This window comes from Nonomuraea sp. NPDC050153 (assembly GCF_044460125.1).
In the GTDB taxonomy this organism is placed as follows: domain Bacteria; phylum Actinomycetota; class Actinomycetes; order Streptosporangiales; family Streptosporangiaceae; genus Nonomuraea.
The window spans coordinates 1-192,657 of the sequence record NZ_JBITJQ010000023.1 but is presented as its reverse complement, the minus strand read 5'-3'; the positions used below and the strand labels follow the sequence as shown (position 1 = coordinate 192,657).

Genomic DNA, 192,657 nt, shown 5'->3' with positions numbered 1-192,657 from the left:
CCGACGACCGCCCAGGCCTGGCAGCCATCGAGATCACCCAACGGGTGTTCAAGGCCTGCACCGACGCCGGCCTGACCAAGATCACCGACCCCTACTTGGCCACCCTGTGCCTCTGGGGCGCCCTGCACGGCCTGCTCACCCTCCGCGCCGCCCGGCCCACCGTGCCCTGGCCCCCACTCGACACCCTCATCGACACCCTCATGACCACCCACCTCGACCTCCCACGAGAGCCCGACCAGCGCGGAGGGTGACTCGCCGGCTCGGGCCGAAGCGGTGGACGCGCTTTCGCATCCCGGAACCGGGGTGGACCGGCACTTCCGAGTGAACCGGTCGTGCAGCATTTGACCCGGACCCCCGCCGCTGCGGCCGGCCGACAGGCAGTACGCGGCATTGGCGCCGGAGGATGAATTTCCAAGGCGGGCAAGGTGATCGGCATCTCCCTCGTCCGGTGAGATGATCTACCGAACGCGTCCGCCCCGCACCCGCTCCTGACTGATCGCCGGCCCTTGCCCCCATCCCCCCTTGCCGGAGGCAGCACATGTCGCAGCCTGATTCCCACCGCTCCCCCATCGGGCGCCGAGCCTTCGGTCTCACAGTCGCCGCAGCGTCGTTGGCTGCCGCGCTCGGCCCCGCCTTGCCCGCGAGCGCGACGGGGTCACGGCGATCGGCGGTGCCGTTCGACGAGACGACGCTGTGGGACAACACCGTGGATCCGCTGGAGAGTTACCACGTTCACGGGCTGGCCGTGCTGCCGGACGACACTGTCCTGGTCGTCACGGAAGGCCGGCACGAGGTCTGCGACGCGGGCCCCCGAGACCTGCTTGTCCGCCGTAGCCCCGACGGGGGCGACACCTGGGAACCCACGCAGACGCTGCTCGCCTCGGTCGGCGGCCGGTCGTGGGGAAACCCGACTTTCGTGCTCGACCGGATCACCGGCGGCATCTTCCTGTTCTACATGCTCTCCATCCGACTGCCGGAGAACACCGGCTGCTCCGGCGACATCGGCGATCTGTACATGATCTCCAGTGGCGACGGTGGTCGCACCTGGAGCGCACCGCGCGACATGTCGGGCCTGTTCGCCCACTTCCCATACGGATGGACACTGCACGGCCCCGGCCCTGGACACGGCATCCAATTGGATAACGGCCGGCTGCTGCTCAACTGCGCCCACCGCCGCGCGGTCACAGGCAACACTGTTACGGAACGCTACTACGGCGTGGCGTCGATCTACAGTGACGACCACGGCCGGACCTGGCATGCCACAGGTGAGGTGCCGGTCTCCGTCGCCTACCCCGTCAACGAGGCCAGGCTCGTCCAGAGGTCCGACGGCACGGTGCTGATCAACGGCCGGGCCGCGGCGGGCGGCAACCGGCAGCGGATCGTGTCGGTCAGCGTCGATCGCGGGCTGACCTGGTCGCCGCCGCGTCTCGACGGGGCCACCGGCACGTTCAACGCCGTGGACGCGAGCCTGCTGCGCTACACCGGCGGGCCGGGCGCGTCCGACGTGAGCAGGGTGCTGTTCAGCCGCCCCGACTCCCCCGTGCGCACCAACCTGACCGTATCGATCAGCTACGACGACGCGCACTCCTTCCGCTACAGCCGGGTGATCAACGAGGGGCGGTCGTACTACTCAGAACTCGGCCGGCTCTCCGATGGCAGGATCCTGCTCGTGTACGGCCGTGACGGCGACAACCCCAGCTTCCCCCGCCGGGTGGTCATGTGCCGGTTCACGCTCGAATGGCTGAGCAACGGCCGTGACAGCTTGTCCGGAGGGCCCGGCTACACCGAACGGCTCCTCGATCTCACCACCACCGCCTCCACGTCGGGCGGCACCATGTCCGTCGTCCAGGACCCCGTGGCCCGTGGAGGGAAACGGGTGGTGTTCACCTCGTCTCAGACCGGCGCCTACGTCGAATACACCGTGAACGTCCCGACACCCGGCACCTATGAGCTGCTGCTGCGCTACTTCCGGAGCGCTGCCGGAGGTCTGGTCACCGTCTCGGTCGACGGTCTCAAGCCCCGGGCCGCGCTGGTGGACACCACCGCCGACCGGGCCGACGGCTACGACGTCGCACAACTCGGCAGCCTCGAGCTGACATCCGGCTCGCACAAGATCCGGTTCACCGCGTCCGGGGTGGGCCGCGGCGGCGGCAGGCTGGTCTCGCTGGACACGCTGAGCTTGATCGACGCGCCCTCGCAGCCCGACGTCCGGGAGGAGGCGGTGGTCGACAACGACGAGCTCGGCTACGAGGTGATCAGCGGCACCTGGTCGGCCAGCTCAAGCGTGCCGGGCTACCGGGGCGGCGACTACCGATGGGCGCCCCCCGGCACGGGCGACCATGTCGTCCGGTGGCGGCCGGTGGTCCCGCACACCGGCGACTACGAGGTGCAGGTCTCGTTCACCGGGCATGCGAACCGCGCGAGCAACGCGCCCTTCACGATCCGCCACGCCGGCGGGACCACGCTCGTACGGATCAGTCAGCGCGGCAGCGGGGTGACGGAACCGCGCGGGGGCTCCTGGGTCTCGCTCGGCACGTTCCGCATCCCCGAGGGGGTGGGCCGGATCGAGCTGAGCAACGCCGCAGATGGGGTGGTCATCGCTGACGCCGTCCGGCTGCTCCGCCCACCCGGGTAACGGCTGCCGCGGACGGCAGTGCGAGGAGCGGCTACTTCGCGGGGAGGCCGATCGCGTTGGCCGCGTCGGCCTCGAAGTATTCCGTCGCGGCGAAGGCGCCGGCGTGATCCTCGAAGAAGCTCCTGACGCCGTCGATCGAGTCATGAATGATGACGTTCACCGCCTTGGTCCCGTCGGTGCTCGCCACCGCCAGCGTCCACCTGGCGCCCTTGGGCAGCCGGCCGTACGCCTTCTTCAGGGAATCCCAGAAACCGTCGTTGTCGGAAATCTTGGAAACAGCCATGACGTGCATCGTGGCATCCTCCTCATTGACTTTCGGATTTACTCGGCAATTGGTGTGGAGATACTGTGCGGCACCGTTCTTGAAGCCGTAGATCGCAACGGTCTGGGGGTCTTCGAGCGGATCGTCCGAAGGCATCAAGAAATGGGTCTCGCTGATCGGGAGCAGCTCGTAGTCGAGCTGTTCCGGTTTGTTGAGGAGTTGCGCCTCCATGGGGTTCAGGGTGAATTTGAGGTGGAGCTTCCCGCGTTCGGCCGCCACTTCGTAGCGGGTGCCGGGGCGCTCGTAGGAGCCTTCGTACCTGGACAGATCGAGGGCCAGGGTCGGGTCGGGCTCCGGTAGACCGGGGATCGTGACCGCGCCGAGGTCGGCCAGGATTTCGTTGAACACTTTCCGGTAGAAGCCGTCGCGCGGCCCGGCGTTCGCCAGCATCGAGACGGCGATGTTCGATTCCGGCAGGATCCGCAGGCGGGCGCTCTGGCTGACGGCGCTGCCGTCGTGGGCGTAGACGGTCTGGCCGTGCCAGTCGCACACGATGAGGCCGAGCGCCCATTCCGGCCCGAACATGTACGGGTCAGGTATGGGGACCCGCGACTCCGTCATCTCGCGGATGATGCCGGGTGAGACGATTCTGGTCCCGTTCGGCGCCTTTCCCTCGTTGAGGAAGACGTACGCCATCGTGAGCAATTCCCGGGCGGTCGTGCTGACGTTGCCTCCGGGGCCGAAGGAGCGCGGCAGGTGACCCAGCGGTGACAGGACGGGCCCCTCTTCGAGGGATCGGATCAGGTATCCGGTCGCGGCCCGATCCTGGTCCACGTGCTCGCGCCGGCTGCTCGTCGAGGTCAGCCCCAAGGGGTCGAACAGGCGATCCTTCATGATGCCGTCCCACCGCCGGCCGTCGATCACCTCCATGACGCGGGCGAGGATCGCGTAGCCCAGGGCCGCGCTGTAGCCGTGGGTGTGGCCCAAGGGGTGGACCTGGCGCGCGCCGGTGATGTTCTCCACCATGCGCTCGTACACGTCGTCGTCCTCGCCCGGATCTCCGTAGTCCTCCTCGATGCCGTTGGTGTGGTTGAGGAGCCGGCGGGGTGTGACCTTGGCGCTGACGTCGGGGTCGGCGACCCGGAAATCAGGGAGGTAGGTCCGCACCGGCTCGTCCAGGGCGACTTTCCCCTCGTCGACGAGCTGCATGAAGGCGAGGGCGGTCCATGTCTTGGACACGGAGCCGCACTGGTAGACGGTGTCGGTCGTCGCGGGCTCCCGCGTGGAGATGTTCTTGACGCCGACGGCGAAATCGGTGATCTCTCCGTCGCGCAGGACGCCGATCGCGGCGCTCGGGATCCGGTATTCCGCGAGCAGCTCGGCGACGCGAGCTCGCATCCGGGTCACATCCAACGCTCTTGCCATAAGGGGGTTCCTCGTCTCGCCCGAACCTTTCCAAGGGGGAAAAGGCTACGTTGCATTTCAAGTCTGGTCAACGAAAAGTCGCACCGATGACCTCGAAACAGCAGGTTTTCGCGTCAATCGTTGCAACAACATTGTTGATAAATGCAATTCATATCGATCGGCCGTTGCAATGTACTGTTGGTGAACGCACCCGTGGACCCGAACCGACAGGAGGGCGTGCCGATGCCCGGAGGCAGGCTGACCCACGAGAATCGCCGGCAGATCGCGATCTGGCTGGGCGAAGGGCTGGGATACGCCGAGATCGCCCGGCGGCTGGGCAGGCCCACGTCCACGATCAGCCGCGAAGTGGCACGCAACAGGGCGCCCGGCGGCTACCTGGCCGACCGCGCCCAGCAGACCGCCGGGCAGCGAGCCCGCCGCCGCAGACCGGTTCAGGCCACGGAGCCACCGGCCGACGGGCGGCCGGCCGAGTCCGTGCGCGGTTTCGTGGAGCAGTTCGCGACGCTGCTGGTCGGGACCGGACTTCCCCGGATGCCCGCTCGCGTGTTCGTCTGCCTGCTCACCTCCGACTCCGGGGGCCTGACGTCCGCCGAGCTCGTACGCCGGCTACAGGTCAGCCCGGCGTCGGTCTCCAAGGCCATCGGCTACCTCGAGGCGATCGAGCTGGTCAGGCGTACCCAGGATTCCGGCCGCCGCGAGCGGTACGTCATCGACGACGACGTGTGGCTCCGGGCGTTCAAAGCCGACACGGGGGCACACGCCGAGGTCGCGGCGGCCGCGCGGCACGGGATCGAGATCTTCGGCTCCGGCACGCCCGCCGGCACCCGGCTGGGTCAGATGGCTCAGTTCTTCGCCTGGATCAGCGAGCAGATGAACGACAGCGGCCTCACCGACGCCGTCGTGCGCGACGCGCTGACGGTGCTGGCCGCGCTGGTGTACGCCGCTCGGCCACTCACCGTGGACGACCTCGCCACTGCGCTGGACTGGCCCGTGCGGCGGGCGGTCGACGCCCTGGACGCGATCGGCCGTCGCCCGATCCTCTCCGACCCGCTCGCCGTGGAGCAGGTCGGGCGCGGCGCGTACGCCATCGCCCCGAGGCCGGACCGCCTGAGCTCCACACAACGCGACGCGCTGATCGCCGGCCCGCGCCCGACCCGAGGGACTCGGAACTGACTTCCGAGGATGTGCGTGCCACGCTCGCCGGGCTCCCGAAACGGCTTCAGGCGGAGCGGTCGCAGAGGTCATCGACGTACGCGCGCGTCCACCTCGGGCAGCGTCCAGGGCAGGAAGCTTGCCCGGTAGATGATGGAGGCGACCACCCGGTCGATGACGTCGTCGCCGCTGAAGGTGCGTCCGGGCCTGGAGTCGAAGCCGGCTGCTTCCGCCCGCCGGTCGCGCGGGCAGTCCGGCTCGTTCTCACCGGCCGCGGCGGCCCCGCCACACAAGAGGGCGGCGTTCACCGGGATGCCGTAGTGGCTGATCAGCTCCTGCGGTGGAGCTCGGGGAGACGCTCATGTTCGTCTTCGCTCCGAACACCGGCTGGGTCAACGCGGCCCGCACCATCCAAGGCCTCGCCACCGGCGCGGCCACGAGCGCCTTCTCCGCCTCGGTCGTGGAACACGCCCCGGAACGCCGCAAGAGAGGTCTGGTCTGCAATGGAGTTTCTGCCGGCAGTGGCGCCGTTCACCGGCCTCGACGGCGCGACCATGTCTTCGCGGCCGCCGCGATGCCGGGCTGAAGCCGCCGTACCGCCTCAAGATGGTCGCCGGTCCAGAGGACGCGGACGCCCGTCCCCGTCGCCCGCCCGTCCACGCCGTACAGGTCCCGGCGGACCGCTTCGACCAGCCTGCCGATGTTCCGCCGGTCGGACGGCAACGGCTCCGGCACCGGCCCTTCGCCGGCCAGCCCGTCGGCGAGACCTCCGTACCACCGGAGGACCCGCTCCGCCATGAGCGACAACTCCTGCCGCGCGGCGGCACGGTCCTCGATCGGCAGGACGCCCGACGACCGCCGCCACAGCTCCAGGACCGCGTCGGCGGCCAGGCGGAGCCCCACGACACCGGTGACCAAGGTCGTCATCTCGCCCAGCGGGACGGGCTTCGAACCCCGCTCCGCCAGGTACGTCCGGAAGGCGTCGTCGAGCCGGCGGGCCGCGGCAGCCGCCCGTCGGGCCTCCCCCGGAACCTCGGCGGGCTCGGACCCGCAGCGGGACACCGCGTAGTCCACCGCGCCGACCAGGTAGCGGGCACTGTCGGCGTACGCCTGCGCCAGCGCCCTGCTGACGGCGGCCGAGGCGCCGCGCGGCCAGAAGAGCAGGCCCACGACCAGGCTCACGGCGCAGCCGAGCGCGATGTCCTCGATGCGGAACAGGATCACCGACCAGCCCTCCGGCTGGGCGAGGTTGAACAGGATCACCAGCGTGAACGTGAAGGCCGCCTGCCCGGCGGCGAACGAGACCGCGGCCGGGAGGATGCCCGACAGCAGCACCGCGACCGGCAGCAGGATCCACAGCAGAACCGTGTCGTGCCCGATGAGCTGGAGCAGAGCGGCGCCGAGAACCGAGCCGGCCACGGTCCCGCCGAGCGCCCTGAACACGTTCTGCCCGGTGTTGAGAGCGTTGGAGCGCAGCACCGACAGCGTGCCGAACATGATCCAGAAGGAGTGCTGGACACCGGTCACGTCGGCCAGCGCGCCCCCGATGCCCAGCCCGACGGCGCCGCGGATGCTGTTGTGCAGCCAGACCGAGTGCGGTTCGACGTGCGCGGCCGCGCGCTCCCTGGCGCTGGCAAGCGGGCCGGTCGGCGACTCGGGTTCGCGGCCGAGCAGGCGGTCCAGCCAGCCGCGCCGGTCGGCTGCCTGAGCGATGTCGACGTTCCGCGCGATCTGCAGGACGGCGAAGGCCACCTCCTGGGCCCGGAAGGACACATCGAGGCTGTCGACGAAGGTGTCCAGGCCGGCCCCGCCGTCTGCCGTGCCGTCAGGAGCCGGCAGGCGGTTGACGGCCCCTTCCTCCAGCGCGACCAAAGCCCGGCGAAGCTCCTCGGCCCGGACGCGCAGCCGGTCCGACGCGGAGCCCGGACTTTCGAGGGTCTGTGCCGCCAACTCCAGCGCCGCGGCAGCGGCCTCGCGTACCACTGAGGACTCCGGGTCGCCCCTCGGGCCGTCCTCGACCTTGGGGCCCGACTCGACCAGAATCGCGCTCAGCCAGGTCAGCTCGTCGACGAGGCGGACCAGTGCCCGGGACCCGGTCGACAGGCCCGTGGGCCGGTAGGGGGTGGCGGTGAAAGCCTCCCGGAGGTTCCGCGCGGCCGACTCGGTCTCCTCCCCGAACGCCCGGCACTGCGCGAAGGCCGGGCCACCGGCTGGATCCGCGAAGTGATCCGCCTCGGCCCGCAACTGCCTCGCCGCGGCTCGGCAGACCTGCGCCGCCGGCGCGCTCAGCGGAGGGGCCGGCGTCCTCGGCCACAACGACGAAACCGCGATCATGGCCGCTCCGGCGGCGAGCATCACGCCGATCAACCGATCGGGCAGCTGCGACAGCGGCGCGGCCGCCGAAACCGGCAGGATGAACGCCAGCAGAAGCGACGTCGTCGCGCCGGCCAGCACCGAGCTGACCACGCCAGAGAAGATCACGACGAGGCCCACCGCGACCGTGCCCGCCGCCGCGCTCCAGACCGAATGCGCCGCGAGCGTGCCCAGCGTGACCAGCACGAGCCACGCCGCGGCCAGCGCCGCATGCGCCCGCAATCGCTCCGCCACGGTCCCGGTGAACTCAACCAGGAGCAGCATCGCGTACGCGCCGTACGCGGCATAAGTGCCGGTGACCGGCGCGTGGAAGACCTGGGTGCAGAGCGCGAACAGGGAGGGCATCACCAGCGCGGTCCGGGCCGCGCGCCGGGTGGCGGCCAGGTCCGGGTCCCGGCGCCGCAACCACGCGGCGAGCCGACGTATCGGGTTCGTTGTCATCCGCATCCGCCCTGCCGCTCGCCCGTTTCAGTCGCCGGCCGCGACGTGCCGCAGAAGGGCCAGGACCTCGGCGTCCAGGCCGCGGGCGACGACCACGGACTGCTCGTCCTCGTACGCGGAGATGGAGCTTGCGAGGGTGTCGTAGACGAGGCGGGTGCCGCCGTCACCGGTCTGCTGCACGAGGATCGTCACGGGACAGCGCACGCCCACCTCCGGCATGTCGACGAGCAGCCGGAGCAGGCGGCCGACGTCGGCTCGTGCGGCCCGCCGCCTGCCTCGGAGCTGCCGACGGCGTCGCGGATGTCCTCGATGACGGCGGCGAAGGGTCGCCGGGTGTTGATGATGTGCCGTTCGAGGGGGATCCGGAGCACGTATTCGCTCGCCACGGTTCTGGGCGCCTCTCCTTCTGGTGCCGCGCACGGCGACGTGGGGACCGACGCCCCTCACTCACCGGCGAGGCTCGCCTGCAGAGTCACTTCGGGTACGCCTGCCAGCGCGCGGCTCACCGGGCAGTTCGCCTTCGCCACCTCGGCGAACCGTTGGAACTCGGCCTCCCCGAGCCCGGGCACCCTGCCGGTCGTCACCAGCTCGATCTTCGTGATCGTGGGGGCGCCGTCGACCGGCCGCAGCGTCACCGAAGCGGCGGTCTCGATCGACTCGGCGGGGACGCCCGCGCCGGCGAGCGTGCTGGCGAGCGCCATCGAGAAGCAGGTGGCGTGGGCCGCGCCGATGAGCTGCTCCGGGTTGGACCCGGGGCCGCCCTCAAACCGGGACTTGTAGGTGACGCCACCGGCGATGCCGTCGCCGGCGGTGAAGCTCCCGGACCCGCTGGGAATGTCGCCGTTCCAGATTGCGTGCGCCTTCGAGACAGGCATGAGTTCCTCCCGATTTCAGGTTCGGCGTGCTGACTGAAGCAATCGTTCCCGGCGGGCGGCGGTCCATGACATCACTCATGGACGTGAGTCGACCAAGGAAGTCAGGGACCTCTCAGCGGAAGGCGAAGACGGTGAAAGCCGCGAGCTGAAGTCGGAGATGGGATGGGCCTTGAACGCCTCCGTCACCGCGGCCCGGATGTCCCTGATTCCAGGTCGGGTGGCATCAAGGAGGCGAGCCCGTGTCAAAATCCCCACGTGGCAGAATCCGCGACCCAGAACGTGACCGGCCCGCTGACCTCGGCGGCGCTGTTCCTCGTACTCACCATCGATCCCGGCGGCGAGCAGCAGGTGCGAGACACGCTGGCGGCCCTGGCGTCGCTGCGCCGCGCGGTCGCCTTCCGCGACCCGGACCCCGAGTCCCTGAAGGCCGTGGCCGGGATCGGCTCCGACGCCTGGGACCGGCTCATCTCAAGCCCTCGACCCGCACACCTGCACCCCTTCGCCCGCATCAAGGGCCCCGTCCACACCGCCCCCACGACCCCGGTGATCTCCTCCTGCACCTTCGCGCCAACCGCATGGACCTGTGCTACGAGCTGGCCGACCGGATCCTCGCGCGTCTGACCGGCGCGGTGACGGTGGCGGACGAGACCCACGGCTTCGGGTACTTCGACTCGCGGGACCTGCTCGGTTTCGTCGACGGCACGGAGAACCCCGAGGGAGCCGACGCCGCGGCATGGGCCTACGCATCGGCCGCTCAGGAGCCGGACTTCCCAGGCGGCTCATACGTGGTCGTGCAAAAGTACCTGCATGACCGCGCGGCCTGGAACGCCCTGTCCGTGGAGGAGCAGGAGGGGGCCATCGGCCGTACCAAACTCGAGGACATCGAGTTGGACGACGATGCCAAGCCCGCGAACGCGCACATCGCCCTGACCGTCATCGAGGACGCCGACGGCAACGAACTCAAGATCGTGCGCCACAACATGCCGTTCTTCCGGCACAGCGACCGCGCGTACGGCACCTATTTCATCGGGTACGCCGCCGACCCCGCGATCACCGAGCAGATGTTGCGCAACATGTTCCTGGGGACCGGGGAGGCGTCCCACGACCGGATCCTCGACTTCTCGACGGCGATGACCGGCGGGCTGTTCTTCGTTCCGCCCGCGCCGTTCCTGGACGATCTGCCGCCGATGCCGGGCTCCTAGCCGGCCCCGATCCCGCGCCGAACCCCAAGCCGGCGACTCCGGCCCGATCCCGGCGCCGCGCGAGCGCGGGTGGGCGCTCGCCTCTTCAGTCTGCGTTCACCGCCACGCACTGCTGGCGGAACTGGCGTGGTGAAAGGCCGTAGGCGCTGCGGAACGCCTGGCTGAAATGCGCGGCGCTGGTGAAGCCCCAGCGGGCCGCGATCGCGTTGATCGGGCGGGCGGCCAGGAGGGGATCTGCGAGGTCATGCCGGCATTGGTCCAGGCGGCGTTCGCGGATCCAGCCGGCGACGGTGTGCCCTTCCTGTCGGACGGGATCCGTCAACTTCCGTCCAAGGGTGCTCCGGCAGTCGCGGGTCCGTTTCGGCAGGCTAGTGGTCGTCGCAGCAGGAGGTCAGGGCTTTGCGCAGTTCGCCAGGCTGGTTCCACCACTGGTCCGCGGTGCTTGAGTGGACGGGGACGCGGTCCTTGACCCTGCCGGCAGGCGCCGAGGCCGCCGGTGCGGGCTGGTCGGTGGTGGTGGAGGACGGGTACGGTGCGAGGAGTTGCGCGACGGTGTGGTGCCTGCCGCCGACGAGAACGGCGGTGACGTTCGCGGCGTCCTGGATGCGGGACAGCGGATCGCCGTCGACGATGGCCAGGTCGGCGTGCATGCCCTTGGCGATCCTGCCCAGCGGCTGGCCGAGGCACGCGCCGGACGTGCTGGTCGCGGCGGTGAGCGCTTCCAGCGGCGTCAGGCCGAACTTGACCATGGCGCGCAGGTTCATGTGCAGGCTGACGCCGAGGTGGTCGATCGGCGCGTCGGTGCCGACGGTGACCACGCCACCGCCGCGGACCATCGCCACGAGCTGCGCGACCTGATGGCCCAGGTTGGTGAGGAGCACCTGGATCGCCGCCGGGTCGGCGTTGCGCGCCGAGTCGACCGACGCTTGCAACGCCTTCATCCGCCACTTCGGGTAGAGCCGGCTGACTCGTTCGTCGGTGGCCAGCGAGGTGTCCTCCCGGTAGAGGGCGCTGGAGTTGAACAGGGTGGGGGTTCTGGCCATCCTGGACGCGTTGAACATGGCGATGACGTCGGAGTAGGCCGAGCCGACGTTCGTGACGGTGCGCGAGTAGCCGAACCGGCTGGTGGCGCCGACGTGCTCGGTCTGGTCGCCGCCCATGGCGATCGCCGGGTAGTGGTAGTGGGAGGTGACCGGCCTGCCGCGGCGGTGGGCCCAGTCGATGACCTCCTTGTGCCAGACGACCGGCAGCCGCACGTAGCACTTCATCAGGTCGTAGTCGAGGGCGTCGGCCCGTTCGAGTTCGAGCCGCAGCTGGTCGTGGGAGAACGTCGGGCGCATGAAGTTGTAGTAGATGCGCGGCCCGTCGATGGCCTCGCCGGTGCCGAGGTAACGCGGCGCGAGCCGGGCGCCGGACTGCACCGACTCGCGCTCCTCGGCCATGTGGTAGGCGGGCGAGCCGGGGGAACGCGTCGTGGTGACGCCGAGGGCGAGCCACAGCGGCCCCTGCCGCGAACCGTAGGCGTAACCCTGCATCTCACGGTGATGGTGGATGTCGATCAGTCCGGGCATGACGAACCGGTCGCGGGCGTCGATCAGGGTGCCGGGCCGTCCGTCCCGGTGCGGCTCGACCGCCACGATGCGCTGGCCCCGTACGACGATGTCGACGTCGCGGGCGACGGTCGCGGAGACGCCGTCCCACATGCGCCCGGCGTGGACCACGACCTGTCCGGGGCCGGTGTCGTTGCGCCAGGTCAGCCGCATCGGGATGGACCGCGCCGACGTGCCGTCGACGCGCACGCTCCTCAGGCGCCCGCCGTTGAGATAGAGGAGGGTGGCGGAGTCGCCCGCCCAGACGGGGGCGTCGGACACCTCCCGGGTGACCTGATGGGCCGGGCCGGTGGGCCGTCCGGTCCTGTCCACCGGCAGGACCCACAGCAGCGACTCCATGGCGAAGGCGAGCTTGGTGCCGTCCGGTGACCAGACCGGCCCGTCGTCACCGCGGGTCTGCAGGGAACGGTGTGGCGCGGGGTCGATGTACGTGCCGGCGCCGGTGGCCCGATCGAGGAGCAGGATCTTGGACAGGCCCTCACGGTAGCGGCGTGAGTACGGCACGACCGCGGCCAGCGCGATCGTCCTGCCGTCGGGTGACCAGGTGGGCCGGCCCGGTTCGAAGGTGGCGTCGAAGACCTTCTGGACGTCGCCGGTGGCCACCTCCAGGACCCAGAGTGCGCCGTCCTGATCCAGGTACGCGATCTCCGTGCCGTCAGGCGACCACCGGACGGACAGGGCGGCGGAGTCGGTCAGCCGGGTGAGCTGACGGTCGGTGCCCGCGCTCAGGTCGCGGACCCAGATGTTGAGCGTCCCGGTGCGGTCGGTGACGAACGCCAGCAGTCGCCCGTCAGGGGAGAAATCCGGGTCGGCCTTCCACCATCGGTCGCGGAAGAGCGGCTCGGGCTTTTCGCCGATCCGCATCAGGTAGATGTCGTTGAGCGCGCGGAAGGCGATGGCCGACCCGTCAGGGGACACGGCCGGGCTGCCGATTCCGACGACGGGGAACGAGCCGGGCGCGTCGAAGACCCGGACCTTCTTCTCGTACTTCGGGGTCGTCGTGGTCAGCGCGGCCGTGAAGCCGACGGTGCCGGCGGACGTGGAGTCGAGGCGGCGAGTCCGGATGGTGCCGGCGGAGGTGTAGAAGTAGCGGCCGTCCGGGGCGAACCGGGCCCGGAACGGGAAGACCTCTTCGCCGGTGACGAGCGTACCCGTGGTGCTGGTCAGGTCGTTCGCGCCCGCGTGGAAGAGGTGGTAGGCGAGGTCGCTGCCGTTCGGCATCCAGGACGGCTGGTGAATCACCTGACCGGCGGGGACCGTGGCCGCGGTGCCGCGCGCGCCGGAGGCGACGTCGATGACGTCGATCCTGGTGTCGGCGACGACGAAGGCGATCTTGGTGCCGTCGGGCGACCAGGCCGGTTCGTACTCCTCGCTGGAGGTGTCCGTCAGGGCGCGGGTCGTTCCGGTGGCGACGTCGAGCAGGTGGATCCCGTAGCTGCCGCCGGCGTCGGAGGAGTAGGCGATGGTGCGCCCGTCGGGGCTGTAGCGGGGCTCGCGGTGGTCGAACGGGCCGTTGGTCAACTGCTTGATCGCGGACCCGTCGGGCCGGATCGTCCACAGGTCGAAGACGCCGTCGCGGTACGACTGGAACACGATCGTGGACCCGTCGGGGGACCAGTCGGGCTGGGCGATGTCGTACAGGTCGCTGGTGAGACGGCGGGCGGTGCCGCCGGAGGCGGAGCACACCCACAGGACACCGAGCAGGTCGAGGGCCAGCACGCGGCCGTCCGGTGAGGGCGCGACGGCGAAGTCGGTGCCGGACGTGATGGACGTCCTGCCGACGCCGCCCCTTACGGCGGCCCTGGCCGGTGGGGCGGTGACGGGGGCCATCGCGGCGGCGAGCGCGACGCCGGCGCCGCCCGCCAGGACGGCCCGGCGGGACATCGATGCGGAGATCGGGGCGACAGGGGTGGAGTGCGATTCCATGGGGTTGTGATCGCTCCTCGGCTGGGATCTTCTGCAGTTGATCACCCGGTCAAGGGATCGGTCAAGACCGGCCGGGAGGCGGGGTCAGGGAGGCTGTTGTCGCGACAGCCGGCTACGCGGTCGTCCTGGTGGACGGCGGCACCGACATCCTCATGCGCGGCGACGAGGCCGGTCTCGGCACCCCGGCCGACGACATGACGAGTCTGGCCGCCGTCCACGCCCTCGACGTCCCCGAGAAGATCGTGGCCTGCCTGGGCTTCGGCGTGGACGCCTATCACGGCGTCAACCACGTACAGGTCCTGGAGAACCTGGCAGCACTGGAACGCGAGGGCGCCTACCTGGGCGCGTTCTCCGTCTCCAGGTCCACGAAGGCGGGCGCGCTCTACCTCGACGCCGTCGCCCACGCCCAGGCCGAACTGCCGGCGTACCCGAGCATCGTGAACGGCTCGATCGCGGCGGCCGTGCGCGGCGAGTTCGGGGACGTGCGCTTCACCGACAGGACGAAGGGCAGCGAGCTGTTCGTCAATCCGCTGATGGCCATCTACTTCGCCGTGGACCTCGACGCGCTGGCCCGGCGCTCGCTCTACCTGGACCGGCTCCGGGACACCGTGCTCATGCGCCAGGTCGTCTCCGTGATCGAGGCGTTCCGCGACGAGGTGACGCCCCGCCCGCCGAAGGCGTTCCCGCACTAAGGGCGGACCGGGACGGCGGTGTCCTCGATCGCCTGCCGGCCCTTTGGGCGAGGAACGGCGAGGTCGCTACTGGCCTACGCGTCCGTCGATCCGCTCGCGCAGCAGGTCGACGTGACCCATGTGGCGGCCGTACTCCCAGATCATGCCGACCAGCACCTCGCGCAGCGACATCGCCCCTCCACCGCTGCCGTGCTGGTTCAGGGGATCGTCGCCGGTGACGTCGAGACTGGCCGCCTCGGCCACGAACCGCGTGGCGAAGTCCACCTCCGCACGCCATGCGTCCCACGCCTCGGCAACCACCTGAGGGTCGGGGACGGCACCGTCGAAGTCACCGTCACGGTCGGTGCCGGAGCAGTACAGCCGGGGCGCCTCCTGTCCCGCCATCATCACCTGGAACGTCGAACGCTCGACCTCGGCGAGGTGTCGCACCAGCCCCAGGAGTGACATCGTCGACGGCTCGACGGAACGCCGCGCCATGGCCTCCGCGTCGAGACCCGCACATTTGATCTCCAAGGTGAGGCGTGCGCAGCGCAGTGCTTCGACCAGCGTGGCGCGCTCGTCGCCCAGCGTCGGTCCGTTCTCACGCGGGTCGTCGTCGGACGGCTTGCCGTCCGCGGTGAACATGTCGGCTCGTCGAGTCGTGGCCATGGCGGCAATCATCGGCGACGCTCATGGTGGCCGGCAACGGATTAACGGCACACGGGTTCGGAAGCCCTGTGCCGGCAACCGGCACGTGCGCCGATGCCCCTGGCCGGCGTCGGTGGGCCGGGCGGTACAACCTGGCCCCCGCGCCCTGGCGGCGCGCGGGGGTCTGGCTCGGGTCGGGGGATGAAGCTCTTGTCAGACCGAGTATCTGCAGGTCAATGCCTGGCTGGCGCCCTGTGCATAGCTGAGGAGGGTGTAGGTGGGGTTGAAGTACGCGCACGCGGCGGAGGCGCTTCCGCTTCCGGTGTAGGTCATGCCGGAGCCGCCGCTGCTCCAGCGGTAGCAGCTCAGGCCGCCGTTGTAGAAGCCGATGGTGGAGGAGGAATTGACCTGGGCGGAGCAGTAATCGCCGAGTGAGAGCGGACTGTAGGTCACCTCCACGACTGCCGCCTGCGCTGGTGCGGCGGAGATGGACAGCGCGCCGACACCGGCGAGCAGGGCGGTGAGGAGGGCAGGGACACGACGAGTCACGAGGACCTCCGGACAGTAAGGCGCCGAGCCGGTGAGGCAGGGCGTCCACGCGCCGCAGGAGCGTGATGGGGCATCACGCACCGCGATACGCTGCATTGATCGTAGTATTAAATAGGAAAGCTTCCTATGCAATAGTTGGAAATCCGCACGGCGGCCCGCCTGGTGGCCGTGGCGAAGGCCGGACGAAATCCCGGCGCCGCGAACCCGGCCGCGCCCGCGGACGCGCCGGAGACCTGGAAGACGGCAAACGTTTACGGTCCGGCAATCCAAGATCATCCAGTTGGTCGCCGATGATCTTTACGTTTGCGGCGTTTGTGCAGCTCCACTCACCTAAGTGGAAGGACACCCATGCGCATTTCCGCTCGGGCATTCGTCGTCACCTTGGCGACAGCCCTGGCACTCAGCAGCGCGACCGTGGCCGGCACTCCGGCCATCGCGCAGGAAGACCCCGCCCTGGCGGCCCTCACCCAGGTGGTGCCCGAACTCGTCGAAGAGGCCAGGACGACCCCGCCCACCGAGATCCCGGACGGCGACGTCCAGCGGCCCTTCGCCATCGCGACGGACCCCGACCGTACGCTGGTCGCGACCGTCAGCGAGACCGACATCGGCATCGGCATGCCGGAGGCCGACGGCGCCGGCAGCCAGCCGCTGCCCGGCCTGGTCACCTACGCCGCCAAGCAGCCCAGCGTGGCCTACGCCCACCAGCGCACCGGCCAGATCGCCCGCGCGCTGACCATCATCAAGAACGCCTCGGCGCCGACCGAGTACCGCTTCCCGATCTCCGCCCCCGAGGGCAGCATGCTGGAGGTCGAGGACGACGACGGCACCGTCCTGATCTACCAGGACGACATCTACATCGGCGAGATCGACCTGCCCTGGGCCAAGGACGCCAACGGCAACCCGGTGCCGACTTCGTACCGGGTGGAGGGCATGACGCTCATCCAGACGGTCAACCACGCGGGCGCCGCTTACCCCGTGGTCGCCGACCCGGCGCTCAAGCTGCAGTGCGAGTGGTGGAAGGCCATGTGCCGGGTGATCTTCTCGAAGAAGCTCACCAAGAAGATCCACAGCGCCTGGCTGTACGGCGGGGCCGCGGCCGCCGCCGAGGTCCTCAAGGCCTCCTGCGACAAGATCAAGAGCGGCAGGATCAAGCTGATCTGCAAGGTGGCGGTGGTGACGGGCATCGCCTCGTTCATCTACAAGATCAGGGAAGCCGCCAACAAGAACCAGTGCTTCGCGATCCGCGCCCAGTACGTCCCGGGCGGGCCGATCGTCTGGGGCGAGGTCCGCAAGAAGAGCTGCCAGAGCAAGTAACCCCGCACCATCCCGACGCCCCCGCCAGGTCCGGCGGGGGCGTCGCCCTACGCGCACCTCCCGGAGCACCCATGCTTGCCTTCCTGCCACGGGCCCTCGCCGGTGGCCTCGCTCTCCTGCTTCTCCCCCTCGCCGTGCCCTCGTCCCCGGCCGCGGCCGAGCCACCTGCCGCCACGCCGTCGCCGACCACCACCGCCGCGACGTCCGGGGACGAACGCGTCGAGTAGGGGTGGCTCCAGGCTGAGTGCATTCGTGAGCCGGGTGGCGCGCCTTCTACAGTCAAGGCGTAGTGAGTCGAGGCCGGAGGATTCGAGCCATTTCGTCGACGGTCCTGGTCATGGCGGCGGTGCCGAGGGGGCGGACCCAGAACAGGACACGATCGACGCCCGCGGCCGCGTAAGCGGCGACGTCGTCGATGTCGCCGCCGAACAGCGTCACGGGGATCGGCTCGTCGGAGCCGGGGTTTGCGGACGGTCCGCTTGAACTCGGCGATGTGGTCCAGGATCCGGTAGGACTCGCGGCCGGGCAGGACGAGCTTGCGAAACCCCTCGGTCAGGCCCGCCGCCTCCAGCGCCGGCCGGCCGTTCCAGGGGTGGATGTCAAGCAGCCCGCCCTGACGGCGCGCGGCCGGCGAGGGCTCCGCCTCATAGACCGTGGCCGGGACGCCGTGCACGTGCAGCACGCGGGCCAGCACCAGACCGCCCAGACCTGCTCCGATGATCGTGACCGGTGTCGTCATGATTTTCCTCCCCAAGCTCGCCGGATCCTCGTTTGGATCGTTGCTCCAACACGCTAGCAGGACTTTGGATCGGCGATCCATTCGTGCCAGACTTAGGACCATGGCGAAGAGAACGGGGAAGGGATCTCCGCGGACCCCGCGGCGTACGGACGGACTTTCCAGGGAGCTGATCGTCCAGGCCGCGACCGACCTTCTGGACGACGGCGGCGAGACCGCGCTGACGCTGCGTGCGCTCACCGCCCGTCTGAGCACCGGCTACGGAGCGATCTACCACCACGTCGCGGACAAGAGCGACCTGCTCGCGGCAGCCACCGACGACATCATCGCCCGCGTGCTGGCCGGCGTGGTCATCGATGCGGACCCGCGGGAAGCTCTGCGTGGCGTCGCGCTGGGCCTGTTCGACGCGATCGACGCACACCCCTGGGTCGGCGCCGAACTCTCCCGGCAACCGTGGCGGCCCGCGCTGCTGGAGTTCTACGAGAGCATCGGCAGGCTGCTGGACGCGCTCGCCGTCCCCGAGCGAGCGCGCTTCGACGCGGCCGGCGCCCTCGTGAACTACGTCCTCGGCGTCGCCGTGCAGAGCGCCGCGAACACCCGGCGCCGCGCCGGCACCGACACGGACCGAGCGACCTTCCTGGCCACCGTCGCCGACCAATGGGCGCAACTGAACCCCAGCCAGTACCCGTTCGTGCACGAGGCCGCGACGCGGCTGCGCGAGCACGACGACCGCGATCAGTTCCTCGCCGGCGTCGACATCTTCCTGGCCGGTATCGCGACCCTGCGTTAGCCGACCACAAGCGACCGCCGCCCTCGCGGCGCGTTGACCACCGAACCAGCGCGACGAGGACTGGCCCGCCGCCGGCTCGCCCGGTTCGGGCCGGCCGCGGTCGACGACTTGCGATGGCGGACCGACTGGACCAAGACCACCGTCCGGCACGCGTCGCGCGAGCTTCCCATCACGCCGTCGACCCGCGAGGCGGCATCCCCCTGCCGCGATGAGTTCCGTCCGGGTCGCGGGTCTGTTCTGATGACCGTCGCAAGACGCTGCCCGGAACGAGACACCACGGAGGACACCATGACGACCACGCCGAGCGACCCCACCGCAGCGCTGCCCGGCCGCCCGCCCATCGTCGACCTGGCCACCTGGCAGGCCACGCGTGACGAGCTTCTGGTCCGCGAGAAGGCCCACACCCGCGAGGGCGACGCCATCGCCGCGGCCCGCCGCCGGCTGCCGATGGTGGAGCTCGACGGAACGGTCGAGGTCGTCGGACCCGGCGGCCCGGTCCCGTTCCTGGACCTGTTCCAGGGGCGCGACGAACTCGTGGTCTACAAGCACATGTGGTACGACGGCGCGCCGCACCAGGGGCAGTGCGAGGGCTGCACCACCACGGCCTGGCACCTGAAGGACACCGTCTACCTCAACGCCCGCGGCGTCTCGTTCGCCATCCTGACCACGGGCCGGTGGGACGAGGTGGCCTCCTACGTCGAGTTCATGGGGTACACCCAGCCCTGGTACTCGGTGCGCGATGTGGAGGCGCCGGTCGGCGGCAGCATGGGTTACCTCACCTGCTTCCTGCGCGACGGCGACCGCGTGTTCCTCACCTACTCCACGACGGGCCGTGGCAACGAGCGGGTCAACGGGTCCCTCGGCCTGCTCGACATGACGCCTTACGGCCGCGGCGAGGCATGGGAGGACAAGCCCGAGGGCTGGCCGGAGGGGAGCCACGCGTCCTGGCGCTCGGACGCGGACGGGAACACCACCTGGGGCCCGACCAGCCGCCCCGTGCCGCAGTGGACCCGCCCCGGCGCGACCCCCGTGCAGAGCCTCGGCCGGCACGACCACCACCACTGACAGGCCTTCGCCAACGGCACGGGCAAGGGTGTCAGGTGCCGGGCGGAACCTGCGGACGATACGAGGGCCCGCCCGCGCGCTCGGCCGGTGGGCGGTTCGCCCCGGAAAGCGAAGGAGTCCTGGTGGGAGGGGGCTGTCCTGGCTTGCCGGTCCTCCAAGGAGACGGGATCGCCTGGCGGGCATTCGCCGTACCAGAGCGTCTGCATCCTGTTGCGCCGGTGGACCCGTGCACGGGCGTGGCGCCGGATCCACGCACCGCTGCGTGAACGTGCGCGTCCGGCCGGCGGGCGTGCCCGGTGCCGATCGCGGTCGTGATCGACTCCTCGGCCGTCCGCGCCGCCGAGGCCGTCCTGACCGCCGGCAGCGGATACGACGGCGGGAAGCAGATCAACGGCCGCGAGCGGCACGTCGCGGTCGGCACCGGCGGGCCGCTTCCGGCCGTCGTGGTAACGACCGCCTTGTTGCGGGACCGCGACGGTGCCGTTCCGCATCACCGCCGCGCGAGGCGTCCTCCACGAACACCCTGGTGCGGGCCGACGCCGGGTACGCAAGCCGGTTGGTCCGTGACGCGCGCAGGATCTGGGACCTGGCCGCAGCAATCGTCAAGCGCCCCGACCAGGCCCTGACCTGCCGGGACATGTTCGTCCCCGAGCCCGCCATCTGCCTCCACCGGCCCGCTCCCCACACACCGTGGCCGCCCGGCGGCGACTCCATGCCTCCGGAGCCGCCGCCGGACGAAGCGGATATCGCACGGACGCTTGAGGGGATCGCGCGCCGCGGCTACATATCCCCTGCCATCACGGTGAAGGTGAACCCGGCGCTCGTCTGACGGCGCAGCGGAATGTCGCACTTGATCCGGCGCAGCACCTCGTTCCTGCTGAGGCCGAGCCCCCGCGCGATGAGCCGCTCCGGGCGCACCGGCACCGGATCCTCGAAGACGACCTCCACCTGGACCGGCCACGCCTCGTCGGTCCATGCCGACGAGGCGTCCAGCTGCCAGGCCCCCTTCCAGTCCAGGGTGAAGCGATTACGCCGGGCGAACAGCGGATCCAACAGCCTGGACGCCACCAGCTCCGGATCGTTGGCGTGGTAGCCGTCGAGCTCGGCCGGATCGAAGGATCCGACCGGCACCCGCTCGTGCACGGTGAGCTTGCTCGTCCGATCGCAGGACACGCAGCGGACCAGCAGCCACACGTCCAGCAGCTTGCGATTGGCGTTGACGCGGAACCTGCCCTCGCCGGTGGTGGCCGACTCCGACCGACAGTCCACGCACCGCAACGACAGCAGAGGCAACCTGGTCCGACGAACGACCCAGGGCAGCACAGTATGAGGTTGTGAAGACATGATCTCTCAAGACCTGACACGAGGCCGATTGCGCGCGACCTCAAACGCTGAATGACCGGGTGCACACGGGCAGCCCGGCAGAGCCGACGGGAAGGTCGGCTTGAAGGTGAGCTGAAGAAGGTGTCAGGTCTGAAGAGCAGGCGGGGTCACGCGGTTTTGTCCTCTGTCCTCACTGCGACGGGGCCGCAGGCAACCTACGGCAACACGGAAGCAAGACTCAACCGGTTTTCCGGGGGCGGTGGTCCCTGGCCCTTGAGTTCACCCCAGCGGGTCCGCCGCCGGATGGCCCGAGCCCATCATCGCCGGCCTACGCCGCCGCGGCGCCGGCTTCCGCCCCCTCAAGGAAGCCCTCGACAGACACCACCGAAAGCCTGGCCGTCGCCTGGGCGACCACCGGGCACCCGTCACGCGCCGAGACCGTCGCCGCGCGGATCGCCGAAGCCCACTATCGGGGTGAGGCGTTCGCCGAAATGGCCCGCGAGATCGCTGAGACCAACCCCTTGCAGGCGCGGTGGTGGCTGAACGCCTCTTACCAGAGCGCCCTCGAAGCCGAGCCAAGCCAGGCTGTCCCCACAATGGGAAAGATCGCAGCAACCTGGGCCTCCGTCGGCCCCGGCACCGCACGCCAGGCCGCCCAGTACATCACCGGCCATGCCGATGATACGTACCTGGAGCCATCGCAGCTGGTAATGGCCGCCGAAGACGTCGTCGTCGCTGACCCGGACCTGGCCTCGCGCCTCATCGACCTCGCCGAGACCCGAGCGCGACAACCCGGCAAGGGGCGGCTCGGCAACCGTGATCTGGAGAGTGTGGCCAAGACCCTGATGGCCGTGGCGACAGCATGGGCCGACTCCAGACCTGAACGAACCGATCCCATCCTTCGCCACCTGCTGGAGGCGGCCCTGGCCGCACAATCGACCGCGTACCTGTCGATCACTGAGACCGCCGCACCGAACCCACAGGCCGTCGAGCAACTCCTCCGGGAATACCGCGGTCCCGGCCGGGATCATCTGCTGTGCACCGCGGCGTCAGTGTCCGCGGCGACCGATGCCCACCGCGCCGAACAGCTCACCCAGGAGATCACCGACGACGCCCTGCGGTACGCGGCACTCGACATCCTCGCTACATCGATCATCAAGCAGGCAAACAGGTGCGGCTGTCGGCCCCTCCGCGAAGCGCGACCCATAGCGCCGTACCCGTTGGCCAGGCCCAACCCGTCGAACAGGTCGCCGATACGCCAGGGCCTGACGGCGAGAACGCTGTCCCGAATTCTGAACCAGGGCCGTCCCCTCATGATCTCTCCGTACCCCGGCAGAGGTGGTCAGGCCGCCAGTCAACGACGGTGAAGTCGATCTCCTTGAGTTAGGGGGTTGAACGCCGCCGGGTGAAAGCGGCAGCACCGCGTGCTCAGATCCGCTTCGGCCGGGCGGCCTGCCCGGCCCGTCGTGGCCGTAAGAGCGGCGCGCCCAGGGTAAGGGTGAGCACGACGATGCAGAGCCAGGCGAACCAGTCGCCGAGCCGCGTGTACAGGGTGGCCGCGGCAGGCGCGGGAAGAGCGGTCGTGACGGTGACGAATTCGGCGTCCGTGGTGGCCGCCTCCGCCACGATGCGGCCGCTGGGATCGCTGACGGTCACCTGCCCAGCGCGCGGGACACGGGCGATCGCGAGCCCGTTCTCCACGCCCCGCACGACGGCGATCCGGCTGTGCAGCCAACCGTCGTCGCCGAAATCCCAGGCGGGGGCGTACAGCGCGGTCGCGCCCGCGGCCCGGTAGGAACGGACGAGGTCCGGGTAGTCGAGGTCCTTGCAGATGATCAAGCCCCATTGTGTGTCCGGCGCGAAGGCCAGATCCTTGCCTGGACGCAGATCGTCTTCCAGGCCGGGAATCAGGTGATGTTTGGTGTATTCGACGGGCTCGCCGCCGCTCGCGGGGAAGTCGAGGGCCACGTTGTAGAGGGCGTCACCCCTGGACCTGACCAGCCCGGCCACCACGTCGACCCGATGGGTGCGGGCGATCCTGGCGAGGGGCCGGGTGAGCGTGGGCAGCGTGTCGTCGTCGGCGAGGAACGTCTTCTCGGGCAGCACCACCACCCGCGCGCCGTCCGAGGCGAGCCGCTCGATGCGGGAGGCGTACCGGTTGACGAGGTCGCGGCCCTGCGGGGAGTCCAGCGCGATGACGTCGTTCGGGTGGTCGGTGGAGATCAGCGCCACCTTCTCACCCCGCGGGGCGGGCGCGGTGCGCAACCGCCACCCGCCGTAACCGAGGGCCAGCAGGACCACGGCGCCGAAGACCGCCGCCACCCGGACGCCGTCCGCGCGCGGGCGCGCCCCGGACGCCTCTCCCCCGGCGGACCGAGCGATCACCCCCCGCACGTGCGGAGTCGGAGACGGCCCCGGGCCGCCCGCCCGGGACCGGATGAGGCCGGGGCGGAGGACGACGGCGATGGCCGATGGGACCGCCATCAGCAGGAACGTGATGCCCCAGACGCCGGTCGCCGACGCGGTCTGCAGCACCGGCAGGACGTCCGCCTGCGTGTAGGCCAGGCTCCACCAAGCGCCGTGCGGCAACGCGAGCGAGACGGCATACTCCGTGACCACCCAGGCGGCCGGCACGACCGTGGCCGCCGACAGCGGGCGGCCACGCAGGAGAAGAGCGCGGAAGGCCGCGACCGTCAGACCGAAGATCAGCGCCGTGCCCAGTTGGCTGGCCGCGACGACGGGCAGCGGCATCTCGACGACGTCCAGGAAGTACGGCCACATGGCCACCTGACCCACCGCCCAGGCGAAGAAGCCCGCGATCGGCGCCGTGCCCGCGTCGACCCTCGGCGCCAGCAGAAGCACGGGAAGCGGCGCCAGCCAGGTGAGCCACCCGATCGGGTGCAGCCCGGTGCCGAAGTGAAACAGCGCCGCCGACAAGGTCGTGGCCGCTATGGCTTTCCAGATTTTCATGGCGACGATCCTGGCCCCATGGGTGCCCCCGGGTCGTCGGACCTGGGGGCGAACTTCGGCGTCAGCCCGGAGGACTACTCTCCGGCCACGACCAGCCCCGACTCGTACGCGAACACCACGGCCTGCACCCGATCACGCAGCCCGAGCTTGGCCAGAATGCGGCTGACGTGCGTTTTGACGGTGTGCTCGCTGACGACGAGCTGGGCCGCGATCTCGGCGTTGGAGCTGCCGCGCGCGACCAGCCGCAGGGTCTCGGCCTCACGTTCGGTCAGCAGGTCCAGCCGTGCCGCCAGCCGAGGGGCAACGCCGTGGCCAGGACGCCTGACCAGATCCTCCACGAGACGCCTGGTGACAGCCGGGGCCAGCAGCGACTCCCCCGCCGCCACCACCCGCACGGCGTGGGCCAGTTCGTCACGGCGGATGTCCTTCAGGATGAAGCCGCTCGCTCCTGCCCGCAGCGCACCGTACACATACTCGTCGACGTCGAACATCGTCAGTATGAGCACCTTCGCCGACGTCGCCGCGCAGATCCGCTCGGTCGCCTCCACGCCGCCCATTCCGGGCATCCGCATGTCCATCAGCACCACATCGGGACTGAGCTCGACCGCCGCCGCCACGGCCGCCTCGCCATCGCCCGCCTCCCCGACGACCGTGATGTCGGGCTGTGCGTCGAGAATCATGGTGAAACCCGCGCGGAACAGGTCCTGGTCGTCCACGATGAGCACGCGCACCATGTGCTCATCCAACCGGAAGCTCGGCGGACACCGCGAACCCGCGCGGCCCCGGCCCGGCCCGCAGCGTGCCGCCGCAGGCGGTGACCCTTTCGCGCATGCCGACCAGCCCGTACCCCTCCCCACCGCGCGGCGCGGAGCCGCCGTCGTCGGCGACCTCCACCGACAGACCGTCGTCATGCCACGCCAGGCGCACCGTCACGTGCTGCGCCCGCGAATGGCGCAGCACGTTCGTCAGCGCTTCCTGCACCACGCGGTAGACCACGACGCCGACCTCGTCGCTGACGGGACGGGCGGTGCCTTCGCGCACGAGCAGGACGTCCAGTCCGGTTCGCCTGATGCGCTCGACCAGCTGGGGCAGCGTGTCGAGCCCTGGCTCCTCGTCGCCGGAACGCAACGTGCCGAGCAGGCCGCGTAACTGCGCCAAAGCCCCGCGCCCGATGTCGCCGATGGCGTTGAACGCGCTCTCGGCCCGGGCGGGGTCGGACCTGAGGACGACGGGCCCGGCCTCGGCCTGCACCACCATGAGCCCCACCGAATGGGTCACGATGTCGTGCACGTCGCGGGCGATGCGGGCGCGCTCGTGGACGGCCGCGGCGTCGCGCTCCCGCGCCAGCCTGCGGGCACGCTCCTCCGCCTCGGCGGCCTGGGCACGGCGGGCCCTCGCGCCGGTGCCGAGTGCGTACGCGGAGACCAGCGCCGTGGCCAGGTAGCGGTAGACCTGCGGCTCTTCGTGCGGTAACGCCAGCGAGCCCACCGCCGTCACGGCGATGAACGGCGCGGCCACCAGGCGCTGGGTCCGGGTGGCCAGCGAGGCCACGGTGTACACGGACACCAGCGGCCCGTACGGCAGCAGCGGCTTCACCCACATCACCATCGTGCTCAGGGAGAGCCCGACCACGATGCCCGTCGTCATCGGCGCGGCCCGCCGCCAGTAGACCGGCACGGACGCCAGCAGCGCCAGCGCGATCAGCCACCATTCGCGGGGGCTGGGCAGCAGCAGGGGCACCACGGTGGCCGCCGTGACGACGACGGTGACGGCCAGATCGACCTGGCGGGGTGACAGGTCGCGCAGCCAGGAAGGCACCAGGGTGACCATTTCGCCGAGTGTAGATTCGACTTCGCTCCCGCACATCAGACTGACGGGTGATTGTGCAGGTCAGTCCCGAGACTGATGCGAGGTGCCCCGGTCGACTCATTGCCCGGACCCGGGACGGCAGCCGTCTGCGCGGACCATGTCCCGGTCGAGGGAACCGATGCTACCGAGCCCGCCTCGTGTCCCTTTTCCGAATCCCCACCACGCCGGGCGGCCGGAAACCCGGTGCGGACTGTCACTGCGAGGGTGTGTGATCGGGAGCATGACGATGGTGCTGGGTGAGCCGGGAGTCGACGGGCTGAGCGAGGTTGTGGACGTGCTGCGGGAGTGGCAGTACGACGGGGCGCCGATGCGACTGCATCCGGGGGATCTGGGCTGGTTCTGGCGGTTCGGTGCGGAGGCGACGGCCGCGGCGGTCCGGACGTGGAGCCGGGACGGACGGATTCTCGCCGTCGGGCTGCTGGACCGTCCCGAGCCGTCGCGGCTGACGATCGCGCCGGACGCCCAGCGGGACGAGGAGCTGGCGCAGCGACTGGTCGAGGACGCGACCGAGCCGGAGCGCGGCGTGCTGATCGAGGGGAAGGTGCACGTCGAGGCGCCGGCGGGCGCACTGGTCCAAGATCTGCTGTTCAAGGACGGCTGGAACGCCGCCGAGCCGTGGACGCCGCTGCGCCGCGACCTCACGGAGCCGGTGAAGGAGCCGGGGGTGCGGATCGAGGTGATCGGGCCGGAGCAGGCGCACGTGCGGACCGCCGTACAGCGGGGCATCGTTCGACGGGTCGACGTTCACGGACGAGCGCTGGCACGCGATGGCGGCAGGATCGCCGTACGCCGACGCCCGGTGTCTGGTCGCGTACGACGACCAGGGAAACGCGGTGGCGGCGGTGACGGTGTCGTCGGCCGGTCCGGGTAAGCCCGGGTTGCTCGAGCCGATGGGCGTGCGTCGGGAACATCGCGGCCACGGCTACGGCGGGGCGATCACTCGCGGGCCCGGCCACCGTTCGGGGATGTGGCCGTCGCCGAGCTGACCGACGGCAAGCACCGGCTGCAGCAGGCCGACCAGGACCGCGTCGGTCAGCAGGGTCCCACGTCCTTTTCAGGGAAGGGAAAGGAACCTCCGTGAGCCACGTCATCCGTACGGTGCCGGTGCCCGGCCTCGACGCCGATCTGTTGCATGTGCTCAACGATTGCTCACCAAACGCCGTGTGGGATGACACCGATCAGCTCGAACGCGGCGAACCGCCCGTCGCGCTGGAGGTGCTGCTACGACTTCAGACGTGCCCGCACCGCCTCGGTCGGAGCGCGGCGTCGCCGTCGGCCTGATCAACAGGTCCCTGCGGAGACGTCCGCAGGGACCTGTTGATGACCCGGCCCTATCTCGTCACGCCTCAGGGCTCGACGAGGCCGACCGCGAACGCGTAGTCGTCCAGGGTGAACTGAGTGATGCCCGTGATGCGCAGGGCCTGCACCCGGACGGTGTAGGTGCCCGCGCCCAGAGGGGCGGAGAAACGTTCGAGGGCGTGCGCCTCCTCGGCGCCTCCGGGGCTGTCGAACTTGTAGTCCGTGCTCGTGACCGGCTGCAGCTCGGTGGTCGTCCCCGCGGAGTTGGTCACGACGATGCGCACGGAGCACCACGCGCTGGCGTCGCCGGCGCAGAGGGACTCGGCGGTGAAGCGGGCGTTGACGAATCGCGTCGTCCCCGAGGGCACGGTGATGTTGACGGACGCCGTCGGGATGTTCCCCCAGCTCCCGACCGTCTGGGCGGTCCAGGGGCTGCTCTCCCCGGTGAAAGACTGCGCGCTGGTCTGCGTGCCGGTCTGGGAGCTGGACACGGCGTCGGCGGCCGTGACCGTCAGCACGATAGCGCCGGACAGCGCTGCGGCGAACGCGGCCTTGATGAGTCTGGGCAACAGGGTTCCTCTCTGCTCGCGCGAAGCCGTGCGCTCCGCGACGGGTCGCTCCTGGAACCACGCTGACGAGAACGCCGTGGCCGGTGAAGCCCTCCCGAATCATCCGTACAAGTCCGTACAAGCACCGACGGCGTCAACAACCTTACGAACCGTCGAGCATCGGGATGCCGCGCCCCGGCGCTTGACCGTCGCCGACGAGGCGGAGGACGAGGCTGGCCGCCACGCCAGGGCTGTACGGGGGCGGGACGCACCGTCGCGCATTGTCGGCGGATCGGCTCGCAGACCAAGAACCTGACCGCCACCGCGGAGGCCCGAGGTGGTTCGGATCGCCGACGGGTGAGCCATCGCCGGGCGATGGCTCACCCGTCCCCATCCGCCACCCCCGGGCAGAGCCACCGCTTCGCGTGACGTGGCTCGGGAGAGGGAAGGGAACGTCTCCCCCAAAGCACCACAAATTAGAGAGGACGAGTCAGGTCGGATGGGTGGTCCAGCCGCGCAGCGTGGCGAGGATCGCCGGTCGGAAGGTGCTCTCGGCCGTGGCCGCGTCGAGCGCCCCGGCCAGTTCGAGGGTCACGAGTCCGTGCAGGGTCGCCCAGAGCGACAGGGCGATGGAGGTCGCCTCGCCGGCGAGCACGGAGGCCGACAGGGCGCGATCGATCGCCTCGATGAGCGGCCGGACGGGGTCGGCGGCGCCCACCTCGCCGGACGGGTCGAAGCGTTGCACGCCGCCGAACAGCACCGTGTAGAGATGGCTGTGCTCGCGTCCCCATCGCCGGTAGGCGACGGCGAGCTCGTAGAGGTCGGTGAGGGGGTCGCCGGAGGACGGCACTGCCGACAGCTTCTGGAACAGCCCGGCGACCGCCCTGTCGCGCACCTCGGCGATCAGCGCGTCCTTGCCGTCGAACAGCGAGTACACCGCCGCGGTCGAGGTCCCGGCGGCGGCGGCCAGGCCGCGGATGGTGATCAACTCCCGTGGGCGGGTGGCGAACATCTCCGTCGCGGACACGATGAGCCGGTCCTTCACGCTGTCGTCGTTGGTCCTCGGCCTCCCCATGACGACCAGCTTAGTCCAAATGCTAACGTTGTTTTGAAACAGCGTTTGGAAACTATCGCAGGGACCGTGATGCCGAGTCTTCTCCGCCCGCTTGTCCGCTTCACCGGTCGCCTGATCCTGGCCACGGCTGCCGTCGCGGGGCTGGCCGGCCTGTTCCTCGTACTGGTCGTCCTGACCGACGGGGCGCGCTCGGGGCTCGCCGCATGGCTGATCACCCTCGCCGCTGGAACCGCCGCCGCACTGTGGCGGGGCCGCCGCCGTGCCTGGCCCGCCCGGCTCAAAGCGTTCCTGCCGGTGGTCGTCGCCACCGCACTGACGGCGTCGGTCTGCATTCCCAGCGTGGCCACCGAGCGGCGGTACCCGCCCGATCTGCCGTTCGTGGCGACGCAACGGTGGGACCTGGCCACGGGAAGCCGGGTCGCGGTCTACCACTACCCGCCCGCCCCCGGCGCCGCCCGGCGCCCCACGCCCCTGGTGTACCTGCACGGCGGACCCGTCCGCGGCATCTCCGTGCTCGATCATCGGTTCCTGCAGCTCCTGGCACGCCAGGGCCACGACGTGTACGCCTACGAGCACGCCGGCGCCGGACGAAGCGGCCTGCTCCCGATGAGCCAGTACACGATCTCCCGATCCGTCAGTGACCTCGCCGCCTTCGTCGACCGCCTGGACCAGGGCCCGGTCGACGTCCTCGGCTTCTCCGCCGGCGCGGTCGTGCTCACCCGGGCCCTGGCCACTCCGCGCGTGGCCGCCCGCGTACACCGGGCGATCATCGCCGAGCCCGGCCCGATGGACGGCCCCACCACGCAGATCAGCGGCCACCAGGGACAGGCCTCGGCACGCGGGCTCGCACCGGCCATGACCGGGCCACGCGCGACGCGCATCCCCCGCTACGCCGTCGCCCTCGGCCTCGTCCAACTCGGGCTCCTCGCCCCCGACACCGACCTGATCAGCCAGGCCGAAGGCGTCAACGCCTTCAAGGCCGCCGATCTCGGCGGCGACACCGCCTCCGCCTACTGCGCGCGCGACGCACACCGCATCCCCACCGAGGACACCGCGCAGAACTTCTCCTTCAGCCCCGCCGCGAGCCTGCGCATCCAGCAGACGATCAAGGACTCGGCCTCCATCGCCCCCCAGCTGAAGCGCTCCCGAACCCCCGCAATGCTGATGATCGCCGAGTGCTCGTCGCAGGTCCGTCAATGGGCCACCGCCATCCTGGCCGGCGATCCCGCCATCCAGCGCACCCAGTACATGACCGGTGTCGGACACCGCATCTGGAACGGCCTCGACGACAACAACGAACGAGCCGCCGCCGTCATCACCGCGTTCCTGCAAGGCAAGCCGGCACCCCTGCGCAACTACCCGACCCGCGCCGACATCCCCACGTTTCTTTCTGAGCACAAGTGACGGGCGCTTCACGCTCAGCTGAGGCCGCTACAGGTCCAAGGCGAAGGTGACACACCACCGGGCAGCTGTGCTCCCGCCGATCGGGAGGCCGTCCCTTTGGATCCAGGCCAGGTGGAGTGGCAGCGCGGCACGCACCCGGGGTTGATGCGCGTGGCGGATGGCCTGCCGAAGTCGAGGCGCGATTCCGTACCTTGCGTGTCGTCTCGACTCGCCGCTGACGCCGGTGCGGGCTCCCGATCCGGTCACGCCGGCACCCGCTCCACCGGGATCCACAGCTCGGCCTCGGCCTGGGTCCCGTCGTCGGACAACCGGGTGGCGGAGATCTCCGGACCCGGTCGGCTGCGGTAGGGGTTGGCGGGAAACCACTGGGTGTACACGTCCCGCCAGAGGTGCTGCAGCGCCTGCGGGAAGGGGCCGGAGATCTCGAACACCGCCCACGTACCCGCCGGAACGGCGAGCGTGTCCAGGTCGCGGGATGTCTCTCCGCCCGTCACCACGCCGACCCAGTAGTCGAGCTCCACCCCTTCCTCGCGGCTGCCCGGCAGGTTGTCGCTCACGTTGACGATACCGCGCGGCTCCTGGTCCGACAGTCGCTCGATGCGGTCGAGCGTCTCTTGGCCGACACTGCGGACGAAGGCCACGATGGCCGGGTTCATCCCCTCGTGCACCAACGACACCCGCGCCTTACGCCCCGCCAGGGTGAATTCCTGCTTCTCCACGATCCGATATCGCATAGTGCTGTTCCCCTCGACGATGAGGCGGAAGGACATGCGTGGCTGGGAGCGCAGCGCCGTGCCGGAGCGCCGGGCCTCGCCCGGCCCCACGCCGTGAACGGCGCGGAACGCGCGCGCGAACGCCTCGCCGGAGCCGTAACCGTGCCGGATCGCGATGTCGAGCAGGGGTTCCGAGCTGCCGATCACCTCCGCGCCCGCGATGGTGAGCCGCCGGCGCCGGATGTACTCCGAGAGCGGCATCCCGGCCAGCGCCGAGAACAGCCGCCGGAAGTGATATTCCGACGTGACCGCGACCCGCGCCAGCTCGGCGCCCTCGATCTGGCGGTCGAGGTTGCGCTCGATGTACTCCAAGGCCGCGTTGAGCCCCTCCAGCACGCTTCCAGCCTTCCTTCCGTGCTTGCCGTACCACCGTAGGAACGAACCATGGTGCCGTACCCGACAATTCATGCCCGATCCGGTCAGGTGCGAGCTCGCGCGAGACGGCTGTCCGAGCGGGGTCCCTGCGATTACGGCGATTCGGTCAGGCCCGCCGCGGCACCCACAAGCTGCGGGGGGCCGGCAGGCGAACGCTGTCGGTGCTGGGCCAGGACCTCCCGCATGAAGCCCATGCCGGTTCGGCCGGTCTGTGCCGCCCCGTGAGCCGTTGGAGCGGGCGCTTTGCCCCGGCCCTCTACGCAGCCGTTCAGGTCAGCGTCGGAGCTCGGCCGGCGAGGATGTCCGCGCGGGCGAGTTGTACCTGGCGGGCCTTGCGGGCGGCGTACCGCAGCACCGGGCCCAGCGTCGCGTGCACCGTCAGCACGTCCTCGACCGCGGTCCCCATGCCGTCCCCGGCCAGCCCGAACCGATAGCCGAGCCGCACTCCGCCGGGGCTGTCCACCTCGCCCTCGATGCCCTCCTCGGTGGCGCGTAACGTCACCTCGATCAGGTTGTCGTACTTCACGAAGCCCAGGAAGCGGAACCGCTCCACGGCCACGAACCGGGTCTCGCCGGGCTCTCGGCGCACGTCGCGTACCGCCACCACGAGCGGCGACAAGCCGACGTAGTTCGACGGCTCGCTGAGGTGCGCGAACACTACGGGCGGCGGAGCGGGGACGTGAAAAGCGTGGCGGAGCGTGGTGCCCGGCATGGTTGACCTCGCAGTCGTTGAAGGGCTGCAACCGAGTATGACGCCGGGTCCGCTGCCGTGCCTGGATGTGGCCATCGTGATCGCTATGTCCTGCTCCAGCAGTTCGTTGTGGAGCGCCACCGCGACCGTGCCGGCATGGCCCGCCGCGCCGACGGCGAGCAGCGCGGGTGCCATCGGCGAACTCGACGCGCTCCAGGCGTGCGACGCGCTCTGTCCGGACGGTCACCCCGACGGCGTGCAGCCTCTCGCGCTGGCCGGCCCCGGGTACGTCGCCGCCGGTGCGCAGGACGACGTCGTCGCTCCACCGGCTGAGCGGCAACGCCCGCTCAACGCCCCGGTCCGGCATGCCACGCATGCCCGGCTGGGCGAGAGGCCGGGAGCGGACTTCCCAGCCGTGGCAGGGTGGGCAGGCGACGACGTCCCGTCCCCACAGCTCGGCGGTCCCGGGAACGTCAGGAAGCTCGTCGGCAAGGCCGGTCGCCGGCACGACCGCCCTCGCCCGCCTCTGACGACCGTCTTCACTCATCACCCGAAGGCCGCCGTCCGTCACGTGGCCGACGCCCTCCACGCGACCGCTCTCCGGGGTCACCCTGGCCGATTCCAGGAGACCGGCGGGAGTGAGGCCGTGCCGCCCCAAGAAGTCGTGCACATGAGCCGCGGGGGCATTCCGCGGATGGCCGTCGTCGATGACGACCACCCGGCGGCGTGCCCGGCCGAGAGCGAGAGCCGCCTGGAGCCCGGCAGGGCTGCCACCGACCACAACGACGTCGGCGTGACGCACGGGTGGTGGTCGTCGGTCGACAGCGCCTCCAGCCGGACCTGCGGGATGGTCTGCGACCAGGAAACGAGCGACGGCGCCGCCGCCCTGCGCACCGCCATGGAGGACCTCCGCGCGATAGGTCTCTCGCGAGCCGGAGCCGGCGGACGTGCTCGCCGAGATCGGCACCGTCTTCGGGCCGTACGGCGAGTCACCCTCCGCGCTGGTCGGGCTCTCGTGGGAGGTCGAGGTGGGTGGTCATGAGGGTGTCGATGAGGGTGTCGAGTGGGGGCCAGGGGACGGTGGGCCGGGCGGCGCGGAGGGTGAGCAGGCCGTGCAGGGCGCCCCAGAGGCACAGGGTGGCCAGGTAGGGGTCGGTGATCTTGGTCAGGCCGGCGTCGGTGCAGGCCTTGAACACCCGTTGGGTGATCTCGATGGCTGCCAGGCCTGGGCGGTCGTCGGTGGAGACCTGGCGGGTCACGGCGGGCGCGTGTGGCACGGTGAACATGACCTGATAGGCGTCGGGGTGGTCTTCGGCGAAGCGGCAGTAGGCGTGGGCGACGGCGTGGAGTTGGCGGTCGGGTTGGGTGTGGGTGTGGGTGGCGGCGTCCAGGTAGCGGGCCAGGACGGTGAAGTGTTCTTGGTAGACGGCGAGCAGGAGGGCCATTTTGTCGGGGAAGTGCAGGTAGACGCTGGTCGCTGCGATGCCGACTTCGCGTGCGACCGAGCGCAGGGACAGGGTTTCGTAGGTGGCGCCTTGCTCCAGGAGTTTGGCGGCGGCGGCGATCAGGTCCTGGCGGAGCCGGTCACCCTGGCCGCGCCGGTTGGGCGTGTGCCGTGGGGCCTGATGTCGGGGTGATGTCATCTGTCCTCCGGTGTGGAACTGGCTGGCCGGACCTGGACGCGCCGGGCTCTTGACAAGCCCGACTCGACCTATTGGGCTACATGATAGCGCTAAGTAATAGCCGTACAAGTAGCGCCAGGAGGTCCGGCCCTTCTCCGCCTGGCTCGAAGGCGGCGGCCATGGTTGCCGGTCCGCCTCTTCGCGGGGTGCGGGCAGGAAGGTTCGTTGCCGAACTCGGCCGCCAGGCCGGGCCGTTCGTGGTCCGGATGGCCGTACGGCGGGAACACACTGGACAACACCATCGGCATCGTCAGCCACCGTTTGCGGGTCACGACGGGTGCTTATGAAGGTAAGCAGCAGAACCGGGACTTCGCGTTCATCGCGATGGGCTCCTAAGTGGGCGTTTAGTCCCGTCTGATCCTGGGTTCAGGTGCCGCGCCATGTGGGGGTGTTCTCTCCAGTCAGGCGGCGGGTCATGAGGTCGATCATGGCAATGTGGATCATGGCTTCGGAACTGGTGGGCAGGGCTTCGTAGTCACGGACCAAGCGGCGGTGGAGCATCAGCCGGCCGAAGGTGCGCTCGGCCACCCAGCGGCGTGGCAGTGGGGTGAGGCCCCTGATGGCGGGGTCGCGGGTGACGACTTCGACGTCGATGCCCGCCTCGGCGGCGCCGTCGATGACGGTGGTGCGGTAGGCACTGTCGGCCCAGGCCTTGGTGAGGGTGGGCTGGGTGGCGGCGACTGTGGTCAGGAGGGGCAGGCCTGCGGCGCTGTCGGACACGCCGGCGGCGGTGACCAGGACGGCGAGCAGCAGGCCGAGGCTGTCGGTGACAATGCTGCGCTTGCGTCCGGCGATCTTCTTGCCCTTATGCCGGTCCCGGCATAAGGGCAAGAAGGTGTCGGGCAGGAAGCGTCACATGGTCGTGGACACGTTCGGCCTGCTCATGACGGTGATGGTCACGCCAGCCGGGCAGCCCGACCGTAACGCTGCCCGGGAACTGCTGGCCCGACTGCGGATGCTGCACCCGCAGCTCACCCTCATCTGGGGCGACTTCGAACGCAAACCGTCGCACAGCGAGGCCCACCTGCCGCCATCACACTCATGACCAGGCGACTGACCAGGAAGAGGCCGTCCGTCTGGACCCGAAAGTCGCGAACTGCGCCGCAGGCCGCCTGAGCTGAGAGCCCTCTGAGGCAAACAGCTCACGAACATGGGGAAGCTCCAGCCAGGAGCCATCAGTCATCACTTCCTCTTATCAGTCCCCCTCTCTGTGGGCACGCACAAGCCCAACCCAGTTCGTCTTGCTCAGTTGAGAAAGAAAAGGTGCTCAACTGGGCGATCGGGGCAGGAACGACACTCGAAGAGGTACACATCGCCCCCGCCCGACACCATCAGGCCATGCGGGTTCTTTGCGGCCGCGGCTCGTTCGGACTCCGAAAGGTAGATTTTCGGCCCACTGTCGTTGTCAGGTCGGTCCTCCGCTGGGAGCCATGTCCGCCAGGACTCCCCGTCGAATTCAGCACACGTCACGGTCAGAAGATGGTGGCTGGGCTGCCCGCATCTCTCGCAGCTGAACCAGGTCGTTGAGCCGTTCCATCCGCGGGGATGACCACCGACTTTGGTTCCGGGGGCCGTGCTGAGATGGTAGAAGTAATCCCACCCGGATACCTCCTCAAACCGGCGCACTCGGTCGTCGATCTCGTTGCGCAGTTCCTGCGGTATGTCGTCCCAGTCGGGGTATTCCGTCACCTGCTCCGGGTGCACCACGCAGGGAATGGGAACGTGACCCTCGGGAGCGTCAGCGGGCTCCGGGGGCGTGAGGAGCACACGTCGGACGTCTGCTGTCTTCCTCCAGCGCACCTGCGGCAGGGGGCAGCGCTCGTAGGGCTCCTCCCCGTGGTTGAACGGGCACCACAGCACTTGGAGCAGATCGCTTCCCTGCGGGAACGGCACACCAGGCGCGTCCGCCGCGTAGAGCTGCACGACCGGCACCATGGGCACCACGGCCTCGTGACGGGTGGCGTCTTCCAGGCCGTCGTCGTAGTAGTGCTCCTCGGCGCACAAGGGCCAGGGCTCATCGGCCGGCCACCTCAGCGGCCCGCCGACGGAGCTGTCCTCATACGACGGGGTTCCCGCACGTGGATGCAGGCGGAGCGCGTTTCTCCTGAGCGGCTGCAACTCGGGAAAGAGCTCCTCCACAGCTACCGGCCGAGGCGGAGTATGACGGGCCATTGTTCACTCTTCCGATGATGATCCCTTCCGGACGCGAGGACCTTACCAACTGACTCCGACAGTCCCGGCGCACTGATGGTGCCGCCGCTGGACAAAGTTGGGTGGCGAAACGGACTCACGCGTGGATGAACGGCTATGGCAGGCTGCGGCACTGCACCGAAAAGGATCGCAAGGTCGCAGACTTCGCCCTCTGTCTCGCCGCAACGTTCGTGACGGTCCGTGTCCTGATCCAGCGGGCCCACACGCTACTGCTGGAAATCCGCGCCCCACCACCCAGCGCCTCAAGTGACCCAGTTGCCGGTCGCCCTGAGTGGCATTCCCTGACAGGCAAGGTCTTGCAGTCGCGACGATCTGGGTCCAAAGACACCTTCTAGGAGGCACTGACAGGTTGTTCCCCTCTCAGCGTGGGGAACAACCTGGAGCTTTCCCTCCACAGGTCCGATGCTCTGGAGCCGCTGCACACGTTCGTGCCCGAGGATCATCGCCTGGCCGCCAGGGACGCGCTGCGACCGGCCGACCCGCGCGAGGGGCCGGGCGAGATGAGCATCGACCCGGCCGGGAGCGGCCTGCGCCGCATCCCGATCGTCGAGCCGACGCCACTGATGCCCTGGTCGATCGTCTGGCATCGGCGCAATCCCCGGCCGCTGCTGCGGGCGTGCCCGCTTCCCGCCCCCTCCAACCCTTGGGGCATGGGTGCCCGAGATCGACCTGATCCCTTTGGGTTCCGGCAGCTGCAGCCGTACGACACCGTCAGGCGTTCGGGTGGTCGTGGTGCTCGGTCTCCCCCGACGGCTTCGCGCCGGTGCGGCGGAGCGTGACCCCGACATCGGCCGCGACGCACCTGACCTGCGACGCCCGCTGACGACGGCGTCGCGGAAGAGCGCGAGCCGTTCAGGGGTGTCGACGGGCCGGCGTGGGCGGCGGGTGAGAATGTGAGCTGGGCGGTTCGGCCGGACGGCGGTCGGCCAGGGCTCATGAGGGTGAGAGGGGCGCCGTCTCGCCGGAGCCGCCGGGGCCGCCGGACGGAGCGGAGGCGGCGAGGTCGAGGAGCGTCATCGCGTCGTGGTCCGGGCTGCCGGGCGGTGCCATGTAGATGATGAGGCGCTGGCCTTGCGCGCGGTTCAGGGTCAGGCCCTCGTGCGAGAGCGTCATCGTGCCGACCTCCGGGTGCCGGAGCGTCTTCTCGCCGTCGCCGATCGTGCGCACCTCGTACCGCTCCCAGAGCCGGTTGAAGTCGGGGCTCTTGACGATCAACTCACCCACGAGTGAGGCGAGATCCGGGGCATCCGGGTCGGTGCCGGCGAGCGCCCGCAACTGGGCGACGCAGCCCTTGGCCTTCTGTTCCCAGTCCGTCCACAGCTCGCGGGCAGCCGGGTGCAGGAACGTGTACCGGACGGTGTTCCGCTGCCGCTCCGGCCAGTCGGTGATGCCGTGGAGCAGCCGCAGCCCGCCGGGATTGGCCGCCAGCAGGTCGTTGGTGCGGCTCACGACGTACGCCGGGTTGGGCCGGAGCGTCTCCAGAAGCTGCCTGACGGTCGGGCGGACCCGCTGCGACGGCAGGGGGCGGGGCTCGGGCGCGCGCCGCGCCGCCCGCGCCGCCAGCTCGCGCAGGTAGCCGCGCTCGTCCTCGTTGAGGCGGAGCGCGTCGGCCAGCGCCTCGACCACGGAGGGGCTCGGACGGGTCTCCTTACCGCGTTCCAGACGTACGTAGTAGTCGATGCTCACACCGGCCAGCGCCGCCAGCTCCTCCCGGCGCAGGCCCGGCGTACGGCGCGTGCCGGTTCCGGCGGGCAGCCCGACGTCCGCCGGGCGAATGCCGCCACGGCGAGCCCGCAGGAACTTCCCGAACTCGGTCATGTCGTCATTTTGCCAGCGCGTTACCACCGGTCCGGCCCGGAGCCAGGCCCTGTCACACCCCCTGTGGCACACCCCGGAAGATCACGGTCTGCCTGGCTCTCGCGTGCCTCACCAGCCTGGACGGATGACCACTCCCCCACCGGCCCGCGCACCGCAGGATGCCCGGCACCGCACGGCCGCGCCGAAGCTGATCCTCGCAACCACGTTCATGGGCATCTTTCTGCTCAACCTCGACGCCATGGCGATGAACGTGGCGCTGCCCGGGATCGGGCGGGCCTTCGGCGCCGGCACGGCGGGGCTGCAATGGATCGTGGACGCCTACACGCTGATGTTCGCCGCGCTCCTGCTTTCCGCGGGCACGCTCTCCGACCGCGTCGGGGCGAGCCGCGCGTTCGGCGCCGGCGTCGCGGTCTTCACGGTCGCCTCGGCGGCCTGCGCACTGGCGCCGGGACTGGGCGAACTGATCGCCGCCCGCCTCGTCCAAGGGAGCGCGGCGGCGATCATGCTGCCCTCCTCGCTGGCCCTCGTCCGGCAGGCCTTCCCGAACGCGGCCGAACGGGCACGGGCCATCGCGCTGTGGACCGTCGGCGGTGCCGTCGCGATCGCCGCCGGCCCGGTGGTCGGCGGGGTGCTGTCCAGCACACTGAGCTGGCGGGCGATCTTCGTCGTCAACCTGCCCGTCGGCATCGCCACCCTCGCCGTGTTGACCCGCGCGGAGCGCTCGCCGCGCCGTGCCACGCCGCTCGATCCGTACGGCCAGCTCACAGCGATCGTCGCGCTCGCGGCGCTCACCTTCGGGGCGATCGACGGAGGGGAGAACGGCTTCGGCGAGCCCGTGGTGCTGGGCTGCCTGGGGCTCGCCGCGGTGGCGACGGCCGCGTTCGTCATGGTCGAGGCGCGTACCGCCGCGCCGATGGTCCCGCTCGACCTCTTCCGTTCGCGTACGGTGACGGTCTCGGTCGTGATCGGCTTCGTCGTCAATGCCGCGTTCTACGGGCTGGTGTTCGTGCTGAGCCTGTTCCTCCAGGACGGGCTGAACCTGCCCGTCATGGCCGCGGGACTGATGTTCCTGCCGATGATGGCCGTGATCGCCGGCGCCAACCTGGCCTCGGCCAGGGCCGCGGCGCGCTTCGGACCGCGGATGCCGATCGCCGTGGGACAGGCGGTCTTCGCGCTGGCGCTGTTCGGCCTGCTCTGGATGGACGAGGGGACCAGCAGTCCGGTGATCGCGGCGATGCTCATCCCGGTCGGCCTCGGCCTGGGTCTCGCCGTACCGTCCCTGACCGCCGTCCTGCTGAACGACATCGCGGCGCACCGGGCCGGAATGGCCGCCGGGGTCCTGAACACCTTCCGGCAGACGGGCGGCGCGCTCGCCGTGGCCGTCTTCGGAGCCTTGGTCGCGGACCGGGGTGAGTTCGTCGCCGATCTGCGGATCGCCTTGTGCGTCTCGGCCGTGATGCTGGTAGCCACCACGGCCGCGGCCCTCATGCTGCCGCGCGGCCGTGGCTGACGGGGCGGAGACGGGGATGGCTCGACTCGACTTGACCTTACCCTGAAGGGCAAGGTTTAGGGTCCTCCGAGGTGAGGGGCATGCGAATCAGTGAGCTGGCCCGTCGGGCGGGCGTGACGGTCAAAGCGGTGCGCTACTACGAATCGCTGGGCCTGCTCGTGCCCGAGCGGCTGGCCAACGGCTACCGGAACTACGACGAACACGACGTACGACTCACGCGGGAGATCCGGGCGCTCGCCAACCTCGGGATTCCCGTCGAGCGCACCCGGCCGTTCCTGGACTGCCTCACGGCCGGCCATCGGCACGGCGACGACTGCCCGGCCTCGCTGGCCGGGTACCGGGACGCGATCGACGAGCTCACGCGGCGGATGGAGGGACTCACCGCCCGCCGGGCAGTGCTGATCGCGCACCTGAAGGAAGCCGCCCACCGCAACAGCTGCGTCCCGCCGGCCGACGAAGGAGAGCACCTGATGAGTGATTACGCGAGCCTGCCCGCCGGACTGCCCGTGCCCGAGGACGACGGCGCGGCCACTCATCTGCCCGGCACGGAGATACCGCATCTGGAACTGCGGGACAGCGGCGGCACGACAGCCAGCCTCGATGCGCTTGGCGCGGGCCGGACCGTGATCTACATTTACCCGCTCACCGGCCGCCCCGGCACCGACCTGCCCGACGGCTGGGACTCGATCCCCGGCGCACGTGGCTGCACCCCCGAGGCGTGCGGCTTCCGCGACCACTATCAGGACCTGCTCGCCGCCGGCGCGGTCGGCGTGTTCGGCCTGTCGAGCCAGGGCACCGACTATCAGCGGGAGGTCGTGGAGCGGCTTCGCCTGCCGTTCCAGATGCTCTCCGACCCCGCGCGGAGTCTGGGCCGGGCGCTGGATCTGCCCACGTTCGAGGCCGGCGGGCTCACGCTGTACAAGCGGCTGACTCTGATCATCCGTGACGGTGTGATCGAGCACGTCTTCTATCCGATCTTCCCGCCGGGCGAGCACGCCGGTGAGGTCCTGACCTGGCTGCGAGGCAACCCTCTGTAGAGGTTGCCCTTGCGTCAAGGTCAAGACCGCGCTGACCTGCTTCAGAGAAGGAAGAGGACCATTCAGCGGTGTGATCCTTCCGTATGGATTCCGCTGCGGACATTTCGCGGATCATGATTCCAGCGCCTTCTCGATGCGTTGGTGGGCCACCTCACGCTGCCCGTCGACGCACTTGGCGCAAATCTTCAGAAGCACGTCCACACCGTGCCCGGCCCGCTCGGCGACCTCGGGCGCATGCACACCGGGTTCGCGACGAACGCCAGCTACCTGATCAGGGAGGCGATCGTCTTCCCCGATCTGATGGCTCTGTGCCAGATGTTCAGGCGCGCGTTCGATTCGGCGATGCTGCGTTCCTGCTTGGGTGACAGTTGCACCGCCAACGCAAGGCTCATGCCTCGCCCCCGGCGTCGTCGTACAGCACCTCGACCGTGACGACCTCGGCCTGCACGTCGGCCGCCTTGATGGCGTCAAGGTCCGGGGCGGCCACCTGGTAGCGCTGCTGGAGCTGGGCCGGCATGGTGCCGAGCAGCGACGCCAGGTCGTGGTCGGGGTGGTCGGGGTGGCCGTTGCGGTTGATCTGGTCCAGGCCCAGCAGCGACGCCCGTTTATTGATGATCTTCAGGCAGGTGTCGGCCGCCTGCACTTCGCCTTGGCGGCCCGCTTGAGCGCCGCGGTGATGTCACCGGAGGCCGCCTGTGGGCTGTTGCAGCCCAGCCGCTCCGCGATCAGAGTCGGGGACACTCCGGCGATCCGCATCCGGAGCGCCTGAGTCCGGCGCTGGGCGATCTCCAACTTGCGCTTCTGGTCAGCCATCGCCCCCGTCTCACCTCCTCAGCAATTCGTTGGCGGCACCGCCAACGAATTGCACGCCGTCTACACGCTTCGCCGTACAGGCTCGCGCCGTTCCTGCTCCGCGGGCCCGTATCCGCCCTCCTTTACCCCTGCCGCATACCTCGGCGTACCGCACCGGAAGCCATCCGTCACGCACCTGAAACTCCGTGCATTCATTCTATCTATGTACGCGGCATGAGAGGACCCGAATGCCCTCGAAATGTCCGGTTGCTGTCCTGGTCGACATTGGAGCGAAAGGGTTACCTTTCTCTCAATTGCCGTTGCTCATCGAATACGGCGCAAATGTAGACGCCAGTGGGACAGCAAGCCCTGGCAGGGCGGAGGCAAGTACGGCACAGCACTGATCACGGAAAGATCCAGCAGGAACTCAAAAGGCAGGAGAGAGGGAAAATGAAGAAAATGGCATGGGCTGCCGCGATTGCCCTGACGGCCGGCCTTCTGGCTGGTGCGACACCCTCCGCAGCGACGGCCTCACCAACGGACAACGAGGTTCACAATACCGGGAATGTCGCCGTCGGCGCCATCCAGGTCTGGAATACGACCGCCTGCGTTTACAGGCAGGGTTGTTACGATGACCTGATTCCAGCCGGGCAATATTCAGGCTACCGATACACCGCTGCTATTTACATCGGAGACAACTATTGCGGAAGAATCCGCTACTGGCTATCGGGAGGCGGTCTGGGGCCCGTAGACATCACCCCCGAGGGGCCCGGATGGTACCGATTCAACCCCGTTCATCCTGGTTTCGACGTGAGGGGAGTGCCGATCACCAGTGCTGGCTGCGACCGCTCGGGAGCTACTTCCAGGGATGGAGGGGAATTTGTGCAGGCCGAGCAGTGACACTGACGGGTCTAAAGGCACTTAATATTCCGGACAGTGCCTTCCGCCGGCTGAAAGCCGCTTATTCCTCGACCGCTTTCGGGGAATAAGCGGCACTCCGCAAAGCGCGACTGTTGCAAAGGCGATCCCGGCTGGCGGGGCCGCCGTCAAGAGGGGGAAAGGTCAGGCTCTCCTGGTGGAACTGGGCCGGTGCTCAGAGCGGCGTGAGTGGCGAACGCGTCCAGGCGGTAGGGCGGTACCGCCAACGAAATCACCGGCCGCCGCCTGCGCTCCGCCGCGTCGCCGTACGGCACGTGATCCACGAGCTGGGGCCGTTCGGGCTCGACGATCTCCACAGTCTCCGGCGTGACCCACACGCCGCGGGCGCCGATCTGCTCGGCCCACACCGCGAGTGATGGCGTGGCCCAGCCGTTCCCTCCGGCTGGGCCTGGTCCACGATGAGCGCGAACGGATCCTCGCTCACCCCGGCCGGCTCGTACAGCGCAGGCCGCAGCACCTGGATCCGCATCTACTCCCCTTCGCCGCCGTTGCCGGCGGCCACGGTGGCCGGGGCGTAGCTGCGCTGGAACACCGACCGGCTCACCTTCCAGAACGAGCCCGCGCCGTCCGTCACGATGTATTGAAGCGCTCCCCACGGATGAATCCGGGGGATTCCAGCCGTCCCGACCGTGCGGCTACGCGCATGGTCGCGACGCTGTTGCTTGGCGAATCGCCCAGGCCGGCGCAGCATCCCCTCCGGCGTCTGCAAGTCCGCGTACTCGGCCGACCGGCCGCGCAGGGCGGTTTGCCCGACGATGCCCTTCAGCTTCGACTCCCGGTTGATCCAGGCGACGATGTCGTCGAGGTCGAGGCCGTTCACCTCGACCGCCTCCACGACGGTGTCGATGGGCTCGTACTGGCGGATGTCCACAGCCATGATCTACGTCTCCGTTTCTCGGGGGTCTCGGTACAACGGCATGCTGGGTGGCGGCAGGCGGCCATGACCGACACGGCCTCTCCTATTCGGCGGATCTACGACGGCTACGGGGGCCTGTACGCACCAAGCCTGATCGAAGAGGCGGCTCGCCTGCTCACGTCCCTGGCCAGTGGGGTCTCGTGTGACCGCCGTAAGGTCGCAGCGCTCCTTGGGCTTGATGTAGACCGGCTCGCCAGAACCGTATGGGGACGTCACACTCTGGGTATGGCTCGATTTCGCCGTAGCCCTATCACCGTGGATCCCCTAAGTTCCGCCGAATTCGCTGCTCTCTCTGCAGACAAGCGGGCTGAACTGTTCATTGCCGCCCGAGCTGCGAGACATCAGACCATCCTGACCGGCGTCCAGGTCGTCACCTCACTAGGCGTCATCGCAGGGCTGATCTTCACTGGGATCGGGCTTTCTCAGACCTCCATCGCCCTTGACTCGACTCGCGAAGAAGTCAAGATTGCCCGTGAGAACCTGAATATCGCTAACAAGGGGCAGGTAAACGAGCGGTTCACCCGTGCGATCGCCCAGCTTGGAGACTCCAGCCTGGACGTGCGGATTGGCGGGATCTACGCAATCGAAAAGGTCGCCGAGGACGCCCCCGACTACAACCAAACGATCATCGACGTTCTGGCGGCATTCATTCGGGAGCACGATCCGAAGGTGGGGGTGGATATGCCGGAGAAGCCAGCTGCGGATTTACAGGCAGCGCTGACGGTCATCGGGCGCAACCGGCCCGCGGACGCGCAGCATGAGTGGCTCGACTTGAGCTTCACACGGTTGCGCGGAGCCGACCTTCGCAATTCTGATCTTCGCGGCGCCAACTTCGACGCCGCAGAGCTGGACCATGCTGATTTCTGGCGGGCTGACCTTTCAGGGGCAAGCGTCTTCAACGCCGACCTTCGCAAGGCCAGCCTGACCGCCGTCAAAGCGATCGGTGTCAACATGGGGGAAACCGATTTGACTGGGGCACTACTCAGCGGAGCCGACTTCAGCAAGACGAACTTGAGTTCAGCCCCTCTGCGCGGCGCTTGGCTTCAAGGTACAGATCTGTCGGAAGCATTAGGGCTGCCCCCTTCTGACGAACTCAAGAAGATCACCAAGTGGGACGACAAAACCACGTTCCCCTGATCGGACCCGCAGAGTACGCCTGTTCCGTGCTCCACCGGCGCTGGTCAACACGGCAGTTAGCCGTAGGTGCCTTCATCGCCGCCGAAGTGGCCATAAACGTGCTACATACTCGAACGAGAACGACACCAGCCCGAGCCGGCGTGGGTCGAGCGTGTCCTTGTGCTGGTTACGCCGTTTTGAGCTGGTGCGGAGTTCGGTGGCGCGGGCCTGCCGCTGCCACCGTGGCGACCGGTCCCGGTAGGAGATCAGCGCTGGGTGCGACGACACCGACCGCTTCAGCAAGGTGGTCGAGCAACTCGGCAACAACCAGGCTCCGGTCCGGCACGGCGGACTTTACGCTCTGGAACAGCGCGCACAGAACAACCCCAGGCTGCGCCAGACCGTCGTGGACATCATCTGCGCCTATCTGCGGATGCCGTGGACGCCACCGCAGGAGGAAGATCGGCAGATCCGAACCGCCCAGCGCGCCGCACGCACACGACCTCGTGGTCGTGCCGAGACTCGGGCTGGCCGAGACCCCGCCGAAGAACGGCACGTCCGGCTCACCGCCCACCTGAACTGGTCAAGGCTTCGCCGCTGGTGGTGGCGCTCCGGCCCGGTTTTCTGGCACGGCATACACCTTGACCTGGGCGACGCCACCTTGCTCAACTTCAGTTTCAATGGCTGCCGCGTCGATTGGGCGAATTTCAACAGGGCAAGCTTTCTCGGCGATACCTACTTCGGCTTCGCGAACTTTGACCAGGAGGCAACATTCCGCTGGGCGACTTTTAACGGCCTCACCTTGTTCGTGGAGGTGGAGGGGCCCGTCTACTTGTCAGGAGCGCGAGTAATGCACCCGGCAGCCCGCGTTCCGGGCGCGGATACATCTGGATCACTACAACGGGGTGGCATACGATCCGGGTGCCTCAAGCCGGTAGGGAGCCGCCCGTGTTGAGCCGCCGCGATGCCATGCGCGCCATGACCCTGTCCGCCCTCGCCGCCCCGGTCCTCACCTCGGCTCCGGCCTCAGCGGACGACCCGTGGAGGCGGGCTGATCACATCGCGGCGCGGGTGCGGGGGCCGAAATTCCCGCGCCGCCGCTTCGACATCCGGGACTTCGGCGCGGTCGGGGACGGGGTCACGGACTGCACGGCGGCCATCCGTTCCGCGATCAGGGCGTGTCACGAGGCGGGCGGCGGGCACGTGGACGTGCCGGAGGGACGGTTCCCGACCGGCGCCATCCACCTGCTGAGCAACGTCGACCTGCACGTCGGCGCCGGTGCCCGGCTGCTGTTCTGCACCGACCCGAAGGCGTACCTCCCGCTGGTGCCGACCAGGTTCGAGGGCGTCGAACTGCTCAACTACTCCCCTCTGATCTACGCCTACGGCCGGCGCGACATCGCCGTGACCGGGTCCGGCGTGCTCGACGGGCAGGCGGGCAACGATCACTGGTGGCCGTGGAAGGGATCGGGCGGCTACGGCTGGGAGCCGGGCGAGCCGCACCAGGCCGAGGCAAGGGCCGCGCTGTTCGCCCAGGCCGAGCAGGGGGTGCCGGTCGAGCAGCGGGTGTACGGCGAGGGCGGCTACCTGCGGCCGTCCTTCATCCAGCCGTATCGGTGCCGGAACGTGCTGATCGAGGGCGTCACGGTCGTCAACTCGCCGATGTGGGAGATCCACCCCGTGCTGTCGCAGAACGTACTGGTCCAGAACGTCACGGTCGACACGCACGGCCCGAACAACGACGGCTGCAACCCCGAGTCCAGCCGGATGGTGGTGATCCGCGACTGCACGTTCGACACCGGCGACGACTGCATCGCGATCAAGTCGGGACGCAACGCCGACGGCCGCCGGGTGAACGTCCCCAGCGAGCACATCCTCGTCGAGGGCTGCACGTTCCGCGACGGGCACGGCGGCATGACGATCGGCAGCGAGATGTCCGGTGGCGTGCGCGAGGTCTTCATCAGGGACTGCGCGATGTCCAGCCCCAACCTCGACATCGCGCTGCGGTTCAAGACGAACTCCGTGCGCGGCGGCTTCATCGAGGGCTTCTACGCCAGGGACATCGAGATCGGCCAGGTCGGCGGCTCGGTCATCGACATCAACTTCTACTACGAGGAGGGGCCGGGGCACGGCTTCAACCCCGCCGTGGGCACGATCGACGTACGGGACATGACCGTGGTGACCGCGAAACGGCCCCTCAACCTGCGCGGGTACGCCGACGCGCCGATCCGCGGGGTCACGCTGAGCGACGTGGACTTCGGCGCCACCGCGACGCCGGGCGTGGTCGAGCACGTCGAGAACCTGGTCCTCAAGAACGTCCTCGCCAACGGCGAACCCCTGATCCTGCCCTGACAGGCCCGGGTCTCAACCGGCCAAGGGGGTCCCCTGCCTGTCCGGCCCGGGTGTGATGGGACGCCGGCAGACGTACGTCCGCGCGGGCGGCAGATTCCGCCAGATGGTCCTGGTCGTCAGCACCTCGTCGAAGGACGCGCCGAGCCGCCGTCGAAATCGCCTGCCCGGCCCGAACGGGGTCCCGGTCAGGTACGCGATCGTGGTGAAGCTCCCGCCCGGCGCCAGCACTCTGGCGACCGCCTCGATGATCCGCCCCTGCGCCGGTTCGGGGATGAGCGTCCACGGCAACGCGCTCACCACCGCGTCCACCTCCCCCGCGCCGATCCGCGAGTCCAGCTCGGCGGCGTCCAGGTGCAGCACCTCCAGCCACGGCCTGGTCGCCACCAGGTGATCGACCATCGCCCGGTCGACCTCGACGGCGACGTGACGCGCGTCCTCCGGCAGCCGCGACCTGATGAGGCCGCTCACGGCACCGGTCCCGGGCCCCAGCTCCAGCACGGTCGGCGCGCCCCTCCTCGGAACCACCTCGGCCAACTGCGCGGCCAGCGTCTCGGACGTGGGCGCGAACGCGCCGATCACCGCGGGCCTGCGCACGGCCGCTTTCAAGAAGGCGCACAGATCAGCTTTCATGATCAGAATCTAGAAACGGGATGCGGCCTTCGGATCCTGCCTGACGCCGATCTTCGCCCTCCTCCCACCAGCCGCCGGCCACTCCTTGCCTCTCCTGCTACCGGCCGGCCCGGCCCGGCCCTTGAGCCAGGCGCCCTCCTCCTCAAGGGCGACCGCCACCGAGCCCTCGGACCGGCCCGGCAGGCCGACCGCGCGTGGAAGCGGGGCGGCCCGCCGGGCGGTATGAGGTCAGGAGACGGGTTCGATCCACACGTTGCGGAAGCGGGGATTCTCGCCCGGGTCCCCGTGGTCCTGGAGGCGGATCCCGCCCGACGCCGCGCTCTCCGGGATGTTGTCGCCGGTGCCGCCGTCGATGGCCACGTCGTTGTGCACCACCACGCCGTTCCAGACGACCGTCACCCGCGCGTTGTCGACCTTCACTCCCGCGCCGGTGTAGCGGGCCGCGCGGAAGGTGATCTCGTAGGTCTGCCACGTTCCCGAGGCGGTGGCCATGTTGCGGTCGGGCGCGCGCTTGGAGTAGATCGCGCCCGCCTCGTTGGCGGCCGGTGTGGTGTCACCGTACGACTCCAGGACCTGCACCTCGTAGCGTTCCTGGAGGAAGACGCCGCTGTTGCCGCGCTGCTGCCCGGTCACATCCGGCGGGTAGTCGGGCTCGTACCACTCGACGTGGAGCTTGAAGTCGCCGAACGTCTGCCGGGTACGGATGTCGCCGCCGTAGGACTCCGCGGAGCCGTTCGCGATCGGCCAGGTCGCCGCGCCGCCGGCCCGTTTCTCCCACGCCGCCAGGCCGGACCCGTCGAACAGCGTGATCCGCTCGGCCTTCGACACGGTGATGTGGTCGAGGCTGAGCTGTCCCGCGTCGCCGGAGTCGTACCTGTAGGCGATTCTGTTCGAGCCACGCTTCAGGTCGAGCGGCTCGGTCTGGACGGCCCAGGCGTCCCAGCCGCCGGTGGCGGCCAGCCGCACCTGCCTGACCTTGTCGCCGTTGACGTACACGCTCACCGATGTGCCGGCCTCGGCCGCGTAGCGGAGCCCGACGTTGTGCGGGCCTGGCGAGTCCGCCCGCACGGTGAACGACGTGCTCGCGCCCGCGGTCGCGTAGCCGTCGACGAAGCCCTTGCCGGTGTAGCCCTGATGGTTCGTGCTCACCCTCGCGCCACCGCGCAGCGCGGCGTTCTCGGCCTCGAGCACCGGTCGCGCGGCCACGGTGATGGAGTCCAGGTTGACGTGGCCCGTGTCGCCGGTGTCGTAGGTGTAGGCGATGGTGTTGGCGCCTGCCTTCAACGCGAGCGGTTCGACCCGCGTGGCCCACAGTTCCCACGTTTCGGTGCTGGGCAGGGGCACCTGCCTGACCTTGGTCCCGTTGACGTAGACGCTCAGCGACTTGGTGCCGGGCGCGGGGTTCGGGCCGTTGGAGTAGCGCAGCCCCACGTGGTACGTGCCGGCCTCGGCAGCCCGCACGGCGAACTGCGTGGACGCTCCCGCGGTCCCGTAGCTGTCGACGAAGCCGCTGCCCGAATAGCTCCGATGGTCGGTGTTCAGCTTCGCGCCACCGCTGTGCGAGGCGCTCTCCGCCTCGTACGTGGTGTCGGTCGTCGGCCCGCCGACCAGCGAGTTGAGCGTGTACCAGGCTTCGGTGCTCCACAGCGGCTGCCCCGAGGCCGAGCTGAACGGACGCGGTGACCGCAGGTGCACCACGCGCCCCGGCTTGAGACCGGCGATCTTGAGCGTGACCTTCCTCCCGCCGGAGGTCAGCTTGGCGGAGGTGACGGTCAGCGGCTCCTCGTCCACCTTGGGGCCGCCGTAGGTGGAGGCCGCGGCGTACCGCCATTGGATGACCTGGTATTTGGCCGCCAGAGACGTTGCGGTCTCCGCCGACAGCGGCTGGGTGTACTCCAGCTCGAAGCCGCCCTCGATCGCGCGCATCTTCAGGATGTCGAACGCCTTGTCGTCGCCGGGCGTCAGCTTCTGCAGGCCGTAGGTGAGCTTGCCCGGCTGGCCCCAGTTTCCGCCGGCACCGAGACCTCCGGCGTAGATGGCGCCGTCGGGCCCCAGGCTGATCCGGTTGACCCCGGCTTCGAGTCCCTGCGTGAAGCGGAAGACCGCGCCTTGGTACTCGCCGTTGACCTTCTCGAGGTAGGCCCGCTGGATCCCGCCGTAGGTGACGTCGCCGAACAGCATCTGTCCCGCGAACCTGCCGCGCCTCATGACCAGCGGGGTGCTGGGAGAGTTGGCGATCTCGTTGTGCGGCAGCCAGAGCACGGGCGCGCTCACCGGGTTGTCGTCGAACGGGCCGTCGGGGTTGGTGTAGTGGTTGAAGAAGCGGTCCTTCTTGACGTGCACCAGCTTCGAGGCCGGCAGCCAGCCGCCCTGGTTGTCGGTGACGAACAGGTCGCCCTCCGGGCCCCAGCCGAGTCCGTTGGGCGTGCGCAGGCCTCCGGCGATGTACTCGACCTTGCCGGTGGCCTTGTTGACCTTGATGGTCGTGCCCCTGTCCTGCGCCGGCTGCGGGTCGGTGGTGGCGCCGCCGTAGTTGATGGCGACCGAGAGGTTGATGTAGAAGTGGCCGCCGCGGTAGAGCAGCCCGAATGCGAACTCGTGGAAGTTGCCGCCGAACGGCCAGCTCGCCACGGTCCTGAGGTTGTCGGCGACCTCGTCGCCGTCGGTGTCGTTCAGCTCCACCAGCCGGGACTTCTCCGACACGTAGAGCTTGCCGTCCACGTACTTGATGCCCATGGGCTCCTGCAGCCCGCCGGCGATCTTCTTGGCGGTCACCCGCGCGGCCGAGGTCTTGCCCGTGACGTTGCCGAGCAGGTAGACCTCGCCGAGCCTGGTTTCCGAGCCGCCCCACGTGGCGATCGCCAACCGGCCGTCGGGCAGCCAGTCCATCCCGGTCACCTGCGGCTGGAAACCGTCCGGCCGCAGGTCGGTGAGCGTGAAGTCAGGGTGTACCGCATCCAGCGGCAGCCCGTCGCCGGGAGAGTCGGCGCCGCTCTCGCACTCCTTGCGCCCGGGGGCGGTGACCCGCACCACGTCCGCGTCCGTGCTCAGCACCGAGTTCGGCACGAGGACGAACGCCGAGGCTCCGGGTGGCTTCCACTCCAGCTTCAACTGCTGGCCGTACAGGTGCTCGAAGTGGTCGACGCGCAGCGCGTGGTAGCCGGCGGTCAAGGTGATCATGCCGTCCAGGGCGATCGGCGCGTGCCGCCCCTCGTTGGTGATCACGACGGTGTCGTCGATGCGCAGCCGGGAGCCGTCGTCGCTGGTGAGCCGGAATTCGTACGTGCCCGCGGCGGGGATGTCGATGTTGCCGACGGCCTCGGTGACGAACTTGTCGACCAGGCCGAAGTCGGCGTCGGAGGTCCAGTCGATCGTGGGCATCAGCTTGTCCACGTTCGGTGTCTGACCGGGCTTGAGCGTGCAGAGCTTGGACAGTTCGACCTGGACGTCGTAGGTGCGCAGGGTGATGCCCGGCTCCTGCGGTGGGACCGCGGCGCGCGCTTGAACGGGTACGGCGAGGCATGAGAGTGCGGTGAGCAGTAAGACGGATAACAGGGGTAATTTCCGCATGGCCCATCCCATCTCGGTGAGGGTGCCACGTTCGGCGTGGCGTGGGGGTACGGCATCGCCGGGGACATCGGTGGTCCATCGGCGAATGCCGGGTCTCATTCGCTGGAACCTGAAGGGGTTAATGCCGCTCTGCGCCGTAATATAAAGCGAGATCTTCGACTTGCCCATACTCTTTCGCCAAAAATCGAAGAAAGTCCCGACCTGTCGGGGCGGAAGGCCGAGCGTCCCGTGCGCTTCGGCGAATGCGCGCCTGCTCCTGGTCATCCGGCACGATTACGCCGGCCGCACGCTCGCATGCCGTCGCCAGTGAACGTCCAGGAGGAAAGGCGGCAAGTTGATCGCGGTCAGGGAGCTTCCTGAGCTCGCGGAGCTCTCCGTCACCCGTACGGCCCGCGGCTCACGCACGGGCCACCGCGCGGCCGTTGTGCAGGTAGGCGGCTCTCCCGCCCCGCATCACGAACGTGACCACATCATGCCGGCCGTCCTGGGCCTCGACGGCGATGAACGACTCGCCGTCGAGGTGCACGTAGCGGGCGGTCGTGCGGGTGGCGCCCATGCTCTCCATGAAGGGGCCGGGGATGAGCGTGACGTCCAGACCGTCTCCGGCGGCGGCGACCTCGTAGCCGAGCTGCGGGCCGGTGTAGCGGCCCGCGTACGGGGTGCCGTCCACGGGGTTCGGCGCCTGCGGCGGCAGGGGCCGCGCGGGCACGGTCAGGCCGGTCGCCTCCTCGATGACCGGCCGCGCCACGTCGGCCATGAGGCCGAAGAACGAGCCGCCGTTCCCGCTCATCGCGATGACGAAGCCCGACTCGGGAACGATGCGCCAGAACGTGCTCTGCCCGGGCGTGCCGCCGTCGTGGCCGAACGCGCCCCAGCCGAACAGCTTCACGCCGAGACCCCAGCGATCGGCCGGCGCGCCGGCGACCCCGGGCACGTGGATCTGCGGCGAGAGCATCGCGGCCACCGACTGCTCCGACAGCAGCCGGGTGCCGTTCGGCGCCAGGCCACCGGCCGCCAGCGCCCGGCCGAACGCGACCAGCTCGCGCGGCGCCAGGCACATGGTGGAGCCGGCCGGGGCGTTGGAGCGGGGCATCTGCCAGCGGGGGTAGACGGCGGCGTCCGGCCCGACGTGGCCCGCCGACGCGCGGAAGAGCACGGCCTCCTCGCCGAACAGCGCCGCGTGCGTGGCGCCCAGGGGGGTGAGCAGGCGCTCGCGCATCGCCTGCTCCCAGGTGCCGCCCCGCAGCCTGGCCACCAGCGCGCCGAGCACGCAGTAGCCGGCGTTGCAGTAGGAGAACAGCTCGCCGGGCTCGTGCACCTGCCCGGCGGTGCGCAGATGGTCGAGGAACCTGTCCAGGCAGTCGTCACCGCGCCCGGTGTCCTCGAACACGTCGCCGTCGAAGCCGGCCGTGTGCGTGAGCAGCCGGCGGACGGTGACTTCGCCGAACGCGAAGCCCGGCAGGTACTCCCCCACCGGCGTGTCGAGCTCGACCAGCCCGTCCTCCACGAGCTGCATGACCAGCGCCGCCGTCCACACCTTCGTGGTGGAACCGACCTGGAACACGCTGTCCGTGGTGGTCTCGACGCCGGTGGCCGTGTTGACCACGCCGGTGGCGGCCTCGTGCAGCTCGCCGTCGTGCCACACCGCGACGGCCGCGCCGGGCACGCCGTGCTCGCGCGCCGCCGTGGTGATGCGATCCCGCAGGTCCATGTCGATCTCCTCAGCTGACCTTCGGCGTGGGCGACGGCACGGTCAGGCCGTCGAGCTCGGCGAACAGCTCGGTGGCGACGGCCCGGGTGAACTCGCCGCTGCGGCCGCCGTTGGCGGTCACGCAGACGACGGTCCCGGTGTCCGGCACGGCCCACAGCACGGCGTGCCGGCCGATGGTGTTGCCGGCGTGGGAGATGACCTGCTGCCCGCTCCGCTCGCCGAGGATCCAGCCGATGCCCCACTGCCTGCCCAGCGTGTACGGGTTGGGGATGTCGACCCGCGGCTCCCACATGGCGCCCGGGTTCGCCGGCAGGCCGCCCTCCAGGTGGGCGCGGCCGAAGGCGACCACGTCGGCCGGGCGGGCGCAGATCAGCCCGGCCGGGCCCATCGACCGCATGAGGCCCCACACCGGGGTGGTTCTGCCGTCCTCGTGGCCCATCGCGGCGCGAAAGCGCAGCACGTCCTCCGGCGGCGTCCAGGTGTGGGTGAGGCCGAGCGGCTCGCAGAGGCGGTAGAGGTCGCCGAGCGCGAGAAGCGACATGAACGAAGCGTAAGCCTCCGCCGTCCGGGGGCATCTTGGGCGCCCCCGACGAACGACGCCGCCCGGCTCGTGCGGCACCCCGGCGCCCGGACCGCCTTGCGGCGGATCTCCGCCGACCGGCCGAGGTCGATCGGGCGGTTTCCAGAACGGCATCAGCACGCTGCCGACCGTACCCCGGCGGGCGGCCGGGCCGCCTTCCTCAGCCCAGGGAGATGCGGTCGAGGTCGGGGGCCGGGGTGGTGTCGTTGTGGAACTTGATGGTGTTGGCGCCGGCCTTCAGCGGGACGGGGACGCTGACGGTGTAGGGGGTGTTGTTGCCCACGCCGCTCACCTTCACCTCGACCGGCGTCCCGCCGTTGACGGTCACGGCGTACGACCGGTTGCCGTTGACGGTGAAGTCGATGTACAGCGTGTACGTCCGTGTCTCCGGGACCGTGACGTCCTCGAACAGCACGTACGCGTCCGGCGTGCTGCCCTGGTCCGGGCCGCCGCCGATGTTGCGTACCTTCTGGCCGCCCGAGCAGGCCGCGCAGTTGGTGATCCCCGCCTCGCCGATCTTGTTACGCGAGTCCTCTGCCTCCCGCGTGAACACCCGGTCGGCCGGTCGCGGGCGGACCCCCAACGGGCTGGTGACCGTGTGCCGGCGGCCGAGGGACCGGAAGGAGGCCGTGATCGGGAGGTCGGTGGCGCTCACGTCCTTTCCCGGCGGCGAGGTGAGCGTCCACGAGCCCGTCAGCGTCTGCCCGAGCCGTACGGTGTCGGCCGTGATCGTCTCGCCCTGGACCGTCCAGCCTTCCGGTACGGCGGGAGCCAGGGCGAGCTGGTCGAGCACGTCGTCGCTGTCCAGGCGCAAAGTCGCCGAGACCCGCAGCGTCTGCTGCCCGGCGCCGACCCATTGCAGGCCCGACGGGTCGACGGTCATGGTGGCCTTGGGGACGTACGAGGTCGGCGGCATCGGAGCGACGGCGAGGCGGTCCACACCGGCGTCCCCGGACAGAGTGATCGTGTTGGCGCCCGCGTTCAGGGTGACGGGGAGGGCGGTGGAGGCGGGGACCGCCTTGTTGTCGCCCGGCACGCGTACCTGGATCGGGGGCGCGCCGTTGACGGTGACCGACAGGGTTGTGGGCGTGGCGGCGGTGTGGTCGATCTGCAGGCGGTACTCGCCCTGCGCCGGGGCCGTGACGTCGCGGTAGGTGAGCGTGCCGTTCCGCAGGCCGCTCACCTGGGCGGTGCCCGAGCAGGCGGGACAGCGCTCGATGCGGGCCGTGCCCGTCCGCTGCTGCCGCTCGGCCTCGAGCGGCAGGTCGCCGCGTGAGGTCGGGTAGGAGCCGGCGACCTGGAGCTCGTCGATCTGGAGCTTGCGGTGGAAGCGCGGGGCCTGGGCCCCCGCCCAGGTGTCGAGCACCTCCAGCTTCACGTAGCGGGCGTGCTGCCCGCCCAGATCGAGGATCTGCATGCCACGCGCGCCGCGCATCGCGCCGGCCCGTACGGGCGTTCCCCACCGGCGGCCGTCGTCGCTGACGTAGACCCGGTAGTCCTTGATCCGGGCCGAGTCCTCGGGCCGTCCGAAGGTCGCCCTGGCGTAGGTGGACGACCATTCGCGCTGGTTGACCGCCAGGTACGCGACCTTCTTCGGCCTGCCGAGATCCAGCGTCAGCGACACCGGCAGGCGGCCGTCGGAGTCCCAGTAGTCCTCGAAGCTGCCGTCCACGAGCGCGGTGGCGGGATGCCCGGCCTTTTCGGAGGTCGCGGTGGCCTTGAGCCCGTCGTAGAAGCCCTGGCGGCCGGCCGTCTCGACCTTGAACACCGTGTCGTAGTCGTCCCATCGCGTGAGGCCGAGGATGGTCAGGTAGCCGCCGGACTGGCTGAAGCGCATCCGCTCACCCGTGCGCAGGTCGCTGACCCGGGTCACCCGGTAGCCGTTGTCACGCAACCGCACCACATCGGTGCTGGGCCGGGTGAGCACGTGCACGTACTGGGTCCTGGCGCCGTCGCGGCTGACGGTGATCACGCCGTGCGCGCCGTCGTTCCAGAAGCCGGGCTGCATGCCGCCGTACAGGTAACCGCCGCCCTCGGTGCCCCGCAGCGACTCCTGGATCGGCGGGACCCACGTGGACATGAAGGCGTTGAAGGCCTCCTGCTGGGGCGGGAAGCGGCCGTTCACCATCGGGGTCTCGGCCATCAGCGACTTCATCGACGAGCCCGCGTTGGCGATGTAGCGGCCGGTGGACAGGCGCGCGTCGACCGGGTGGTCGCCGCCGTCGTACCACCAGTCGCCGGTGGTGGGCAGCTTGTAGTCGGCCTCGACCAGGCGCGGCATCGGGGTCCACGCGGCCTGCGGGTAGTCGTAGGCCGGGGTCATGCCGGTCTTCTGCTCGTTGCTGACCGTGTCCATGATCGGGGTGTCGGTGTTGTTGTTGCTCAGCAACCAGGACGGGCGGCGCTTCCTGACCTCCTCGTAGAGGCCGTTCTGCTGCCAGTACTCGTTCTCGTTGTCGATCCAGAACCCGGCCAGGTCCGGATATTTCTCCATCACCTCGACGAACAGGTCATAGCTATACATGCCAAACCCGGGCCGGGTGGTCAGATCGACCTGCCGCCCCTTGTACGCCGAGTACGCGGCCGAGTCGAGCATCTCGACGCCCGTGTTGTCGTGCCACTGCGGGTCGTCGGTCATGTAGAGCATGATCCGTACGTTCTTCGCCTGCCCGGCTTTCACCAGCTCGCCGAGGAAGTCGCGGCGGGTGGCGCAGCTCCCCGGAATCGCGGAGGGCCAGGGGCGGGCGTAGCCCAGCGCGCTGTGGAAGGTGGCCAGGACGATGTACGAGGCGCCGAGGTCACGGGCCTGGTCGACCCAGTAGCCGGGGGTCCAGCCGCCTTCGGTGACGTCGCGTTCCCAGGCCGCGCAGTCCAGGTGCCGGGGGGCGGTGAACATGCCCCAGTGCAGGAACAGGCCCGCGGTGGAGTCGCGTAACCACTGCTGGCGTGGGTGGACGACCTCGGCCCGGGCCGGCAGGGCCGTGAGCAGGCCGGCCACCATCGCGAGGACGAGGGCGACGACGGGGGTGAGGACGGGGGTGGCACGCAGGCGCATGCGGATTGCTCCCTCGAAAGTGGCTGGGGCTACTTGGCGGCGCGCTGGATGGCCGCGACCGCGGTGGCGGCGGCGTCGCGTGGGGTGGACTGTCCCGCGAGCACGGCGCTCCACGCCTCGGCCACCGGCTTGCGCATCTGCGTCAGCTCGGTGCCGAACCCCGGCAGCAGGTACGGCACGCCGTTCTCCAGGGCCTTGTTGAACTGGCTGTAGATCGAGTCCTGCATACCCTTGGTGTCGGCCAGGTCCTTGCGCACCGGCATGCTGCCGGCCTCCAGGGCGGCCAGCTCGCCGTCCTGGCTGAGGAACATGGCGGCGACGGCGTTGAAGGCGGCGTCCTTGTCCTTGGTGAACGCGCTGATGTGGACGTTGTCGCCGAACTGGTAGACCTTGGCCGGGGCGGTGGCGTCCGGCACGGGCACCACGCCGTACGTGAACGACGCGGTCTTCTTGGCGTTGCCGTACTGCCAGTTGCCGCCGACCACGAAGGCCATGCCGCCGGCCGCGAACTTCTGGAAGGCGACGTCGGGGGTCCAGGTGGCGGCGTCCCTGGGCACGTAGCCCTTCTCGGCCCAGCCGCCGACCAGCTTGAAGGCGTTCTCCAGGGCGGCGGCGTCGGGCTTGGCGTAGTCGAAGCCGTACGCGCTGGTGAAGGAGAAGGAGTTGACGTCCTGCTCGCCCTGGCCGGCCAGGCCGATGCCGATGTACTTCTTGCCGATCTTCTCCAGGGCGGCGTTCAGCTCGTCCATCGTGGTCGGCGGCGTGATGCCCAGCTCGTCGAGGATCGTCTTGTTGTACCAGAGGGCGGTCGTGTTGCTGAAGCCCTGCACCCCGTACACCTTGCCGTCGTGCTTGATGACGTTCGCGTCGGGGATCTGGTCCTTGTCCTTGAACTTCTCGTACTGGGCGGTGAAGTCGGCGATGGCGCCGGCCTTGATGAGCTGGAGCAGGTCCGCGCCGCCCTGGACGAAGACGTCGGGGCCCTGTTTGGTGGCCGCCGAGGCGACGACCTTCTGGGTGAGCTGCTCGGCGGGCACGTACACGCTGTTCAGCGGCTTGGGCAGCTTGGCCTTGGCGTAGATGTCGTTCAGGTCCTTGGTGAACTTCGCGGTGGCGGGGATGCCCTGGGCGTAGTAGTGCCAGAAGGTGACCTGGCCGGCGTTGCCGCCGCCGCCGGAGCCGGACGTTCCGCAGGCGGTGAGGGCGCAGAGGGCCGCCGCGACGGCGACGACGCGGAGTTTTGCAGAAATCAACGGACGCTTCCCATCGTGATGCCGCCGACCAGCAGGCGCTGCCCGAACAGGTAGATCAGTACGGTCGGGACCGAGACCAGGACGGAGACCGCCATGAGGCCCGGCCAGTTGACCCCGTAGGAGGACATTTGCTGCGCGAGCAGCGCGCTGACCGGGTACTGGCCCGGGTCGTTGAGAAAGGTGATCGCGTAGAGGAACTCGCCCCACGCGCCGATGAAGGTGAGGGTCGCCACGGTGGCGATCCCGTTGCGGGTGATCGGCAGCACGATCTTCACGAACCGCTGCCACCTGCTCGCGCCGTCGCTGGCCGCGGCCTCCTCGATGGCGATCGGCACCCCGGTGAAGAACGGCCGCAGCAGCAGCATGCTGAACGGCAGGTTGGTCGCGGCGATCGCGATCGCCACGCCGTACAGGTTGCCGGTGAGCCCCCACTGAGCCAGCAGCCGGTTCAGCGGGATGAGGGTCGAGGTGGTCGGCACCATCTGCAGGATGATCAGCACGGCCAGCCCGCCGGTCACCACGGCGCCGTTGAGCCGGGCCAGGCCGTAGGAGGTGGGCACGGCGATGACGAGCACGATGACCGTGGTGGCCACGGCGATGATCAGCGAGTTGACCGCCGAGGTGGCGAAGCCGCCGTTCCACACGTCGACGTACGCCTGCACGGTGGGCGTGAAGAGCACGGCCGCCGACCCGGCGAACACGTCCTTCATGCTCTTGAACGAGGTGGCCACCAGCCAGTACAGCGGCAGGGCATAGATCGCCAGGAGGACGACGCAGCCGAGGACGGTGACCACGGTGTTGCGTCTGGCCCCGATCATGAGCCCTCCTCCGTCGGTCTCATGACCAAGATGCTGTGCCCATTGATGACCTCGACAAGCTCGGTCATGTCTGCTCCCTCCGGTTCATCCGCAGGTAGACGGCGCTCAGGAAGAGCACGATGACCAGCGACAACGTCGCGGTGAACGAGCCCTGGCCGAACTCGTAGAACTTGAACGCCTGCTGGTAGCCCAGGTACGGCAGCGTGGTCGTGGCGGTGCCGGGCCCGCCGCTGGTCATCACGAAGATGAGGTCGAACGAGCGGAACGCGTTGATCACGACGAGCACGCCGAGGATGGAGATGACCGGGCGCAGCAGCGGCAGCACGACGTACCTGGTCGCCTTCCAGCCGGACGCGCCGTCGAGCGCGGCGGCCTCCAGCAGTTCCTTGGAGACGTCGAGCAGCGCCGCGCGCAGCACGAGTGCGCAGAACGGCACCACCATCCAGGCGTTGACCAGCCCGAGCACGACGATCGCCAGGGTGCCGTTGGCCAGCCAGGGGACCGGCTGCGGGATCACGTGCAGCCAGAGCAGCACGGAGTTGACCGGCCCGCCCGACTCAAGGAGAAATTTCCACAGATTCCCGGCGACCACGGCCGGCAGCGTCCAGACGAACACCATCACGCCGAGCGTCACGCTGCTCAGCCGGGTCCGCGGGCGCAGCATCAGCGCGGCGGCGAACCCGCCGGCCAGCCCGACCACGAGCACGATCGCGACGATGACCAGCGTTTGCAGCACCACGCGGCCGAACGACGGGTCCTCGATCACCCGCCACATGTTGTCGAGCCCGTTGAACGGCCGCTCGCCCAGCAGGTTCTCGGCGGTCACGTCGGAGAACGCCGTGCGGAACAGGTCGATGAGCGGGTAGACCGACAGCACGGCGAGGTAGACGGCCCCCGGCAGCAGGAACAGCATCGTCTGACGGCCGAAGATCGTGCTGCCGCCGCTCTGCCGCCGTTTGCGCGTCGCGATCCGGCCGGCCGTGCTGACCTCGGCCGTCACCATCGTTCGACCCTTGCCCGTTCCCGTGTGCGGGCCGAGGTGAGCGCGGCCTCCAGCATCGCGACGCTGTGCGCGTTGTCGGCGGCGGGCGAGGTCGGCGCGCCCGAGCCCTCGACCGCGTCGAGGAACGCCCGCAGCACCCCGGCGCGCTCGAACAGCGGCAGCTCGGGCACCTCGACCGCGTTCACGTTCCCGGCCGCGTCGGTGATCGACACGGCCCGGTGGTCGTCCGGCGCGGCGCCCCACCTGATGAGCCCTTCGTCACCGGAGATCCGCCACACGCCGGGCCAGGGCGTCTGCGCGTCGATCCCCTGGCTCGACAGCACGTAGTCGACCGTGATCCCGCCGTCCAGCTCGACGATGAGGCTCGCTCCCGGCGTATGGTCCTGGGCCGAACGCACCGGCGAGACCGGCACGCACGTGATCGCCGCCCCTTCCCGCCCGAACAGGTACCGCATCAGGTCGAAGTGGTGGATGGCCAGCTCGACCAGCGAGTTGGAGTCCCTGACGCCCCGGTGGTCGCGATGCCATTCGAGCGAGACGCGGCGAACCGTCCCGACGGCCTGCCGTTCGAGCAGGTCCCGGACGACCGGGGCGCCGGGGAAGATCCGGTAGTTCTGGTCGATGCCGAAGACCAGGCCGCGCTCCTCGGCGAGGTCGGCGAGCTCCCGGGCGGTGGCCGCATCCAGCGCGAACGGTTTCTCCAGCAGCAGGTGCGCACCGGCCTCCAGCACCTGCTTGGCGACGGCGGCGTGCGCGCCGATGGCGACCGGGGCGATCGCGGCCACGGCCCCGGTCGCCTCCAGCGCCTCCCGAACGGTGGCGAACATGGTGTCCGGGCCGGCGCCGGTCACGGCGGCGAACGCCGCGCGCGCCTCAGGTGAGGCGTCCACCCAGCCGGTCACCTTGGCGTCGGCGAGCTGCGGGATGATCTTCGTGGCCCAGTCGGTCCCCCACGGGCCGAGGCCGATCTGGATCAGGTCGGTCATGCCTCGGCCCACCAGTTCTTCGGGTACTCCCCCGACCTGGTGGATCTCGGCTGGGGCTGTGGGGGCGGGGCGGCCCACCGTACGGCATTGGCCAGGATGCGGCGGATCTCGGGCTGGAAGTAGATGGGAGCCTCCTCGTGTCCAGGGGCGAAGAAGAAGATCCGGCCTCTGCCCCGATGCCAGGCGCAGCCGCTGCGCAGCACTTCGCCGCCCTCGTAGGAGCTGATGAAGACGAGCTCGTCCGGCGCGGGGATGTCCAGCGGCTCGCCGTACATCTCGCCGCTGGGGATGACGACGGGGTTGGGGACGCCGCGGACGATCTCGTGGCCGGGCAGAATCGTCCAGAGCAGCTCGCTGTCGCCGTGCCGCCAGCCGGTCATCTCGCAGGACGTGCCGAGCAGGGCCTTGGCGATCTTCGATCCGATGGCGGAATGCAGGATGAGCAGGCCCATGCCGTCCAGCACGCGCCGCCTGACCCGCTCGACCACCTCGTCGGAGACCTCGTCGTCCTTGAGATGGCTCCACCAGAGCAGCACGTCGGTGTCGTCCAGCACCTCCGGCCCGAGACCGTGCTCGGGTTCCTCCTGCAGCGCGACGCGTAAGTCCGCCTCAGGGCCGAGGTGCTCGGCCAGCGCCTGGCCGAGCACGACGTGCAGCCCGTCGGGATACACCGACGAGACGCTGGGGAACTTCCGCTCCTCATAGAACTCGTTCCACACGGTCACGTTCATCTGCTACTCGCATCCATCCGATGTATCTCCAGGAAGTCGTTTCTATTACGTAAGACTTCTGCATAATAGGATGCAGTGACTCTAGGGACAACGCCTGGACTCCAGCAAGGGAAAATGTCTCACGATCTGAGATCTGCGCCGGTTGGACTGCTTCTCATTGTGAGATGATCTTTACGTGAGACATCGGATGTCATAACGAAGAGAGGTCAGGATGACGAAGTCCTCCGACGTCGCGCGGCGCGTGGTCCAGCTCCGATCCGCCGGCGTCGCGCTGATCCTCGACCTCCGGTCCGAGGGGCTCCCCACCGTCGTCCACTGGGGCGCCGACCCGGGCCCGTGCGATCGGGCCGAGCTCGACGCGATGGCCGACGCCGCCGTGCCACCGCACGTCATCAACCTCATCGACGGCCCGATCTCGCACTCGGTGCTGCCGGAGAGCCACACCGGGTGGTTCGGCGTCCCGGGGCTGTCCGGCTCCCGTTCGGGCGCGGCGTGGGCGCCCCGCTTCACCGTGAGCGCGGCCGTCCTGGAGGGGCGGCGGCTCACCGTCGACGCGGCCGACCCGAGCACCGCGCTCGGGCTGCGCCTGGCCATCGAGCTGACCGGCAGCGGGCTGGTCCGGTTGCGCACCTCCGTACGCAATGACGGGGATGACGACTACAGGGTGGACGCGGTGTCGGCCGTCCTGCCGGTGCCCGATCGGGCGGCAGAGCTGCTGGATCTGGCCGGGCGCTGGTCGCGGGAACGGCAGCCGCAATGGGGCCCGTTCAACATGGGGGCACATCTTCGCGAGGGGCGGCGGGGCCGGACCGGGGCCGACGCGGCGACCGTGGTGGTGGCGGGCGTTTCGGGGTTCGGGTTCCGGTCAGGGGAGGTGTGGGCGGTGCACACGGCCTGGAGCGGCAACCACCGCACCTGGGCCGAGCGCACGGGCGAGGGCTTCAGGACGCTGGGCGGCGGAGAGTCGCTGCAACCCGGGGAGATCACGTTGCGGCCGGGAGAGAGCTACCGGTCACCCGAGCTCTACTACGGATACGCGGACGGGCTCGACGAGCTGGCCTCCCGGTTCCACCGTCACCTCAGGGAGCGGCCGCACCACCCCGGCACTCCCCGGCCGGTGAATCTCAACGTGTGGGAGGCCGTGTACTTCGACCACGACCTCGGCAAGCTGCTCACGCTGGCCGAGCGGGGGGCCGAGATCGGCGTGGAGCGGTTCGTGCTGGACGACGGCTGGTTCCACCGCAGGAACGGGCCGGACAGGGGGCTCGGCGACTGGTTCGTCGACGAGCAGAGCTGGCCCGACGGGCTCCATCCGCTGGTCGACCGGGTCAAGGAGCTCGGCATGACGTTCGGCCTGTGGTTCGAGCCGGAAATGGTCAGCCCGCGCTCCAAGCTCGCGGTCGCCCACCCGGAATGGATCCTGCGGGCTCGCCCCCAGCTACCACCGGCCTCGCGCTGGCAACAGGTGCTCGACCTCGCCAACCCGGCGGCGTTCGACCACGTGCTCACGCGGATGTCCGCCGTCATCGCCGAGTACGGCGTCGGCTACCTCAAATGGGACCACAACCGCGACCTGATCGAGGCGCCCGGCGTCCACCGGCAGACGCTGGCCGCCTACCGGCTGATGGACGAGCTGCGCGCCGCCTTCCCCGGGCTCGAGATCGAGTCGTGCTCCTCCGGGGGCGCCCGCGTCGACCTCGGGATCCTGGAGCACACCGACCGGGTGTGGGCCTCCGACTGCATCGACCCGCTCGAACGGCAGACCGTCCAGCGCTGGACCAGCCAGCTCATCCCGCTCGAACTCATCGGCGGCCACGTCGCCTCCGCCGTCTCCCACACCACCGGCCGCCGGCACGACCTCGCCTTCCGGGCGATCACCTCGCTGTTCGCGCACTTCGGCCTCGAACTCGACCTGACCAGGCTCGACGACGCCGAGACCGCCGAACTCACCGAGTGGATCGCGATCTACAAACGCTACCGGACCCTGCTGCACTCCGGCACGCTGGTCCGCGACGATCACCCGGGCACCGGCCGCTGGCTGACCGGCGTCGTGACACCTGAGCTGGCGCTCTATGCGGTGGCCGCGATGCGCCGCTCCGACGAGGAGCCCGCGGGACGGATGACCTTCCCCGGGCTCGACCCGGCCCGCGACTACGAGATCCGGCTCGTCGGCCCGAACCGGGACGACCTCGGTCCGCGCCCCGGCTGGCTGGACTCGCCGGCCCGGTTCAGCGGCGCGACGCTCGCGACCATCGGCGTGCGGCTGCCCACGCTCCGCCCCGAAACCGCGATGCTCATCGAGATCTCAGGCGGACCGTCGGCAAACCGGCCCCCCGCGTCCACGCTGTTGGCAAACTAAGGAGCCTGATGACCTCGTACACGGTTCGCTCGACGACTCAGCTCAGCGGCGACATCTCCATGGTTCGCACGCTCAACCTGCGGTCGGTGCTGCGCGTGCTGTACGACGGCGGCAGCCACACGATCACCTCGATCGCGGCGGTGGCCGGGATCTCCCGCCCGACCACGAGCCAGGCGATCTCCGACCTGCTCGCCGCGGGCTGGATCCAGCCCTCCGACCAGAGCGCCGACCGGCAGGACGGGCCGGGGCGGCCGGCGCAGCGCTTCGAGTTCCGCCCGCGCGCCGGACACGTGCTCGGCGTCGACATCGGCGGCCACAAGGTGCTGGTGCTCGTCAGCGACCTGTCCGGGGAGATCGTCGCCGAACGCCGGGCGACCCTCCGGCCGACCTCTCCCAGGGCCAGGCGCCTGGCGGTCATGAACCAGGCGATCACCGAGGCCCTGAACGCGGCCGGGCTGCCGGCCGCCGCCATCTCCTGCGCCGCGATCGCCACACCCGGCGTCGTCGGCCCCGACGGCAAGGTCGCCCACGCCCCCGCCATCCCCGAGTGGGTCGGCGTCGACCTGGGCAAGCACGTCCAGGACCGCTTCGGCATCCCGACCCAGGTCTTCAACGACATGCGGATGGCCGCGCTGGCCGAGCACTGGAAGGGGGTGGCCCGCGACGCCGCCGACGTGGTGTACGTCCACGTCGGCCGCCGCATGGGCACCGGTCTGCTGGTCGCGGGCCGGCCGCACGCCGGCCGGCACGGCGCCGCGGCCGAGATCGGCCTCTGGCGCGGCCTGCCGTGGGCGCACGCGTACGAACGGCTGCTGGAGCTGGCGCCCGGAGCCCTGGCCAAGCGGGGCGACGACGCGATCCAGGCCATCTTCGACGCGGCCAAGGCGGGCGACGCGGCCGCCCAGGCGGGCATCGACGCCTTCGCCGACCTGCTCGTGCAGGGTCTGGCGCCGGTCATGGTGACGATCGACCCCGAACTGGTGATCATCGGGGGTGGCATCTCGGCCGCCGGCGAGGCCATCCGCGAGCCGGTACGCGCCCGCGTCGAACGCGAGACGGACTTCCCGCCGAAGGTCGTCTGCTCGATCATGGGCGACCACTCCTCCGCGATCGGAGCCGTGCGCAGCGCCCTCGACGTCGCCGAGGAACGCCTGTTCGCGGAGCTCAAACCGGGTCCCGCAACGCCGGCGGAGCTCCCCGGTCAACCGCCGAAAATGCCGGCCGGCACCCGGTAGCGCGGGCGCTCGCCCGACGGGACCGCCGCGTGGCCGCGACGGTCCCGCTCCGAGCCGTGCTCGCCACTCCTCGCGGCGGCACCCGGCTCAAGCATTCAGGGGGAGCCGGCTCCTCAGGGCCGGGCGACCCGTCGGTGTCGCCGTTCGGCCAGCTCCTCCGCGCTGACCAGGGTCAGGATCGGGGTTCCCGGCGGCGCGAACATGGTCACCACCAGCTGCGACTGGGCGTCCGGGAGGTTGTTGGCGCCCTGGAGGTGGATCACGTCGCCCCCGGGCTCGAACAGGGCGTCACCGGCCTTGAGCACCCGGGGCGGCTGCCCCTCCAGCTCGAAGAGGATCTCGCCCTGGGTCACGTAGCCGAAGAGCGGCCCGGGGTGCCGGTGCGGCGGCGCGCCGGGGTCGCCGGGCGGCAGGGTGACCCGGATGGTCCTGGCCTCGGCACCGGCCGGTATCCGGGCCGCCGCCTCCGGCAGGGTCGTGATCACCTCAACGCCCGAGGGCAGGTGCGCGTGCTCGCCGCTCATGTGTTCCTCCGTCCGAACAGGGAGTGTCGGAGTGAGGACAAGACGGCCTCCCCGTTTGTGACAGCCGTACGCGGCCCGGACCCGGCTTCGGCTCACGAGCAGCCGGGCGGCCCCAACCGGGCCGACGCCCGCCCGTCCTTCGGCACCGCCGCCGTCTCCTGGGAGCCGAGGAGCGCGCGGGTGAGCGCCTGACCGTCGCCCGCCATCGCCTGCAGCGCCGTACCGAAATGATCGTCGGTGAGCGCGACCTCGTCCGAACGCAACGCGACCAGGATGACCCGGCGCAGCAGTTCCTTGATGAACGACGCCGTGACCCCCTCGGTGGCGGCGACCACCTTGGCGGTGTCGGCCACGACGGGCCGGTTGCGGGCGTACAGGCGGACAAGGCGCTCCCGCGCCGCCGCGTCGGGCAGCGGCACCTCCACCGCGAGGTCTACCCGGCCGGGCCGCTGGACCAGGGCCTTCTCCAGGGTCTCCACCCGGTTGGTGGTCAGGACGAACGTCACGTCCACGTCGCCGCTGATCCCGTCCATGGCGTCCAGGAGGGAGAACAGCAGCGGGCTGGTCTCGTAGTGGCTGCGGTCCTCGGCGATCAGGTCGACGTCCTCGACGACCACGATGGACGGTTGCAGCTTGCGAGCCAGCGCCACCGCGTAGTCGATCTTGCTCATGGCGGGCCCGGTCATCAGCACCGCCGTGTGCTGGCGCAACCGTCCGATGAGGTAGCGCGTGGTGTGGGTCTTGCCGGTGCCCGGCGGGCCGTAGAGCAGCAGGCCCCGGCGCAGGTGCTGGCCGGCCTCGGTGAGGCGGTCGGCATGCTCGGCGATGCCCACGATGTGCTCCTCGACGCCCTCCAGCCGTCCTTCCGGCAGGACCACCTCCTCGCGGCCCAGCTCGGGGCGGGGCAGGAAGGTCAGCAGCTCGTTCTCCCTGTGCTCGCTGAACCCGAAGCTGAGCACCTGGCCGCGGAACGGGTCGTTGTCCTGCTTGAGCCGGTTCACCTCGTCACGCACGGCGGTCGCCGTGCCCCGTCCGGCCGCCAGCACGGTGAGCAGGCTGTGGGAGTCGTAGTCGTCCCTGTTGCTCAGCCCGATGAGCACCGGGGTGCCGTCGGGCGCGACCGTGGCGACCAGGCCGAGCTGCACGACCTCCATCGTGGTGTCGGGACCGATCGGGGCCGTGCCGTAGTCGGGACGGCCGAGCATGCGGCTGCCCTCACGCATCGCCGACAGCAGCATGTTGATGATGCTCTCCCAGCGCCGCTCGCCGCCCACGATGCCGAACCACTGCGCGCCGCGGGAGTGCGCGTCCAGGTAGAGGTCGGCGGCGGTCTGCAGCGCGGCGTGCTCGTAGAGCCGGTACTTCTCCTCCACGACGACCACGTCGCTGATCGGGCAGCCGAGGTGCTCGGTCACCTTGGCGACCAGCGGAGAGGTGGCGTTGGCTTCGCCGATCCGCTCGGCCACCGCGGCGTACACCTGCCGGAGGCTCTCGGCGAGCGCTCGCGCGTCCGTGAGTTCGATGTTCGTCACATCACCCATCATCGCGACCGCAGCGGACGAATGCTCCTGATTATCGTGACCGTCCCCACGGCGCCACCGCGGACCGCTGTGCGGATCAACGGGACAGCCGGCGCGGGGCGATCTCGAAGGGACCCCGCTCGACACGATCTTGCGCAACCTCGGTCGCGACACCGTCATCGTCGCAGGCACGCTGACCAACTACTGCTGCGGCAGCACGGCGCGGCAGGCGTACGAGCGCGGGTACCGCCCCGCCCCGTTCAACTGCGGCAAGCTCAGGCCGCTCACCGCCGCCCGCTGACGTCTGCGGGCGGCGGCTCAGCGCTGATCGTCCGTCGAGTGGCGAATCGGCGCACCGACCCCGTCAGGGCTGGATATTGATGAAGGGGTCCCAGCAGTAGTAACCCTGCTTCTCGCCCTTGTGATTGAGAATCATGAAGCTGAAGTTGTAGGTGACCGTCCCCGTGTCCAGGACCTCACACTCCCAGTAGTAGCTGTTGATCTTCTGGGTGGTGGGATTCAGCGGATCCTGACTGTTCGGCTGCGGCTCGCTGAGAACCACCGATCTCGGTGCGGGGGTGCTGATCAGATCCTGCCCGGACAGGGTGTTGAACTTGTAGAGGATGCCGGTGTACTCGGAGTTCAGGGATAGTGTCGTCTCACGCCACCTGATGATGTCCATCGGGGAGGCGTTGATTGTCAACTCGCTGCCCGGAGCGCCCCCGAGTTGGTTCTGCCGGGTGGTCATGTAGATCAAGTTGCTGCTGTCGGGGATCGACGTCGGCCCGTTCGGATCGGTGTTCTTGCCGAACCTTCCGAGAATGGTTTCCGCGTCGATGGCGATGAGGACGTTGATGAATTCCGACATGCAGAAATTCTCCCTGTCGTGTCCGAAAAAACAGAACCGTAGTCCAGAACCCCCGACCCATGACTTGGCCGTCAATGCGGTCGCCTGGTGACGCACACGTCGCGATGACCTCCATTCACAGCGGGAAGACGATACGGTGCACGTCGGAAGCGGGGGTGACGTGCGGTCCGGGGGCCGCCGGACGAACACCTCCACCATGATTTTTGACGTTAAGTGCCGTCAAGACCGCATTATGTAACCTAAATAAGATCGTGTTATTCCGTAACGCTTCGCGTCAATGCGATGACCAGTCGGGATGCGCCCCCGGGGGGATCAGAAGGGCGTTCCTCGCCCTGGCCAGATGTGGCAGATAAGACAGGTAGGCATTACCGAGGCGCCTGTCTTCGACTTGATCACAAATCGTGGGCTCACCCATAGACGGAAGGCCCCAAAAACCAATGAACAGCCCTAAAGCCGCCCAATCCGTGAAACCCCCCAAAAATGAGCGAGCTTCGCCCGTAAGTCAGGCTCCTTGACGACGCTCAAGAGTGGGAACCTGGCGGAAGGATGTTATTCCTCGGTCTGGAGGGTCGCTCGTGTGACGTCCGTGAGCAGTGCGGCCGCCCACAGGAACACCTTGGGGTCGCCGAGACCTGAGTCGGTGAGCCATTGCGCGGCCCTGCGCGCGTCCTGCTCGTCCTGGATCAGTCCCCAGGGTCCTGGCTGAACGCCGGTGGCCTGGTAGACGTCGGCGATGAGGCCTCCTATGCAGGCCCAGGTGTGCCAGTTCGCAACGTCGAAGCCGACCAGTTCGAACCCCAGCCGCCGGCCGCCGAAGCCGGGGAACCTCTCGCGCCGGGCCAGCCGTTCCGGGAGGCTCCCGGCCGATGTCTCCCCGCCGCCGTCGGCGATATCGGCCAGCAGCGCCGGAACATCGGCAGTGGCGAACCCGACCCCGAGCACGTGCAAGCCCGTATTGCCGGCCTTGTCGCGCGCGCTCTCAGCCTCCCCCGGACCGGCGAACCAGTCATCCCAACCACCGGGATCCACTGGCACCAGGTCCACCATGCAGTCGCTCATCGACACGAGACCAAGACCAGGAAGACTCATATCCTGCCAATCTTGCCGAACGGCGCGTGTAGCCACTCGATAGCCGGCAAGGACGTAGTCGGGTTCCACCGCGTTGTCTCCTCTCTCGGTCAGCATTCCTGTTCATCCGGACAGCCGGCCTGTTCACCGGCTCACGTACGGGACCGCCGGCGGAGACGGACTCGAGGTGGGCGCCAGGCTGGAACGCGAACCCCTCCGTGGCCGGGTGGTGATCTTTGTAGAGATCTGGATCATAACTGTGAGCTCGCCTCGCAGCCTCGACCGGCCGGTACGCCCCACGTCGGCCGGTCAAGGGTACGGTCGGCTGCCGGGCGCCTCGTCCCCGTCGCGCCGCCGGCGGCGCGGGCTCCGCTCGGCGAGCCGGCCGGTGCCGCGCAGAACCGTACGCCGGCTCTCGCGAGAGGTCAGTTGGGGCGGACGGACAAGGCGTGGCGGAAGACATTGTGCGGGTCCCAACGGCGCTTGATCTGTTGGAGCCGCTGGTAGGTGTCCTTGTAGTACAGCGTGTGCCAGGGAGTGCCCGAGGCGTTCCACCGGGGGTCGGCCAGATCCCTGTCCGCGTAGTTGATGAAGCTGCCGTCATCCGCGTCGCCGGCCGGAACCCCGCCGCTGTCGGCGTAGATGTCTTGGTACAGGTTCCTGATCCAGCCCAGGTGCCGGGTGTCTTCGGCCGTGCCCTGCCAGCCGACGAGGTAGCCGACCAGGAAGACCGAGTCGCGATGGGGCACGGCGGTCGCGGTCGGCGCAACGGCGTTGACCCGTCCTCCATAGGTGTTGATGAAGAGATTCGCGTACGGGTAGTTGTAGTCGGATCGGGTCAGATGCCGATAGGCGGTGGCGATCTGCCGGTCGGTGAGGCGCCGCCGCCGATACCCCGACTTGATCTTGAAGCGGAGGTCGGAGGGACCCGACTCGTAGGCGAAGGCCTGCGTGGCGGCGAGCCACGGAAGGGTGGACGACTGGCGGGCGGGCTGTACGGGGACGCCCTGCCCGAGCGCCTTCACCAGGTCGTCCAGCAGAGCCTGCGCGCCGGTGTCGGTGGCCACCTGCCCGGACAGGGTGATGGTCTCGCTGGGCCGGCTGGGCAGGGACAATTCGCCGTACAAGGCGGCCCCGGGTGAGCCGGGCGCCGAGTTCCGCTCGCCCCATTCTCCGAAGTTCCGGACCAGCCGGACGAACGCCTCCTGGTCGAGCTCCGGCCAGGGCCACTCCAAGGAGTAGTGCAAGACCGTGGAAGGAGGCCGGGGCAGCAAGGTGGCGGGCTCGCCGCCATGAGCGTCCGGGGACCGGAACCAGTACCGGGTGACGATCCCGAAGTTGCCGCCGCCGCCTCCCGTGTGAGCCCACCACAGCTCCCGGTTCGGATCCGACGGTTCCCGGGTCGCCACCACCCTCGTGGCCCTTCCCGAGGGTCCCACCACGACCACTTCCACCGCGTACAGGTGGTCGACGATCAGGCCGTGCAGTCGGCACAGGGCTCCGTATCCGCCGCCGCAGACGTGTCCGCCAATCCCCACGTCGGGACAGGTTCCGCCGGGGATGGTGACACCCCAGCCCAGGAACAGCTTCCGGTACGCCTCACCCAGCGTGGTGCCCGCCTCGACCATGAAGGCGCCGCGGCGCCAGTCGTACTGGACCGCGTTCATCGATGACAGGTCGATGAGCGTTTGCACGGACGGATCATCCACCAGGTTCTCGAAGCCGTGACCGCCACTGCGGACCGCGATCCGCCGACCTGTCCGCACCGCTTGGTCGACGGCCCCCAGTACGTCCTCAGTGGAGGCGGCCGGTCGCACGTGTTCGGGCGCGCACTGGAATCGCTGGTTGTAGCCCCTCGACACCAGCCAGCGATAGCGGGGATCGGCCGGGCCCACCATGTCCGGCGCGCGCGGGGCGAAATCCGGATCGGCGGTGCCAGGGCGAACGGTCCTTTGTGTGGCTTGGCTCATGGTCGGCCTCCTCACGCCCAGCCGCGGTCGGGCGAAGTCGCACTGACTGGCTGATCGACCGCGATTCGAAATACGACGCGTCCAAGCTATGAGGCCGCCGGCTGCAAACCGATTATGCTGACCCCCCTAGTAAAGGTAGGGTCAACCGGATTGTCAGCGACGGATGTGCCCTGCGCGGCAGAACCGCCTCGGCCGCGCCCGCTTGCCGCGATCGACGTCACAGGACTGGCGGGACAGCGACGCTGGGAGCCTCCTGAGGCCGTCCACCGTGCCGTCGAACACGCGCCGGCGGGTCGTCGGGCATGGTGGCGGGGACGGGCTGTGCCCGGGCGGCCCAGCGGCCGTCGTCGCTGCGGATGATGCGTACCGGGTGGTCGAAGCACGTGCTGACCAGCTCACTCGTCAGAACGTCTGCGACCGGCCCGGCGGCCAGGCAGCGTCCGTCGCGCAGCAGCATGGAGTGTGTCGTGGTGGCGGGCAGTTCCTCCAGGTGGTGCGTGACCAGCACGGTCGCCAGCGACGAGTGCCGGGTGCGCAGCGCGTCGATGCTGGCCAGCAACTGTTCGCGGGCGGCCAGGTCGAGCCCCGTGGCGGGCTCGTCGAGCAGCAGGAGCCGGGGCTGCGGCATGAGGGCACGGGCGATCAGCGCGCGACCGCGCTCGCCCTGGGAGAGGGTGGGCCACGCCGCCTGCGCCCTGCGGCCCATCCCGAGCATGGCGATCAGCCGATCCGCCCGCTCGGCCTCCTGCTCGCCGGGCGTCCAGCGGGGCACGAGCGCGGCGGTGTTCGTCAGCCCGGTCAGCACCACGTCGCGGACCCGCAACGGCCCGTCGGGGGTGTGACGCGGGTTGACGTGCCCCAGGTACGAACGCAGCTCGCGGACGTCGACCCGGCCCAGGGTCCGGCCGAGCACCTCGACCACGCCGCGGGTCGGGTGGGTGACGGCGCCCAGCAGTCCGAGCAGGGTGCTCTTGCCCGCCCCGTTGGCGCCGAGCAGCGCCCAGTGCTCCCCGGGACCGACGGTGAGCGAGATGCCCTCCAGCAGGTGACGACCGTCGCGGACGAGATCCACGGCGTGGGCCCGCAGCACGTGCCCGGTGTCGGCCGGACGGGAGACGATCGTCATCGGGCCGCCTCTCCGCCGGCCGTCCGCCCGCGTGCGGCCTCCGCACACTCCGACGGCCGCGGCCCCACCTGCCCAGGCCGGGGCCCGGCTACTGCTGCCACCACGCACGCGCTCCTCTCGGCAGGCCATCCAACTTATCAGGTTATCAGACATCTGATGTTTAGGGCCGCCGCATCACTGCACCGGCCCGGCGGTGTTCTGCAGGCAGGCCGGGGGTTCGGCGTGACGCGGAGCGTGAGTGCTGTTTGACGGCGTTCGGCCCGGCCTGGCAGGATCTCCGCCTGTCAATCATCCAGAGGACTCGAGGGACCTGGCCCTGTGACGGTCCGGCAACCTCCCCGGCGGTAAGCCGGCGGGAAAGGTGCCAATGCCAGGAACGATGAGGGAGTCTCGATGAGCGTGCTGCTTGATGTTCCTGTGCTGACCGGCGATCTGGTACGGCTGGAGCCGCTGGCCATGGGGCACGTGGCGGATCTGGCGGCGGCGGCCGAGGAGGAACGCTCGTCCTACGGCTTCACGCTGGTGCCCCGCGCGCCGGGGATGAAGGACTATGTGGAAACGCAGCTCGAACGCGGTGGGCTGACGCCGTTCGGGCAGGTCCGGGTCGCCGACGGCAGGGCGGTGGGTTGCACCGCGCTGTGGGATCCCCGCACCTGGCCGGATCGGCCCGGCCTGCGGGCGATCGAGATCGGTTTCACCTGGCTGGCCGCCTCCGCGCAGGGCACCGGGATCAACGCCGAGGCCAAGCTGCTGCTGATGACGTACGCGTTCGAGAAGCTCGGCGTCGCCCGCGTCGACCTCAAGACCGACGCCCGCAACCTCCGCTGCCGCCACGCGCTCGAACGGCTCGGCATCCCCTTCGAAGGCGTGCTGCGCTCCTGGTCCATGTCGTGGGCGCCGGGCGAGGAGGGCACGCTGCGCGACTCGGCCATGTTCGCCGTGACCGCCACCGAATGGCCGACGGTAAGAGCGGCATTGCGTGCCCGTCTCACCGCTGTCGGCTCCCGCTCCGAGGCTCCGGCCAGGCGGTGTGCCTCGGCGAGATACCCGACGACGAGTCCGGGATAGGCCCGGATACCGGCCTGCCTCAGGACGGGAATCGAGCGGGTGTGCGCGGTGATCGCCTCGGAGCAGCGCCCCGCCCGCTGGTAGGCCGGCCCCAGGTGCGTGAGGATCGCCCCGCGGGTCAGGCGGTTGCCCGCCTCGCCGACGCGGGCGAGGGCGCGCAGGTGGTGGGTGATCGCTTCGTCATGGCGGCCCGCCCTCCGGTGGGCGACCCCGATGTCATCGAGCAGCGCCGCCTCGCGACTGGTGGTCCCAGCGCCCCGGCGGATCGGGGCGGGCGGCCCGATCTCCAGCCGCCACGTACCGCCCCTGCTCAGGGTCTGGGTGATCGCTCGGACGGTGCCCGCGTGGTGATGCACGAGCGGACGCGAGGGCGTCGGGGGCAGGCCCCTCAGCGGCGCGGACGGGCTTGACTCTGACACCGCGTCAGGCGGCACGGTTCGGGCCATGTCTGTCACCTACGTCGGCTCCGGGCCGTACTGCTACGCCAACTCCCTCGCGATGGCCCTCGGCGACAAGGCGCCGCCTCCGGCCGTGATCGAGGTCCTGACGGGCTCCCCGTACGGAATGCAGCTGATCGGCGGGCGCCTTCCGCTGTTCGACCCGTTCGGCTGGGACCCCGAGATCGGGCTCGACACCGCGATCGACCTCCTCGGCTGGGAGTGCGAGCACGTGGACGGTGGAACCGCCGCGGCGGCGCTCGACCGGCTGCGCCGCGCCTGCCGGAACGGTCCGGTGCTGGCCGGGCCGCTGGAGCTCGGACTTCTGCCCTACCAGCCCGGGTCGGGCAAGGCGGTCGGCGCCGACCACTACGTGGTGGCGCTGGAGGTGGACGACGACACCGTGCTCGTGCACGACCCGGAGGGCTACCCGTACGCCACGCTGCGGGTCGGCGCGTTCGTCGAGGCGTGGCGAGCGGAGCTGATCACCTACCTGAAGCGGCCGTTCCGGATGCGGCACGGGTTCACCCGGCGCGAGCCGGTCACTCCGGAACAGGCGCTGCGCCGCTCCCTGCCCGCCGGGGCGGCCTGGCTGGCCGGTCGGACGGATCTGGAGGTCTCCCCCGGCACGCTGGGGCAGGCGGAAGCCGCCGAACGCACGGCCCGGATGGTGGAGGAAGGGCTGGACCCCGAGATCAGGATGTTGTGGCAGGCGTTCGCGGTGCGGGTGGGCGCCCGCCGCCTGAACGACCTGGCGGCCTGTCTGTCATCCCTCGGCCTCGACGCGGGCGCGGCCGTCGCCGCGGAGCAGGCCCGCATCGTCGGAGGGCTGCAGGGGCCGCTCGTGTCGGGCGACGACCCGGCGCTCGCGGCCGGCCTGCGCCGCCTGGCTCCGACGTACGAACGGCTGCACGCAGCCCTGAACGTCGGCCTGAACGTCGGCCTGAACGCCGGCCCGCCACCGTCGTCCGAGGACGCCGGCTAGGACCCCGTCGGCTTGGAGAGCCGGGAAGCCGGCGGCCGGAGCTTGGCCGGGCGCATCGGCGGTCGTACCTTCTGGTTCAGGGCGCGGTGAGCCCCGGGGGTGCCGTGCCCTGATGTTGCTTGGGATCGATCGACGCTGGAGGAGTGCCGTGGGCTTACGGGTGGCAGTCGTGGGCGGTGGGCTCGGTGGGCTGGCGGCGGCGCTCACCCTGCGCCGGGCCGGTGTGGACGCCGTCGTGTACGAGCAGGCGCCCGTGCTGCGCGAGGTCGGGGCCGGGGTGGTGGTCGCGCCGAACATGGTCCGGCTGATCGGGCGGCTCGGTCTGGGGGACGCCCTGGCCCGGTGCGCGGTCTGGCTGGAGGCCGCGTTCGAGTTCCGGCGGTGGGAGAACGGCCAGGTCCTCTACGCGCAGCCGATGGGCGAGGCGTGCGAACGCATGTACGGCGCCAACCTGCACACCGCGCACCGCGCCGACCTGCTCGCGATGTTCCAGAACGCGCTGCCCGCGCAGGCCGTGCGTCTCGATCATCGCTTCGTGGCGCTCGACCAGGACGACGCGGAGGTCCGGCTGACCTTCGCGCATCGAGCGGGCGGCGAGACGAAGGTGCACGCCGACGCGGTGATCGGGGCCGACGGCATCCATTCGGCCGTCAGACCCCTGATCGTGACCGAGGTGGAGCCGCACTTCTGCCACCTGAGCGCCTTCCGCGCGCTGATCCCCGTCGAGAAGGCGCCCGAGTGCGCACGGCGGCCCGTTCAGTCGCTCTGGCTCGGCCCCGGACGGCACGTCGTGCACTATCCCGTCTCAGGCGGGCGGCTGGTGAACGTCGTCGCCATCGTGCCGGCCGGCGAGTGGCTGCTGGAGTCGTGGACGGCGGACGGCGATCTGTCCGACTTCGCCCGCGAGTTCGAGACGTGGGACGAGAACGTGCGGCAGTTGGCCGCCGCCGCTCCGAGCACCAAGCGATGGGCGCTCTATGACCGCAGCCCGCTGGAGCGGTGGACGAGCGGGCGCGTCACCCTGCTCGGGGACGCGGCGCACGCGATGCTGCCGTTCTTCGCCCAGGGGGCCGGGCAGGCGATCGAGGACGCCGCCGTCCTGGCCCGCTGCCTGCGCGAAGCCGACCGCGACTCGGTGCCGCAGGCGTTGCTGTCGTACGAGGCCACCCGCCGGCCGCGGGCCGGCCGGGTGCAGCTGATGAGCCGGGGCCGGGCCGACTACAACCACCTGCCGGACGGGCCCGCGCAACGCGAGCGGGACGCCGGGCTGCGTGACGGGGACTTCCTCCGGCACAGCGCCTGGCTCTACGGACACGACGTGGACGCCGAGCCCCTGCTGCCCTGAGGTCTCGTGGACGGGTGCCGCCCGGCCCGAGAACCCGCCTGGAGAACTCGGGCTCCAGGCTGCCCCGGCCGTCTTCAGCACGGCCGGGGCAGTGCTGCGAGCCCTCTACCCCACATGTCCCGATTAGGCGTTTTTTATCCGCTTTCATTCCGGTCATGCCGGGCCTCGCTCGTCAGCGCCGAGTTCGAAGCGGCGCGGTACGCCATATGAAGGTGCATCCCGACGCGCAGGGCCACCACCGCGGACCGGTAGTCCTCCTGGCCGTCCGGCGATTCGTTCCGGAGCAGCGTGGTGATGCACGACGGGTCGAACAGGGCGAGGACCTCGTCGAACTCCTTGAGGTCGCGATACCGGCCTTCGGTGTTGCCCGGAGCCATGCCGGTGTTGACGATGGAGCCGTCGGCGGAGTTGAGGAAGGTCAGGAAGCCGGAGATCGCGCGCTGGGCGGACTCCAGAGAGGACTCCCCGTCCCCCCGCCGAGCAGCTGCCTACCTCATGCAACCTTCCGGGGGCGCCCGGCACGCCGAACCGGCGGGCCGGCCGCCTGTCGTCGCGCTTTCGCCGTGCGGGCCGGGCTTCACGGAACGGTCAGGCGTGGCGGAGGCCTTCGATCCAGCCCGATTCGGCGGCGATGCGGACGGCGTCGGTCCGGTTGCGGGCGCCGGTCTTGGTGATGGCGCTGGAGATGTAGTTGCGGACCGTCGCGGCCGACAGGTGCAGCTCGGCGGCGATCTCGCCGGTGTCGGCGCCCGAACCGACCAGGCCCAGCACGGCCGCCTCCCTGTCGGTGAGCGGGGTCGCCGTAGCGCTGATCGCGGCCAGGGCCAGGGAGGCGTCGATCACCCGCTCGCCCTGGGAGACCCGGCGGATGCTCTCGGCCAGCCGCTCCGTGGGGGCGTCCTTGAGCAGGAATCCGCTCGCCCCCGCTTCCATCGCCCGTTTCAGCAGCGCGGCGCTGGCGAGGCCGGTGAGGATGAGCACGCGGCAGTCCGGCAGGGCCGGTCTGAGCCGCCGGGTGGCCTCGACGCCGTCGACGCCCGGCATCTCGATGTCGATGACGGCCACGTCCGGGCTGCAGGCGAGGGCGCGCGGGACGACCTTGTCACCGCGGTCGGCCTCGGCCACGACCTCGATGTCGCCCGTGAGGTTCAGCAGGGCTGTCAGGGCGCCCCTGACGACGCCGTGGTCCTCTGCGAGCAGGACGCGAATCACCGGTGACCACTCTCCCGATCGTGTACGGCGGGCAGGCACACCCGCAAATGGAACACGCCTTCCCCGGTGGCGCCCGCCTCCAGGGATCCGCCCAGTTTCTCCACCCGCCGGCGCAGCCCGGCGAGCCCCGAACCGGGGTGATGGCCCGTTTCGCGGCGAGCGCCGTCGTTGCGCACCAGCAGTCGGACGCGTCCGTCCACCTCGTCCAGCTCGATCAGGCAGTGCCGGGCGTCGCTGTGCCTGACGATGTTCGTGGCCGCCTCGCGTACCATCCAGCCGAGCACGTCGCCGGTCTCCTTGTCGATCTCCTTGAAGCCCAGGCGCAGGTCGCAGCCCGCGCCGGTGAGCTCGATCAGCGCGACGGCCGCCGACAGCTCCGCGCCCAGGTCGAGCGAGCGTTTGGCCTCCACCACGTCGCCGATCTCCGCGCGCGCCTCGCCGGCGATGGCGATCGTCCCCTCCAGCTCGGCGGCGGCCTGCTTCCGGTTCACGTCGACCAGGGCCAGGGCCAGCTCCGTCTTCAGGGTGATCGACGCCAGCGTCTGGCCGAGCAGGTCGTGCAACTGCCCCGCCAGGCGCAGCCGGTCCTGGTCCACGGCCATCTCGGCCAGCGCGACCCGCAGCTCGCGCAACTCGCGGACGAATCTCGCGTAGTGCACGATGCCTGCGGCGACCACCGCGGCGACCAGCACTCCGGCGCTCCTCTGCGCCGCGGAGGCGGCCACGGGGGCCCACTCCACGAGCGTCAGCGGGTACTCGGCGGCGGCCACCACCAGGAGCACGACGAGGCCGTACCGGAAGGGCAGCAGGAGCAGCCCGGCGGTGGCGACGATGAGCGGCGTGTAGATCCACACCGACCCCTGGAACGGGATCGCCCCGTAGACGACGACGGCGAACAGCAGGAAGGTCCGCGCCCGGTGCGGCCCCTGACTCGTGCCCGCGATGTGCCGGGCGACGATCCTGGCGTACACCACGAGCAGCCCGCCGAGCAGCACGAGCGCCAGCAGGGCCCGGGCCGGATCGCCGTTGAGCAGGAAGGCGAGCGGGGTGAGCCCCCACAGCGCCCCGGTGGCCGCGACGACGGCCGTGGTCAACCACCTGACCTGCGCTTCGCTGTCCTGGGCCACAGGCGAGCTCCCACGTGTCCGGGTGCATCATGATTTCGTACTGATCGTGACGCCTTCCTGGCCCGCGAATCAACTCCCGGCGGCCACCGGCCCCTCGTTCAGCCACCCGTTGGCCCGCGCGATGCGCACGGCGTCCTCGTCGCTACGGGCGCCCGTCTTCAGGCGGGCGGCGGCGAGGTAGTTCCTGATCGTGTGGATCGACAGCCCCAAGGCGCTCCGCAGGTCGCTGCCCCGCCCGCCGGCCGCGAGGGCCGACAGCACGGCGATCTCCCGCGCGGTCAGCGGATTGGTGTCGATCTCCTGCTCACCGCCGTCGGCGGCCACGTCGAAGTCGATGTAACGTTCACCCCTGGCCACCACCCGGATGGCGTCGGTGAGCCGGTGGGCGGGCGCGTCCTTGACCAGGAAGCCACGCACCCCGGCGGCCATGGCCCGCTCGAAGTTGCCGGGCGTGCCGACGCTGGTGAGGATGAGCACCGGGGGCGGCTGTTCCAGCTCCTTGATCAGGCCCGCCGCCTCCAGGCCGTCGATGCCCGGCAGCCCGATGTCCAGCAGCGCCACGTCCGGCTTGGAGCCGACGACGGCGGGCACGATCTCGTCGCCCCTGGACACCTCCTCGACCACGCGGATGTCGCGCTCCTCCGACAGCAGGGCGATCAGGGCACCTCTGATGAGGTCGTGGTCCTCCGCGATCAGAACTTTGATCATCTCCGGTCTCCTGTAGCAGAGGTGAGTGTGGCCGCCAGGAGGCGGCCGGGAACGTCCAGCGACAGCGTGAACCAGCCGTCTTCGGTGTGCCGCCCGCAGCTCCCGCCCACCTGCGCGAGCCGCTCGTCGAGCCCGGCCAGGCCGCTCCCGCCCACGGTCGCCCCGGCCCCGGCCGCGCCGGGAGCGACGGTGCCGCCGTCCGGGCGCACGCCGTCGTTGGCGACGGTCACCGTGACGCGCTCGCCGTGGGTCTCGACTCCGACCAGGCAGACCGTGGCGTCGCTGTGGCGCAGCAGGTTGGTGGCCGCCTCGCGCACCGCCCAGGCCAGCGCCACGCGGACCTCCGGCGGCAGCGAGGGCGGCAGCTCGGCGAAGTCGCACCGGACGCTGGCGGTCTCCAGCACCCGGCGCACCCCGCTCAGCTCCCTCTCCAGCGACATCTCGCGGTAGCCCTTGACCACCGCCCGCACGTCGTGCAGCGAGCGGCTCGCGATGTCGTGGATCTCCGTCAGCTCACGGCGCAGCCGTCCGATCTCCTCGGGCGGGATCCGGGTGCCCAGCTCGGTCCGCATGGCGATGACCGAGAGGTTGTGCCCCAGCACGTCGTGCAGCTCGCGGGCGAACCTGAGCCGTTCCTCGGTGATGGCGAGCTTGGCGGCCTCCTCACGGGTGCGCTGCAACTCGGCGAGCAGGGTCGCGAAGATGGTCAGGCCCGCGAGCGCGCCGGCCGTGAGCAGGTTCTGCAGGGAGCCGAAGAGCACCCAGCTCTGGTCCTGCGAGGCCGGCAGGACCAGGCCGGCGGCCAGCGAGGCGAAGAACCCCGCCGCCGCCCACCGGCCCCGCAGCGTGACCGCGAACGCGAGCGGAAGCATGAACCCGACGCTCAGCCAGGTGGGCCCGGCGGCGAACGGCACGGCGAGGGCCAGTGCGCACATGACGCCCAGCACCGCGAGATCCCACCGCGAACCCCGGTCGAGCACGGCCCGCACCGCCAGCCACAGGTAGCAGCCGGTGAGGCCGATGATGAGGACGACCGCGGTCACGACCCTGACAGATGAGTAGGCGCCGAGCGCCTCCGCGAGCGGCACGGCGGCGAAGGCCGCCATGCCGGCCAGGAAGACCCCGGCCGTGGCGCGGGCCAGCCGTACGGTGCCCGGCCCGACGCCCCTCAGCCTCTGTGAGGCTCCCACTTGAACCACCTTCTCGCGGCGAGCAACGACAGCACGAGCCAGGCGGCCAGGACGAGCCACCCCGGCCACATGACCAGGAAGCCCTCCAGGATCCCCACCTTAGGGGGCACGCCGGCCCCCGCGTGTCCCACGTAGTCCCGCCCGAGATAGGCGGTGCCGACCCCCTCGGCCACGCGTCCGAACGGGAGGAAGGAGGACACGATCCGCAACCAGTCAGGGAACGCCGAGACGGGGTAGGCGAACCCGGACAGGCCGATGGCGAGCAGCAGGAACGGCAGGCTCACCACGACCGTGGAGCCCTGCGCGGGGATCCTGCCGCTCACCGCGACGGCCATCGCGGCGAACACGGCGAGCCCGAGGAGCACCGTGACCACCAGCAGGGCGGGATTGGCCGGCAGCCCGACACCGTGCACGACCCTGGCCAGGCCGACGATCAGCACGAGCTGCAGCAGGCCGACCGACAGCACGGTGAGGATCTCCCCGCCGAAGATGGCGAGGTCGGGCAGCTCCGTGCCGCGCAGCCGCTTGAGTATCAGCAGTTGCCGCCGCACGACGAAGGACTCCACCAGGGTCATGAAGCCCAGGTTGGCGATGCCCAACACGATGACGCCGGTCATGATGGCGACGTCGACCGGCGCCCCGTCCCTGGTCCCGCCCGGGAGCATCAGCGGCATCAGCCCGCCGAACAGGACGGGGAAGAACAGGGCCATGCCGACCGACACCGGCGTGCGCCAGAACAGCGTCTGGGTCAGCCGGAAGTGCGCGATCGTGTAGGCGGTCATGTCCTGACCTCCTGCCCGCGCGCGCCGGCGATGTCGAGGAAGACCTCTTCGAGCGTCGCCTGGCGGACGTCCAGACCGCTGAGCCGCACGCCGCGCGCGTGTGCCCACCCGAGCACGGAGTGCGCCACCGCCTCGGGCTCGGCGGTGACGATCACGCACCGCCGCCCGGTAACGGTGAGCGCGTCCCGCTCGCCCACCGGCAGCCCTTCGAGGGCGGTGTCGCCGGGCAGCTCGAAGGCGACCCGGCCGGAGCCCCGGCCCAGCACCTCCGACATCGTGCCCTGGGTGACGATCCTGCCCTTGTCCATGATGGCCACCCGGCCGGCGAGCTCCTGGGCCTCCTCCAGGTAGTGCGTGGTGAGCAGCACTGTCATCCCGTCGGCCGCGAGGTCCCTGACCAGGTCCCGGACCCTGTGACGGGCCTCGGGGTCGAGTCCCGTGGTCGGTTCGTCGAGGAACAGCAGATCGGGGCGGCCGAGCGTGGCCAGCGCGATGTCGAGCTTGCGCCGCTCGCCGCCGGACATCCGCTTGACCCTCGTCCGGGCCTGGCCGGACAGCCCCACCAGCTCCAGAGCCTCGGCCACAGGTCTGGCGCCGGTGGTGAACCTGCTCCAGGCGATCACGGTCTCGGCCGCCGACAGGTCGCCGAACAGGCCGGACTCCTGCAGCACCAGGCCGATCCTGGACCGTGGGGCGCCGGGTCCCGCCGGGTCCGCGCCGAACACCCGCACCGTGCCCTCGGAGGGCTTGAGGTAGCCCTCCAGGATCTCGATCGTGGTGGTCTTGCCCGCCCCGTTCGTGCCGAGAAGGGCGAACACCTCCCCCTCGCGGACGTCGAAGGAGATGCCGTCCACCGCCGCGAACTCCCCATAGCGTTGACGAAGTCCGGAGACCTCGATCACCGGCTCGCTCACTGCGAGTCGCCGAAGCAGGTGCACAGGGCGGTGCTGACCGAGCTGGCCGTGCCGTCCGTCGTGAACGCGACAGAGCCGGCGGACGACTCCAGCTCGGTGATGTCGAACTCGCCCTCCGGCTGGGGCGGCAGCGGCGGCGCGGGCACGCCCTCCGGGTAGGCGATGCCGTACTGGGTCAGCAGGGGCCTGGGGTCGCCGTCATAGCGGCCCCGCAGCCCGCCGTCCTGCCACGCCGCCGCCACCAGCCGGGCGAACTTCCTGCGGTCCTCGTCCCCGAAGACGTACATGCTCTCAGCCATCAGCGGACTCCTTTTCTGTTTGGCAGGCCTCTCACCTGCCGGATTCCGGACACGAGCGCGATCGGGTCAGAACGTGTCGCCCGCCGTGCTGGGGACGCTCGGCCCGGTCATGGAGGTGAGCGTGAGAACGGTGCTGACCGTGCCGGGCTCGGACGAGCCGGCGGCCGACTCCAGGTCGGTGATGTCGAACTCGCCCTCCGGCTTGGGCGGCAGCGGCGGCGTGGGCACCCCCTCCGGGTAGGCGATGCCGTACTGGCTCAGCAGGCCCCTGGGGTCGCTCTCGTAGCGGCCGCGCAGCCCGGCGTCCTGCCACGCCGCCGCCACCAGCCGGGCGAACTTCTTGCGGTCCTCGTCCCCGAGGATGTAGATGCTTTCGGCCATCAGCGGCCTCCTTCTCTGTGCGGATCGGACCCGGCGGGGGTGCCGCCGATGAGGAAGTCCCCGACCGATGACTCGGTGGCCCAGTCGAGGCCGAAGGTGCGGGCGGCCAGGTCGGCGTCTCCGCTGCCGAGGCCGCAGGGCGCCATGCCCATCGCGGTGGCCACCAGGTAGAAGGTCTGGTAGAGCGCGCCGACGGTCTTCAGCGTGGCGGCGTAGGCGATCGAGGAGTACTTCCACGACATGCGCTGGAAACGCGAGGTGATGGTGATCAGCACGTCCGGACTGGCCGTCCCACCCGTGGCCAGGCTCGCCGCGGCCAGCATCGCCCGCGTGTCCTCGGCCCTGGCGGGCAGCGTGACGAGCCTGTGGCCGAGCGGGTCGTAGTAGTAGGCGCCGCTGTCCAGGCCCTCGCATCGGGCGACGGTCAGGTACAGCTCCAGTTCGTAGACGGCGCCGCCGCCCGGGTAGGGCCTGCTGCTGGCCTCGTAGGGCATGCCGGGCGCCGGTCCGAAGACGCGCCTGACCCTGGCGGCCCGGTAGAGCAGCTCGCCGAGCTGCCGGACCGTCGGCGCGCCGGCGTACTGGCGCACCGATCTGCGCGACTCCAGCACGGTGGTGAACGGCGGGTCGGCCGCGGCGGCCTCCTCCAGGGAGGGCGCGTACAGCTCCACGGCGGCGCCCTCGGGAGGCTGCTTGATCACCGGGGGCGGCGGCGTCTCGTCCAGGAAGCGGAAGGTCGCGCCGAACGGCTGGTCGTGCCGCCCCGACCTGCTCCTGGCGTGAAAGAGCAGGTCGTGGAAGTCCCACGAGCGCAGCGCGGGGTCGCGTTCCTCCTCGTCGCCGGCGAACGCCAGGCCGGCGGCGACGAGGTGGCCGATCGCCTCGGGCGCCTCCTTCACCATGACCGGGCGGCCGAGCGCCGCGAGCAGCGGCATGGCGTCCTCGGTGAGCGTGACGCGGTGCCGGGACAGCGGGGACTCCAGGACGAGCCCCTGTTCCGCCCTGCGGACGAGCGCGAACCTCGACAGCCGCACGGTGTCGCCGGGGGCCAGGGCGGGCGGCCGGAAGCGGGCGTCGCGGGCGATGGGCACCACCCGCAGCAGCGGCTCGACCGCGTGGACGAGGACCGGGCGCAGCCGCGACAGCGTCAGGTACAGCAGGGCAGCGTCGTGGCTGGTGCCGCCCGCCGCGAGGAGCCGATCGGCCAGGTCGTCCTGGCCTGCCAGCGTGCCGGGCAGCTCGCGCAGCAGCGACTCGACGGCCTGCGGCAGGCCGCGCAGGGCGACCGTGCCGAAAGGTTGCGCGATGGTCAGCACGCCGTCCGCGGATTCGACGACGGCGTCCTCGCGCAGGCCCACCATGGGTAAGGGCGCCGGGCCCACGCTCGCGGGGCCGATCGAGGGGCCGGTCACAGGAACATCGTGATGGGGTTCATCTGCTCCTCCGGGGTGGGCTCGGCGAGCCAGCCGAGCTGTACGGGCACGTCATAGAGGCGGCCGGGGGCGAGCCGCCGCCAGAAGTGGCGCAGGCCGGGCACGATCACCTTGACGACCGGCAGGCCGATGTCGGGCCTGGTCTGGTCGAGCACGAGCATCTCCATCCCGCGCTCCTCGACCAGCGCGCGGGCCGCTTCGACGTCCTGGAGCAGGTCGGCGGTGGCCGGCCGGGAGTAGGCGGAGGCGGGCACTGCGGTCGTGGTGGGTGCGAGGTAGGGGTGGTCGGCGATGCGCGCGTTCGTCCACCAGTCGACCTGGTCGGGCTCGGGGAACCGATAGCGGGTGACGCCGTCCGGACCGACGTCGATGACGGCGGGGATGAACTGGTTGAGCTCGGCCAGAGCGCGCTGGACGGCGATGCGCACGTCGAAGTGGGCGCCGAAGGCCATGAGGATGTCCTCGGTCGGCCCGTGGACCCGGCGGCTGACCGCGGCGGCCACCGGGACGCCGAGGTCGTTGGTGAGGTCGAGCACGTGCAGGTCGCGGCCGAGACCGGCGTAGACCTCCTGGAACTCGGAGATCCACGGGTCGGCGAAGGTGCCGAGATCGAAGGCGGGCCGGCGCAGGCGGTTGTACCACCACACGGCCACCGCGTCCCGCTCGACGAGCTCCATGAAGCCCTGCAGGACGGCGTCCTCCAGGGAGGAGCCGGCGGCGTTGCCGTTGGAGTCGGCCCAGGTGTAGAGCGGGCTGGTGGAGCGGGAGTCGTTGTAGTAGTAGTACAGGTACCCGGTGGGCAGGTACTTGTGCCGCCGCTCGGTCAGCGACCACACGGGCGTCCACTCGATCGCGGCGTCCTCGTCGAGGGGGTCGCTGACGAAGGAGTAGCTGTTGGTGGCGCGGAGCTCGCGGCGGGTGCGGTACTGGGTGTCGCTGTAGAGCGAGCAGGCGTTCGGGTGGACGGCGTCCGCGCCGAGCTCCCGCAGGCTCGCCTTGTGCCTGGCCTCGTCGCCCTGGAAGATGCCCGAGTAGCGTTCCATCGCCTCGCACATGGCGCTGACCTTCGCCTGCAGGTCGGTCATGCCCTTGCCGGCGCTCTGGGTCCGCAGCCCCTTGCGCAGCGAGGCCAGGTCGCGGGTCTCCCGGGAGAAGTTGTGCCCGGCCACGTACGCCTTGACGAACGGCGTCCTGGTGTCCATCCGGGTGAGTTCGCGGATGACGCCGGTGACCGGGCTGACCAGGTGGGCGTACCGCTCGGCGGTGTCCTCCGGGTGCCGGGAACGGTGGCCGCCGTCGGCGGTGAAGCTCTTGGGCCGTGAGCTCAGCTCGACCGGGGACTCCGTGGCCGCGGCCATCAGGCCGGCGTCGCCGCACTCGGGGCACTGCGGCCGGCGTCGCAGCTCGTGGCGGGTGGCGCCGAGGCGCATGGTGTCGAACGTGATCAGGTCGCGCTGCTGCGGGGTCCGCACCCCGGCCAGCCACTTCGCCGCCTCGGCCGCGACGAGCCGCACGCCCGCGCCGCGGGTCAGCGACAGGTCGGCGGCGGGCAGGGCCAGCGGGCGGCCGGCCCGCAGCCTGTCCTCCACGTACGTCAGCGACTGCCGGTGCCCTTCCATCCGCTGGGACATGCATCGCCAGCAGCCGCCGTCGCCCTCCCCCGGCTGGAAGACGGGGCCCAACCAGAGGACGGGGCCGGTCGTACGGGCCAGCAGCCACGGCCGTCGCTCCGCCATGTGCCGCCGGTTGATCTCGGCCAGCTCGCCGCGCAGGTAGTCGTCGGTCAGCACGACGGTCAGCGGCGCGCCCTCCCCCGGGCCGGTCACCTCCACTCCCTCGGCGACCAGCAGGTCCCGCAGCTCCTCGGCGGGCACGTCCCCGACGGTGAGCAGCTCGGCCCGCCCGCCGCGCACCGCGCCGACCGCCTCCTGCGCCTCGAGCCCCGCCATCTCCCAGTAGGCGGCCGTGCTCCGCTCCACGTCCTCGGTGACGTCGACCAGCAGATCGCGCTGCCTGAGCGTGTGGAGCACGTAGTAGACGTTCTCGGGCGGGACGTCCGGCTCCACCGCGACCAGGATGTCGTTGACGGTGTGCTTGCCGTCGAGCAGGCCGGCCACCGCCTCGATCGACCGGCCGGTGAGCACGTGCGTGTCGCGCTCGGTGATCAGGAAGACCCCGTCTCCCTCGATGACCTCGACCCTGAAGTGGCGGCGGAAAGATGGTCGGGCGTCCATGGCGTTCCTTTCGATCAGTGCACGAGGCGCAGCGAGGCGACCTGGTCGTCGGCGAGCCGGAGGAGGGTGAGCCCCGCCGCGGCGAGCCCGTCGGTGGCGGACAGGGACAGGCGGTCGGCGCGCCGCCGGTCGGCGAACCAGCGGCCCGTGTGGTCGCGGCGGCGCAGCAGTTCGGCGGCCAGCTCGCGGGCGGAGCGCTCCAGTGCCCCGTCTCCGGTCAGGCGGGCGGTGTGCAGCGCCACCTCGGTGTCCACGACGAGCCGTGCGCAGGAACGCCCCGCGTCGGGCGCGCAGTACCTGGCCACGCGCTCGCGCAGGTCGCCGGGGACCTCACCGGTGAGGAGGTGGGCGGTGGCGACGGCGGCGAGCAGCGAGCCGGGCGTGTCGAGGGCGAACCGGTGCGCCAGCAGCGGCGCGGCCGCGGAACCGCCGGTCTTCCCCAGCGCGCCCGCGCTGACGGCCAGCCCCCACACCAGCCCGTCCACCCCGGTGGGCACCCCGTCGAGCGCGGGCACGCCCGGCGGGTACGGCGACCGGGCCGCGCGGCCGTCGGCCAGCTCGGCCAGCAACTCCTCGTGCAGCCGCGCGGCCAGCGCCTCGGCCGCGGGGACCGCCACCGGGGAGGCCTCGCGCAGCTTGTGCAGGGCGAGCAGCAGCCCGGCCCGGCCCAGCACGGGTTCGGCGCAGGTCGGCAGGGACAGCTGGCCCTCGGCGAGCGGCACCAGCGCCGCGGCCCGCTCCACGAGCCTGGTGTCGGCCAGCGTGGCGCCGCAGCGGCTCAGCGCGTAGATGGCCGAGCCGAGCCCCACGAACGCCCCGACGGGCGCGAGTGTCCCGCACATCCTGCGATAGACGCCCGACTGGGTGGACAGCGTCGCGAACTCGGCCGCGGCGTCCAGCGCGTCCTGCGCGGCCGTCCAGTGGCCGGGGGCGCCCGTGTTGGCGTACAGCTCGGCGAGGAAGACGGCCAGGCCGGCGGTGCCGGTGAGCAGGTCGCCTTGAAGGGGTTCGATCTGGTCCAGGCCGTGCGCTGGATAGGTGACCACGCCGATCCAGCCGGATCGCTCGCCGACGGGGCCGCCCGCGGGCGGGCCGAGCGTGACGGCGCTGGCGAGCACCTGGTCGGCGAGCTCACCGGCGCGGGCGAGCAGCACCTCGGCCTCGGGCTCCTCCCGCCGGCCCGACAGGTCGTAGACGTACTGGCCGATCTCGCGCACCGTGCGGGGCCGGGGCCCGGGGCCGGGGAACAGGGTGGGCAGGTGCCGCGCGCCGGTGAAGTCCAGGCAGGTCTCCAGCACGGCGAGCTGCTCGTCCACCGGGAACCCCGCCAGGTCGGCGAGGCGGTCCTGGAGCCGCTGCCACGCCGTGCCCGAGAAGTGCCCGGGGATCTCGACGCCGTCGGGGGTGAACACCGAGTCCGATCCGGGCCTGGAGACGAACAGGGGGACGTCCATCCGGCGGAACGCGTCGATCTCCTGCTCGACGAGCTCCAGGATGTCCTCGCGCCCCGGGTCCCGCCGCAGCGTCTCGCGGGCGCTGCGGAACAGGTGGGCGAGGGTGACCTCTCTGGCCATCCCGTCGATCAGCGCCCCTGGGCTCAGGCTCATGCCGAGCAGCTCGACGCAGTCCCAGGTGCTGCGCCAGATGTAGCGGACCGGCGCGTCCTGGAGCAGCGCGAGCGGGCCGCGGGCGTCGGCCAGCAGCTCCTGGTTGCTCACCAGGCAGTCCTGCATCTGCCGGTAGCCCTCGGCCACCTCGTCGGCGTAGCGGCTCGGGTCGGCCAGCTCGCCCGCGCCCCACGTGGGCCGGTACGGCGGCGCCTCCCAGCCGAGCGGGTACCACTTGGGGTTCTGCGCGACCTGCTCCTGCAGCCCGGCCATGCAGCCGATGTCGTGCGCCTGGACGCCGCCGGCGATCACCCGGGGAAAGCTGATGACGGCGGTCTTGACCACCGTCTCCTCGACCCTCCCCCACAGGGACTGGATGCGGTCGCCGATGAGGGCGGGCTTGCTGATGCGGGCCTGCAGGACGTTCTCCAGGTCGATGAAGACCGGCGTGTCGCCCTTGGCGACCAGGTTGTCGGCCCACAGGTCGCGGCACTCCAGGAACTGGGCGAGCCTGGCCAGCATGCCCAGGCGCGTGTAGTAGCGCCGTACGCTGTCCTCGTCGGTGGCGGGCTCGGCGGTGACGTACTCCTCCCAGCCGTAGCCGTCGCGCAGGACGACCGCGCGGGTGTGCAGGGCGAGCGGCAGCCCGTGGTTGTTCAGCAGGGTGCACACGTCCATCAGCCCGACCACCGAGCGCAGGTCCTTCGGCTTGTAGACGACCCGCTCGCCCGAGGCGAAGGTGAGCAGCGTGACCACCCGGCCGTGGTTGTGGGGGTCCCCCGAGTCCCCGGAGTACCCCGTGACCGGCCCGGGGGCGGTCCAGCCCCACAACGTCCTGCGCAGCTCCGGCAGGTCGGCGTTCAACCGGTCGAACAGCTCGTGGACGACGCGCCGCCACTGCAGGCAGGCCATGCCCATGACGTAGGCCAGCCCCGGGAGCGTCTCCAGCCGGTCGAGCCAGCCGGACTGGCTGACGTCCAGGCCGGGGCTCTGCAGCCAGGCGGACACGTCATTGGCGGTCCCGGCGAGCTGCGCCTCGAACGCGAAGCCGGAGAAGCAGACCTGCGTCAGGCGCTCGATCAGCTGGCCCGCGATGTCCTCGCACGCCTCGGGCGTGACGGGGACTCCGCGCACGGTCCCGTCCTGCATGTCCACGAGCCGGTTGACGGCGCGCCTGAACGCCACGAACGGGGAGCCGGGCCGCCCGGTCGCGGGGTCGGCCGCGGCCGTGGGCGGCTGGGCGAGCAGGAAGTCCACCAGGGCGTAGCCCCAGTCGGGCAGCCTGCGCGGGTCGGCGAGCCGGACGTCGACGAGCCCGGCGCCGAGGTCGCGGCCGGAGCGCCTGCGGTGGTGCAGCAGCGCCCGCTTGGCGTCCTCGTCGTCGCCGACGGCGGCCTTCAGCCAGCGTTTGGTGCGCTCGGACGCCTGGCGCGGGCTGCGGCCCGCCACGGGGACGAAGAACTCTCCCGACACGCGCTCGGGGAAGGGCGCGGCCGCGGCGAGCACGGCTATCAGCCGTTCGTCCCCGCCCGGAACCGCGAGCAGGCCCTCGCCTCTCGCTTCGGCGTATCCGGGGTGAACCGAGACCGTCATCTCAGACCTCCTGTCGGCGGACCATGCGGGCGAAGAGCCGGCTGTCGTCCGTCAGCTCCTCGAAGGGGCCGTCGGCGACGACCCTCCCCTGGTCGAGTACGTAGATCCGATCCGCCGACTTGATGGTGCTCAGCCGGTGCGCGATCACGATCCGGGTGATGTCCAACTCGGCGATCCTGCGGCTGACCAGCGCCTGCGTGTGGTTGTCCAGGGCGCTCGTCGCCTCGTCGAGGATGAGGACGCGCGGGCGCTTGACCAGCGCTCTGGCGATGAGCAGCCGCTGGAGCTGACCGCCGGAGAAGGACGCGTTGTCCTCCCCGACGACGGTGTGCAGGCCCATGGGCATCGCGGCGATGTCGCCGTCCAGGTCGGCGAGGCGGGCCGCCCACCAGGCGTCCTCCTCCGTCGCGCCGGGCACGTCCCCGATGATGTTCTCCAGGATCGAGCCCCTGAGCACTCTGGCCTGCTGCATCACCACGCCCACCTGGGCGCGCACCCGGCGCAGGTCGAGGTCGCGCAGGTCGCCCCCGTCGTAGAGCACCTGGCCGGTGCGGGGCTGGTCGAAGCCCAGCAGCAGCCGTACCAGGGTGGACTTGCCCGCGCCGGACGGGCCCGCGACCGCGACGAACTCGCCCGGCCTGAACACCATCGACACGTCGTCGAGGATCCGCATCGCGGTGCCGGGGTAGGCGAAGGAGACGCCGCCGAGCCGTACCAGCCCGCTCAGCTCGCCCGGGTCCTTCGCGCCCGGTGACGTCTCGGGCGCCCGCTCCAGCACCGGACGCAGCCGTTCGAACCGGGGCAGGAGGGCGAAGGCCGCCTCCACCGCCCGGTTCATCTGGCCGAGCGCGAGCACGAACTGGCCGAGCGCCACGGCGGCGATCACGAAGGACGCCGTCGGGACGCCCCAGGCCAGGCCCGTGACGGCGAGGAGCAGCAGCAGCGCCGGCTGGGCCGAGGCGCCGATCGCCGCCGACACCGCCCGTTCGCGCTGGACCGCCGCGGCCGCGCGCTGCTGGGTCGCGAACAGCCGGGACCACAGCCCGAACACCTGGGCCTCCCGGCCCGCGACGTGGATCTTGTCGATCGCGCCGAGGCACGCGTACAGCAGGGAGTAGACCTTCCCGTACTGCTCGTGCACGACCAGCTCGTGCCGCTGCTGGCGGACCGCGCGCCCGGCCAGCACGGCGAGCAGCGCGCCCACCCCGCCCAGCGCGACCAGGGCCAGCCGCCAGTCCACCGCGACCAGCGCCAGCAGGCCGAGCAGCGAGAACATGCCGCCGAGCAGGGAGTTGACCGCGGCCTCGCCGAGCGCCTTGCGCATGTCGGAGATGGCGTTGGCGCGCTGGACCAGCTCGCCGGTGCTGTACCGGTTGAAGAACGGCAGGTCGAGCGAGATGAGGTGGCTCCAGACGGCGGGTTCGAGCCGTTCCTGGAGGCGGCCGTGGACGCGTACGAGCACCGAGTTGCGCACGGCGAGGAGCAGCGCGCTCGCGCACACCATGGCGGCGATGACCACCGCGATCCAGATCGTCGCGGGCCGGTCGGCGGGGTTCGACGCGGAGCTCAGCAGGCTGAAGGTGAACAACGGGACGCCCAGCGCGAGCAGCCCGGCGCCGCCGCCGGCCGCCAGGAGCCAGGCCAGCTCCCTGCCCGCGCCGCGCAGGCCGAACCTGAGCAGCGCGACGGGGGTGGTGACGCCCTCGCCGAGCGGCGGGTAGATCTGCCAGGCCTCCGGGGCGAGGCCGGCGGCCACGGATTCGGTCACCCGGCAGGGGTCCGCCGCCGGGTCCGCGGCGCGGTAGCCGCCCCGGTGCGGCAGGAGGGCCACCGGCCGCCCGCCCTCCCGGGTGAAGCCGATCATGGGGACGGTGGCCCTGCGCCACCACCGGCCCGGCAGGCGCACCTGCCGGTGTCTGACCCTGGCGGCGTCGAGCGCCGCGCCGAGCGGGTCGCCGGAGCCCGCGGCGGCCTCCCGCACGGCGAACCCGCAGTGGTCGCCGAGCGTCTTGACCACTTTCGCGGCGTGTTCGGCGGTCGTCCGGGGCCGGTCAGGGGAAGGCGGCGCGCCGGCGGCGACCCCGACATCGGCGAACGACCGCCGCAGCGTCTCGCTCGTGGCCGCCACCCTGGCCGCGCGCCAGTTGTCCCGGTCGGCCTCCTCCGCCTCGGCCAGCAGCAGCACCTGCTCCAGCACTCCGCGGTGCAGCGCGCGCAGCTCTCGGTCGCCCGGCGGGTCCGCCGCCGTTCGGCCGCCGCCCAGGCCGTCGTGTGCGGCGGGGTGGTGGAGGCGGCGCGCCCAGGCCGACAGCGCGCCCGCGTCCCTGCGGACGCGGCGCACCGACGTCCCGTCGGCCGGGGAGGCCAGGACGGTGTAGCCCCGCGGCAGGTCGGTGGCGGCGAAGCCGTGCATGAGCTGCCCGCTCTCCACCCGGACGACGCGGCGGCGGGGGCCCTGGCCGTCCACGGGCGCCAGCAGCACGTCGACGAAGCCGTTGACCACGCGCCAGCAGGCATGGGGGTCGATCAGCTCGATCTCGCTGACGGGGTAGCCGGTCAGGTCGTCGACGGGGCTGCTGTCGTTGACGGGGTGTCCGTTCATGCCGCTTCCTCGACGAGCGTGCGGTAGGGACCGGGCTCGGCGATGAGCTCGGCGTGCGTTCCCCGCTGGACGACCTTGCCGCGGTCCAGCACAAGGATCAGATCGCTGTCGCGCACGGTGCTGAGCCGGTGCGCGATGACCACGCACGTGCAGCCCCTGGCCTTGAGGTTGGCGTCCACCAGGGCCTCGGTCTCCGCGTCCAGCGCGCTGGTGGCCTCGTCCAGCACCAGCACCGAGGGGGACAGCGCGAGCGCCCGGGCGATCTCCAGGCGCTGCCGCTCGCCGCCCGACAGGTTGCGGCCCCGTTCCTCGACCCAGCCTCCCGACAGCCCGCCCCTGCGGTGGACCACCTCGGCGATGCAGGCGTCGCCGAGCGCCCGGCGCAGCCGGTACGCGGGAACCGTCGGGTCCCACAGCGTCAGGTTGTCGGCCACCGTGCCCTCGAACACCTGAAGGTTCTGCTCCACGTAGCCGATCGAGGTGGAGAGCGTCTCCCTGGGCAGCTCGTCCCTCGGTACGCCGTCGAACCTGATCTGCCCGGACCACGGCGCGACCGCGCCGGTGAGCAGGCGGGCGACCGTGGACTTGCCGCTGCCCGTACGGCCGACGACGGCGATGCGCCGGCCGGGCTCCGCGCGCCACGACAGCCCCTCGATCACCGGCCCGCGCTGGCGGTCGTAACCGAAGGTGACGTTGTCGAACTCCACCGCGCCGCGCAGGCCCCCCGCCCCCTCGGGGGCGCCGGGGGGCTCGGCGTGGCGGAGGTCGGGCTCGGCGTACAGGGCGTCGTCGAGCATGCCGGTCTGCGCGACCACGACCTGCGCCTCGGCACCGACCCCGACCAGCGAGGACATGGGTACGAGGAAGGCGCCGACGAGGAGCTGGGCCGCGATGACGGTCTCCATCGTGACCTCGCCGCGGGCCATCAGCACCGCCCCGGTGATCACCATGGTGGCCCCGGCGAGCGAGCCGAGCGCGGCGGGCACCACCATCAGCGCCTGCGTGACCCGCATCAGTTCCTGGGCCGCCGACATGGTCCGCGCCGACAGCCCCGCCCACTTGGCGAAGAACCAGCCCTCGGCGCCGTCGGCCTTCAGCGACTCCGCCATCGAGACGCCGTTGAAGGCCAGGCTGTCCCTGCGGTGCTCGTCGAAGATGAACCGCTGCTGGTGCGGGGCGGTACGGCGGCTGACCGCGCGCATCGCCACCAGATTGACCGCCGCCAGCAGCACCGCGAGCGCGGCGAAGGCAGGGTGGAAGGCGAACAGGATCGAAGAGTGCACGACCATGGTGAGCAGGGCCGCGATGACGGCGGCGACCCGGTCCGACAGCAGCAGGGCCAGCCCCGCGCCGAACGACGTCCTGGTCACCAGGCCACCGGTCTGCCGCCGGTGGAAATGGTCGCCCGGCAGCCTGAGCAGCCGCCACACGTAGCGTCCGGACAGGTCGGCCGCCATCGCCAGCTGCACGGCGCCGAGCAGCCGCTGCTGCGCCCACATGCCGGCCAGGGTGAACCCGACGCAGCCGAGCAGCCCGAGGAGCACGGGCGCTGACCAGGCCGCGCCGCCGGCGACCAGCACCTTGCCCAGCAGGAGCCGGGTCAGCAGCGCGGTGACCGCCGCGGGCAGGGCCAGCATGAAGGCCATGACGGCGATGGCGAGCAGCGTGGACAGGTACGGCCGCACCTTCGCCAGCGCCGAGCGGGCCGCGGGGAACCGCGGCCCTCCCGGCGTGAAGCCCTCGCCCGGGCGCGGTACCAGTACGATCCCGCTGAATCGCCGCCGGAACTCCTCCCTGCTCAGCCGGATCCTGCCCACGGCGGGGTCATTGAGGTAGGCCCACCGCTTGCGCATGCCCTCCAGCACCACGTAGTGCCGCTGGTCGACGAAGATCATCGATGGGACGGGGAAGGTCTCCAGCGCGTCGGCCTCCACCCGCCAGCCGCCGATGGTGAAGCCGTACTCCTCGGCCGCCGCCTTGAGCCCCGCTCCCGTGAGCCCGTCCCTGCCCACCCCGCACCGTTCCCTGATCTCGCGCACGGGGACGCGCAGGCCGTGGTGGGCGAAGATCGTGCTGAGGCAGGCGGGCCCGCAGTCGGCGTCCTCCATCTGCGGCCGGCGCTCGGTGCGGACCGGCCGCGGCCTGGTCGTGCGCTCAGCCACGACGCCCTCCGGCGAACAGGGCGTCCACGGGACGGACGACGGCGACGGTGATCTCCCCCGACACCGGGGTGAGCGTGGCGCCCGGCCAGGCCGGCCGGTCGAGGTCGACGGTCACCAGGTGGCGCCCGTCCGCCCGCAGGGCCTCGCCGAACAGCGGGCGCAGCAGCTCGCCCGAGGCGGGGTACGGTTCGACCGCGCTCACCCGGCCCCGCGCGCCCGTGCCGCCGAACGTGACGGTCTGGCCTGGGGCGAGCGCGCCGACCCTGTCCCGGCCGACCAGGAGCAGCGCCCGCAGCGGGCCCGCGGCCGGGTCGACGGCGGCGACCGTGCCGCCCGCGGCCAGGGCGGTGCCGGGGGCCGCCGTCCGCAGCACCCGTCCGCTCGCCGTGCCCGTCACGACGTGCCTGCGTCCCCGCTCGTCGGCCAGCACGGCCAGCGGCGTCGCGGGGGTCACCTCCTGGCCCACGCGGACCAGGACCTCGGCGACGCTGCCGGACACGGGGGCGGCCACCGGCACGGGGCCTGCGCCCGCCACCAGCACTCCGGTGCCGGCGACCACGTCTCGGACCTGCCCCAGCCATGCCCAGCTCGCCACGCAGCCCGCGACCAGGATGAGCGCGGCCGCGGCGAGCCACGCCTTGGCCCGCACCGTGGAGACGAGCTCGTCGATCCGCTCGCCTCCGGGCGCCTCCGTCGCGGTCATGGTCATCGCGGGTCACTCCCCCGGGGTCGGCGTGTACAGGCAGAAGCAGAGGCTGAGCAGGCATGGAGGGGGCGGCGGCAGCGCCTCGGACCCGTCGAGGATCTCGATGACGAGCTCGGCGCCGGGCTCCGGTGGCAGCACCGGGGCGCCTGCTCCGTCGGCCAGCCGGAGGTTGTACTCGGCCAGGACCGAGAACGGCTCGCGCTCGTACCGGAGTCTGAAGTCGGCGTCGAGCCACGACCTCGCGGTCAGCTCACCGAACGCCCTGCGCTGGGTCGTGTCCCAGCCGATCGTGTCCACAGTCATCACAAGTCCTCCCGCCGCGGGTGTGTGAGATGCTTTTCTGGCGAGGTGGTGGGCATCTGGACTGCCCACCACCACGCCTACGAGGTCGTCAGGCGGAGAAGCACCCGGTCGGGCAGCTCACCGTGCCGATCGTGCCGAGGGCGCCGCCCGCGGACGATTCGAGGCTCTCCAGGTCGATGGCCTGACCGGGCTGGTCAGGAAGGTCGGGTGGGGCCAGCTCACGCGGCCAGTCGACGCCCGCTTCGGCGAGGGCGGCGCGCGGGTCGCGTTCGAACTCCCGCCTGAGCGACTCGTCGGACCAGGCGCGTGCGACGAATCTGGCGAGCTGCCTGCGCAGTTCCAGGGACAGAGGGGGATCTTCGGGCATGAGGTCACCTCGTTGGTGAGGCCCCGGGGTTCCGGGTAGGTCAGGGGCGGCCGCCTACGAGGTCCAGATTCGTCATCAGCGGCAAAAGCCGCCAGAAACAACTAACACCGACGTGTCGTGATGTTCATCATTTCTGGTAGTCAGGATTTCCTGATGGGAGCCGCTGCTCCCGATGCGCGAACCCGCGCATCTCTCTCTGGGCCTCGCGGGCCATGTCGAGCATCCGGCCCAGCTCTTTCTTGACGGTCTCCGCGTCGCCCTCGACGTCGGCGACGACCCTGCGGCCCTGTTCGGCGATGGCGTCGATCCGGCTGCCGAGGATGCCCTCCAGCTCGCCCATCGCCCGCGCGCGCTGCGCCGCCACCTCGACCATGGCCAGCTCGGCCCTGGTCGCGTAGAGGACCCGCGCCGTTTCCGCGAAATGCGTCAGACCCGCCAGGGGAATGGCCGCCACGGAGACGGACAGGGTCCAGGACAGCCCGCCCACGAGATCGTCGCCGAGCAGCATCGACTTGACCGTTTCGGCGACGGCCACCAGCAGGAACGCGGGCAGCGGGTACGGCCTGGGGAGGATGCCCAGCGCCATCGCGGCGAGGAAGACGCCCGACGCGGCCCACCACTCGCCCAGGAACGGAATCGGCAGGTAGACCAGGAGCGCCATGACCCCCACCGCCCACCGGTGCCACGGCCCGCGCGGGCCGGTGCAGCCGGCCACGATGTAGAGGGCGAGGACCGCGGTCGCCAGGAGGATGCCTGGGATGCGCCAGGGGTGTGGATTCTCGATGTAGTACGCGAACGTGGGAAAGATCAGGTAAACGGCGAACGCCACGATCGCCGCGCGGCCGAGCCGCACCTCGAGTGGCGCGCGAGCCGTCGCCCTCGAACCGGGAACCCCTGTCTGGGTCACAAGCGGATCATGACAACCGATCTCGGCGGAGGCAACGCATCACTGATGACTTTTCACGTTTATCGGCTTTTCGAGGCTTCCGTACCGGCACCGGCCCCGCGCCGTCCACCCCGATGCCACCGGCCCGAGGCTTGGCCGTCACCCGCGAACCCGCCACGATCGCCGAGCCCGCCACCGCCCCGGCCGGTAAGACGTCCGTCTGCCCGAAGGGATGTCCGCCCGCTCGGCCGGGAGGACGTCCATTCGCTCGGGGAGACGCTCGCCTTCCCCGCCGGGGGCGGGGCGATGGTGGCACCCGGCGGCGGCGGGCCACCGGGTGCCACGGCAAGGGGCATGGGGCGCGCCGCGGGCCGGACCGCGCCCCAAGCGGCACCGTCAGGACTCCACGGCTCCCGCGCAGCCGAAGGTGGAGGCGGTGGCGACACAGCCGGTGAAGCAGCTGACCGAGCTGGCGGAGCCGAAGCAGCCGTCGGCCGGGGCCTCGGTGCCGGCGGCGACCTCGAGCTCCTCGATGCTGAACTCGCCGGCGGGCTTCGGGGGCAGCGGCGGCGTGGCCACGCCCTCCGGGTAGGCGATGCCGTACTCGGCCAGCATCAGGCGAGGCTCGCGGCCGTAACGGCCCTTCACGTCGTCCTCCGACCACGCGGCGGCGATCAGCCTGGCGAACTTCTTGCGGTCCTCGTCACCAAGAATGTAGAGGCTTTCGGCCATCGGGCCCACTCTCCTTCCGCCTCGGCTCGCAGCCGAGATCCGATGGGAGTGGCAGCGGGCATCTGGACTGCTCGCTGCCCCTTGTTGCAGGTCAAGCCTCGCCCGCCAGGCCCTTCGCCGGTAGAAACAACTAACACGAACCGCCTGTGATAACTGTCATGTGACACTCCTCCCCCGGCGAACGACCACGACAGGACCGATGACCCCGCTCATCGCACAGCCCCGGACGATCGGCGTGCCCTCCGGCCGCTCAACGGGCGCCGAGGTCGTTGATCCGGTCCCGCATGCCGGCCGCGGTGTTCTCATGAGGGAACGGCTCGTCCGGGACCGGAAGGCCGAGCGCGGCGCACAAGGGCTGCCAGCCGTCGGCCGGCTGCCATTCCAGCAGCCGGTGCGCCGGTACGGTGGCGCGGACCTCGGCCAGGTGCCGCTCGTAGGCCGCGATGACCTTGTCGCGGTCGAGCGGGTCGTCGAACGCGCCCCCGAACATGGCTCGCATCATCTCCTCCATGGCGCGGGCCTGCTCGGGCGTGCCGTGGGCGACCATCGGCGGCCGCCCGCCGGTGAAGTCCCCGAGCGCCAGGCGACGCGCCCCTTCCAGCACCGTCTGGTCCATGCTCCGGTACCAGCGCTCGGAGCTTTCCCGCCGCGACAGCAGCACCAGCGCGTCGGGGTAGGCGGCGGACAGCTCGCGCCAGAACCACGACACCGGCCAGTCCACCCCGGCGGCGTACTCTCCGAGGAAGCGGGGCCAGTCCGGCATGACGCCCGCGTAGGCATCGCGCCAGACCGCGGCGTCGTCCAGCCGCCCGAACAGCTCCCTCATGTGGTAGCAGGGCGCTCCGAGCAGCCGCTCCAACGCCGCTTTCAGCGACGTCGTCCCCGTACGCGGAAACCCCGCCCCTATGACTCGCAACCCCATACCGGCCTTCCTCTCTCGATCATGCCGACGCGTACAACGCTTTTCCTACCGGCCGGTTAGTAACTTACTTGCCGACCGACCGGTAAGCAACAGGGTGTAGACTTCGACCAAGCTGAGCTGAACAGCAAAGGACGCGCGATGACGAAGACCGGACAGCCGACGGGCACCCGGCGCAAGGGCAGCCAGACCCGAGCCGACATCCAGCAGGCCGCGCTGTCACTCTTCACCGAGCGCGGCTACGACGCCACCTCGATGCGCGAGATCGCCGAGCAACTCGGCATCACCAAAGCGGCGCTCTACTACCACTTCGACAGCAAAGAGGCGATCATCCTCAGCCTCTTCCAGGACAACATGCGCGCACTCGACGACCTGCTCGAATGGGCCGCGGACCAACCGATCACCCCCGATCTGCGCGCCGAGTTCCTGGGCCGCTGGATCGCCCTGAGCGCCGGTCAGGGACTGCGGACCATGCGCTTCGCCGCCGCCAACCACGCCGCGCTGCGCGCGGTCATGCCCGCCCGGCAGGGCGGGCCGCTGGAGCGCATCGGCAGGGCGGCACAGCTCCTCCTCGGCCCCGACGCGCCGCTCACCGACCACCTGCGCATGCGCATGGCCCTGCTCAGCGTGCACAACGCCGTGCTGGCCGCCCAGGGCACCGATGCCACGGACGACGACATCCTCGCCCTCGCCACGCAAGCCGCCACACTGCTGATCAGCGACCTGTCGCCGGCACCACGACTCCCCCGGCCCGAGTGAGCACGACCGGCCGCCAGGAGCTCGCGGACGGGCCCCCTCACTGCTCTGTCGCGATCATCAGGCCGGTTCCCTGTCAGGGCGACCGTCCGTGACGCGCGAGGTCACGCCGCCCGCGGCAGCTCGGCGGCCGCCCGGAACTCCTCGTCCGCGTGCTCGATGGCCCCGAGCTGCACGGTCTCCCGCCGGAAGAACATCGACAGCGCCCAGTCGGCCAGCACCCGGGCCTTGTGGTTGACCGTCGGCACCCAGGCCAGGTGATACGCACGGTGCGCCAGCCACCCCAGGAACCCGGTCAGCCGCAGCCGGTACACCTGGGCGACGCCCTGGTGGTGCCCGAGCCCGGCCACCGAACCGAGGTAGGCGTGCCGGTACGGCTTGAGCCGCCGCCCCCTGACGTGCGCGACGAGGTTGCGGGCCAGCAGCTTGGCCTGGCGTACCGCATGCTGGGCGTTGGGCCCGGTGAACTCGCCGGGCCGGGTCAGGTCGGGCACCGCGGCGCCGTCACCGGCCGCGAACGCGTCCTCCAGCCCCGCCACGGTCAGGTATTCGGTGGCCTGGATCCGCCCGAGCCGGTCCACCGGCAGCCCGCTGGCCGCCGCCAGGGGGTTCGGCCGCCCGCCCGCGGCCCACACCAGCGTCCCGGCGTCCAGCGCGGTGCCGTCGCTCAGCACCGCCACACCGCCCTCGGCCGAGGCCAGCCGGGCGCCGAGCCGCACGTCGACACCGCGCCCGCGCAGCGCGTCCACGGTCCAGCGGCCGAGATCCTCATGCAGCTCGGGCAGGATCCGTTGGGTGGCCTCGACCAGCGTCCAGCTCAGGTCGGCCGGCTCGATGCCGTCGTGATAACGCGTCGCCTCGTCGGCGAGCCCCTGCATCTCCGCCAGCGCCTCGACGCCCGAGAACCCGCCGCCGACCACCACGAACGTCAGCGCCCTGCGCCGCACCTGCTCGTCATCGGTCGAAACGGCCGCGGCGAGCTGGCCGAGGACGTGGTTGCGCAGGTGGACGGCCTCACCGATGGTCTTGAAGCCGACGGCGTGCTCGGCCAGCCCGGCGATGGGCAGCGTGCGGATGACCGACCCCGCGGCCATCACCAGGATGTCGTACGCGATGGTCCTGGCAGGTCCCTGCACGGGCCGGAACTCGGCGCTGCGCGCGGCGTGGTCCACGCGGGTGACATGCCCGGTCAGCACCCGCACGCCCTTCAGCACCCGCCCCAGCGGCGCGACCACGTGGCGCGGCTCCACCGCCCCGCCGACGGTCTCGGCCAGGAACGGCTGGTACGTCATGTACCCCTTCGGGTCCACCACCGTGACGCGCACCTCGCCCGACCGGACCAGCCTGCGCAGCCCCATCGCGGTGTACATACCGACATATCCGCCACCGACGATCAGAATGTGCTTGCTCATTTCCATCTCCTTCCGGGTCTTTCACCTACAGGACGTGGCGGCCCCGGCGTTTGTGACACGAGAACGGGCGCGACGCGTGAGGATCTATCGAAAGGTGGACGACCGGCGACAGGCCCCTCGGCGAGGCTGAGGGACATGAAGAAGACGATCATCGCCGTACTCGGCGCCATGCTGCTCCCCGCCTTCGCGGGGACGCCCGCGGCGGCCGATACCGGGCTGTCCTGGCAGGACTGCGGGGACGGCCTGCGGTGCGGCCGGATCACCGTGCCCGCCGACTGGGCCGCTCCCGAGGGCGAGCGGATCACGCTGGGGCTGGCCAAGCTGCCCGCTCGGGATCCGGCCGCCAGGCAGGGCACGCTGGTGCTCAACATGGGTGGTCCCGCCCAGCAGATCTCGATCCTGCGGCAGGCGCAGAGCTCCTTCGCCGGCCTGACCCGATGGTTCGACGTGGTGGTCTTCGACCCGCGCGGCTTCGAGGCGAGCGCCGAGGTGCGCTGCCCCGATCCGGCGCCATGGGCCACGAACGCGGAGTGGGTGTTCCCCGACCGCGCCACCTACGCCCGGTACACCGAGCGGAACCGCCGCTTCGGTCTCGGCTGCGCCGACGCCGCCGGCCCGCTCGCGGGCAAGCTGAACTCCTGGCAAGGGGCCCGCGACATGGAGGCGGTCCGGGTGGCGCTGGGCGAACGGAAGCTGAACTACTTCGGCAACTCCTACGGCACCGTCCTCGGCGTGGCCTACGCCGAGGACTTCCCCTCCCGCGTCGGCCGCATGCACCTGGACAGCCCGATCGACCACACCAATCGATCATGGACCGCATGGCTGCTGCCCAGGGCGACGACCAAGGAACGCAACCTCCGCCGCTTCGCCGACTGGTGCGCCACCGACCGGAGCTGCGCGCTCCACGGCCGCGACGCGCTCAAGGTCTGGGACGAGGTCATGGCCCGAGCCGCCGAACGACCGATCCCCGCGCCCGGCGCCGGAGCCGGCGCCACGGCCGGTGCGACGTTGATCGCCTCCCGCGCGACCGTCGCGTTCGAGGCGACGTGGCCCGAACTGGCGAAGTCCCTCGCCGAGGCGTACGCGGGTGACGCCACCCGATTCGCCAAGCCGTTCCCCGGGGCGGCCGATCCCGCCCTCAGCAGGGTCACGACCTGCGCCGACTTCCCGTTCCCGACCGCATGGCGCGAGGTCAGGGCCCTGGAACGGCGGCTGAGGCGCGTCGCGCCGCGCATCGGCTGGACCGCGGCATGGCCGATGGCCAACCTCTGCGCCGGACTCCCCCAGATGACGCCCTTCCCGCCCCATCCCGTACGCCCGCGCGGCCTGCCACCGATCCTGATCGCCGGCGGCGAGTACGACGACACGGCGCCGCCCGCGCACGCCCGCCGGATCACCGCGCAACTCGGCGGCGCCCGCCACCTGACGGCCAAGGGCGGTCATGCTCTCTACTGGAGCGGCAACCCCTGCGTCCGCGACCACGTGCACCGCTACCTGACCACCGGACAGCTCCCGCCCGCGGGCACGACCTGCGGTCCGGCATCATCGTGACATGCACTGGCTGAGGGAGGCCCTGCTCGTCGCCGGCGCCGCGACCGTCGCGGCGCTGCTGACGGCGCTGGAGGGGCGGGCCCCGATCGACGTGTCCCTCCTGGCCTTCAGCGCCGGCGTCAGCCTCCCCCTGCTCGTACGGCGGGCGCTGCCGCTGACCGCCGCCATGACGTCCGCGGTGATCGCGCTGGCCGGGATGGCGCACCTGCACCGCTGGGAGGGGATGCTGGTCACGATGGTCCTGTTCTGCGCGGCGGTCTACCACCGGCCGCGGCGCCCCGGCCTGGTGCTGGCGGTCTCCACGTGCTGGGTGGTGGGCATCGGCCTGGTGATCGGCGGGGCCGTGCCGGCCCTCACCACCATGGTGATCATGAGTGTCGCCCCGGTGGCCACCGGCTACGCGCTGCGGCTGCACCGGGACCGGGCCGAGCAGACGCTCCGGTTGCGGCGGGCCGAGGCGGAACGCGTGCTGGCGGAGGAGCGCACCTGGCTGGCCAGGAACGTGCACGACAGCGTGGGCCACCACCTGACCGCGATCCGGCTGCAGGCCGCGGCCGCCCGGCGAGCGCCCGGCGACGTCTCGGCGCAGCGGACCCTGGAGACGATCTCGGACCTCTCGCTGTCGGCGCTCACCGAGGTGCGCGACCTGCTGCGAACGCTCAACGAGCACCCGGCCGCCCTCCAGCCCGGCATCGCGGACCTGGAACGGCTGGCCGGGCGGCTCTCCTCCGCCGGCCGAGCGATCACGATGCGCCGCTCGGGGACAGGGGGTGTCCTGCCGCCGGCCGTCGACCACACCGCCTACCGGGTGGTCCAGGAGGCCCTGACCAACGTCGTACGCCACTCGAACGCGACCGCGGTCACCGTCCTCCTGCGGCAGGACGATCGCGGCCTGCGCATCGAGGTCCTCGACAACGGCGCCCCGGCCCAGGCGCCCCAGGTCGAGGGCCACGGCATCCGCGGCATGCGGGAACGGCTGCTCCTGCTCGGTGGCACCCTGTCGGTGGGACCGGCGGAAACGGGCGGCTGGCGGGTGCTCGCCGACCTTCCCAGCGAAAGGAACGCGTGGTGACGATCCGGGTGCTGGTCGCCGACGACCAGGAGGCGGCGCGGGAGGCGCTGCGGCTCATCCTCGACGGCGAAGCCGACATCGACGTGATCGCGACGGCCGCCGACGGCGCCGAGGCGGTGCACCAGGCGCTGTGGCGGCGGCCGGACGTGGTGGTGATGGACCTGCGGATGCCGGGTATGGACGGCATAGCCGCCATCGGCCGCCTCTCCGCCGCCGAATCCGCCCCCCGCGTGCTCGCCCTGACCACGTTCGACCTCGACGAGTACCTGTTCGGCGCGCTGCGCGCAGGAGCGGCCGACTTCCTGCTGAAGGACAGCGACCCCGACGTGCTCGTCACGGCGGTCCGCGAGCTGCACCAGGGCAGGGGGCTGATCGACCCGCAGGTCACCGGCCGCCTGATCAGCCGCTTCGCCGCGCTGTCCCCGCGCCCCGCCACACCTGAGCTCGGCCTGCTGACCCCGCGCGAACACGACGTGCTGCGCCTCCTGGCCCGAGGGCTGAGCAACGGCGAGATCGCCGCCGCGTGCACCATCGAGGAAGGCACGGTCAAGACGCACGTCAACCGGATTCTCACGAAACTCGGCCTGCGGACCCGCGTGCACGCGGCGATCTACGCCCACGAACACGGCCTCGTCACCCGCCACGCTCCCTGACCGTCCGCTCACGCACCGATGGAGACGCCCACCACGAAGAACCAGGATCCCCGCAGGCTTGGGCGTACCGCGCCTCAGCCGGCGTTGGTGATCGGCAGCAGGCCGCGCCCGCCGAACACCTTCTTGGCCACGAGGGTCGCGTTGATCGCGCGCGGCATGCCGCAGTAGACGGCCGAGTGCAGGAGCGCCTCGGAGATCTCCGACGGGGCCAGCCCGACGTTCAGCGCGGCGTTGATGTGCACCTCCAGCTCGATCTCGCAGCCGCCGAGCGCGGTCAGCACGCCGAGGGTGATCAGTTGCCGGTCGCGGGGCGGCAGCTCGGGGCGGGCGTACATGTCGCCGAAAGCCCACGCCACGACCTGGTGGCCCAGCTCGGGCGAGACGTCGGCGAGCGAGTCCACGACCCGCTGTCCGGCCTCGCCGTCAACCTGCTCCAGCACCTTCATCCCGTATTCGTAGCGTTCCTGGCGGTTCATCGTTTTTCTCACTCTCTGGAGTGGATCGGATGACTTCATCCTGCCGCCGGAACGAGCCGAGGACTGCCTGAGCGCGCACCTTTCCTATACTTGCCATGCCTGGGAGGTATGGGATGGAACTGCGGCTGCTCACGTACGTGGTGACGATCGAGGAGGAAGGCAGCCTCAGCGGCGCCGCCCGGCGGCTGCACATGACGCAGCCGACCCTCAGCCGCCAGCTGCGCGAGCTGGAGCGGCAGGTGGGTGGCGCCCTGTTTCTGCGTACCGGGCGCGGGCTGCGCCCCACCCCGGCAGGGGAGGCCCTCGTACGGCGGGCCCGCACCGTCCTGGCCGAGGCGCAGGCCGCCCTCGACGACGCGCGGCTGGCCGGGCAGGGGTTGTCGGGCCGGTTCACCGTCACCTTCGCCGGCTCGGGCATCAACGGCCCGCTCGGCGCGGCGCTGGGGCGGCTGCGCCGCGAGCTGCCCCGCGTGGACCTGCGGCTGCAGGAGAGCTTCAACGACGCCGAGATGTCCGATGCCGTGCTCAGCGGGCAGTGCGACCTGGCCGTCCAGCGGCTGCCCGCCCGCGACGCCCGCCTGACCACGCAGGTGTGGTGGCACGAGCCGCTCACGCTGTTCCTGCCCGCCGGGCACCCGCTCGCGTACGGGCCCGAGCCCGCCCCGCTGACCGCGCTCGGCCAGATCCCCCTGGTCATCTGGCCACGCGAGGTCTCACCCCGTTCCTACGACGAGATCATCGCCCTGTGCCACCAGGCCGCCGTCGTGCCGCGCGTCGGCGCCGAAGGCCGCAGCAGCCAGACGCTGCTGGCACTGGTCGCGGCCGGATTCGGCGCCGCCGTTCTGGCCGACTCACACCGGGCGCTGCGCCGCGTCGGGGTGACGCCGCGCCGGCTGGCCGGCACCACGACCACGCTCCACCTGGTGTGGCGGGCCGACAACACCGGCCCGCTCCTCCGCCGCGTCCGCGACACCCTGGCCGACCCGCGGCAGGACCGGCCGTCGACGGGCTGACCCGGCGCCCGCACACCGCGCTCCGGCGACCGGGGCGTCGAGCGTCGAGCGGCTGGGCGTCCGGCCGAGGTGGCGTTGCGGGCCGATGCTCGCCACCCTCCTGCTCGCGTGAACCAGCTCGGTCGCCGCCCTGGTCGTGGCACCCCGCCCCACCCACGACACCCGACCGGAACGGCCACTTGACCGGCGCGGGCGGATCCGCGGCGACTGTCCATGCCTCCCGCGCGGTCAAGCCATAGGCTCACACCCTGCACCGCGTGAGTTCGAAGCGGGTGGCCGGGACGAACAGCGCGGCCTCGGCCGGACTCCGAGGCACTACGCCTGGATGAGGCCGAGTTGCCGCAGCTGTGAGTAGACGTCGACGACTCCCCAGACGTCGATGATCTGGCCGTCGGCGAAGCGGGCGATGAAGATCTCGTTGTAGGTGACGGACCTGCCGGTCGGGGGCATGCCCCGGTATTCGCCGGAGTTGGTCCCGGTGACCGTCTGCCGTGCGACGATCTTGTCTCCCTCGGCGACCAGGTCCTCGAGCGTCACGTGAATGTCGGGGAACGCGCGCAGGAGGATCTCCCACACGCGCTTTTGCGCCTGCACCGCGGTCACGTCAGCCCACTCCGCCGCGTGGAACCGCCCGTCCGGGTGGATGAACTCGTCGATCGCCTTCGAGATGACCTCCAGATCGCCGCTGTTGACGGCCTCGTGGAAGCGGTGGTACGTCTCCTTGTTGCGTGCTTCCTGAGCTGTTGACATGTCGCCTCTCCTCGGGTCGGGACGCCTTTCGGTGAAACCGGCGTCTCAATGGTTACCGACGATTCAGCCCCTCGGATTGTGACGGCGGCGGGCAGAGGTGGCCCATGAATGCGGGCCATCGGATCCCCCAACGCCCGCCACTGCGAACTCGAAGCGGTCAGCGACGACGGGCGCCCGCTCGACCTGGTCCGGATCGGCGCCGACCAGGGTCTGCTCGCGACGCCGGTCACCCACCGGCTCCTGCCGCTCGCACCGGTTGTCTCCCGGGCAGCGCCGAGGTGCCACGGGATCGATGAGACCAGGGCAGGCTTGCCGGTGTGATGGCGATTCATTCGCTGCCCACGCAGCTACAGGCGGAGCCGTACCAGATGATCACCCGCAGGTCGCCGCCGCACCTGCGGCCGTACGTGCTGGGGTGGGCCGGCTTCCGCACCCGGGCGGGAGAGCACGCCCACCCCAGCCGGATGCTGCCGCTCAACGCCGCCACCCTGATCATCGACTTCACCGGCATGGGCCCGATCGTCACCGGCCCCCGGGCCACCGCGACGTTCTCGGCCCACACGCCGTGGCGTCACGGGGTGGTGGCCGGGCTCACCCCGGCCGGGATGGCGGCGCTGACGGGGACGTACGTACGCGAGGTGGCCGGCACGACCGCGCATCTGGGCGACCTCCTCGGCGCCCGTGCCGAGGAGCTGACCGGCCGGCTGATCGCGGCGGCGAGCTGGGCGGACCGCTTCGACCTGCTGGAGGAGCGGCTGACGGCGTGGCTGCGCCCCGACACCGGCCCCGACGGCCTGATCATGCATGCCTGGCGGCGGCTGCAGGAGCCGGCCGGCCCGCCCACCATCGCCTCCCTCGCCGATGAGTTGGGCGTCAGCCGTCGTTATGTCGAGCTCGGATTCCGCCGGGTGGTGGGCCTGTTGCCCAAGACGGTAGCCCGGATCGCCCGATTCCAGCGGACCCTGGACACGTGGAGACGGCCGTCGGCCACGCTGGAGAAGGCCGTCGCCTGCGGTTACGCCGACCAGCCTCACCTCACCCGCGAGATCCGGGCGATGGCGCAGATGACGCCGAAACAGCTGTTCGCATTCGTTCAATACACCGATCGGCTCACCGGTTAGCGTGACCTTCCGCTCCGGACCGAACGAGTGCCGGGGCAGGAAGGGGCAACACGTCATGGCAGGCGTTCTCGCGGCCGATCCCACCCTCGCCGACTTCGGCAAGGACCCGCTGTGGATCACCATCGTCAAGGCGGTGATGTTGTTCGGCTTTCTGGGGCTGGGGGTCGTCTTCGGGGTCTGGTTCGAGCGCAAGCTGATCTCCAGGATGCAGAACCGGTACGGGCCCAACCGGGCCGGCAGGTTCGGCCTCCTGCAGTCGGTCGCCGATGCGATCAAGATGGGGTTGAAGGAGGACCTCTTCCCGCGGACCGTGGACAAGGTGCTCTACCTGCTGGCCCCGGTCATCATGGTGATCCCGGCCTTCCTGGCCTTCTCGATCGTGCCGTTCGCGCCGATGGTCAACCTGTTCGGCGTGCGGACGCCGCTGCAGATGGTGGATCTGCCGGTGGCGGTGCTGTTCATGCTGGCCATGGGTGCGGTGTCGGTCTACGGCGTGGTGCTGGCCGGGTGGTCGTCGCGTTCGCCGTACGCGCTGCTGGGCGGTCTGCGGAGCGCGGCGCAGGTGGTCTCGTACGAGATCGCCATGGGCCTGTCGTTCGTGGCCATCTTCCTGTTCGCCGGGACGCTGTCCACCTCGGAGATCGTCAAGGCGCAGGGCGACACCTGGTTCGTCTTCCTGCTGATCCCGTCGTTCCTGATCTACGTGGTCTGCATGTTCGGCGAGGCCGCGCGTATCCCGTTCGACCTGCCCGAAGGCGAGGGTGAGCTGGTCGGCGGCTTCCAGACCGAGTACTCCTCGTCGCTGAAGTTCGCCCTGATCATGATGGGCGAGTACCTGCACACCTTCACCGCCTCCGGGATAGCCGTGACGCTGTTCCTGGGCGGCTGGCGGGCGCCGATCCCGATCTCCTGGTGGGAGGGCGCCAACCAGGGTTACTGGCCGGTGCTGTGGTTCCTCATCAAGTTCGTGCTCACGTTCAGCTTCATCATCTGGGTGCGGGCCTCGCTGCCGCGCGTGCGTTACGACCAGCTCATGTCGCTGGGCTGGAAGGTGCTGATCCCCGTCAACCTGGCGTGGATCCTGCTCGTGGCCGGCGTGCGCACCGTGGTGCTCTACGAGGAGACCCGGATGATCGCTCTCGGGGTCACCGGGCTCGTCGTGATCGCGGGGCTGGCCATCTGGATGCGGTTCGACACCGTCAACCAGCGGCGCAAGGAGGCCCGGAAGGCTCAGGTCGAGGCCGAGTTCGAGGACCTGTCCGAAGAGTCGACGGAAGGCGGCTTCCCGGTGCCACCGCTCGACCTGCCGCACTACCACGGCGTTTGACGACAGTGAGAGCCCGGGACAGGACGCGGGGAAGCGAAGAGCCGATGCACTCTGCCGGCCCCGCGTATGCGGCGCCCGGCTGGATCACTCGGGATCCGGGTGAGCCGTCCTGAGTTCCCGGCGCAGCCGGGCCGGGTCGGCTTCGGTCGCGGCCGTCCTCCCGTCCAGCTCCCAGCCCTTCCCGTACGCCGCGGCGAAGGCGTCCTCGCCCAGCGCGGCCCGCCCCCGGCGGGTGAGCTCGCGAACCTGCCGATCGGTGCGGTCGTGAGCGCCGCGCAGCCGGGAGGCGGCGCCGAGCAGGACGGCCGACTCGTACTGCCGCCCGTGCGCCTCGGCGAGCGCGGCCACGTTCACCGCCACCAGCGACAGGATCGGCAGGTCCCGGGTCTCCAGCGCCGCCGCGTACGACTCCTCCAGCGCCTTCTCCGCGCCGGTCAGGTCACCCTTCTCCAGGCAGAGCGCGGCCCGTACGCCGCCGGCCAGCGCCCGCGCGTGGTCACCGGGGAACGTGGTGTCGCCGCGCAGACCCCGTTCGGCGTCCTCGAGCAGTTCCCGTGCCCGGTCCAGGTCGCCGAGCCGCACCCGGAGGGCGGCTTCCCACGCGTCGACCAGGGCCGGCATCTCCGGCGAGGCCGCGCGCAGCGCCCGCTCCCGGGCCGAGTCGATCATCGCGATCGCCAGGTCGGTGTCGCCGCGCCGCAGGTGCAGGTCGATCCAGCGCAGGTCGCCGAACACCTCGTCGCCGAGGCTGAACGAGCCGAACTCACCGGCCAGCGACCGGGCCTCGCGCAGGTCGGCCAGCGCGCCGTCGAGGTCGCCGTCGTACTGCCGCAGCTGGGCGCGGATCGGCAGCGCGGTGGCCTGGCCCCAGCGGTCGCCGACCTGCCGGAAGCAGGCAAGGGCGGCCTCCACGTCGGTGCGCGTCCTGTCGAGCTCGCCCGCGTTCTCGGCGAACTGGGCCCGGAACATGCGGGCCAGCCCGGACAGCCACACATCGTCGCCGTCGGCCAGGCGCTCGATGATCGCGAGCGTGCTCTTCTCCAGGAACGCCGGCGGGAGCGCGGCGAGCGCGCCGTATGCGCCGGGCAGCTCCGGGTACGCGAGCAGCCGGTCGGCCAGCTCGCGCAGCTGCGCCTGTTCGTCCGCGGTCTCCTCGGCGGTCGTCCCCTGCCGGGTGCCGATCCGGTTGATCAGGTGGATCGCGTGGGCGCAGTCGCGATCGGGCGTCGGCTCGCCGCCGGGCACCGCCAGTGCCTCGCCCAGCCAGTAGGCCGCGTCGGAGTGCCGGCCGAACATGTGCCAGTACCAGGTCAGGTTCAGGGCGAGAGCGACCGCGCCGGGGGCGTCGCCGGTGTCGCACCGCCGGCGTAGGGCGGCCAGCGCGTTGTCGTACTCGGCGCTGATGACGCGCATGGCCGCCGGCTGGCCGGGCCCGCGCAGCTGCGGGTCCTGCCGGGCCATCAGCTCGGCGAAGTAGCCGGCGGCCAGGTCGCGGACGGTGCCGAGGCCGCCCGTCTCGGCCAGGCGGTCGGTGCCGTACTCGCGCAGCGTCTCCAGCATGCGGTAACGGCCCGGGTCGGGCGCGAGCTGCAGCAGCGACCGGTCGACCAGGCCCGCGAGCAACTCGGGGATCTCGGCAGCCGGCACTGCGGTGCCGGCGCAGACCGCGGCGGCCGAGGCCGGCGTGACGCCGCCGGGCAGGATCGAGACGCGTTCGGCGACCGTACGCTCCTGCTCGCTCAGCAGCTCCCAGCTCCAGGCGATGACCGCGCGCAGCGTGCGGTGCCGGGGCAGCGCGGTACGGCTGCCGGTGGTGAGCAGCCGGAACCGGTCGGACAGCCCGTCGGCCAGCTCGGGCAGAGACAGCGTCCGCAGCCGGGCCGCGGCCAGCTCCAGCGCCAGCGGCATCCCGTCCAGGCCGCGGACCACCCGCCGGATCTCGGGCAGCGTCGTCTCGTCCACGTCGAAGCCCGGGCGCACGGCCGCGGCCCGCTCGGTGAACAGGCGTACCGACGTCGCCCGCCGGGCCTGCTCGACGCCGTCGTCCGGGTCGGGCAGCGCGAGCGGGCCGAGCGGCACCAGCGCCTCGCCGTCGACCGCGAGGGGTTCGCGGCTGGTGGCCAGCACGCGCAGCCCGGAGCATCGGGACAGCAGTGCCTCGACCAGGTGGGCCACGGCGTCGATCAGGTGCTCGCAGTTGTCGACCAGCAGCAGGCTCTCCCGGCCGCCGAGCTGGTCGACGAGTACGTCCAGGTCGGAGCCCTCGACCCGCATCCGGGCCTCGAACATCGCGCCGCCGCGCAGCCCGATCCCGGCGAGCACGGCCGCGCCGGCCTTGGCCGGCTCGGTGACCGAGGCGAGGTCGATCATCCAGGCGCCGTCGCGGTACTCGTGGCGGTGGCGGCGGGCGGCCTCGACGGCGAGCCTGGTCTTGCCGGCGCCGCCGGGACCGAGCACGGTGACCAGGCGCCCGGCGGCGAGCAGCGTGTCGATCCGGGCGAGGTCGGCGTCGCGGCCGATGAAGCTGGTCAGCGGCGCGGGCAGGTTGCTCGGCCTGGTCCGCGCGGCGGGGGCGGGCCGCTCGGCCCGCAGCAGGCGCAGGTGGCGTTCGCGCAGGGCGGTGCCCGGATCGGTGCCGAGATCGTCGGCCAGGGTTTCGCGGACCCGTTCGTACTGGGCCAGGGCCTCGGCCTGGCGCCCCTGGGCGGCGAGCGCGTCCATGAGCAGCGCGGCGGCGTGCTCGTGGGCGGGGTGCTCGGCGAGCAGGGCGGTCAGGCGGGTGGCGGCCGCGTCGGCGCGGCCCAGGGACAGCTCGGCGGCGGCGAGGTCGGCGACGGCCTCGACCGAGGCGTGGGCCAGCCGGGTCGCGGCGGCGGGCGCCACCGCGGCGACGGCCGTGGGCTCGGTGCCGGGACGGTCGCCCCACAGCGTCACGGCCTCGCCGAGCAGCGCCGCCGCGGCAGTCGGGTCGCCGGCGCGCAGGCGGTCACGGCCTGCGGCGGCGAGCTGCTCGAACCGCAGCGCGTCCACGTCGGCCGCGTCCGCATTCAGCCGGTAACCGCCCGCGACCTGCGTGACGTCGCCGGCCGAGCCGAGGGCCCGGCGCAACCGCGAGACGAGGGCCTGCAGGGCGTGGGCGGCGCCGGCCGGCGGGTCCTCGGCCCAGATCGCGTCGACCAGGGCGCCCGGCTCGACCGCGCGGCCGCCGGCGAGCGCCAGCCGTACGACCAGACCCTGCAACCGCGCACCCGCGACGGGCAGAGCGGCGTCACCACGAGACACCTCGAAGGCGCCGAGCAGCGTGACTCGCAGCCGCGCACCCCCGTCCATCTCCCAATCTTCGCGCACGTGCCCTCGCGTCCCCAAACCAGGGCGATGCCTGGCCTCCTCTGCTCCTGGGCGCTGCCGGCCCTTCCCGTCACGCCGCGCCGGGTGCTCGAACGCGTCGCAGGAGACGTGTCAGCGCCGCGTGTGCCCCGTGTGAGCGGCCCGCGTCAGTCTTGGCGTGCCTGAAGAGAATCGGATGGCGAGCTTCGGAAGGGGAGTTCTCGTGCATGACGTAGTGATCGTGGGTGCCGGCCCGGTCGGCTTGTTCCTTGCCTGCGAGCTTGGCCTCGCGGGCTGCGATGTTCTGGTGCTTGAGCGGGAGCCGGAGCCCCGTTCCCCGTGGAAGGCGGACCCGCTCGGGATGCGGGGCCTGTCCGCCGCGTCGGTCGAGGCGTTCTACCGCCGCGGGATGCTGCACCCGCTGCTGAAGGCGTCGGGTGTCGACGACGATCCCGGCGCGGACGAGCCGGCGCCCCCTCGTGGCGTGGGCCACTTCGCCGGCATGATGCTCGATCCGGCCAAGGTCGACGTCGCCGCCCTGCCGTTCCGGCTTCCCAGCCCGGTGATGGAGGGGGTGATGACCAACCTCGAAGCGGTCGAGACGGTGCTGTCCGAGCGGGCAGCCGTGCTCGGCGTGGAGGTCAGACGCGGCGTCACGGTCTCGGCCATCGCGCAGGACGATGAGATCGTGGTCGCGCGGGCCGGCGAGCACGAGTACGCGGCGCGCTGGCTCGTCGGCTGCGATGGCGGGCGCAGCGCGGTGCGTGGGCTCGCGGGCTTCGACTTCGTCGGCACCGAGCCGCAGTTCACCGGCTACGTCGCGCTCGCCGCCATCGCCGATCCCGGGAAGCTGGGCCCCGGGTTCAATCTGACGCCGACCGGCATGTACCTCCAGATGCCCGCGGACGGGCACGTCGGCATGATGGAGTTCGACGGCGGCGCGTTCGATCGCTCGCAGCGGCCGACCCGCGAACATCTCCAGGCGGTCCTGCGCCGTGTGTCCGGCACGGACGTGACGTTGAGCGAGGTCCATCTCGCCTCGAGCTTCACCGATCGGGCGATGCAGACGACGACCTACCGGCAGGGGCGCGTCCTGCTCGCGGGCGACGCCGCCCACATCCACTCTCCCCTCGGAGCGCAGGGCCTCAACCTCGGCATCGGCGACGCCATGAACCTGGGGTGGAAGCTCGCGGCGACCGTGCACGGGCACGCGCCGGACGGGCTTCTCGACACCTACACCCGCGAGCGCCATCCGATCGGCGCGTGGGTGCTCGACTGGACGCGCGCCCAGACGGCGGTCATGCGGCCGGGCTCGCATGCCCAGACGATCCAGGGGTTGATTCGCGACCTGCTCGGGACCCGTGACGGAACGACCTACGTGTTCGAGAAGGTGTCGGGGTCGTCGATCCGCTACGACCTCGGCAGCGAGCAGCCGCTGGTCGGCCGCAACGCCCCGGACCTTCGCCTTGAGGACGGCACTCGCCTCGGCGACCTGACGCAGGACGGACGAGGCGTCGCGCTCGATTTCAGCGTCGACCGACGCCTGCACGATTCGGCGATGGGCTGGGCGAGTCGGATCCGGTACGCGGCCGGGCCGGCGAGAGACGACCTCGGATTCGGCGCCGTGCTCGTCCGGCCTGACGGCATAGTCGCCTGGGCCGGTGATCGCACCCCTGATCGTGAAGCGTTCGAGCGGGCCGCCGGCCATTGGTTCGGCAGTCCGTCTTCCCAGGCCCCGCCCGAGATCGGATAGCGGGATCACCAGCAAGGCATGGACGGCGACAAGATCGCCCGCTCTGAGATGAACAACCGCTCGTCGGATGGACGGGCCACAAGGCCGCCCTCGGAATAAGATAAGCCTCACCTAACTCACCTGGAGCGGGTATGACCGATGGCAAGATCGACGGTGCGGCCCTGGACGGTGTGGCGGCCACCTGTCTGTGGACGCTGCGCAACCGCGCCGAGGAGTCGATGCACCCCGGCTCGGCGTTCCACGACCCGCTGGCGGAGCGCCTTTACCGCAGGATCGACTACGACTACGAGCGGTTCGGCAAACCCAGCCAGAGCCATCCGATGCGCGCCCTCGCCCTGGACCTCGCCATCCGCGCCTACCTGGAGCTGCATCCCGCCGCCACTGTCGTCTCCCTCGGCGAAGGGCTGCAGACCACCTACTGGCGCCTGGGGCGGCCCGACATCGACTGGCTCTCTGTGGACCTGCCACCCGTCATCGACCTGCGCAGACGCCTGCTCCCCCCGGAACCGCGCATGACCGCGATCCCGGCCTCGGCGCTGGACCGCACGTGGATGGACGTCCCCGATCCGGCGCGTGGCGTGTTCATCTCCGCCGAGGGTCTGTTCATGTACCTCGAACGCGACCAGGTGATGTCCCTGATCGCCGAGTGCGCCACGCGCTTCCCCGGCGGGCGGCTGTTCTTCGACTCGATACCCGCCTTGTTCAGCAACCGCACGTTAAAGGGCTATCGCCTGTCGGCCCGCTACACCGCGCCACCCATGCCGTTCGGTCTGTCGGTGTCCGAGGCCGCCCGCCTGCCCACGCAGATCCCCGGCGTGGCCACCGCCGAAGACCTGCAGCCACCACCCGGCCGCAAGGCGTGGCGGTCGAGAACGCTCCGGAAGATCGCGGTCCTGCCCGGCCCGCGCGATCTGCGCCCGTCGATCACCCTGCTCAGCTTCGCCTGATCTGGGCGAACGACGTGGCGGAACCGGTCAACGGCCCCTCGGCCCTCCACATAGGCTGCCACCGCCGCGACGATCCATCGGCGGCGAACACCTCGGCCGAACGCGAGGTCACCGAAGGCGATACCGATGAAGGCGCTGATGCCCGGACTCGTCGTCGGCTGCACCGCGTCGGCGATCGTCGCCGACGTGCCCTTCAGCGTACGGTTCGCGGTGTCGAAACCCGCCCTGACGTGCCAGATGCCGAGGTCCGGTCAGCGCATGCCGGTGCGCTTTCGGCGTACGGGAGCCGTAATTCGGTGGCACCGGCCTGAGGCACGTCACTAGCCTTACGCCGATGATCTACGAGCATCCCCTGGCCTACCTGCTCGGCCTGGAAGGCGTCGCTCTGCTCCGGTCCTTCAGAGGCGAGCACGACCGCGAGTTCGTCGAGGCGCGGCTCACCGAGATCCGCAAGCTTCTCGACGACCACACGCTGGCCGACGCCGCCGTTGAGGTCGCCCGCGTGGACACCGTCGAGGGCTATCGCGTGTGGTCGAAGACGTACGACGGTCCCAATACGGCGTTCGACCTCGACGAGCCCTTCATCAGGGAGATCGTCGACGCGCTGCCCGCGGGCGACGCCCTGGACGCCGCCTGTGGCACCGGACGGCTCGCGGCCTGCCTGGCCGGCCGCGGGCACCGGGTCCTCGGCGTGGACAGCTCGCCCGACATGCTCGGCCGGGCCCGCGAGCGGGTGCCGCAGGGCGACTTCCGCCTCGGCGACCTGGATCGGCTGCCGCTGCCCGACGACGCCGTGGACCTGGTCGTCTGCTCCCTGGCGCTGACACACGTACCCGTGCTGGACCCGGTGCTGGCCGAGTTCGCCCGGGTGCTGCGGCCCGGCGGGCACGTGGTCGTCTCGGACATCCATCCCGCCGGGGTGGCGCGCGGCGTGATCCCGTGCGTACGCCTGCCGGACGGGCGACCGGCCCGCATCGCCACGTACCATCACCCGATCGGCGACTACGTCCGCGCCGCCTTGGCGGCCGGCCTGCAGGTGCGCCGCTGCGAGGAACCGGTGCTCGAATCCGGTGGCGCACCCGTGCCCGCCGCCACCGAGAGCCTGGGGCCGTGGGAGGTGTGGCCGTGGGCCCTGTGCGACATGGTGCCCGAGGCGGCACGGGCGGCCGCCACGGGCGAGCCGTCGATGGTCGTCTGGCAGTTCGAGCTAGCCCGTTAGTTCGGCCGGCCAGCTCTCGATGGCCGCCGCGATGGCCAGGGGCTGGTCCTCCGGCGTGTGATGCCCGGCGACCTCCTCGTGCCGCACGATCTCCAGTGCGGCGACGTTCTCCGCGCACCAGGCGACGGTCTCCTCCGTCCACATCGTGCCGACACCGGGACGGAACACCACCATCAGTTTCGGCACCTCGACACTGGTCGCCAGCCACCGGTCGAACGCCTCGATCCTGGCCACGACGTCGGCCGGCTCCCCGCCCAGCGGCAGCGAGCGCGCCCAGCGCAGCTGCGGCAGGCGGCTCTCCCTGGTCGGGTACGGGTTCGTGTACGCGGCCAGGTCCTCCTCGGTGAGCGGGGTGGTGACAGTGGTGGGCAGGCCCTGCCGGAGGAAGGCGTCCTCGTCGAGGATCATGGACTCGCCCACGCCCTCGGTCTTGATCGCCCGGAACAGGTCACGGCCGTCCTCGGGGAGTTCATCCCAGCTCATCGGCTTGACGATGGCCTCGGTGAAGGCGATCCCGCGTACCCGGTCCGGGTGGCGGGAGGCCCAGTCGAAGGCCAGCGCGCCGCCCCAGTCGTGGCCGACGAGCACCACGTCGTCGAGGCCGAGGGCGTCGAACCAGGCCTCCAGGTAGCGGGCGTGGTCGGCGAAGGTGTAGTCGATGGCGGGCTTGCCCGACTCGCCCATGCCGATCAGGTCGGGAGCCAGGAGACGGCCGTGCCCGACGGCGGGCATGACGTTGCGCCACAGGTAGGAGGAGGTGGGGTTGCCGTGCAGGAACACGATCGGCGCGCCGGTGCCGAGCTCCCGGTGGTGCATGGTGGAGTCGAGCACGTTCTGAAAAGGCATGTCGGATCCGTTCAGGTGTTGAGTGTCATGGTGCGGTCCACCGCGATCTCGATCACGACCCGGCCGGGCGGCGCGGGCGGCGGCGAACCGTAGCGTCGGAGGTAGCGGCGGGCGGCCTCGGTCACCCGCCGCGGATCGTCGGACACCGTCGCGGTGCCCTCAAGGGTGACCCAGCGGAACCCGTCGACCTGGCAGAGCGCGACGCGGCGACGGTCAGCACTCGGGCCGTTCCCCTGTCGCCGTCCCAGGTGAAGCGCACCGCCACCACGTGCGGGGACCCGTCGGGCCGCAGGGTCGTCAGCGTGGCCACGAGGGGTTCGGCCAGGAAGGACCGCACCGAGCCGGTCATCCCGTAACTGCGATCATGGTTCAGCCCCATCAAGTGAGTTAGTTGACTGACTCAGTTCTGAGACCTTAGCGGCGAACGAGGAGTCTGTCCACTGCCAGTCCGCCACCAGCTCCGCCATGGACGACCGCCGCGCCGGATGGCCCGCGGCGCCACCGACTGCGGCGGGCCCGCGGCGACGCTATGACGGGGCCTCAGCCGCCGTCGCGGGGATGTATGACGCCTACGCCGGGTCGTTGGTCGTTGTCATCCCGGCCTCGTCGTGAGCGCCGACCGTGCCCGCCCGCGCCGCGGATCGGTCATGCTCGGGCGGGACACGTTCAGCCGAAAGGCCGGAGCGGCGCGCGAACCTGCCCCCGCCCCGGATCCGGTGTCACCGGAGGCGGGGTGCGAGCCGTTCGAGCTGGTCGACGGCCGAGGGGAGATCGTCGGCCAGCGGCTGCAGCAGGACGTGGTCGGCCCCGGCATCGCGGTGCGCGCGCAGGCGCCGGACGATCGCGTCCTCGTCACCCCAGGCCAAAGTGGCGTCGATGAGCCGGTCGCTGCGGCCGTCCCTCAGGTCGTCGTCGCCGTAGCCGAGTCTGCGGTAGTTGGCCGTGTACGGGGTTTCGACGTTGCGTTGGCCCATGCGCAGGAGGGCACGCATCCGCTCCCGGGCCGAACCGGGGTCGGGATCGAGGATCAAGGCCTGGTGCGGGATGAGCAGCGGTTCGGGCCCGAGCGCCTTGCGGGCGATCTCGGTGTGCTCGACCGGCTGGAGGAAGGGATGGACGCCGTCGGCCCGGTCGACGGCGAGCCGGTGCGCCCTGGGGCCGAGCGCGGCGAGCACCCGGGGATAGCGGACCTCGGGCAGGAGGCGGGCCGCGGCCTGGTCCAGTGCGTCCAGATAGTCTCGAAGCTGGGTGAGCGGGCGCTCGCCCGTCTGCCCGCCGAGGCCGAGGACGAGCCGTCCGGGGTGGGCCTCCGCGAGCGTGACTGCGGCCCCGTGCATCGCCGCCGGATGGCGCGCTCCGATGTTGGCGATGCCCGCGCCGGCGACCAGCCGCTCGGTCGCGCCCAGGACGATGGCGAGCTGGGCGAACACCTCCCGTCCTCCGACCGGCGAGGAGGCGGGCGGCTCTCCGGTCCAGAGCGACCCGTACCCCAGCCGCTCGATCCGGGTGAACTGCTCGCGCTGCACCGGCACCGGCGTCCGCAGCAGCGTCATCGGCGCGATCCACACTCCGAACCCGCCGAGCCTGTCGCGCGTCTCCCCCATGTCCATCTCCATCACTCCTCGATCACACCAAATCGGAGGACGCCTCCGATTATCCGTAGGCTAAGATACGGAGGCAGGCTCCGGTTGGCAATGGCGGAGAGCGGACACTGACGAAGGGAGGCGCGGATGGGCGACGGGACGACCGCGCGGCCGATGCGGGCCGACGCCCGGCGCAACCGCGAACGACTCCTCACCGAGGCCCGCGCGGCCTTCGACCAGGACGGCGTCTCCGCCTCGCTGGAGGATGTCGCCGCCCGCGCCGGCGTCGGGATCGGCACGCTCTACCGGCACTTCCCCACCCGTGACGCGCTGCTGGAGGCTGTCCTGCGCGAGCGGTTCGACGTGCTCGGCGCCGAGGCCCATGCCCTGCTCGGCCATGACTCTCCGCGTGAGGCGCTCGTCGCGTGGCTGCGGCGGTTCGCCGAGGCGGGCACGACCTACAGGGGACTGACGGCCGCGCTGTCGGCGACCCTCCAGGACGAGACCTCAGCCCTGCACGCTTCGTGCGCATCGATGCGTACGGCGGGCGAGGCCCTGCTGATCCGGGCCCAGCGCAGTGCGGAGGTCCGCGCCGATCTGACCGCGGTCGAGCTCTTCACGCTGGTGTTCGGGGTCGCCTGGGCACACGAGCAGGCGCGGAGACCCGACCCGGGCGGCCGCCTCGACCGGCTGCTCGGCCTGCTGTTCGACGGCCTGTCCGCAGGTTAGGCCGAAGGCGCGCACACCGTACTCAAGAGGGCCCAGCGGTCGCGAGTGGCCCATCATTTCTGCCGGGTGAGCACCGTCTTCGCACCTCGCCCCGCCAAGCCTTCGGGACCGGTCCCGGAGACGTGCTGGTTTACGGCTCCCCCGAGCCCCGGCCCATCCGCCGGCACACCGACCAGCATGCCCACCCCGTCGGCGCGGCCCCTGCCGCGCGCATCCGACGGCAAGCGCTACTCGGCCTGTGGGGACGGCACGTGCGAGATGGCCATCTCTCGGCCGATGCGCGTCACCGTGAAGGGCGGCCGCCTGTCCGTATGCAGTTGGTCGGCTGGGACAGTGACCAGGCCGCGGTCCTGCGGTTGGTGTCGGGCTGACGCGCGGATCGTCTGATGGCCGCGCCGACAAATCGTTCGATCGCGGCGGTGATTTCGTTCTACCATGCGGACGCGTGGGCAACAGATTGAGCGGTATCGCGGCGGTGAACGAGCGGATCGCCGCCGACGGCCACTACACCGCCGCGGACGGCACCCTCGTCACTGTGAGTGCCGCGTTGGAGGCGGCGATCACCGGTACGGTGAGTCATCCGCCGGATGAGCCGATCGCCGCCCCGGCCCCCGCAGGCCGTCGGACGTCTTTCGAGGTCACCGCGGAAGGCAGCCTCCAGGCCGCGCGGCGACTGCATCTGGCAGGCGCCGAACGGATCGCCGTGCTGAACTTCGCTTCGGCCCGCAATCCCGGGGGCGGCTACCTCGGCGGGGCCAAGGCGCAGGAGGAGGACCTGTGCCGCGCGAGCCTGCTGCACCCATGTCTGCTGAATGCTCCCGACTACTACGCCGCGCACCGCGCCTCCTCCGACCTGCTCTACAGCCACCGGGTCATCTGGTCTCCCGACGTGCCGGTGCACCGCGACGACCACGGCCGGCTGCTGAGCGAGCCGTACCTGGTCTCGTTCCTGACCTCGCCCGCGCCCAACGCCGGGCAGGCGCTGCGGCGCGACCCCGGCGCGGGGCCGCGGATCCGGCAGGCGCTGAACGAGCGCGCCGGGCGCGTGCTGGCGGTCGCCGCGCACCACGGCGCACGACAGCTCGTGCTGGGGGCGTGGGGGTGCGGGGTGTTCCGCAACGACCCGCGAGACGTGGCCGCGGCCTTCCACGCCCATTTGGCCGAGGGCGGGGTGTTCGAACGGGTGGTGTTCGCGGTGTGGGACCGGTCGCCGGAGTCGGCCAACCGGGCCGCGTTCGCCGAACGCTTCGGGGAGCCGGGCACCAGGGCTGAGTGAACGCGTCGAGGCCGACCGGGGGACGCCGCGTGCGCCCGCCGGCGGTCCGCCGCGGGTACGCCAGAGGCAGGTCGGCACCGACGACGAGGCGGCGGCGGCCGGAGTAGGAGACCTGCCATTCACTTCCGCCACCGCGGCCGCTCTGACCTGGTGCCGGAGCGGTCCGGCCGCCTCGGCGACCGAACTCTGAAGGCGAGGGCCCGGGCGGGCGGGCAGGGCCCGCTCACCTCATGGATTCATCGCCGATTGAAGGTCTACGGTGGTGTGAACAGGCGATTCCACGGCAAAGCTTACATCGAAAGTTCAACGATACCGTTTAAGCCATGGACATCAAGGACACAGCACGTCCGCTCGACGGCGCGGGCATCTCGGCGTTCCTCCGGTCGCTTCCCGCCCGGCCCCAGTTGCTCGGCCTCGGCGAGGCCAGGCACTTCGTGGGGGAGTTGGGCGAGTCGCGCAACGAGATCTTCCGGCATCTGGTCGAGCACGAGGGTTACCGGTCGTTCGCGATCGAGAGCGACTGTCTCATGGGCCTCGTGGTCGACGACTACGTCACGACGGGCGCGGGCACGCTCGACGACGTCATGGAACGCGGCTTCAGCCACAACTTCGGCGCGGCACCGGGCAACCGCGAGCTCGTGCGCTGGATGCGGGCGTACAACGAGGAGCATGACGAGAAGCTCAGGTTCTTCGGGTTCGACGGCCCTCTGGAGTATTGGGCGGCGAGCCCGCGCCAGGCGCTCACCGCCCTCCACGCCCTTCTCGACGGCCCGCTCCCCTACACCGTCGAAACCCTCGACACGCTGCTGGGCCCCGACGACCGGTGGGCGAACGAGGCCTCGGCCATGGATCCGTCCCAGTCGATCGGCCAGTCCGCCGACGCCCAGCGGCTGCGACTGATCGCCGACGACCTGGTGGCCCTGCTCGACACGCAGGCGCCACGGTTGAGCGCGCGGGACAGGGAACTGGCGGCGCTGTACGGGCGCACCGCCACCAGCCTGCTCCGCTACCACCACTGGATGGCCGACACGTCCCCGTCACGGTGGCCCCGGCTGTCGGCACTGCGGGACGCGATGATGGCCGCCAACCTGCGTGCCGTCGCCGAGCACGGCCCGGCCCTGGTCTTCTCCCACAACCTCCACCTGCAGCGGAACAAGAGCCTCATGTCTTTCGGCGACCAGCGGCTGGAGTGGTGGAGCGCGGGGGCGATCACCAGGACGTACCTGGGCGATCGGTACGTCTTCCTGGCCTCGGCCCTCGGCACGATGGGCACCGACGTCCCGCCCCCGGACACGTTGGAGGGCATCCTGTCCGCGCTCCCCTGGGAACGCTCGCTCATCGACGCCCGCCACCTGGCCGAAGCCGTCTCACAGCCGAGTCTGCGCGTCTCGCAGGACCACGCCTACTTCCCGCTGGACCCGGCCCATCTCGGCATGATCGACGGCATCGTCTTCCTCAAGGAGACCGTCAAGCCCGATGACAGCGCGTGGCAGTCGGCCTGACCTGACAGCCACGCACACCGTCCATATCACGGGGGATCGACCACTCTGCTCACGATCCACGCGTGTTTGCCGACCTGGCGGACACGGGTGAACCCGTTCTGTTCGAAGTGCTCGACGGTCGCGCTGAACAGGAAGCGGCCCGCCGGGACGGCGGGTCGGTGAAAGCCGGGTGCGGCGCGCGAGCGGCAGGCTGGCTTCACCCAGGCAAGCTGTCGTGACACAAAGGGGAGCACCTTGATGTCGGTGGTCGTGATCGTTGTGGTGGCGGTCTTCTTTCTCGGGATGGGCGTCTACGGCCTCGTCGCGCCCGCCGCGCTGATCAGGCCGTTCCGGATCGTGGCCGACTCGGTCGAGGCGCGGACCGAGATCCGCGCCGTGTACGGCGGCTTCGGCGTGGCCGTCGCGGGCCTGCTGCTGGCAGCGGCGGCCGACGCGGGCGGGATGCGGACGGGCATGGCCGTGGCCGTCGCCGTGTCCCTGCTGGGCATGGCCTTCGGCCGGCTGGTGGCGCGGTCGGTCGAAGGGCCGTCGGCGTTCTATCCCTCGTGGCTGTACTTCTGGGTGGAAGCCGTCGGCGGCGGCGCGCTGCTGGCGGCGCTCACCTGGTGAACCGCCACGGGTCCAGGCACCGGATCGTCAGGCGCCGCGAGAGCAGGGCACTCGGGGGCAGACCGAACATCGCGTGGAACGCGGTGCTGAAGTGGGACGGGCTGGCGAAGTAGCCGTCGGCCGCGGCGCGGGTGAGGTTCTCCCCCGCGGCCAGCGCGCGGGCGGCTCGGTGCATCTGCGCCCACAGCCGAAATCTGCGGTACGAGGTGCCCGTACGGTCCCTGAACACCCGCAGGAAGCGCGACTCCGACAGCCTGAGCTCGGCGGCGAGCAGCGCGGCGGGCAACGGTTCGTCGGCTCCGAGCAGGCGGCGCATGGCGGCGGCGATCCGGGGGTCGGCGGACGGGGCCGCCTCGTGGCCGGTGGCCTCGTCCGTCCAGGCGGCGATCTGCCAGTCCGGGCTGTGTGGGGAGATGGCCGCCGCCCGGACCAGCAGGCCGGCCTCGGCCTCGTGCCCGGTCATGACGCCGTGGTCGCCGGCGGTGAACCTGGCCCGGCACGCCCGGTCCTCGGCCGAGCCCGGGTCGAGGTAGAGGAACACCATGCGGTCGCCGCCCGCCGTGAGCTGGTGCCGGACCCGTGGCGAGATGAGAGCGGTCCGCGCCTGCAACTCGCCACCGGGTGCGCGCCGCACCGCGAAGGGCGCGTCCACGCCGACGGCCACGCACGCCACCGCGCCGGAATGCGGGCCCAGCCGCAAGGACGGCCCGGCGTACAGGGCACGGCCCGGCCACAACCACACCGCCGCCTCCCCGCCCGGAGCTTCCCGCCAGGTACGTGAAAGCGCTGACATCGACGCCTCCCGCAGGCTTGCCGGATTCCGGAACGTTCAGAGGATACGGCGCCCTCGTTCACCCCCGGGGCCGGCATGGGGTTGTTCGGGCCTGCGGGCACCGGGCCGCATCGCCGGGGCCTGTGCGCGATCGGCCGGGTGGCGTCCCTGGCCGCTCGGCGCATCGTGGAGAACACCGGCCGCGGTCATCCCGATCTGGAGTTCGCGGCCCGCGACGAGCACATCGCCGCTCCCACCGGACGACGGCCGGGCAACGGAGTGAGCCGCTCCCCACGGATCACGACCAGTGGTAGGCCAGGTTCACGGCCAGCGCGGCCACCGCGGTGGCGAAGAATCCGCCCCAGTTCACCAGCTTGCGGGAACCCACTCGCAGGTGCGCGAGGAGCGCGCCGGTGAAGTAGAGCACGAGGCCGGCGGCGGCGAGGGTCCCCAGCATGGGCACGGCGAACCCGCCCAGCAGCCCCAAAGAGCCCGCCGCCAGCATCATGCCCAGCACCGGCACCCACGACCGCGGCAAACGCTTCATGTCCGCCTGCGCCTTGGGAAATTCGTGGCCGATCAGGTAGACCACGGCGGCGCTGCCGTTCAGCACCGAGGCGAAGATCGTGACCGTGACGTAAGCGGTGAACAAGGGTCCTCCTTGTGGTTGTTCGCTTGAGGAACGCGGTGTTCGAGCCTTGCGGCCCGGTGTCCGAGTAGTCCGACGAAACAACCGCCGGGAATGTCAGGCGACGTGCCGTCTCGTCGATCTCGTACGGCGGATTTCGCGAAGACCCCAACCGTTCGCCGCCCCCCGGGCGTCTTGTCTATATGACGGACTCCGAGGCGTTCGAGGCCTTCGTCACCGCCTGGCACCCGCGGCTGCTGCGTGCCGCCATCCTCATCAGCGGTGACAGGCATCTGGCCGAGGACGTGCTCCAGGAAGCCCTGATCAAGCTGGCGCGCCGCTGGTCGAAGGTGCACACCGATCCGGTCAACTACGTGCGTACCACCCTGTACAGGGACGTGGCGTCCAGCTGGCGCAGGCGGCGGGAGTTCGCCTACGGGGAGCCGCCCGACCAGGCGGATCACGACACCTCGGGAGCGTCGGACCTGAAGGTGGTGTTCGCCCGCGCGCTGGCCAGGCTGCCGGTGAAGCAGCGGGCGGTGCTGGTGCTGCGCTTCTACGAGGATCTGCCCGTCGGAGAGGTCGCCGCGATCCTCCGGATCTCGCCCGGGACGGTGAAGAGCCAGACGCACGCGGCCCTGAAGCGGTTGCGCGAGGTCGCTCCCGAGCTGGATGAGGTGTTGATATGACGGACCAGAGGCTGCGGGAGCTCTTCGACGATCTCGCCGAGAGTCTGCCTGAGGGGCCGTCCCACGCCGGCGAGCTGTGGCGGCAGGGAACGCGGGGCCGCGCCCGCCGCCGGTGGGCGGTGGCCGCGGTGGCCGCGACGGTCACCGCGCTCGTCGTGGTGGAGATCGTCGTGTCCCCCGAGCCGGTCGAGCGCGGCATCACCGTGTATCCCAGCCTCACCTCCACGCCCACGACCGCGCCGACCCCTGCCATGGACACGGCGCCGCCGCCCAGCGGTGAGGCGGGGCTGCCCGAACTGGCCACCGACCTGCCGGAGAGGTGGGCCGATCTCCCCGTCGTGACCGCGGTTTCCGGACCCGTCCTGGCGCTGGCCGAGTTCGGCGACGGGCGGATCTACCTGATGAAGTCCGGCGGCCGCATCGCGCTCGATGTGAAGCTGGACGATCCGGTGGACTCGGCCGGCAACGGCGGGACGCCGCTGAACCCCAACTCGCTCTCCCCCGACGGGACGATGGCCGCCTTTCCGCAGAAGGACGAGGTGGTGGTCGTCGACCTCGTGATCGGCCAGACCAGGCGCTACCCGGTGCCGGGGTTCAACGAGGTGGTGCTCTGGCGCGGCGATCAACTCCTCGTCGAGCAGGAGAAGGCCAATTACCTGCTCGACCTGGCGACGGGGAAGGTGCGGCGGCAGCCGTACAAGGGCTTCACGGGTGTCGCGGGCTATCGCGACCTCAGGATCGCCTCGCCCGACAAAGGCGGGTGGACGGTCATCCAGGAGGGCGGGTCGGAAGTGATGCTGGACGTCCGGGGCCTCACCAACGAGGGCACCATGCCCGTGGGCGTCCTGGGCAACCACGGATGGCAGCGCGGCAACCTCGTCGCCAGGTCCGCGTTCGCCGACCACGACCAGGGAGAGGGAGCCGACGTGGTCGTCGTGGCCGACGCCGACACGGGACATGTGATCAGGACGCTGTTCCTGCCCTGGGGCGACTCTCCGGACAAGAGGTGCGGGAAGGGCGGCTGCCCCGTGCGCGGCTGGATCAGCCAGGACACGGTGATCATCGAGAGCGGGCACAGGCTGCTCGGCTGGAACATCAAGACCGGTGCGCTGTCTCGCGTCGCCGACCTGCCCGAGGGGGTGACCGCCTACTCCCTGCGCGGCTGGTGAGCACTCATCCAGCAAGGTAAAGCCGTCGGCGAGTCAGACGCCAATGCCCATTTCCATAAGAGCCCTTATGGAAATGCGCGATGACCTGACCCATGGCCTGGACTTTCATGTGGAGTTATGAGGGGTGCGCATGTCCCGCCGGGAGTTTCGCTGCGTCCAAAAAATTCCCGTGCAGTCAGATCGGTAATGTAACCAATTTGCTGGACCTTTTACAGAATGCACACAGACAATCACATACCTTCCTTAACTCCCGTCCAGTGATTAAACTCACACAAATGACGACGCATCTAGCTCGTTACCTCACACCGATGGAGGACAGCTCCCGGTGGGACGGGTTCGAATTCCGGCCCGGCGACATCGTCATCAATTCACCTGCGAAGTGCGGCACCACCTGGACCCAGATGATCTGCGCGCTCCTGGTCCTCCAGACGCCCCAACTTCCCGCGCCGCTGTCGAGCCTCTCACCGTGGATCGACATGCTCGTACGTCCGAAGCAGGAGGTCTGGGACCACCTGGCCGCGCAGCACCACCGCCGTTTCATCAAGACCCACATCCCGCTCGACGGCATCCCGACCGATCCGCAGGTCACCTACATCACGGTGGGGCGGGATCCGCGCGATGTCGCCATCTCCCTGCGCAGCCACGGCAAGAACCTCAAACGTGAGGTGATCCGTCGTCTGATCCACCAGGCCGCCCACCCCAACGGCGGGGCGACCGACCCCCCGGTCAACGGTCACGACGAGAGGGACTTCCTCGACGAACGGTCGTATTTATTACGCTGGGTGGACAACGACGACTCACCGCACGACAACCTCGACTCCCTGCGTGCGCTGATCTGGACGCAGAGCCGCGCGTGGATTCGCCGCGCGCAGCCGAACGTCATCCTGCTGCACTACGCCGAACTCTCCGAAGACCTCCCCGGCCAGATGCGACGGCTCGCCGAACGACTTGACATCGAGATCGACGAGAGCAGGTGGCCGGAGCTGGTCGAGGCCGCCACGTTCCAGCAGATGCGGAATCGCGCGGCCGAACTCGCACCCGACGAGCAGCTGGGCTACATCCGCGACCGCGAACGCTTTTTCCGCAGCGGCAAGTCGGGTCAATGGCAGCAGTTCCTCACCGACGAGGACCGAGCACACTACGACCGCCGGATCGTCGAGCTCGCGGAGCCGGACTTGCTCGAATGGCTCCATCACGGGGCCGACTGACCGTGTGACTTCCGATGACGTATCACGAAATTCCGGATATGCCGCCAGAAGTGCCCGAGCTCGTGACGGTCGAGCACGTCCCCTCCCTGGGCGACGTCGCCGGGCGTGTCTGGGATGACGTCGCCGACCCGCTGGACATGTTCCAGAGCCGTGCGTGGCTGCTGGCTCTGGAACAATCCGGTGACGCACCCGTCACGTACCTGATCGCCCGACGACCCGGGCACCCTCGCATCCTCGGTGCCCTCCCCCTCTATGACTCACTCCCCAGCCGCGGTGACTACCTGTACTGGCCGGAGCTCCACTTCCAGGACCTTCTGCACACCGCGGGTTCGCATCGACTCGGGCTGCTGGCCGGTTCCTGCGCGGGATTCGGCACGCGGCTCATCGTGGACCGCGCTCTGCCGGGTTCGACCAGGACGGAGGTCCTGCGCGCACTTCGGGATGCCGCCTGCGCCGTCGCGGTCGACCGGGGGCTCCCGTACACCTTCTTCCTGTTCCTCGACCCCTCCGCATGGCGAGACCTCGCGCCGGTCATCGGCGGCGGAGACCACCACCGATTGGCGAGCGTCGCGCAGACCGAGCTGGAGCTCCCCGGCGGGGGCTTCGAGGACTACCTGGCGACGCTGCCCCGCAACACCCGCACCAGCGTCCGCAGGGAGGTGGGCCTCTTCGCCAAGGACTGCGCGACCGAGACCGTCCCTCTGCGTGATGCCATCACGACCATCGCGCCGATGATCGTGAACGTGCGGGCCAAGCACGGGATGGCCTACAGCGTGGAGACCGTCACGCGACGCCTGTCGGCGTACTCGTCCGCGCTGGGCGACGCCTCGTCGATGGCCGTGCTGTGCCGGGTGCGGGGTCGCGTCGTCGGCGCCGGGGTCATGTGCCGCTGGCATGACCGGCTGTACGTGACGGACTTCGGACGTCTCGACGACGAGGCGCCGGACCCGTTCGTGTACTTCAACGCGGCCATCTACGAACCCGTCAAGCACGCCTATTCGATGGGCCTGTCGAGAGTCGTCACCGGCGCCGGGGCGGAGCTGGGCAAGGCCCGTCGTGGTTCGGCCGTGCTCCCGCTCATGCACCTGGCCTGGGCGACGACCGGAGACCGCCCGAACCGCCGGATCGACTCCGCGCCGGCGGAGATCCGCAAGAAGCACTGGCGCGAACAACGCAGCACTCACCCCAAGTACTTTCACTCGGCGTGGGATGAGCTGCTGTGACGCGACATCGATCGAGGGAGGCAAGCGTGAGCCGAGTGGACGAGCCGACCGGCCTTGTCCGTGACACAACCAGCACCGCCGCGCCGGGACTGCTCGGACGGGCACCCCGCGACCTGAGCAGGGTCGCCCTGGTCCACGAGGATCGTGACATCACCTTCGGCGAGGTCGCCGCGCTCAGCAAGGACGTCAGCAGCGTCGTGCGGGGTCACCACCTGAAACGCCGCGTGGTGGGCGTGCCGGCGGACCGCAGCCCGGAGTTCGTCGCGCGGATCATGGGGATCTGGAGCGCGGGCGCCGTCCCGGCGATCCTTGGGGACTGGGGTCCCGAGCGGGTACGCGCGGCATTGGCGGCCACCGGCGCCGTGGCGGCCTTCGGACCGTCGTCCACCCTGGCCGGCCTGGAGCTGCTGGACCCCGACGGGAACGGTGAGGGGCCGGCATCCTCGCGCCTCCCTGGCGAGGACCTGGGAGAAGTCAGTCATATCCTCTTCACGTCCGGCACGACGGGAAAGCCCAAGGGAATCGTCGTCGGCCGAGCGGCCTTCGAGGCCGCCGGCGTGGCGTTCTTCACGGAACTGCCCATGGACGAATCCGATCGGGTCGCCTTTCTCAGCAGACCCGGCCACGACCCGAGCCTGCGGGAGCTGATCGCGCCCTGGCTCACCGGCGCGACGTTGTTCGTGCCCGACAGCCGCACGGCCGCGGACCCCCGGCTGATGGCGGCCTGGCTGACGAAGCATTCCATCACCGTGCTCCAAGGCTCGCCGGTCCTCCTCCAGCTCATCGCGGGCTCGTCGGGGCTTCCCGTCGACAGCCTGCGGCTGGTCTGCTCGGTGGGAACACGGCTCACGGCGGCGGCGCTGCGGTCGACGGCGCGGTTCGCCCCCCATGCCACCGTCGTCAACTGCTACGGCGCGTCGGAGACCCCGCAGGTCGTGTGCATGCACCGGATACCGCCCGGTACGGGGGCCGCGAGCGAGGACCCGATCCCCATCGGACGCGCGCTCGGCCATGCCACCGTCAGGATCGTGCCCGCCGACGCCTCCGGCGGTGAGAGTCCGGAAGGCCGGCTGCACGTGGAAGCCGCCGCCTGCGCACTCGGCTACACGGACGGCACCCCGCTGCTGGCTCCCGGCCACGACGGACGGCGCTGGTACGACACCGGCGACATCGTCCGCCGACTGCCGGATGGCTCGATGTGCTTCGTGCGGCGGGCGGACCGGCAGGTCCAGGTCAACGGCACGCGGGTGGAGCTGGACGAGATCGAGGGCGCGGCCGCCCGGGTCGCCGGCGTCCTCGACTCGGTGGCGACGTTCGTCGAGGACGGCAACGGAGTGGGATCCGTGCGCCTGACCGTCGTACGGAGCCCTGCGGCGGCGGTGGGCGCCGACCAGGTTCGTGCGGTGCTCCACGGCTGTCTGGATCCCGCGGTCGTGCCGTCGAGCATCGAGGTGCGTGACTCGCTGCCGGAGAACGACGGGGGGAAGCCGGCGGACCGCCCGCCGACGCTGCAGGAGGTGCTTCACCAGAGCGCGCAGTCCGTTCTCGGCCGAAGCCGGATCGACCCGGACGGCGGCTTCTTCGAAGCCGGCTTCACCTCGATGTCCCTCATGCGTTTCGTGTCGGAGGTCTCCGTTCGTCTCGGAACGGAGATCTCGCCCGTGCTGGTGTTCCAGTACCCATCCCTGAATGCATTCGCCGATTACCTGCGGAAAAACCTGAACAACTCGACCTGACCTCCGGCACGGGGGCAAGCGAAGCGGAGGGCGGACGATATGGGCAACCTCGTTGAGCCGATCGCGATCATCGGAATGGCCGGTCGGTTCCCGGCGGCGCTCGACACCCGGCAGCTCTGGAAGAACCTCGTGGCCGGGAAAGAGGCAGTGCGCTTCCCGTCCGAGGACGAGCTCCGGTCGAGCGGCGTGTCGCGGGAAGCGCTGGCCGACCCGGCGTACGTGCGGGCAGTGGCGGAACCTGAGGGCATCGACCTGTTCGACGCCGAGTTCTTCGGCCTGACCCGGCGCGACGCCGAGGCGTGCGACCCGCAGCTACGGCTGTACCTGGAGACCGCGCACGCCGCCGTCGAGAACGCCGGCTATGACGCCTCCGGACTCGGTAGAGCAGGCGTGTTCTCGTCGGTCGCCGCGAACCGCTACGGGATCGGCCGTCTCCTGGGGAACCTGGAGGCGCTCCGGAGTGCCACCGGCATGGCGGCCGGCATGTGGAACAACCCCGACAGCGCGTCGACGCTGGTCTCGTACAAGCTGAACCTGCACGGCCCCAGCATGACCGTGCAGACCGCGTGTTCGAGCTCGCTCGTGGCCGTGCACCTCGCCGTGAACGCGCTTCGGCTCCACGAGTGCGACGTCGCGCTGGCCGGGGGCGCCGACGTCGAGTTCCCCGTCGGCCACGGGTACTGGTGGGCCCAGGACGGCCCGCTGAGCCGGGACGGCCACTGCCGTCCCTTCGACGCGGCGGCCAGCGGCACGATCTTCGGCAGCGGCGTCGGCGTCGTGGTGCTCAAGCGGCTCGCCGACGCGGTGGCCGACGGCGATCGGATCACCGCGGTGATCCGGGCCGTGGCCGTCAACAACGACGGCGCGAACAAGGTCGGCTTCACCGCGCCCAGCGCCGACCGGCAGGCCGAGGTCGTGCTGAGGGCCATGGAGGTCGCCGGCGTGGGCCCCGAGGACCTCGGGTACGTGGAGGCGCACGCCACCGCGACCCGGCTGGGTGACGCCATCGAGATCGCCGCGCTGAGGAAGGCGTTCGGTGCTCGGGCGACGCCGGAGCTCGCGCCCGGGTGGTGTCCCATCGGATCGATCAAGGGAAACGTGGGCCACCTGGGTCACGCGGCAGGGATCACCTCGCTGATCAAGGCCGCGCTGTCGCTGGACCACGAGCAGATCCCCGCGAGCGTCAACCTCCAGGAGGTGAACCCGCTCCTCGGGCTCGGGGACTCGCCGTTCTTCGTCAACGACACGCTGCGGCCCTGGCCCCGATCGGCCGGCCACCGGCGTCTGGCGGGGGTCAGCTCCTTCGGGATCGGCGGCACGAACGCGCACGCGATCCTCGAAGAGGCACCGGCCCGCGCGGTCGCCCCGGTCCCCGAAACCACGCAGCTGATCGTGTGGTCGGGACGGACCCCGCCTGCGGCCGCGGCCTACCCGGAGCAGCTCGCCCGATCCTTCAAGGAGAGCGCGAACCCGCTCGCCAGTGTCGCGTTCACGCTGCAGAAGGGGCGCACGCCGCACCCGGTCCGAGGCGCCGTGGTGGTCGAGAGCATGTCCGACGCGGCTACCGCCGTGCTCGACCAAGCGAGGCGAACCGTCACCCCGGAGGAGCGGGCAGAGCGGAGCACCGTGTTCCTGTTCCCGGGAGAAGGGGCGCAGCACCCCCGCATGGCGGCCGAGCTCCATCGCACCGAGCCGGCGTTCGGCGCGGCACTCGACGAGTGTTTCGCTCTCTTCGACGCCGGCGGCCTGCCGCTGCGGCAGGTCTGGGAGGGGTCGTCGGAGGGCCTGGAGGACACCACGGTCGCGCAGCCGCTGCTCTTCAGCGTCGAGTACGCGCTGGGGCGGCTGTGGCTGGCGCTGGGCATCGAGCCCGACGTGCTGCTCGGCCACGGCATCGGGGAGCTCGCCGCCGCCGCGCTCGCCGGGGTGTTCACCCTCCCGGAAGCGGTACGGCTGGTGAGCGCCCGGGCCCAGGCGATGGACGAGTCACCCCGAGGCGCGATGGTGGCGGTCGCGGCCGGAGTGAACACCGTGTCGCCGCTGCTCTTCGGGAGCCTGAACGTCGCCGTGGTGAACGGCGACCGCCGGACGGTCGTCGGCGGATCGGCGGAGGACGTGCGTCGCTTCCAGGACGAGGTCCTCGCGGGGACGGGGCTCGCCGCGTCCCGGCTGAGGTCGCGGCACGCCTTCCACACCCCGGCCATGACGAGCGCGGCCGAGCGGTTCGGCCTGGCCTTCGACGGCATCCAGCCACGCCGGCCTCGCTGGAGGCTCTGTTCCGCGTCCACGGGTGGCCCGGTGGAGGCGGCACAGGCGTGCAGCGTGGACTTCTGGACCCGGCAACTCACCCGGCCCGTCCTGTTCGGGCAGGCGCTCGATGCCGTGCTGTCCGACGGTGACCGGGTGCTGGTGGAGGTGGGACCCGGCCGGACGCTCACCACCCTGGCCCGCTCGCACCCCCAGGTACGCGCCAAGCGGCACCTGGCGGTGCCGACGCTGCCGAACGGGCCGTCGAAGGGCGCCACCGAACGCGCCTCGTTCCTCCACGCGCTGGCCCGGTTGTGGACCCTTGGCGCGGAGGTGAACTGGTCGCCGCCGGCCGCGACAGGGCCTGGTGAACGCGTGCCGCTGCCGGGCTACCCGTACCAACGGCAGCGTTACTGGATCGAGCGGGCGGCTCCGAGCAGCCCGCCCGCCCAGGAGGCGGGACAACCGCCGGGCCGTGCGGTGTTCCGGCTGCCCACGTGGGTGGAGGCCGCACCGGCCGGGCACCGCGACACCGGCGTCCGGGGCCGGTCGCTGGTGTTCCTGCCCGACGATCCGCGACGAGCCGGCGAGCTGGTCGCCCTGCTCGACAGGGCCGGGTGGGACGCGTTACGGGTGCGGCACGGTGCCGCGTATTCGGGGGCGGCCGACCGGAGCTCGGAGTTCGCGATCCGTCCCCGGCACCCGGAGGACGTCGTCCGACTGCTGGACGAGCTGGGGGACGCGCAGCGATACCCGGAGCTCATCATCGACGCGACGCAGCTCGGAGACCTGGCCGAACCTGACCTGAGCGGCATCGACGACCAGCTCGACACCGGTTTCCACCGGATCGTCGGGCTCCTGCAGGAAGCGGCGCGACGGGCGCCCGACAGGCGCGCCCGCGACGTCCTGGTCGTCACCGAGCTGGCCGCGGACGTGACGGGCGGCGAGACCGTGCACCCGGTGCGCGCCATGCTGCTCGGACTCCTGCGGAGCTACATGCTCGAGAACCCCCGTGCCACGTGCAAGCTCGTCGACGTCCAGGGCGGCGTGACCGGCGATCGGCTGCTCGCGGAACTGCGCGGCCCCGAGCGATCAGAGATCGTCGCCCTGCGGGGGGATCGGCGCTGGGTCCCCGGCGAGCGGGAGTTCGTCCCTGACGGGGTGGGCCCTGCCGACCTGCGCCGCAGGGGTGCCTACGTCATCACCGGCGGACTCGGCGGCCTCGGCCTGGCCGTGGCGCGCGGCCTGGCGGGCACCGGACTGCAACCACGGCTGCTGCTGCTGGGCCGCCATGCCACGGGCGGGCACGACGCCGAGCTCGCCGAGATCCGGGCGCTCGGAGCCGAGTGCCGCATCGAGGCCTGCGACGTGACCGACGTGGCTGCCCTGCGGCGCGTGATCGACCGGGCGTCCGACTCCTTCGGAGGCATCAACGGCGTGTTCCACCTCGCCGGCGTGGCGGGAGGAGGCATGATCCAGTTCCGGACGCGGGAGCAGATGTCGGCGACGCTCGCGCCGAAGGTCCACGGTACGTTGGCCCTGATCGAGGTGCTGCGGGGCCGGGCGGACCTCGACTTCTTCGTGGCCTTCTCCAGCCGCGCGGCGCTCAGGGGCCTGGTGGGCAGCGCCGACTACGCCGCGGCGAACGCCTTCCTCGACGCGGTGGTGCGCCGGCAGCCCTTGACCGGCTGCGCCTCGACGACGATCAACTGGCCGTCGTGGGCCGAGGTCGGCATGGCCGCACGCGAAGGGCGGCAGCCGCGCTCCGGGGCGGGGACGGAGGAACGTCGATGGTCGACCCCGCTGTCGGCCGAGGACTATCCGATCCTGGACGAGCACCGTATGGACGGTGTGCCGGTGCTGCCGGGCACGGCCCAGGTCGACTTCGTCCTGCGCGCCTTCCGCGAGGCGTTCGACCGCCCGAACGGACACCCTGCGCAGCTGCGCCACATGGTCTTCCGGCAGCCGATCACGACCCCGGAGCCCGTGTCGCTCGAGGTCGGCTTCGAACCGCACGAGGACCTGTGGCGATTCACCGTCCGCACCGCGCCGCTCTCGTCGTCCCCCGACGGCTACCGCGTCCACACGACGGGCGAGATCCGGCTGGTGGACGCCAGGGCGGACGAGGTGGACCTGGACGGGCTGCGCGCGTCGCTGCCGGAGCGGCGGATACCCGTGAACGACCCTGACAACCGGCTGTTCACCATCGGTCCACGATGGCCGGGAGAGGAGATCTGGATCTCCGAGGAGGACATCGGCACCAAGCTCGCCGTGCTCACCTTCCCCGAGGCGTTCGACCATGAGCTCGACGAGCATGCCCTGCACCCCACTCTCCTGGACGCGGCGGTGTCGCTGGCACGGGACCCTGACCATGAGCCTCCGCACGCGCCCTTCGCGTACCAGTCGATCGTGGTGCACCGGCCGATACCGGGCCTCGCGTACAGCCACATCCGCCGGCGCCCGAGCGGTTCGGACACGATCGTGGCCGACATCGACGTGCTGACGCCCAGCGGTGACGTCGCCGTCGAAGTCAGGGGCTTCACCATGCGCCGCGTCGACGAATCCATGGTCGCCCCCGAGACCCGCCGTGCGGAGCGAGACGTGGACGCCGGGCAGGATCCGGCGTTCGACGACGGGATCACGCCCGCGACCGGGGTCAGCATGCTGCTGCGCGTCCTGGGCAGGCCCGGCCACCGGCAAGTGGCGATCACCGTGTCGGGGCAGGACGCGGTCCTGAAGAACCCCGAGTGCCTGCCGGACGACGGCGGCGACGAGCAGCCGAGCGCGTCGGCCACGACACCCGGGCCGGTCCCGGACGGAGCGCCGTCGGACGGGGCCTCGCTCGAGGCCCGGCTCACGGAGATGTGGTGTGCCGAATTCGGTGTGGAGTCGGTCCGCCCCGACCAGAACTTCTTCGATCTGGGCGGCGACTCCTTCGCCGCTGTGGGGCTGGTCGAGGAGATCCGCAGGGCCTTCGGCGTGGACGTCGGCATCGCGGTGATCTTCGACCACCCGACGGTGGCTGAGCTGGTCACCGAGCTACGACGACTGACCGGGTGACGTGTTCAGCCACTGACCTTCCTGACCCATTCGCGAAGAGTCTCGGACGGCAGCCGCTCGACGACCTGGTGGCCGCCGTCGATCATGTGGACCGACAGCGATCCCGTCGTGTACTGGTTCCAGTCATCGAGGCACTCGGTGTCCCAGGAGCTCGCGTCGTCCGAGGCGCCGACCGCGATGATCGGCGCCTTGAGCATGGGGCGCGGATCCGACTCCAGATAGCGATTGAGCAGCCGGTACTCGGAGCGCCAGAGACGTGCGTACTCGGGGAGAGCCACCGTGTCCATGATGTGTTCCGGCGCCTCGATCTCCTCGGCCAACGCCCGGTCCGGCAGCTCCGCCAGAGGCGAAAGAGGCGTGCGATGCGGCGGGTACTGGCACATGACGACGACGCCGCGAAGCTGTCGCTCCAGGTGCCCGGCCGCCTCCAGGCAGACCAGACCACCCATGCTGTGACCCACGAGCACCACATCCGTGGCACCGGAGTCCGCGACAAGAGACGCGAGCGCCGCGCCGCGCTCGTCGACGGAGGGCACGCTCATCGGCTCGCTCCAGTTGGCCCGGCGGATGACGGGTTCCCGGCCCGGCTCGTTCCACTGGTCCACGAACTTCGTCCGGCCGCCCAGACCGGGGACGAAAATGACGGCCTGATCACCGTCGAGTGCCGGGCTCACGATGTAGTTCGCGGATTCCTGACCGACCATGTCATTCGCTCCTATTGACATCGTTTGACAAAAATGCAAGGACGCGCCGCACCGACTATTCGCCGACGGGTCTTCACATACCGCAACATCTTCCGCCCGCACTCAATTTTCCGGCAATACTGGATCATTGAAATAGATCTATGGCAAAATGTGATAGGTGTCCACGACGCTGCTTGCTGCCGCCGTGATTATTCTGATCGCTTCAACAGTGCACGCGGTGACCGGATTCGGGTACGCCCTCGTCGCCACCCCGTTGCTGGCCCTCACGGTCGACCCTCATACGGCCGTGGTCTCCACCACGCTGTCCGCTCTGGCCATGACCATCACGATCGGCGTACGCCAGCGTCACCACGCCGAGTGGAAGGTGGCCATGATCGCCATGGTCGGCATCGTGCTCGGCCTGCCGATCGGCCTCTGGGTGTACGGAGTGGCGTCCGAGCGGGTGCTCACGGCGCTGATCGGGGTCGGAGTCCTGGGCTGCACCGTGATGGTGTGGCGGCGCGTGAAGGTGCCGGGAAACGTCCCCACGCTGGTGGGAGTCGGCATCCTGTCCGGCGCGCTCTCCACCTCCACCGGCACCAACGGGCCGCCGATGGTCGCCGCCTTCCAGGGCATGGGCTATGACCCCTCCAAATTCCGCGCCACCCTCTCCGCGGTGTTCGCCGGCACCAGCGTGTTCAGCCTGGTCGGCTTCGCCGTGGCCGGCGAGGTGAACTCCCAGTCGCTGTGGATCGGGCTGGTGGGCGTGCCCATCGTGCAGTTGGGATGGTTCGCCGGCAACGCGATCTTCAAGCGCATCGATGCGGACCGCTTCCGCAAGGTGCTGCTGGCGGCCCTCCTCGTCAGCGCGGCAGTGACCCTCGCCAGCGCGCTCAACGGCTGACGGCCTCCTCCCGCGTCGGCGGTCAGGCGGGCGGGCCGGTGTGGTCCTCCTCGAAGATGTCGGAGGCCGACCGGACGATGAGCGGGTCCGGGGTGCCGACCACCTCGCCGTCCTTGTTGTCGTAGTCGAACCGGCTCAGCACGTAGCGCATGGCCTCCACCCGGCCGCGCTTCTTGTCGTTGCTCTTGATCACCGTCCAGGGCGCCTCGGGGATGTCGGTATGGAGGAACATCTCCTCCTTCGCGACGGTGTAGTCGTCCCATCTGTCGAGCGAGGCCAGGTCCATCGGCGACAACTTCCACTGCCGTACGGGATCGACCTGGCGGATGATGAAGCGGGTGCGCTGCTCCGAGCGGGTCACCGAGAACCAGAGCTTGATCAGACGGATGCCGTCGCGCACCAAGGCCCCCTCGAACTGCGGCGCCTGCAGCATGAACTCGCGGCACCGAGCCTCGGTGCAGAAGCCCATCACCCGCTCGACCCCGGCCCGGTTGTACCAGGAACGGTCGAACAGGACCATCTCCCCGGCGGCGGGCAGGTGAGCGATGTAGCGCTGGAAGTACCACTGGGTGCGCTCGCGCTCCGACGGCTTCTCCAGCGCGATCACCGTGGCGCCGCGCGGGTTGAGATGCTCCATGAAACGCTTGATGGTGCCGCCCTTGCCGGCCGCGTCCCGGCCCTCGAACAGGATGACCAGCCGCTCCCCGTTCGCCTTGATCCAGTACTGCAGCTTCAGCAGCTCGATCTGGAGGAGCCGCTTGACGCGGTCGTACTCGTGCCGATCCATCCGCTCGGGGTACGGATAGTGCTCGCGCCAGGTGTCGACCCGGGTGCCGTCAGGCCGCAGCAGCACCGGATCGTCATCGTCACTGTCGTCCACCATCAGGCCCGGCGTCGAGTCCAGCAAACGAACCTGCTCCGCGTCCGGAAGGGTAAACCGCTTCACGTCCACCGCCTCGTCGTTCTCGCCTCGCTCCAGCTTCCCGTACCCATCAAACCGCCGGCGGAACGGTTCTGGACGATCAGGTAAATCCCACACAGACCCCCGCCCCCCGGGCAGGGCGCGGCCGGCAGGCCCCGTCACCGCCTGCCGAGGTCCGTCAGGGCTGGGCCGGGCCCGCGTCCAGGTCGACCAGGTTGCGATCCGGGTCCGCCCATACCTGCTCGCCCTGCTCCAGCAGCCAGGCCCGCTACCGGACGATCCGTCGTCCCTTGACGAACAGGACCGCGCCGATCGGGGTGAACACCACACCCAGTCCCCCGACGATCACCGGAGCGAGGAACGCCGACCAGAACGACGCGATCCGCGCGCCCCGCCCCCGTGAGGACGACGGCGCCCACCTCCGGGTCGGCGCCCGCCGCGCGCAGCAGCTCGATCAGCCGCTCCCGCATCTCGGCGGTCCAGGCGTTCGGCTTCTCCGGGCGCGGCCACGCCTGGCTTGCTTGAGTCCCGGCAGCGCCGGGATCGCCGCCGGCACCACGGCGGTCAGCGCGGCGATCCCGAGAAACGTCCTCTGCACCCCGGTGGCGTCGGCGAGCAGGCCGAAGTACGCCGGGCCGGCGAGGTAGCCGAGATAGGCGACCGTGGAGATGGCGGACGTGGCCCGGCCCCGTGACCCGTCGGGGACGGGCCGAAGCCCGTAGGACAGCAGGGTGGGAAAGAGCGCCGAGGTGCCCGCGGCGGCCGCGATGATGCCGCCCAGGGCGAGCGGCAGCGTGGGCGCGAACGCCGTCAGGACGCCTCCGGCCGTGGCGATCACGCTCGCCGCGACCAGCGTGGCGATCGGGCGGCGCAACGTGACCGTGCCGGTGGCGAAGCGGGTCAGCGCCGCCGTCGTGGCGAACGCCGCCGGCGCGACGGCGGCCAGCGCCGGCGAGGCGGTGAACGCGTCGGTCAGCAGGACGGCACTCCAGGACTGGTAGGCGTTCTCCGCCGCGAACGCGAACGCGCCGATCGCACCGACCGTGACCAGGGCGATCCACCACGTGAGCGCGCCCTTCCCCTCAGGTGTGGCAGCATCCTGATCATGGGCCTGGCGCGTCGTGGCGAAGACGAACAGGCCGAGCGCCACGACCACCACGGCGCCCGCGGCGAAGTTCACCAGCAGGCTGTCCGCGATCCCGGTGAGCGCGCCGGCGCCCAGGCTGGAGACCGCGACCATGGCGGAGAACGCCGCGTGCGAACGGGTCACGACGGGCCGCCCGGTTCGCTTCTCGACCGTCGCCGCCAGCGTGTTCAGCGCCACATCGGCCGCTCCCGAACTCGCTCCCGTCAACAGGATGCCGGCGCACAACGCGGCATAGTTCACCGCGGCGGCGGAGAGCACGACACCCATGACGCCCAGCAGCGCGAGCAGCACTCCGGCGACACGCAGGCCGAGCACGTCGACGAGGCGCCCGGTCAGCAGCATGGCGGGCAGAGCTCCGGCGCCGACGAAGAGCAGCACGACGCCGAACTCCGCGTCGCTCACACCGGCTTGGGCGCGCAGCAGGGGCAGGGTGGCGCCCCAGACGCCCCAGAAGACGCCGAATCCGGCGAAGCCGAGGAACGGGGCCGCACGGAACAGGGCAGCGGGGCGAGCGATCACGGTCGACACATGTGTAACGCTACACAAATAGGATGGCCCCGTGCCAACCGACCGCAGACGCGTGACGCTGAAGGATGTGGCGGCCCGTGCCGGGGTGTCCCCCATGACCGCCTCCTACGCCTTCACCCGGCCGGCGCGGGTCGCGGCCGCCACCCGCGAGCGCGTGCGCCGCGCGGCCGACGAGCTGGGCTATCGCCCCGATGCCGTGGGCCGCGCGCTGAAATCCGGGCGAACGCATCAGATCGGGGTGGTCTTCGGCGAGCACCTGGCGTACGCGTTCGACGATCCCCAAGCGGCACAGTTCCTGGCCGGGGTCGCGGAGGTCTGCGTCGAGGAGGGCCGGGGCCTCACCTTCATCCCCACGCGGGGCGATGCCGCCGATGCCGATCGCGTGCTGTCCGCGGCGGTCGACGGCTTCGTGCTGTGGACCACCGCGGAGGACGATCCGGTGCTGGCGGCGGTCGCCGGCGACCCCCGCCCCGCCGTCATCCAGGGCGGCCCGCCGCGCCAGGGGATCGCGTGCGTCGCCCAGGACGACTACCGGGCGGCGCTCGCGGTCGCGGCCCAGGGGCTCCGTACCGGCCGGACGCCCGTGGTGATCTCCTTCCCGCTCGATCGCGACCGCGAACGCCTGGTGACGACCGGCGCCGAGCTGCCGCCACGCGCGCCCTTCCCCGTCACCGACGCCCGCCTGCGCGGCTATCGCGCCGCCATCGAGCAGGCCGGGCTCAGCTGGACGAGCACACCGGTCGCCGTCGTGGCCCGCAACACCCAGCAGGACGGCCTCGACGCGGCACGGGAACTCGCCCCCCGGCTCACCCCCCAGGCGCTCGTCATCGCCATGAGCGACGAACTCGCCCTGGGAGCCCACCAGGCCCTCCACGAGACGCACCCGGAGGTCGCCTACCTCGGCTGGGACGCGTCACCGGCCGGCCGGCGGCTCGGCATCACGTCCGTCACCAATCCGCTGCGGGACCAGGGCCGCCGCTGCGCGCGCCTGGCCCTCGACCCCGGCCACCCTCCGGACGACCAAGAGATCCCGTGGAGCGTCACATCCTGATCCGCGACCCGCCGCAGGGCGTCGGCGGATCCTCAACAAGATCTCAACGCCGGCGAGCTCCAGCGCCACGCGTGCATCCGCTGGACCGGCCCGGAGCGTTAGGCTCGCGGCGTGATGAAGGAAGTTGACCTCGACCTCGGCGGCGGCCGTACCCTGCACGTCTACGACACCCACCCGGACAGCGCGGCCGATCGGTTGACCGTCATCTGGCACCATGGCACGCCCAACATCGGGATCCCCCCGGAGCCGCTCTTCCCCGACTCCGAGCGGCTCGGCCTCCGCTGGGTGTCGTACGACCGGCCCGGGTACGGCGGCTCGACTCCCTCGCCAGGCCGGGACCTGGCATCGGCCGCCGGTTACACGGCCAGGGTCGCCGACGCGCTGGGCATCGGCCGGTTCGCGGTCATGGGGCACTCCGGCGGCGGCTCGCATGCCCTGGCCTGCGCTGCCCTGCTCGGGGACCGGGTGCGGGCCGCCGTCAGCGTGTCCGGGCCGGCGCCGTACGGGGCGGAGGATCTTGACTGGTTCGCGGGCATGTGCGCCTCCGGCCAGGCCTCACTGCGCGCCGCCCGCGCGGGCCGCGCGGCCAAGGAGCGGCACGAGGTGTCGGCCGAGTACGACCCCGAGATGTTCACGCCGACCGATCATGCCGCGTTGGAAGGTGACTGGTCGTGGTTCGGCACTGTCGTCGGCCCGGCGGTGGAGGGCGGCCCGGGCGGGCTGATCGACGACGACCTCGCGTACGTGCGTCCATGGGGATTCGATCCCGCGCGGATCGCGGTGCCGACGCTGCTCATGCACGGCGACCAGGACCGCGTCATACCCTGCTCGCACGGAAGGTGGCTTGGCCGGCACTGCCCTCCGGCGGAGCTGCGGACCTTCCCCGACGAAGGCCACATTTCGATCCTCAGGTCGGCCTCGGCCGCGCTGGACTGGATCCGCGCGCACGTCCGGTAGACCCCCGGGCGGACGACGTCTCGCGGGTTCGTGCGATCGGGGAAGAATCGGCGCCCTCCTCAGGCGCGCGGGCTGGTGCGCAGGACGGCGAACAGCCCCCGCGCGCGGGTGCCATCCGGCATGTGCCAGGAGCCGGCCACGTGGCCGGTCGCCTCCGGCGGAAGGACAGAAGCGGGACCGAGGACCCGGTGCAGGCGGAGGGCCGTACCGTCCGGTGCGGACAGCTCGGTGCCCTCGTGGTCGTCGACGGCGGCGAAGTCCGTGGGGGCGGGGCCGCCGCCGAGGTAGGAGCGGGTGACCTCCCGGTCGGGGGTGTCGCTGCTGTTCTGGTCCTGGGCCTGGACCCGGCCCTCGATCAGGGCCGGCAACTGGGCGACCAGCACCGGGTCGTGGCAACCGTCGTAGGCCCAGCGACGTCCCAGCACCCCGTGCTCCATGGTGCCGACGAGGGCGTGCTCCGCCCCGTCGAGCGGGGCACCGCGATAGGTGAGCGGCACCAGGTAGGCGGCCGGGTTCGTGCCGGAGGTGTCGGTGACCACCAGGAACTCGATCCCGACCTCACCCTGGGGGTCGTCCAGCCGGAAGCCGCCGGCCTTGGCCAATTCCGGCTCGCCCGCGCCCCCCTGGTACCACGGCCTGGAGGGTAGCCAGGAGGTGAGCAGTTCCAGCTTGGTCGGCTTGAGGGAGGTGTGGTGGATGACGGCCATGTGGATGGTTCTCTTTCGTTGAAAGGGGACGACCTTCACATTTTCCCACTCGGCACCACCGCATCCTCAGGCGCACGGCGAAGTGAGCGCCGGGACGCGCATCCCGGCCGGGCGGTGCAACCGGCTGACCGTCGGCAAGCCGGTGATCTCGGTTGGCGGTGAGCGGAGTACCGTTGGTGACGGGCCGAGCGGCCTGGCGGCAGGACATCACGGGCAACGACCTACCGTCGGCGCCCGAGACGTCCGGATCGCGGGAAGGACGAACGGGGGTGGCTTTGACCGAGGGCGAGCTCGAACAGCGCTTACGCGGGCACCCGGCGGTGACCGAGTGTGTCGTGGTCGAGGGCGAGCAGATGATCGCCTACGTCGTGGCCGGCGAGACGGACGGGGAGCGGATCAAGGAGTTCCTGACAGAGTTCGTGCCGCGGCGGCGGCTGCCCGGGGTGGTCGCGGTGGTACCCGAGTTGCCGCGCACGCCTGAGGGTGAGATCGACATCGCGGCCCTGCCGCTGCCGGTGGCGGAGGGAGAGCGGCCCGCGGGCGGCAAGAGCGGCTTCGTCACCTCTGGGAGCGGTTCTCTGGTGGTCGGGGGCACGCTCCTGTTCGGCTTCCTCGCCTTCGCGACCACCAACGTCTTCTGGCCTTATTCCACCGACCTGTCCGGTGTGCCGCTGCCTTGGGCAGCGCTGTTCTTCGGGCTCTACCTTTTCGAGTGCGCCTCGTTCGGGCTGGGCGTGATGGTTCTGCTGCAGGGCCGCCCGGCGCTGGCCCGGCTGGGCCGTTCCGCGCCGCTGACCACTGCGGCCTGGCTGGCGCTCGTCTGGCTGCTGGTGGCGTGGTGGCCGCAGGACAACTTCTACCGCCTGGCCGCCAAGACCGACTGGCCGCAACAGGCCGCCCTGGTCTACGGGTTCAACATCACCCTCATGATCGCCGCGGCGGTCCTCGTCGCCTTCGTCGCAGGCCGGCGGCGGTGAACACCCAGCCGGGTCAGACGAACATGGCGCCGAGCGCCTCGTTCGCGGTCCGTACGGCCTGCTCTGCCTCGTCGAGCTCCCGGAGCGTCCGGGCGGCGAGCGCGACGCCCAGGTAGGGAAAGGGGTCGAACGCGGCGGTCGGGATGGTGACCAGGAGGATCGCGCCGAGTTCCCGGCAACAGGCGGCCAGCCGCGTGACGTGCTCGCGCAGCGCGGTCGACGGCAGCCGGGCACCCAGCGGCAGGCAGTCCAGGGTGCGCACCAGGTGCCCCGCGCCGTGCAGGCCGTCCAGCGCCGTCTGAACGGTGAAGGCCGCGGAGGGACCGGTGAGCCTCAGGTTGATCTCGGTCGGCGCCAGCAGGCCCGCCCGGTCGGCCACGAAGTCCACGTCGTACCAGCCGCGGTAGCCGTGGCGGGCCAGCGCCGCGCCCACGGCGGCGCCGAATGCGGCCGCGGTCCGCGCCTGCCCGGCGGGCAGGGTGCCGGGTCCGACGGTGACGCCCTGGTAGCGGGTGCCGTCGATCGCCATCGCGCCCGTACCGACCGGGTGCACCCGCCCGTCGGCGGCGATGACGGCGTCGAACGTGGGGTTGGCGACCCCCGCGATGTACTCCTCCAGCAGCAGGCCACGCACCCTGCGGGGCGGCGGGGACGTGGTCACGACCTGGATGCCGGCGCCGCCCACCCCGTACTCATTTTTCAGCACATACGGCATGGCCGCCCGCCTCAGCTCCCGGCGCGCCGCGATCCGGCGCTGTGCCGCGATCCGGATCCCGCGATGCTCCGGAGCCAGCTCGCGGAACAGCTCGTGGGAGCCACGCTTGGACTCGAAGCGGCGGATGCACTCGAGCACCCCGGCGGGAGCGGGCCGGATCCGGGCGAACGCGGGCGAGTACCCCCAGGACAGCACCGCCACCTCGGGCGAGACGAGCTCGGGCAGCCCGGCGAGGGCCGCCGACACCTGCCCGTCCGCCGCGACCCCGCCGCGCACCCGCACCTCGCCCCAGCCCAGCGTCTCGGCCAGGTGCCGGACCCACCACTCCGGTACGGGCAGCGGCAGCACGACGAGGGCGGGCCGTGGACTGGCGAAGGCCGCCAGGCAGGAGTAGTGGTCACGGCCGGCCGGCGTCCCGCCGAAGGCGGCGTTGAACTCGGCGGCGTTGCCGACATGCACGGCGGGCAACCCACCCGTCCAGGCCCGCACCCACGACGGCTCGGTGCTCATCCGGTCAGGAAATCCCATTGATCACCTGATGTGCAAGGCGACACCACCTCAATGAGCGCGTCCGCCGAGCTCAGGCCACCACCCGGCGATTGGGACGCGTAGGTGCTGCCCAGCGGTCCGCACAGGTGCGTCCCATCTGTGCGGACCCTGGCGTGGTCAGTCGCTCTCGACCGGCTCCAGCACGAACACCGGGATCTGCCGGTCCGTGTTCTTCTGGTAGTCGGCGTACGGCGGATAGGCCGCCACCGCGCGCTCCCACCACTCGTCCTTCTCCGCGCCCGTCACCTCACGGGCCTTCATGTCCTGCTTGACAGGACCATCCTGAAGCTCCACATGGGGATGGGCCTGGAGATTGAAGTACCAGACGGGGTGCTTGGGAGCGCCGCCCAGCGAGGCGACCGCCGCGTATCGGCCGTCATGCTCCACCCGCATCAGCGGCGTCTTGCGGATCTTGCCGCTCTTGACTCCCAGGGTGGTCAGCAAAATGACCGCCATTCCCGTTTCCCTCAGGGTCGTTCCCTTGGTACCGCCGGAGCTCTCGTACAGCTCCACCTGCTCGCGTACCCACTGCGTCGGGCTGGGTTCGTACTCGCCCACAAGAGGCATGGCATCCGTCCCTCGGTCGGTCGACTCACGTGCAGCATGCTCCAACACCTGACCCGTGCGTTTTCATCCACGCCACCCGACGCCCTGTCGCAGCAGGTGCCGGAGACCCCCGGGGTCAAAGCGGTCCGGCCAGATCCCCATTGATGACGGCCGGTCCCGCATCGTGTGATGAAACGATGACAACCCGGCCGGGCTCCGAATTCCTCTGATTCGCTGCTGGCCATGCAATCGACGAACCTTTCCCATCGGCGTCGTACCGCAGCGGTCCTGGCCATCGCGGCCGGGCTGACACTCGCGGGTTGCGGCGCGTTCACCGCCTCCTCCGGCGCGGGACAGCCCACGGCGACCCGGCGGGCCGCGACCGGCGTCAGGGTGCTCTGGATGGGTGACTCCATCGCGGGCGCGCAGGCCCCGGCGCTGGAGGCGGCGTTGACGGCCGGCGGCGTGGCGTTCAAGAACGCCACGTCCGACGGCGGCGGCAACGTCGTCGCCGGTGACCACGAGGTGACGGCCATGGGAGCCAGGGACACCTGGAAGACGCTGAAGGAGAACCTCGCCTCCTTCCGGCCGACGGTGATCGCCTACCAGATCACCACCTACGACTGGGGCACCGCCCGCCGGCAGTTGTCGGCCTACCAGAAGCTCTCCCGGACGGCGAAGGACGCCGGCGCCCGGCTCGTCCTGGTGTCCGCCCCGCCGTTCAAGATCGACGAGTTCTTCGAGCCTCACAAGGACGCGATCAAGAGCGCGCCCGCGATGGCCGCCAAGGTCACCGGCGTTCACTACCTGGATGCCTCCGAGCTGTGGGGGGACGACTACGCCGCCGCCAGGGCCCAGCGCGCCAAGGACGGCATCCACTCCTGCCAGCAGGGGTCGGCGGCCTTCGCCACCTGGTTCGCCAGGCAGCTCGGCGAGCTGGCCGGCTTCACCCCGGCCGCCCCCGGCGTCTGGGCCACCGGGCCGTGGACCGGCGACGAGCGTTTCGCCAAACTCGGCTGCGGCTGATGGGGCCGACGACGTCGGCCCCTCGCCGCGCGCATGTCGGCGCGCTGGACGGGCTGCGCGGGCTCGCCGTCGCCGCGGTCCTGCTGTTTCACGCCGGGCACCTGCGCGGCGGGTTCCTGGGCGTCGACCTGTTCTTCGTACTGTCCGGCTTCCTGATCACCGGCCTGCTGCTGGAGGAGCTCGGCAGGGGCGGCCGCATCCACCTGGTGGCCTTCTGGGAGCGCCGGGCTCGCCGTCTCCTGCCCGCGCTGACCGTCATGGTCATGGGGACGCTGCTGCTGGCCTGGGCGTTCGCCGGGCCGGACCTGCTGCGGTACGCCCTCCAGGACGCGCCGTGGGTGGCCGCCCAGAGCGTGAACTGGCACTTCATCGGCGAGCGGATCGGCTACTGGAACGCCTCCGGCACCCGCCTGTTCGCCCATCTGTGGAGCATCGGCGTCGAATGGCAGTTCTACCTGGCCTGGCCCCTGATGGTGGCACTGGCCGGGAGAGGGCCCGGCGGGCACCGGCGGGTGGCGCTCGTCGCGCTGGCCGGTGCGCTCGTCTCGCTCCTACTCATGATCAGGCTCGGGGCGGCCGTGGACACCACCCGCGCCTACCAGGGCACCGACACCCGGGCCTTCTCCCTGCTCCTCGGCGCCGCCGCGGCCACGGCGCCCGTTCGGGACGCGGTGACCGGCCTGTCGCGCACCGCCGTGGACGTGAGCTGCGTCCTGCTGCTGTGCGGGCTGTCCGCCGCATGGCTGCTGACCGGCGGGGAGAAGGCCCCCGGCCTGTTCCAGGGCGGGATGTTCGCGCACTCCCTGGCCAGCGCCGTGCTGATCGTGCTCCTGGCCGGCGTACCGGACGGCCTGGCAGGCCGGGTGATCGGCAGCGCCGTACCGCGCCGGCTGGGCGAGCTGTCCTACAGCCTGTACCTGTGGCACTGGCCGGTCTACCTGCTCCTGCCACGGCCTGTGGCCGGGCTCGACGGCTGGGGCTGGACGGTCATCGCGGCCGGGCTGTCACTGTCGGCTGCGATAATCTCGAAGACCACCGTCGAAGATCCGGTACGGCTGCGCGTCCGCTGGGCCACCGGGCGGCGCGGATGGGCGGCAGTGGCCGCCGCGGCGGTGCTGGCAGCGGGGGTGTGGGCGGCGATACCGCGGCCGCGGCCCGGCGCCGGCACGGTCGACGTGAGCAGGCTCAGCCGGTCATCACCGGACGGATCCCGCCGGGAAACGAGGGAGCGGACAGATGCCGAGGGTCTTACGCCACGTGGCGGCCGTCCTGGTCGCGGCGGCGACGATGGCGGCTTGCGGAATCAGCGACACCGACGTGCGGCCGGCCGGTGACCCGGTCCACGGCGGCCTGACCGGGAGCCTCGGCAGTTCGCTGCGGGTGTACTTCGTCACGCCCCAGGGCACCTGGCCGGTCTCCCGGCCGGCACCGGCGGGGGCCCGGTTGCAGCAGGCCATGGACGCGCTGCTCGACGGCCCCACGGCGGCCGAGCGGGCGCGGGGGCTGGTCACGCAACTGCCCTCGGCGCGGCAGCCGGTCCGGGCCGGGACGGCCCAAGGCCGCGTGCAGCTGCGCCTGCCGTGGCTGGTGCGTGACCTGCGCCCGGCGGCGGTGAGCCAGCTGGTCTGTACGGCCGCGGAGGCCCCGGACGTGGGCGACGACCCCGTCGTCGAGGTGTTCGAGCCCGGCCTGGCAGGCCGGCCCTGGGCGGTCAAGTGCGACGAGAGCGGGTCGGCCGTCCCGGCCGAGCGGGGGCCCTCCTCGTGAGCCGCGTCCTGCTGATAGAAGACGACCCGGCCGTGCGCCGCGGTGTGAGCCTCGGCCTGCGCCACAGAGGCCACGAGACCCTCCTCGTCTCGACCGGCGAGGACGGGCTGGCCGAACTCGTCGCGGGCGCGCCCGACATCGTCCTGCTCGACCTGATGCTGCCCGGCATGAGCGGCCTGGAGACCTGCCGCCGCATCCGCGCCTTCAGCCAGGTGCCCATCGTGATCCTGTCCGCGCGCGACGATGACGTGGACGTCGTCGTGGGCCTGGAAGCCGGCGCGGACGACTATGTGATCAAGCCGGCCAGCAGCGAGGTCATCGAAGCCCGCATGCGCGCGGTGCTGCGCCGTACCGCCCAGCCCGCCTCCGCCGACCAGGCCCGCACCACCCACGGCGATCTGCTCGTCGACCGGGTCGCGCTGCGCGTGCTCAAGCACGGCGAGCAGGTCGCGCTGGCGCCGACGGAGCTGAAGCTGCTGCTGTTCCTGTCGGTCGCGCCTGAGCAGACCTTCAGCCGCCAGCAACTCCTGGAACAGGTGTGGGAGCACGCCTTCCACGGCGACTACCGGCTGGTCGACGCGTGCGTGATGCGGCTGCGGGCCAAGATCGAGGACGACCCACGCAACCCCCGCTACGTCCAGACCGTGCGCGGTTTCGGCTACCGGTTCGGGCCGCTGTGATCCGGCCGCGCCTCGCGCGCGGCCTGCGGGCCCAGCTGGTCCTGGTGTTCCTCCTGGTCTCCGTGATCAGCGCGCTGACCGCCGCCACGATCACCTACCGCCAGGGTCTCACCGCGATCGTGGATCGCGCCCAGGCCGACGTCCTGCGGGAACTGCGCGCCCACCTGGCCTCCCGCACGCCCGACCTGCCCGCCGGCCCCGCCGAGGCGGACCTGCGCAAGCTGGCCCGGCAGCTGGACCAGGCCGCGGGCACGCGGGGCTGGCGCACCGCCCTGTCCTATCGCGGCGGCCCGCTCATCACCGCCGGGAAGCAGGCGCCGCCGCTGCCCGCGCGGCTGCGCGACCAGGCGGCCTCGGCGCGCACCGCGCTGGCCCAGCGCTTCCACCACGCCCGGACGCCGTGGCTGGCCGTGGCCCTCCCCGTCACCGCCGACGCGCACCCGCACGAGTCCCCGCCGCTCGTCGTCTACGCCTCCCTCTCCCTGGCCTCCCAGCAGCAGGACGTGGACAGCCTGGCCGCCGCCGCCCGCGCCGGAGCCCTCCCCGTCGCCCTGGCTTCCGTCGTCCCCGCGCTGCTGGCCGCGCGCAGGCTGCTGCGACCGGTACGGCGGCTGCGCACGGCCGCCGAGCAGATGGCGGCAGGCGGCCTGGACACCCGCGTGAGCGTCACCGGCGACGACGAGCTCGCCGACCTCGGCCGCACCTTCAACACCATGGCGGCCACGCTCCAGGCCGACGCGGCCGTGCTGCGCGACATGGAAGCGCGGGCGCGCCGGTTCGCCGCCGACGTCTCCCACGAGTTGCGCACGCCGCTGGCCGCCATGACCGCCGTGACCGAGGTCCTCGACGCCGACGCCGACTCCGGCCGCCTCGCGCCGCTCACCGCCGAGGCGCTGCAGCTGGTCTCCGACGAGACCCGTAAGCTCACCCGCCTGGTCGAGGACCTGATCGAGGTGTCCCGCTTCGACGCGGGCGCCGCCGTGCTGAATCTGGACGAGGTCGACCTGGGCGAGTTCATCGCCAAGACGCTCGAACTGCGGCACTGGCACGACCGGGTCCGGACCGACATTCCCCCGGGCCTGCGCGCCCGCCTCGACCCGCGCCGCGTCGATGTCATCCTCGCCAACCTCGTCGGCAACGCGCTGCGGCACGGCGGGACGGCGGTGTCGGTGCTCATCCAGGTCCACGCCGGTGGCGGCCAGATCGTCATCACGGTCTCCGACGACGGGCCCGGCATCCCCGCCGACCTGCTCCCCCACGTCTTCGACCGGTTCACCAAAGGCGACGCCGCCCGTACCCGCACCGAGGGCAGCGGTCTGGGCCTGGCCATCGCCGCCGAGAACGCGCGCCTGCACGGCGGCACCCTCACCGCCGCCGATGCCCCCAACGGGGGAGCCGCTCTGACCCTCACCCTCCCGCGGGCCTCGCCCTGACCAGGGTCGATGCGGCTCGGGTCGGCAGGGAGGCGAGCCAGCCGGTCAGGAGCCGGTTGACCTCGTGGGGGCGTTCCTGCTGGATCCAGTGGCCGCACCCGTCGAGGATGTGGGAGGAGACCAGCCCCGGCAGGGTGTCGGGGTAGGCGTCGATCGCGCCGGCCAGCCAGGTGGTGGAGGCGTCCTGGACGCCGCCGACGAACAGCGACGGCTGGACGACGGGGGCCGCGTCCCAGGGGGCGAGGTCCTCCCAGTCCCGGTCCATGTTCCGGTAGCGGTTGAGGGCGCCGCTCAGGCCGGTCCGTTCGAACTCCGCGGCGTAGACGTCCAGGTCGTCCCGGCTGAGCCAGGACGGCAGCGGGCCGCCGGGGAACCGGTCGCGCAGCCTGCCGCCGCGGGCCACGAAATGGGGATCGGGCAGGCCGGGGGCGGGCATGGTGTCGGCCGACAGCGCCGCGTAGAAGCCGGCCAGCCAGCCGCGGACGTCCGGTTCGATCTCGGCCTCGGCCCGGCCGGGCGCCTGGAAGTAGCTGACGTAGAACTCCTCCTCGCCGCCCATCCGAGCGAAGATCTCGCTGGGCCGGGGTCCGCCGCGAGGGGCGTAGGGCACGCTCAACAGTCCGACGGCCGTGAAGACCTCGGGCCGGACCAGGGCGCTGTCGGCGGCGACGGTCGCTCCCCAGTCGTGGCCGATGATGATCGCCGTCTCCTCGCCCAGGGCGCGCACCACCGCGACGTTGTCCTCGACCAGCTCCAGCATCCGGTAGGCCGACACCGCCTCCGGCCTCGACGAGCGGCCGTACCCGCGCACGTCCAGGGCCGCTGCCCGGTATCCGGCGGCGGCCAGTGCCGGGAGCTGGTGACGCCAGGAGTACCAGGACTCGGGGAACCCGTGCACCAGCAGCACGAGCGGCCCGGCACCCTGCTCGACCAGGTGGATCCGGCCTGCCGGCGATGGCACCAGACGGTGTGTTCCCGTGACCTCGGTTGCCCGTGACATGAACCCTCCTCAGCTGAAGCACGCCCCCGTCGGCGCACGTCAGAATCATGCGCGGGACCCCGGGAACCCCTGAATTCCGTTTGCTGTTTCAGCAAGAACCCGCTGCCATGCCGGGGCCGACGCGTCCGGTGAACGAAAACGCGATGACGACCGGCACCGCCGGCGCGGGTATTTTTGCGCGGTCTCCCGAAACCGCGAGAGCTACGGTTCCGAGGTGCACGCGAGCCGGTGAACGCCGCCTCGACCGGCGACGGCGTGCCGCCCCTCGCGTGTCCTGCGCGAGGGAGACGGCTCACACCAGGAGAAACTCTCATGACCATGCCCTCAACCGCCCCATCACGCCGCCGCCGCGGCCTGCGCCTGTCCGCGCTCGCCGCCGTCGTGGCCGGGGGCGCGCTGCTGGCGGGGAACGTCAGCTCGGCCGAGGCGGTGCCGCCGGAGGTGATCAGCCGGTGGGACAACGAAATCGTCCATTCCAACTCCATCAGCCCCGGCTTCAGCGGGTTGCTGGGGACCGGCGCGTACACGATCACCGCGAAGCTCTACGCCGAGAACACCGGTGCCTCGGCGATCAGCTACCTCTGCACGATCGGTACGGGGCCCAACTCCGACGGCGACATCACCGAGGTGACGCTGGCACCGCACAGCAGGCACAGCATCTTCCTCAACGTCGTGCACAACTACCCCAGCACGGGACCGCTCAGCTTCGGCTGCACCAAACCGACGGGCGCGCCCCAGGTGCTGATGAAGCAGGTGAAGATCACTGCCGTGAAGGTGAACACGCTGGACAACCAGCCGTTCGGCTGATCGGCGCGCTGACCTGACCGGCCGGAGACGACGAAGGGCCGCGGCATCCGGATGCCGCGGCCCTCCTGGCCATGGGGCGGGTCCGTGGCACTTCCCGAACCGGCGTTCTTCCTGGCGCGCCGCCCGATGTCCCGCCGGTCAGGGGCGCCTGGTGTGCGGGGGTTGTTCCTGGCGAGGCTGCGGGGTGGGGCTGGTGGTGTGGTCGAGGGTGGCGGCCCAACTGGCCAGAAGCCGGAGTTTGTCTTCCGAGTCGCTCCCGGGCTCGGTGCCGTAGGCCACGAGGGTGAGGTTGTCGGCGGGCAGGTCCATGGACTCGTAGGTGAGGTGGAGGTCGCCGACGACCGGATGGTGGAAGGGCTTGGCCCCGAGGTGGTGCCGGCGGACGTCATGGCGGGCCCAGCGGGCGCGGAAGTCCTCGCTGCGGGTCGACAGCTCGCCGACCAGGTCGGTGAGACCCTTGTCGTACGGGTCCCGGCCGGCCTCGGCGTGCAGGAGCGCGACGGTGTCGTCCGCGGCGCGTTCCCAGTTGCCCCAGAACAGGCGGGAGCGGGCGTCGAGGAAGATGAAGCGGGCGTGGTTGGGGACGGGTCCGGCGGCGTCGAACATGGGCGCATACAGGGCGCGGCCGAGGGCGTTGGCGGCCAGGACGTCGCCCCGGCCGTTCATGACGAAGGACGGCGCGCCGGCCATGGAGTCCAGCAGCCGCTGCACCGAGGGCCGGACCCGGTCGGGGGTGGAGCGGCGCCGGCGGCGCGAGGCGGGTCCGGCGGCGCGGGCCAGGTCCTCCAGGTGCGTGCGTTCGGCGTCGTTCAGGCGCAGCGCGTGGGCCAGGGCGTCGAGGACCTGGTCGGAGACCCCGGACAGATCGCCGCGTTCCAGCCGGGAGTAGTACTCCACGCTCACCCCGGCCAGCTGGGCGACCTCGCCGCGGCGCAGCCCGGGAACCCGGCGGGTCCCGTAGGTGGGCAGCCCGGCCTGCTGCGGGCTGATCCTGGCGCGGCGGGAGGTCAGGAACTCGCGGATCTCGCGGCGGTTGTCCACTCTTCTCACGGTATGCGGCCTTCCACCCGCTAGGGGTGCCCTGTCAGTACACCTTTGACCAATGCCTTCTTCGCACGTCTGACCAGCGCTTTCATGGACAGGTAACCAGCATGCCCACCCCCGCTAGTGGCGCCCGATCCGGGTGTCAGCGGGCCTGGGCCGGACAACATGTTCAAGGAGTGAGCGATATGCGTGGTGTGGTGCTGCACGCCCCAGGCGACGTCCGGGTGGAAGAGGTCGCCGACCCGAAGATCACCGCCCCGACGGATGCCATCATCCGGCTGTCGGCGTCCTGTGTCTGCGGCTCGGACCTGTGGCCCTTCCGGGGGGTGGACCCCGTCGACCAGCCGACGCCGATGGGGCACGAGTACGTCGGGATCGTCGAGGAGGTCGGCAGCGAGGTCAAGCAGATCAAGCCCGGCCAGTTCGTCGTCGGCTCGTTCGTCGCCTCCGACGGGACCTGCGAGATCTGCCGCTCCGGCTACCCCTCCTCCTGCGTCCACCGCGTGTTCATGAACGAGGTCGGCACCCAGGCGGAACGGGCCCTGATCCCGCACGCCGACGGCACGCTCGTGTCCACCCCGGGCATGCCCGGCGCGGAGCTGATTCCCAGCCTTCTGGCCGCCTCCGACGTGCTGGGGACCGGCTGGTTCGGCGCGGTGGCCGCGCAGGCCGGCCCCGGCAAGACGGTCGCGGTCGTCGGTGACGGCGCGGTCGGCCTGCTGGCGGTGCTGGCCGCCAAGCAACTCGGCGCCGAGCGGATCATCGCCATGAGCAGGCACGAGACGCGGCAGAAGCTCGCGCTGGAGTTCGGCGCCACCGACATCGTCACCGAGCGCGGGGACGACGGCGTGGCCCGGGTCAAGGACCTGACCGGCGGCATGGGCGCCCACTCGGTCGTCGAGGCGGTCGGCACCCAGGAGTCGATGCAGCAGGCCGTCCGCGCCGCCCGCCCCGGCGGCCACGTCGGCTTCGTGGGCGTCAACCACGACGTCGCGCTCAGCGGCGAAGAGCTCTTCTTCGCCCAGGTCAGCCTGCTCGGCGGGCCGGCCCCGGTGCGCCGGTTCCTGCCCGAGCTGATCGAGTTGATCTGGGACCGGAAGATCGACCCCGGCAAGGTCTTCGACCTCACGCTGCCGCTGGAGCAGGCCGCCGAGGCCTACCGGGCCATGGACGAGCGCCGCGCCGTCAAGGCCCTGCTGCGCGTGTGACCCCACCCGGTGGCTACCTGTCCGGCGACCCCGGAGCAAGCGCCTGACCGATCTCCGGTGTCATCAAGGAGAGGAGCCTACGGAGGGGCGGTCAGCGCGGTGAGCCTGGTGGAGTCAGCCAACGTGCGACCGCCTCGACGTAGCCGTGCGGTGTCTCCAGCGGCAGGAGATGCCCGGCCGCCGGGAAGACCTGCCGCTCCCAGTCGGGTCGGCGGGTGGTGAGGTCGTCGAGGGTGGCCCGGGGGATCAGGGCGTCCTGGTCTCCCCACAGCAGCAGCGTGGGTGCGTCCACCCGGGCGATCCTCTGGTGGACGGGACGCCGGTCGACGAACAGGGCCGACAAGACCGAGGCGAAGGCCGTGACGGCCGCACCGAGCCTGCGAGGCTGAGCCGCGCGAAGTTCGTCGGCCAGCAGCGCGGTCATGTCCGGCGACAGCCGCGCGAAGGTGCCGGCCGGCCAGGCGTACCGGCTCAGTTTGAGGTCGAGCAGCCGCCGGCCGGTCAGCCGCAGCACGGCCCGCGCGACCGGCGGCGCGACCGCGAGCAGCGGCCTGCCGAGAGCACGCCAGAACAGCACCTCGTCGGCGGGCAGCGGGCCGGGCAGCGCCGGGCAGGCGAGCACCAGCCGCCCGACCCGGTCCGGGGCCGCGTCGGCGAACAGCAGCGCCACCAGGCCGCCCATGGACCAGCCGTGGACGACCACGTCCTCGAGGCCGAGCCGGGCGGCGAACGCGTTCAGAAAGCGCGCGCTCGGCTCGGCTCGGGCCGCCCGGGGGTGCGGCAGGCCGGTATGCCCGAACAGCGTGCCCGGCAGGTCGGGGACGACGACCGGTCCGAGGGCGCTGAGCGGGCCGATGAGGTCGAGCCACATCGACGCGCTGCCCGCCATCGGGTGGACCAGCAGGTGGGTGGGGCCGCTCCCGCCGACGCCGGCCGTCAGATAGTGGACGCCGGTGCCGCGGACGTCGACCTCCGCGCTGCGGATCCCGGCCCACCGCGGGGACCGCACGCCCCAGTCGGCATGTCGCACCTTTGGCTCCTCCCGCCGGCCGACAGCCACGACCATCATCGCCCCCCGGCCACGATCGTGCGCCTTTCCGGAAAGTCAGGCGTGCGGAGCGAGGTCGAACCGCTCCGCGTGAACACGCTTGACTTCATGTTGACGTTAACTTGCAGACTTGCCTCCACGTCAGGCGATCATCGCTCATTGGAGGCAAGAAACATGTTCGACGTCGTCATCGTCGGCGGAGCGCCGGCCGGCATGGCCGCCGCTCTGACCCTCGGACGGGTCCACCCGCCGGCGCTGCTGATCGACACCGGGCAGGGCCGCAACGCCACCGCCGACAACGTGCTGCCCGCCACCGCGCTGCTCGGCGGATCGATCGTCTCACCCCCGGCGTTCCCTACGCCCTGCCGGCCGTGGAGATCGCGGTGCTGGGCGTCGGGTTCGGGCTGCTCATGCAGAACCCTGGTGGTCGTCGCGCAGAACGCGGCCTCCCCCGCGGATCTGGCCGCCACCACCTCGGCAGTGGTATCCGTCCGCGGCGTGGGCCTCTCGCTCGGCGTGGCGGTCTTCGGCACCCTCCTCTCCCGGGAGCTCCAGGGCCGCGCCCCGGGCCCGGCGGCGACCGCCGCCGCCATCCCGGACGTCCTGTTCTGGGGCGCCCCGGCCGCCGCCGTCCTGGTGGCGCTGCCGGCCCTGCTGCCCCGCAAGGCCCAGGGAGAGGCGACGGCATGAGTACGCGACAGACCCTCGTGATCGAGGCGTACGAGCTGATCGGCGAGGTGGCCTTCCCGCTGGCCACCACCGTCATCCGCGAGCGCGGGGTGGCGAGATCGAGCGCCCTCTGCGGGTCGCCCCCGCTCGATCCCGTCTAGTCGCCGCCCACGCGGTAGTCGAGCAGCACGAGACGGTCGTCGATCGCGGTGCTGCCGGTGAGGTTCAGGTCAAGGACGGGGAGCTCGGCGAAGAGGAGCTCCTCGCCGGCCGCGCCGTGGATCATCGGGAAGACCATGACGCGGAGCCGGTCGACCAGGCCGAGCCGGAAGAGGCTGCGGACCAGGGACTGGCTGCCGATGGTACGCATCGGCAACCCGTCGGCCTCGGCCTTCAACGCGGGCACGGCCGTTTCCACCGGCTCGTCGATGATCGTGGTGTTCGCCCACGTCAGTGGCGGTTGGAGCGTCTTGGAGAACACGATCTTGGGAAGTTCGGCCATTCGGGAGAACGTCGGGTCGTCACCCTTGGTGACGATCTCGGACATCTGCCGGTACGTCGTCGCGCCCATGAGCATGACGTGTTCCTCGGCGAGCTGCGCGTGCAGCCACTCGAACAGGCCCGGCGTCCCGTAGCCCCAGTACGGGGCCGATCTCGGCCCGCCGCCACCGTATCCGTCAAGGGTGCTGAACATGTCGACCATGAGCTCACGCATAGGTCCCTCCTGACCAGGTCATCGCGACACGAGACGGCGCCGGAGCGGCTGACGCCCCGACGCCGTACCTGGACAGACCTCCGCGGCCGGGCAAACTCATCGGCCGATCCTGAAGTCCGCCATGCCCGCACCGGCCCCCTCGCCGGTGCCACCCCGGGCAGGGCTACCCTTCGACGCGGACCGGGCCGCCCAGGCCACCGCCCGCGTCCACATCGGGCGGTTCGAGCACCGACGGCTGAGGCGAATCGATGACCGGCACCGCGCCGGAGCCCCATCGTGCGCCGGACGGTGCCGAGCCCCACGACGATCAGCCTTCGTGACCACCCGCGTACTTGCCGGGCAGGCCACCCCACGGCCGCGGCACAAGGCGGCGCAGGTCTGCCGGGGGGCTACCGCATGGCCGCCGGCGCGCGCGGGAAGTCGAGCGTGAAGGGCGGCGCGGGCGGCAGGGGCACGGCGTGCTCGGCCCGGAAGGACTGCAGCAGGTACGCCACCAGCCGCCGCGACCCCGCCGCCGCGTCCTGGTTCGTTCCGGTGGCGACGCCGCAGTTGGCCTTGAGCAGCAGCGTCAGGTCGGCCAGGTCGAAGTCGGCCCGCAGCCGCCCCGCGGCCTTGGCCCGCCGCACCACCTCGGCGAAGCCCTGCTCGGCCCGCACCCGCAGACGCTCGTAGTCGATCGCGTCGGGGAAAGCCGTCAGGAACGCCTCGGTGAACCCCCGATCCGCGACCTGCATCGCGCACACCTTCTCGATCACCGAGCAGAAGCCCCGCCACGGGTCCGGATCGGCCAGGGCCTCGTCCACGACCGACGCGCACGTGGCCAGCTCGTCGCCGAACACCTCCGTGATCAGCGACTCCCGCGACGGAAAACGCCGGTAGAGCGTGGCCACGCCGACCCCGGCGCGCCGCGCGATGGCCGCCATGGGCACGTCGAGCCCACGGGTGGCGAACGCCTCCCGCGCGGCCTCGAGGATGCGCACGCGGTTGTGCAGCGCGTCGGCCCGCAGCGCCTGCGCGGGCTCCATCTGAGAGGGATGAGCAGGCATGTTTCTCACATTAACGTAAGTGGACGGGTCCATCCGGTTAGCCCGCTAGCGTCACTCACGTGGAGATGGATGCGACTGAGATGCGCGCGGCCCTGTTCGACCGGTACGGGCCGCCGGAGGTGCTCTACGTGGGCACGGCGCCCAGGCCGGTCCCCGGACCCGGCGAGGTGCTGGTGCGCGTGCACGCCGCCAGCGTGAACGGCGGCGAGCTGCACGGCCGGGCGGGCAGGGTGCGGCTCGTGACGGACCTGACGCAGCGGGGCTTCCCCAAGCGCATGGGGCTCGACTTCACCGGCGAGGTCGTCGCCCTGGGCCCGGACCCGGCCGAGCCCGGCCCCCGGGTGGGCGACCGGGTGTGGGGCGTGCTGGGCCGCACGTTCGGGAGTCTCGCCGAATACCTGACCGTCCGCCCCCGCCACCTGTCCCTCGCCCCGGCGGGTCTCGACCTGGTGCAGGCCGCGGCACTCCCGGTGGGCACGACGGCGATCACGGCACTGCGCGACAAGGCGAAACTGCGGCCGGGCGAGCGCCTGCTCGTACGCGGCGGCAGCGGTGGCGTGGGCGTCACGGCGGTGCAGCTCGGCAGGGCACTCGGCGCCCACGTCACCGCCCTGGCCGGGGCAGGCAACCTCGACCTCGTCCGCGACCTCGGCGCCCACGAGGTCTACGACTACGCCACCACGCGGCCCGCGGATCTGCCGCGCTTCGACGTGGTCATGGACACCGTCGGCACCGAACACCCCGCCTACCGGCGCCTGCTGACCCCGTCGGGCCGCATGGTGGCGATCGCCTTCGACCTCAACCGGGCCGCCGCGTCCCTGTCGTACCTGGCCGCCTCCGCCGTGTACGGCCGGCGGCGCGTGCGGTTCTTCAGCGGCCAACCCACCCACCGCCTCTTCGCCGACCTCACCCGGTACGTGGAGACCGGCGCCATCCGCCCGGTCGTGGACACCGTGTTCCCCCTGGACGAGGTCGCCAAGGCGCACCGGGCCCTGGAGGCGGGCGGCGTGCGCGGCAAGATCATCGTCCGCCTCGTCTGACCCAACGGTCGACCGGCATCGATCCCAGCGCACGGGCGCCGGCGGCCTGGGGCCTGCCACTGGTCGCGCCGGGCGGACGCGGCTCCGAGAAGGTCGTGGCCGCGCCGGCGGCTCGGGCCGGTGACGTGAACGTACGCGGGGAAGACGGCCGCATCCCGCTGTGGCAAGGTTCTGACCCGTCGCAGGCCCGGCCGCACCGTGCTCCGCACCGGCAATGGCCTACGCTGACACGATGGCCGAAATGACCGGATGGGACCCGAAAGCGGACCTCCACCATTACCTCAGGACCGCCCGCGAGTCTCTCCTGTGGAAGCTCGACGGCCTGTCCGAGTACGACGTCCGCCGCCCGCTCACCCCGACCGGCACCAACCTCCTCGGCCTGGTCAAACACCTGGCCAGCGTCGAGCTCGGCTACTTCGGCGAGACTTTCGGCCGTCCGTCCGACGAGCCGCTGCCCTGGTTCGACGAGGACGCCGAGCCGAACGCCGACATGTGGGCCACCCCGGACGAGTCCCGCGAGCAGATGATCGCCCTCTACCACCGCGCCTGGGCCCACGCGGACGCCACGATCGAGGCGCTGTCCCTGGACGCGACCGGCCACGTCGCCTGGTGGCCGGCCGACCGCAACCCGGTCTCCCTGCACCGCGTCCTCGTCCACGTGACCACCGAGACCAGCCGCCACGCCGGGCACGCCGACATCGTCCGCGAGCTGATCGACGGCGCCGCCGGCCGCCACAGCCAGGACCCCCTGCCGAATGCCGGCGACGCCTCCTGGTGGACGGACTACCTCGAACGCCTCGAACAGGCCGCCCGCAAGGCCGCCGAAAACCAGCAACGAGGCGCATGACGGCGGCCGGGAGCCGCGGGGATCAACTCCGGCACCTCTCGATCGGCCGCTTCACCACCCACGGGCCGGCGGGTCCGACACAGACGGGGTCTTTGGCAGGCACTCAAGCTTTGGCCGCTCGCCGAGCGAGCCACTGCTCCCGGGTGATCGCGTACTCGACCTCGCCAAGATCGCTGCCGGGGAGCGGCTCGTCCCATTCCATGTGGAACGTACGGATGTGCTCCATGCCGAGTGCGGCCATGGTCGCACGTGAGGCGGTGTTGACCGCCATGGTCTCGGCGAAGACGCGGGTCAGCCGAAGATCTTCGAACCCGTGTCGAATGAGCTCGCGGGCTCCCTCGCTGGCCAACCCCTGCCGCCAGCAGCGACGCAGGAGCCGGTACCCGAGCTCGGCCTGCCCCTCGACCGGCCCTTGGTCGATGCGCTCCGGCGGCTCCAGGATCCACCAGCCGACGAACTGTCCGTCGACGAACCCGGCCCAGAAACCCAGCCCCGCAACCTGGCCCGCGACCGCGAGCCTGTCCCGATGGAGAACCTCGACCTCCTCACGGCTCCGGGCGCGGCCGCTGCCGAGGTACCGCATGACCTCAGGGTCAGCGTCGAGCTCGACCTCGTGTTCAAGGTGTTCGTCGGACAGCGGGACAAGCTCGATGCGGTCGGTTCGCAGTATGGCCTGAGGCATGGGCCGCATTCTCGCGTACGAGACACCCGCCGGTCATTCGGATATCTCCGCGCGGGATGCCCGGCTCTGCGCTTTCCGCTCACGATCAGCGCTCCGGCCGTGCGCGCGGTACGGCTTCCAGCAGCGAACGCAGCAGTTGCGCGGCGGTGCCGGCGGACACCTCGCCGGGCGTGTTCATGAGCTGGGAGGCGAGTCCGTCCACGAACGTGTGCAGGATCGCCGCCCAGAGCTCGACCCGGGCATCAGGGTGCGGGAGCGCGGCCTGGCCCGGTTCGCGGGCCGGCTCGTGTCCGCGGAGGGCGGCGATGCATTGACGGTGCAGCGCCCGCTGGTCGTTCCACGTCGCGGAGCCGCCTTCCGAAGGGTGCTGCCGTTCCCACTCCACGATCGCCGACCACAGCGCGTACTCCTCGCGCCGCTCGGCGTCCAGCGGCAGCATCTCCTCCACGATCGTGGCGATCTGCTCGACCACCGAGCCGTGCGCGCGTGGCCGCTGAACGCGGGGCAGAACCCGTCCGCGGAGGGTGTCGGTGGTGGCCCGTACGACGTAGGCCTGCAATTCGTACTGGTTGCCGAAGTAATGCCGCAGGGACCCGGTGGACCAGCCGGCTTCGGCGGCCACCCCGCGGACGGTCACGCCGGGCAGGCCCTCGCGCAGGATCACCCGGATGGCGGCCTCGGCGAGCTCGGCCCGTCGCCGGTCATGATCAACGAGTCGTGGCACATCCGCATGCTAACACGCATGTGCTATTTTAATTGACACGGGCGTGCTATTACGGATCGCCGGCTCCCGGAGGGAGAACGGAATTGTCGATCGAGACGATCGGGGCGGTGCTCGGCCTGGCCCTCCTCGACACGCTGAGCCCCACCGTGATCGGGATGACCCTCTATCTGCTGCTGTCCAGGCCGCACCGCGTGGGCGCGCTGCTGGGCGTGTACCTCGGCTCGGTCGCGATCGCGTACTTCGCCCTGGGCGTCCTGCTCATGCTCGGCCTGGGCGCGGTCGTGTCACGCGTTGACGACACCGTGTGGGCCTGGGGCCAGGGCGTCCTCGGCGCAGCGCTCATCGTGGGGAGCTACGTCATCCCCGACCAGAACCCCGAACGCGCATCCCCCCGGGCCCAACCCTTCACCGTGCGCTCGATGCTGCTGTCAGGGATGGGGACCTGGCTGTTCGAGTTCGCCACCGCCGCGCCGTACTTCGGCGCGATCGGCATCATGACCTCGGCCGGCCTGCCCGCCGCCCAATGGTCGCCGCTCCTCGGTGTCTACGTGACCATCATGGTCATCCCAGGCCTCCTGCTCCTCCTCGCCTGGGCCGCCCTGGGTGAACGAATGCAGGAACGGTTCGAACGGTGGCAGAACAGGCTCTCCTCCGGATCCCGCGCGACACTGCGCTGGATCGTCGGGATAGCAGGACTCGTGATCCTCTTTTCGGCAGCAGACACGCTGTTCCCGGAAGTATCTATCGTCACTCCGTGGGGGTAACGCATCCGCCGGCTCTCCCCTGGAACGGCACAGTCGCCGCAGCCCAGCGGTTGCTGGGCCGAAGCACCGCCGCATCGAGTCAGCGATTGGGTGTGTAGACCAGGTCCACCCGCTCCCGGCCGGCCTTCGCGGAGAACGTCGCCAGCACCCGCGTGATGCCCCCGTTCAGATCCGTCACCACCGCTCGGGCGTCATCGTTCTCGTCGCGCACCACCGTGGCCAGGTGCTGGTCGTCCCACCACCCGATCGTCCACGCCCTCGACTCGTCGTTGACCCGCTTGGCCAGCTTGCCCGACGTGAAGTCCCACACGCAGAAGTTCGACGCCTCCACCGACAGGCACAGCGTGAGGAAACGCTTGCCCGAGGGCGAGAATGCGTCCGCCCCGTGCATGATGCCGACCTTGCGCAGCGTGCGATGCGTACGTCCGTCCTGCCGGATCACCCGGACGTTCCACTCCTGGTCCCAGGCGTTGGCGGCCAGGTACCGGCCGTCCGGAGTCCACTGGAAGGCCGCGTGCTGGTCGATGCCACGGACGGTGACGGCCTTCGAGGTGCCACTGGCGGGGTCGACGATCACGAAGCCAACGGTGGTGATCCCGTCCTTCCGGATGCTGAGGACGAGCTTGCGGCCGTCTCGCGTCCACGCGGGGTAGGCGGTGCTGAGCGGCTTGCGTACCGTACGGATGCGCTTCGCCTTGCCCTTGTCGTCGAAGACGACGACGGAGTCGAACGCCCCGGGCGAGGAGTAGGGCACGCCCGCGACCTTCCCGCCTTTCGGCGCGGGCACCAGTTGGTCGTACCCCTTCTTCTTCCTGAAGGAGATGCCGTCAGCGGAACGGAGGTAGGCGGCGCGGTGCGACGGTGACACCTCTTTGCTCAAGGCGGTCACCCGCCACGGGTCGCCGTCTCGTTCGTGCAGCACGACGCCGGCCTCGGGCACGTTCACGTCGCGGTCGTCGAGCGGCCGGGCGGCCGCGGGCGCGGCACTGACGGTGGCCAGGAGCAGGGCCGCCGACAGCGTGCCGGGTAAGAGCAGTAAGTGGATCATCATGGCAGCATAGAGAGTGATGGGGATCCGGGAGAACGAGCCGATCAACGCCTGCGAAGACGCGGTGCGCCCGGCCCGCTCCGCCCCGGACATCGCCCGCCGGGCAGGGAGCGAGCAGGAGTCCCGGCGGTGCGCAGGCTTTCATGCTCCGCAGGGCCTGGCACGGGTGTGGTGGGCTCCGCCGTGACCTCGCTTGTCCATTCGAGGCCGTGCGCGATCGTCCGGTCTGCGGTGGTCTACTTGATCACATGGCACTGAAGGAGTTCTATCCGCCGATCGAGCCGTACGACTCCGGCCTGCTCGATGTCGGAGACGGCAACGAGATCTACTGGGAGACCTGCGGAAACCCGGCCGGCAAGCCGGCGGTCTTCCTGCACGGCGGGCCCGGCGGCGGCGTCCTGCCGGCCTTCCGCCGGTTCTTCGACCCGGCCGCGTACCGGATCGTGCTGTTCGACCAGCGCAACTGCAGTGCCAGCCGGCCGAGCGCCGCCGACCCGGATGTGTCGCTGCGGCACAACACCACCTCACACCTGGTCGCCGACATGGAGCGGCTCCGCGAGCACCTGTCCGTCGACCGCTGGCTGGTCTTCGGCGGGAGCTGGGGCAGCACCCTCGCCCTCTCGTACGCCCAGGCCCACCCCGATCACGTCACCGAGCTCGTGCTACGCGGCATATACCTCGTCCGGCCCTCCGACGAGGACTGGACGTTCACCTCCACCGGCGCGGCCCGCCTCTTTCCCGCCGAGTGGGCCGCGTTCCGCGACGCGATCCCGGCGGACGAGCGATACGACCTGGTCACCGCGTACGGCCGCCGCATCGGCGACGCCGACCCTGCCGTCCACCTCCCGGCGGCCCGCGCCTGGATGGACTGGGAGTTCTCGGCCAACACGCTGCTGCCCGCCGATCCACCGCCACTCGGCGACGACGCCATCCTCCTTTTCGCCCGCATCACCCACCACTACATCAGCAACGGCGGCTTCCTCCCCGAAGAGGGCCTCCTGGCGGGCGTCGACCGCATCCGGCACATCCCCACCGTGATCGTCAACGGCCGCTACGACATGAAGACCCCGCCCGACCAGGCATGGGATCTGCACCAGGCCTGGCCCGAGGCCGAATTCCACCTCGTCGAGGACGCGGGCCACGGCGGCGCCGAACCCGGCACCCGGCACCGCCTGATCGACGCCACCGACCGCTTCCGCGCGTAGGCGGCGCGTTCCTCGGCGCGTTCCTCGGCGCGTGTGGGACTGCCGCCGAAGGGGAGCTCTGAACACGCGTGTCCTGGACGGCAGAAGGGCCGAAGCCAGTGCCGGCGGCCGTCATTCGGAAAGGGCGCGCCGCCGGCCCCCGATTTCGGGCGTCCGAATACCGCCGCGCAGCGGTGACCTCGGCCCCCGGCATGGGATGTATCGGCTTCGCCCGTTTCCCTGCGTCTCACAGTGAGAAGGACTATCGCATGTCCCAAACGAGACCCCCCAGTCCAACTGAGGAGACCAGCGGCGGCGGCGAGCCGAGTCTGAAGCAGGTGATGGGCCCGGGCCTGTTGCTGCTGTTCATCATCGGCGACATTCTCGGCACCGGGATCTACGCGCTGACCGGCCAGATCGCCGGCGAGGTGGGCGGCGCCGCCTGGTTGCCGTTCGCCATCGCCTTCGCAGTCGCGTTGATCACGGCGTGCTCGTACCTGGAGCTGGTGACCAAATACCCACAGGCCGCCGGAGCCGCGCTCTACGTGCACAAGGCGTTCGGCAAACACCTCCTGACCTTCCTGGTGTGCTTCGCGGTGATGTGCTCCGGCATCACCTCGGCCTCGGCGGCGTCCCGGGCCTTCGCCGCCAACCTCGCCACCGGCTTCGGCCTGGAGGTCGGCAACGGCGTCATCCTGCTGATCGCGCTGGCGTTCATGCTCCTGGTGCTGGCCGTCAACCTGCGCGGCGTGGGCGAGAGCGTCAAGATCAACGTAGTGCTCACCGCGGTCGAGCTCTCGGGCCTGCTGATCGTCATCCTGATCAGCCTGTACTTCATCGTCGGCGGGAACGCCGACTTCTCCCGCGTCGTCACCTTCGAGACCGCCTCCGACAAGAGCGTGTTCCTGGCGGTCAGCACGGCGACGTCGCTGGCCTTCTTCGCCATGGTCGGGTTCGAGGACTCGGTCAACATGGCGGAGGAGACCAAGAATCCGGCCCGGATCTTCCCTCGCATGATGTTCACCGGGCTCGGGATCACCGGGTTGATCTACGTGCTCGTGTCCATCTGCGCCGTCGCCGTCGTCCCCGTCGGGCAACTCTCCGACAGCGAGACCCCGCTCGCGACGGTGGTGCAGACCGCGGCCCCCGGCTTCCCGATCGCCGATCTGCTGCCGTTCATCTCGATGTTCGCCGTGGCGAACTCCGCGTTGATCAACATGCTGATGGCCAGCCGGCTGCTGTACGGCATGGGCAAGCAGGGCGTGCTGCCGCCCTTCCTGGCCAAGGTGCACCCGAGGCGGCGCACGCCGCAGGCGGCGATCGTGTTCACCACCCTGATCGCGCTCGGGCTGATCACGTACGTCTCGCTGAGCCCCGACAGCCCGGTCGTGTCGCTGCTGGGCGGGACGACATCGCTGCTCCTGCTGGCGGTCTTCTCGCTGGTCAACGTGTCCGTTCTGGTCCTGCGCAGGGAAAGGGCGGAGACCGAGCACTTCCGCGCCGGACGCGTCCTGCCCGTGGTGGGCACGATCACGTGCCTGTACCTCGTCCTGCCGTGGTCCTCGGGGCGCCCCTCCGGCCAGTACGAGATCGCCGGCGTGCTGCTCGCGCTCGGGCTGATCCTCTGGGTGGTCACCTGGTTCACCCACAAGAAGGAGAACGCGGAGACCCGCTGACCGGGCCACTCGGCGGCCGTCCGGGGTCACCCGACGGCCGCCGGGACAGTGTGCGGTAGCTGACCTCGGACGAACTTGTGGCACCTCGCCCGGAATGGCCCAATGCCGTGGGCCAGGAAACATCGATGTACCCGTGGCGACCGTTCCATTCCGTAGCTGACCCACTACAGAATGCGATATGCCCTGGTCAGCTCTCCGGAAGGACATCCGATGCGACGCGTTCCCGCCCTCCTAGCCATGGCCGCCTCCGGCGTGCTCGTGCTCACCTGCGCCGGTCCGGCCTCCGCCGCGCCAGGGGTCGTGCGCCTGTACGCACCTGACGGCCAGGTGGCGACGGTCGTCGACCCAGAGCCCAACGACTGCCATCGGGGCTTCGGCGAGGACACCGCCCTGGTGAACCGGACCGAGGGCACGATCCTGGTCTTCCCGGACTTCAACTGCCGGACCAGGATCTTCGACCCGGTCAGCCCCGGCGAGACCAGATACGGCAACATCGGCAGCTTCCAGGCGCTGGACTGAGCCGGCTCCCGAAAACGTCGCGTCGATCAGCGCACCATGCCTCGCGCCGCTTGATCCGGTCACCGACGCGGGCGACCTCAAAGACTTCGGAGCGTTACCGGCGAACACTCCTGCCAAGCGTTCGCTTCGGCCTAAAATTCGTTCGACGCTCTCTTCTTTGGGGTGGCCCTCGTGAGTGAGACGACCCAGCTGCGAGTGCGGGTGATCGACGCCGCCGCAGACCCGCAGGAGCTTGACGAGACCACGGCGCGGCTGCGCGCCGAGCTGCTCGATCTGGACGTGGTGGCGAGCGCGGCAGAAGCGGGCGAGGTGCCGGAGGGCACCCGGGCGGTGCTGTCGTTCACGCTGGGCGGCCTGGTGATCGCGCTGGCCGGCACCGAGCTGCTCGGCGCGATCGTGAACGCCGTCACCGCCTGGCTCACCCGCAACCAGCACCGGTCGGTCAAGCTCGACATCGAGGGCGACGTGCTGGAGCTGACCGGCATCCGCTCCGCCGAGCAGCGCGAGCTCGTCGAGGTGTGGTTACGCCGCCGGCAGGGCGAGCCGTCGCCGCAGGCGGGCAGGCGCATGGCGCTGATCGTGGCCGGCGACGAGTACCGCGACCCCGGCCTGCGCCGGTTGCGCGCGCCCGCGCTCGACGCCGAGGCGCTGGCCAGGGTGCTGGGTGACGAGGGGATCGGCGGGTTCGACGTCCGTACGATGCTCAACGAGTCCACCTCCGTGGTCAACGAGGCGGTGGAGGAGTTCTTCGCCGACCGGCACCCCGATGACCTGCTCCTGCTGCACTTCTCCGGCCACGGGGTCAAGGACGACAGCGGCGAGCTCTACTTCGCCACCCCGAGCACCAAGCTCAACCGGCTCGGCGCCACCGCCGTAGCCGCCGAGTTCGTCAACCGCCGGATGAACCGCAGCCGGTGCCGCCGCATCGTGCTCCTGCTCGACTGCTGCTACGCGGGCGCGTTCGCACGCGGCGCGATGCCGCGGGCAGGCTCGGACCTGCACGTCGAGGAGCAGTTCGGTGGGCGCGGGCGGGTCGTCATCACCGCCTCCAACGCTTTGGAGTACGCCTTCGACGGCCCCGATCTCGCCGACGCCAGGGACACCTCGCCGTCGGTGTTCACCAGCGCGCTGGTCGAGGGGCTGGAGACGGGCGAGGCCGACCGCGACCAGGACGGCTACGTGGGCATCCACGAGCTGTACGACTTCGTCTACGACAGGGTCCGGACCGTCACGCCCAACCAGACGCCGGGCAAGTGGACGTTCGACGTCCAGGGTGACCTCGTCATCGCGCGGCGCAGCCGACCGGTGGAGCGGCCCGCTCCGCTCCCGCCCGAGCTGCAGGAGGCGATCGACCACCCCATCGCCACGATCAGGGCCGGGACGGTCGACGAGCTCGTACGGCTACGGCGCAGCAGGCACGCCGGCCTCGCCCTGGCTGCCCGGCTGGCCCTGGAGGGGCTGGCCGACGACGACAGCCGGATGGTCTCGGCCGCGGCCACCCGCGCGCTCGCCGCCGCCGACGCCCCGGCCGCCGACCCCACCCCGGCCGCCGCCACCCCGCCGCTCGCTCCACCACCACCCGCCATCCCGCGGCCCGGCCCACCACCACCCGACACCGCCCAAGCGGCCGCCCCGCCACCGGCCGCCGTCCCTCTAACCACTCCCTCTCCTGCCGCCGCCCCCGCCAGGGCACGCTCCGAGCAGCCCGCCGACGCCCAGCCCGTCCCGGACACCCAGCCCGTCCCGGACACCCAGCGCACCCCGGACGCCCCGGCAGCGGACGCGTCGCCCAAGGCCCCCGACGTCGCGCCCCCGGCGCCCTTACGCGCGGCCTCCCCCATGACGCCGTCCCCTGTCCGAGCTCGGACGGTGCGCGTCCTGGCACTCCTGTCGGCCGTGGTTCTCACGTTCGCCGCCCCGCACGGTCCCTTCCTCTTTGTCGGCTCCAATGCAGTCCAAGCCGACTACATGATCTGGCTGTGGGCGCTGATCGCCGCGACGCTGGCGCTCGGCCTGCTGCCGGACGGCCGCGGCCGGCAGGCGACGCTCGGCGCGGCGGCCGGTCTGGCCGCACTCCACCTGGGCGTGCCCGTGTCCCTCATGGATCGGATGAGCGGGACAGCGGAGCTGATCATGAGCGCGGCGACGTGCGCGCTGGTCCTGCTGACCGTGCTCATGGAAGTGGCCCTGGCCGCGGAGGGCCGGTGGCGGGCCGTCTGGGCCGGCGCGACCGCGCTCACGCTCGTGGTGATCTTCGTGGACGTCCGCTTCGCGGGCGACCTCGACGAGGACCCCGGCGAGAACATCCCCTGGATCGTGGTCTTCTCGCTCGCCGCGGTCCTGACCGTCGCGCTCGTCACCCGGGCGATCCGGCTGATCAGAGCGGGCCGGGCGCGGGCGCCGATCGCGCTGAACACAGCCGCCGCGCTCCTGGTCGCCGCCGCCGTCTACAGCATCTACGCCATCGGCGAGTCGCAGCTCTACGACAAGATCCCCATCTCCATGCCCGTCCTGCTGGTGCTGCTCCTGGTGACCGCCCAGGCCGTGCGGGACCGGCCGGAGCTCCTGGCCGCCGCGCAGTTCGCGATCATCGCGGGGCTCCTGCACGCCCTCACGATGCCGCCGTCCCCGGCGGCGTTCGTCGTGCTGCTGTTCGCCGGGGCGGCCTGCGCGGTCGCGGGCTTCATGGCGCGTGCGGACGAAAGCGGAAATGAGTAGGGGGCAGTGCGACGCCGAGGACGGGAGGGGGACGCCGCTTCAGGGCTCTCCCCCGGACGGCAGGGTGTCCGCGGCCACCGGTCCGTAGCGGGCGTAGGGCGCGCCCACGACGAACGCCCAGTAGCGATCCCCGTACGACCAGTGCCACCACTCCGTGGGATAGTTCACGAACCCCGTCGCCGTCATGGCGGCGATCAGGATCCGCCGGTTGTTCCTCGCCTCCGCCGAGATTCCCGGCGCGTCCGTGTAGCACTCCTCGCCGTACTCCGGGGGCGTGGCGTTGACCTCCGTGCCCATCGGCAGCTCGGCCCCGTCCACGGTGCACAGCGTGACGTCCACCGCTCCCCCGGCCACGTGCGGCGCGACCTCGGGCGGTGAGACGTACTTGCCCGCCTCGACGCGCACCCGCTCCGGCGACCACCAGGGATGCCGGTGCCACATCCTGGCCATGGAGTCGGCGAAATAGCGTTCCTGCAGCGCGTAAGGGCGGTAGCCCTCCACGAGGAGCAGCCGGAGCCCCCGGGGCAGCTGGGTCTGCGCGGCCGTCAGCCGATCGGCGACGCCGAGCCGGACGGACGCGTACGCGCCCGCCGGGTCGGCCAGCCGCGGGTCCACCCGGATGACCTTCTCCTCGCGCAGGTCGATGAGAGGTTCCTCGCACTCCTTCACCGGCATCGCGGCGATTCGCGGGTCGGACAGAAGCACGTGCTGCGCCATTGGGATCTCCCGCTGGGAATCGAAAGCCTTCGACGCAGGATCTACCCCGGCGCTCCAAATCTGCTGTAATCCGCTCTACAGCGACAGCTCGTCGTACTCCCGGGAGCCGTGCAGCCGGAAGATCTCCATGGCCTCGGCGCGGGTTCGCTCGGCGGCGGCGACGTCGCCGAGCGCCTCGTGCACCTGGGCCAGGTCGCGCAGCGAGCGGGCGCGGAACAACGCGGTACGCAGGTGTTCCCAGATCCGCAGCGACTCCTCCAGGCACTCCTTGGCCTGGTACAGCCGCCCCTCGGCCAGGTGCAACTCACCCTGCGTGCGCAGCGTGCCGGCCTCGCCGAAGGCGTCGTGCAGCGTGCGCAGCACCGCCAGCGTCTCCTCCAGCGGTTTCCTGGCCTCGTCGAACCTGCCCTGCCGCAGCAGCGCCTTGGCCAGCGCGCGCACGCAGTAAGCCGCCATCATCCGGTCGTCGGAGGCCTGGAAGATGGCCAGCGCGCGCCTGGCCAGCTCCTCGGCCTGGCCAAGCTCTCCCCTGGCGCGGTGGTAGAGCGACATGCTGCGCAGCGTCAGGCCCTGGCCGCGCCTCGAACCCGCCGCCGTGAACAGCGACAGCGCCTCGTCCAGATCGGCCCACGCGCCGGGATAGTCCCCGGTCTCCAGGCGAACGGTGCCGGCCAGCCGCCTGATGTGACCGAGCGCGGAAGCGTCGTCCAGGCCGCCCACCAGCTCGCGCGCCCGGTCGAGGAAGTGCAGCGCCTCAGGCAGGTAGCCCTGCTCCCGGCAGGCGGCGCCGATCGCCGCGAGGGTCGCGCCCTCGCCGCGGACGTCCTTGGCCGCGCGGAACATCGACAGCGCCTGGCTGAGGTACGCGCGCGACTCGGCGTACAGGTCCAGCTCGTAGTGCAGTTGCCCGAGCCCGGCCAGCAGGATGGCCTCACCGCGGGCGTTGTCCATGCGGCGAGCGGCCTGCAGGGCCACCTCGTGTGTCCTGCGCCAACTCGCGAACGGGTCGTCGAAGACGTACTGGTGCCCGCCGAAAGCCGTCCGAGACAGCGCGGCGGTCAGCTCGACGGCGAGCTCGTCGAGGTTCATCGCGGCGGCGAGCTCCACGCCGGCGATCAACGCGTCCTGCTCGCCACGGAACCAGGCATGCGGATCGGCCACCACCGACCGCGCCACCCCGTCGTCGATCGGGCGAGCCAGCCGGTACGAGGCAGGCACCGAGATCAGGTACGGCGGCGCCATCTCGTTGATCCGCTCGACCAGCCAGATCCATCCGCCCAGAACCCTGGCGACGGCGGCGTTGCGGGTCGTCGCGTCGTCCTCGGCCAGGGCGCGTTCCCTGGCGAACAGGCTGATGAGGTCGTGCAGCCGGTAGCGGAGCTGCCCGATCGGGTCCACGCCCTCGACGTCCACGAGCGAGACGTCAACCAGGTGCTCCAGGACGCGTTCCGCCTCGTCCAGGTCCGTCTCCATGGCGGCGGCGGCCACCCAGGCGGGGAACGACGGCAGGCCCAGCAGTCCGAGGCGGCGCAGCGCCGTCCGCGCCTCGGGCGGCAGCAGCGCGTAGCTCAGGCTGATGCCGGCCCGCACCTGCTGATCCCCGACGGTCAGCTCGTCCAGCCTGCGCCGCTCGTCGGCCAGCCGGTCGAGCAGCCGCGTGAGCGGCCACTGGCGGCGCGAGGCCAGCCGGGCGCCGGCGATGCGGATGGCCAGCGGGAGCCGGCCGCACAACTTGACGATGCCGGCGGCGGCGTCGTGCTCGGCCGCCACCCGGCTCTCACCTGCGATCCGTGCGAACAGGTCGATCGCCGTGCCGGACGGCAGCACGCCGAGCTCGACGAACGTGGCCCCGGCCAGGCCCACGAGCCGGTTGCGCGAGGTGACCAGGACCGCACAGCCGGGGGCGCCGGGTAACAGCGGCCGGACCTGCGCCTCCGCCGCGGCGTCCTCGATGACGACCAGCTTGCGCCGGCCGGCCAGCAGCGTGCGGTAGCGTCCGGTCCGTTCCTCCAGCGTGGCGGGCAGCTGCGCCGTGGCGGGATCGAGCTCCCTCAGCAGCCGGCCCAGGACCTCCTCGGGCCCGGCCGGGGCGTCGCTCGTGCCGCGCAGCTCGACGTGCAGCTGGCCGTCGGGAAAGTGCTCGGCGACCTCGTGGGCCACGCGGAGGGCGAGAGCCGACTTGCCCATGCCGCCGGCGCCGGAGATCACGCAGATGGGCATCGCCTCCGGCAGGGTCAGCGTCGCCAGCAGCGTCGCGATCTCCTCCTGCCTGCCGACGAAGTCGGCAGGCGGCGGAGGCAGCTGCCGCGGCCTGCCGCCGCGGGCGGGGGGCCGCAGGGCGGGGTCGGAGCGCAGGATCGCCTCGTGCGCCTGCCGCAGCTCGGGCCCCGGCTCGATGCCGAGCTCGTCGACCAGCACCCGCCTGCCCTCGCGGTACACGGCCAGCGCGTCCGCCTGCCGGTCCGCCCGGTAGAGGGCCACCATCAGGTCGCGGCGCAGGCGTTCGCGGGCGGGATGCAGGGCCACCAGCTCGGCCAGCTCGTCGAGGAGCCGCTCGCCCTGGCCCAGCGCCAGCTCGGCGGCGACCCGCTCCTCGATGACGGTGACCCTGAGCTCGTCCAGCCGCATGGCCTCGGCCCGCAGGAAGGAGTCGCTGATCCCGCCGAGCGCCGGTCCCCGCCAGAGCGCCAGGGCGTCGCGGAAGCTCTGGTGCGCCTCCTCGTGCCGGCCCTCCCGTACGGCGTGGCGCCCCTCGGCCACGAGCCGTTCGAAGACCCGCAGGTCCAGCGTGCCGTCGGGCACCTCGGCGAGATAGCCGACGCGGTGCGAGACGATCACGTCCGTCACGCCCGCGCCCTCCAGCGACCGGCGCAGCGACGCGACGTAGGTCTGCAGCACGGCCCGCGCGGTGGCGGGCGGGTCGTCCTCGCCCCAGACCGCCTCCATGAGCCGTTCGACCGGCACGATCTTGCCGTGGTCGAGCAGCAGGGCGGCGAGCAGCGCGCGGGGCTTGGCACCGCCCAGCTTCACCTGACGTCCCCCGTTCCACGCTTCGACAGGGCCGAGCAGGCGGAACTCCACACATCCTCCCCAAGGACAAGGACCTCGTCGCATCGAGATTAAAGGTCATTTACCGGTGCGTACCAGGCTCAAGAGTTCCCTACAGCGAAGTTGGAGGGGGCGCGCCCACTCTCTCGGTGTCCGATCAGGAACGACCCCGAGATGAGGGATCACCATGGGTGACATTCGTTGCACCGGCCGGCGGCTCGCCGCGGGAGTGGCCGCCACGGCGTTCGTGGCCACCGGCCTCACGGCCGTCATGTCCACGCCGGCCTTCGCGGTGAACAGGTCCACGATCGTCTCCATCGCCCAGAGCGAGCTGAACAACGGCACACGCAACCACGAGAGCCCGATGGGCAGCGGCTGCAACTACTACACCGGTTTCTTCCGTTCTTGGAAGCCGGCGACGGGCTGCCCCAGCTCCGATGGCGTGCAGTGGCGCGACAGCGACTGGTGTGCCGACTTCGCCAAGTACGTCTGGCGCAAGGCGGGCGTGAAGCACGCCGACGTCCCCGAGGGGAGCGGCGGCGTCCTGGACGGCTGGGCGGCCTCGTTCAAGAACTACGGGACCACGTTCGGGACCTGGCACACCAGGGGCAGCGGCTACACCCCGCAGCCGGGTGACGCCGTCGTCTTCGACTGGGACCAGAGCGGCGACATCGACCACGTCGGGATCGTCAAGAGCGCCGACGGCTCCACGGTCTACACGATCGAGGGCAACAGCGGCGACAGGATCCAGGCCAACTCGTACTCGCGCTCGAACGTCGACATCGTCGGCTACAGCGCCCCGGTCGAGGGCACGGCCGGCCCCGTGGAGCCGCCGGAGGGCCGGGACTCGACGGGTTACTACAACCCGGCCGACGGCACCTTCCACCTGCGCAACGCACTCGGCGACGGCGCTTCCAGCATGGCCTGGGACACCGCGCTGGAGAGCATCCCGGGTGCGGTCGTCCTGACGGGCGACTGGAACGGCGACGGAAAAGACTCCACCGGCTACTACAACCCCGCCGACGGCACCTTCCACCTCCGCAACACCCACGACAACGGCCCCTCCAACGCGGCCTGGGACACGGCACTCGAAACCGTCCCCGGCGCCGTCATCCTGACCGGCGACTGGAACGGCGACGGCAAGGACACCACCGGCTACTACAACCCCGCCGACGGCACCTTCCACCTCCGCAACACCCACGACGACGGGCCGTCCAACACCGCCTGGGGCACCGAGTTCGAGACCGTCCCCGGCGCCGTCATCCTGACGGGTGACTGGAACGGGGACGGCAAGGACTCCTTCGGCTACTACAACCCGGCCGACGGCTCCTTCCACCTGCGCAACGCCCACAGTGACGGCCCTTCCGACCACGCCTGGGACACCGGATTGGAGAACGTCCCCGGCGCCGTCGTCCTCGCCGGCGACTGGAACGGCGACGGCAAGGACTCCACGGGCTACTACGACCCCCGCGACGGCACCTTCCACCTGCGCAACGCCCTTGACCAGGGCTCCTCCGACTACGCCTGGGCCACCGAGCTGGAGACCGTCCCCGGGGCGGTCGTCCTGACCGGCGACTGGAACGGAAGCTGAGAGCTATGACGATCAAGAAATCCGGCCTGCCCGCACTGACCTCATCGCCCGCTGACTCTCCCCGGAGCATCCCCATGAAGCGCCGTTTCCTCCTTCGCGCCGCCCTCACCGCCCTGACGCTCACCGCGGTGGCCGGGCTGTCCGTGGCCCCCGCCCACGCCGGCCCCTTACCGCCGGGCGAGATGTCCGCGGCGGCGGCCTACGCCACCGCCGCGTGCGACTCCAGGGGTGTCACCGCCTCCGACAACGCCCTGGCCACCACGCTCAACGGGAAGCTGACCAAGAAGATGGACGGGTACATGACGGGCTACCGGGTGTCGTGCGCCCGCATGGTCGTCAACACCGTCCGCGATCTGGGCCTGCACTCGCGGGCGGCGGTCATCGCCATCACCACGGTCATCGTCGAGTCGGGCCTCCAGAACATCAGCGAGGAGGTCGACCACGACAGCCTCGGCCTGTTCCAGCAGCGCGCCTCCTGGGGAACCGGGGCGCAGCGGCTCAACCCCGCGTGGGCCACGAACGCGTTCATCAACAAGATGAAGCGGGAGTACCCGAACAACGGCTGGATGAGCGCACCGATCGGGCAGGTGTGCCAGACCGTCCAGGTATCGGCCTATCCCGACCGCTACCAGACGGAGGCCAGTGACGCGCAGATCATCGTCGATCACCTGTGGCAGACGCCGGCACCGGTGGCAGGCAAGGACTCGACGGGTTACTACAACCCCGCCGACGGCACCTTCCACCTGCGCAACGCACTCGGCGACGGCGCTTCCAGCATGGCCTGGGACACCGCGCTGGAGACCGTGCCCGGCGCGGTCGTCCTGACCGGCGACTGGAACGGGGACGGCAAGGACTCCACGGGTTACTACAACCCGGCCGACGGCACCTTCCACCTGCGCAACACCCACGACGACGGCCCCTCGAACGCGGCCTGGGACACCGCGCTGGAGAGCATCCCGGGTGCGGTCGTCCTGACGGGTGACTGGAACGGCGACGGAAAGGACTCCACCGGCTACTACAACCCCGCCGACGGCACCTTCCACCTGCGCAACACCCACGACGACGGGCCGTCCAACACCGCCTGGGGCACCGAGTTCGAGACCGTCCCCGGCGCCGTCATCCTGACGGGTGACTGGAACGGGGACGGCAAGGACTCCTTCGGCTACTACAACCCGGCCGACGGCTCCTTCCACCTGCGCAACGCCCACAGCGACGGCCCCTCCGACCACGCCTGGGCGACCGAGCTCGAAACCGTCCCCGGCGCCGTCGTCCTCACCGGCGACTGGAACGGCGACGGAAAAGACTCGACGGGTTACTACAACCCCGCCGACGGCACCTTCCACCTGCGGGACACCCTCGACGAGGGTCCCTCCGACTACGCCTGGGCCACCGAGCTCGAGACCGTTTCCGGCGCGGCCGTCCTGATCGGCGACTGGAACGGCGTCTGACGCAGCGGTGAAAGGCATGGCGACCGGGAGCCTGGCCCCGGTCGCCACGCCTTTGTGCGTGCCCGCCCGTAGACGGCTAGGCGGAGATCGGTGTCGAATGGGAGCGGCACACGGGCGGGACGTCGGCGGAGCATCGGGAGAGCAATGAAGCCGTTAGCCATCGCACTGGTAGCAGTCCTGATGGCCGCGGGCTGTTCGACGCCGAGACGGGACAAGATCACGGTTGCCTGCAGCGCGAGCGAGCAATGGTGCGCGATGATGGTGAAAAGGTTCTCCGACGCCACTGGTGTGGAGGCCGACTTCGTGCGGCTGTCGAGTGGGGAGGCGCTGGACCGGATCAAGGCGGCCAGTGCCCGGCAGGAGTTCGACGTCTGGCACGGCGGTGAGGCCGCCTCCTACGTGGCGGCCAAGAGCCAGGGGCTGCTGGAGCCGTACAAATCCGAAAAATCCGGGGAAATCCGGCGGGGGTGGGCCGACAAGGAGAACGCCTGGAGCGGCGTCTACGTCGGCGTGCTGGCCTTCTGCAACAACACCAAGGAGCTGGCCAAGCGGGGCATGAAGCCGATCCGCTCCTGGCGCGAACTCCTCGACGAGCGCCTGCGCGGCGGCGTCGCCATCGCCCATCCGGCCACCTCCGGAACCGCCTACGCCGGCCTGTGGACGCAGATGGAGCTCAACGGCCGAAATCAGGACGCCGCACTCGGCTACCTGCGCAGCCTCCACCCGAACGTGCTGAGGTACAACACCGCCGGCGCCGCGGCCGCCGTGCAGGCGGCCAAGGGAGAGGCGGCGGTCGGCGTCGTCTTCTCCCATGACTGCGTCACCGCCCAGGAGCAGGGCTATCCGAACCTGCAGGTGACCTTCCCACAGGAAGGCACCGGTTACGAGCTCGGCGGCCTGGCGGTCCTGGCCGGGGCGCACAACCCCGAGAGCGCGCGCAAGTACGTCGACTGGGCGCTGAGCGGCGCGTCCCAGCGGCTGGGACCGCTGGTGAAGTTCTACGCCCTGCCCACCAACGCCGGCGTGCCGGCGCACTCCAAAGCCGTCGACCTGACGACGGTCAAGCTGGTCTCCTACGACGTGGAGGTCGCCGGGCGCGCCAAGCAGTCGCTCGTCGACCGGTTCAGCGCGGAGATCGCCAGGCCGCCCGCCTAGGAACAGCCCTCGAACTGCGGAACCGCGACCACCGACAGGTCGATGCCCGACTTGCCGAACCACTTGTCCAGCAACATGTTCGCCGTGCCGTCCTGGTACATCCGGGTGATGGCCCGGTTGAGCTCCTCGCAGCCGTCGACGTCGCCCTTGCGGAGGCCGATCGACGTGCGTTGCTCGTTGAAGGTCGCGCCGACCAGGTGCAGGTCCACGCCCGGCTTGGTGAGCAGTCCCGCCAGGATCTGGGCGTTGGTGGAGATGGCGTCGATCCTGCCGTCCTTGATCATCTCCAGGCAGACGTTGTAGTCGGGTGCGGGCACGGCGATCGCCTTGACCTGGCGCTCGTCGATGATCCGCTGGGCGATGTTCGTGCCGCGCACCCAGCAGATCTTGCGGCCTTCCAGGTCGCGGACGTCGCGGATGACGCCCTTGTCGGCCGGCCGCACCGCGATGTCCTGGAAGTCGACGTGGTACGGCCCGGCGAAGTCGATCACCTTCTTCCGCTCCGGGGTGACCGACATGTGGGCGAAGACCAGGTCGGCACGCCCGTCCGTGAGCACGGTGAGCTGGTCGCCGGCCTTGATCTCCAGCCAGCGGATCTGCTTGCCCAGCCGGGCGACGAGATCCTTGGCCACGTCGATGTTGAAGCCGTAGTACACGCCGTACTGCCCCTTGAAACTGATCAGCGGGACGTCGGAGCGGATCGCGACGATCAGCTCGTCCTTGTCCACGAGGGATTCCGGCCGCGCGGCGCCGCAGGACGTGACCAGCAGGACCAGGCAGATCAGCAGTCTTCTCACCGGTACTCCCTGAGTCGTGGCCAGATGCCGACCAGGATGAGCAGGGCGCCGGCGGTCAGCCCGGCGGGGACCCACCGCCACAGTGTCTCCAGGGCCCCGTCGCCGTTGTCGATGGCGCGTTCGAAGTCGGACTCGTAGCGCCGGATGAGCTCCTCCAGCACCTTGTCGTAGCGTTCGTAGGCCTGGGTCAGCTCGCCGTCCCAGAACTTGATCGCCGCCTCGGCCGGCATGGCCCGCATCCGCGCGTCGGCCTGCTGGAACCTCTGGTAGGCGGCGAAGACCCGGTCCCGGTCCTCGCCCGTCAGGCCACCGAGCAGGCCCTGGAAGTTCGCGTTCAGCTTGCCCTGGTAGTCGGGCAGGCTGGTGGACTCGACGGCCACGATCGTGCGGGACTTGTCCAGGAAGGTGTGCTCGTAGGTGTCCTTGCGGAAGCGGTCGAGCAAGAAGCGGCTCTGGTCTCCGTGCATGGTCTTGCTGATCGCCCGTGCTCTGGTCAGCGTGAGCACCGAGTCGAACCCGTGGCGCTTGGCCTGCTCCAGCGCCTCGCCCTGCTGGTTGAGCAGGGCCGTGCCGGTCACCAGCCCGGCCGCGGTGAGCACGGTGGCGACCATCAGGGCCGGCGCGAACACCCGGCGGAACCTGCGGGTCAGATAGGCCTGCAGGATCAGCAGGCAGATCAGCGCGAGCAGCCCTGCGACGACGACGGCCGCGCGGGCCAGCGAGGTGGTCGAGCGCTCGGCGGCGTGCGCGCGCCTGACGATCGTCCCGGTCTCCAGGGTCAGGTTGTACGCCTGCGGGAGCAGTTCGCGGTGCATGAGGTCGGTGGCCCGCTGGTAGGCCTCGACCACGTGGTCGGGCGGCTGTCCCGCGGTGTGCCCGGCCTGCACGTCCAGCAGCCGCGCCTGCGTGGCCAGCCGTTCGTAGCGGCCCAGCCCCTCGATCAGCGACTCGACCGTGCGTTGCTCGGTGGGGTCGTCCAGGGCCAGCCGGTACGCCTTGAGCAGGCTCTCGGAGATCTCCAGCCGCCGCTGGTCGTAGCCGGTCAGGTCGGCCTGCTGCTGCGGGCCGTACTCCCTGCCCAGCAGCAGGGTCTCGGCCACCAGCGCGTCCATCTCCGACATCTGCCGATACAGGCCCGTGGTGGCCAGCACCTGCGGCCCGGCGTCGTGCCCGATGGTACGCAGGCCGGAGCCCGTGCTTCCCGCGCCGGCCAGGATCGCGGCCAGCAGCAGCGCCAATGTCACCAGGGACAGGCCTGTCAGCGTACGTAACCGCCCGGAGACCGACTCCTTGCGCCGGACCGGGGGACTCGCTGTCACCGTCACCGTCATGGCCCGCTCCGGCGGGAGACGCCAGGATCGTTCGCGTGCACCGTGCCCCCTAGATCGGCTCCTCCTGGAAATCGAGCATGGCCGCGGGCGAGGCAGGTCCGCAAGAGGGGGCGGCGGCAGTCAGGGGTGGCCGGCCCCGGGCGTGCTCGCTCAATCGGCGACGAGGCGGGTGCCGTCGGCCTGCTCGCGCTGGCGCCGCAGCTCGTAGGTGCCCGGTGCGATGCCGGTGAAGGCGTGTTCGGGGTGCGCGAGGTAGGCGACCGCGTCCTCCGCGACCGTCAGCACGCCGAGCACCAATCCGCCGCCGAAGCGCTCCGGGGTGAAGAACGCCTTGCCGGAGGCGAGCAGGAGGTGGGTGTTGGCCTGGGCCTGGCCGCGGACGATCGGGACGCCCTCCTTGGGGACGGGGGTGCGGGCCGGATCCCGGTTGGCCGGTACGACGGCGACGTCGCCCTGGAACTGCAGGCCGTCCAGGATGGGGATCTCGGCCTGCCGGTCGAGGTGCTCGTCGACGGTGATGCCGAAGGTGGCGATGGCCTGTCCGATGGTGAGCATCTGCTCGGGCTCCTTCTGCCGGTGGGTGGGGGTCAGGATCGTCGTTGTGCCGTGGCGTACTGGGCCGGGGTGAGGCCGTAGGTCCAGGCGGCGGCCTGCAGGGGGTCGGCGCAGTCGGCGGGGACGGTGAGGCCGAAGCGGCGGCGGGTGCCGTCCCGTTCGACGGTGCCGTTGGTGCACAGCAGGACCCGCACGTGCGTGGTGTAGACGCCTTCGGGGACGTCGTGCAGGGTGAGGGTCTGGCCGGGGTTGCCGGGGTCGGGCACGGCGGTCCCGACCTGGGCCAGGCCGGCCTCGGCGATGAAGCGGTCCCAGCCGCGGCGTTCGATGGCGCAGCGGCGGATCTCGGCGTTGGTCTCGCGGAGGATCTCGTCGGCGGTGAGGGTGTCGTCGATGACGGCTCGGGTGACGTGGGTGCCGTGCCAGAAGTACAGCCCGAACCCGTCGTCCCAGCCGGCCGCGGGGCCGTCGGCGCGGTGCGCCCGGTACCTGCCTGAGTCGTCGTCGCCGACCTGCTCCAGGTGCAGCTCGGCCGGGCGCGGGCAGAGCATGACGAAGTCGCGGAAGGGCCACCACCACCAGCCGGCGGGCGCGAATCGCGCCGCGGCTGCCTGCTCCGCGACGGACGCCCACGACGGGTCCTCATCGCCCGGCGGGACCGACTCCGGCCGGAAGTCGCCCGGCGGGATCGCGTCCGATCCGGAGCCTGGCGGCGGGGCCGCGTCCGATCCGGAGCCCGGCGGCGGGGCCGCTTCCTGTCCGAGGCAGTCGACCAGGGTCAGCCAGGTGTCGGACCGCTGGCCCGGCAGGTGGGCCCGCCAGAGCCGGCGCACCTCGCCGCGGATCGTGTCCTGCCGCGGCCCGCCCACCGCCGCGTCCACCGCCGCCCGCACGGCAGCGTCCGACGCCTCGGCGACCGTGGCCAGCACGCCGGCGAGCACGCCCCGGCTCATGTCTCGGGCGGGCGGGACGTGCGCGGTGTCCCGCACCGCCGCGGCCTTCGCGGACTTCATCGTCGCGTCGATCTCGGCGTGCAGGGCGGCGGCCGCCGCGCCGTGCACCGGATCCCTGACCGCGCCGTCGGCCACGGCCCGCACCGCGGCGCGCACGGCGTGGCCGACGGTCTGGCCGGCGGTGTCGTCCACCGCGCGGTAGACGGAGTCCAGGACGCGGGTGTTGCGGTGACCGGTGCTCAGACAGGCGGCGATCGGCGCGGCGAACGCGCCGACGAGCGGTGAAGGCACCCACACGACCCGTTCCGGGAACGGGACCCCGATCTCCCGGTAGCAGGCACGGGCGGCGGACTCCCACGCGCGCCTCTCGGCGGCGGTGTCGTGCCGGGGCGTGCGCGCCGCCTCCCGTTCTTCGGCTGCCGAACGGGGTGGACCCGGTGGATTCACGATGGAGACCTCCAGCTGAGGCGGCCTCCGGCTCAGCCCGGGGACGCCGCGATGAACACCGTGCCGCGTGGACCGTCCACGCCGGTGATCATGACCAGGCGCAGCACGATACCCGCCCGTTACGACAATTCGCGGCCGTTCTCCGACAGCGGGCGTCGCCCTGACATCACGGCTTGACACATCTGCCGATCTCCGTACATTCGTACAAATGCAAGAGACCGCCGTCGAAGACGCGTTACGGGCTCATCCCGACGACCTCGCCGCGTGGCGGGCCTACAGCGACCGGCTGCTGGAGCGGGGCGACGCCAGAGGCACGCTGATCCGCCTCGAACAGCGCCTGGCACGCACCCGCCCCGCCGACCGCCCGGCCGTTGAGCGCGAGATCGCCGACCTCGTCGCGGAGCACGAGGACGGATGGGACGACGGGTTGCCGGCGACGGCGCTGGTGCTCTCCCGCCGGTACGGCTTCGCCACGGAGGTGGCCGTCCAGTGGTCCGATGACGTCCGCGAGGTCGTCGAGCAGGTGCTGCGCGACCGGTTCGTCACCACGCTGCGCATCACGTCGGACGCCCCGGCCGAGGAGGAGTGGGACGACGACGAGGTGGACTGGGTCGTCGCGGAAGAGAAAGGGCACGAACCGCGCCCTGGGCGGCTGGACGTGAAGGTTCTCGACGGACTGGATGCCGGACGGCTCGCCGTGCTCGACCTCTCCTATCTGGATCTCGGCCCCGACGGCGCCGAACTCCTCGCCACCTCGCTCCGCGCGGACCGGTTGCGGGAGCTGGAACTGCGGTACTGCCGGATCGGTGACGCGGGTCTGGCGGCCCTCGCGGCGTCCCCGCACCTGGGCGGACTGCGTCGCCTGTGTCTGCAGCGCAACCGGGTGACCGCCGAGGGCGTGCGTTCCCTGCATCGGTTCGCGCAGCTGACCGAGCTCGACCTGAGGTACAACAGGATCGGCCCGGCGGGCGCGGAGGCCCTGCTCGCCGCGCCGTTCGCCGGGTCCCTCGAACGGCTGTGGCTGTACGACTCCGATGTGGGCCAGGACGGCGTGCGGAAACTGGCGCACGCCGAGAATCTTCCGTCGGGGCTGCGCGGCTTGTGGAGGTGCGTGTGAGCATCGAACTTCGGGATCGTTTCTTCGTCCTGTCGGCCGGGGACGTGCCCGCCGAGGAGACCGACCGCTATCGGGCGGAGGTGGACGCGACCGACGCCGAGCCGGCCGCGACGGTGGACGGACTGGACATTTCCTGGCATCCGTCGGCGCGGTTCAAGGCGGTGCGGTTCATCGACGCCGAGCGGATCGACGAGCGGGTACGCGATCTGTTCGCCCGGCCCAGCGCGGACGCGCCGTACCTGGCGGCGGTGTTCGTCGATCCGCACGAGTTGTCGTTCCGCACGTTCGAGAACATCGTCCCGCTGGACCGCCTCTTCGAGGACGTGCCGCTGGAGGCGGAGCTGGTCGGGCGGACGGAGCACGCGGAGGGCGTGTTCTCGTTCTCGCTGCGGTTGCCGGCGGAGGGCCGCGCCCGGCTGGCGCAGCTGGACGAGCTGAAGTTGTACGTGCCGCCGCTGAACGCCGTGTCCCGGGGCGGCGAGCGGTTCATCTTCCACTCGGCGCCGCTGGCCGAGGCGTTGAGCGCGGCGGTGGCCGAGGCGTTGCCGCCGGTGGCGGCGGAGGGCTTCTCGCATGTGAACCCGGTGTTCCGGTGCAACCGGTTCGAGCCCGGTGACGCGAACTTCCACCGGCATCGGGACACCCCGTACTACGACGCGGCGCGGCGGCACATCTCCCGGTACACGGTGCTGCTGTACCTGACCGGCGGCACGGGGTCGCCGGCGCTGGATCTGGTCGGCGGCACCGCGCTCGGCGAGATCGGCGAGTTCACGTGTGTGATCTTCGACCAGCGGTACGAGCACGAGGGCGCCCCCTACCGCGACGGCCGCAAGGTGTTCCTGCGTACCGAACTCATCTTCACCGCCGACGAGGTCACCGAGGCGCCGGAGATCGGTGAGCTGTTCAGCAAGGCGTGCTACCTGACGGGTGAGAGCGTGTTCGCGCCGGAGCTGGCCCGGCACGCCGACGCCTACTACAACCAGGTGGCGGCGGCCCACTGGAACGGCTGGGGCGACGGTCCCGCCCGCGAGACCTTCGTGCACAAGGAGTTCCGCGGGGTGCACTTCGTGGCCAACGGCTACGACTTCTGGTTCGCCAAGACCGACGCGTTGTCTCCGGCGGAGTGCGCCGCGCTCACCCTGCTCGACTACTTCAACTGCAAGATCGGCGACACGGCGTTCCGGGCGCTCTGCCGGACGGAGGTGATCGAGTCCGACGGCACCGGTTGGATCCCGGAGTTCCTGCGGGCCAGGCGGGGCGGGTCCGCCATGACGCGGGTGGACAAGTCCGCGTTCTTCCCCGAGCCGGAGCGGCCCGACGGCAGGACCTGCTGCCCGTTCCACTACTCCGGACGCTACGACCCCACCCGCCACGACGAGATCGTCGATCTCTACACCGAGGCGCAGTCCTTCGCCAAGGCGCACATCCTGCCCGCGCCGATCCTCATGCTCGGGGAGGACGTGGCCCTCGACCCGGACCGGTTCGTCATCCAGGACAACCTCATCCACGTGCTCGGCAAGGGCGCGCTCAAGCCGGTGAACTTCGCCGCCTGCTGGAACGACGAATCCATCCCCGAGGACTACGTGGTCGTAGCGGCCAAGGTCGGCGTGGCGCAGTTCCTCGTCCCGCCCATCATGTACGCCGAGTCCGACGGCTGCTACCACCTCACGTTCGACTTCTTCCGCAACTCGTGGATGGTCGACCACCAGCGGGCCACCATCCCCATCCCGAGGATCACCGAGGACGACTGGGCCGACCCGGACGAGAGCCGCGCCTGGCGGCGCTCGGTGGACGACTCCCTCATCGACGACGAGCACCCGCTGCCGCCCAGTGACCTGTGGGACGACGAGGAGGACGACTGGGACGAAGAGGACGACTGAGGCGAGCAGGTCCGGGCCGTCGGGCCGGGAGCCTCCCGCCCGGGTTGCGCGCTCCCCGAGAGCACCTTGGCCAGGACTCGGGGTCGATCCCGGACAGGACGGCGGGACGGTCCAGGTGGACGATCACGACGGTGCACACCCGGGCGGCGATCCGCTTCCTGCGATTTCCCTCCTGCTCGCTCCTTGCATCGCCCTGACAGCTTCGCATCGGTTTCGTCCGACTTATGCATAGAGAGGTCGCTATAGCGCACTTTTTCAGCCTAATTCGCTCGAAATGGTGCGACCATTGAATGCCGTGCCCGGAAAGTCCCCCCGGGCACGGCATTCATCATCGGCAGCTCGGGAGACTCACATCCGGGTGAGATCGATGAATTCGGTGCAGTTCTCAGGCCAAGCCGGCGCCGTTCTCGAGCCTGGGGTCGGGAAGACCGTGCACCTGCTCTGGGCCACCTTGCCGCGTTCGTTCAGTACGGTGATGTGCACGGTGGTGCCTTCATCGGGCGCGGCCAGGGAGATGTCGACCAGGCGGCCGAAGTTGCGCGGCAGCAGCTCGCTCAGGTCATGCCATTGGGGCGTCGTCCGCGGATCCCTGACCGCGATCCTGCTGTCGCGGATGATCCCGATGAACTTGGTGGGCGGCCTCTTGGGGTCGTCCGGATCGCCCTGGAAGGCCGTGTCGACCGCGCGGGTTGTCTTGTCGTCCGACCTTGGATCGGTGGCGCGATTGCTTACGGGTGTCGCCTTGTTGTCCGCCATACCGTGAACGGCGGTGACGTCCGCCGACGCCGGAAATGTAAGAGTCGCGAATCCACTGACCGCCGCCGCTGCCAGAGCAAAGGCCAGCGCGCTCTTGGTGCTTCGGTGATGAATCATCTGTTCCCCCTATGGGTCTGATTCGGAAGAATCGGACTTATTGCCACATCACCATGATGGTGCGAGCGTGAGGTACCCACTCCATGGCGGGATAACTCACGCGAGGATCGGCCTGGAGAAAAAGATGGAAATAATAAAAACAGGTGATTATCGAATGCCCTTTTCTCGGGCAGCCGGGGTCATCCGCGACGAGCCCGCCGAGCCCAGGGGGCTGCCACGGCTTCCTGTTCAAGCACGCCAAGGCGTTCACCACCGAGATGACCCACCCAGCGCAACTGAGACGGACGCATAACATCCATCGGGCCCTTCCCTCGCGCCATGGTGCCGGTCAGGTTGCCGGGCCTTTCGCACAACCCGGTGGCTGGTGCTACAGGCATCCCTCGCGCATCGTCCCGTGTGACGACGCGACGTCGTACACCCAGTCCGGCCGCAGCCGGTCGAGCACGTCATAGTGACAGGTCACGGCCACGAGCCGGCGACCGCCACGGCGTACGCTTTCTGCGGTCCACCACAGAGGTGAACTCGTCGATGACGACCGGGCCAGACCCGTGCGGAACGCTTCCCCGTTCGACAACGTGCTGAAAGGCCGCACCCACTCCGGCGGCGAGTTCAGCCCGACTGCGCCCAGCAAGGCCACGACGTCCTTGACGCTCATGCGCTTCGGGAAGTCGCCGACCAGCGCCCGGTCCGTCCACTCCTGCGCGCCGACGAGGGCCTCCGGTCACAGCATGCGCGTGATCGTCGACTTGCCCGCCCCGCTGGGGCCGACGTTCCACAGCCGCTCTTCGATGGGCAGGCGCACGCTCCACGAGCCGGCCGGCTTGTCGTCGAACATGCCCTGGAGCCGCAGGACACGCGCACTGCGCTTGATGGGGGACGACAGCGTGATCTCGGCGTGCACTGCACCTCCTGGAAGAAGTTCGCCGAGGACCGCACGCGCCTTATTTCATCTAGGTACGATAGCAGTATGGCATCCCAGAAGGGGGACATGATTTGGGGGGTCTCGAAAGAATCACGCAACCCACGCTGGACGTGCTCGAAACCCTCGTGCGTGCCCACGACGACAACGAACCGATCCACGGATGGGCGATCATGAAGGCGACCGGGCGCGCAGGCCCTACCGTGTACAAGGTGCTCGATCGCCTCGAAGAGGCTCGATGGGTCACCGGCGAATGGGAGGCACTGGCTCATGACCAGCCAGGCCCTCGACGCCGCTTCTATCGACTGACCGGAGAAGGGGAACGCGCCGCCCGGGCTCTCCTGGCACAGCGTCGCCCCGCTACTTTGATGCCGCCGCGTCCCGCGGCCGGCTCTGCTCTCCTCAGCTGGTTCCATGGCGGGCCGGCAGGCGATGCTCGATGACCGGCATCGATATCATCCTCGGGGTCGTGCTTGGCCTGCTGGTCAACGAGATGTGTGACATCTCGCCATGGCTGGCGCGCGGGCTCGTACGATGGGCCGCTCGCGTGCAGTACGGAGCAACGGATCGGGCTGCGATTCGAAGCGAGGAGCTTACTGCGCTGATCAACGAACGTCCGGGCAAGCTGTTCAAGCTCATGACCGCTCTGACGTTCGCCATAGGCGCCGCGCTGGTCCGCGTGAGCGGCCGCGTATCAGCTGTGCGGCGTGCCCTGCCACTTGTTCTCGCGCTCCTCCGATCGTGGGTCCCGATCGGTCCGTTACGCCGATATTCCGTGAGCGATGGCGAAACAAGCATCGACATGGAGTTCAGGGGCAACGAAAGGGGTCGCCGGTTGGTGGAGCAGTACTTGCGGGGCGTGCTGAACGACTTCCCAGCCCTTGGAGGTCCCGGTGAGACCCTGACGGCGCAGTCACGCGGGTTGGGACTGACACTTACATCAACGCCCGAACCTGCCAGCCCTCACCCGCCAGACGCTCCAGAAGACGGGTCCGCTCCTCCTCGGATTCGCAGGTGACGATGATGCCCTACACCTCGGGGCGTACGTCCTCGTCGGCGTCGCCCGGCTCGGGCAGCGCCTCCTCGCGGTCTCTGCTGTCCGTTCCTGCGCTGGCATCGGCCAAGTCGTCATCGGTGTAACCGGCCGCGAGCAGCAGGTCCGGGTCGACGTCGCGCACGCCGGCGAGCATCCGCTCTTTCCAGCCTCCGCGCCCGGTGAGCCGGTTGTTGGCGACCAGGTACGCTTCGGCGTCCGCGTCGCTGCGAGATGACCAGCCGCGCACGATCGGCGGCAGCCATGTGCCGTCGTCGTCGACCAGGATCCCCTCCGGCGGGGACTCCGTTGGTGTACGGCTGGCCGGGCTCGAACCGCTTGGGAGGCAGGTTGCCCTGCGGATCGGGGCGGACGCCGAGCGCGTCGTCGGCGCCGGCAAGGGTGATCAAGGGGTTGATCGCTGTGGACCCATGGCTTGCCTGGCTGAAATGGTGGGCCCATGAGCGATCCCGAAACGCCGCTCCCACCGCCAAGCCGTGAGGATGTGGCTGCTCGATGGCGAGCGCTGGCAGCAGGTGAGGTGACCCGTGAGGCCGTGCATGCATGGGCGGCTTCCTGGGTGGAGGGTGAGGGGGCATCCGCCGACTGCCCTCCCTTGGTCCTCACGGCTCTGCAGTACCTGCATGGGTTCGATCTTTGTCGTGATCCAAGCCGTCCCGGCGTCGTGTGGCACGGAACCGCCGGCGAAGGCGGATGGGTTCATTCGCTCGACGACATCCGTGATGGACTCGCCCGCTGGCAGGAGAAGTGCGAGCTCAACGATGCGGATCCGCAGGGTTGTACGTCAGCAGGCAAGGGCCCTTGATCATCCAGGCCCGCAGCGCCCGCATTGCGAGCGAGCAGACCTGGCGCCTGACGTAACTGGAACTCGCAAAGCTTGTCATCGATGATCCTAAGCTGGTGCAGTTCGAGGGCCAGAACCGGCGCGACTGGTCGTCGATGAGCCGCCGCCGACGGCCATCACGGCCGATCCCTCGCGGTGCTTCTCTCCCCGGCGCAGCGCCCTGAGAACTGGTACTACGGCGCGTACCTGGGCAGGACACGCGCGAGCGGCAGGGCTGACGCGGGTCCTCTGTCGTGGTGCGGGAACGCGGTCTTCCATGGCTGGGCCATGAGAAGGGCGTCGTCCGGGGTCTGCATCGCCGCAGCACGCAGGTCCTCATGACGCCGGCGTACGGGACTGTACGATCTTCGCCTTTGTGCCACGCCGCAGGCCACCGCGTTCACCGCCGCGCCGGGCAAGCACAATCCGGCCCCCATGCCGGCTCTGATGCTCGCACTGGTCGCCACAGCTCCGCCGCGGAGGGTGGCACGCCCAGCCGCTCCCCCTTGGTGAGGCCGGAACCCTCGTCTTCCTCGTACTGTTCGTACGCCGTGACGCCGAATTCGAGCCCGTGGCCGGCCCTGCCCAGCCATTTGCCGGCCTTGCTGAGACGCCTTCCCGCCCTCGGTGACCTCACTGAGCCGTCCTTCGACGTGCCACTCCAAGCTCTGGTCGCTGCGGCTCAGCGTGTTGCCGAGAGCTGATTCAACACCGCTGGTTGGTCGTGCACCGCCCTGACCTCCTCGAACGACCCGCACCCCAAGGGATCGGCCCCCGGTGTAGTTTGTGGCTGTCCCGATTTGTCAGGAGAAGTATGGTTTCCGGCCGGTCCAGAGTGCTGTTCGTCACCGACCTCGCCTACCAGGCGAAGGGGCGGCGCTACTGCGACGAGGACATCTTCCTGTCCTCCCGGCTCCGGGAAGACTTCGACATCGCCCTGTGCCACCCGCTGGACGCGGCCGCGCTGATGGACGCCTTCGACGCGGTCGTGGTACGCAACAGCGGCCCCGTCCTGCACTACCGGGACCGGTACGACGTCTTCCGCGAGCAGGCCGCCCAGCGCGGCACCCGCGTCTACAATCCCTTGACCGGCCGGGGCGACATGGCCGGCAAGCAGTACCTACTGGATCTGACCGCGGCCGGGCACCCGGTCATCCCCACCGTCGACCGGCCCCAGGACTTCGGTCGCCTGCCCGAGGCCGGCCAGTACGCGGTCAAGCCCAAAGCTGGTGCCGACTCCATCGGCCTGGAGTTCGTCACTCGTGACCGGCTCACCGACCTCACCCACGCCTCCGACGGCGACCTCCTGGTCCAGCCGCGCATCGACTTCCGCTACGAGGTGTCGTTCTACTACGTCGACGACACCTTCCAGTACGCCCTGTACGCTCCCCGTCCCGACCAGCGGTGGGCCCTGGAACCGTACGAGCCCACCGAGGCCGACCTTGACTTCGCCCAGGGCTTCGTCGACTGGAACACCATCGACCACGGCATCCAACGCGTCGACGCCTGCCGCACCCAGGACGGCGCCCTCCTCCTGGTCGAGCTGGAGGACCTCAACCCCTACCTGTCCCTGGACCTCATCCCCGACCAGACCCGCGACGCCTTCGTCACCAGCATGAAGGCATCCCTTCGCCGATTCCTCGCCACTCCGGCCGGGCACGGGCTCGGCCGGAAGGCGACCGCCGTAGCAAGGCCGTCATAACCGGCCCACACGAGAACGTCATCGTCTCCCGCGCGACCGGCAAGCTTGACCATCAGACCGCGGGACTGCTGCACCGCCTGGCCGCCGGCCCAGTCCTCCGGCCCTGTTCTTGTCCCAGCGCCACCCCGCGCACCAGGATCCCGTCAGCCGCGTTGCCGGGGTCTTTCGCTGTGGTGTCACCGATGCCCGATGGAATCTAGCCAAGACGCGGACGAGTGCACGGTGGTGAAGCGAAACACCTGTAAGGGAGCAAAGCGGGGATCATGGATGCGCTGCTGTATGTCCGCTCGTCGCGTCGCATGCTGGGACCACGCCCACCATGCGGGGTGGTCTCGCCGGAACCATTCCGCCACGGTCTCCCTGTTCCCGTTGAAGATCGGCTCGCGCAGAAGTGTTCTGCGCAGTGACCGCCGCAGGATCCGGGGCATGATGACGCGCCGTGGGTAGTCCAGCCATACGACGGTGTCGGCATGTTCCCACAGCAGGTCACGGACTTCCGGGTAGCCGTACGAGTCGAAGACCCAGGCCCGTGTGCGGGCGATCTCTGCGACCTGATCGGGAAACCGCTCGTTCACGGCCCAGCCGGGACCGGCGAAGTACAGGGCGTCCATCTCGTGCCAGGGCACGGCGAGTCGGCTGCTCAGAGCCCGCGCCATGGTGGATTTACCGGCCCCGCTGATACCCACTACGAGGATGCGCTGCATCCATGCAGGCTAAGCCCTGTGCGTGGCGGAGCGAACGCGAGGTCGCGCGCCCGGCCCCGCGACCAGAGGACTGCCCCTTTCACCGGCACTTGGTCCGCGCCCCTCAGCCGGTGAGGACGACGTCGGCCGGCTCGCCTCGCGAGGACACCCCGAGCTTGGGGAACGCGCGGTAGAACCGTCCGCACGCTCAGGGCGAGCCGTTCGGCGATCTCCCGGTTCGTCCGGCCCTGCGCGGCCAGCCGAACCACCTGGAGCTCCTGCGAGGCGAGGGCGTCCTGCGCCGACTCCAGGAAGACTCCCACCGACTGACCGATCAGCGGAGTTTGCTCGTCGAAGGGTTCTGGATCCTGCCCGGCGCGGGCATGGGACAGGGCCTCGCGGCAGGTCGGGGTTGCGAAAGTCCGTTCAGGATGCCGCCGTCGCGCGGACAATGAGGTGACCTTTCCTGATCGCAGGAGGAGCAGTGCCGTTGACGACACCTCGCATGCGCTTCCCACGCCCGCGTCGCGTCCGAGCCACCCACTCCCACGCCAAGCCTCCCGCCTTTGCCCGTGCCGTGACTCTGTGCCTGGTGTTGAGCGCGTGGCCCGCCGCCGGGTGCAGCGACGGGCAGTCTGTCGCTCCTGGCGGCTCACCGCCTCCGCCGCCCGCCGCAACCTCACCGGCGGCCCAACCTCAGGGCTCGGCGGCCCCGGCACAGGCCGACTTCAGCCTGGTCGTGCAGAACGACTGCTTGGCCAACCGGCCGTCATGGGCCGAGGTTGCCTGCGATGACGATCAGGCGGTCGCCAGGGTCGTCGGGCTGGGACTCGTGAGCAACCCCGTGGGCGCTGGGTCGGCACTTGCCTCCTGCCCCGCCGACACCGACGAGGTCCTCAACCGGCCCGACGGCGGCGGTTACTACTGCCTGCGTAGCCTGCGCCCACCGCACCGCTCCCGGCCAGGGCTGGGTGGCGGGATCGTCGTCGTCGGGGACTGCCTGATCAAGCATTCCGCCAACTACGTCGAGATACCCTGCGCCGGCGGCGGGCAGCGCCCCGAGTACAAGGTCGTCGATATCAACGAGCGCAAGGAAGGCCCCTGCCCCAAAGACAAGGGCCGCGTGCGGTTGTCGCCCGACAGGCTGGGCCTGAAGACCTACTGCGCCAAGCGCCTATGACAACCAGACCCTGCCACGCTCGGCGACCAGCGCCCCGCACGCCTGAGGGTCTGTGTCGCTCACATCTCGGGGATCGATCATGGTGGCGACCGCCGTGCCCTCCATGTCGCGGGTGACGCCTTCGTGCTTCGGCTCACATGTCGCCCCGGCGGCTCCTCAAGGCTGAACGTTCACTCCGAGGTGACCCGTACGCCCTCCGTGCCGTACCAGCGCCATTCGGTGAGTCGCGGGCGATCGGGGAGTGCCATGCGTCCGGTGGCCCACAGCAAGGTCTCCCAGGCGTCGGCATCGACGGTGACATGGGGGAAAAGCCGCTTCAGGACCCGCTCGCACAGCTCTCTCGGCGGCGACCACTCCAGATTCAGCCCCTCGGCGACGTCATGGGTGTGCACAAGGACCTCGACCACGGCCATCGCGGCGAAGCCCGCTGGATCCGAGGGCCCGAAGACGTGGTACGAGACGGTGGTCGAGGGGGCAGTGCGCAGGACGGACGCGAGCACGCCGCCGCACGCCTCCAGAATGGTCATGAGACCCTCGGGGCCCCCGGCCCGGTCGACGAAGATGACGTTCGCGGGTCCGCCGCTTCGGCCGCTGCTCGTCCGGAACGGCAGCAGCCCGGTCGTCGGCGGCTTCTCGAGCCCGAACCTCGCGGCGTAGGTGAACAGGTCATCGGCCAGATGTTCGAGCGTCTCCCAGCACGTCCACTCGAGTGTTCCGGCCTTGGCCTCCCAGTCCTCGGGATCCGCGTCCCTCAGGGCCTCGACGGCCAGAGCGACGACTCGACGCACGTCCTCTCCGCCTACCGCGGTGTCTGCGCTGTGCATGCGGAGGATCGTAACAACGGCCGACACGCCTGCGGACCCTGAACGTCAGTCGCCGTACGCCCGTTCCCGCGTGGTGAGCGTGTCACGAAGCGGCGATGGGAGGATCGCAGCCGTCCGCATGGGGGAAAGCCGCGTGCTCGTGGTGCACGGCGCGCCGGGAGTCGGAAAGTCGGCGCTGCTGCAGTACGCGGAGAGCAAGGCCGCGGACGCCCACGCCCTGCTGAACTCGGTGACGCACGTCCGGATCGATCAGCACATCCGCGATCGGTTCGTGGCCGAGACCAGGGGCAACCCGCTCGCCCTGCTGGAACTGCCGCGCGAGCCGGCCGTGACCCGGATGGCGGGCGGGTTCGGGCTCCTGGACGCCGACACGCTGCCTGGCCGGGCAGCAGCGTGTACGGCCTGACCAAGGTCGGCCTGAACGCGTTCACCGAATCGCTTCGCCAGGAACTGCTCGGCGAGCACGTCCGGGTCAGCGTGGTGGAGCCGGGCACCGTGGACACCGAGCCGGTGAACCACCTCAGCGACACCACCCGGGACGTGGCCCGCCGGCAGTTCGACGGGGTCGAGGCGCTGCGGCCGGAGGACCTCGCGGACGCGATCAGCTACATCGTCACGCGGGAGCGGCGGGTGGCCGTCAACGAGATGCCGGTCCGTGCCGGCGACCAGACCTGGTAGCCGCGAGACGAGCGGCGGCCGCGACGACTCCTCAGCCTCAACAGGTTCCGGCGAACTCCCCTGCCCCGATAGTCTTGCGAGATTCTTTGACTCCGGTCTGTGGAGTGACCGCCCCAGGGCCGAAACCGGTCCTGCACCCCCCAGGAGGTAGAGCCGTGGGCTCTGGCAGGAAGATGTGGACGGCGGCGTTGCTGGCCACTGCTGTGCTGGTGAACACCTCGGCCTGCGGCAGCGGAAGCGCCAGCGGTGAGGTCAAGTTACGTTTCTCCTACTGGGGCAGTGGCGCGCGGCAGAAGATGACGCAGGAGGCGATCAAGAAGTTCGAGGCCCAGAACCCGAACATCGACATCGAGGAGGAGTTCTCCGACTTCGGCAGCTACTACGAGAAGCTGGCCACGAAGGTCGCCGGCGAGCAGACGCCCGACGTCATCACCCTTGAGATCCGCGGCCTGCGCGAATACGCCGACCGCGGCACGCTGGCCGACCTGTCCAGCACGGTCGACACCGCCGACCTCGACGGCAAGGTGCTGGCCACCGGTGCCATCGACGGCAAGCAGTACGCCATCCCCACCGGCGTCAACGCCTGGTCCCTGGTCGTGGACCCGAAGGCGGTCAGGGACGCGGGGCAGAGCCTGCCCGACGACACCAGGTGGACCTGGGAAGAGTGGGTCGGCTTGGCGGCGAAGATCACGGCGCGGTCCGGCGGCAAGGTCTACGGCACGCAGCAGGCCTTCAACCCGGCGTTCCTGCAGATCTTCGCCGCCCAGCGGGGCGAGACCCTGTACAAGGGCAACAAGATCGGCGTCTCGCCCAACACGCTCAAGGCGTGGTGGGCCATCCACCAGAAGCTGATCAGGACCAAGGGCTCTCCCGACGCCGCCAAGAGTCTGGAGCTCGCGGCCCAGAGCGAGGACCGGTCGCTGTTCGCCACCGGCACCGGCGCGATGGGCATGTGGTGGAGCAACCAGCTCGGCTCGATCAGCAAGGCGTCGGGTGGCAGGCAGGTCGACCTGCTGCGGATGCCGAAGGTGCCGGGCGCCGCGGCGGGCGGCATGTTCCTGCAGCCCGCGATGTTCTACACCGCCGCGGCCAAGTCCGAGCATCCGGCCGAGGCGGCCAAGTTCATCGACTTCATGATCAACGACCCGGGAGCGGGTTCGATCATCCTCAGCGACCGCGGCCTGCCGGCGAGTTCCAAGGTGCTGGCGGCGGTCAGGGACAAGCTTCCGGAGAGCGACAAGAAGACGCTGGCCTTCCTCGACAAGATCAAGGGCGAGCTCACGGACTCGCCCGCCGCCCCGCCGAAGCGCGCCAGCGCCATCGAGGCCATCCTCACGCGGTACACGAACGAGGTTCTGTTCGGCCGGATGACCCCTGATCAGGCCGCTCAGAAGCTCATCACGGAGGCGAACGCCCTCATCGCCGGCTAAGTGGTGCCGCCTGGAAGTCTCTCCGGGGTTGACGGACCGAGACTGATCATGCCTCAGCGTCAGGAGTCGATGCTGGTGACGTAGAGATCGCAGA

General features: G+C 70.7%; 183 protein-coding genes, 3 pseudogenes and 1 riboswitch. Of the genes and pseudogenes, 85 read left to right on the top strand and 101 right to left on the bottom strand.

Translation table 11 applies throughout. From position 1 onward, the window contains the following. Positions 1-251: TetR-like C-terminal domain-containing protein (locus ACIBQ1_RS41015; RefSeq protein ID WP_397285651.1), on the top strand; the 251-nt coding region annotated here is incomplete at its 5' end. Positions 252-670: 419 nt separating this feature from the next. Further along, positions 671-2,635 (top strand): exo-alpha-sialidase, encoded by a 1,965-nt coding sequence (locus ACIBQ1_RS41010; protein ID WP_397285649.1) that lies wholly within the window; start codon positions 671-673, stop codon positions 2,633-2,635. A gap of 31 nt (positions 2,636-2,666) precedes the next feature. Here the strand turns inward: ACIBQ1_RS41010 and ACIBQ1_RS41005 are convergent, their stop codons facing one another. Next, positions 2,667-4,295: a serine hydrolase gene (locus tag ACIBQ1_RS41005; RefSeq protein ID WP_397285647.1), complete on the bottom strand. Its 1,629-nt coding sequence runs from the start codon at positions 4,293-4,295 to the stop codon at positions 2,667-2,669. A gap of 207 nt (positions 4,296-4,502) precedes the next feature. On the opposite strand from ACIBQ1_RS41005, the gene ACIBQ1_RS41000 reads away from it, so the two are divergent. Continuing rightward, positions 4,503-5,495 carry a helix-turn-helix domain-containing protein gene (locus ACIBQ1_RS41000; protein WP_397285645.1) on the top strand — a complete coding sequence of 331 codons (993 nt, stop codon included), beginning with the start codon at positions 4,503-4,505 and terminating at the stop codon, positions 5,493-5,495. 68 nt (positions 5,496-5,563) lie between these two features. Here the strand turns inward: ACIBQ1_RS41000 and ACIBQ1_RS40995 are convergent, their stop codons facing one another. The 5 genes from ACIBQ1_RS40995 to ACIBQ1_RS40975 all read right to left on the bottom strand — a co-directional run bounded on the left by ACIBQ1_RS40995 (position 5,564) and on the right by ACIBQ1_RS40975 (position 9,163). Next, positions 5,564-5,782: a hypothetical protein gene (locus ACIBQ1_RS40995; RefSeq protein ID WP_397285643.1), complete on the bottom strand. Its 219-nt coding sequence runs from the start codon at positions 5,780-5,782 to the stop codon at positions 5,564-5,566. Between the two features lie 223 nt (positions 5,783-6,005). Next, positions 6,006-8,288: an FUSC family protein gene (locus ACIBQ1_RS40990; protein ID WP_397285641.1), complete on the bottom strand. Its 2,283-nt coding sequence runs from the start codon at positions 8,286-8,288 to the stop codon at positions 6,006-6,008. Between the two features lie 27 nt (positions 8,289-8,315). After that, positions 8,316-8,492 carry a hypothetical protein gene (locus ACIBQ1_RS40985; RefSeq protein ID WP_397285639.1) on the bottom strand — a complete coding sequence of 59 codons (177 nt, stop codon included), beginning with the start codon at positions 8,490-8,492 and terminating at the stop codon, positions 8,316-8,318. Beyond that, complete coding sequence (locus tag ACIBQ1_RS40980; protein WP_397285637.1) at positions 8,477-8,674, bottom strand: hypothetical protein; 198 nt, start codon at positions 8,672-8,674, stop codon at positions 8,477-8,479. The genes ACIBQ1_RS40985 and ACIBQ1_RS40980 overlap by 16 nt, the downstream gene beginning before the upstream one ends. A gap of 57 nt (positions 8,675-8,731) precedes the next feature. Next, entirely contained in the window at positions 8,732-9,163 is a 432-nt protein-coding gene (locus ACIBQ1_RS40975; protein WP_397285635.1) for an OsmC family peroxiredoxin, read from the bottom strand. A gap of 239 nt (positions 9,164-9,402) precedes the next feature. Here ACIBQ1_RS40975 and ACIBQ1_RS40970 point away from each other — a divergent pair, with 239 nt between their 5' ends. Next, complete coding sequence (locus tag ACIBQ1_RS40970) at positions 9,403-10,365, top strand: Dyp-type peroxidase (protein WP_397285633.1); 963 nt, start codon at positions 9,403-9,405, stop codon at positions 10,363-10,365. Positions 10,366-10,450: 85 nt separating this feature from the next. Here the strand turns inward: ACIBQ1_RS40970 and ACIBQ1_RS40965 are convergent, their stop codons facing one another. Together ACIBQ1_RS40965 and ACIBQ1_RS40960 are read right to left on the bottom strand one after the other, a co-directional pair. After that, positions 10,451-10,687 carry a helix-turn-helix transcriptional regulator gene (locus ACIBQ1_RS40965; protein ID WP_397285631.1) on the bottom strand — a complete coding sequence of 79 codons (237 nt, stop codon included), beginning with the start codon at positions 10,685-10,687 and terminating at the stop codon, positions 10,451-10,453. A gap of 46 nt (positions 10,688-10,733) precedes the next feature. After that, the gene (locus ACIBQ1_RS40960; protein ID WP_397285629.1) at positions 10,734-13,901 is read right to left on the bottom strand and encodes an amidohydrolase family protein; all 3,168 of its coding nucleotides are present in this window, start codon (positions 13,899-13,901) and stop codon (positions 10,734-10,736) included. 128 nt (positions 13,902-14,029) lie between these two features. Between ACIBQ1_RS40960 and ACIBQ1_RS40955 the strand changes: the two genes are divergently transcribed. Beyond that, positions 14,030-14,593 carry a DUF1152 domain-containing protein gene (locus ACIBQ1_RS40955; RefSeq protein WP_397285627.1) on the top strand — a complete coding sequence of 188 codons (564 nt, stop codon included), beginning with the start codon at positions 14,030-14,032 and terminating at the stop codon, positions 14,591-14,593. Between the two features lie 66 nt (positions 14,594-14,659). Here the strand turns inward: ACIBQ1_RS40955 and ACIBQ1_RS40950 are convergent, their stop codons facing one another. Next, positions 14,660-15,241 (bottom strand): DinB family protein, encoded by a 582-nt coding sequence (locus tag ACIBQ1_RS40950; RefSeq protein ID WP_397285625.1) that lies wholly within the window; start codon positions 15,239-15,241, stop codon positions 14,660-14,662. A 192-nt stretch (positions 15,242-15,433) separates the two neighbouring features. Further along, positions 15,434-15,769, bottom strand: a complete 336-nt coding sequence (locus ACIBQ1_RS40945; RefSeq protein ID WP_397285624.1) for a hypothetical protein — start codon at positions 15,767-15,769, stop codon at positions 15,434-15,436. Between the two features lie 348 nt (positions 15,770-16,117). On the opposite strand from ACIBQ1_RS40945, the gene ACIBQ1_RS40940 reads away from it, so the two are divergent. Then, entirely contained in the window at positions 16,118-17,083 is a 966-nt protein-coding gene (locus ACIBQ1_RS40940) for a hypothetical protein (protein WP_397285622.1), read from the top strand. Between the two features lie 71 nt (positions 17,084-17,154). Beyond that, complete coding sequence (locus ACIBQ1_RS40935; protein WP_397285620.1) at positions 17,155-17,310, top strand: hypothetical protein; 156 nt, start codon at positions 17,155-17,157, stop codon at positions 17,308-17,310. Between the two features lie 52 nt (positions 17,311-17,362). On the opposite strand, the gene ACIBQ1_RS40930 is transcribed toward ACIBQ1_RS40935, so the two are convergent. Then, a complete protein-coding gene (locus ACIBQ1_RS40930; protein WP_397285618.1) occupies positions 17,363-17,521 on the bottom strand; it encodes a hypothetical protein in 159 nt (52 codons plus the stop codon). A gap of 401 nt (positions 17,522-17,922) precedes the next feature. Between ACIBQ1_RS40930 and ACIBQ1_RS40925 the strand changes: the two genes are divergently transcribed. The 3 genes from ACIBQ1_RS40925 to ACIBQ1_RS40915 all read left to right on the top strand — a co-directional run bounded on the left by ACIBQ1_RS40925 (position 17,923) and on the right by ACIBQ1_RS40915 (position 20,300). Continuing rightward, entirely contained in the window at positions 17,923-18,609 is a 687-nt protein-coding gene (locus ACIBQ1_RS40925) for a TetR/AcrR family transcriptional regulator (protein ID WP_397285616.1), read from the top strand. A 288-nt stretch (positions 18,610-18,897) separates the two neighbouring features. Continuing rightward, a complete protein-coding gene (locus ACIBQ1_RS40920; protein ID WP_397285614.1) occupies positions 18,898-19,674 on the top strand; it encodes a DUF899 domain-containing protein in 777 nt (258 codons plus the stop codon). Between the two features lie 296 nt (positions 19,675-19,970). Then, positions 19,971-20,300 carry a transposase gene (locus ACIBQ1_RS40915; RefSeq protein ID WP_397285612.1) on the top strand — a complete coding sequence of 110 codons (330 nt, stop codon included), beginning with the start codon at positions 19,971-19,973 and terminating at the stop codon, positions 20,298-20,300. A gap of 154 nt (positions 20,301-20,454) precedes the next feature. Here the strand turns inward: ACIBQ1_RS40915 and ACIBQ1_RS40910 are convergent, their stop codons facing one another. Next, on the bottom strand, positions 20,455-20,943 hold the full coding sequence (locus ACIBQ1_RS40910) for a DUF1062 domain-containing protein (RefSeq protein ID WP_397285610.1): 489 nt from the start codon (positions 20,941-20,943) through the stop codon (positions 20,455-20,457). 545 nt (positions 20,944-21,488) lie between these two features. Here ACIBQ1_RS40910 and ACIBQ1_RS40905 point away from each other — a divergent pair. Beyond that, positions 21,489-22,364, top strand: coding sequence for a hypothetical protein (locus ACIBQ1_RS40905; protein WP_397285608.1), 876 nt, complete (start codon positions 21,489-21,491; stop codon positions 22,362-22,364). Between the two features lie 61 nt (positions 22,365-22,425). Here ACIBQ1_RS40905 and ACIBQ1_RS40900 read toward each other — a convergent pair whose 3' ends face one another. The 3 genes from ACIBQ1_RS40900 to ACIBQ1_RS40890 all read right to left on the bottom strand — a co-directional run bounded on the left by ACIBQ1_RS40900 (position 22,426) and on the right by ACIBQ1_RS40890 (position 25,797). Next, positions 22,426-23,967 (bottom strand): nitrilase-related carbon-nitrogen hydrolase, encoded by a 1,542-nt coding sequence (locus ACIBQ1_RS40900; RefSeq protein WP_397285607.1) that lies wholly within the window; start codon positions 23,965-23,967, stop codon positions 22,426-22,428. A gap of 74 nt (positions 23,968-24,041) precedes the next feature. After that, positions 24,042-24,701, bottom strand: a complete 660-nt coding sequence (locus ACIBQ1_RS40895) for a response regulator (RefSeq protein ID WP_397285605.1) — start codon at positions 24,699-24,701, stop codon at positions 24,042-24,044. Between the two features lie 4 nt (positions 24,702-24,705). Then, positions 24,706-25,797, bottom strand: coding sequence for a sensor histidine kinase (locus ACIBQ1_RS40890; protein ID WP_397285603.1), 1,092 nt, complete (start codon positions 25,795-25,797; stop codon positions 24,706-24,708). Positions 25,798-26,056: 259 nt separating this feature from the next. On the opposite strand from ACIBQ1_RS40890, the gene ACIBQ1_RS40885 reads away from it, so the two are divergent. From ACIBQ1_RS40885 to ACIBQ1_RS40875, 3 genes are all read left to right on the top strand, one after another. Next, positions 26,057-26,707, top strand: a complete 651-nt coding sequence (locus ACIBQ1_RS40885; RefSeq protein ID WP_397285601.1) for a hypothetical protein — start codon at positions 26,057-26,059, stop codon at positions 26,705-26,707. Further along, positions 26,604-26,822, top strand: coding sequence for a GNAT family N-acetyltransferase (locus ACIBQ1_RS40880; protein ID WP_397285599.1), 219 nt, complete (start codon positions 26,604-26,606; stop codon positions 26,820-26,822). Before ACIBQ1_RS40885 ends, ACIBQ1_RS40880 begins: the two co-directional genes overlap by 104 nt. 91 nt (positions 26,823-26,913) lie before the next feature. After that, positions 26,914-27,117, top strand: a complete 204-nt coding sequence (locus ACIBQ1_RS40875; RefSeq protein WP_397285597.1) for a hypothetical protein — start codon at positions 26,914-26,916, stop codon at positions 27,115-27,117. A 65-nt stretch (positions 27,118-27,182) separates the two neighbouring features. Here the strand turns inward: ACIBQ1_RS40875 and ACIBQ1_RS40870 are convergent, their stop codons facing one another. Beyond that, entirely contained in the window at positions 27,183-27,704 is a 522-nt protein-coding gene (locus ACIBQ1_RS40870) for a hypothetical protein (RefSeq protein ID WP_397285595.1), read from the bottom strand. 469 nt (positions 27,705-28,173) lie between these two features. Then, on the bottom strand, positions 28,174-28,758 hold the full coding sequence (locus tag ACIBQ1_RS40865; RefSeq protein ID WP_397285593.1) for a TetR/AcrR family transcriptional regulator: 585 nt from the start codon (positions 28,756-28,758) through the stop codon (positions 28,174-28,176). 69 nt (positions 28,759-28,827) lie between these two features. Between ACIBQ1_RS40865 and ACIBQ1_RS40860 the strand changes: the two genes are divergently transcribed. Then, entirely contained in the window at positions 28,828-30,162 is a 1,335-nt protein-coding gene (locus ACIBQ1_RS40860) for an alpha/beta hydrolase (RefSeq protein ID WP_397285591.1), read from the top strand. A 242-nt stretch (positions 30,163-30,404) separates the two neighbouring features. On the opposite strand, the gene ACIBQ1_RS40855 is transcribed toward ACIBQ1_RS40860, so the two are convergent. From ACIBQ1_RS40855 to ACIBQ1_RS40835, 5 genes and pseudogenes are all read right to left on the bottom strand, one after another. Then, positions 30,405-31,271, bottom strand: coding sequence for an effector binding domain-containing protein (locus ACIBQ1_RS40855; protein ID WP_397285589.1), 867 nt, complete (start codon positions 31,269-31,271; stop codon positions 30,405-30,407). 307 nt (positions 31,272-31,578) lie between these two features. After that, positions 31,579-32,196 carry an SRPBCC family protein gene (locus ACIBQ1_RS40850; RefSeq protein ID WP_397285587.1) on the bottom strand — a complete coding sequence of 206 codons (618 nt, stop codon included), beginning with the start codon at positions 32,194-32,196 and terminating at the stop codon, positions 31,579-31,581. A 256-nt stretch (positions 32,197-32,452) separates the two neighbouring features. Continuing rightward, positions 32,453-32,782, bottom strand: a pseudogene (locus ACIBQ1_RS40845) (thioredoxin reductase); the annotation flags it as partial. 208 nt (positions 32,783-32,990) lie between these two features. After that, entirely contained in the window at positions 32,991-33,644 is a 654-nt protein-coding gene (locus ACIBQ1_RS40840; RefSeq protein ID WP_397285585.1) for a TetR/AcrR family transcriptional regulator, read from the bottom strand. A gap of 405 nt (positions 33,645-34,049) precedes the next feature. Further along, complete coding sequence (locus ACIBQ1_RS40835) at positions 34,050-34,514, bottom strand: transposase (RefSeq protein ID WP_397285583.1); 465 nt, start codon at positions 34,512-34,514, stop codon at positions 34,050-34,052. Positions 34,515-34,539: 25 nt separating this feature from the next. Between ACIBQ1_RS40835 and ACIBQ1_RS40830 the strand changes: the two genes are divergently transcribed. Further along, a complete protein-coding gene (locus tag ACIBQ1_RS40830; RefSeq protein ID WP_397285581.1) occupies positions 34,540-34,728 on the top strand; it encodes a hypothetical protein in 189 nt (62 codons plus the stop codon). A gap of 200 nt (positions 34,729-34,928) precedes the next feature. Here ACIBQ1_RS40830 and ACIBQ1_RS40825 read toward each other — a convergent pair whose 3' ends face one another. Beyond that, positions 34,929-35,822 carry a DUF1963 domain-containing protein gene (locus tag ACIBQ1_RS40825; protein ID WP_397285579.1) on the bottom strand — a complete coding sequence of 298 codons (894 nt, stop codon included), beginning with the start codon at positions 35,820-35,822 and terminating at the stop codon, positions 34,929-34,931. A gap of 119 nt (positions 35,823-35,941) precedes the next feature. Here ACIBQ1_RS40825 and ACIBQ1_RS40820 point away from each other — a divergent pair. Together ACIBQ1_RS40820 and ACIBQ1_RS40815 are read left to right on the top strand one after the other, a co-directional pair. Continuing rightward, positions 35,942-36,144, top strand: a pseudogene (locus ACIBQ1_RS40820) (IS5/IS1182 family transposase); the annotation flags it as partial. A gap of 115 nt (positions 36,145-36,259) precedes the next feature. Beyond that, complete coding sequence (locus ACIBQ1_RS40815) at positions 36,260-36,673, top strand: hypothetical protein (RefSeq protein ID WP_397285576.1); 414 nt, start codon at positions 36,260-36,262, stop codon at positions 36,671-36,673. A gap of 154 nt (positions 36,674-36,827) precedes the next feature. On the opposite strand, the gene ACIBQ1_RS40810 is transcribed toward ACIBQ1_RS40815, so the two are convergent. Next, positions 36,828-37,712: a helix-turn-helix transcriptional regulator gene (locus ACIBQ1_RS40810; RefSeq protein ID WP_397285574.1), complete on the bottom strand. Its 885-nt coding sequence runs from the start codon at positions 37,710-37,712 to the stop codon at positions 36,828-36,830. 124 nt (positions 37,713-37,836) lie between these two features. Between ACIBQ1_RS40810 and ACIBQ1_RS40805 the strand changes: the two genes are divergently transcribed. Together ACIBQ1_RS40805 and ACIBQ1_RS40800 are read left to right on the top strand one after the other, a co-directional pair. Beyond that, positions 37,837-39,222, top strand: a complete 1,386-nt coding sequence (locus ACIBQ1_RS40805; RefSeq protein WP_397285572.1) for an MFS transporter — start codon at positions 37,837-37,839, stop codon at positions 39,220-39,222. 80 nt (positions 39,223-39,302) lie between these two features. Then, positions 39,303-40,259: a MerR family transcriptional regulator gene (locus tag ACIBQ1_RS40800; protein WP_397285569.1), complete on the top strand. Its 957-nt coding sequence runs from the start codon at positions 39,303-39,305 to the stop codon at positions 40,257-40,259. Positions 40,260-40,647: 388 nt separating this feature from the next. Here the strand turns inward: ACIBQ1_RS40800 and ACIBQ1_RS40795 are convergent, their stop codons facing one another. Both ACIBQ1_RS40795 and ACIBQ1_RS40790 read right to left on the bottom strand, forming a co-directional pair. Then, positions 40,648-40,902, bottom strand: coding sequence for a hypothetical protein (locus ACIBQ1_RS40795; RefSeq protein WP_397285567.1), 255 nt, complete (start codon positions 40,900-40,902; stop codon positions 40,648-40,650). Continuing rightward, positions 40,878-41,072 (bottom strand): hypothetical protein, encoded by a 195-nt coding sequence (locus tag ACIBQ1_RS40790; protein WP_397285564.1) that lies wholly within the window; start codon positions 41,070-41,072, stop codon positions 40,878-40,880. The genes ACIBQ1_RS40795 and ACIBQ1_RS40790 overlap by 25 nt, the downstream gene beginning before the upstream one ends. A gap of 429 nt (positions 41,073-41,501) precedes the next feature. Between ACIBQ1_RS40790 and ACIBQ1_RS40785 the strand changes: the two genes are divergently transcribed. Beyond that, entirely contained in the window at positions 41,502-41,951 is a 450-nt protein-coding gene (locus ACIBQ1_RS40785) for a hypothetical protein (RefSeq protein ID WP_397285562.1), read from the top strand. A gap of 508 nt (positions 41,952-42,459) precedes the next feature. On the opposite strand, the gene ACIBQ1_RS40780 is transcribed toward ACIBQ1_RS40785, so the two are convergent. Beyond that, the gene (locus ACIBQ1_RS40780; RefSeq protein ID WP_397285560.1) at positions 42,460-42,867 is read right to left on the bottom strand and encodes a hypothetical protein; all 408 of its coding nucleotides are present in this window, start codon (positions 42,865-42,867) and stop codon (positions 42,460-42,462) included. Between the two features lie 63 nt (positions 42,868-42,930). On the opposite strand from ACIBQ1_RS40780, the gene ACIBQ1_RS40775 reads away from it, so the two are divergent. From ACIBQ1_RS40775 to ACIBQ1_RS40765, 3 genes are all read left to right on the top strand, one after another. Then, positions 42,931-44,043, top strand: coding sequence for a pentapeptide repeat-containing protein (locus tag ACIBQ1_RS40775; protein WP_397285558.1), 1,113 nt, complete (start codon positions 42,931-42,933; stop codon positions 44,041-44,043). A 283-nt stretch (positions 44,044-44,326) separates the two neighbouring features. Then, positions 44,327-44,977, top strand: a complete 651-nt coding sequence (locus ACIBQ1_RS40770; RefSeq protein ID WP_397285556.1) for a pentapeptide repeat-containing protein — start codon at positions 44,327-44,329, stop codon at positions 44,975-44,977. Further along, the gene (locus tag ACIBQ1_RS40765) at positions 44,974-46,374 is read left to right on the top strand and encodes a glycoside hydrolase family 28 protein (protein ID WP_397285554.1); all 1,401 of its coding nucleotides are present in this window, start codon (positions 44,974-44,976) and stop codon (positions 46,372-46,374) included. Before ACIBQ1_RS40770 ends, ACIBQ1_RS40765 begins: the two co-directional genes overlap by 4 nt. 12 nt (positions 46,375-46,386) lie before the next feature. Here ACIBQ1_RS40765 and ACIBQ1_RS40760 read toward each other — a convergent pair whose 3' ends face one another. The 10 genes from ACIBQ1_RS40760 to ACIBQ1_RS40715 all read right to left on the bottom strand — a co-directional run bounded on the left by ACIBQ1_RS40760 (position 46,387) and on the right by ACIBQ1_RS40715 (position 60,711). After that, positions 46,387-47,004 carry a class I SAM-dependent methyltransferase gene (locus ACIBQ1_RS40760; protein WP_397285552.1) on the bottom strand — a complete coding sequence of 206 codons (618 nt, stop codon included), beginning with the start codon at positions 47,002-47,004 and terminating at the stop codon, positions 46,387-46,389. 228 nt (positions 47,005-47,232) lie between these two features. Further along, on the bottom strand, positions 47,233-50,574 hold the full coding sequence (locus tag ACIBQ1_RS40755; protein ID WP_397285550.1) for a family 16 glycoside hydrolase: 3,342 nt from the start codon (positions 50,572-50,574) through the stop codon (positions 47,233-47,235). A gap of 397 nt (positions 50,575-50,971) precedes the next feature. Further along, entirely contained in the window at positions 50,972-52,285 is a 1,314-nt protein-coding gene (locus ACIBQ1_RS40750; protein ID WP_397285548.1) for a serine hydrolase domain-containing protein, read from the bottom strand. A 10-nt stretch (positions 52,286-52,295) separates the two neighbouring features. Continuing rightward, the gene (locus ACIBQ1_RS40745; RefSeq protein WP_397285546.1) at positions 52,296-52,826 is read right to left on the bottom strand and encodes a serine hydrolase domain-containing protein; all 531 of its coding nucleotides are present in this window, start codon (positions 52,824-52,826) and stop codon (positions 52,296-52,298) included. A 199-nt stretch (positions 52,827-53,025) separates the two neighbouring features. Further along, on the bottom strand, positions 53,026-55,920 hold the full coding sequence (locus ACIBQ1_RS40740) for a CBM35 domain-containing protein (RefSeq protein WP_397285544.1): 2,895 nt from the start codon (positions 55,918-55,920) through the stop codon (positions 53,026-53,028). Positions 55,921-55,949: 29 nt separating this feature from the next. Beyond that, positions 55,950-57,173, bottom strand: a complete 1,224-nt coding sequence (locus tag ACIBQ1_RS40735) for an ABC transporter substrate-binding protein (RefSeq protein WP_397285542.1) — start codon at positions 57,171-57,173, stop codon at positions 55,950-55,952. Beyond that, positions 57,170-57,991, bottom strand: a complete 822-nt coding sequence (locus ACIBQ1_RS40730) for a carbohydrate ABC transporter permease (protein ID WP_397285540.1) — start codon at positions 57,989-57,991, stop codon at positions 57,170-57,172. The genes ACIBQ1_RS40735 and ACIBQ1_RS40730 overlap by 4 nt, the downstream gene beginning before the upstream one ends. 64 nt (positions 57,992-58,055) lie before the next feature. Beyond that, positions 58,056-58,994, bottom strand: coding sequence for a carbohydrate ABC transporter permease (locus ACIBQ1_RS40725; protein WP_397285538.1), 939 nt, complete (start codon positions 58,992-58,994; stop codon positions 58,056-58,058). Then, positions 58,988-59,980, bottom strand: coding sequence for a Gfo/Idh/MocA family protein (locus tag ACIBQ1_RS40720; RefSeq protein ID WP_397285536.1), 993 nt, complete (start codon positions 59,978-59,980; stop codon positions 58,988-58,990). The genes ACIBQ1_RS40725 and ACIBQ1_RS40720 overlap by 7 nt, the downstream gene beginning before the upstream one ends. Next, positions 59,977-60,711 (bottom strand): ThuA domain-containing protein, encoded by a 735-nt coding sequence (locus ACIBQ1_RS40715; RefSeq protein WP_397285534.1) that lies wholly within the window; start codon positions 60,709-60,711, stop codon positions 59,977-59,979. The genes ACIBQ1_RS40720 and ACIBQ1_RS40715 overlap by 4 nt, the downstream gene beginning before the upstream one ends. Before the next feature lie 211 nt (positions 60,712-60,922). On the opposite strand from ACIBQ1_RS40715, the gene ACIBQ1_RS40710 reads away from it, so the two are divergent. Continuing rightward, positions 60,923-63,070 carry an alpha-galactosidase gene (locus ACIBQ1_RS40710; RefSeq protein WP_397285532.1) on the top strand — a complete coding sequence of 716 codons (2,148 nt, stop codon included), beginning with the start codon at positions 60,923-60,925 and terminating at the stop codon, positions 63,068-63,070. Positions 63,071-63,078: 8 nt separating this feature from the next. Further along, a complete protein-coding gene (locus ACIBQ1_RS40705; RefSeq protein ID WP_397285530.1) occupies positions 63,079-64,305 on the top strand; it encodes an ROK family transcriptional regulator in 1,227 nt (408 codons plus the stop codon). A 113-nt stretch (positions 64,306-64,418) separates the two neighbouring features. Here the strand turns inward: ACIBQ1_RS40705 and ACIBQ1_RS40700 are convergent, their stop codons facing one another. Both ACIBQ1_RS40700 and ACIBQ1_RS40695 read right to left on the bottom strand, forming a co-directional pair. Then, on the bottom strand, positions 64,419-64,829 hold the full coding sequence (locus ACIBQ1_RS40700; RefSeq protein WP_397285528.1) for a cupin domain-containing protein: 411 nt from the start codon (positions 64,827-64,829) through the stop codon (positions 64,419-64,421). Between the two features lie 92 nt (positions 64,830-64,921). Then, on the bottom strand, positions 64,922-66,361 hold the full coding sequence (locus ACIBQ1_RS40695; protein ID WP_397285526.1) for an AAA family ATPase: 1,440 nt from the start codon (positions 66,359-66,361) through the stop codon (positions 64,922-64,924). A gap of 76 nt (positions 66,362-66,437) precedes the next feature. On the opposite strand from ACIBQ1_RS40695, the gene ACIBQ1_RS40690 reads away from it, so the two are divergent. Beyond that, positions 66,438-66,650 carry an isochorismatase family protein gene (locus ACIBQ1_RS40690; protein ID WP_397285661.1) on the top strand — a complete coding sequence of 71 codons (213 nt, stop codon included), beginning with the start codon at positions 66,438-66,440 and terminating at the stop codon, positions 66,648-66,650. 63 nt (positions 66,651-66,713) lie between these two features. Here the strand turns inward: ACIBQ1_RS40690 and ACIBQ1_RS40685 are convergent, their stop codons facing one another. The 4 genes from ACIBQ1_RS40685 to ACIBQ1_RS40670 form a co-directional block, all read right to left on the bottom strand. Beyond that, positions 66,714-67,217, bottom strand: a complete 504-nt coding sequence (locus tag ACIBQ1_RS40685) for an inclusion body family protein (RefSeq protein ID WP_397285524.1) — start codon at positions 67,215-67,217, stop codon at positions 66,714-66,716. A 549-nt stretch (positions 67,218-67,766) separates the two neighbouring features. After that, complete coding sequence (locus ACIBQ1_RS40680; protein WP_397285522.1) at positions 67,767-68,375, bottom strand: hypothetical protein; 609 nt, start codon at positions 68,373-68,375, stop codon at positions 67,767-67,769. Between the two features lie 335 nt (positions 68,376-68,710). Continuing rightward, complete coding sequence (locus ACIBQ1_RS40675; RefSeq protein WP_397285520.1) at positions 68,711-70,255, bottom strand: FAD-binding oxidoreductase; 1,545 nt, start codon at positions 70,253-70,255, stop codon at positions 68,711-68,713. Between the two features lie 217 nt (positions 70,256-70,472). Continuing rightward, complete coding sequence (locus ACIBQ1_RS40670; protein ID WP_397285518.1) at positions 70,473-71,381, bottom strand: ABC transporter ATP-binding protein; 909 nt, start codon at positions 71,379-71,381, stop codon at positions 70,473-70,475. A gap of 285 nt (positions 71,382-71,666) precedes the next feature. Then, a riboswitch (SAM riboswitch) is annotated at positions 71,667-71,767 on the top strand. A 7-nt stretch (positions 71,768-71,774) separates the two neighbouring features. Between ACIBQ1_RS40670 and ACIBQ1_RS40665 the strand changes: the two genes are divergently transcribed. Continuing rightward, positions 71,775-72,449: a GNAT family N-acetyltransferase gene (locus tag ACIBQ1_RS40665; RefSeq protein ID WP_397285516.1), complete on the top strand. Its 675-nt coding sequence runs from the start codon at positions 71,775-71,777 to the stop codon at positions 72,447-72,449. A gap of 26 nt (positions 72,450-72,475) precedes the next feature. Here ACIBQ1_RS40665 and ACIBQ1_RS40660 read toward each other — a convergent pair. After that, positions 72,476-72,895 (bottom strand): annotated as a pseudogene (locus tag ACIBQ1_RS40660) (tetratricopeptide repeat protein); the annotation flags it as partial. On the opposite strand from ACIBQ1_RS40660, the gene ACIBQ1_RS40655 reads away from it, so the two are divergent. Together ACIBQ1_RS40655 and ACIBQ1_RS40650 are read left to right on the top strand one after the other, a co-directional pair. Then, entirely contained in the window at positions 72,894-73,871 is a 978-nt protein-coding gene (locus ACIBQ1_RS40655) for a hypothetical protein (protein ID WP_397285514.1), read from the top strand. The pseudogene ACIBQ1_RS40660 and the gene ACIBQ1_RS40655 sit on opposite strands and share 2 nt — an antisense overlap. A gap of 148 nt (positions 73,872-74,019) precedes the next feature. Then, a complete protein-coding gene (locus tag ACIBQ1_RS40650; protein WP_397285512.1) occupies positions 74,020-75,216 on the top strand; it encodes an FAD-dependent monooxygenase in 1,197 nt (398 codons plus the stop codon). Positions 75,217-75,350: 134 nt separating this feature from the next. On the opposite strand, the gene ACIBQ1_RS40645 is transcribed toward ACIBQ1_RS40650, so the two are convergent. The 20 genes from ACIBQ1_RS40645 to ACIBQ1_RS40550 form a co-directional block, all read right to left on the bottom strand. Then, entirely contained in the window at positions 75,351-75,593 is a 243-nt protein-coding gene (locus ACIBQ1_RS40645) for a hypothetical protein (RefSeq protein WP_397285510.1), read from the bottom strand. 211 nt (positions 75,594-75,804) lie between these two features. Next, the gene (locus ACIBQ1_RS40640; protein WP_397285508.1) at positions 75,805-76,428 is read right to left on the bottom strand and encodes a DNA-binding response regulator; all 624 of its coding nucleotides are present in this window, start codon (positions 76,426-76,428) and stop codon (positions 75,805-75,807) included. Then, on the bottom strand, positions 76,425-77,555 hold the full coding sequence (locus ACIBQ1_RS40635; RefSeq protein ID WP_397285506.1) for a sensor histidine kinase: 1,131 nt from the start codon (positions 77,553-77,555) through the stop codon (positions 76,425-76,427). Before ACIBQ1_RS40635 ends, ACIBQ1_RS40640 begins: the two co-directional genes overlap by 4 nt. A gap of 69 nt (positions 77,556-77,624) precedes the next feature. Next, complete coding sequence (locus tag ACIBQ1_RS40630) at positions 77,625-78,263, bottom strand: DNA-binding response regulator (protein ID WP_397285504.1); 639 nt, start codon at positions 78,261-78,263, stop codon at positions 77,625-77,627. Beyond that, the gene (locus tag ACIBQ1_RS40625; RefSeq protein WP_397285502.1) at positions 78,260-79,453 is read right to left on the bottom strand and encodes a sensor histidine kinase; all 1,194 of its coding nucleotides are present in this window, start codon (positions 79,451-79,453) and stop codon (positions 78,260-78,262) included. Before ACIBQ1_RS40625 ends, ACIBQ1_RS40630 begins: the two co-directional genes overlap by 4 nt. Beyond that, the gene (locus tag ACIBQ1_RS40620) at positions 79,432-80,235 is read right to left on the bottom strand and encodes an ABC transporter permease (RefSeq protein WP_397285500.1); all 804 of its coding nucleotides are present in this window, start codon (positions 80,233-80,235) and stop codon (positions 79,432-79,434) included. Before ACIBQ1_RS40620 ends, ACIBQ1_RS40625 begins: the two co-directional genes overlap by 22 nt. Beyond that, entirely contained in the window at positions 80,232-81,137 is a 906-nt protein-coding gene (locus tag ACIBQ1_RS40615; RefSeq protein WP_397285498.1) for an ABC transporter ATP-binding protein, read from the bottom strand. Before ACIBQ1_RS40615 ends, ACIBQ1_RS40620 begins: the two co-directional genes overlap by 4 nt. Positions 81,138-81,145: 8 nt before the next feature. Further along, complete coding sequence (locus ACIBQ1_RS40610; RefSeq protein ID WP_397285496.1) at positions 81,146-81,448, bottom strand: hypothetical protein; 303 nt, start codon at positions 81,446-81,448, stop codon at positions 81,146-81,148. Positions 81,449-81,514: 66 nt separating this feature from the next. Further along, positions 81,515-81,829 (bottom strand): hypothetical protein, encoded by a 315-nt coding sequence (locus tag ACIBQ1_RS40605; RefSeq protein ID WP_397285494.1) that lies wholly within the window; start codon positions 81,827-81,829, stop codon positions 81,515-81,517. Continuing rightward, a complete protein-coding gene (locus ACIBQ1_RS40600) occupies positions 81,829-83,241 on the bottom strand; it encodes a SagB family peptide dehydrogenase (RefSeq protein WP_397285492.1) in 1,413 nt (470 codons plus the stop codon). Before ACIBQ1_RS40600 ends, ACIBQ1_RS40605 begins: the two co-directional genes overlap by 1 nt. Beyond that, on the bottom strand, positions 83,238-85,496 hold the full coding sequence (locus ACIBQ1_RS40595) for a TOMM precursor leader peptide-binding protein (RefSeq protein ID WP_397285490.1): 2,259 nt from the start codon (positions 85,494-85,496) through the stop codon (positions 83,238-83,240). Before ACIBQ1_RS40595 ends, ACIBQ1_RS40600 begins: the two co-directional genes overlap by 4 nt. A gap of 14 nt (positions 85,497-85,510) precedes the next feature. After that, on the bottom strand, positions 85,511-88,696 hold the full coding sequence (gene lanM / locus ACIBQ1_RS40590) for a type 2 lanthipeptide synthetase LanM (RefSeq protein ID WP_397285488.1): 3,186 nt from the start codon (positions 88,694-88,696) through the stop codon (positions 85,511-85,513). Between the two features lies 1 nt (position 88,697). Further along, on the bottom strand, positions 88,698-91,298 hold the full coding sequence (locus ACIBQ1_RS40585) for an ATP-binding cassette domain-containing protein (protein WP_397285486.1): 2,601 nt from the start codon (positions 91,296-91,298) through the stop codon (positions 88,698-88,700). After that, positions 91,295-93,460 (bottom strand): cysteine peptidase family C39 domain-containing protein, encoded by a 2,166-nt coding sequence (locus ACIBQ1_RS40580; RefSeq protein ID WP_397285484.1) that lies wholly within the window; start codon positions 93,458-93,460, stop codon positions 91,295-91,297. Before ACIBQ1_RS40580 ends, ACIBQ1_RS40585 begins: the two co-directional genes overlap by 4 nt. Next, complete coding sequence (locus ACIBQ1_RS40575; protein ID WP_397285483.1) at positions 93,453-94,169, bottom strand: hypothetical protein; 717 nt, start codon at positions 94,167-94,169, stop codon at positions 93,453-93,455. The genes ACIBQ1_RS40580 and ACIBQ1_RS40575 overlap by 8 nt, the downstream gene beginning before the upstream one ends. Positions 94,170-94,175: 6 nt before the next feature. Further along, on the bottom strand, positions 94,176-94,469 hold the full coding sequence (locus ACIBQ1_RS40570; protein WP_397285481.1) for a hypothetical protein: 294 nt from the start codon (positions 94,467-94,469) through the stop codon (positions 94,176-94,178). A gap of 88 nt (positions 94,470-94,557) precedes the next feature. After that, complete coding sequence (locus tag ACIBQ1_RS40565) at positions 94,558-94,836, bottom strand: hypothetical protein (RefSeq protein WP_397285480.1); 279 nt, start codon at positions 94,834-94,836, stop codon at positions 94,558-94,560. Between the two features lie 127 nt (positions 94,837-94,963). Beyond that, positions 94,964-95,743 carry a hypothetical protein gene (locus ACIBQ1_RS40560; RefSeq protein ID WP_397285478.1) on the bottom strand — a complete coding sequence of 260 codons (780 nt, stop codon included), beginning with the start codon at positions 95,741-95,743 and terminating at the stop codon, positions 94,964-94,966. A 375-nt stretch (positions 95,744-96,118) separates the two neighbouring features. After that, positions 96,119-96,454, bottom strand: coding sequence for a thiocillin family RiPP (locus ACIBQ1_RS40555; RefSeq protein ID WP_397285476.1), 336 nt, complete (start codon positions 96,452-96,454; stop codon positions 96,119-96,121). Positions 96,455-96,704: 250 nt separating this feature from the next. Beyond that, entirely contained in the window at positions 96,705-97,376 is a 672-nt protein-coding gene (locus tag ACIBQ1_RS40550; RefSeq protein ID WP_397285474.1) for a sulfotransferase family protein, read from the bottom strand. Between the two features lie 138 nt (positions 97,377-97,514). On the opposite strand from ACIBQ1_RS40550, the gene ACIBQ1_RS40545 reads away from it, so the two are divergent. Next, complete coding sequence (locus ACIBQ1_RS40545) at positions 97,515-98,132, top strand: TetR/AcrR family transcriptional regulator (RefSeq protein ID WP_397285473.1); 618 nt, start codon at positions 97,515-97,517, stop codon at positions 98,130-98,132. 101 nt (positions 98,133-98,233) lie between these two features. On the opposite strand, the gene ACIBQ1_RS40540 is transcribed toward ACIBQ1_RS40545, so the two are convergent. Beyond that, the gene (locus tag ACIBQ1_RS40540; protein ID WP_397285471.1) at positions 98,234-99,541 is read right to left on the bottom strand and encodes an NAD(P)/FAD-dependent oxidoreductase; all 1,308 of its coding nucleotides are present in this window, start codon (positions 99,539-99,541) and stop codon (positions 98,234-98,236) included. A gap of 135 nt (positions 99,542-99,676) precedes the next feature. Between ACIBQ1_RS40540 and ACIBQ1_RS40535 the strand changes: the two genes are divergently transcribed. The 3 genes from ACIBQ1_RS40535 to ACIBQ1_RS40525 are packed head-to-tail and all read left to right on the top strand — an operon-like array spanning position 99,677 to position 102,817. Beyond that, positions 99,677-101,092, top strand: coding sequence for an alpha/beta hydrolase (locus ACIBQ1_RS40535; RefSeq protein WP_397285469.1), 1,416 nt, complete (start codon positions 99,677-99,679; stop codon positions 101,090-101,092). Between the two features lies 1 nt (position 101,093). Further along, positions 101,094-102,164, top strand: coding sequence for a sensor histidine kinase (locus tag ACIBQ1_RS40530; RefSeq protein WP_397285467.1), 1,071 nt, complete (start codon positions 101,094-101,096; stop codon positions 102,162-102,164). Then, positions 102,161-102,817, top strand: a complete 657-nt coding sequence (locus tag ACIBQ1_RS40525; protein WP_397285465.1) for a response regulator — start codon at positions 102,161-102,163, stop codon at positions 102,815-102,817. Before ACIBQ1_RS40530 ends, ACIBQ1_RS40525 begins: the two co-directional genes overlap by 4 nt. A gap of 74 nt (positions 102,818-102,891) precedes the next feature. Here the strand turns inward: ACIBQ1_RS40525 and ACIBQ1_RS40520 are convergent, their stop codons facing one another. Further along, the gene (locus ACIBQ1_RS40520; RefSeq protein ID WP_397285463.1) at positions 102,892-103,293 is read right to left on the bottom strand and encodes a carboxymuconolactone decarboxylase family protein; all 402 of its coding nucleotides are present in this window, start codon (positions 103,291-103,293) and stop codon (positions 102,892-102,894) included. A gap of 113 nt (positions 103,294-103,406) precedes the next feature. On the opposite strand from ACIBQ1_RS40520, the gene ACIBQ1_RS40515 reads away from it, so the two are divergent. After that, positions 103,407-104,306, top strand: a complete 900-nt coding sequence (locus tag ACIBQ1_RS40515) for a LysR family transcriptional regulator (protein ID WP_397285462.1) — start codon at positions 103,407-103,409, stop codon at positions 104,304-104,306. A 315-nt stretch (positions 104,307-104,621) separates the two neighbouring features. Here ACIBQ1_RS40515 and ACIBQ1_RS40510 read toward each other — a convergent pair whose 3' ends face one another. After that, positions 104,622-105,056, bottom strand: a complete 435-nt coding sequence (locus tag ACIBQ1_RS40510; RefSeq protein ID WP_397285460.1) for an ester cyclase — start codon at positions 105,054-105,056, stop codon at positions 104,622-104,624. A gap of 108 nt (positions 105,057-105,164) precedes the next feature. On the opposite strand from ACIBQ1_RS40510, the gene ACIBQ1_RS40505 reads away from it, so the two are divergent. The 3 genes from ACIBQ1_RS40505 to nuoH are packed head-to-tail and all read left to right on the top strand — an operon-like array spanning position 105,165 to position 107,504. Continuing rightward, positions 105,165-105,377, top strand: a complete 213-nt coding sequence (locus tag ACIBQ1_RS40505; RefSeq protein ID WP_397285458.1) for a hypothetical protein — start codon at positions 105,165-105,167, stop codon at positions 105,375-105,377. Beyond that, positions 105,377-106,177 (top strand): helix-turn-helix domain-containing protein, encoded by an 801-nt coding sequence (locus tag ACIBQ1_RS40500; RefSeq protein ID WP_397285659.1) that lies wholly within the window; start codon positions 105,377-105,379, stop codon positions 106,175-106,177. Before ACIBQ1_RS40505 ends, ACIBQ1_RS40500 begins: the two co-directional genes overlap by 1 nt. A 55-nt stretch (positions 106,178-106,232) precedes the next feature. Continuing rightward, on the top strand, positions 106,233-107,504 hold the full coding sequence (gene nuoH, locus ACIBQ1_RS40495; protein ID WP_397285456.1) for an NADH-quinone oxidoreductase subunit NuoH: 1,272 nt from the start codon (positions 106,233-106,235) through the stop codon (positions 107,502-107,504). Positions 107,505-107,588: 84 nt separating this feature from the next. Here nuoH and ACIBQ1_RS40490 read toward each other — a convergent pair whose 3' ends face one another. Continuing rightward, a complete protein-coding gene (locus tag ACIBQ1_RS40490; protein WP_397285454.1) occupies positions 107,589-110,834 on the bottom strand; it encodes a BTAD domain-containing putative transcriptional regulator in 3,246 nt (1,081 codons plus the stop codon). A gap of 220 nt (positions 110,835-111,054) precedes the next feature. On the opposite strand from ACIBQ1_RS40490, the gene ACIBQ1_RS40485 reads away from it, so the two are divergent. The 3 genes from ACIBQ1_RS40485 to ACIBQ1_RS40475 all read left to right on the top strand — a co-directional run bounded on the left by ACIBQ1_RS40485 (position 111,055) and on the right by ACIBQ1_RS40475 (position 114,750). Then, positions 111,055-112,584, top strand: coding sequence for an FAD-dependent monooxygenase (locus tag ACIBQ1_RS40485; protein ID WP_397285452.1), 1,530 nt, complete (start codon positions 111,055-111,057; stop codon positions 112,582-112,584). A gap of 131 nt (positions 112,585-112,715) precedes the next feature. Continuing rightward, complete coding sequence (locus ACIBQ1_RS40480; protein ID WP_397285450.1) at positions 112,716-113,531, top strand: class I SAM-dependent methyltransferase; 816 nt, start codon at positions 112,716-112,718, stop codon at positions 113,529-113,531. A 334-nt stretch (positions 113,532-113,865) separates the two neighbouring features. Beyond that, positions 113,866-114,750 (top strand): class I SAM-dependent methyltransferase, encoded by an 885-nt coding sequence (locus ACIBQ1_RS40475; RefSeq protein ID WP_397285448.1) that lies wholly within the window; start codon positions 113,866-113,868, stop codon positions 114,748-114,750. Here the strand turns inward: ACIBQ1_RS40475 and ACIBQ1_RS40470 are convergent. The 4 genes from ACIBQ1_RS40470 to ACIBQ1_RS40455 all read right to left on the bottom strand — a co-directional run bounded on the left by ACIBQ1_RS40470 (position 114,739) and on the right by ACIBQ1_RS40455 (position 117,200). Next, positions 114,739-115,596, bottom strand: a complete 858-nt coding sequence (locus tag ACIBQ1_RS40470) for a haloalkane dehalogenase (protein WP_397285446.1) — start codon at positions 115,594-115,596, stop codon at positions 114,739-114,741. The two genes, ACIBQ1_RS40475 and ACIBQ1_RS40470, sit on opposite strands and share 12 nt — an antisense overlap. Positions 115,597-115,607: 11 nt before the next feature. After that, on the bottom strand, positions 115,608-115,742 hold the full coding sequence (locus ACIBQ1_RS40465) for a hypothetical protein (protein ID WP_397285444.1): 135 nt from the start codon (positions 115,740-115,742) through the stop codon (positions 115,608-115,610). Continuing rightward, positions 115,718-115,945, bottom strand: a complete 228-nt coding sequence (locus tag ACIBQ1_RS40460) for a pyridoxamine 5'-phosphate oxidase family protein (RefSeq protein WP_397285442.1) — start codon at positions 115,943-115,945, stop codon at positions 115,718-115,720. The genes ACIBQ1_RS40465 and ACIBQ1_RS40460 overlap by 25 nt, the downstream gene beginning before the upstream one ends. A 370-nt stretch (positions 115,946-116,315) precedes the next feature. Further along, entirely contained in the window at positions 116,316-117,200 is an 885-nt protein-coding gene (locus ACIBQ1_RS40455; RefSeq protein ID WP_397285440.1) for a TIGR03620 family F420-dependent LLM class oxidoreductase, read from the bottom strand. Positions 117,201-117,326: 126 nt separating this feature from the next. On the opposite strand from ACIBQ1_RS40455, the gene ACIBQ1_RS40450 reads away from it, so the two are divergent. The 5 genes from ACIBQ1_RS40450 to ACIBQ1_RS40430 all read left to right on the top strand — a co-directional run bounded on the left by ACIBQ1_RS40450 (position 117,327) and on the right by ACIBQ1_RS40430 (position 121,295). Beyond that, entirely contained in the window at positions 117,327-117,908 is a 582-nt protein-coding gene (locus tag ACIBQ1_RS40450; protein ID WP_397285438.1) for a TetR/AcrR family transcriptional regulator, read from the top strand. Positions 117,909-118,353: 445 nt separating this feature from the next. After that, positions 118,354-119,184, top strand: coding sequence for a TIGR02452 family protein (locus ACIBQ1_RS40445; RefSeq protein WP_397285436.1), 831 nt, complete (start codon positions 118,354-118,356; stop codon positions 119,182-119,184). Positions 119,185-119,507: 323 nt separating this feature from the next. Then, positions 119,508-120,686 carry an erythromycin esterase family protein gene (locus tag ACIBQ1_RS40440; RefSeq protein WP_397285434.1) on the top strand — a complete coding sequence of 393 codons (1,179 nt, stop codon included), beginning with the start codon at positions 119,508-119,510 and terminating at the stop codon, positions 120,684-120,686. 62 nt (positions 120,687-120,748) lie between these two features. Then, positions 120,749-120,904 carry a hypothetical protein gene (locus ACIBQ1_RS40435; protein ID WP_397285433.1) on the top strand — a complete coding sequence of 52 codons (156 nt, stop codon included), beginning with the start codon at positions 120,749-120,751 and terminating at the stop codon, positions 120,902-120,904. A 25-nt stretch (positions 120,905-120,929) separates the two neighbouring features. Beyond that, positions 120,930-121,295: a DUF4345 family protein gene (locus tag ACIBQ1_RS40430; protein ID WP_397285431.1), complete on the top strand. Its 366-nt coding sequence runs from the start codon at positions 120,930-120,932 to the stop codon at positions 121,293-121,295. Here the strand turns inward: ACIBQ1_RS40430 and ACIBQ1_RS40425 are convergent. Both ACIBQ1_RS40425 and ACIBQ1_RS40420 read right to left on the bottom strand, forming a co-directional pair. Then, complete coding sequence (locus tag ACIBQ1_RS40425) at positions 121,285-122,088, bottom strand: helix-turn-helix domain-containing protein (RefSeq protein WP_397285429.1); 804 nt, start codon at positions 122,086-122,088, stop codon at positions 121,285-121,287. The two genes, ACIBQ1_RS40430 and ACIBQ1_RS40425, sit on opposite strands and share 11 nt — an antisense overlap. Positions 122,089-122,365: 277 nt before the next feature. Further along, on the bottom strand, positions 122,366-122,719 hold the full coding sequence (locus ACIBQ1_RS40420; protein ID WP_397285428.1) for a DoxX family protein: 354 nt from the start codon (positions 122,717-122,719) through the stop codon (positions 122,366-122,368). A 179-nt stretch (positions 122,720-122,898) separates the two neighbouring features. On the opposite strand from ACIBQ1_RS40420, the gene ACIBQ1_RS40415 reads away from it, so the two are divergent. The 6 genes from ACIBQ1_RS40415 to ACIBQ1_RS40390 all read left to right on the top strand — a co-directional run bounded on the left by ACIBQ1_RS40415 (position 122,899) and on the right by ACIBQ1_RS40390 (position 134,027). Then, complete coding sequence (locus ACIBQ1_RS40415; RefSeq protein WP_397285426.1) at positions 122,899-123,384, top strand: SigE family RNA polymerase sigma factor; 486 nt, start codon at positions 122,899-122,901, stop codon at positions 123,382-123,384. Further along, positions 123,381-124,553 carry a hypothetical protein gene (locus tag ACIBQ1_RS40410; protein ID WP_397285424.1) on the top strand — a complete coding sequence of 391 codons (1,173 nt, stop codon included), beginning with the start codon at positions 123,381-123,383 and terminating at the stop codon, positions 124,551-124,553. Before ACIBQ1_RS40415 ends, ACIBQ1_RS40410 begins: the two co-directional genes overlap by 4 nt. Positions 124,554-124,828: 275 nt before the next feature. Next, a complete protein-coding gene (locus tag ACIBQ1_RS40405) occupies positions 124,829-125,761 on the top strand; it encodes a sulfotransferase domain-containing protein (RefSeq protein WP_397285422.1) in 933 nt (310 codons plus the stop codon). A 50-nt stretch (positions 125,762-125,811) separates the two neighbouring features. Continuing rightward, on the top strand, positions 125,812-126,984 hold the full coding sequence (locus ACIBQ1_RS40400; protein WP_397285420.1) for a peptidogalycan biosysnthesis protein: 1,173 nt from the start codon (positions 125,812-125,814) through the stop codon (positions 126,982-126,984). 26 nt (positions 126,985-127,010) lie between these two features. Beyond that, positions 127,011-128,720 (top strand): AMP-binding protein, encoded by a 1,710-nt coding sequence (locus tag ACIBQ1_RS40395; RefSeq protein ID WP_397285418.1) that lies wholly within the window; start codon positions 127,011-127,013, stop codon positions 128,718-128,720. Between the two features lie 39 nt (positions 128,721-128,759). Beyond that, on the top strand, positions 128,760-134,027 hold the full coding sequence (locus ACIBQ1_RS40390) for an SDR family NAD(P)-dependent oxidoreductase (RefSeq protein ID WP_397285416.1): 5,268 nt from the start codon (positions 128,760-128,762) through the stop codon (positions 134,025-134,027). A gap of 5 nt (positions 134,028-134,032) precedes the next feature. Here ACIBQ1_RS40390 and ACIBQ1_RS40385 read toward each other — a convergent pair whose 3' ends face one another. After that, positions 134,033-134,731 carry a thioesterase II family protein gene (locus ACIBQ1_RS40385; RefSeq protein ID WP_397285414.1) on the bottom strand — a complete coding sequence of 233 codons (699 nt, stop codon included), beginning with the start codon at positions 134,729-134,731 and terminating at the stop codon, positions 134,033-134,035. Positions 134,732-134,888: 157 nt separating this feature from the next. On the opposite strand from ACIBQ1_RS40385, the gene ACIBQ1_RS40380 reads away from it, so the two are divergent. Continuing rightward, positions 134,889-135,614 (top strand): sulfite exporter TauE/SafE family protein, encoded by a 726-nt coding sequence (locus ACIBQ1_RS40380; protein WP_397285412.1) that lies wholly within the window; start codon positions 134,889-134,891, stop codon positions 135,612-135,614. A 22-nt stretch (positions 135,615-135,636) separates the two neighbouring features. On the opposite strand, the gene ppk2 is transcribed toward ACIBQ1_RS40380, so the two are convergent. Together ppk2 and ACIBQ1_RS40370 are read right to left on the bottom strand one after the other, a co-directional pair. After that, positions 135,637-136,560: a polyphosphate kinase 2 gene (gene ppk2 / locus ACIBQ1_RS40375; RefSeq protein WP_397285410.1), complete on the bottom strand. Its 924-nt coding sequence runs from the start codon at positions 136,558-136,560 to the stop codon at positions 135,637-135,639. Positions 136,561-136,990: 430 nt separating this feature from the next. Beyond that, positions 136,991-138,211 (bottom strand): MFS transporter, encoded by a 1,221-nt coding sequence (locus tag ACIBQ1_RS40370; RefSeq protein WP_397285408.1) that lies wholly within the window; start codon positions 138,209-138,211, stop codon positions 136,991-136,993. A gap of 52 nt (positions 138,212-138,263) precedes the next feature. On the opposite strand from ACIBQ1_RS40370, the gene ACIBQ1_RS40365 reads away from it, so the two are divergent. Continuing rightward, complete coding sequence (locus ACIBQ1_RS40365) at positions 138,264-139,262, top strand: LacI family DNA-binding transcriptional regulator (protein ID WP_397285406.1); 999 nt, start codon at positions 138,264-138,266, stop codon at positions 139,260-139,262. 114 nt (positions 139,263-139,376) lie between these two features. Beyond that, entirely contained in the window at positions 139,377-140,219 is an 843-nt protein-coding gene (locus ACIBQ1_RS40360; RefSeq protein WP_397285657.1) for an alpha/beta fold hydrolase, read from the top strand. A 59-nt stretch (positions 140,220-140,278) separates the two neighbouring features. On the opposite strand, the gene ACIBQ1_RS40355 is transcribed toward ACIBQ1_RS40360, so the two are convergent. Next, on the bottom strand, positions 140,279-140,926 hold the full coding sequence (locus ACIBQ1_RS40355; RefSeq protein WP_397285404.1) for a 1,4-alpha-glucan branching protein: 648 nt from the start codon (positions 140,924-140,926) through the stop codon (positions 140,279-140,281). Positions 140,927-141,195: 269 nt separating this feature from the next. On the opposite strand from ACIBQ1_RS40355, the gene ACIBQ1_RS40350 reads away from it, so the two are divergent. After that, on the top strand, positions 141,196-141,903 hold the full coding sequence (locus tag ACIBQ1_RS40350) for a hypothetical protein (RefSeq protein ID WP_397285402.1): 708 nt from the start codon (positions 141,196-141,198) through the stop codon (positions 141,901-141,903). A gap of 13 nt (positions 141,904-141,916) precedes the next feature. Here ACIBQ1_RS40350 and ACIBQ1_RS40345 read toward each other — a convergent pair whose 3' ends face one another. Next, positions 141,917-143,128, bottom strand: a complete 1,212-nt coding sequence (locus ACIBQ1_RS40345; RefSeq protein WP_397285400.1) for a hypothetical protein — start codon at positions 143,126-143,128, stop codon at positions 141,917-141,919. A 156-nt stretch (positions 143,129-143,284) separates the two neighbouring features. Next, positions 143,285-143,734, bottom strand: coding sequence for a nitroreductase family deazaflavin-dependent oxidoreductase (locus ACIBQ1_RS40340; RefSeq protein WP_397285398.1), 450 nt, complete (start codon positions 143,732-143,734; stop codon positions 143,285-143,287). 222 nt (positions 143,735-143,956) lie between these two features. Here ACIBQ1_RS40340 and ACIBQ1_RS40335 point away from each other — a divergent pair, with 222 nt between their 5' ends. The 5 genes from ACIBQ1_RS40335 to ACIBQ1_RS40315 are packed head-to-tail and all read left to right on the top strand — an operon-like array spanning position 143,957 to position 148,619. Beyond that, entirely contained in the window at positions 143,957-144,739 is a 783-nt protein-coding gene (locus ACIBQ1_RS40335) for an SGNH hydrolase domain-containing protein (RefSeq protein WP_397285396.1), read from the top strand. Further along, positions 144,739-146,073, top strand: coding sequence for an acyltransferase family protein (locus ACIBQ1_RS40330; RefSeq protein ID WP_397285394.1), 1,335 nt, complete (start codon positions 144,739-144,741; stop codon positions 146,071-146,073). The genes ACIBQ1_RS40335 and ACIBQ1_RS40330 overlap by 1 nt, the downstream gene beginning before the upstream one ends. Continuing rightward, positions 146,057-146,506 (top strand): hypothetical protein, encoded by a 450-nt coding sequence (locus ACIBQ1_RS40325; protein ID WP_397285392.1) that lies wholly within the window; start codon positions 146,057-146,059, stop codon positions 146,504-146,506. Before ACIBQ1_RS40330 ends, ACIBQ1_RS40325 begins: the two co-directional genes overlap by 17 nt. Then, positions 146,503-147,186: a response regulator transcription factor gene (locus ACIBQ1_RS40320; protein ID WP_397285390.1), complete on the top strand. Its 684-nt coding sequence runs from the start codon at positions 146,503-146,505 to the stop codon at positions 147,184-147,186. The genes ACIBQ1_RS40325 and ACIBQ1_RS40320 overlap by 4 nt, the downstream gene beginning before the upstream one ends. Next, complete coding sequence (locus ACIBQ1_RS40315) at positions 147,183-148,619, top strand: sensor histidine kinase (protein ID WP_397285388.1); 1,437 nt, start codon at positions 147,183-147,185, stop codon at positions 148,617-148,619. The genes ACIBQ1_RS40320 and ACIBQ1_RS40315 overlap by 4 nt, the downstream gene beginning before the upstream one ends. Here ACIBQ1_RS40315 and ACIBQ1_RS40310 read toward each other — a convergent pair. Then, positions 148,594-149,619: an alpha/beta fold hydrolase gene (locus ACIBQ1_RS40310; RefSeq protein WP_397285386.1), complete on the bottom strand. Its 1,026-nt coding sequence runs from the start codon at positions 149,617-149,619 to the stop codon at positions 148,594-148,596. The two genes, ACIBQ1_RS40315 and ACIBQ1_RS40310, sit on opposite strands and share 26 nt — an antisense overlap. A gap of 312 nt (positions 149,620-149,931) precedes the next feature. Between ACIBQ1_RS40310 and ACIBQ1_RS40305 the strand changes: the two genes are divergently transcribed. Further along, positions 149,932-150,426 (top strand): hypothetical protein, encoded by a 495-nt coding sequence (locus tag ACIBQ1_RS40305; protein WP_397285384.1) that lies wholly within the window; start codon positions 149,932-149,934, stop codon positions 150,424-150,426. 138 nt (positions 150,427-150,564) lie between these two features. Here the strand turns inward: ACIBQ1_RS40305 and ACIBQ1_RS40300 are convergent, their stop codons facing one another. Then, positions 150,565-151,467 carry a helix-turn-helix transcriptional regulator gene (locus ACIBQ1_RS40300; RefSeq protein WP_397285382.1) on the bottom strand — a complete coding sequence of 301 codons (903 nt, stop codon included), beginning with the start codon at positions 151,465-151,467 and terminating at the stop codon, positions 150,565-150,567. Positions 151,468-151,655: 188 nt separating this feature from the next. On the opposite strand from ACIBQ1_RS40300, the gene ACIBQ1_RS40295 reads away from it, so the two are divergent. Further along, entirely contained in the window at positions 151,656-152,678 is a 1,023-nt protein-coding gene (locus ACIBQ1_RS40295; protein WP_397285381.1) for a zinc-dependent alcohol dehydrogenase family protein, read from the top strand. A gap of 91 nt (positions 152,679-152,769) precedes the next feature. On the opposite strand, the gene ACIBQ1_RS40290 is transcribed toward ACIBQ1_RS40295, so the two are convergent. Next, a complete protein-coding gene (locus ACIBQ1_RS40290; RefSeq protein WP_397285379.1) occupies positions 152,770-153,708 on the bottom strand; it encodes an alpha/beta fold hydrolase in 939 nt (312 codons plus the stop codon). A gap of 192 nt (positions 153,709-153,900) precedes the next feature. Between ACIBQ1_RS40290 and ACIBQ1_RS40285 the strand changes: the two genes are divergently transcribed. Next, positions 153,901-154,416 (top strand): hypothetical protein, encoded by a 516-nt coding sequence (locus tag ACIBQ1_RS40285; RefSeq protein WP_397285377.1) that lies wholly within the window; start codon positions 153,901-153,903, stop codon positions 154,414-154,416. Continuing rightward, positions 154,413-154,556, top strand: a complete 144-nt coding sequence (locus tag ACIBQ1_RS40280; RefSeq protein WP_397285375.1) for a hypothetical protein — start codon at positions 154,413-154,415, stop codon at positions 154,554-154,556. The genes ACIBQ1_RS40285 and ACIBQ1_RS40280 overlap by 4 nt, the downstream gene beginning before the upstream one ends. Here ACIBQ1_RS40280 and ACIBQ1_RS40275 read toward each other — a convergent pair. Then, positions 154,553-155,110: a dihydrofolate reductase family protein gene (locus tag ACIBQ1_RS40275; RefSeq protein ID WP_397285373.1), complete on the bottom strand. Its 558-nt coding sequence runs from the start codon at positions 155,108-155,110 to the stop codon at positions 154,553-154,555. The genes ACIBQ1_RS40280 and ACIBQ1_RS40275 overlap by 4 nt on opposite strands. A 389-nt stretch (positions 155,111-155,499) precedes the next feature. After that, positions 155,500-156,156 (bottom strand): TetR/AcrR family transcriptional regulator, encoded by a 657-nt coding sequence (locus ACIBQ1_RS40270; RefSeq protein WP_397285372.1) that lies wholly within the window; start codon positions 156,154-156,156, stop codon positions 155,500-155,502. A 65-nt stretch (positions 156,157-156,221) separates the two neighbouring features. On the opposite strand from ACIBQ1_RS40270, the gene ACIBQ1_RS40265 reads away from it, so the two are divergent. Both ACIBQ1_RS40265 and ACIBQ1_RS40260 read left to right on the top strand, forming a co-directional pair. Continuing rightward, the gene (locus ACIBQ1_RS40265; RefSeq protein ID WP_397285370.1) at positions 156,222-157,196 is read left to right on the top strand and encodes an NAD(P)-dependent alcohol dehydrogenase; all 975 of its coding nucleotides are present in this window, start codon (positions 156,222-156,224) and stop codon (positions 157,194-157,196) included. A 232-nt stretch (positions 157,197-157,428) separates the two neighbouring features. After that, complete coding sequence (locus ACIBQ1_RS40260) at positions 157,429-158,043, top strand: DinB family protein (protein ID WP_397285368.1); 615 nt, start codon at positions 157,429-157,431, stop codon at positions 158,041-158,043. A gap of 103 nt (positions 158,044-158,146) precedes the next feature. Here ACIBQ1_RS40260 and ACIBQ1_RS40255 read toward each other — a convergent pair whose 3' ends face one another. Both ACIBQ1_RS40255 and ACIBQ1_RS40250 read right to left on the bottom strand, forming a co-directional pair. Further along, on the bottom strand, positions 158,147-158,725 hold the full coding sequence (locus tag ACIBQ1_RS40255; RefSeq protein ID WP_397285366.1) for a GNAT family N-acetyltransferase: 579 nt from the start codon (positions 158,723-158,725) through the stop codon (positions 158,147-158,149). Between the two features lie 85 nt (positions 158,726-158,810). Further along, positions 158,811-159,449 (bottom strand): TetR/AcrR family transcriptional regulator, encoded by a 639-nt coding sequence (locus ACIBQ1_RS40250; RefSeq protein WP_397285364.1) that lies wholly within the window; start codon positions 159,447-159,449, stop codon positions 158,811-158,813. Between the two features lie 83 nt (positions 159,450-159,532). On the opposite strand from ACIBQ1_RS40250, the gene ACIBQ1_RS40245 reads away from it, so the two are divergent. After that, positions 159,533-160,213 (top strand): GAP family protein, encoded by a 681-nt coding sequence (locus ACIBQ1_RS40245; protein WP_397285362.1) that lies wholly within the window; start codon positions 159,533-159,535, stop codon positions 160,211-160,213. A gap of 79 nt (positions 160,214-160,292) precedes the next feature. Here the strand turns inward: ACIBQ1_RS40245 and ACIBQ1_RS40240 are convergent, their stop codons facing one another. After that, positions 160,293-161,264 carry a TolB family protein gene (locus ACIBQ1_RS40240; RefSeq protein WP_397285359.1) on the bottom strand — a complete coding sequence of 324 codons (972 nt, stop codon included), beginning with the start codon at positions 161,262-161,264 and terminating at the stop codon, positions 160,293-160,295. Between the two features lie 251 nt (positions 161,265-161,515). Between ACIBQ1_RS40240 and pip the strand changes: the two genes are divergently transcribed. From pip to ACIBQ1_RS40220, 4 genes are all read left to right on the top strand, one after another. Beyond that, positions 161,516-162,466, top strand: a complete 951-nt coding sequence (gene pip, locus ACIBQ1_RS40235; RefSeq protein ID WP_397285655.1) for a prolyl aminopeptidase — start codon at positions 161,516-161,518, stop codon at positions 162,464-162,466. A gap of 248 nt (positions 162,467-162,714) precedes the next feature. Then, entirely contained in the window at positions 162,715-164,121 is a 1,407-nt protein-coding gene (locus ACIBQ1_RS40230) for an APC family permease (protein WP_397285357.1), read from the top strand. 210 nt (positions 164,122-164,331) lie between these two features. Continuing rightward, positions 164,332-164,640 (top strand): hypothetical protein, encoded by a 309-nt coding sequence (locus tag ACIBQ1_RS40225; protein WP_397285355.1) that lies wholly within the window; start codon positions 164,332-164,334, stop codon positions 164,638-164,640. A gap of 171 nt (positions 164,641-164,811) precedes the next feature. Further along, entirely contained in the window at positions 164,812-167,358 is a 2,547-nt protein-coding gene (locus ACIBQ1_RS40220) for a caspase family protein (RefSeq protein ID WP_397285353.1), read from the top strand. A 39-nt stretch (positions 167,359-167,397) separates the two neighbouring features. Here the strand turns inward: ACIBQ1_RS40220 and ACIBQ1_RS40215 are convergent, their stop codons facing one another. After that, complete coding sequence (locus tag ACIBQ1_RS40215) at positions 167,398-168,075, bottom strand: M15 family metallopeptidase (protein ID WP_397285351.1); 678 nt, start codon at positions 168,073-168,075, stop codon at positions 167,398-167,400. Between the two features lie 75 nt (positions 168,076-168,150). Next, on the bottom strand, positions 168,151-171,156 hold the full coding sequence (locus tag ACIBQ1_RS40210; protein ID WP_397285349.1) for a BTAD domain-containing putative transcriptional regulator: 3,006 nt from the start codon (positions 171,154-171,156) through the stop codon (positions 168,151-168,153). 154 nt (positions 171,157-171,310) lie between these two features. Between ACIBQ1_RS40210 and ACIBQ1_RS40205 the strand changes: the two genes are divergently transcribed. The 3 genes from ACIBQ1_RS40205 (at position 171,311) to ACIBQ1_RS40195 (ending at position 175,317) form a co-directional block, all read left to right on the top strand. Then, positions 171,311-172,714 (top strand): CHAP domain-containing protein, encoded by a 1,404-nt coding sequence (locus tag ACIBQ1_RS40205; protein ID WP_397285348.1) that lies wholly within the window; start codon positions 171,311-171,313, stop codon positions 172,712-172,714. Between the two features lie 74 nt (positions 172,715-172,788). After that, complete coding sequence (locus ACIBQ1_RS40200) at positions 172,789-174,162, top strand: hypothetical protein (RefSeq protein ID WP_397285347.1); 1,374 nt, start codon at positions 172,789-172,791, stop codon at positions 174,160-174,162. Positions 174,163-174,306: 144 nt separating this feature from the next. After that, entirely contained in the window at positions 174,307-175,317 is a 1,011-nt protein-coding gene (locus ACIBQ1_RS40195; protein ID WP_397285345.1) for an ABC transporter substrate-binding protein, read from the top strand. On the opposite strand, the gene ACIBQ1_RS40190 is transcribed toward ACIBQ1_RS40195, so the two are convergent. The 4 genes from ACIBQ1_RS40190 to ACIBQ1_RS40175 form a co-directional block, all read right to left on the bottom strand. Further along, on the bottom strand, positions 175,314-176,114 hold the full coding sequence (locus tag ACIBQ1_RS40190) for a transporter substrate-binding domain-containing protein (RefSeq protein WP_397285343.1): 801 nt from the start codon (positions 176,112-176,114) through the stop codon (positions 175,314-175,316). The two genes, ACIBQ1_RS40195 and ACIBQ1_RS40190, sit on opposite strands and share 4 nt — an antisense overlap. Continuing rightward, positions 176,111-177,433 (bottom strand): hypothetical protein, encoded by a 1,323-nt coding sequence (locus tag ACIBQ1_RS40185; protein ID WP_397285341.1) that lies wholly within the window; start codon positions 177,431-177,433, stop codon positions 176,111-176,113. Before ACIBQ1_RS40185 ends, ACIBQ1_RS40190 begins: the two co-directional genes overlap by 4 nt. Before the next feature lie 162 nt (positions 177,434-177,595). Then, on the bottom strand, positions 177,596-178,000 hold the full coding sequence (locus ACIBQ1_RS40180) for a hypothetical protein (RefSeq protein WP_397285339.1): 405 nt from the start codon (positions 177,998-178,000) through the stop codon (positions 177,596-177,598). Between the two features lie 32 nt (positions 178,001-178,032). Then, complete coding sequence (locus tag ACIBQ1_RS40175; protein ID WP_397285337.1) at positions 178,033-179,400, bottom strand: DUF6745 domain-containing protein; 1,368 nt, start codon at positions 179,398-179,400, stop codon at positions 178,033-178,035. Positions 179,401-179,608: 208 nt separating this feature from the next. Between ACIBQ1_RS40175 and ACIBQ1_RS40170 the strand changes: the two genes are divergently transcribed. Both ACIBQ1_RS40170 and ACIBQ1_RS40165 read left to right on the top strand, forming a co-directional pair. Further along, positions 179,609-180,517, top strand: coding sequence for a hypothetical protein (locus ACIBQ1_RS40170; RefSeq protein WP_397285335.1), 909 nt, complete (start codon positions 179,609-179,611; stop codon positions 180,515-180,517). After that, a complete protein-coding gene (locus ACIBQ1_RS40165; protein ID WP_397285333.1) occupies positions 180,514-182,397 on the top strand; it encodes a hypothetical protein in 1,884 nt (627 codons plus the stop codon). Before ACIBQ1_RS40170 ends, ACIBQ1_RS40165 begins: the two co-directional genes overlap by 4 nt. A 348-nt stretch (positions 182,398-182,745) precedes the next feature. On the opposite strand, the gene ACIBQ1_RS40160 is transcribed toward ACIBQ1_RS40165, so the two are convergent. The 3 genes from ACIBQ1_RS40160 to ACIBQ1_RS40150 all read right to left on the bottom strand — a co-directional run bounded on the left by ACIBQ1_RS40160 (position 182,746) and on the right by ACIBQ1_RS40150 (position 184,171). Next, positions 182,746-183,270 (bottom strand): hypothetical protein, encoded by a 525-nt coding sequence (locus ACIBQ1_RS40160; RefSeq protein WP_397285331.1) that lies wholly within the window; start codon positions 183,268-183,270, stop codon positions 182,746-182,748. A 367-nt stretch (positions 183,271-183,637) separates the two neighbouring features. Beyond that, positions 183,638-183,925, bottom strand: coding sequence for a hypothetical protein (locus ACIBQ1_RS40155; RefSeq protein ID WP_397285329.1), 288 nt, complete (start codon positions 183,923-183,925; stop codon positions 183,638-183,640). A 66-nt stretch (positions 183,926-183,991) separates the two neighbouring features. Then, a complete protein-coding gene (locus ACIBQ1_RS40150) occupies positions 183,992-184,171 on the bottom strand; it encodes a hypothetical protein (protein ID WP_397285326.1) in 180 nt (59 codons plus the stop codon). A gap of 131 nt (positions 184,172-184,302) precedes the next feature. On the opposite strand from ACIBQ1_RS40150, the gene ACIBQ1_RS40145 reads away from it, so the two are divergent. Continuing rightward, positions 184,303-184,632 carry a PadR family transcriptional regulator gene (locus ACIBQ1_RS40145; protein ID WP_397285324.1) on the top strand — a complete coding sequence of 110 codons (330 nt, stop codon included), beginning with the start codon at positions 184,303-184,305 and terminating at the stop codon, positions 184,630-184,632. Then, complete coding sequence (locus ACIBQ1_RS40140; protein ID WP_397285322.1) at positions 184,629-185,207, top strand: hypothetical protein; 579 nt, start codon at positions 184,629-184,631, stop codon at positions 185,205-185,207. The genes ACIBQ1_RS40145 and ACIBQ1_RS40140 overlap by 4 nt, the downstream gene beginning before the upstream one ends. A gap of 10 nt (positions 185,208-185,217) precedes the next feature. Here the strand turns inward: ACIBQ1_RS40140 and ACIBQ1_RS40135 are convergent, their stop codons facing one another. Then, entirely contained in the window at positions 185,218-185,472 is a 255-nt protein-coding gene (locus tag ACIBQ1_RS40135; RefSeq protein WP_397285320.1) for a hypothetical protein, read from the bottom strand. A gap of 210 nt (positions 185,473-185,682) precedes the next feature. On the opposite strand from ACIBQ1_RS40135, the gene ACIBQ1_RS40130 reads away from it, so the two are divergent. Together ACIBQ1_RS40130 and ACIBQ1_RS40125 are read left to right on the top strand one after the other, a co-directional pair. After that, positions 185,683-186,048: a hypothetical protein gene (locus ACIBQ1_RS40130; RefSeq protein ID WP_397285318.1), complete on the top strand. Its 366-nt coding sequence runs from the start codon at positions 185,683-185,685 to the stop codon at positions 186,046-186,048. A gap of 832 nt (positions 186,049-186,880) precedes the next feature. Next, positions 186,881-187,768, top strand: a complete 888-nt coding sequence (locus tag ACIBQ1_RS40125) for a hypothetical protein (RefSeq protein WP_397285316.1) — start codon at positions 186,881-186,883, stop codon at positions 187,766-187,768. Between the two features lie 176 nt (positions 187,769-187,944). On the opposite strand, the gene ACIBQ1_RS40120 is transcribed toward ACIBQ1_RS40125, so the two are convergent. Then, complete coding sequence (locus ACIBQ1_RS40120; protein ID WP_397285314.1) at positions 187,945-188,472, bottom strand: hypothetical protein; 528 nt, start codon at positions 188,470-188,472, stop codon at positions 187,945-187,947. Then, the gene (locus ACIBQ1_RS40115) at positions 188,454-188,720 is read right to left on the bottom strand and encodes a hypothetical protein (protein WP_397285653.1); all 267 of its coding nucleotides are present in this window, start codon (positions 188,718-188,720) and stop codon (positions 188,454-188,456) included. The genes ACIBQ1_RS40120 and ACIBQ1_RS40115 overlap by 19 nt, the downstream gene beginning before the upstream one ends. Before the next feature lie 323 nt (positions 188,721-189,043). Between ACIBQ1_RS40115 and ACIBQ1_RS40110 the strand changes: the two genes are divergently transcribed. Then, positions 189,044-189,631 carry a hypothetical protein gene (locus ACIBQ1_RS40110; protein WP_397285312.1) on the top strand — a complete coding sequence of 196 codons (588 nt, stop codon included), beginning with the start codon at positions 189,044-189,046 and terminating at the stop codon, positions 189,629-189,631. A 170-nt stretch (positions 189,632-189,801) separates the two neighbouring features. On the opposite strand, the gene ACIBQ1_RS40105 is transcribed toward ACIBQ1_RS40110, so the two are convergent. Then, a complete protein-coding gene (locus ACIBQ1_RS40105; RefSeq protein WP_397285310.1) occupies positions 189,802-190,455 on the bottom strand; it encodes a maleylpyruvate isomerase N-terminal domain-containing protein in 654 nt (217 codons plus the stop codon). Positions 190,456-190,573: 118 nt separating this feature from the next. Here ACIBQ1_RS40105 and ACIBQ1_RS40100 point away from each other — a divergent pair, with 118 nt between their 5' ends. The 3 genes from ACIBQ1_RS40100 (at position 190,574) to ACIBQ1_RS40090 (ending at position 192,563) form a co-directional block, all read left to right on the top strand. Beyond that, positions 190,574-190,861: a hypothetical protein gene (locus ACIBQ1_RS40100; RefSeq protein ID WP_397285309.1), complete on the top strand. Its 288-nt coding sequence runs from the start codon at positions 190,574-190,576 to the stop codon at positions 190,859-190,861. Continuing rightward, positions 190,849-191,133, top strand: coding sequence for an SDR family NAD(P)-dependent oxidoreductase (locus tag ACIBQ1_RS40095; protein WP_397285307.1), 285 nt, complete (start codon positions 190,849-190,851; stop codon positions 191,131-191,133). The genes ACIBQ1_RS40100 and ACIBQ1_RS40095 overlap by 13 nt, the downstream gene beginning before the upstream one ends. 155 nt (positions 191,134-191,288) lie before the next feature. Then, a complete protein-coding gene (locus tag ACIBQ1_RS40090) occupies positions 191,289-192,563 on the top strand; it encodes an ABC transporter substrate-binding protein (RefSeq protein ID WP_397285305.1) in 1,275 nt (424 codons plus the stop codon). The last annotated feature ends 94 nt before the right edge of the window (positions 192,564-192,657 follow it).

Bases quoted from the DNA above. Each gene is read 5' to 3' on its own strand.
- ACIBQ1_RS40540 (WP_397285471.1), bottom strand. From the start codon at position 99,541: ATGAGCAAGCACATTCTGATCGTCGGTGGCGGATATGTCGGTATGTAC.
- ACIBQ1_RS40720 (WP_397285536.1), bottom strand. From the start codon at position 59,980: ATGACCGACCTGATCCAGATCGGCCTCGGCCCGTGGGGGACCGACTGG.
- ACIBQ1_RS40345 (WP_397285400.1), bottom strand. From the start codon at position 143,128: ATGAGCACCGAGCCGTCGTGGGTGCGGGCCTGGACGGGTGGGTTGCCC.
- ACIBQ1_RS40610 (WP_397285496.1), bottom strand. From the start codon at position 81,448: ATGGCTGAGAGCATGTACGTCTTCGGGGACGAGGACCGCAGGAAGTTC.
- ACIBQ1_RS40850 (WP_397285587.1), bottom strand. From the start codon at position 32,196: ATGGCACCCGCGCTGCTCGCCGTCGGCGCGGCGGGCCATGCCGGCACG.
- ACIBQ1_RS40750 (WP_397285548.1), bottom strand. From the start codon at position 52,285: ATGGACCTGCGGGATCGCATCACCACGGCGGCGCGCGAGCACGGCGTG.
- ACIBQ1_RS40860 (WP_397285591.1), top strand. From the start codon at position 28,828: ATGCCGAGTCTTCTCCGCCCGCTTGTCCGCTTCACCGGTCGCCTGATC.
- ACIBQ1_RS40260 (WP_397285368.1), top strand. From the start codon at position 157,429: ATGGCCGAAATGACCGGATGGGACCCGAAAGCGGACCTCCACCATTAC.
- ACIBQ1_RS40620 (WP_397285500.1), bottom strand. From the start codon at position 80,235: ATGACCGCCTACACGATCGCGCACTTCCGGCTGACCCAGACGCTGTTC.
- ACIBQ1_RS40120 (WP_397285314.1), bottom strand. From the start codon at position 188,472: ATGCAGCGCATCCTCGTAGTGGGTATCAGCGGGGCCGGTAAATCCACC.
- ACIBQ1_RS40535 (WP_397285469.1), top strand. From the start codon at position 99,677: ATGAAGAAGACGATCATCGCCGTACTCGGCGCCATGCTGCTCCCCGCC.
- ACIBQ1_RS40700 (WP_397285528.1), bottom strand. From the start codon at position 64,829: ATGAGCGGCGAGCACGCGCACCTGCCCTCGGGCGTTGAGGTGATCACG.
- ACIBQ1_RS40925 (WP_397285616.1), top strand. From the start codon at position 17,923: ATGGCGAAGAGAACGGGGAAGGGATCTCCGCGGACCCCGCGGCGTACG.
- ACIBQ1_RS40490 (WP_397285454.1), bottom strand. From the start codon at position 110,834: ATGGACGGGGGTGCGCGGCTGCGAGTCACGCTGCTCGGCGCCTTCGAG.
- ACIBQ1_RS40725 (WP_397285538.1), bottom strand. From the start codon at position 58,994: ATGGTGACGGCCGAGGTCAGCACGGCCGGCCGGATCGCGACGCGCAAA.
- ACIBQ1_RS40605 (WP_397285494.1), bottom strand. From the start codon at position 81,829: ATGGCCGAAAGCATCTACATCCTCGGGGACGAGGACCGCAAGAAGTTC.
- ACIBQ1_RS40940 (WP_397285622.1), top strand. From the start codon at position 16,118: ATGCGCATTTCCGCTCGGGCATTCGTCGTCACCTTGGCGACAGCCCTG.
- lanM (WP_397285488.1), bottom strand. From the start codon at position 88,696: ATGACGGTCTCGGTTCACCCCGGATACGCCGAAGCGAGAGGCGAGGGC.
- ACIBQ1_RS40565 (WP_397285480.1), bottom strand. From the start codon at position 94,836: ATGCCCGAAGATCCCCCTCTGTCCCTGGAACTGCGCAGGCAGCTCGCC.
- ACIBQ1_RS40405 (WP_397285422.1), top strand. From the start codon at position 124,829: ATGACGACGCATCTAGCTCGTTACCTCACACCGATGGAGGACAGCTCC.
- ACIBQ1_RS40155 (WP_397285329.1), bottom strand. From the start codon at position 183,925: ATGAGCGTCAAGGACGTCGTGGCCTTGCTGGGCGCAGTCGGGCTGAAC.
- nuoH (WP_397285456.1), top strand. From the start codon at position 106,233: ATGGCAGGCGTTCTCGCGGCCGATCCCACCCTCGCCGACTTCGGCAAG.
- ACIBQ1_RS40470 (WP_397285446.1), bottom strand. From the start codon at position 115,596: ATGCCTTTTCAGAACGTGCTCGACTCCACCATGCACCACCGGGAGCTC.
- ACIBQ1_RS40270 (WP_397285372.1), bottom strand. From the start codon at position 156,156: ATGCCTGCTCATCCCTCTCAGATGGAGCCCGCGCAGGCGCTGCGGGCC.
- ACIBQ1_RS40330 (WP_397285394.1), top strand. From the start codon at position 144,739: ATGGGGCCGACGACGTCGGCCCCTCGCCGCGCGCATGTCGGCGCGCTG.
- ACIBQ1_RS40195 (WP_397285345.1), top strand. From the start codon at position 174,307: ATGAAGCCGTTAGCCATCGCACTGGTAGCAGTCCTGATGGCCGCGGGC.
- ACIBQ1_RS40305 (WP_397285384.1), top strand. From the start codon at position 149,932: ATGACCATGCCCTCAACCGCCCCATCACGCCGCCGCCGCGGCCTGCGC.
- ACIBQ1_RS40215 (WP_397285351.1), bottom strand. From the start codon at position 168,075: ATGGCGCAGCACGTGCTTCTGTCCGACCCGCGAATCGCCGCGATGCCG.
- ACIBQ1_RS40550 (WP_397285474.1), bottom strand. From the start codon at position 97,376: ATGGGGTTGCGAGTCATAGGGGCGGGGTTTCCGCGTACGGGGACGACG.
- ACIBQ1_RS40830 (WP_397285581.1), top strand. From the start codon at position 34,540: ATGGTCGTGGACACGTTCGGCCTGCTCATGACGGTGATGGTCACGCCA.
- ACIBQ1_RS40780 (WP_397285560.1), bottom strand. From the start codon at position 42,867: ATGGCTGTGGACATCCGCCAGTACGAGCCCATCGACACCGTCGTGGAG.
- ACIBQ1_RS40715 (WP_397285534.1), bottom strand. From the start codon at position 60,711: ATGAACGTGACCGTGTGGAACGAGTTCTATGAGGAGCGGAAGTTCCCC.
- ACIBQ1_RS40900 (WP_397285607.1), bottom strand. From the start codon at position 23,967: ATGAAAATCTGGAAAGCCATAGCGGCCACGACCTTGTCGGCGGCGCTG.
- ACIBQ1_RS40960 (WP_397285629.1), bottom strand. From the start codon at position 13,901: ATGGAATCGCACTCCACCCCTGTCGCCCCGATCTCCGCATCGATGTCC.
- ACIBQ1_RS40355 (WP_397285404.1), bottom strand. From the start codon at position 140,926: ATGGCCGTCATCCACCACACCTCCCTCAAGCCGACCAAGCTGGAACTG.
- ACIBQ1_RS40505 (WP_397285458.1), top strand. From the start codon at position 105,165: ATGCGGGCCATCGGATCCCCCAACGCCCGCCACTGCGAACTCGAAGCG.
- ACIBQ1_RS40760 (WP_397285552.1), bottom strand. From the start codon at position 47,004: ATGAAAGCTGATCTGTGCGCCTTCTTGAAAGCGGCCGTGCGCAGGCCC.
- ACIBQ1_RS40555 (WP_397285476.1), bottom strand. From the start codon at position 96,454: ATGGCCGAAAGCCTCTACATTCTTGGTGACGAGGACCGCAAGAAGTTC.
- ACIBQ1_RS40335 (WP_397285396.1), top strand. From the start codon at position 143,957: ATGCAATCGACGAACCTTTCCCATCGGCGTCGTACCGCAGCGGTCCTG.
- ACIBQ1_RS40140 (WP_397285322.1), top strand. From the start codon at position 184,629: ATGACCGGCATCGATATCATCCTCGGGGTCGTGCTTGGCCTGCTGGTC.
- ACIBQ1_RS40895 (WP_397285605.1), bottom strand. From the start codon at position 24,701: ATGGTGCGCGTGCTCATCGTGGACGACCAGGACCTGTTCCGCGCGGGT.
- ACIBQ1_RS40475 (WP_397285448.1), top strand. From the start codon at position 113,866: ATGATCTACGAGCATCCCCTGGCCTACCTGCTCGGCCTGGAAGGCGTC.
- ACIBQ1_RS40920 (WP_397285614.1), top strand. From the start codon at position 18,898: ATGACGACCACGCCGAGCGACCCCACCGCAGCGCTGCCCGGCCGCCCG.
- ACIBQ1_RS40885 (WP_397285601.1), top strand. From the start codon at position 26,057: ATGACGATGGTGCTGGGTGAGCCGGGAGTCGACGGGCTGAGCGAGGTT.
- ACIBQ1_RS40800 (WP_397285569.1), top strand. From the start codon at position 39,303: ATGCGAATCAGTGAGCTGGCCCGTCGGGCGGGCGTGACGGTCAAAGCG.
- ACIBQ1_RS40595 (WP_397285490.1), bottom strand. From the start codon at position 85,496: ATGGACGCCCGACCATCTTTCCGCCGCCACTTCAGGGTCGAGGTCATC.
- ACIBQ1_RS40390 (WP_397285416.1), top strand. From the start codon at position 128,760: ATGGGCAACCTCGTTGAGCCGATCGCGATCATCGGAATGGCCGGTCGG.
- ACIBQ1_RS40705 (WP_397285530.1), top strand. From the start codon at position 63,079: ATGACCTCGTACACGGTTCGCTCGACGACTCAGCTCAGCGGCGACATC.
- ACIBQ1_RS40230 (WP_397285357.1), top strand. From the start codon at position 162,715: ATGTCCCAAACGAGACCCCCCAGTCCAACTGAGGAGACCAGCGGCGGC.
- ACIBQ1_RS40515 (WP_397285462.1), top strand. From the start codon at position 103,407: ATGGAACTGCGGCTGCTCACGTACGTGGTGACGATCGAGGAGGAAGGC.
- ACIBQ1_RS40460 (WP_397285442.1), bottom strand. From the start codon at position 115,945: ATGACCGGCTCGGTGCGGTCCTTCCTGGCCGAACCCCTCGTGGCCACG.
- ACIBQ1_RS40310 (WP_397285386.1), bottom strand. From the start codon at position 149,619: ATGTCACGGGCAACCGAGGTCACGGGAACACACCGTCTGGTGCCATCG.
- ACIBQ1_RS40775 (WP_397285558.1), top strand. From the start codon at position 42,931: ATGACCGACACGGCCTCTCCTATTCGGCGGATCTACGACGGCTACGGG.
- ACIBQ1_RS40255 (WP_397285366.1), bottom strand. From the start codon at position 158,725: ATGCCTCAGGCCATACTGCGAACCGACCGCATCGAGCTTGTCCCGCTG.
- ACIBQ1_RS40575 (WP_397285483.1), bottom strand. From the start codon at position 94,169: ATGACCATGACCGCGACGGAGGCGCCCGGAGGCGAGCGGATCGACGAG.
- ACIBQ1_RS40805 (WP_397285572.1), top strand. From the start codon at position 37,837: ATGACCACTCCCCCACCGGCCCGCGCACCGCAGGATGCCCGGCACCGC.
- ACIBQ1_RS40455 (WP_397285440.1), bottom strand. From the start codon at position 117,200: ATGGGGGAGACGCGCGACAGGCTCGGCGGGTTCGGAGTGTGGATCGCG.
- ACIBQ1_RS40275 (WP_397285373.1), bottom strand. From the start codon at position 155,110: ATGCGTGAGCTCATGGTCGACATGTTCAGCACCCTTGACGGATACGGT.
- ACIBQ1_RS40675 (WP_397285520.1), bottom strand. From the start codon at position 70,255: ATGAGCCAAGCCACACAAAGGACCGTTCGCCCTGGCACCGCCGATCCG.
- ACIBQ1_RS40685 (WP_397285524.1), bottom strand. From the start codon at position 67,217: ATGTCGGAATTCATCAACGTCCTCATCGCCATCGACGCGGAAACCATT.
- ACIBQ1_RS40295 (WP_397285381.1), top strand. From the start codon at position 151,656: ATGCGTGGTGTGGTGCTGCACGCCCCAGGCGACGTCCGGGTGGAAGAG.
- ACIBQ1_RS40935 (WP_397285620.1), top strand. From the start codon at position 17,155: ATGCTTGCCTTCCTGCCACGGGCCCTCGCCGGTGGCCTCGCTCTCCTG.
- ACIBQ1_RS40630 (WP_397285504.1), bottom strand. From the start codon at position 78,263: ATGATCAAAGTTCTGATCGCGGAGGACCACGACCTCATCAGAGGTGCC.
- ACIBQ1_RS40975 (WP_397285635.1), bottom strand. From the start codon at position 9,163: ATGCCTGTCTCGAAGGCGCACGCAATCTGGAACGGCGACATTCCCAGC.
- ACIBQ1_RS40530 (WP_397285467.1), top strand. From the start codon at position 101,094: ATGCACTGGCTGAGGGAGGCCCTGCTCGTCGCCGGCGCCGCGACCGTC.
- ACIBQ1_RS40670 (WP_397285518.1), bottom strand. From the start codon at position 71,381: ATGACGATCGTCTCCCGTCCGGCCGACACCGGGCACGTGCTGCGGGCC.
- ACIBQ1_RS40125 (WP_397285316.1), top strand. From the start codon at position 186,881: ATGGTTTCCGGCCGGTCCAGAGTGCTGTTCGTCACCGACCTCGCCTAC.
- ACIBQ1_RS40480 (WP_397285450.1), top strand. From the start codon at position 112,716: ATGACCGATGGCAAGATCGACGGTGCGGCCCTGGACGGTGTGGCGGCC.
- ACIBQ1_RS40160 (WP_397285331.1), bottom strand. From the start codon at position 183,270: ATGATTCATCACCGAAGCACCAAGAGCGCGCTGGCCTTTGCTCTGGCA.
- ACIBQ1_RS40810 (WP_397285574.1), bottom strand. From the start codon at position 37,712: ATGACCGAGTTCGGGAAGTTCCTGCGGGCTCGCCGTGGCGGCATTCGC.
- ACIBQ1_RS40745 (WP_397285546.1), bottom strand. From the start codon at position 52,826: ATGTCGCTTCTCGCGCTCGGCGACCTCTACCGCCTCTGCGAGCCGCTC.
- ACIBQ1_RS40340 (WP_397285398.1), bottom strand. From the start codon at position 143,734: ATGCCTCTTGTGGGCGAGTACGAACCCAGCCCGACGCAGTGGGTACGC.
- ACIBQ1_RS40665 (WP_397285516.1), top strand. From the start codon at position 71,775: ATGAGCGTGCTGCTTGATGTTCCTGTGCTGACCGGCGATCTGGTACGG.
- ACIBQ1_RS40415 (WP_397285426.1), top strand. From the start codon at position 122,899: ATGACGGACTCCGAGGCGTTCGAGGCCTTCGTCACCGCCTGGCACCCG.
- ACIBQ1_RS40865 (WP_397285593.1), bottom strand. From the start codon at position 28,758: ATGGGGAGGCCGAGGACCAACGACGACAGCGTGAAGGACCGGCTCATC.
- ACIBQ1_RS40545 (WP_397285473.1), top strand. From the start codon at position 97,515: ATGACGAAGACCGGACAGCCGACGGGCACCCGGCGCAAGGGCAGCCAG.
- ACIBQ1_RS40740 (WP_397285544.1), bottom strand. From the start codon at position 55,920: ATGCGCCTGCGTGCCACCCCCGTCCTCACCCCCGTCGTCGCCCTCGTC.
- ACIBQ1_RS40890 (WP_397285603.1), bottom strand. From the start codon at position 25,797: ATGGTCACCCTGGTGCCTTCCTGGCTGCGCGACCTGTCACCCCGCCAG.
- ACIBQ1_RS40655 (WP_397285514.1), top strand. From the start codon at position 72,894: ATGTCTGTCACCTACGTCGGCTCCGGGCCGTACTGCTACGCCAACTCC.
- ACIBQ1_RS40785 (WP_397285562.1), top strand. From the start codon at position 41,502: ATGAAGAAAATGGCATGGGCTGCCGCGATTGCCCTGACGGCCGGCCTT.
- ACIBQ1_RS40130 (WP_397285318.1), top strand. From the start codon at position 185,683: ATGAGCGATCCCGAAACGCCGCTCCCACCGCCAAGCCGTGAGGATGTG.
- ACIBQ1_RS40880 (WP_397285599.1), top strand. From the start codon at position 26,604: ATGGCGGCAGGATCGCCGTACGCCGACGCCCGGTGTCTGGTCGCGTAC.
- ACIBQ1_RS40200 (WP_397285347.1), top strand. From the start codon at position 172,789: ATGAAGCGCCGTTTCCTCCTTCGCGCCGCCCTCACCGCCCTGACGCTC.
- ACIBQ1_RS40170 (WP_397285335.1), top strand. From the start codon at position 179,609: ATGCAAGAGACCGCCGTCGAAGACGCGTTACGGGCTCATCCCGACGAC.
- ACIBQ1_RS40990 (WP_397285641.1), bottom strand. From the start codon at position 8,288: ATGACAACGAACCCGATACGTCGGCTCGCCGCGTGGTTGCGGCGCCGG.
- ACIBQ1_RS40645 (WP_397285510.1), bottom strand. From the start codon at position 75,593: ATGGCTCCGGGCAACACCGAAGGCCGGTATCGCGACCTCAAGGAGTTC.
- ACIBQ1_RS40730 (WP_397285540.1), bottom strand. From the start codon at position 57,991: ATGATCGGGGCCAGACGCAACACCGTGGTCACCGTCCTCGGCTGCGTC.
- ACIBQ1_RS40225 (WP_397285355.1), top strand. From the start codon at position 164,332: ATGCGACGCGTTCCCGCCCTCCTAGCCATGGCCGCCTCCGGCGTGCTC.
- ACIBQ1_RS40360 (WP_397285657.1), top strand. From the start codon at position 139,377: ATGAAGGAAGTTGACCTCGACCTCGGCGGCGGCCGTACCCTGCACGTC.
- ACIBQ1_RS40520 (WP_397285463.1), bottom strand. From the start codon at position 103,293: ATGAACCGCCAGGAACGCTACGAATACGGGATGAAGGTGCTGGAGCAG.
- ACIBQ1_RS40410 (WP_397285424.1), top strand. From the start codon at position 123,381: ATGACGGACCAGAGGCTGCGGGAGCTCTTCGACGATCTCGCCGAGAGT.
- ACIBQ1_RS40905 (WP_397285608.1), top strand. From the start codon at position 21,489: ATGGCCCGCGAGATCGCTGAGACCAACCCCTTGCAGGCGCGGTGGTGG.
- ACIBQ1_RS41005 (WP_397285647.1), bottom strand. From the start codon at position 4,295: ATGCGAGCTCGCGTCGCCGAGCTGCTCGCGGAATACCGGATCCCGAGC.
- ACIBQ1_RS40240 (WP_397285359.1), bottom strand. From the start codon at position 161,264: ATGATGATCCACTTACTGCTCTTACCCGGCACGCTGTCGGCGGCCCTG.
- ACIBQ1_RS40205 (WP_397285348.1), top strand. From the start codon at position 171,311: ATGGGTGACATTCGTTGCACCGGCCGGCGGCTCGCCGCGGGAGTGGCC.
- ACIBQ1_RS40450 (WP_397285438.1), top strand. From the start codon at position 117,327: ATGGGCGACGGGACGACCGCGCGGCCGATGCGGGCCGACGCCCGGCGC.
- ACIBQ1_RS40950 (WP_397285625.1), bottom strand. From the start codon at position 15,241: ATGGCCACGACTCGACGAGCCGACATGTTCACCGCGGACGGCAAGCCG.
- ACIBQ1_RS40265 (WP_397285370.1), top strand. From the start codon at position 156,222: ATGGATGCGACTGAGATGCGCGCGGCCCTGTTCGACCGGTACGGGCCG.
- ACIBQ1_RS40385 (WP_397285414.1), bottom strand. From the start codon at position 134,731: ATGGTCGGTCAGGAATCCGCGAACTACATCGTGAGCCCGGCACTCGAC.
- ACIBQ1_RS40100 (WP_397285309.1), top strand. From the start codon at position 190,574: ATGGGGGAAAGCCGCGTGCTCGTGGTGCACGGCGCGCCGGGAGTCGGA.
- ACIBQ1_RS40440 (WP_397285434.1), top strand. From the start codon at position 119,508: ATGGACATCAAGGACACAGCACGTCCGCTCGACGGCGCGGGCATCTCG.
- ACIBQ1_RS40425 (WP_397285429.1), bottom strand. From the start codon at position 122,088: ATGTCAGCGCTTTCACGTACCTGGCGGGAAGCTCCGGGCGGGGAGGCG.
- ACIBQ1_RS40790 (WP_397285564.1), bottom strand. From the start codon at position 41,072: ATGGCTGACCAGAAGCGCAAGTTGGAGATCGCCCAGCGCCGGACTCAG.
- ACIBQ1_RS40285 (WP_397285377.1), top strand. From the start codon at position 153,901: ATGTTCGACGTCGTCATCGTCGGCGGAGCGCCGGCCGGCATGGCCGCC.
- ACIBQ1_RS40710 (WP_397285532.1), top strand. From the start codon at position 60,923: ATGACGAAGTCCTCCGACGTCGCGCGGCGCGTGGTCCAGCTCCGATCC.
- ACIBQ1_RS40180 (WP_397285339.1), bottom strand. From the start codon at position 178,000: ATGCTCACCATCGGACAGGCCATCGCCACCTTCGGCATCACCGTCGAC.
- ACIBQ1_RS40280 (WP_397285375.1), top strand. From the start codon at position 154,413: ATGAGTACGCGACAGACCCTCGTGATCGAGGCGTACGAGCTGATCGGC.
- ACIBQ1_RS40500 (WP_397285659.1), top strand. From the start codon at position 105,377: ATGGCGATTCATTCGCTGCCCACGCAGCTACAGGCGGAGCCGTACCAG.
- ACIBQ1_RS40585 (WP_397285486.1), bottom strand. From the start codon at position 91,298: ATGAACGGACACCCCGTCAACGACAGCAGCCCCGTCGACGACCTGACC.
- ACIBQ1_RS40105 (WP_397285310.1), bottom strand. From the start codon at position 190,455: ATGCACAGCGCAGACACCGCGGTAGGCGGAGAGGACGTGCGTCGAGTC.
- ACIBQ1_RS40755 (WP_397285550.1), bottom strand. From the start codon at position 50,574: ATGCGGAAATTACCCCTGTTATCCGTCTTACTGCTCACCGCACTCTCA.
- ACIBQ1_RS40840 (WP_397285585.1), bottom strand. From the start codon at position 33,644: ATGACATCACCCCGACATCAGGCCCCACGGCACACGCCCAACCGGCGC.
- ACIBQ1_RS40510 (WP_397285460.1), bottom strand. From the start codon at position 105,056: ATGTCAACAGCTCAGGAAGCACGCAACAAGGAGACGTACCACCGCTTC.
- ACIBQ1_RS40570 (WP_397285481.1), bottom strand. From the start codon at position 94,469: ATGACTGTGGACACGATCGGCTGGGACACGACCCAGCGCAGGGCGTTC.